This is a genomic window from Novosphingobium sp. FW305-C-111, assembly GCF_058783565.1.
Map to the genome: position 1 here is coordinate 1 of NZ_JBYSYP010000008.1, position 207,842 is coordinate 207,842.

At 64.4% G+C, this 207,842-nt stretch carries 181 protein-coding genes, 1 tRNA gene and 2 pseudogenes; 88 read left to right on the forward strand and 96 right to left on the reverse strand.

Annotated elements, in window-relative coordinates; all coding sequences use genetic code 11:
* The first annotated feature begins 154 nt into the window (after window positions 1–154).
* A complete protein-coding gene (locus AC3WLD_RS10580) occupies window positions 155–862 on the forward strand; it encodes an IS6 family transposase (protein ID WP_492556921.1) in 708 nt (235 codons plus the stop codon).
* A gap of 450 nt (window positions 863–1,312) precedes the next feature.
* Here the strand turns inward: AC3WLD_RS10580 and AC3WLD_RS10585 are convergent, their stop codons facing one another.
* On the reverse strand, window positions 1,313–3,706 hold the full coding sequence (locus tag AC3WLD_RS10585; RefSeq protein ID WP_492556922.1) for a TonB-dependent receptor: 2,394 nt from the start codon (window positions 3,704–3,706) through the stop codon (window positions 1,313–1,315).
* Between the two features lie 97 nt (window positions 3,707–3,803).
* Between AC3WLD_RS10585 and AC3WLD_RS10590 the strand changes: the two genes are divergently transcribed.
* The 5 genes from AC3WLD_RS10590 to AC3WLD_RS10610 all read left to right on the forward strand — a co-directional run bounded on the left by AC3WLD_RS10590 (window position 3,804) and on the right by AC3WLD_RS10610 (window position 9,091).
* Window positions 3,804–4,712, forward strand: a complete 909-nt coding sequence (locus AC3WLD_RS10590; protein WP_492556923.1) for a FadR/GntR family transcriptional regulator — start codon at window positions 3,804–3,806, stop codon at window positions 4,710–4,712.
* 110 nt (window positions 4,713–4,822) lie between these two features.
* Window positions 4,823–5,947 (forward strand): Rv3169 family protein, encoded by a 1,125-nt coding sequence (locus tag AC3WLD_RS10595; RefSeq protein WP_492556924.1) that lies wholly within the window; start codon window positions 4,823–4,825, stop codon window positions 5,945–5,947.
* A gap of 4 nt (window positions 5,948–5,951) precedes the next feature.
* The gene (locus tag AC3WLD_RS10600; RefSeq protein ID WP_492556925.1) at window positions 5,952–6,989 is read left to right on the forward strand and encodes a phosphotransferase family protein; all 1,038 of its coding nucleotides are present in this window, start codon (window positions 5,952–5,954) and stop codon (window positions 6,987–6,989) included.
* On the forward strand, window positions 6,986–7,438 hold the full coding sequence (locus AC3WLD_RS10605) for a hypothetical protein (RefSeq protein ID WP_492556926.1): 453 nt from the start codon (window positions 6,986–6,988) through the stop codon (window positions 7,436–7,438). The genes AC3WLD_RS10600 and AC3WLD_RS10605 overlap by 4 nt, the downstream gene beginning before the upstream one ends.
* Before the next feature lie 270 nt (window positions 7,439–7,708).
* Window positions 7,709–9,091, forward strand: coding sequence for an aromatic ring-hydroxylating oxygenase subunit alpha (locus AC3WLD_RS10610; protein WP_492556927.1), 1,383 nt, complete (start codon window positions 7,709–7,711; stop codon window positions 9,089–9,091).
* 66 nt (window positions 9,092–9,157) lie between these two features.
* Here the strand turns inward: AC3WLD_RS10610 and AC3WLD_RS10615 are convergent, their stop codons facing one another.
* A complete protein-coding gene (locus AC3WLD_RS10615) occupies window positions 9,158–10,255 on the reverse strand; it encodes a helix-turn-helix transcriptional regulator (protein ID WP_492556928.1) in 1,098 nt (365 codons plus the stop codon).
* 115 nt (window positions 10,256–10,370) lie between these two features.
* Between AC3WLD_RS10615 and AC3WLD_RS10620 the strand changes: the two genes are divergently transcribed.
* The 5 genes from AC3WLD_RS10620 (at window position 10,371) to AC3WLD_RS10640 (ending at window position 17,203) form a co-directional block, all read left to right on the forward strand.
* Window positions 10,371–11,381, forward strand: coding sequence for an alcohol dehydrogenase catalytic domain-containing protein (locus tag AC3WLD_RS10620; protein ID WP_492556929.1), 1,011 nt, complete (start codon window positions 10,371–10,373; stop codon window positions 11,379–11,381).
* Entirely contained in the window at window positions 11,378–12,511 is a 1,134-nt protein-coding gene (locus tag AC3WLD_RS10625; protein ID WP_492556930.1) for a sulfotransferase family protein, read from the forward strand. Before AC3WLD_RS10620 ends, AC3WLD_RS10625 begins: the two co-directional genes overlap by 4 nt.
* A 13-nt stretch (window positions 12,512–12,524) precedes the next feature.
* Window positions 12,525–13,004, forward strand: a complete 480-nt coding sequence (locus AC3WLD_RS10630; protein ID WP_492556931.1) for a VOC family protein — start codon at window positions 12,525–12,527, stop codon at window positions 13,002–13,004.
* 109 nt (window positions 13,005–13,113) lie between these two features.
* A complete protein-coding gene (locus tag AC3WLD_RS10635; RefSeq protein WP_492556932.1) occupies window positions 13,114–14,295 on the forward strand; it encodes a hypothetical protein in 1,182 nt (393 codons plus the stop codon).
* Between the two features lie 361 nt (window positions 14,296–14,656).
* A complete protein-coding gene (locus tag AC3WLD_RS10640; protein WP_492556933.1) occupies window positions 14,657–17,203 on the forward strand; it encodes a TonB-dependent receptor in 2,547 nt (848 codons plus the stop codon).
* 99 nt (window positions 17,204–17,302) lie between these two features.
* On the opposite strand, the gene AC3WLD_RS10645 is transcribed toward AC3WLD_RS10640, so the two are convergent.
* From AC3WLD_RS10645 to AC3WLD_RS10655, 3 genes are all read right to left on the reverse strand, one after another.
* Window positions 17,303–18,073 (reverse strand): enoyl-CoA hydratase/isomerase family protein, encoded by a 771-nt coding sequence (locus tag AC3WLD_RS10645; RefSeq protein ID WP_492556934.1) that lies wholly within the window; start codon window positions 18,071–18,073, stop codon window positions 17,303–17,305.
* A gap of 83 nt (window positions 18,074–18,156) precedes the next feature.
* Window positions 18,157–19,398: an FAS1-like dehydratase domain-containing protein gene (locus AC3WLD_RS10650; RefSeq protein ID WP_492556935.1), complete on the reverse strand. Its 1,242-nt coding sequence runs from the start codon at window positions 19,396–19,398 to the stop codon at window positions 18,157–18,159.
* A gap of 91 nt (window positions 19,399–19,489) precedes the next feature.
* The gene (locus AC3WLD_RS10655; protein ID WP_492556936.1) at window positions 19,490–21,148 is read right to left on the reverse strand and encodes a class I adenylate-forming enzyme family protein; all 1,659 of its coding nucleotides are present in this window, start codon (window positions 21,146–21,148) and stop codon (window positions 19,490–19,492) included.
* A gap of 136 nt (window positions 21,149–21,284) precedes the next feature.
* Here AC3WLD_RS10655 and AC3WLD_RS10660 point away from each other — a divergent pair, with 136 nt between their 5' ends.
* A complete protein-coding gene (locus tag AC3WLD_RS10660) occupies window positions 21,285–22,499 on the forward strand; it encodes a cytochrome P450 (protein WP_492556937.1) in 1,215 nt (404 codons plus the stop codon).
* Between the two features lie 16 nt (window positions 22,500–22,515).
* Here AC3WLD_RS10660 and AC3WLD_RS10665 read toward each other — a convergent pair whose 3' ends face one another.
* The 5 genes from AC3WLD_RS10665 to AC3WLD_RS10685 form a co-directional block, all read right to left on the reverse strand.
* Complete coding sequence (locus AC3WLD_RS10665; protein ID WP_492556938.1) at window positions 22,516–24,021, reverse strand: class I adenylate-forming enzyme family protein; 1,506 nt, start codon at window positions 24,019–24,021, stop codon at window positions 22,516–22,518.
* Window positions 24,022–24,106: 85 nt separating this feature from the next.
* Window positions 24,107–24,796, reverse strand: a complete 690-nt coding sequence (locus tag AC3WLD_RS10670; RefSeq protein ID WP_492556939.1) for an SDR family NAD(P)-dependent oxidoreductase — start codon at window positions 24,794–24,796, stop codon at window positions 24,107–24,109.
* Window positions 24,793–26,397, reverse strand: coding sequence for a GMC family oxidoreductase (locus AC3WLD_RS10675; RefSeq protein WP_492556940.1), 1,605 nt, complete (start codon window positions 26,395–26,397; stop codon window positions 24,793–24,795). Before AC3WLD_RS10675 ends, AC3WLD_RS10670 begins: the two co-directional genes overlap by 4 nt.
* 10 nt (window positions 26,398–26,407) lie before the next feature.
* On the reverse strand, window positions 26,408–27,856 hold the full coding sequence (locus AC3WLD_RS10680; protein ID WP_492556941.1) for an aldehyde dehydrogenase family protein: 1,449 nt from the start codon (window positions 27,854–27,856) through the stop codon (window positions 26,408–26,410).
* A 4-nt stretch (window positions 27,857–27,860) separates the two neighbouring features.
* Entirely contained in the window at window positions 27,861–28,661 is an 801-nt protein-coding gene (locus AC3WLD_RS10685; RefSeq protein WP_492556942.1) for an SDR family NAD(P)-dependent oxidoreductase, read from the reverse strand.
* A gap of 97 nt (window positions 28,662–28,758) precedes the next feature.
* Here AC3WLD_RS10685 and AC3WLD_RS10690 point away from each other — a divergent pair, with 97 nt between their 5' ends.
* Window positions 28,759–29,682, forward strand: coding sequence for an SDR family oxidoreductase (locus AC3WLD_RS10690; RefSeq protein ID WP_492556943.1), 924 nt, complete (start codon window positions 28,759–28,761; stop codon window positions 29,680–29,682).
* Between the two features lie 41 nt (window positions 29,683–29,723).
* Here AC3WLD_RS10690 and AC3WLD_RS10695 read toward each other — a convergent pair whose 3' ends face one another.
* From AC3WLD_RS10695 to AC3WLD_RS10705, 3 genes are read right to left on the reverse strand one after another with little or no spacing between them, the layout of a single operon-like run.
* Window positions 29,724–30,299, reverse strand: a complete 576-nt coding sequence (locus tag AC3WLD_RS10695) for a nuclear transport factor 2 family protein (RefSeq protein WP_492556944.1) — start codon at window positions 30,297–30,299, stop codon at window positions 29,724–29,726.
* 14 nt (window positions 30,300–30,313) lie between these two features.
* Window positions 30,314–31,963, reverse strand: a complete 1,650-nt coding sequence (locus tag AC3WLD_RS10700) for an FAD-binding protein (protein ID WP_492556945.1) — start codon at window positions 31,961–31,963, stop codon at window positions 30,314–30,316.
* Window positions 31,960–33,285 (reverse strand): aromatic ring-hydroxylating oxygenase subunit alpha, encoded by a 1,326-nt coding sequence (locus AC3WLD_RS10705; RefSeq protein ID WP_492556946.1) that lies wholly within the window; start codon window positions 33,283–33,285, stop codon window positions 31,960–31,962. Before AC3WLD_RS10705 ends, AC3WLD_RS10700 begins: the two co-directional genes overlap by 4 nt.
* 193 nt (window positions 33,286–33,478) lie before the next feature.
* Here AC3WLD_RS10705 and AC3WLD_RS10710 point away from each other — a divergent pair, with 193 nt between their 5' ends.
* From AC3WLD_RS10710 to AC3WLD_RS10730, 5 genes are all read left to right on the forward strand, one after another.
* Window positions 33,479–34,273, forward strand: a complete 795-nt coding sequence (locus AC3WLD_RS10710; protein ID WP_492556947.1) for a FadR/GntR family transcriptional regulator — start codon at window positions 33,479–33,481, stop codon at window positions 34,271–34,273.
* Between the two features lie 92 nt (window positions 34,274–34,365).
* Window positions 34,366–35,355, forward strand: coding sequence for a thiamine pyrophosphate-dependent dehydrogenase E1 component subunit alpha (locus tag AC3WLD_RS10715; protein ID WP_492556948.1), 990 nt, complete (start codon window positions 34,366–34,368; stop codon window positions 35,353–35,355).
* Complete coding sequence (locus AC3WLD_RS10720) at window positions 35,352–36,365, forward strand: alpha-ketoacid dehydrogenase subunit beta (protein WP_492556949.1); 1,014 nt, start codon at window positions 35,352–35,354, stop codon at window positions 36,363–36,365. Before AC3WLD_RS10715 ends, AC3WLD_RS10720 begins: the two co-directional genes overlap by 4 nt.
* On the forward strand, window positions 36,337–36,606 hold the full coding sequence (locus tag AC3WLD_RS10725; protein WP_492556950.1) for a lipoyl domain-containing protein: 270 nt from the start codon (window positions 36,337–36,339) through the stop codon (window positions 36,604–36,606). Before AC3WLD_RS10720 ends, AC3WLD_RS10725 begins: the two co-directional genes overlap by 29 nt.
* Window positions 36,607–36,610: 4 nt before the next feature.
* Entirely contained in the window at window positions 36,611–37,411 is an 801-nt protein-coding gene (locus AC3WLD_RS10730; protein ID WP_492556951.1) for an SDR family NAD(P)-dependent oxidoreductase, read from the forward strand.
* Here the strand turns inward: AC3WLD_RS10730 and AC3WLD_RS10735 are convergent.
* Genes AC3WLD_RS10735 through AC3WLD_RS10765 form a run of 7 tightly spaced genes read right to left on the reverse strand, consistent with a single transcriptional unit; the run spans window position 37,408 to window position 44,621 of the window.
* Window positions 37,408–38,178, reverse strand: a complete 771-nt coding sequence (locus AC3WLD_RS10735) for an SDR family oxidoreductase (RefSeq protein WP_492556952.1) — start codon at window positions 38,176–38,178, stop codon at window positions 37,408–37,410. The two genes, AC3WLD_RS10730 and AC3WLD_RS10735, sit on opposite strands and share 4 nt — an antisense overlap.
* A gap of 10 nt (window positions 38,179–38,188) precedes the next feature.
* On the reverse strand, window positions 38,189–39,232 hold the full coding sequence (locus AC3WLD_RS10740; protein WP_492556953.1) for a protein kinase family protein: 1,044 nt from the start codon (window positions 39,230–39,232) through the stop codon (window positions 38,189–38,191).
* Between the two features lie 10 nt (window positions 39,233–39,242).
* Window positions 39,243–40,844, reverse strand: coding sequence for a GMC family oxidoreductase (locus AC3WLD_RS10745; RefSeq protein ID WP_492556954.1), 1,602 nt, complete (start codon window positions 40,842–40,844; stop codon window positions 39,243–39,245).
* Window position 40,845: 1 nt separating this feature from the next.
* On the reverse strand, window positions 40,846–41,010 hold the full coding sequence (locus AC3WLD_RS10750) for a rubredoxin (RefSeq protein WP_492556955.1): 165 nt from the start codon (window positions 41,008–41,010) through the stop codon (window positions 40,846–40,848).
* An 11-nt stretch (window positions 41,011–41,021) separates the two neighbouring features.
* On the reverse strand, window positions 41,022–42,275 hold the full coding sequence (locus tag AC3WLD_RS10755) for a cytochrome P450 (protein ID WP_492556956.1): 1,254 nt from the start codon (window positions 42,273–42,275) through the stop codon (window positions 41,022–41,024).
* The gene (locus AC3WLD_RS10760; protein WP_492556957.1) at window positions 42,272–43,408 is read right to left on the reverse strand and encodes a serine hydrolase domain-containing protein; all 1,137 of its coding nucleotides are present in this window, start codon (window positions 43,406–43,408) and stop codon (window positions 42,272–42,274) included. Before AC3WLD_RS10760 ends, AC3WLD_RS10755 begins: the two co-directional genes overlap by 4 nt.
* A gap of 4 nt (window positions 43,409–43,412) precedes the next feature.
* Complete coding sequence (locus AC3WLD_RS10765) at window positions 43,413–44,621, reverse strand: cytochrome P450 (protein WP_492556958.1); 1,209 nt, start codon at window positions 44,619–44,621, stop codon at window positions 43,413–43,415.
* Window positions 44,622–44,821: 200 nt separating this feature from the next.
* Here AC3WLD_RS10765 and AC3WLD_RS10770 point away from each other — a divergent pair, with 200 nt between their 5' ends.
* The 3 genes from AC3WLD_RS10770 to AC3WLD_RS10780 are packed head-to-tail and all read left to right on the forward strand — an operon-like array spanning window position 44,822 to window position 47,897.
* Entirely contained in the window at window positions 44,822–45,997 is a 1,176-nt protein-coding gene (locus tag AC3WLD_RS10770; RefSeq protein WP_492556959.1) for an acyl-CoA dehydrogenase family protein, read from the forward strand.
* Complete coding sequence (locus AC3WLD_RS10775) at window positions 45,994–47,070, forward strand: acyl-CoA dehydrogenase family protein (RefSeq protein ID WP_492556960.1); 1,077 nt, start codon at window positions 45,994–45,996, stop codon at window positions 47,068–47,070. Before AC3WLD_RS10770 ends, AC3WLD_RS10775 begins: the two co-directional genes overlap by 4 nt.
* Complete coding sequence (locus tag AC3WLD_RS10780; protein WP_492556961.1) at window positions 47,070–47,897, forward strand: enoyl-CoA hydratase-related protein; 828 nt, start codon at window positions 47,070–47,072, stop codon at window positions 47,895–47,897. The genes AC3WLD_RS10775 and AC3WLD_RS10780 overlap by 1 nt, the downstream gene beginning before the upstream one ends.
* 7 nt (window positions 47,898–47,904) lie before the next feature.
* On the opposite strand, the gene AC3WLD_RS10785 is transcribed toward AC3WLD_RS10780, so the two are convergent.
* Window positions 47,905–49,110, reverse strand: a complete 1,206-nt coding sequence (locus tag AC3WLD_RS10785) for an oxidoreductase (protein ID WP_492556962.1) — start codon at window positions 49,108–49,110, stop codon at window positions 47,905–47,907.
* Window positions 49,111–49,186: 76 nt separating this feature from the next.
* Between AC3WLD_RS10785 and AC3WLD_RS10790 the strand changes: the two genes are divergently transcribed.
* Window positions 49,187–49,744 carry a nuclear transport factor 2 family protein gene (locus tag AC3WLD_RS10790; protein WP_492556963.1) on the forward strand — a complete coding sequence of 186 codons (558 nt, stop codon included), beginning with the start codon at window positions 49,187–49,189 and terminating at the stop codon, window positions 49,742–49,744.
* Between the two features lie 3 nt (window positions 49,745–49,747).
* Here the strand turns inward: AC3WLD_RS10790 and AC3WLD_RS10795 are convergent, their stop codons facing one another.
* Genes AC3WLD_RS10795 through AC3WLD_RS10815 form a run of 5 tightly spaced genes read right to left on the reverse strand, consistent with a single transcriptional unit; the run spans window position 49,748 to window position 55,509 of the window.
* Window positions 49,748–50,905, reverse strand: a complete 1,158-nt coding sequence (locus tag AC3WLD_RS10795; RefSeq protein ID WP_492556964.1) for an NADH:flavin oxidoreductase — start codon at window positions 50,903–50,905, stop codon at window positions 49,748–49,750.
* 17 nt (window positions 50,906–50,922) lie between these two features.
* Complete coding sequence (locus tag AC3WLD_RS10800) at window positions 50,923–52,353, reverse strand: MFS transporter (protein WP_492556965.1); 1,431 nt, start codon at window positions 52,351–52,353, stop codon at window positions 50,923–50,925.
* A 35-nt stretch (window positions 52,354–52,388) separates the two neighbouring features.
* Window positions 52,389–53,621: an acyl-CoA dehydrogenase family protein gene (locus AC3WLD_RS10805; RefSeq protein WP_492556966.1), complete on the reverse strand. Its 1,233-nt coding sequence runs from the start codon at window positions 53,619–53,621 to the stop codon at window positions 52,389–52,391.
* Entirely contained in the window at window positions 53,621–54,688 is a 1,068-nt protein-coding gene (locus AC3WLD_RS10810; RefSeq protein WP_492556967.1) for an acyl-CoA dehydrogenase family protein, read from the reverse strand. Before AC3WLD_RS10810 ends, AC3WLD_RS10805 begins: the two co-directional genes overlap by 1 nt.
* 20 nt (window positions 54,689–54,708) lie before the next feature.
* The gene (locus tag AC3WLD_RS10815; protein WP_492556968.1) at window positions 54,709–55,509 is read right to left on the reverse strand and encodes an enoyl-CoA hydratase/isomerase family protein; all 801 of its coding nucleotides are present in this window, start codon (window positions 55,507–55,509) and stop codon (window positions 54,709–54,711) included.
* Between the two features lie 95 nt (window positions 55,510–55,604).
* Here AC3WLD_RS10815 and AC3WLD_RS10820 point away from each other — a divergent pair, with 95 nt between their 5' ends.
* Complete coding sequence (locus tag AC3WLD_RS10820; protein WP_492556969.1) at window positions 55,605–56,297, forward strand: hypothetical protein; 693 nt, start codon at window positions 55,605–55,607, stop codon at window positions 56,295–56,297.
* On the opposite strand, the gene AC3WLD_RS10825 is transcribed toward AC3WLD_RS10820, so the two are convergent.
* The gene (locus AC3WLD_RS10825) at window positions 56,294–57,499 is read right to left on the reverse strand and encodes a GntR family transcriptional regulator (protein WP_492556970.1); all 1,206 of its coding nucleotides are present in this window, start codon (window positions 57,497–57,499) and stop codon (window positions 56,294–56,296) included. The two genes, AC3WLD_RS10820 and AC3WLD_RS10825, sit on opposite strands and share 4 nt — an antisense overlap.
* A gap of 56 nt (window positions 57,500–57,555) precedes the next feature.
* Here AC3WLD_RS10825 and AC3WLD_RS10830 point away from each other — a divergent pair, with 56 nt between their 5' ends.
* Genes AC3WLD_RS10830 through AC3WLD_RS10860 form a run of 7 tightly spaced genes read left to right on the forward strand, consistent with a single transcriptional unit; the run spans window position 57,556 to window position 63,333 of the window.
* Window positions 57,556–58,701, forward strand: coding sequence for an acyl-CoA dehydrogenase family protein (locus AC3WLD_RS10830; protein ID WP_492556971.1), 1,146 nt, complete (start codon window positions 57,556–57,558; stop codon window positions 58,699–58,701).
* Window positions 58,702–58,704: 3 nt separating this feature from the next.
* Window positions 58,705–59,658, forward strand: coding sequence for an acyl-CoA dehydrogenase family protein (locus tag AC3WLD_RS10835; RefSeq protein WP_492556972.1), 954 nt, complete (start codon window positions 58,705–58,707; stop codon window positions 59,656–59,658).
* The gene (locus AC3WLD_RS10840) at window positions 59,655–60,431 is read left to right on the forward strand and encodes a thioesterase family protein (protein ID WP_492556973.1); all 777 of its coding nucleotides are present in this window, start codon (window positions 59,655–59,657) and stop codon (window positions 60,429–60,431) included. Before AC3WLD_RS10835 ends, AC3WLD_RS10840 begins: the two co-directional genes overlap by 4 nt.
* Window positions 60,428–61,369, forward strand: coding sequence for an SDR family NAD(P)-dependent oxidoreductase (locus AC3WLD_RS10845; protein WP_492556974.1), 942 nt, complete (start codon window positions 60,428–60,430; stop codon window positions 61,367–61,369). The genes AC3WLD_RS10840 and AC3WLD_RS10845 overlap by 4 nt, the downstream gene beginning before the upstream one ends.
* Before the next feature lie 10 nt (window positions 61,370–61,379).
* On the forward strand, window positions 61,380–62,165 hold the full coding sequence (locus AC3WLD_RS10850; RefSeq protein WP_492556975.1) for an SDR family NAD(P)-dependent oxidoreductase: 786 nt from the start codon (window positions 61,380–61,382) through the stop codon (window positions 62,163–62,165).
* Between the two features lie 11 nt (window positions 62,166–62,176).
* Complete coding sequence (locus AC3WLD_RS10855) at window positions 62,177–62,917, forward strand: SDR family NAD(P)-dependent oxidoreductase (RefSeq protein ID WP_492556976.1); 741 nt, start codon at window positions 62,177–62,179, stop codon at window positions 62,915–62,917.
* Window positions 62,918–62,934: 17 nt separating this feature from the next.
* On the forward strand, window positions 62,935–63,333 hold the full coding sequence (locus AC3WLD_RS10860; protein ID WP_492556977.1) for a nuclear transport factor 2 family protein: 399 nt from the start codon (window positions 62,935–62,937) through the stop codon (window positions 63,331–63,333).
* 12 nt (window positions 63,334–63,345) lie between these two features.
* On the opposite strand, the gene AC3WLD_RS10865 is transcribed toward AC3WLD_RS10860, so the two are convergent.
* Window positions 63,346–65,286 carry an oxidoreductase gene (locus AC3WLD_RS10865; protein ID WP_492556978.1) on the reverse strand — a complete coding sequence of 647 codons (1,941 nt, stop codon included), beginning with the start codon at window positions 65,284–65,286 and terminating at the stop codon, window positions 63,346–63,348.
* 81 nt (window positions 65,287–65,367) lie between these two features.
* Window positions 65,368–66,351: a phytanoyl-CoA dioxygenase family protein gene (locus AC3WLD_RS10870; protein ID WP_492556979.1), complete on the reverse strand. Its 984-nt coding sequence runs from the start codon at window positions 66,349–66,351 to the stop codon at window positions 65,368–65,370.
* Window positions 66,352–66,544: 193 nt separating this feature from the next.
* Here AC3WLD_RS10870 and AC3WLD_RS10875 point away from each other — a divergent pair, with 193 nt between their 5' ends.
* Complete coding sequence (locus AC3WLD_RS10875; protein WP_492556980.1) at window positions 66,545–67,495, forward strand: NAD(P)H-dependent flavin oxidoreductase; 951 nt, start codon at window positions 66,545–66,547, stop codon at window positions 67,493–67,495.
* Here AC3WLD_RS10875 and AC3WLD_RS10880 read toward each other — a convergent pair.
* The 3 genes from AC3WLD_RS10880 to AC3WLD_RS10890 all read right to left on the reverse strand — a co-directional run bounded on the left by AC3WLD_RS10880 (window position 67,492) and on the right by AC3WLD_RS10890 (window position 70,830).
* The gene (locus AC3WLD_RS10880) at window positions 67,492–68,700 is read right to left on the reverse strand and encodes an MFS transporter (RefSeq protein WP_492556981.1); all 1,209 of its coding nucleotides are present in this window, start codon (window positions 68,698–68,700) and stop codon (window positions 67,492–67,494) included. The two genes, AC3WLD_RS10875 and AC3WLD_RS10880, sit on opposite strands and share 4 nt — an antisense overlap.
* A gap of 358 nt (window positions 68,701–69,058) precedes the next feature.
* The gene (locus AC3WLD_RS10885; RefSeq protein ID WP_492556982.1) at window positions 69,059–69,790 is read right to left on the reverse strand and encodes an NUDIX hydrolase; all 732 of its coding nucleotides are present in this window, start codon (window positions 69,788–69,790) and stop codon (window positions 69,059–69,061) included.
* Window positions 69,787–70,830 (reverse strand): phosphotransferase, encoded by a 1,044-nt coding sequence (locus AC3WLD_RS10890; protein WP_492556983.1) that lies wholly within the window; start codon window positions 70,828–70,830, stop codon window positions 69,787–69,789. The genes AC3WLD_RS10885 and AC3WLD_RS10890 overlap by 4 nt, the downstream gene beginning before the upstream one ends.
* A gap of 112 nt (window positions 70,831–70,942) precedes the next feature.
* Here AC3WLD_RS10890 and AC3WLD_RS10895 point away from each other — a divergent pair, with 112 nt between their 5' ends.
* The gene (locus tag AC3WLD_RS10895; protein ID WP_492556984.1) at window positions 70,943–71,524 is read left to right on the forward strand and encodes a carboxymuconolactone decarboxylase family protein; all 582 of its coding nucleotides are present in this window, start codon (window positions 70,943–70,945) and stop codon (window positions 71,522–71,524) included.
* The gene (locus tag AC3WLD_RS10900; protein WP_492556985.1) at window positions 71,521–72,336 is read left to right on the forward strand and encodes an enoyl-CoA hydratase-related protein; all 816 of its coding nucleotides are present in this window, start codon (window positions 71,521–71,523) and stop codon (window positions 72,334–72,336) included. The genes AC3WLD_RS10895 and AC3WLD_RS10900 overlap by 4 nt, the downstream gene beginning before the upstream one ends.
* A gap of 6 nt (window positions 72,337–72,342) precedes the next feature.
* Here AC3WLD_RS10900 and AC3WLD_RS10905 read toward each other — a convergent pair whose 3' ends face one another.
* The 3 genes from AC3WLD_RS10905 to AC3WLD_RS10915 all read right to left on the reverse strand — a co-directional run bounded on the left by AC3WLD_RS10905 (window position 72,343) and on the right by AC3WLD_RS10915 (window position 75,092).
* A complete protein-coding gene (locus tag AC3WLD_RS10905; protein ID WP_492556986.1) occupies window positions 72,343–72,516 on the reverse strand; it encodes a rubredoxin in 174 nt (57 codons plus the stop codon).
* Entirely contained in the window at window positions 72,513–73,658 is a 1,146-nt protein-coding gene (locus AC3WLD_RS10910; protein WP_492556987.1) for a cytochrome P450, read from the reverse strand. The genes AC3WLD_RS10905 and AC3WLD_RS10910 overlap by 4 nt, the downstream gene beginning before the upstream one ends.
* 102 nt (window positions 73,659–73,760) lie before the next feature.
* Window positions 73,761–75,092: an aromatic ring-hydroxylating oxygenase subunit alpha gene (locus tag AC3WLD_RS10915; RefSeq protein ID WP_492556988.1), complete on the reverse strand. Its 1,332-nt coding sequence runs from the start codon at window positions 75,090–75,092 to the stop codon at window positions 73,761–73,763.
* 111 nt (window positions 75,093–75,203) lie between these two features.
* On the opposite strand from AC3WLD_RS10915, the gene AC3WLD_RS10920 reads away from it, so the two are divergent.
* Complete coding sequence (locus tag AC3WLD_RS10920; RefSeq protein ID WP_492556989.1) at window positions 75,204–75,476, forward strand: DUF362 domain-containing protein; 273 nt, start codon at window positions 75,204–75,206, stop codon at window positions 75,474–75,476.
* A gap of 16 nt (window positions 75,477–75,492) precedes the next feature.
* Here the strand turns inward: AC3WLD_RS10920 and AC3WLD_RS10925 are convergent, their stop codons facing one another.
* The gene (locus AC3WLD_RS10925; RefSeq protein ID WP_492556990.1) at window positions 75,493–76,752 is read right to left on the reverse strand and encodes a cytochrome P450; all 1,260 of its coding nucleotides are present in this window, start codon (window positions 76,750–76,752) and stop codon (window positions 75,493–75,495) included.
* 133 nt (window positions 76,753–76,885) lie between these two features.
* Between AC3WLD_RS10925 and AC3WLD_RS10930 the strand changes: the two genes are divergently transcribed.
* Complete coding sequence (locus AC3WLD_RS10930) at window positions 76,886–77,449, forward strand: TetR/AcrR family transcriptional regulator (RefSeq protein ID WP_492556991.1); 564 nt, start codon at window positions 76,886–76,888, stop codon at window positions 77,447–77,449.
* Here the strand turns inward: AC3WLD_RS10930 and AC3WLD_RS10935 are convergent.
* Genes AC3WLD_RS10935 through AC3WLD_RS10970 form a run of 8 tightly spaced genes read right to left on the reverse strand, consistent with a single transcriptional unit; the run spans window position 77,446 to window position 85,787 of the window.
* A complete protein-coding gene (locus AC3WLD_RS10935; protein ID WP_492556992.1) occupies window positions 77,446–78,252 on the reverse strand; it encodes a tyrosine-protein phosphatase in 807 nt (268 codons plus the stop codon). The genes AC3WLD_RS10930 and AC3WLD_RS10935 overlap by 4 nt on opposite strands.
* Window positions 78,249–79,322, reverse strand: coding sequence for a phosphotransferase (locus tag AC3WLD_RS10940; RefSeq protein ID WP_492556993.1), 1,074 nt, complete (start codon window positions 79,320–79,322; stop codon window positions 78,249–78,251). Before AC3WLD_RS10940 ends, AC3WLD_RS10935 begins: the two co-directional genes overlap by 4 nt.
* A gap of 13 nt (window positions 79,323–79,335) precedes the next feature.
* A complete protein-coding gene (locus AC3WLD_RS10945; RefSeq protein WP_492556994.1) occupies window positions 79,336–80,577 on the reverse strand; it encodes a DUF1214 domain-containing protein in 1,242 nt (413 codons plus the stop codon).
* Window positions 80,578–80,592: 15 nt separating this feature from the next.
* Window positions 80,593–81,384: an SDR family NAD(P)-dependent oxidoreductase gene (locus tag AC3WLD_RS10950; protein ID WP_492556995.1), complete on the reverse strand. Its 792-nt coding sequence runs from the start codon at window positions 81,382–81,384 to the stop codon at window positions 80,593–80,595.
* Between the two features lie 14 nt (window positions 81,385–81,398).
* The gene (locus AC3WLD_RS10955) at window positions 81,399–82,145 is read right to left on the reverse strand and encodes an SDR family NAD(P)-dependent oxidoreductase (RefSeq protein WP_492556996.1); all 747 of its coding nucleotides are present in this window, start codon (window positions 82,143–82,145) and stop codon (window positions 81,399–81,401) included.
* Window positions 82,142–83,335, reverse strand: a complete 1,194-nt coding sequence (locus AC3WLD_RS10960) for a sulfotransferase family protein (RefSeq protein ID WP_492556997.1) — start codon at window positions 83,333–83,335, stop codon at window positions 82,142–82,144. The genes AC3WLD_RS10955 and AC3WLD_RS10960 overlap by 4 nt, the downstream gene beginning before the upstream one ends.
* Entirely contained in the window at window positions 83,332–84,153 is an 822-nt protein-coding gene (locus AC3WLD_RS10965) for an SDR family NAD(P)-dependent oxidoreductase (protein WP_492556998.1), read from the reverse strand. Before AC3WLD_RS10965 ends, AC3WLD_RS10960 begins: the two co-directional genes overlap by 4 nt.
* 26 nt (window positions 84,154–84,179) lie before the next feature.
* Window positions 84,180–85,787: a class I adenylate-forming enzyme family protein gene (locus tag AC3WLD_RS10970; RefSeq protein ID WP_492556999.1), complete on the reverse strand. Its 1,608-nt coding sequence runs from the start codon at window positions 85,785–85,787 to the stop codon at window positions 84,180–84,182.
* 91 nt (window positions 85,788–85,878) lie between these two features.
* Here AC3WLD_RS10970 and AC3WLD_RS10975 point away from each other — a divergent pair, with 91 nt between their 5' ends.
* The 4 genes from AC3WLD_RS10975 to AC3WLD_RS10990 all read left to right on the forward strand — a co-directional run bounded on the left by AC3WLD_RS10975 (window position 85,879) and on the right by AC3WLD_RS10990 (window position 91,006).
* Window positions 85,879–86,634, forward strand: coding sequence for an enoyl-CoA hydratase/isomerase family protein (locus AC3WLD_RS10975; protein WP_492557000.1), 756 nt, complete (start codon window positions 85,879–85,881; stop codon window positions 86,632–86,634).
* Window positions 86,635–87,171: 537 nt separating this feature from the next.
* Window positions 87,172–88,146 (forward strand): TonB-dependent receptor plug domain-containing protein, encoded by a 975-nt coding sequence (locus tag AC3WLD_RS10980; RefSeq protein WP_492557001.1) that lies wholly within the window; start codon window positions 87,172–87,174, stop codon window positions 88,144–88,146.
* A 15-nt stretch (window positions 88,147–88,161) separates the two neighbouring features.
* Window positions 88,162–89,577 (forward strand): TonB-dependent receptor, encoded by a 1,416-nt coding sequence (locus AC3WLD_RS10985; RefSeq protein ID WP_492557002.1) that lies wholly within the window; start codon window positions 88,162–88,164, stop codon window positions 89,575–89,577.
* Between the two features lie 4 nt (window positions 89,578–89,581).
* On the forward strand, window positions 89,582–91,006 hold the full coding sequence (locus AC3WLD_RS10990; RefSeq protein WP_492557003.1) for an aldehyde dehydrogenase family protein: 1,425 nt from the start codon (window positions 89,582–89,584) through the stop codon (window positions 91,004–91,006).
* A gap of 3 nt (window positions 91,007–91,009) precedes the next feature.
* Here the strand turns inward: AC3WLD_RS10990 and AC3WLD_RS10995 are convergent, their stop codons facing one another.
* The 5 genes and pseudogenes from AC3WLD_RS10995 to AC3WLD_RS11015 form a co-directional block, all read right to left on the reverse strand.
* A complete protein-coding gene (locus AC3WLD_RS10995; RefSeq protein ID WP_492557100.1) occupies window positions 91,010–91,516 on the reverse strand; it encodes a GMC family oxidoreductase in 507 nt (168 codons plus the stop codon).
* 273 nt (window positions 91,517–91,789) lie between these two features.
* Window positions 91,790–92,335, reverse strand: a pseudogene (locus tag AC3WLD_RS11000) (GMC family oxidoreductase N-terminal domain-containing protein); the annotation flags it as partial.
* 202 nt (window positions 92,336–92,537) lie between these two features.
* Window positions 92,538–92,648: pseudogene (locus tag AC3WLD_RS11005) on the reverse strand (hypothetical protein); the annotation flags it as partial.
* Between the two features lie 562 nt (window positions 92,649–93,210).
* Window positions 93,211–93,792, reverse strand: a complete 582-nt coding sequence (locus AC3WLD_RS11010) for a TetR/AcrR family transcriptional regulator (RefSeq protein WP_492557004.1) — start codon at window positions 93,790–93,792, stop codon at window positions 93,211–93,213.
* A gap of 284 nt (window positions 93,793–94,076) precedes the next feature.
* Window positions 94,077–94,532, reverse strand: a complete 456-nt coding sequence (locus AC3WLD_RS11015; RefSeq protein ID WP_492557005.1) for an Lrp/AsnC family transcriptional regulator — start codon at window positions 94,530–94,532, stop codon at window positions 94,077–94,079.
* A 133-nt stretch (window positions 94,533–94,665) separates the two neighbouring features.
* Here AC3WLD_RS11015 and ald point away from each other — a divergent pair, with 133 nt between their 5' ends.
* The 8 genes from ald to AC3WLD_RS11055 all read left to right on the forward strand — a co-directional run bounded on the left by ald (window position 94,666) and on the right by AC3WLD_RS11055 (window position 103,149).
* Window positions 94,666–95,781: an alanine dehydrogenase gene (gene ald, locus AC3WLD_RS11020; RefSeq protein ID WP_492557006.1), complete on the forward strand. Its 1,116-nt coding sequence runs from the start codon at window positions 94,666–94,668 to the stop codon at window positions 95,779–95,781.
* Between the two features lie 107 nt (window positions 95,782–95,888).
* Window positions 95,889–97,079 carry an acyl-CoA dehydrogenase gene (locus tag AC3WLD_RS11025; protein WP_492557007.1) on the forward strand — a complete coding sequence of 397 codons (1,191 nt, stop codon included), beginning with the start codon at window positions 95,889–95,891 and terminating at the stop codon, window positions 97,077–97,079.
* 103 nt (window positions 97,080–97,182) lie between these two features.
* Window positions 97,183–99,489: a bifunctional salicylyl-CoA 5-hydroxylase/oxidoreductase gene (locus AC3WLD_RS11030; protein WP_492557008.1), complete on the forward strand. Its 2,307-nt coding sequence runs from the start codon at window positions 97,183–97,185 to the stop codon at window positions 99,487–99,489.
* Window positions 99,489–100,250: an SDR family NAD(P)-dependent oxidoreductase gene (locus AC3WLD_RS11035; protein WP_492557009.1), complete on the forward strand. Its 762-nt coding sequence runs from the start codon at window positions 99,489–99,491 to the stop codon at window positions 100,248–100,250. Before AC3WLD_RS11030 ends, AC3WLD_RS11035 begins: the two co-directional genes overlap by 1 nt.
* Entirely contained in the window at window positions 100,250–100,717 is a 468-nt protein-coding gene (locus AC3WLD_RS11040; RefSeq protein ID WP_492557010.1) for a MarR family winged helix-turn-helix transcriptional regulator, read from the forward strand. Before AC3WLD_RS11035 ends, AC3WLD_RS11040 begins: the two co-directional genes overlap by 1 nt.
* Entirely contained in the window at window positions 100,714–101,523 is an 810-nt protein-coding gene (locus tag AC3WLD_RS11045) for an enoyl-CoA hydratase family protein (RefSeq protein WP_492557011.1), read from the forward strand. Before AC3WLD_RS11040 ends, AC3WLD_RS11045 begins: the two co-directional genes overlap by 4 nt.
* A 1-nt stretch (window position 101,524) precedes the next feature.
* Entirely contained in the window at window positions 101,525–102,700 is a 1,176-nt protein-coding gene (locus AC3WLD_RS11050; protein WP_492557012.1) for an acyl-CoA dehydrogenase family protein, read from the forward strand.
* A complete protein-coding gene (locus AC3WLD_RS11055; RefSeq protein WP_492557013.1) occupies window positions 102,700–103,149 on the forward strand; it encodes an acyl-CoA thioesterase in 450 nt (149 codons plus the stop codon). Before AC3WLD_RS11050 ends, AC3WLD_RS11055 begins: the two co-directional genes overlap by 1 nt.
* A 3-nt stretch (window positions 103,150–103,152) precedes the next feature.
* On the opposite strand, the gene AC3WLD_RS11060 is transcribed toward AC3WLD_RS11055, so the two are convergent.
* The 3 genes from AC3WLD_RS11060 to AC3WLD_RS11070 form a co-directional block, all read right to left on the reverse strand.
* Window positions 103,153–103,707: a lipocalin family protein gene (locus AC3WLD_RS11060; protein ID WP_492557014.1), complete on the reverse strand. Its 555-nt coding sequence runs from the start codon at window positions 103,705–103,707 to the stop codon at window positions 103,153–103,155.
* A gap of 113 nt (window positions 103,708–103,820) precedes the next feature.
* Window positions 103,821–104,618 (reverse strand): hypothetical protein, encoded by a 798-nt coding sequence (locus AC3WLD_RS11065; RefSeq protein WP_492557015.1) that lies wholly within the window; start codon window positions 104,616–104,618, stop codon window positions 103,821–103,823.
* A 176-nt stretch (window positions 104,619–104,794) separates the two neighbouring features.
* Complete coding sequence (locus AC3WLD_RS11070) at window positions 104,795–105,901, reverse strand: LLM class flavin-dependent oxidoreductase (protein WP_492557016.1); 1,107 nt, start codon at window positions 105,899–105,901, stop codon at window positions 104,795–104,797.
* Window positions 105,902–106,089: 188 nt separating this feature from the next.
* Here AC3WLD_RS11070 and AC3WLD_RS11075 point away from each other — a divergent pair, with 188 nt between their 5' ends.
* From AC3WLD_RS11075 to AC3WLD_RS11100, 6 genes are read left to right on the forward strand one after another with little or no spacing between them, the layout of a single operon-like run.
* Window positions 106,090–106,977 (forward strand): alpha/beta fold hydrolase, encoded by an 888-nt coding sequence (locus AC3WLD_RS11075; RefSeq protein WP_492557017.1) that lies wholly within the window; start codon window positions 106,090–106,092, stop codon window positions 106,975–106,977.
* 48 nt (window positions 106,978–107,025) lie between these two features.
* Window positions 107,026–108,378: an aromatic ring-hydroxylating dioxygenase subunit alpha gene (locus AC3WLD_RS11080; protein ID WP_492557018.1), complete on the forward strand. Its 1,353-nt coding sequence runs from the start codon at window positions 107,026–107,028 to the stop codon at window positions 108,376–108,378.
* A gap of 11 nt (window positions 108,379–108,389) precedes the next feature.
* On the forward strand, window positions 108,390–109,406 hold the full coding sequence (locus AC3WLD_RS11085) for an FAD-binding oxidoreductase (RefSeq protein WP_492557019.1): 1,017 nt from the start codon (window positions 108,390–108,392) through the stop codon (window positions 109,404–109,406).
* 21 nt (window positions 109,407–109,427) lie between these two features.
* Window positions 109,428–110,294 carry a VOC family protein gene (locus AC3WLD_RS11090; protein ID WP_492557020.1) on the forward strand — a complete coding sequence of 289 codons (867 nt, stop codon included), beginning with the start codon at window positions 109,428–109,430 and terminating at the stop codon, window positions 110,292–110,294.
* A 4-nt stretch (window positions 110,295–110,298) separates the two neighbouring features.
* The gene (locus tag AC3WLD_RS11095; RefSeq protein WP_492557021.1) at window positions 110,299–111,480 is read left to right on the forward strand and encodes an amidase; all 1,182 of its coding nucleotides are present in this window, start codon (window positions 110,299–110,301) and stop codon (window positions 111,478–111,480) included.
* Window positions 111,481–111,482: 2 nt separating this feature from the next.
* Window positions 111,483–112,808: a M20 family metallopeptidase gene (locus AC3WLD_RS11100; RefSeq protein ID WP_492557022.1), complete on the forward strand. Its 1,326-nt coding sequence runs from the start codon at window positions 111,483–111,485 to the stop codon at window positions 112,806–112,808.
* Between the two features lie 22 nt (window positions 112,809–112,830).
* Here AC3WLD_RS11100 and AC3WLD_RS11105 read toward each other — a convergent pair whose 3' ends face one another.
* From AC3WLD_RS11105 to AC3WLD_RS11140, 8 genes are all read right to left on the reverse strand, one after another.
* On the reverse strand, window positions 112,831–113,832 hold the full coding sequence (locus AC3WLD_RS11105; protein WP_492557023.1) for a zinc-dependent alcohol dehydrogenase family protein: 1,002 nt from the start codon (window positions 113,830–113,832) through the stop codon (window positions 112,831–112,833).
* A 16-nt stretch (window positions 113,833–113,848) separates the two neighbouring features.
* On the reverse strand, window positions 113,849–114,409 hold the full coding sequence (locus tag AC3WLD_RS11110) for a winged helix DNA-binding protein (protein ID WP_492557024.1): 561 nt from the start codon (window positions 114,407–114,409) through the stop codon (window positions 113,849–113,851).
* A 26-nt stretch (window positions 114,410–114,435) separates the two neighbouring features.
* Window positions 114,436–115,182, reverse strand: a complete 747-nt coding sequence (locus AC3WLD_RS11115) for a maleate cis-trans isomerase family protein (RefSeq protein ID WP_492557025.1) — start codon at window positions 115,180–115,182, stop codon at window positions 114,436–114,438.
* Window positions 115,179–115,940: an aspartate/glutamate racemase family protein gene (locus AC3WLD_RS11120; RefSeq protein ID WP_492557026.1), complete on the reverse strand. Its 762-nt coding sequence runs from the start codon at window positions 115,938–115,940 to the stop codon at window positions 115,179–115,181. Before AC3WLD_RS11120 ends, AC3WLD_RS11115 begins: the two co-directional genes overlap by 4 nt.
* Window positions 115,941–116,015: 75 nt before the next feature.
* Window positions 116,016–117,878 carry a TonB-dependent receptor gene (locus AC3WLD_RS11125; protein ID WP_492557101.1) on the reverse strand — a complete coding sequence of 621 codons (1,863 nt, stop codon included), beginning with the start codon at window positions 117,876–117,878 and terminating at the stop codon, window positions 116,016–116,018.
* Window positions 117,760–118,437: a TonB-dependent receptor plug domain-containing protein gene (locus tag AC3WLD_RS11130; RefSeq protein WP_492557027.1), complete on the reverse strand. Its 678-nt coding sequence runs from the start codon at window positions 118,435–118,437 to the stop codon at window positions 117,760–117,762. Before AC3WLD_RS11130 ends, AC3WLD_RS11125 begins: the two co-directional genes overlap by 119 nt.
* A 177-nt stretch (window positions 118,438–118,614) precedes the next feature.
* A complete protein-coding gene (locus tag AC3WLD_RS11135) occupies window positions 118,615–120,177 on the reverse strand; it encodes a GMC oxidoreductase (protein WP_492557028.1) in 1,563 nt (520 codons plus the stop codon).
* Between the two features lie 4 nt (window positions 120,178–120,181).
* On the reverse strand, window positions 120,182–120,715 hold the full coding sequence (locus AC3WLD_RS11140; protein ID WP_492557029.1) for a gluconate 2-dehydrogenase subunit 3 family protein: 534 nt from the start codon (window positions 120,713–120,715) through the stop codon (window positions 120,182–120,184).
* 199 nt (window positions 120,716–120,914) lie between these two features.
* On the opposite strand from AC3WLD_RS11140, the gene AC3WLD_RS11145 reads away from it, so the two are divergent.
* On the forward strand, window positions 120,915–121,739 hold the full coding sequence (locus tag AC3WLD_RS11145; protein ID WP_492557030.1) for an alpha/beta fold hydrolase: 825 nt from the start codon (window positions 120,915–120,917) through the stop codon (window positions 121,737–121,739).
* 4 nt (window positions 121,740–121,743) lie between these two features.
* Here AC3WLD_RS11145 and AC3WLD_RS11150 read toward each other — a convergent pair whose 3' ends face one another.
* Window positions 121,744–123,186 (reverse strand): oxidoreductase, encoded by a 1,443-nt coding sequence (locus AC3WLD_RS11150; RefSeq protein ID WP_492557031.1) that lies wholly within the window; start codon window positions 123,184–123,186, stop codon window positions 121,744–121,746.
* 83 nt (window positions 123,187–123,269) lie between these two features.
* Between AC3WLD_RS11150 and AC3WLD_RS11155 the strand changes: the two genes are divergently transcribed.
* On the forward strand, window positions 123,270–123,659 hold the full coding sequence (locus tag AC3WLD_RS11155) for a RidA family protein (RefSeq protein ID WP_492557032.1): 390 nt from the start codon (window positions 123,270–123,272) through the stop codon (window positions 123,657–123,659).
* Between the two features lie 4 nt (window positions 123,660–123,663).
* Here the strand turns inward: AC3WLD_RS11155 and AC3WLD_RS11160 are convergent, their stop codons facing one another.
* The 4 genes from AC3WLD_RS11160 to AC3WLD_RS11175 form a co-directional block, all read right to left on the reverse strand.
* A complete protein-coding gene (locus tag AC3WLD_RS11160) occupies window positions 123,664–125,169 on the reverse strand; it encodes an indolepyruvate oxidoreductase subunit beta family protein (protein WP_492557033.1) in 1,506 nt (501 codons plus the stop codon).
* A 2-nt stretch (window positions 125,170–125,171) separates the two neighbouring features.
* On the reverse strand, window positions 125,172–127,310 hold the full coding sequence (locus tag AC3WLD_RS11165; protein WP_492557034.1) for a thiamine pyrophosphate-dependent enzyme: 2,139 nt from the start codon (window positions 127,308–127,310) through the stop codon (window positions 125,172–125,174).
* 8 nt (window positions 127,311–127,318) lie between these two features.
* Entirely contained in the window at window positions 127,319–128,104 is a 786-nt protein-coding gene (locus AC3WLD_RS11170; RefSeq protein ID WP_492557035.1) for a cyclase family protein, read from the reverse strand.
* Between the two features lie 125 nt (window positions 128,105–128,229).
* Complete coding sequence (locus tag AC3WLD_RS11175) at window positions 128,230–128,718, reverse strand: flavin reductase family protein (RefSeq protein WP_492557036.1); 489 nt, start codon at window positions 128,716–128,718, stop codon at window positions 128,230–128,232.
* A 187-nt stretch (window positions 128,719–128,905) separates the two neighbouring features.
* Here AC3WLD_RS11175 and AC3WLD_RS11180 point away from each other — a divergent pair, with 187 nt between their 5' ends.
* The 21 genes from AC3WLD_RS11180 (at window position 128,906) to AC3WLD_RS11280 (ending at window position 159,556) form a co-directional block, all read left to right on the forward strand.
* A complete protein-coding gene (locus AC3WLD_RS11180; RefSeq protein WP_492557037.1) occupies window positions 128,906–129,934 on the forward strand; it encodes an AraC family transcriptional regulator in 1,029 nt (342 codons plus the stop codon).
* Window positions 129,935–130,041: 107 nt separating this feature from the next.
* Window positions 130,042–131,277, forward strand: coding sequence for a styrene monooxygenase/indole monooxygenase family protein (locus tag AC3WLD_RS11185; protein WP_492557038.1), 1,236 nt, complete (start codon window positions 130,042–130,044; stop codon window positions 131,275–131,277).
* A gap of 45 nt (window positions 131,278–131,322) precedes the next feature.
* Window positions 131,323–133,692, forward strand: a complete 2,370-nt coding sequence (locus AC3WLD_RS11190) for a TonB-dependent receptor (protein WP_492557039.1) — start codon at window positions 131,323–131,325, stop codon at window positions 133,690–133,692.
* Between the two features lie 168 nt (window positions 133,693–133,860).
* Entirely contained in the window at window positions 133,861–135,366 is a 1,506-nt protein-coding gene (locus tag AC3WLD_RS11195; protein ID WP_492557040.1) for an AMP-binding protein, read from the forward strand.
* A 239-nt stretch (window positions 135,367–135,605) separates the two neighbouring features.
* Window positions 135,606–137,297 (forward strand): MFS transporter, encoded by a 1,692-nt coding sequence (locus tag AC3WLD_RS11200; protein WP_492557041.1) that lies wholly within the window; start codon window positions 135,606–135,608, stop codon window positions 137,295–137,297.
* Window positions 137,294–138,427 (forward strand): HlyD family secretion protein, encoded by a 1,134-nt coding sequence (locus tag AC3WLD_RS11205; RefSeq protein ID WP_492557042.1) that lies wholly within the window; start codon window positions 137,294–137,296, stop codon window positions 138,425–138,427. The genes AC3WLD_RS11200 and AC3WLD_RS11205 overlap by 4 nt, the downstream gene beginning before the upstream one ends.
* The gene (locus AC3WLD_RS11210) at window positions 138,424–139,812 is read left to right on the forward strand and encodes an efflux transporter outer membrane subunit (protein WP_492557043.1); all 1,389 of its coding nucleotides are present in this window, start codon (window positions 138,424–138,426) and stop codon (window positions 139,810–139,812) included. The genes AC3WLD_RS11205 and AC3WLD_RS11210 overlap by 4 nt, the downstream gene beginning before the upstream one ends.
* 269 nt (window positions 139,813–140,081) lie before the next feature.
* Complete coding sequence (locus tag AC3WLD_RS11215) at window positions 140,082–143,057, forward strand: TonB-dependent receptor (protein WP_492557044.1); 2,976 nt, start codon at window positions 140,082–140,084, stop codon at window positions 143,055–143,057.
* A 103-nt stretch (window positions 143,058–143,160) separates the two neighbouring features.
* The gene (locus AC3WLD_RS11220; protein WP_492557045.1) at window positions 143,161–144,693 is read left to right on the forward strand and encodes a tryptophan halogenase family protein; all 1,533 of its coding nucleotides are present in this window, start codon (window positions 143,161–143,163) and stop codon (window positions 144,691–144,693) included.
* Window positions 144,690–145,406 (forward strand): SapC family protein, encoded by a 717-nt coding sequence (locus AC3WLD_RS11225; protein ID WP_492557046.1) that lies wholly within the window; start codon window positions 144,690–144,692, stop codon window positions 145,404–145,406. The genes AC3WLD_RS11220 and AC3WLD_RS11225 overlap by 4 nt, the downstream gene beginning before the upstream one ends.
* The gene (locus AC3WLD_RS11230; protein WP_492557047.1) at window positions 145,399–146,421 is read left to right on the forward strand and encodes a cupin-like domain-containing protein; all 1,023 of its coding nucleotides are present in this window, start codon (window positions 145,399–145,401) and stop codon (window positions 146,419–146,421) included. The genes AC3WLD_RS11225 and AC3WLD_RS11230 overlap by 8 nt, the downstream gene beginning before the upstream one ends.
* Complete coding sequence (locus tag AC3WLD_RS11235) at window positions 146,418–147,917, forward strand: tryptophan halogenase family protein (RefSeq protein ID WP_492557048.1); 1,500 nt, start codon at window positions 146,418–146,420, stop codon at window positions 147,915–147,917. Before AC3WLD_RS11230 ends, AC3WLD_RS11235 begins: the two co-directional genes overlap by 4 nt.
* Entirely contained in the window at window positions 147,914–148,840 is a 927-nt protein-coding gene (locus AC3WLD_RS11240; protein ID WP_492557049.1) for a glycoside hydrolase family 16 protein, read from the forward strand. The genes AC3WLD_RS11235 and AC3WLD_RS11240 overlap by 4 nt, the downstream gene beginning before the upstream one ends.
* A 3-nt stretch (window positions 148,841–148,843) precedes the next feature.
* Complete coding sequence (locus tag AC3WLD_RS11245; protein WP_492557050.1) at window positions 148,844–149,905, forward strand: LacI family DNA-binding transcriptional regulator; 1,062 nt, start codon at window positions 148,844–148,846, stop codon at window positions 149,903–149,905.
* Entirely contained in the window at window positions 149,898–151,094 is a 1,197-nt protein-coding gene (locus AC3WLD_RS11250) for an MFS transporter (protein WP_492557051.1), read from the forward strand. The genes AC3WLD_RS11245 and AC3WLD_RS11250 overlap by 8 nt, the downstream gene beginning before the upstream one ends.
* A 155-nt stretch (window positions 151,095–151,249) precedes the next feature.
* A complete protein-coding gene (locus AC3WLD_RS11255) occupies window positions 151,250–153,610 on the forward strand; it encodes a glycoside hydrolase family 3 protein (RefSeq protein ID WP_492557052.1) in 2,361 nt (786 codons plus the stop codon).
* 99 nt (window positions 153,611–153,709) lie between these two features.
* Complete coding sequence (locus AC3WLD_RS11260; RefSeq protein ID WP_492557053.1) at window positions 153,710–154,438, forward strand: AcvB/VirJ family lysyl-phosphatidylglycerol hydrolase; 729 nt, start codon at window positions 153,710–153,712, stop codon at window positions 154,436–154,438.
* Complete coding sequence (locus tag AC3WLD_RS11265) at window positions 154,435–154,842, forward strand: DUF2147 domain-containing protein (RefSeq protein WP_492557054.1); 408 nt, start codon at window positions 154,435–154,437, stop codon at window positions 154,840–154,842. The genes AC3WLD_RS11260 and AC3WLD_RS11265 overlap by 4 nt, the downstream gene beginning before the upstream one ends.
* A 5-nt stretch (window positions 154,843–154,847) precedes the next feature.
* Entirely contained in the window at window positions 154,848–157,385 is a 2,538-nt protein-coding gene (mprF, locus tag AC3WLD_RS11270; protein ID WP_492557055.1) for a bifunctional lysylphosphatidylglycerol flippase/synthetase MprF, read from the forward strand.
* A gap of 130 nt (window positions 157,386–157,515) precedes the next feature.
* The gene (locus AC3WLD_RS11275; RefSeq protein WP_492557056.1) at window positions 157,516–158,202 is read left to right on the forward strand and encodes a winged helix-turn-helix domain-containing protein; all 687 of its coding nucleotides are present in this window, start codon (window positions 157,516–157,518) and stop codon (window positions 158,200–158,202) included.
* 1 nt (window position 158,203) lies between these two features.
* Window positions 158,204–159,556, forward strand: a complete 1,353-nt coding sequence (locus AC3WLD_RS11280; protein WP_492557057.1) for a sensor histidine kinase — start codon at window positions 158,204–158,206, stop codon at window positions 159,554–159,556.
* Here AC3WLD_RS11280 and AC3WLD_RS11285 read toward each other — a convergent pair.
* The 4 genes from AC3WLD_RS11285 to rpsD form a co-directional block, all read right to left on the reverse strand.
* A complete protein-coding gene (locus tag AC3WLD_RS11285; RefSeq protein WP_492557058.1) occupies window positions 159,497–162,889 on the reverse strand; it encodes a trifunctional glycoside hydrolase family 18/polysaccharide deacetylase/glycosyltransferase family 2 protein in 3,393 nt (1,130 codons plus the stop codon). The two genes, AC3WLD_RS11280 and AC3WLD_RS11285, sit on opposite strands and share 60 nt — an antisense overlap.
* Window positions 162,890–163,186: 297 nt before the next feature.
* The gene (locus tag AC3WLD_RS11290; protein ID WP_492557059.1) at window positions 163,187–163,723 is read right to left on the reverse strand and encodes a molybdenum cofactor guanylyltransferase; all 537 of its coding nucleotides are present in this window, start codon (window positions 163,721–163,723) and stop codon (window positions 163,187–163,189) included.
* A 100-nt stretch (window positions 163,724–163,823) separates the two neighbouring features.
* The gene (locus AC3WLD_RS11295) at window positions 163,824–164,033 is read right to left on the reverse strand and encodes a hypothetical protein (RefSeq protein ID WP_492557060.1); all 210 of its coding nucleotides are present in this window, start codon (window positions 164,031–164,033) and stop codon (window positions 163,824–163,826) included.
* 151 nt (window positions 164,034–164,184) lie between these two features.
* A complete protein-coding gene (rpsD, locus tag AC3WLD_RS11300; protein WP_492557061.1) occupies window positions 164,185–164,799 on the reverse strand; it encodes a 30S ribosomal protein S4 in 615 nt (204 codons plus the stop codon).
* 220 nt (window positions 164,800–165,019) lie between these two features.
* Between rpsD and AC3WLD_RS11305 the strand changes: the two genes are divergently transcribed.
* The gene (locus tag AC3WLD_RS11305; RefSeq protein WP_492557062.1) at window positions 165,020–165,334 is read left to right on the forward strand and encodes a chorismate mutase; all 315 of its coding nucleotides are present in this window, start codon (window positions 165,020–165,022) and stop codon (window positions 165,332–165,334) included.
* Here the strand turns inward: AC3WLD_RS11305 and AC3WLD_RS11310 are convergent.
* The 6 genes from AC3WLD_RS11310 to rpiB form a co-directional block, all read right to left on the reverse strand.
* Complete coding sequence (locus AC3WLD_RS11310) at window positions 165,331–165,594, reverse strand: hypothetical protein (protein ID WP_492557063.1); 264 nt, start codon at window positions 165,592–165,594, stop codon at window positions 165,331–165,333. The two genes, AC3WLD_RS11305 and AC3WLD_RS11310, sit on opposite strands and share 4 nt — an antisense overlap.
* 104 nt (window positions 165,595–165,698) lie before the next feature.
* A complete protein-coding gene (locus AC3WLD_RS11315; RefSeq protein WP_492557064.1) occupies window positions 165,699–166,424 on the reverse strand; it encodes an RNA methyltransferase in 726 nt (241 codons plus the stop codon).
* Entirely contained in the window at window positions 166,421–166,912 is a 492-nt protein-coding gene (nrdR, locus tag AC3WLD_RS11320; RefSeq protein ID WP_492557065.1) for a transcriptional regulator NrdR, read from the reverse strand. Before nrdR ends, AC3WLD_RS11315 begins: the two co-directional genes overlap by 4 nt.
* On the reverse strand, window positions 166,913–167,113 hold the full coding sequence (locus tag AC3WLD_RS11325) for a hypothetical protein (protein WP_492557066.1): 201 nt from the start codon (window positions 167,111–167,113) through the stop codon (window positions 166,913–166,915).
* 5 nt (window positions 167,114–167,118) lie between these two features.
* On the reverse strand, window positions 167,119–168,426 hold the full coding sequence (gene glyA / locus AC3WLD_RS11330) for a serine hydroxymethyltransferase (protein ID WP_492557067.1): 1,308 nt from the start codon (window positions 168,424–168,426) through the stop codon (window positions 167,119–167,121).
* A 14-nt stretch (window positions 168,427–168,440) separates the two neighbouring features.
* Window positions 168,441–168,878 carry a ribose 5-phosphate isomerase B gene (rpiB, locus tag AC3WLD_RS11335; RefSeq protein ID WP_492557068.1) on the reverse strand — a complete coding sequence of 146 codons (438 nt, stop codon included), beginning with the start codon at window positions 168,876–168,878 and terminating at the stop codon, window positions 168,441–168,443.
* Between the two features lie 165 nt (window positions 168,879–169,043).
* On the opposite strand from rpiB, the gene AC3WLD_RS11340 reads away from it, so the two are divergent.
* The gene (locus AC3WLD_RS11340) at window positions 169,044–170,627 is read left to right on the forward strand and encodes an MFS transporter (protein ID WP_492557069.1); all 1,584 of its coding nucleotides are present in this window, start codon (window positions 169,044–169,046) and stop codon (window positions 170,625–170,627) included.
* A 20-nt stretch (window positions 170,628–170,647) separates the two neighbouring features.
* Here AC3WLD_RS11340 and rpoD read toward each other — a convergent pair whose 3' ends face one another.
* The 3 genes from rpoD to AC3WLD_RS11355 all read right to left on the reverse strand — a co-directional run bounded on the left by rpoD (window position 170,648) and on the right by AC3WLD_RS11355 (window position 175,107).
* Window positions 170,648–172,645 (reverse strand): RNA polymerase sigma factor RpoD, encoded by a 1,998-nt coding sequence (rpoD, locus tag AC3WLD_RS11345; RefSeq protein ID WP_492557070.1) that lies wholly within the window; start codon window positions 172,643–172,645, stop codon window positions 170,648–170,650.
* A 52-nt stretch (window positions 172,646–172,697) separates the two neighbouring features.
* Entirely contained in the window at window positions 172,698–174,548 is a 1,851-nt protein-coding gene (gene dnaG / locus AC3WLD_RS11350) for a DNA primase (protein ID WP_492557071.1), read from the reverse strand.
* A gap of 106 nt (window positions 174,549–174,654) precedes the next feature.
* Window positions 174,655–175,107 carry a GatB/YqeY domain-containing protein gene (locus AC3WLD_RS11355; RefSeq protein ID WP_492557072.1) on the reverse strand — a complete coding sequence of 151 codons (453 nt, stop codon included), beginning with the start codon at window positions 175,105–175,107 and terminating at the stop codon, window positions 174,655–174,657.
* Between the two features lie 160 nt (window positions 175,108–175,267).
* Here AC3WLD_RS11355 and carA point away from each other — a divergent pair, with 160 nt between their 5' ends.
* The 3 genes from carA to greA all read left to right on the forward strand — a co-directional run bounded on the left by carA (window position 175,268) and on the right by greA (window position 180,428).
* Window positions 175,268–176,449 (forward strand): glutamine-hydrolyzing carbamoyl-phosphate synthase small subunit, encoded by a 1,182-nt coding sequence (gene carA, locus AC3WLD_RS11360; RefSeq protein ID WP_492557073.1) that lies wholly within the window; start codon window positions 175,268–175,270, stop codon window positions 176,447–176,449.
* Between the two features lie 67 nt (window positions 176,450–176,516).
* Window positions 176,517–179,840, forward strand: a complete 3,324-nt coding sequence (gene carB, locus AC3WLD_RS11365; protein ID WP_492557074.1) for a carbamoyl-phosphate synthase large subunit — start codon at window positions 176,517–176,519, stop codon at window positions 179,838–179,840.
* Window positions 179,841–179,951: 111 nt separating this feature from the next.
* On the forward strand, window positions 179,952–180,428 hold the full coding sequence (greA, locus tag AC3WLD_RS11370; protein WP_492557075.1) for a transcription elongation factor GreA: 477 nt from the start codon (window positions 179,952–179,954) through the stop codon (window positions 180,426–180,428).
* A 51-nt stretch (window positions 180,429–180,479) separates the two neighbouring features.
* On the opposite strand, the gene AC3WLD_RS11375 is transcribed toward greA, so the two are convergent.
* The 5 genes from AC3WLD_RS11375 to AC3WLD_RS11395 form a co-directional block, all read right to left on the reverse strand.
* Window positions 180,480–180,701 (reverse strand): DUF4170 domain-containing protein, encoded by a 222-nt coding sequence (locus AC3WLD_RS11375; protein ID WP_492557076.1) that lies wholly within the window; start codon window positions 180,699–180,701, stop codon window positions 180,480–180,482.
* A 94-nt stretch (window positions 180,702–180,795) separates the two neighbouring features.
* On the reverse strand, window positions 180,796–181,254 hold the full coding sequence (locus AC3WLD_RS11380; RefSeq protein WP_492557077.1) for a hypothetical protein: 459 nt from the start codon (window positions 181,252–181,254) through the stop codon (window positions 180,796–180,798).
* The gene (locus AC3WLD_RS11385; protein WP_492557078.1) at window positions 181,251–181,562 is read right to left on the reverse strand and encodes a hypothetical protein; all 312 of its coding nucleotides are present in this window, start codon (window positions 181,560–181,562) and stop codon (window positions 181,251–181,253) included. The genes AC3WLD_RS11380 and AC3WLD_RS11385 overlap by 4 nt, the downstream gene beginning before the upstream one ends.
* A complete protein-coding gene (locus tag AC3WLD_RS11390) occupies window positions 181,559–181,951 on the reverse strand; it encodes a phage holin family protein (protein WP_492557079.1) in 393 nt (130 codons plus the stop codon). The genes AC3WLD_RS11385 and AC3WLD_RS11390 overlap by 4 nt, the downstream gene beginning before the upstream one ends.
* Window positions 181,952–181,994: 43 nt before the next feature.
* Window positions 181,995–182,585 carry a hypothetical protein gene (locus AC3WLD_RS11395; protein ID WP_492557080.1) on the reverse strand — a complete coding sequence of 197 codons (591 nt, stop codon included), beginning with the start codon at window positions 182,583–182,585 and terminating at the stop codon, window positions 181,995–181,997.
* Between the two features lie 239 nt (window positions 182,586–182,824).
* On the opposite strand from AC3WLD_RS11395, the gene eno reads away from it, so the two are divergent.
* Both eno and AC3WLD_RS11405 read left to right on the forward strand, forming a co-directional pair.
* The gene (eno, locus tag AC3WLD_RS11400; RefSeq protein WP_492557081.1) at window positions 182,825–184,111 is read left to right on the forward strand and encodes a phosphopyruvate hydratase; all 1,287 of its coding nucleotides are present in this window, start codon (window positions 182,825–182,827) and stop codon (window positions 184,109–184,111) included.
* Between the two features lie 124 nt (window positions 184,112–184,235).
* Window positions 184,236–186,314: a M13 family metallopeptidase gene (locus AC3WLD_RS11405; RefSeq protein ID WP_492557082.1), complete on the forward strand. Its 2,079-nt coding sequence runs from the start codon at window positions 184,236–184,238 to the stop codon at window positions 186,312–186,314.
* Between the two features lie 89 nt (window positions 186,315–186,403).
* On the opposite strand, the gene AC3WLD_RS11410 is transcribed toward AC3WLD_RS11405, so the two are convergent.
* Window positions 186,404–186,709 (reverse strand): hypothetical protein, encoded by a 306-nt coding sequence (locus AC3WLD_RS11410; RefSeq protein WP_492557083.1) that lies wholly within the window; start codon window positions 186,707–186,709, stop codon window positions 186,404–186,406.
* 92 nt (window positions 186,710–186,801) lie between these two features.
* Here AC3WLD_RS11410 and AC3WLD_RS11415 point away from each other — a divergent pair, with 92 nt between their 5' ends.
* The 4 genes from AC3WLD_RS11415 (at window position 186,802) to AC3WLD_RS11430 (ending at window position 193,104) form a co-directional block, all read left to right on the forward strand.
* Window positions 186,802–187,869, forward strand: a complete 1,068-nt coding sequence (locus tag AC3WLD_RS11415) for a phosphotransferase family protein (RefSeq protein ID WP_492557084.1) — start codon at window positions 186,802–186,804, stop codon at window positions 187,867–187,869.
* An 11-nt stretch (window positions 187,870–187,880) separates the two neighbouring features.
* A complete protein-coding gene (locus tag AC3WLD_RS11420; protein WP_492557085.1) occupies window positions 187,881–188,966 on the forward strand; it encodes an Rv3169 family protein in 1,086 nt (361 codons plus the stop codon).
* Window positions 188,967–189,176: 210 nt separating this feature from the next.
* On the forward strand, window positions 189,177–191,753 hold the full coding sequence (locus AC3WLD_RS11425; protein WP_492557086.1) for a TonB-dependent receptor: 2,577 nt from the start codon (window positions 189,177–189,179) through the stop codon (window positions 191,751–191,753).
* A gap of 148 nt (window positions 191,754–191,901) precedes the next feature.
* The gene (locus AC3WLD_RS11430) at window positions 191,902–193,104 is read left to right on the forward strand and encodes a CaiB/BaiF CoA transferase family protein (RefSeq protein ID WP_492557087.1); all 1,203 of its coding nucleotides are present in this window, start codon (window positions 191,902–191,904) and stop codon (window positions 193,102–193,104) included.
* On the opposite strand, the gene AC3WLD_RS11435 is transcribed toward AC3WLD_RS11430, so the two are convergent.
* From AC3WLD_RS11435 to AC3WLD_RS11490, 12 genes are all read right to left on the reverse strand, one after another.
* Entirely contained in the window at window positions 193,050–194,072 is a 1,023-nt protein-coding gene (locus AC3WLD_RS11435; RefSeq protein ID WP_492557088.1) for an AAA family ATPase, read from the reverse strand. The genes AC3WLD_RS11430 and AC3WLD_RS11435 overlap by 55 nt on opposite strands.
* The gene (pnuC, locus tag AC3WLD_RS11440; RefSeq protein WP_492557089.1) at window positions 194,069–194,653 is read right to left on the reverse strand and encodes a nicotinamide riboside transporter PnuC; all 585 of its coding nucleotides are present in this window, start codon (window positions 194,651–194,653) and stop codon (window positions 194,069–194,071) included. Before pnuC ends, AC3WLD_RS11435 begins: the two co-directional genes overlap by 4 nt.
* Window positions 194,654–194,767: 114 nt before the next feature.
* Window positions 194,768–194,834 (reverse strand) — tRNA-OTHER (locus AC3WLD_RS11445).
* 109 nt (window positions 194,835–194,943) lie between these two features.
* Window positions 194,944–196,632 (reverse strand): acyl-CoA dehydrogenase family protein, encoded by a 1,689-nt coding sequence (locus AC3WLD_RS11450; protein WP_492557090.1) that lies wholly within the window; start codon window positions 196,630–196,632, stop codon window positions 194,944–194,946.
* A 46-nt stretch (window positions 196,633–196,678) separates the two neighbouring features.
* Window positions 196,679–197,446 (reverse strand): SDR family oxidoreductase, encoded by a 768-nt coding sequence (locus AC3WLD_RS11455; RefSeq protein ID WP_492557091.1) that lies wholly within the window; start codon window positions 197,444–197,446, stop codon window positions 196,679–196,681.
* Window positions 197,443–198,441, reverse strand: coding sequence for an acrylyl-CoA reductase (NADPH) (gene acuI / locus AC3WLD_RS11460; RefSeq protein ID WP_492557092.1), 999 nt, complete (start codon window positions 198,439–198,441; stop codon window positions 197,443–197,445). The genes AC3WLD_RS11455 and acuI overlap by 4 nt, the downstream gene beginning before the upstream one ends.
* A complete protein-coding gene (locus tag AC3WLD_RS11465; protein ID WP_492557093.1) occupies window positions 198,438–199,199 on the reverse strand; it encodes a glucose 1-dehydrogenase in 762 nt (253 codons plus the stop codon). The genes acuI and AC3WLD_RS11465 overlap by 4 nt, the downstream gene beginning before the upstream one ends.
* Before the next feature lie 58 nt (window positions 199,200–199,257).
* The gene (locus AC3WLD_RS11470; RefSeq protein WP_492557094.1) at window positions 199,258–201,876 is read right to left on the reverse strand and encodes a TonB-dependent receptor; all 2,619 of its coding nucleotides are present in this window, start codon (window positions 201,874–201,876) and stop codon (window positions 199,258–199,260) included.
* 120 nt (window positions 201,877–201,996) lie between these two features.
* Window positions 201,997–203,106, reverse strand: coding sequence for a saccharopine dehydrogenase family protein (locus AC3WLD_RS11475; RefSeq protein WP_492557095.1), 1,110 nt, complete (start codon window positions 203,104–203,106; stop codon window positions 201,997–201,999).
* Window positions 203,103–204,716, reverse strand: a complete 1,614-nt coding sequence (locus AC3WLD_RS11480; RefSeq protein WP_492557096.1) for a class I adenylate-forming enzyme family protein — start codon at window positions 204,714–204,716, stop codon at window positions 203,103–203,105. The genes AC3WLD_RS11475 and AC3WLD_RS11480 overlap by 4 nt, the downstream gene beginning before the upstream one ends.
* Window positions 204,713–205,936 (reverse strand): thiolase family protein, encoded by a 1,224-nt coding sequence (locus tag AC3WLD_RS11485; RefSeq protein ID WP_492557097.1) that lies wholly within the window; start codon window positions 205,934–205,936, stop codon window positions 204,713–204,715. Before AC3WLD_RS11485 ends, AC3WLD_RS11480 begins: the two co-directional genes overlap by 4 nt.
* 100 nt (window positions 205,937–206,036) lie before the next feature.
* Complete coding sequence (locus tag AC3WLD_RS11490) at window positions 206,037–207,359, reverse strand: acyl-CoA dehydrogenase family protein (RefSeq protein WP_492557098.1); 1,323 nt, start codon at window positions 207,357–207,359, stop codon at window positions 206,037–206,039.
* Between the two features lie 138 nt (window positions 207,360–207,497).
* On the opposite strand from AC3WLD_RS11490, the gene AC3WLD_RS11495 reads away from it, so the two are divergent.
* Window positions 207,498–207,806, forward strand: a complete 309-nt coding sequence (locus AC3WLD_RS11495) for an AraC family transcriptional regulator ligand-binding domain-containing protein (protein ID WP_492557099.1) — start codon at window positions 207,498–207,500, stop codon at window positions 207,804–207,806.
* Window positions 207,807–207,842: the final 36 nt, after the last annotated feature.

Below are 207,842 nucleotides of genomic sequence, written 5' to 3' on the forward strand. Positions count from 1 at the left end.
TGTGCCGGTGCCTCAGCACGAATATCAAACCGGCGGACTCTCGTTATGACCGCGGGACCAGCGGGGGGCAGGTCAGGACCACACGGCTGATCAGCCCGATCGGCACTGTCAAAGGAACATGGTCGACCAGTATGAGGGCTGCTAGCGGCCCGATATGAGCCAAACCGGAAACCCCTTTCGCTACTTCAAGACCTCACCCGAGATCATCCGCTTGGCGGTGCTGATGTACGTCAGGTTCCCGCTGTCGCTGCGCAACGTCGAGGACCTCCTGTTCGAGCGGGGTATCGACGTTTGTCACGAGACCGTGCGGCTGTGGTGGAACCGGTTCGGGCCGCTGTTCGCCGCGGACATCCGCCGCCAGCGAGTGAGCAGGATGCGGGGCTTCCGCCACTGGAAGTGGCACCTCGACGAAGTTTACGTGAAGATCAACGGCGAGACCCACTACCTGTGGCGGGCGGTGGACCAGGAAGGCGAGATCCTGGAATCCTACGTGACCAAGACCCGCGACAAAACCGCGGCCCTGCGGTTCATCAAGAAAGCCTTGAAACGCCACGGTCAGGTCGAAGCCATCGTCACGGACGGGCTGAAATCCTATCCTGCCGCGATGCGCGAACTGGGCAACGCGGAGCGCCAGGAGGTCGGCCGCCACGCCAACAACCGGGTCGAGAATTCACACCTGCCATTCCGGCGAAGAGAGCGGGCGATGCTGCGCTTCCGACAGATGAAGTCGCTGCAGAAGTTCGCCTCGGTTCATGCCAACGTTCACAACCACTTCAACCAGGAACGCCACCTCGTCGACCGCCAAACTTTCAAAGCTCGCCGCTCGGCCGCATTGGCTGAGTGGCAGCTCATTGCAAGCTAAGCTGCCCGCCTCAAAGACCGGGCTCCGCGAAGTGGAGACGAGTTCGCATTAGACTGACAGCTCCTTCTGGCGCGACAAGAACAGGATTAGGATGAGTGCCGAGGCAGGATAATCGCCATCTCGCGGGCTGCGCTGACCAGCCTCGCCGTTCCGCTATTGCCACTCCTTGCCCGAGGTGATCCGGCGTTTCGACTAGGTAGCAAAGCGCGCTGCTCGATTCAGCGATCGACACCGCGCTACGCGGTCGCGGTTGCGAGGCCGACCATGCCAGACCGGACGAGACGCTGGCTATTCGAAGCAATCATTCGGTTCTTCAAGGCGGTGCCGCATCACTCGGTGATCGCTCAAGTAGAGTTTGGCTATAGCGAGTACCACCGGTTGTCAGTCCGGAACGTCAAAAAAATTGGGGCAGCGTACGCTGCCCCGTAGGTGTTCCCGGGAGGGGAATGATCAGAACCTGAAGGTTGCTTCCACGCCGTAAGTGCGGGGTTCACCGTAGATCCGTGAGATGTATCCGAAGGTCTCTCCGCGAGCGATGCCGTTTGTGTAGATCTCGTCGGTGAGGTTCTTGCCGAACACCGCGAGCCCGACGCCGGACCCGGCGATGTTGGTGATTCCGATCCGGGCATTCAAAAGGTCGTACGACGGGATGAAGTTGCCAGGCAGGACATCATAGCTCGCGTAGTACCCTTGGGTGTGCGAGTAGAACACCGAAGCTTCGACATTGCTCTCCTCGCCGACCGGCATCGTGTAGGCCGCCGAAAGGGTGAACTGAGTCTTCGGCTGCGAACGGTACTTCAGGCCAACCAGATTGACCGGCACGCCGCCCGCACCGATGACGATGCCGTTCTGCTTGGTGAACTTGCCATCGAAATAGCTGAACGTACCGCCAAGGGTCAGTCCTTCAACGGGCTCGATCGAGAGATCGATGTCGCCGCCCCACAGCCGGGCCTTGCCGGTGTTCTGCGTAAGCGACTGCGGACCCGATGCATCCGTTATCACCTGAACAAGCTGGAGGTCATCGTACCAGCTGTGAAAGACGGAGGCATTCAACCGGTAGCGCATCCCGCCGAGGTCGCCGGAATGCTTGACCCCGAGCTCGACGTCGTCGACCTTCTCGGGGTTGTAGATGTTGCCCTTGCCATAGAACGCCGAGGTGACGTTGAATCCGCCCGACTTGTAGCCATGACGGTGCGCCAGGTAGACCAGCATGTCCGCGGTGGGCTTCCAGTCAAGGCTGAGGTTGTAGTTACCGGCGGAGAAACTGGCCTTGCCGGTGCGCACGCACGACGTGAGATCGACCGACAGGCGAGGGTCGGGTGTGCCCGGCGCGCCGGGGAATGCGCAGGACTGGAATGGCAGAGGTACTACCGGCGGAAGTAGCACGGTACCGGCGACGAACACCCGCCTTTGCTGGTCCAGGAGGCTCAGGTCGTCCCAGGTGTAACGGTAGCCGCCAGTAAACGAGAGCGCGTCGGTCAGCTTGTAAGTCGCCTGAGCGAACAGCGCCTTGCTTTCGAGATCGGTGTGGGTGAATTGAAGGTTGTAGAAAAACTCCGGCGTCAGGACATAGCCGGCAGAAGTCGCACCGAACCGGGTGCGTCCGGCAAAGGGATCCTGCTTCTCAGAAAGATAGAAGCCGCCGACGATTACACTGAGCCGGTTATCGAGGAACTTGCCCTGCAATTGAAGTTCGTTGGTGAACTGCTTGGTATGGCGAGCATAGCCGACCGACAGAAACTCTGGCGTGACGTTGTCGTAATCGCTGAGTCCTTCGAATTTCAGTTCCTGATACCCGGCAATGTTCTTGAGTAGCAGCGAGTCGCTGAGTTCGACCTTGGTCGTATTGGTCACGCCCAAGGCGCGAGCATACGTGAAGCCCGGCGCCGCATTGGAAACCGTGCGTTCGTCGAGCAGGAGAGCAGCCGCGAGCGCGGCCTGCCGAGAGGCCGAGAAGGGTTGTCCGCCCGTGATCGCCGGATTGGCGATGACCTGGGTGATCTTATAACCTGTACCGCCCTCGTCGATGTTGGTGTAATTGAAGACCGTCAGGTTTTCGAAACTGCTGTCTTGCGGCGCTACGAGGAACGAGGCGCGCAGGTTGCCGTAGTGCAGATCGTCGAGATCCGGACCGGCGAGGTTTTTGGTGAAACCGTCGCGACGCTCGAGATTGCCCGCGACGCGCAGTGCGAACGAAGAACCCAAAGGCACATTGACCGCGCCTTCGACATACTTGTCGTCATAATTGCCATAGCGGGCTGTGACATAACCCTCCACGCCGTCGACCGTGGGACGCTTCGAGTTCACGAGGATGGCGCCACCGTTGGTGTTCTTGCCGAAAAGTGTGCCCTGGGGACCTTTTAGGACCTGGACGGTGTCGATGTCGAAGAATGCGCGCGCGATCCCGGGGCCGTAGATCGGCACGTCGTTGAGGTACGCGACGACGCCCGGAGGCGCGTCGTCCGCCGACTGCTTTTGCCCGCGAATGTTGTAGCCGCCGGCCGCGCGGCCCTGCGATTGCGTGTTGGTGACGACGAGGCCTGGTGTCGCCTGCTGGAGATCGTAGACCGACCTGATGCCCTTCTGCTGGAGGAGGGCAGGATTGTAGGCCGTGATTGCAACCGGGACATCCTGGAGGCGCTCGCTGGTCCGGCGAGCCGTCACGATGATTGCGCCCGCATCTGTCGACTCGGCGTTTTCGGCCTGTCCTTCCTGAGCAAATGCTGCGTTGCTGCTCAGTGCTGCGGCCAATGCTAGGGCGCTGCCCGCGGCCAATTTCAACCTTGCCTTCATCATCTGTCCTTCCCTCGCAGGTGCGATCTCGGTACGCCTGGGGAGCGCCATATCATGACCCCGATTAGATCTGTCAATAATCATCTAACTACTTAACCTCATTGGTTGACTTGCGTTCAGCTCGGATCATTCGCGCGAGGAGGAAGGAATGGACACGAGGGCACCGACCCGCCGGCTGAGCGTGAGCCTTGCCGCCAGGCTGATCGACCTGATCCGCGAATCAGGGCTTAGCGAAGGGGATGAGCTGGGCACCGAGCGCGCACTGCTTGAGCGCTGCGGCGTTGCCCGGGGAACACTGCGTGAGGCCCTGCGTCAGCTCGAGTGGCAGGGCGTCATCGAAATCAGGCGCGGGGTCTCGGGTGGAATTCGAGTCTCCACGCCAGGCCGGTATGTTCCGATGTTCATGTTCAAGGTCTATTTCGAACTCGTTCGAATGGATCCGCTCGAGGTCCGTCGCGCTTTGCGTCTGGTGCAAGGCGCGATCGATATCTCGTCGGACAAAAAGCCGAATCTGGTACTGGAATTCCTACGGCGATCCGCTGACGGACAATTCATTGCCGCACTTACAGTTTCTTCCGAATCAGGCTCGCGCCCGTCCAAGCTCCACGAGCTGGTTGCCTATAGGCTGACCCTGGAGATCGAGGACCGGGCACTTCAGGCTGGGGAGTTCCTTGGCAGCGAGGCGGAGTTGATGGATCGGCTCGGCGCGGGACGTGGTGTCATGCGAGAAGCGCTCAACCTGATGCAGCTCAACGGGGTTGTCGAGGTTCGGCGGGGGCCTTCAGGCGGTGTTTACGTCGGCCATCCCACGGCCGATTTCGCGATCTATGTTGCCTGTGTCCACCTCGCGATGACCAACTCGGAAGAGGCTGCGAGGATGGCGCTTGCGGCTCTTCTTCGCGCATCCGGGCAACCTGTTCCCTGGCGAGACGCTGCACCGGGCGCAGACGAGCTCGCGGATGCCGCGAACCTTCTTTTGGCCGGACAGACAAATCAGGTGATCCGCGTTTTTGCTCGTTTGTTCGAGCGCTTCTGGAGGGAGTTTGCCTACTGTTGACCACTGCGGCAATTTTTTGGACGGAAAAAAGGATAAGGAATTGCGTCGATCTCCGCAATTAGTATACCGTTTCAGGCAAGCCGGCCGGAGCGACGGCCACGGAGGGATGCATGCTGAGCGAGTTTGACGATTATCCGTTCCATCAGGTCGGCGATCACTTCGACGTAGCGGGGTCGAGCGACCATCGCTTTTTTGACCGCTACTGGTGGGTGGCTTATGACCGGGAGAACCGCGCCCAGATCAACTCAGGGCTCGGGGTTTACAAGAACATGAATGTTCTGGACGGCTTTGGCACCATACTGCTTGGCGGATTGCAGCATAATGTCCGGACCTCGCGGCGATGGCGTCCAAATGTCGGACGAATCGGATCCGGTCCGCTTGATTACGTGATCAAGGAGGGCCTCAGGTCGTTCCGGCTGATCCTCGAGCCTAACGAGTTCGGCGTCGCATTCGATCTGAACTGGGAAGCCAGCTTGCCGGCGTTCGACGAACCGCATCACCGCCGCTCCATCAACGGGGTAGTCCATGAAGACTATCGCCGGTTCTACCAGTTTGGCGTGGTCAACGGGTGGGCGGAAGCGGCAGGACAACGCATCGAGGTGGAAAACTGGTTCGGCTTCCGCGATCGCTCGTTCGGCGTCCGACCGGGCGTGGGCGGTCCGCCTCCGCCAGTGCCAACGGCGGCGCAGAGTAGCGGTGGTGAAACCTCTGTCATCTCAGGGATGGCGTTTTCGTGCGCTGACGGCACACACGGCAGTCTGCAAATCCAGGAGGATGCGACCGGTCGGGTGGTCTATTCGGGTGGCAAGCTGGTCCGCCGAGAAGGCGAGGCATGGCGCGAGCTCGTCATCGATTCGGCCACGGTCGACGTCCCCCTTGTCGAAGGGACCCTTCGTCCCTCGGCCTTGAACTTCGACTTCATCGCAGGCGGCGAACGCTTCGAGTTGCGCGGTACGCCGCTTTCGGAAGGGTTTGTCTATCAGGGCTATGGCTATTTCAACGGCTACTGGGACCAGCGAGGGCTTGGCGCGTGGCGCGGCGACGACTTGCTCGAGGGCGAAACCTACGACGTCGCGGACCAGGCGAATGTGCGCGACCTCTCTGGCCACGTGTCCTTCCCTTCGGTCCTGCCTCACGAGTATCCGCTTGCAATCACGCTGAATGGAAACCCGGGCATGGCCGATTCAATGGTTGGGTTCACCGGGCCTCACCCGCGCTACCGCCCCCAAGGATGACCTGATGCCGCTTTATCAGCCTCTGAACGAGCCACAGATGACGGCTTATTTCCAGCAGTTGTTCCCGGATCGTGCCGAACTCAGGCTCGATACCGTAAGGCGCTCCTACCCGGGCATGTCGCGTGAGACCTGGTGGGTTACGCTGGCCTGGGAGAAGGCTGGCCAGACCCTCCGTGAAAAGTTCGTCGTCCGGCTGGATCCGCCGGGCGGGTGCCTTTCCGACAGTCCGCTCGAAGACGAAAGTGAAGTCTATCGCCTGCTTCATGGGACAGCGGTGCCGGTGCCGAGGCTGGTTGTGCACGAAAGCAGGCCGGAATGGCTTCTGGAAGGCCGCGAGTTCACCGTGCGGGAATGGACGGAGGGCGAGGTTGAGCCGGCCTGCCTGTCTGACGATAGCGATGCGGGCAAGGGGGCTCGCATCGGAATCGTGAAGGAACAGATGGACAAGCTCGCCGCGATCCATGCGCTGGACTGGCAGGCCATGGGTTTCGGGCGATTCCTGTCGGTGCCGGCGAGCGCGGCCGATTGTTCTTCCTATGACGTCGTGCGCCATCTCGAGATGCTCGACCGCCATGCGCAGGAGCCATTCCCGGGGCTTCGCGAGATCGGGCAATGGTTGCTCGACAATCCCCCGCCCGCTCCGGACAGGATTGTACTTCGCAAGGAAAACAATGGCATCGGTGAAGAAATCTGGCGAGACGGCAAGATCGTCGGCATGTGCGACTGGGAGGGGGCGAGCCTCGGCGACGCCGCTCTCGACCTTGCTGTCGCCATGGGGACAACCGCCAAATACTGGGGCGAGGCCGAGGCGTTGGACTATTACAATTCGGTCGCACCGTCGCCGGTCTCGATGGAGGCGGTGAACTGGTACCGCCGCTTCTGGGCATTCAAGGGGGCGTGCGCGCTTCATTGCGGGCTGCGCAACTTCAATAATGGGCGAGACCGCCGGGTCCAGTTGCTGACCCTCGGGATGCTTTATCCTGTGATTGTTCAGGCGAACCTCTTTGCGGTCGCCGGTTTCGCGAAGGAGTCCGAACAATGAACCCCTCGGCTCAGGAAGTGCTGCGAAGCTGTGTCCAGAACCTGGAGGAACTAGTCGCTCCCGAATTGCAGAGTCCACACGCCAAAAGCGCGATGATGTGCGTCCGGATGCTGCTCAACCACGTGATCCTCCGGCTGGATCTCGAGGGCCAGGCATTGGCGGTCGACAGCGCGGAAAAGCGCGAACTGCTCTCGGCTCTTGTGGCCGACAGATCAGTCAGCGACTGTCTCGCCGAGGAGATTGCGGCGATGCTCGGCGAGACTGAACCAGGATTTACGCCCATAGGTGAGCTCACCGCACGAAATGAAGCATGGAAGAAGCTGATCGAAAAAGTGCTTCACAATGCAGGCGATGGCGCGCTCCGATTCCGAGTGAGGTCACAGCTGGTTGCACAGGTCGCGAGGGAGAACGCGTTTTGTGCCCCTGCGCTTGACGGGCCGATGTTCTGAAGCTTCAGTCGATGCCCGGCGAAGCGGACATCGGCACTCGTCCCAGTCCGTTTGCGTCAGGATATTTTTTTGCATCAGGCGGCGCAGCCGCTTGATCCCGAAAGGCATCGTCGTGGTCGGGAGCGAGCCGCTCGTTCACCGATGCGCTGGTAGGTCAAGTCCTCGAAGATCGAGCCTTCGCTTGACACCTCGGCAAATGGAAAACAGTATCCTGATTTAGCGGATCGAACGCAGATTGGGATGTATGGGATGAGAGAGGTTCTTCATCCGGTGGCCAGACCGGATCGGATTCCGGCACCGCGGTATTACGACCCGGAATTCTTCGAACTCGAGAAGAAGCATCTGTGGCCGAAGGTGTGGCAGATGGCCTGCCGCCTCGATGAGCTGCCGCGGGTGGGGGACTATGTCCTCTATGAAAACCTCGACCAGTCGATCATCGTGATGCGGGTCGATGCGGATACGATAAAGGCCTACCACAACAGTTGTCGCCACCGCGGGGTTCAACTCGTGACCCGCAGCGGGCACAGCTCCGGCGGGTTCATCTGTCCGTTCCACGGCTGGCGCTGGAATACCCGCGGGGAAAACACCTTCGTCTATTCCCCGCATGCCTATGATGAAGGGAACCTGTGCAAGGCGGACCTCGACCTTGTCGAGGTCCGCTGCGAGGTCTGGGCGCACTGCGCGTTCATCAACCTTGATCCCGATGCCCCACCGCTTCGCGCGTCGCTTGGCCATTTTGCCGAACGGATGGAGCTCTGGCATCCAGAGGAACTGCGCGTCGAGTGGTGGAAGGCGGCGCGCATCCCCTGCAACTGGAAGCTCGCAATGGAGGCGTTCCATGAGGGCTACCATGTCGCCACCACACACCCCCAGCTCCTGCCCTTCGGCGTGACCAGCAAGCCCGGGGATGCGGACTATGTCCGGTTACCCGATGAGCTGGTGACCAAGTTCACCTGGACCACCATGGGTCCGAACAGGGTCGCCGAGGTGGACTCGCGGGTCTTTGCAGAGACCATGGTTCACTTCATGAAGGTGCTGTCCGAGGGCATGGCCGGAATGACGCACCAGAAGGAGATCGAGGTCGCCGAGACGCTCGTCGGGATCGACCTGCCGAAGGAGCCCTCTGCCGCATCGCGCGCCTGGCAGAAGGCGCTCAACAATGCGGTCGGCGATTTCTACCGCAAACAGGGCAACAACCCGCCCGACCTCAATCGGATCGATGATCTCCAAATGTCGAGCGGGGTCAACTTTGCATTCCCGCACTATTTCCTGTTGCCGACTTACGGCAGCGCCTCGTCCTACCGGATCCGTCCGCTGGGGCCTGAGGAGTGCCTGTTCGAGTTGTGGTCGCTGACCCGCTACCCCCCTGATGAAGCGCGCGAACGGCCCAAAGAGCCGGTGCCGATGCCGCATGACGACCCGAGCTGGCCGCCGATCCCGGCGCAGGACTATGCGAACCTCCCGCGCCAGCAGAAGGGGCTGCATTCGGGCTTCGAATACATGCGGCTCGCCAGCGAGGTGGAAGGGCTGATCAGCAACTACCAGCGGCTGATCGATGGCTATCTGGCAGGGGAGCCGGCCGAAAAGCTTCTTGCCGCAGTTCAGCAGGTTTCCGGGCCGATCGACGTGCCGGTGCGGGATCTGGGGTTCTAGGCACAGGCAGCGGAACAGTTGACCCCGCCACACTTGGGGTGAGTTTTTTCCAGGCAGCGCTATGTCTCAGTCGAGGTTGACTACACTTGCCTGGATCTTGCGCACCAGTTCGGTCTGCCGCGTCAGCCCCGTTCGCTCGAAGATGTGCCGAAGATAACTGCGTCCGGTCTGCTCCGATATGCCGAGCTGGCGAGATGCCTCTGTGATGGTGTTGCCTGCGGAGAGAAGGCTCGCGAGCATTGATTCGCGGTGAGACAGACCGAGCAGCGCCCGGATCCGTCGAGGCGAGGGCGCGCACTCCTTCCCGACCTCGCGAACGTAGATGATGGCCTGCGGCGCCTCTGCCCAGGCGGGGGCAAAGGAATCCGAGGTCCTGAACAGGAGCAGTTCGAGATCGGCCGCGCCATTGCCCTCGACAGCGACCAACTCCTCGGAACTGTCACCGTGCAGGACCTTGTCGAGACTCCGCCGAAGCGGCTCACGTTGCCCGTCATCGACGACCTCAAGCGTTCCGCGCGATACTCGGAGGGGGCCGCCTGCGCTGGTAAGGACCCGTGCGCTCGCGTCCATGGTCAAGACCTTGCCATTGCGTCCCAGGCGGATCAGTCCCGTCGCCCGGCCCCGCGCCAAGCGAGCATAGGCGTCGCGCTGGTCGAGAGCATGCCGCAGTTCGCCGAAAACCTGCAGAGAATGGCGGAACAACCGCGCGATGGTTTCGAGCTGTCCGCGCTCGGCCTTTCCAAACGGACGATCGCGATCGCGCGCCACCGATAACCAGGCCTGAAAGCCATTCTCCGATACGATGCGGCAAAGGACCACGCTGCCTATGTGCAAGGGCTCGAGGAAGCGCTTGATGAAGGGATGCCCGGTCCCTTCGCCGCGTTCGATGAAATCATCGAGCGTGTGGGCCTTGAACGGTGCCATTCCGTAATAGTCCATTGGATCCTCGTGAGGGGCATAAGCTTGCACCGGACTTGTGCGGTCCCGGATTTCGAGACTCCAGCTTTCCGTCATGTGGTTGGTGGCAAGCGCCTCGTTGCGGAAGATCACGTTAGCGTGGACCGCGCAAAACTGCCCGCGGAGCAGGTGCACGAATTCCTGCCAGGGAGGAGACGAAGTGACGCCGCTCGTCATCGCGGACAGCAAGGGCTCAGCTAGATCCATCACGAAAATCCATGTTGGGAAACCCGTTGCCCTCAAACGGGGGTAGCAGCAATGCTGCGCACCATATAGACGATTATCAAACGCCAAAACGGCGGAACGAGAGGATGCAGCGAAAATGCGCGCACTGGTGTTCAAGGCAGTCGGCCAGCCGCTGGCCGTGACGGACCTGCCCGATCCCGAACCTGGCGAAGGGGAAGTGATCGTGAGGGTTTCGCGCTGCGGGGTTTGCGGGACCGATCTCCATGCGACGAGCGGTCACGGCATGATGCTGCCCGCCGACAGTCAGCTCGGTCATGAATACGGCGGAGAAGTCGTCGCCTTGGGCAAGGGCGTGGAACGGCTGAAAGTGGGCGATCATGTCGCCGCGCTGCCCGTCGTCGGCTGCGGTGAGTGTGAGGGGTGCCGGACCGGCATCGACGTTCTCTGCACGCGGTGGAAGGGCTTTGGCGCCGGCCTGTCGCAATATGCCCGGGTCAGCGAGCGCGGCGCCACGCTGTTGCCGCGAACCGTGGCCATCGCGGATGCGGCCCTCGTGGAACCTCTCGCGGTCGGAGCTCGCGGGGTGCGGCTGGCCAATCCCGACAAAGATTCGCGGGTGGTGATCATCGGGCCTGGCCCGATCGGTTTGTCGGTGCTGTTCTGGCTGCGCCAGCGCGGTGTCGAGAACGTCGTCATGCTCGCCTCGAGCGGACGCCGCCGCGACCTTTCGGCGCGCATGGGCGGTGACCGGTTCGTAATCGAGGGCGATGGCGTGGCAGAGGAGATCCGTGCGATCCTCGGCGGGCCGGCGGATTTCGTGTTCGAGGCGGCCGGCGTGCCCGGGGTGTTTGCCCGTGCTGTCGATCTGGTGCGGCCGCAGGGCACGATCATCGGCCTCGGCTTTTGCATGCAGCCCGATCCGATCGTACCCGCCATGTCGCTGATGAAGGACCTCACCATCCGCTGGTCGATCATCTACACCCGCGAGGATTTCGAGGCCTGCGCTGACGCGCTCGATCGCGACGGCGATCTTGCGCGGGCCATGGTGACTGAGACCGTCGGGCTCGATGCGGCGCCGGCCGCCTTCGAAGTGCTGCGCGCAGGCAAGGGCGGGGGCGGCAAGTTGCTGATCGATCCGTGGGCATGAGCTGGGCGGAGCGGCGGGCCGAGCTGCACGAGCGCGCTTCGGCGCAATCGGGAGGGCTGACAGACTTCGGCGACGAGGCCTACCACGAAGGATTGGACGTGCTCCTGGCCGCGCTCGACGAGCGGGCACCGCAGGGCAACAAGGCTCTCGCTGCGGAGGGGCTGATCGTCTCTGGTCTCGCCGCGCGCCTCCACACGCAAGCGCAGTGGTGTGTAAACCCGTCCTACCGCGACCGTGAAATCCCCGCGCCGCTGATCGTGATCGGCGTTCCTCGCACCGGCACGACGGCGCTGCACAACCTGCTCAGCTGCGACTCCCAGTTCCAGGGTATCGAGAAGTGGCTCTGCGCGGCGCCACTCGTCCGACCAGGGCGCGACACTTGGGACGCCAACCCGCAGTACCAGGCGAGCGTTGCCGCGACCGAGCAGATGTTTGCGATCGCGCCGGACGTGATGAAGGCGCACGGAATTCGCGCCGACGAGGTCGACGAATGCCTGGTGCCGATGGCGCAGAGCTTCTGCAGCAACTGGTTTCCCTCGCAGCTTGACATACCGGGTTACGACCGCTGGCTGGTCAGCGCCGACGAGACACATTCGTTCTGCCGCTACAAGGATATCCTCCGGCTGGTCGGGCTGAACGACAATCGCACATGGCTACTGAAAAATCCCAGCCATGTCTTCGGGATCGAAGCCATGCTGGCGGTCTTTCCCGATGCGCGCGTGGTGCAGACCCATCGTCATCCGGCAGCTTCGCTGGCCTCGCTGATCAACCTGCTCGACAATGTCATGCGCGCATATACCGGCGAGGGGATCGACCGCCAACAGCGCCTCGCCCGCGAGACCGCATTCTGGGGGGAAGCCGTGCGCCGCTCAATGGCGCTCCAGGACCGCTTCCCGGGGCGGGTGGTGAACGTTCGCCAAAGGGACATCCGACGCGATCCGCTGGGGGTGGTCCGGCGTATCTATGGCGAGACGGGCCTTTCCCTCTCCGCCGACGCGGAAGCGGCAATGACGGCATGGGCCGCTCGCAACGCCGACAGCACCGAAGGCGGCCACAGCTATGCCCGGATCGAGGAGGAAGGACCGATCCTCGACGCGTTCGCCGATTACATCGTCCGATACGAACTCTGATGGAGAGATGAGCATGGCCGTGCTGTTCAAGCGCCACTTCCAGGTCGCCTATGTCGTCGACGACGCCAAAGCCGCCCTCGAGGCTCTTTCGAGCCGCTACGGGGTCCAAAAGTGGGACCTGATAGATATGGTCGCAGTCCACGGCGAAGGTTCGGCCGCGCGTTTCATTGGCAATGCGTGGGTCGGTGACACGATGATCGAGGTCATCGAGCCCGACGAGGCCGTGGAATCGATCTACCAGGGGTGGAGGAAGGACAGCGGCTTGGCCCTTCGTTTTCATCACCTCGGCTTTCTCGTGGATAGCGCGGAGGAGTTCGCTGCCGCCAAGGCGCAGCTGGCTGGGCAGGGATGCCCGATCGTGGTCGACGGCTCGTTCGGCGAGGTGCTTGACTTCGCCTATGCCGACACCACCGCGGAGCTGGGCCACTACTATGAGATTATCCGGCTCAAGGCCGAGGGAGACAGTTTCTTCGGCCGGATCCCGGTGAACTGACGTGACGCCGACCCGCCGCGAGTTTGCTGCGGGCGCGGCTTTCCTCCCGCTTCTTCTCGGCCCGCAGGCGAAATCGCTTGCCGCCAGCATTCCCCGAAAGGAACCGCCCATGACCGGACCTGCCGTACCGATGGAGTGGCCGCGCTTCATCGAGCTCATCCGGGGCATCGACAGCACGCTCGAATACGTGATCGATCCCAAGGACGCCTGGCTCAAGCAGGAGGCGATCCAGCAGATGGCGATGAGCCTCGCGCAGGGCTATACGGCGATCTTCCATTCGGATCCGCAGCATCCGATGTTCTATTCCTTCCTCAATCCGATCCTCAAGTCGGCGGCGCCCAATCCCGACTACATGTACCGCTCGAGCTTCATCGAGGGTCACGGTACCTATCGCATCTCCGGCCGCAGGGGGACGACGCTGTTTGTCCATTTCGGCATCGGTTCAGGATACATCGGGGTAGACGACGTGCCCGGGCCCACGGTCGGCAATATCGATCTGGACGAGGTTTCTCACGGACCCAACGGCGAGTTTTCGTTCATCATCGGCCCTAAGCGACCGGACGGCTACGAGGGCGATTTCTTCGAGCTCGATCCCCGCGCCCGCACCATCGGCGTGCGCGAAGCGAGCTACGACTGGCTGAACGAGGTCGACAGCACCATGGCGATCGAACGGCTCGACGGGCCGGCAACGTACCGCCGCTGGCCAGCCGAGGAGATCGCGTACCGCATGGAGCGCCTGGCCGGCTTCCCCGAACGCTATGCCAAGCTGTTCGTCCACTTCGTCCAGACGCTGAGCCAGCATCCCGTAAACACCGTGGTGATGAACGACTGGTCGGCCATCGGCGGGCTCAAGGACCAAGCCTACTTCGAAGGACTGTTCGAGTTTTCAGATGGCGAATGCCTGCTGGTCGAAACGGATGTGCCGGAGACCGTGCGGTACTGGCAGGTCCTGCTCGCCGACCAGCTGTTCAACACGATCGAGTGGGAGAAGTGCCAGTCGAGCCTCAACGGGCACCAGGCGATAGTGGATGGCGACGGGAAGTTCCGCGCGGTGATCTGCAACGTCGATCCGGGTGTGCCCAACTGGCTCGACACGGCCGGGCGATTCAAGGGGGTAATCCAGGGGCGGTGGTATCAGTCGAGTTCCGCACCGAAGCCCTCGGTCAGCCGGCTGAAGCTGTCGGACCTTCGGGGCCACCTGCCGTCCGACACGCCCGTCATCGACGACGCGACCCGAAAGGAACGGCTGCTCGAACGCTTCCGCGGGGCGCAGTTCCGCCGAAAGTGGTGACCGCCGACGGAATTGTGCCCTGAGAATTGCGGGCGATACCCGACCTTGCCGCCTGAACGCCGACGACGACAACCCAAGCGGCTCCAATGTCCGCCAAGGCATCGAAAATGCGTTATCATACAAATAGTTCGAGGGCCTTCCTGACACAGTTCGACCGTTGGTCATAATCGTATATAGAATATTGACGAGTAGCATCTTTCTGCTAGTTTGCGTCGTGTCGAGGCCGATAAAAAGCGGTCCGATCCGGGAAGGGTGCCTGCTGGATCCCTTGAAGGTGGTCCGTATGGCTGCGCTTCCTGATCGATGTGAATGAAAGCCAAGGGGCGCGTCATGCGTCTCGTGACATCTTTGGGAGGTTGAAATGAGGAACTGGAAGGCTTCGCTGGCTGTGGCGACCGCGATGTGCGGGGCATGGTCCATGCCGGTGCTTGCGCAGGACGCCGCGCAGGACGATCAGGCTAATGCCCCGGCTTCAGCCGACATCATCGTGACCGCGCGGCGTTCCGAAGAGCGGCTTCAGGACGTTCCGGTCGCGGTATCGGTGATCACCCCGGCCAAGATCGAGGCCAAGGGCACCTTCAACCCGGTGGACCTCGTCCAGAGCACGCCGGGGCTCAACGTCACCGCGTCGGTGTCCGACCGCAACAATCTGACCTACACCATCCGCGGTCAGGGTTTCTCCTTCGGCACCGTGTTCCCGGCAGTCATCACGTACTTCAACGAAGTACCGATTGCCCGGCTGACACAAGGCCAGTTCTTCGATGTGCAGAACGTCCAGGTCCTGCGCGGTCCGCAGGGCGTGACCTTCGGTCGCGTGACCGATGGCGGCAACGTCATGGTGACCGCGCAGACCCCGAAGGATGAGTTCGGCGGATACTTCACCGGCAAGCTCGGCGACTATGGCCTGCGCACCTTCAACGGCGCAGTCAACGTGCCATTGATCGAGGACAAGGTCCTGGTCCGCGCCGCGTTCGAAACCTCGCGCCGCGACGGCTTCACCAAGAACCTCGCCAACGGCCAGGATCTCGACGACGTGGCTTACGAGGGCTATCGCTTCGGCCTGACCCTGCGACCGGTGGACGGGCTCGAAAACACGACGATCGTGTCCTACCAGAACACCCACGACAACGGCACCTCGGTGGTCTTTGCGGGCCTGAATAACGCTGCGCTCGGGGCCAACATCGGCGGCGTCGCCGCCCTGTTTCCGGGTTCCTACGGAATCGACGCCAACGGTTCGGTCCGGGCTTTCCAGCCCGGCGATACGCCTTTTACCGCAGCCAACTATCTCGCATCCCAGAACGCGCAGCTTGCCGCCCAGCAGGCTCGCGGTCCGCGGGCAGTTTCGCTGGTCGATCCGCTCTATAGCGAACGCAAAAACCTCTACGTCGTCAACAAGACGACCGCAGACCTCACGGACTCGATCACGCTTACCAACATCTTCGGCTACGTTCGCGAGCGCGAAGATGAATCCTCGAACTTCGGCGCGGCAAACGGCGCGGCAGTCCTTACCTGCCACTCGGCCTGCGGCGGTTTGCTGTTCACCAACCAGGAGCAGCTGAGCGAGGAACTGCGCCTCTCCGGCAAGGCGTTCGACAACCGGCTGACCTGGGCACTCGGCGGCTATATGGACGAACAGCGTCCGGCCGGACCCAGCGAAAACGCGACGATCAACGTCGCCATTCTCCAGCGTGTCGGCGTCAACTACCTCAAGACAAAGTCGCGCGCTGTCTACGGCTCGTTCGAATATGCGGTGACCGACAACTTCAAGATCAACGGCGGGCTGCGCTATACCCACGACACCGTGCTTTCCCGGCAGGCAACCTACTTGAGCCCGATCCCCGGCGGTCAAGCGGGCCTCAAGAACTTCCTCGTTGCTGTCGGAACACCCGCCCCGTTTGCGGATGTGATTGTCGCCAGCACATTTGCGCCGATCCCGCATGGGCAGTGCACGGACTACGGTTACGGCTCGGTGAACCTCGGGCCGCCGGCTGGCGTGATCGCACTTAACAACCTCTTCGGCGCGGTCAGCTGCAAGGTCACACCGGGCTCGTTCAACTCGACTACCTGGCAGGCCGGTGCGTCCTACAAGACGGACGGCGGCCAGCTGTTCTATGCCAAGGTCAGCAAGGGTTATCGTCCGGGCGGCGTGAACGGAACAACCCCTCCGGGGCTTGATCCGGCCTACCAACCTGAAACGGACGTCTCGATCGAGGCAGGTATCAAGGCCGACTTCAACTTCAACGGAGTGTTCCTGCGTACCAACCTCGCCGCCTATACCGACCGTTACAAGGACATCCAGAAGAACGTCGTCCTGCCCGGAGCCGTCCCGGTCTCTCAGGTCCAGAACGTCGACGACGCGCGGATCAAGGGTATCGAGGCGGAAGTTACCTTGATCCCGGTGGAAGGCCTGACGCTGGGTGGCACCTTCGCGTACACCGACGCGAAGTTCGACAAGCTGATCCCGAATCCGGCCAAGAATCCATGCGACCCGGCGGCGACCAACATCGAAGGATTCTGCTCTGACAACCGATTCAACTCGGTGCCCAAGACGCAGTACACGCTTTCGCTGGACTACACCCTGCCGCTATCTGAAGACATTGGGCAGGTCAGCTTCGGCGCGCTGCTCTACCACCAGTCGAGCGTGGCGCTGACCGACACCAGCAAGCTTAATCCGCTGGCTATCGAAAAGCCGTATACGACGCTGGACCTCAACGCCGGGTGGAAGAACGTGATGGGCCAGCCGGTCGATCTCGCGGTGTTCGTCACCAACGTGACCAACAAGCTGTACCGCATAGGCAACAACGACCTGACCCAGCGGTCGTCGCTCGGCACCCGCGGCAACATCTACGCCGCGCCGCGGATGTGGGGCGTCAGCCTCAAGTACCGCTTTGGCTCCGACGCGAACTGAGTGCTCTTGCCCGGCGGCCGAGGTCGCCGGGCGTGACAAAAGAAAAGGGGCCGGGAAGCGCGCTGCTTCCCGGCCCCTTTTTGATAGAAAGGGGCGGGCCTAAGCCTTGGCCGCTGCGTCCTCACGGGCCTTCTTGGCGGCGCGCAGCATCTCGATGAAGGCGTCGGTCTCGTTCTGGAGATAGGCGTTGACGTTGCGCTCGAGTGCGTTCTCGCGGAACAGCTTGCGGGTGAGGCGCATCTGCAGGGCGGGGGCGGCCGCGAGCTTCTCGGCCACGGTGATCGCTTCGTCGAGCACCGTCGCGTCAGGAACGACGCGGGTGATCAGGCCGATGTCCCTGGCCTCCCTAGCCGTGAGCTTCTGCGAAGTCAGCACGAGGTCGAGCGCTCTGCCATATCCGACGAGGCGCGGGAGCAGCGCGGTGCAGCCCAGTTCCGGCATCAGGCCGAGCGAGATGAACGGAAAGCTCCAGATCGAGCTTTCCCCGCCAATGCGGATATCGACCGGCAGGAGCTGCGTGATGCCAAGGCCCATCGCGGTCCCGTGAACCGCGGCCACTACCGGCTTCGAGCGTTCGAGCAGGTGGATCCAGCTCTTGTCCTGCATCATGCAGATCTGCGCGATGTTGAGCTTGCGACCCGTCTCGGGGTCGATTTCGGGCGCGCCCTTGAAGTCGGTGCCGGAGCAAAAAATCGCGCCTTCATGAGTGAGCACGATCGCGCCCACCGCATCGTCGGCATTGGCCCGTTCGATCGCGTGCTCAGCCTCGCGATAAAGTTCCGGGCTCCACGCGTTGCGACGTTCCTGGCGGTCGTAGCTGACGATCGCGACGCGGCCGCGGGTTTCGTAATGGATGTACTGGTATTCCATCGGACAATCCGTTCAAGGCAACGCCGCCGCTCCCCGAAGGGAACGGCGGCGCTGGGTGCTTCAAACTTTCGCGCGAAACGGCGTCAGCGCAGCCGCTCCACTTCGTAGGCATACATCTCGTCGATGTCTTCCTTGGCCGGCTTCGGCAGTTCGACCCCCTTGTCGCGGGTCGGCAGGAGGATCACCGCGCTGCCCGGCGAGACCACCGTGCCGTGCTGGTTCTCGACCCAGATGTCTAGATGGACCTCGTTGCGGCCCTCGACCTGTTCCTTCCGGCGGACCTTGCCTTTGATCCAGTAGGTGTCGCCGGTGTAGACGAACTTGCGGTGCTGGCAGCTCATCTTCCACAGCCAGCCATCGTCGCCCATCCAGTTTGTGCAGATGTTGGTGAGGAAGGTCTCGCGCAGGCCGCCGTAGTCGTAAGGGATGGGGATGCCGAGCTCGTTCGCCCAGGCCTTTTCCCAGTGCAGGCGCTGCACCGTGTCGGGCACGTTGAGCTCGTTGGGCGTGAACAGGCCGGGTACCTTGGCGCGGATCTTGTAGGACTGGCGGAACGCGCCCGGCGGGGTCAGCTGCATGCCCCAGCCGACGTGCCAGACGACGAGATCGCTGGTCCGCAGCGGACCGCGAACGATGGTCTGCAGGTCCTCGCCCTCGATCACGTCCTCGAAGTAGCGGGTCTCGGCGCCGCGGATTTTCTCCGCCGCATAGCAGGCGTCGATTTCGGCGAGCTGTTCCTGCGTGTAGGGCGTGGGAAGGTCGTATTCCTTCTTCTTTTCCTTGGAAGCATGGCGTTCCGCGCGGATCCAGGTGCCACGCTGGATCGCATGCAGTTCGTCGTCCTGGTTGCGGTAGATGTAGCCGTTGACCTCCGACACGGTGCGGCCGGCAAAGCCGCTCTTGTCGTTCACCTGCACGCCGATCAGCGCAAACCGCTGCTTGAGCTGGTCGCCCAGGCGGAGCGGACGCCACCACTCGAACTCCATCTGCGCCTGGTAGGACCCTAGCCCGGCGAGCGGATCGCCCTTCATCATCTTCTTGGTTTCGGCGTCGATCGGCGGAGCGTCGCTCTCGCCCATGGTGTAGAGGAAGTTCGGCGGCGCGATCAGCCCGCCCCAGCGGGTGCTCTCCCCATAGTGCTTGTCGCACCACAGCGGGTTGTCGTCACCATAGCCGTAGGCGAAGTGGCGGGTGCCGTCCCACGTCACCTCGTAGTTATGCGGCGGGGTCGGCTTGTTGACCTGGATCCCGATCTTCTTGCGGAGCTTCTCAATGCCCTCGTCGGTCAGGATGCCGTAGGTCGACTTGGGGTCGGCTTCAGCCATGGTTCTCGTCCTCTCGGATGCGTCTGGATCGTGTTTTGCCCCGTTTCCATGCCGTCGAGTCGGACTCGAATCAAGTTAATTCGTTATATGATTATCCCTCATCGAGCTGGAGCAGCGCGAGCAATTCGCCCTTCTTTATTTTCCCCGATCCGGTCATTGGCAGGGTCGCTTCATCCATGCAGACGATCCGCTTCGGCACTTTGAATGATGACAGCTTCTGCTTCAGCTCGGCAGTCACTGCCGCGGCGTCGAGAGTCCGGCCGGGCGCCATCAGGACCGCGGCGGTTAGCTCGAGTTCGTCCCCCCTCGGCACCCCCACCACTGCCGCCTTCTCAATCCCCAAGAGTCCGGTCATCGCAAGTTCCACTTCGATCGGGGCGACGTTAGCCCCGTGGATCTTGATCATCTCCCCCATGCGGCTCTCGAACTTGAGGTAGCCATCGGCATCTAGTGTACAGAGGTCGCCGGTGGCGTAGTATCCTTCTTCGTCGAACACCTCGTTGCGCTCCTTGCCGGTGAGGCCGAGCATCAGGCAATAGCCCCGAACGAGGAGTTCGCCCGTCTCGCCCGGCGGGAGAATCGCGCGAGTCTCAGGGTCGATGATACGAAGTTCGACGCCGGGCAGGGCGCGACCCTGCCAGCTTGGCCGGTCTTCCGGGAGCAGCTCGTCCCAGCGCGCCGAAGTGTGGCCGCCCAGGGTTTCTGTCATGCCGTAAGTGCGTGCGATACGTCCGGTGGGAATATGGCGCGGCGGACCGTAACGCCGTTCCACCTGGGGACTGAGGTAGCGGCCTTCGCGTGCAAACGCGGCCTTGTCCATGTTGAGCCGGACTACATCATATCCGGCTCCGCTGAGTTCGTCGGACTGGCGCAGCACATCGAACCAGCCGGAATCGCCGGCCAGCCCCATCGCGCGCTCCTCTTCGATCAGGCGCAGCACGTTGGCCGGAGAGCCGTCGCTGGTGGTGATCACGCAGGCGCCGGCCTGCAGCGCGTAGAACAGCGTAGCGACCAATCCGGCCACCCAGAACATCGCCCGCGTCGTCAGCACCCGGTCGCCGGCTCCAAAAGGGTAGAAGTCCATCGACATCTGGTAGCTGTGGCGGACGAACGGGCCATGGCCGTGGATGACCCCTTTCGGATTGGCGGTGCTGCCCGAGGTGTGGATGATGACGAGCGGATCCGCCGGCGACACCTTGTCCTCGATGGCGCGCAGCATGGCGTCGTCGATGACCTCACTGCCAGCCTGGAGTTCGGCCGCCGGACGAGACCATTCGCGCGATTCCTCGCCGGTGACCCAGATCGTTCGCAGTCTTGGCGCGACGTGGAGCCGATAGGGAGGCACGGAGCCGGCAAGGCCGGGGAGAGCCTCTTCAAGACGGACCAGATAGTCGTGGTTGAGAAACCGGTCCGCGACAACGAGATGGTCGACCTCGCCATTGGCGAGGACCCAGGATAGTTCGGGCGCCTGATACAGGGTGCTCAGTGGCACCACGACCGCGCCGATCCGGCCAATAGCCAGCATGAACAGCACGAACTCAGGGGTCGGAGGCATCATGAGGCCGATCCGCGTGCCCTTGCTGACTCCGCGTTCGAGTAGGGCGCGGGCAATGTCAGCCGATCCCTTTTCCAACTCGCGGTAGGTCAGCCGCCGCCCGTCGCGCACAATGGCTTCGCTGTCGCCGAAGCGGGCGGCAATGTGGTGAATGAGTCCATCGATGGTTGGCTTGAACTCGGGATGACGCATCATTGCTTCGCCGGATCCTCTCGGACGAACGGGAGGCCGCCCTCATTAGGTATACTGTTAGCATGCGGATGCTCAAGCATTGACGGCTGGTCAGCTGCATTTTATCGGATAAATAATATATATAACTGAGAGGCTGCCCGTGGCATCGACAATCCCCCTGCTGACGCCCAGGCCCGACCACGTACCCGAGGACCGGGTGGTGGATTTCGATTACGTGCACCCGGCAGGAATGGACGAGGTCGGGGTTTATCGCGCGATGAAGCGACTGCACGACGGTCCGGAAATCATCTGGTCGCCGCGGTACGGCGGGCATTGGCTGGTGACCCGCGCTGAAGATGTCCGGTTCGTCCAGAACAATTATGAAATCTTCAGCCACGAGGAATTCATGATCCCGCGCCAGCTGATGGCCTTCAAGCCGGTCCCGCTGGCGATCGACCCGCCCAACCACGCCCGCTACCGGGCGGTGATCAACCCCGGATTCACGCCCAAGGCGGTCGCGCGGATGCGGGAGGATGCACGCTCGCTCACGATAGAGCTTACGGAAGGGCTTCTTCCGTCAGGCCACTGCGAATTCCTGTCGCAATTTGCGCGGATCATGCCTGTCACCATGTTCCTCAAGATCGTCGACCTGCCGCTCGACCGGCGCGAAGAGTTCGTCGAATGGGGTCTCGCGATCATGTCGAGCTACGACGTCGCCGAACGCACCCAGGCGCAGGTTCGCGTCCGCGAATACCTCAAGTCCGTCCTCGACGAGCGCGAGGGCGGGGAGGGCGAGGATCTGCTCACCCGGGTTGCCAACTGGCGGCGCAGCCCGCGTTTCCAGAACGACGAGGAAACCCTGTCGATGGCGACACTGCTGTTCGTCGGCGGGCTCGACACCGTCGCCTCCGAACTGTCCTACATTGTCCATTACCTTGCCGAACACCCCCAACAGCAACAGCGGCTGCGCGAGGACAAGGCGATCATTCCCGCGGCGAGCGAGGAGTTCATCCGCCGCTTCGGGTTGTCGAACACCGGACGGATCGTCACCCGTGACTTCGAATACAAGGGCGTCCTGTTCAAGAAGGACGAGATGGTCATGGTCCCCAACAACCTGTCCGGGATCGACGAACGGCTATATCCCGACCCGTTCACCGTGGACTTCGACCGGCAGACCGGCCCGTCCGATCACAACACCTTCGGCAATGGCCCGCACAAGTGTGTCGGCGCGCCGCTCGCCCGGGCGGAGGTCCAGGTATTCCTTGAGGAATTCGTAGGACGCATGCCGCAGTTCCGGCTCGATCCGGACCGACGCAATGTCGAGCATTGCGGTTCGGTCCCAGGGTTCAGCGAGCTCTACCTGCGCTGGGACTAGGTCGTGCCGGCCGCCTTCAGGCGGCCGCCTCCGCTTCGAACAGCTTCTTCAGCTCGGGCTGGCTCGGCTTCATCGACGGCGTGCGGGGAAAGTCGTCCAGCTTGAGCAGCTTCACCGGCACCTGGTAAGCGGTCAATCGGCCACGCAGGTAATCCTTCAGTTCCAACTCGGCGACATCGGCACCGCTCTTGGTCCGGTATGCCGCCGCCGGAACCTGGCCCAGCCGGGGGTCGGGCAAGGCGACCACGCAGGCTTCGAGCACTGCGGGATGGCTTTCGATGGCCGAAACGACGTCATCGGGAATGATCTTGAATCCGCCGCGAATGATCGCGTTGTCGGCGCGCCCGAGAATCCACAGGTACTGGTCCTCGTCCATCCTTGCGAGGTCGGTGGTGCGGACCCAGTTCTTGCCGTCGCCGAGGTGCCGGGCGCGCAGTTCGAGGACGCCTTTCTCGCCATGGGGCAGGGGTTCACCGCTCTCCGGATCGACGATCCGCCCGTCGATCCCGGGCAGCATCTTGCCGACGCTGCCGCGGCGCTGCTTCCCGGTCTTGAGGAATTCCGGAAGCGTCCAGCCCGCGACTCCCCCGGCGAATTCAGTGGCGCCATAGTTCTGGAGCACCGGGATGCCGAAGTGCGCTTCGAACTGGTCGGCCAGGTCGGGATCGAGCGGTGCGGTTGACGTCCGGAACGCGACGACGCTGGACAGCGCATCCTTCGGCACGCCCGCGTCGAGAATCATCCGGAGCGCGGAAGGGGGCGCGCCGACCGATTTGGGTCTGTGGCGCTGCACCGCGTCGATGAACTCGTTCACCCGGAAGCGATCCAGCATGCACCCGCGGCGGCCGGCCGAGAACGTGACGAACAGGCTGAAGATACCGCCGATGTGGGAGAACGGAGTGTTGAGGATCGAGACCGCCTTTGACAGGCGCGGGCCATGCGACGGGTCGCGGCTCTCGAAAGCCGCGGCATCAATGATTGCCTGTTCGAAGTTCTTGGCCTTGAGCGGGATGCGCTTGGGCGTGCCGGTGGTACCGCTGGTCAGCATCTCGATCCCGACGCCTTCCGCTTCGCGGCGAAAGTCGGTGCCGGTAAGGGGGGAAGCAACGCGGACGGGCTGCTCGGGATTGCCGGTGAGTTCGATACCCAACGCCCCGACCTCTCGCACCGCGGCGGCGACTGCAGGACGCGCCCAGTCCTGGGTGAGCGCGACCACCACCGGGACTTTCAGCGTCCGGATGTCGTTCACCAGCTTGTCGTCGGGCAACATCGGGTTGAGCGTGACGATGCATCGGTCGCCAAGAATGGTCCCGATGATCAGCGCGGCGATGGCGGGCGTATTGCGGAGGATCCCGCCGATGCGGGTACCGGCGGCGATCCCGTTCTCCGCCAAAATCGCATCAACCGCATCGATGATTGCCGTCAGTTCGCCGTAAGTCGTCCACTGCCGTTCGAATTCGAGCGCGGGCGCCTGCGGGTCGAGCGTCATCACGCCGCCGACCAACTCCTTCAGGCTTGTCATATTCTCACCGCCCCCAGTATCCAACTCGAAGAAACATATAACGGATTTACATTGTTAAGCTGTCTTTTGGCAAGTCCCAACCCGCTCAGGAAATCAAAAATCCGCCGTCCAAGATGAGGGCCTGTCCGGTCATGAAACGCGCGGCAGGAGAGGCGAGGTACAGGATACCGGCTGCGATCTCTGCAGGCTCTGCCATCCCGAGCATCATGCGCCCGCTGCCGGTCGCCGGACCGCCAAGGCGGACCATGTCCGCCGGAGGATCGCCCACTGGCACCGCTCCCGGGAGAACCGCGTTCGCGCGGATGCCGTGTTCCGCTTCGTCGAGCGCGACCGCCCGGACCAGCGCGTTCAGCCCGGCCTTGCTCGCGCCGTAAGCCGCATTTCCCTTGAGCACGGGATGGACCGAGCCCATTGTCGAAACAGCGACAATCGCACCACCGCCACTGCCACGCATGTGGCGCACGGCCTGACGCATGGCGATGAACGCTCCGCGCAGGTTGTCGCCGTGAATGCCGTCCCACTGCTCAAGGCTCAGGTCTGCGAGCGGGTATGTTCCGATCCGGGTCGTGGCATAAACCAGTATGTCGATGCGCCCGCGAGCAGCAACGAAGTCATCGACGGCGGCGCAAAGCGCGGCTTCAGTCGGTGCCGGATCCGCGAGGGCACAATCGGCTCCGGCCTCGCGGAACAGGTCGGCAGTCGCCACCCCGATCGGGGTCGAGCCCACGACGAGCGCGCACTTCCCGGCGAGGCTGAATAGTCGTTCGATGCTCATGCCCGACCCCTGATTATCGCAGCGGCGCGCTCGGCGATCATGATGACCGGCGCGTTGGTGTTGGCGGAAACGGGTTCGGGCATGACCGAAGCGTCGATCACCCGCAGCCCGTCGATCCCCCGGACCCTCAGTTGCGGGTCGAGCACAGCCATGGGATCACCGTCCGGCCCCATCCGGCAGGTTCCGACGGAGTGATAGCCGATGCCGCCCCACTGGCGGACATAGACTTCCCAGTCCGCGTCGGTCTGCGGCAGCGGATCAGGGCGGAGGGTGCCGGTGATGACCTTGGCAAGCGCCGGAGCGGCGCAGGCCTCCTCCACGATCTTGATCGCCTTGACCAGCTTGGCGACATCGGAGGAATCGCCCTGCAAGCGGTGATCGATTACTGGCTTGTCCGACGGATCGGCGCTGCGCAGGCGAATCTCCCCTCGACTCTGCGGTCGGGCGACGTGGAAGCCGAAGCTGAACGAGGGGCGCTTCTCGACCACGGCGTCACCCTTGTCGTTGAAGGCGACGGCAACCGGAAGCATCGAAAGGATGATGTCCGGATCGGGGAGGTCCGGGTCGGTCCGGAACGCCGCCATCACCTGCACCGCCGGTGTCGTCAGCAATCCCTTGCGGCGAAGCAGGTAGTCCAGCAGATGCCCGATCATCCGCACTGCCCCAAGCTTTGCGCTCATCGTCGGGATCGAGACGAGCTTGGCAAGACCGATGGAATTGTGCTCCCGCAGGTTCTGCCCGACGCCGGGAAGATCGGCAGCGACAGCGATGCCGTGTTCGCCGAGGTGTTCCGCCGGCCCGATCCCTGAGCGCATCAGGATCGCCGGCGAGTGGACCGTGCCGGCGGACAGCAGCACTTCGCGCCGCGTCATCGCTTCTTGCCGCCTGCCGTCCTTGCGATAATGCACGCCGACCGCCCGGCCCTCTTCGATCACGATCCTCTCGACCAGCGCGCCGGTCACCACGGTCAGGTTGGGCCGGGCTCGCGCCGGATCGAGGTAGGCGTGTGCCGCGGAACAGCGCCGCCCGTCCTTCTGCGTTGCATAGATGCGATAGACGCCGGCCTGACTGCCGTCGCAGTAGTCCTCGTTGACCGGGATGCCGATCTGGGTGAATGCCTCGATGACGTGCTGGCCGATCGGCTGTGGATCCTTGATCGGCGAAACGCTGAGCGGGCCATGGCTGCCATGGCTTTGCGACGGGCGGTCATGCAGCGTCTCGGCCTTGAGGAAATACGGAAAGACCGTATTCCAGTTCCACCCGGTGCAGCCCAGCTTTTCCCAGTTGTCGTAGTCCGAGCGCTCTCCGCGCATGTAGACCTGGCCGTTGATCGCCGAACTTCCGCCCAGCGCCCTGCCAGCTGCCCATTGCATGGTGCGATCGTCAATGCTGGGGTCGGGCTCGGTAGGCAGGCACCAGTCATAGGTCTTGTGACCCATCAGCTTGGCGGTCCCCGCGGGCATGTTGACAAGGAAGGTGTCGTGCTCCCCGCCAGCCTCGAGCAGGAGCACGCTCACCGCCGGATCTTCGCTCAGGCGAGCGGCGAGCACGCAGCCCGCGCTGCCGCCGCCGATGACGATGTAGTCGGCCGAAACGGCCATGGCGTGCTCCTTAAGGCAGGTGCAGCATGACCTGCTTGATCTGCATGAATTCCTCGAGGCCGGGCCGTCCGCCCTCGCGCCCGAAGCCCGACTGCTTGTAGCCGCCGAATGGCAGGTTGGGCGCCATCGGCAGCATTCCGTTGACCGCGACGCAGCCGGCCTCCAGTTGCGCGGCTACCGTGTGTGCGCGTGCCAGATCGCGGGTGTGGAGGTATGCGCCAAGGCCGAAGCGGGAATCGTTCGCCATCCGCACCGCTTCCGCGTCATCGTTGAAGCGGATGATTGAAAGGACCGGACCGAACACCTCCTCGCGTGCGAGATGACTGTCGTGCGCTACCCCGGCAAAGACCGTCGGCTCGACAAACGCGCCCGCGGCGAGGTCACCCTGGCCGCGCCGCCCGCCAGCGACAAGCATTCCGCCGCTCTCGGCCTTGGCCCGGTCGATCACCCCCATGATCCGCTGCGCCGCGCCTTCGTGGATGACTGGTCCGATTATCGTACCCGGCGAGAGGGGGTCCCCCATCGGGAAGGCTTTGGCCTGCGCGGCGATCCGCTCGACCAATTCGTCGTAGATTGCCGCATGGGCATAGACGCGGGTCGGCAGGACGCAGCCCTGGCCAGACAGCGGCACCAGGCTACAGGTCGCGGCCATGCTCGCCGCCGTCTCGAGGTCGGCGTCGGCGAAGACGATGTTCGCGGACTTGCCGCCGAGTTCCAGGGCTACCGGCTTGAGATGCTCCGCCGCCGTGCGCATGACCGAACGCGCGACCATGTCGCCCCCGGTGAAGCTGATCTTGCCGACCGCGGGGTGCGCGATCAGCGCCTCGCCGGCCTCGGCATCTCCGGGAACGATGTTGAGCGCGCCAGGCGGAATGCCTGCCTCCAGCGCCAATTCACCAAAGCGGATCGGTACGAACGGGGTCTGCGTAGGCGGCTTCAGGATCACCGCGTTTCCGGCGGCGAGCGCCAGCACCGCGGTCATGCAGGTGGCGACCAGCGGCCCGTTCCACGGGATGATCACGCCGATTACCCCGATCGGTTCGTGCTTGGCGTAGGCGAGCCCCTTTGCGCCGATCGGCTCGGTGATCGTGCCTTCGATCTTGTCAGCCCAACCTGCGTAATAGCGGATCCACGATAGGGCGAGTGAGATCGAACTCGTCGCGATCGGGGTTCCGACTTCGAGTGCCGCCATCGTCGCCAGATCGTCGGCATGGGCTTCGACGAGGTCGGCAAGTCGTAGCAGTGCGTCCCGCCGGGCGGCCGCGCCAAGACCTGACCATGCCTTCTGTCCTACTATTCCAGCCCGCGCGGCCGCATCGATCTCTGCGCGTCCGCAGATGGGGACTACAGCTTGGACCTTGCCACTCGTCGGGTTGACGTGCTCGCGTACGCCGAGGCTGGTGCTGGCAGGGCGCTCGCCGCCTATCAGGGGGCGGTTGTTGTTCAGTCTCTCATCCATTGCGTCAGCCTTTGGTGAAGCCGGCATCGACGAGAAGCTCGGCACCCGTGATGTAACTGGCGGCGTCGCTGGCGAGGAAGAGGACTGCGCGCGCCATCTCGATCGGCTGGGCTACTCGGCCGAGGATGCTGCGTCCCGGGATCATGGCCGGACCTTCGATTTTCGGCCCGCCAAGTTCTGCCATCTGGCGCATCTTGTCGGGGCCTGGTGTCGCCATTCCGCCAGGCAGCACCGAGTTCACCCGGATGCCTTCCTTGCCGAACTCCACGGCGGCAAGACGCGTGATCGCATCGACGCCGGACTTGGCCGAGTCGTAGTGCATGTTGGGAAAGATGGTCGGGTGCTGCGCGCTCATCGAGGAGATGTTGACGATCGATCCGCCGCCGCGCCCGCGCATCTGCCTGACCGCCTCGCGCAGGCACAGGAACGTGCCGCGGGTGCAGACTGCATGCATCGTGTCCCATTCCTCCACCGGCATGTCCATGGTGTTGGCCTTGTTGCGATACGCGGCATTGTTCACGAGGACGTCGACACCGCCAAACCGCTCTGCCGCCGCAGCGAAGCCGGCCTTCACGGCAGTTTCGTCGGCGACATCCATCGGCAGGCCCAGCGTGGGTCCTTTTGTCGACAGTTCATTGGCAGTGGCGGCGGCGGCATCCCCATTAAGGTCTGCGATCACGACTGACGCACCCACATCGAGGAACAGCGAGGCGATTTCCTTGCCGAGGCCCTGCGCAGCTCCCGTGACCAGGGCGACCTTGCCTTCGAGGGTGAAGGGCGCAAGCGCACCCGCAATATCCGGCATGGTTTGTCCTTTTCCTCTCCGCCGCCGATTGGGGCTGGCGACAATCGTCTAACCCGTTTAGATCATTTTCGGTGAGAGAAAAGAGGGAGTCTGATTCATGGGCAAATTTGACGGACGGGTCGCGGTCATCACCGGGGCTGGCCGGGGTATCGGACGCGAAGCAGCGCTGTTGTTCGCTCGTGAGGGTGCACGCGTTGTCGTAAACGATCTCGGCGGAGGGCCTCAAGGGGGCGGCGGCGATGCCTCATTTGCACAGCAGGTGGTCGACGAAATCAAGGCGGCCGGCGGAGATGCTGTTGCTGAGACCTCCAGCGTGGCGGACATGGCCGGAGGCAGGGCTGTCGTCGAGTGCGCCATTAACAACTTTGGCCGGCTCGACTTCCTCGTCAACAATGCCGGGATCATCCGTCCCAAGCGCCTGACCGACATGACCGAGGAAGATTTCGACATCGTCCTCGCGGTGAACCTCAAGGGCTACTTCGCGACGATGCGCGCGGCGGCGGAGCATCTGAAGAAGCAGGGCGGTGCGATCGTCAATCTCTCGTCGCCCTCGGGCATCGGCCATTATGGGATGGCCAACTATGCCGCGGCGAAGGAGGGTGTGGTCGGGATGACCCGCACCGTCGCGCGCGAGCTCGCCGAGTTCGGAGTGCGCGCCAACGCTGTCAGGCCGATTTCCGGCCCCTCGAACATGAACATCCCCGAGGTCTACGAGACCCTGATGTATGCGATGAACACGCTAAAGATCCCGCCGCTGACCAACCAGTGGCTGGGCAACAGCGGCCCCGACGGACGGCCCTGGAATGTCGCCGCGGTCATGGCATGGCTGTGCACCGATCAGGCAGCGAACCTCAACGGGCGCGAAGTCTACATCAATGGCGGCCACGTCGCTCTGGTGCAGGAGCCGGAGTTTATCCGCAGCCAGTTCGCCGTCGACGGCTGGACCTTCGATAAGCTGTGCGAGGAAGGGACCAGCCGCGCACTGACATGGGACATCCGCAATCGCTTCACCGGCAACTGAATCTGTAGGAGCCCCTCGTTCCGGCGCGGGGCTCCTGCTGGCTAGTAGCCGTCGGGCAGGATGTCGAGATCGAGGCCGATCCTGTCCTCCGGAACGCGCAGCGGACGCTCGTAGGACGAATCCGTCTGGTCCCGGGCGATGACCCCGCTCTGGTGAAGCATCGCCATGTGTTCGGGGGCAAGCTTGGACGGTGCTGGTACACCGCCCCACTCCGAAACGCATTTGCGCGCCGCGATGCGCCATTCGCCGCCTCGCTTCTCCAGCCGGTCAATGTAGCGCCCGCCGCCCAGCGTCAGGGTCATGTCCTTGGCATCCATTCCGGCGAACAGGTAATAGGTTTCGGCGTGCGCAGTGTCGCCCTCGATCTCGCAGGTATGGTTTGTGATCACGTGCTGGTGGGCGACCTGCGCGTTGCCGTGGTAGTGGCTGACCCAGCGCCAAAAGTCCTCCGGGCCGCCGACGAAAAAGCCGTGATCGTCGATCGCGTCAGGGTGATAGGCCGAGAGGAACAGCTCCCGGTCCATCCGGTCGACTCCTCGGCAGTACCGGGTCAGGGTCTCGCGGATCTTCTGCTTGTCCCACAGTTCGCGGACCATCTGCTCAACGGTCGGTTCCATCGGCGCGCTCCCGGTCAGTTGATCGTCTGGCCGACGGCGTGGCGCGCGGCGACCCAGCCGAAGATGAAGGACGGGGAAATGCTGGCACCGGCACCGGGGTAAGTCCGGCCCATGACCGATGCCGTCGAGTTTCCGGTCGCATAGAGCCCGGGTATGACGCTCCCGTCTTCCTTTAGCGCCCGCCCGTATTCGTCGGTGACGATCCCCCCGAAGGTGCCGACATCGCCGGGATAGATCGCCACGGCATAGAACGGCGCCTTTTCGATCGGGCCGAGGCCGGGGTTGGGGAACTCGTTGGTCGGATCTGAAAAAACAAGGTCGTAGGCCTTGTTCCCACGGCCGAAATCGACGTCCTTGCCTCGGCGCGCCATGTCGTTCCAGCGTTCGACCGTCGCTTTGAGGTTGTCCGCGGGCACGTCGATCTGGCGAGCAAGGTCTTCCAGCGTCTCCGCCTTCTTCATGTATCCGCTCTCGAACCACTCTTTCGGGGTCGGGCCGGCATGGAAGCTCCATGGATAACGGTCGCGGTGGCGACTCTCGATAATCGCCCAGACCGGCACGTTACCGTGGCGGTACACCGCCTGCCCGTTGGCCATGTAGCTCTGCGCTTCGTTAGTGAAACGCTTGCCCTGCTGGTCGACGATGATGACATGTGGCTTGGGCAGGTCGAGCACATGCATGAAACGGTCGCCGGACGGCGGGGTGGAGGTGAGGATCCACACCGCGCCATCGGTGCAGTCGAGCGCCGCACCATGCGCCTTGGCCAGCTCGATCATCTCGCCGGTGTCGCCCGGGTTCGCGTTGGTCCACTCGGTCGATGATGGCTGCGGCCCGTATTTCTTGCGCAGCTCGGCATTGTGGGAGAATCCGCCGGCGTTGATCAGCACGCCCTCGCGCGCCGCGATGCGCCACGGCTTGCCGTTCTTGGTTGAGACGACCCCCACGATCCGGCCGCTTTCCTCGACCAGCTCGGTCACGCCCGCTTCGGTGCGGATATCCACTCCGTGGTCGAGCGCCATCTTGAGCATCCGGCCCTGGATCGCGGTGCCGGCGCCGACGAGGTCCTGGCCGAGCAGCTTGCTCTTCGCCATGCGCAGGCCGACCTTGAGCGCGGCGACCTTGCCGACGAAGGCGCGCTTCATCAGCATGAGCTGTCGACCCTCGATCCCGCGGATGACGACCGAGGAAATCCCCCGGCGCAACTTGCCCTGCCATTCCTTGCCAAGCGTGGCGGCCGGGAAAGGTTCGACGGCGAGGCTGCGGCTTTCCGGGCAACCGCCGGGAAGGTCGTCATGATAGTCGGACCAGCCGTCGCAGCGGACGAAGGGCATGCCTTTCTCCTCGAGATAGTGGACCATCTTGGGTCCGACATCGAGGAACATGTCCTTGCGCGCGCGGCTCGTGCCCGGGCCTACATCGCCGACCGCCGCGTCAAGGTAGGTACGGGCCATCTCGGCGTTGTCGTTGATGCCCTCGCGCGCCTGGAGCGGGTGGTTGGGGATCCAGAACACCCCCCCGGACATCGCGGTAGAACCGCCGACCATGTCGGTCTTTTCAAGGATGAGCGGATCCTTGCCGGCATCCCGTACCGCGATTGCGGCGATCATCGAGCCACCGCCGCTGCCGACGATCACGAAATCACGGGTTTCGTCCCAGCGGCTCATGCGGCGTATCCGTTGTCCATGAATTCGGTGAGGGCGCGGTGGAAGTTGAGCACCGCCACCTCCTGCCGCGGATTCGGCCTCGCGCCCTTGAAGCCCTTTGACTTCATGCCCTTCTGGACCTCGGCCACGTTGGCAAAGTCCTGTGTCAGGATCAGGCCCCAGAAATCCTTGTCGGCATGCTCCTGGCTCCACTCCACCTGGACGTCCTTCGGCTCCTGGCCCTCGGCGTAGCGCTGCATCGAATAGACCTCGAAGATGCACTTGTCGGGATCGTTTCCGAGCGGCCGCGACCGGTAGCCGAGCAGGCCGGTAGGGCCCATTAGCATGATCTGGTTGGGGAACAGGTGCCAGTCGATCCCGGCCTTCTGCATCTGTTCAGCCGAGATGTCGGGCCACTTGCAGCCTAGCGAAATCGCGTGCTCGTAAATGAACTGGCCGAACTTCATCAGCACTTCCATCGCGGGCGTGCCCGGGGGGACTTCCTGTGCGACGCGGCGTGCGGCGTGGACTGTCTGGACCGACGATCCCGCGTTCAGCGTCGCGGCCATGTCCTCCATGTAGTCGCGGATGCCGGGGCGGATGTCCTCGGTAGGCGCGCCGCCGGTGAGTCGCGGCGAACGCGAGCCCATCGGCATCGATTCCCAGTAACCGAAATGCGAATGGCGACCATGGGCATAGCTCTGCGTCCAGTCGTCGAAATAGCGCAGCATCTGGCTGTGCGTCGTCTGGACGTGATAGCCCTCGTCGAATGCCTCAAGCGCGACCTTCCAGTTGCAGTTCAGGATCGTCGCCTTGCGCCAGTGGTAGCGCAGCCCGCCCAGGTCGAAGGGATCGAGGAAGTCCTTGGCGGGCGCGAGGTGATCTTCGAGGCTCGGCGCATCCGGGTCGAGGTTCACGTAGACCCAGCCGCTCCACCGCCCGACCTTTACCGGGACGAGGTTGAGATCCTCTTCCTTGAGATCCTCTTCCGCCCATTCGTGGCGGTCGATGACCTTGGCGATCGTTCCGTCGATCTTCCACGACCAGCCGTGGTACTTGCACAGCAGCCGCGCGGCATGTCCGCATCCCTCGGTCAGGGTCCGGCCCCGGTGCGGGCAGACGTTGTGGTAGGCCTTGATCTCGTCCGCGGCGACCCGGATCACTATGACCGACTGGTCGCAGATGTCGTATGTGTAATAGTCCCCGACCTTGGGGATTTCTTCCTCCCGGCAAGCCATCTGCCAGACCCGCGACCACAGCAGTTCGGCCTCCCGCCGCGCGAACTCGGGAGAAATGTAGTTCGCGGCGGGGACAATGCCTTTGTCGCCGGACCAGCTGCTCATTGCCTGAGGCGCGTGTACGTTCATCTGATCCTCTCCGGGCCGATCTCCGGCCTCTGTGACTCGCAGGCCGCTCCGGCTGCTCATTATCATCTAACTTGGTAACACGACATTTGGCAAGGGCGCGCGGACCGTGATTCCCTTGCGATTTGGCGTGATTTCCGCCATTGGAAGGGCAAACAGCAAGGAATTTAACTTGTCTAATGGATTTGCCGCAATTCCGGTCGGTGGCCGCAGCAATGCCGAGGCCGTCCGCGTTCCCAAGACCGCAGAACTGGTCGCCAAGCAGATCCGCAACGCGATCATCCGCGGCGAACTGGCCGATGGCGATACGCTTCCTGCCGAGGCTCACCTGATTGCCGAATTCGAGGTTTCGCGCCCGACGATACGTGAGGCGGTCCGGATCCTGGAATCGGAAGGGCTGGTTACAGTTGCCCGTGGGGCGCGGGGTGGGGCGAAGATCAGTTCCCCCAACTACGAGATGATCGCCCGCGCGGCCGGGATAACGTTGCAGGCGCGGGGCGTGACCATCGGCGACCTCTACGAGATGCGGGTCATGATGGAGCCGCCTGCGGCGCGGCTGGTCGCGGAACGCAGCAGCGAAAGGGCCGTGCCGATCCTTCGCCATCACATCGAAACCGAAATGAGCCTGGTGAAGGACCTCGCGGCTACCGCAGCGGCCATTGCCGAATTCCACCGGCTGATGCTCGAGCTGGCCGGCAACCAGACGATGATCATGATTTCGCAGGCACTTGCCGGCCTGGTCGAAGAGCATCTCAAGCTGGCCCAGCGCCGCGAGACCGAAACGGATCTCGAACTGCTGGAAAAGCGCACCCGGTTCGGCCTCCGGTCTCACACCAAGTTGGTCGACCTGATCGAGGCCAGAGATGGTCCGGGAGCTGAGGCGCACTGGCGGGAACACATGATAGCGGCCGGCAAACATTGGCTTCAGCAAGTCGGGCCGAACTCCGTGGTGGAGCTGCTAGGCTAATTCAGTAGCCCATTTTGGGCCTCGACACTCCCCGGCTAATCATATAACGGATTGAGCCGATAATTGCCCTGACGGGCAGAAGGGAGTGTCAGGTGCCGACAAACCAGTATGTCCCCGATCCGGCGACGTTGATCGAGATCTACAAGCGCGCCGCGCTGCTCAAGGCGAACGACGAGCGGGCTCGGAAGGTGATCCTCTCCGGGCAGATCGCGATGGTCTATTATTCGTACCGGGGGCAGGAGATCATTCCCTCGGTCATGGGTACGTTGCTGCGCGACGACGATACGATCTGCACGATCTATCGCGGCATTCACGACATGCTCGGCAAAGGCTTCCCGCTCCGCGAGCTGTGGGCCGAGCTGGCGGGACGGACCACCGGGTCGTGCAAGGGGAAGGGCGGGCCGATGCACCTGACCTATCCGCCAAAGGGAATCATGGTCACGACAGGGATCGTCGGCTCCTCCGCGCCCATCGCCAATGGCCTTTCGTGGGCGGCACAGCTCGACAAGTCGGACCGCGTTTCGGTCTGCACTTTCGGGGACGGCGCATCCAACATCGGTGCGATCCACGAGGCGATGAACCTCGCGTCGATCTGGAAGCTGCCGACCATCTTCGTTTGCCAGAACAACCTCTTCGCCGAGCATACCACGTTCGAGAAGATGACGGGCGGCGAGAACATCGCCGCTCGTGCTGCGGGCTATGGCATGACCGGCGTCCGGGTCAACGGCAACGATCCGGAAGGGATGTACACTGCTTTCGCCGAAGCCGTTGCGCGGGCGCGCGCCGGCGAGGGGCCTACCCTGCTCGAATGCATGACCTTCCGGTTCTTCGGGCACAACTTCGGCGACGACGACAGCTACATACCGAAGGATCAGAAAGCTGCGGCCATGGCGGCCGATCCCGTCCCGGCGTTGCGGGCACGGCTGATCGCCGACCGCATTGCCAGCGAGGATGAACTTGCCGCGATCGAAGCGGGGATCGAAGCCGAGATCGACGATGCGATCAAGTTCGCGCTCGAAAGTCCATGGCCGGAACCGGATGCGTTGCGCTCCGACGTGTTCGAGAAGGAGATCGCGGCATGACCACCGCCACCGCAACAGCGACGAAGCCCAAGGTTACGATCATCGCGGCGATTGCCAAAGCCTATCAGGATGCCTTCGCCAAAGATCCCAAGGTCATAACCCTTGGTGAGGATCTTGCCGATCCGGAAGGTGGCGGCATCGCCAAGATCACCAAGGGCCTGTCGACGAAATTCGGCGACGACCGCGTGCGCTCGACCCCGATCAGCGAGCAGGCGATCATGGGGGCAGCGATCGGCGCGAGCTTGGCCGGCTACAAGCCGATTGCCGAGATCATGCTGATGAACTTCACGACCGTGGCGATGGACATGATCGTGAACCATGCGGCCAAGCTTCGCTTCATGTCCGGCGGGCAAACCAGCGTGCCAATCGTGATCCGCACGATGACCGGGCTTGGCTTCGGGTCCGGCGGGCAGCATTGCGATTACCTCGAAGCGTGGTTCGCGCACACCGCAGGGATCAAGGTCTGCGCCGCCTCAACGCCGGAAGACGCGTATGGCCTGCTGCGGTCAGCGATCGACGATCCTGATCCGGTGATCTTCATCGAGAACCTGCCGACCTACCACACTCCCATGAGCTTCGAATTGCCCGACAGCAGCCACAGGGTGCCGCTGGGCAAGGCGGCTGTGCAGCGCGAAGGCAGCGACGTGACTGTGGTCAGTTATGCGAGGATTGCGGTCGAAGCGCGCGCGGCGGCAGAAAAAGCGGCTGCGGACGGCGTCTCTGTCGAGGTGATTGACCTCCGCACGATTGCCCCGTGGGATCGCGAAACCGTGCTCGCTTCAGCCCGCAAGACCGGCCGGGTGCTTATCGCCCACGAGGCTGTCAAGGAGCACGGCGTCGGAGCCGAGATTGCGGCGGTGATCAACGAGGAGCTGTTTGGCCAGTTGAAGAAGCCGGTCAAGCGGCTGGGCGGAGCTTATTCTGCCGTTCCCTATTCCAAACCGCTCGAGAGCGCTTACGCGCCTGACGCTGCACGCATCCATGCAGCGATCTTCGAGCTTGCACGGTAAGGAGCTATCAGTGTCAATTCAGGTCATCCTGCCGAAGATCGGCTTTTCCATGAATGAGGGCGTGCTCGCCGAATGGCTTGTCGAAGACGGCGCGGTCGTCAGCGAAGGTCAGCCAATCTACGCGCTCGAAAGCGACAAGTCGACGAACGAGGTCGAGAGCCCGGCCTCGGGCACGATTCGGCTGCTAGGCCAAGTCGGTGAAACCTACGAAGTCGGTTCCATCCTCGCAGAGATCACCTAGGCAAATGGACCTGCAGATCGCCGGCAAGGCCGCCATCGTCACCGGCGGCAGCCGCGGTATTGGCAGGGCGATCGCCGAGCGGCTTGCAGGTGAGGGTGCACGTGTCCTCATCTCCGCACGAGGTGCAGTTGGCGTCGAGCAGGCTGTCGCGGAGATGCGCTCACAGGGCCTCGAGGTCCATGGGTTCGCCGCCAGCGTCGCCGATCCGGCTGCGATCCAGGCCTTGGCGGACCGCGCGGTGGCCGAATTCGGCACGGTCGACATACTCGTCAACAATGCCGGCGGTCAGCGCAGCAGGGGCAACTTCGAGACGCTGTCCGACCAGGACTATCTCGATGCGTTCGAAGACAATGTTCTGTCTATCGTGCGCCTGTTCCGCGCGGTGCTGCCGCATATGCAGCGGCAGAAATGGGGCCGGGTGGTCAACATCACTTCGGAAGTCGCGACCCAGCCCGACCGCATTTACCAGAACTATGCGGCTGCAAAGGGGGCGGCGCTCAACCTGTCGAAGTCACTGTCCAAGGCGTACGCTCGCGACGGCATCCTGGTGAACGCGGTTTCGCCGGGGCTGATCGAGACGTCTGCCGTCGCGGCAAGCTTTGCCAAGGGGGCGGAGGAGCAGGGCAGGCCGGAGGCGGAAGTGCGTGCCGATTTCTTCCGCAAGTTCAAGCCGGGCCTCGTCCTCGGCCGTGCCGGGACCCCGGAAGAGGTGGCTGCTATTGTCACGCTGCTTTGCTCGCCTTTGGCTTCGTACGTGACCGGCGCAGAGGTGCGAGTGGACGGAGGCTCCGTGGTCGGGCTCTAGCCCGACCAGATATCGTCGCCGCGGCGAATGACGTCCTTGCCGCCGTCGATGAAGACAACCTGTCCGACCATGTAGCGGCAATCTGCGCTTGCCAAGAACGCAAGGAGCGGTGCGATATCGCTCGGCGGCGCGTACTCAGGCACCGCGATCGGCGTCACCTCGGCCAGCATTGCCCGGCCTTCTTCGGTCGCGAGGATCGGTGCGGTCATATCGGTGAGGACCGTACTAGGAGCGATCCCGTTAAGAAGAATCCGCTCGCCGGCCCAGTCGGGTAGGATCGAGGTCCTCCTTAGCCAGCGGCTGAGTGCCAGCTTGGACGAGGCGTACACCAACGACGGTTCAGTACGCCCCAGTTCCTTCGCGCCCGCCTCGTCGCCCGCGAGGCAGGCCGTAACGATGCGGGCGTCGCTCGGCAGGATCGAGGCGGAGGACGATATTACCGCCACGCGCGGGGCGGAGGACCGGGCGAGAGTGCCGCGCAGTCCCTCGACCAGCGCGACCGTTCCGAAGTAGTTGACGCCAAGCATCGCATCGGTGTCGGGACAGGCAAGGCCCGCACACGCAACGATCCCGTCGAGGACCCCGCCGGCCAACGCCGATGCCTGCGCGATGGCGTGGTTGCGTCCTTCGACGGTGCAAAGATCGGCACAAATCTCCGCAGCGGTGAGGTCGAGACCGATTACCCGGTCGCCCTTCCGGGCAATCTCCGCGGCCGTGGCAGCGCCGATGCCTTTCACGGAGCCGGTGACGAGAATTGTGCGAGGCATGTCTTCCCCTTCAGACGCCCAGAGCGCCAAACGTGTCGAGATCGACCATCGCCATCGCGAACCGGGTGGCAGCGGCGGTGTTGTTGGCCTCGCTCTGGAACTGCGAGCCGTTCAGCATCCAGATCAGGTGGCCCCAGATCACATCGCGCCGATATGCCTCGAACGCCTCGTCGAAGCTGGGCGGCGTCACTCCGTGCTGCGCCAGCGCTGCAAGATACTGCTGCAACAGCGCGCCTTGCCAGTGGCGACGATCGAGCAGGTCTAGCCCCGCAGTAATGAAGTAGCTGACGTCAATCGACCACGCGCCGAGCCGTGGCTGGGAATCTAGGAAGCCCGGTGATCCGTCAGCGTTGGTGTAGAGGTTGCCGAGATGCATGTCGCCGTGATTGATGACCTGTGTCATGCCTCCGTGCGCCTTGCGCATCGCCGCGAGTCCGCTTCGCACGCGTGCGGGATCCCGGACCATTCGCGGCATCGCCGCGCCGCGCGGAGCGGTCGCGAAGCTCTGGAACAGTTCGGGCGTTAGGAGCAGCGTGAAATAGTGCTCCATCTCCTGCTCGCTTGTGCCGGGCACCCATGAGAAGCGGGTAAGCAGCTCCGGCGAATTCCACCACCGCGCGTGCATGGCGGCGAGGTCACGAAGAAATGCCGAGGCCAGGTCGAAACCGATCGGCTCCTGGAGCGAGAGAAAGCGGACGCCGCGCAGGCACAGGTCTTCGAGAATGACCAGCGACTTGCCGTCGTCATCCACGATGGCCGCGTGGCATGTCGGCCGGCTGACGTCGACGGTTGGCAGGAAATGCCTGTAAGCGTTGTATTCGTTGAGGTGCATCGCCCGCATCTTGGGACTGTGCTGTTCGAAGCCGATCTTCATGAGCATGCGCGGCGGCACTCGAGGATCGCTTCCTTGGATGCCAAGGCGGATTTTCGTGCAGGCCCCGTGAACGACATCGATCACGTTCACTCGCTCAATCGCGACACCCGAAAAACGCTCCTGGAGCGCCTCACTCATCCACGACGGGGTGATATCCTCGATACGTTCGGGTACCAGCATCCCGGTCTCCTCAGGCAGCGGCATCCTCGCGGATGAGCTCGGCCGCACGCCATGCCATGGCCATCATCGGTGCATTCGTGTTTCCCGAGGGCATGACCGGAGGCACTGACGTATCCATAACCCTCAGGCCCGCCACCCCGCGCACCCGCAAGCGCTCATCGACGACCGAACCCGGGTCCTTGCCCATGCGGCAGGTGCTCACCGCATGAAGGCCGCAGCCGCCCGCCTTGTCGAACCAGTCGAGGATCTGCTCGTCGCTTTGGTTGTCGCCACCAGGCATGATCTCGGACACGACCATGTCGTCGAGTTCCGGTCGCGTCATCAGGCGGCGGATCGATCGGAACAGACCCACCGCCTTGTCCTTGTCCGCCTGTTCTGTGAGGTAGCGCGGCACGATCGACAGAGGCGCCTCCGGGTCGGCCGCGGTGATCGATATCCGTCCGGCGCTTTCCGGCCGCAGGATGAAGCCGATCACGACCATACCCGGCTCCTTTTCAAGGAAGCCCTTGCCCGAAAGGTCATAGCTGTAGGGCCCCATCAGGATCTGGACGTCGGGACGGTCGAGCTCGGGTCGCGATTTCACCCAGGCACCAACGTTGTGCGACGAGCTCGCCATCGGCCCGCCGCCGGTGAGGTAGTAGCGCAGGACATTCCCGAAGAGGCGGGCCCCGGAATACTCCCGGTTGGTGGAGAACGAATTGTCGCTGAGACGGTACTGCATCACCACGATGCGGTGCTCGCGCATGTTCGCCCCGACCTCGGGACTTTCGACCAACACAGGAACGCCGGCCTGGTCAAGAACATCGCGCGGACCGATTCCTGAGCGCATCAGGATCGCGGGCGACTGGATTGCGCCGGCCGAGAGGATGATCTCGCGGTTGGCGCTCCATGTCCTTGCCGCGCCCTGATGTTGGCCCGCGACGGCGACCGCGCGGCCGTTCTCGATCAGCACCCGGTCGACCCGCACCCCTGTCAGCACCGTCAGATTGCGGCGCGACCGCGCCGGCTTCAAGAAGGCGGTCGCGGCGCTCTGGCGCTTGCCTTTCCAGATGTTGGCGGGGACATAACCGATGCCCTCGCCATTGTCGGGCTCGTTGACGTCCTGCTTGTGCGGGATGCCCATGGCTGTACCGGCCGCGATTATCGTATCGCCCCAACGCGATGGCTCGTTTACGGTGATGTGCAGCGGTCCGCTGTCGCCGCGGGTCTCGGCCGGACCGAGTTCGTGGTTCTCGATTGCCTTGTAGGCGCGGCCGATGTGCTTCCAGCCCCACTCATCGCCGGCCAGCTCGGCCATGCCGTCGAAATCGGCCGGCTGCCCGCGGTTCCAGACCATCCCGTTTATGGCGCTCGATCCGCCCAGGGTCCTTCCTCGCGCCCAGCGTTCGGCGGTATTGTTGTTGCCCTTTTCAGGTTCGGTCATGAACCCGTAGGACAGTTGCGGGTGGAACATGACCTTGGGAATACCCTTGGGCATGTGGATGAACGGATTGCTATCAGACGGACCGCTTTCCAAGACGAGCACGTTTACCGCCGGATCCGCAGAGAGGCGCTCTGCCAGGACGCAGCCGGCGGAACCCGCGCCGACGACGATGTAGTCAAAGCCGGCCAAGTCAGAATTCCTCCATCTCGAACTCGGCCTTCAGCGAACCGCAGTCGGGGCACTTCCAGTCGTCTGGAATGTCTTCCCAAGCGGTGCCCGGAGCAATGCCGCCCAAAGGATCGCCAAGCTCCTGCTCGTAGATCCAGCCGCAGTTCATGCACATCCACTTCTTCATGGCGGTGGCTTTCAGCTTGCGTCGAACTTGACCCACAGGTGTTCCGGCACGCGCAGAAGGTGCCCGACGATGTTGGGAGCCGGCTTGTCCGGATCGAGCCGGAGGTTCGGCAAATTGTCGAGAATCGCGTTCAACGCGCGGGTCATCTCGACGCGCGCAAGATGTTGCCCGATGCAGAGATGAGGACCGCTCGCGAAGGCGAGATGGCGAACGGTATTCTTGCGGAAGATGTCGAACCGGTCGGGATCCGGGAACTTCGACGGATCGCGATTAGCCGAGGCGAGGACGGTGTTGACGAACGTGCCGGCCTTGATCGGGTGACCATCGATTTCGGTGTCTTCGGCGCAATAGCGGAAGGTCGAAGTCACCGGACCTTCCCAGCGCAAAGCCTCGTCGATCGCGGCGGGAATAAGGTTCCGGTCCTCGCGAACGGCCTCAAGCTGGTCCGGGTTGGTCAGCAGTCCGGTGAGCAGCACGCTGGTGCCGCGATAGGTGGTGTCTCCGCCCGCGTTCATCAGCTGGCGCAGGAACGAGATCAGGACGTCGTCTGGCAGTTTCTCCCCGTCCACCTCGACATTGGCGAGGTGGCTGATGAGATCGCCGCCGGGTTTGGCCCGCTTCTGGCGCAGCAGCTCGCCAAAGAAATTGCCCAGCTTGCCGCTGGCCTCCGGCCCCTGCGGCGCGCCGATCGAGGAGAGGATCTGCGCAATGGCCAGTTTGTGGAACACGGGTGCCTGGGCCGGGTCCAGCTCGACCTGGGCATAGATCACCTGGAAGGGGTAGTGATGGGTGAATTCCTCGATCAGGTCCGCCTCGCCGCGATGGATGAATTGTTCCATCAGCTTGTTCACCACCGGATCGACTACGCTCTCGCCCCACTTGGCGACGACCTGGGGCAGGAAAGCCTTCTGGAAGATCTTGCGGAACTTGGTGTGTTCAGGTGCGTCCATCACTGTCACGGTGTTCCCGAACGAACGCCCGAGATTGGGGGCGAATGCCTCCTTGTTGCGGAAGATTTCCGGGTGGGTGAGCACGTGGAGAACGGCATCGTAGCCCAGCACCATGACTTGCGGCAGGTGTCCCATCTGCACATCCGGCACGTCGGTGAAGTTCGTCCGGTAGCTCCCATCCACCACCGGCCCCTGCGCCCGCAACTCGTGAATTCGGGGGTAGGGATCGGGACAATCGCCGGTCGACAGCTTCTCGACCATGAACGGATCGAAGCTCTTGTCGACGAGGTCTTCGAGGCGGGGCATCGCAGTCATGACTTCCACTCCAGTCCGAGCGCTTCGACGATCGCCTTGCTGATCGGCAGGATCGGATCGTCTTGCGGGTCGCGTGCGTTGAACATGCGGTTGTGGCAGATCGCGACGGCGAGGTGCTGGTCGGGGTCGGCCCAGCCGAGCGAACCGCCAGCGCCGGGATGCCAGACGGCGCGCGGGCTGCTCACCCGGTGCCCGCCCAGCCAGTAGCCGCCGGTACTGATCGGGATCGGCACGCCGAACATGACCGGGTCGGGCTCGTCGCCGTTGTCCCGGATGTTGGAGAAACTGGCGACACGGTCGGCCGACAGCAGTCGAACCCCGTCAAGCTCGCCGCCCTGAGCCAGCATCGCCCAGAACCGGGCCTCGTCGCGAGCGTTGAAGATTCCGCCGACCCCGGCGATACAGGCCCGCTGGACGTCGGGACGGCCGAACACGCGGGGCACGAGATCGACGTCGTATGGCATCGACCTGGCATAAAGCGTGGCCGCAGGCGGTGGCGGATCGTTCTCGTTCCGGTTGGACATCACCGCGACCCGGCTTGCGACCTCGTCCGGAATGCCGATCCACAGGTCCGCGAGACCGAGCGGCCGGGCGATCTCGTCCTGCACGAACTTGCCCAGGTCGCGCCGTGCCGGGTCGCTGCGGCGAACGATCTCGCCAATGATCCAGCCGAAAGTCATCGACTGGTAAAGCGTCTTCTCGCCCGGAGGCGCGAGCGGCTCCATCGCGGCGATCTGGTCAGTCATCCACGCGCTGTCGCACATCAGTTCGGACGTGACGCCTTCGGGCATCAACGGTACCCCGGCGCGGTGGGTCAGGGCGTGGCGCACTGTCGCCGCAGCCTTGCCGTTCTGCGCGAATTCGGGCCAATAGTCGGCGATCGGCGCGTCATAGTCGACCAGGCCTTTCTCGGCCTGGACATGCAGCGCCGTCGCCGCGACGGCCTTGGTTACCGAATAGACGTTGTAGAGTGTGTCCTCAGTCGCTGGAATGCCCCTGGCTGTATCGGCCATACCGTCCCAGATGTTCAGGACCATCCGCCCGCGGTGGTAAGCGACCACATGGACCGCTTCTTCGTGGCCGGCGTCGATGGCGGCGCGGATTACGGCGCGTACGGCGCTGTCGTCTACCATAGGCTCAAGCCTTCCACTTGAGGTAGAGCTTGTCCACGCCGTTCACGCTGCCCGCGGCGAACACCGGCGGACGGTCCGGATCGATCTCGAAGTCGGGGATTTCCGGCAGCCATTCCTCAAGGAAGATGATCAGCTCGCGGCGGGCAAGGACGTTGCCGGGGCAGACGTGCGGGCCAGCGCCAAAGGCTGCGTGCTTGATCGTCGAGGGCTTGCGGTGGAAGTCGACCTCGAATGGCCGCTCATTTACCCGGTCGTCCAGCCCGTAGAGGCACTTGGGCATCTGGATCATGTCGCCCTTCTTGAACTTCAGGCCCTTGTACTCGAAGTCCATGGTGATCTGACGCGAGGTGTTGGGCAGGCCGAAGCGGCGAAGGAATTCCTCGCAGGCGACCGGGATCAGTTTCGGGTTCTCGACGAGTTCACGGCGATGACCGGGATGGCGCGCCAGATACTGCGCGACGAAGCCGAGCTGCGAGGCGACCGTATCGAGGCCGCCCACCAGGACCAGCAGGCTCATCGCCATGATCTCCGCGGGATCGAGCGGCCGTCCTTCGACTTCGCCGTGGACGATCATGCTGAGCAGGTCCTCGCCCGGCTTCTCGCGCCGCGCGGCGATGTGCTGCATCAGGTAGCCGACGAGTTCGTTCTGGTTCCGGGTCTTGGCTTCCAGATCCGGGCTGCGCACCGCGATTTCGACGCGCGGCAGCAACCAGTCGCGATCCTCGAATGGCAGGTCCATCATCGAGAGGAACACGTTGATCGGGAGGACCTTGGCGAACTCGTCGATGAATTCGCATTCTCCGCGTGGCTTCAAGCGCGCCACCAGCGCCTGCGCGGTATCGCGCGCAATCTGCGAGAACGCGCGTACTTTCTGCGGGGTGAACGCAGACATCAGAAGCCGGCGATACGGCGTGTGCTCGGGCGGATCGAGCGAGAGCGGGATCGACCGCACCTTGTTCGGATTGACCGGCAGGTCGAACTCGTTGTGGCTGAAATGCTCGTGGTCCACCTGCATCACGTCGATGTCCGCCGCGCGAGTCGCGATCCAGTAACCCCCGTAATGGGGCGTCCAGACAATATCGGGGCCCTTGTGCAGCACTGCCCAGGCACTCTGGATGTCCTCCGCCTTGCCGGCGAGGTCGTACATGTCGAAATCGACCACTAGTTCGTGCGGAACGTTGTCGGGAATCGGTGTGATATCTTGCTGCAGCACGGGTCCTCTCCTCGAGCGCTTTCTACCGCTTTCTGACAATCAGACAAAAACTGTCAATACGTTTTTCGCGGCCACGCTATTCGCGGGGAGTATGAACCAGCCATCCAGTCAATCAAGTCACTTAGTTAGCGGTTTCCGGGTTGACATGAGCGGCCAAACCGCATTCAGAGTGGATTGGGAAATCATGTAGAGGATTTAGGATGGAGCTGGGGTTCGGGGCGGAGTATGACTCCTTCCGCACGGAGGTCCGCGAGTTCATCGCAGCGAATTGGCCACCGGCCGACGGCGACGTCAAGTCCGCCGAAAACAAGCGCGCCTTCGTAGTTGCCGCGATCGAACGCGGGTACATGCATCGTTCGATTCCGAAGCGGTATGGCGGGTCCGAGCAGGCTCCCGACATCGCTCGTGCCGAGATCATCCGTGAGGAATTGAGCCGCGCGCGGGCGCCGAGCGATCGAATTCCGGGCAACGGCCTTGTCGTTCCAACCTTGCTTGAGTGGGGTACGGAAGCCCAGAAAGAACAATTCATCGGGCCGACCCTGCGCGGCGAGATCGTGTGGTGCCAGGGATTCTCGGAACCCAATGCCGGTTCGGACCTCGCATCGCTGCGTACCAAGGCCGAGCTTTCGCCCGACGGGTCGCGTTGGATCATCAACGGACAGAAAATCTGGACGACGCATGGCCACGTCGCGACGCACATGTTCATGCTGGTGCGGACCGAGCCCGACGCTCCAAAGCATGCCGGCATCTCCTACCTGCTGCTAGACTTGCGCCAACCCGGCGTTACCGTCCGGCCACTGGTCCAGATGACCCGGCAGAAGGAGTTCAACGAGGTCTTCTTCGACAATGCCGAAACCCCCGCCGACGCGCTCGTGGGCGAGCGTGGGAAGGGCTGGAACGTCACCCGCTCGACCCTCAAGCACGAACGCTCGGGCATCGCCGCCATGACCTGGCCGCTTTCTGTGTTCCGCGACCTCGTGAAGCTGGCGAAGGAAATAGAGCGCAACGGCAAGCCCGCGATCGAAGATCCGCGGATTCGCGAGGAGCTCGCCGCGATCGACGGAGAGCTGATGAGCCTTGTCTATTCGACCTACCGGTCCGTGTCGCTCGACGTCCACGACCAGCCAGGCGATTCCTTCACCACGATGCGCAAGCTGTTCATGACCGACCTGGTCGGGCGGATGTCAAAGCTGGCGCGCGATATCGTCGAGGATGATTTCACCGACATGAGCGGCAAGCAGCTCAAGTGGATCGAGCGGTTCATGATCTCGTTGTCGATGTCGATCGCCGGCGGCAGCTCCAACATCCAGCGAAACATCATTGCGGAGCGGGTGCTCGGCCTGCCGCGTGATCGGGTGCAGGGAGTCGGCGCATGAACTTCCTTCTTTCTGACGAGCAACTGGCCCTGGTCGACAGCGTCACCGCGCTGCTGCGCGACAAATGCGATCCGCAGCGAGTCCACCGCATTTTTGACGTCGAAGGCGACGCGAGGTTCGACGCCGAACTTTGGGCCGCGCTCTGTGAAATGGGCATCCCGGCGATCATCGCACCCGAAGAGCACGGCGGTCTCGGTCTCGAAATGGTCGATCTCGCGATCGTCGCCGAGGCCTTGGGCCGCGCCGCTGCGCCGGTCCCGTTTCTCGGGCATGTGCTGGCGACGATGGCGATTGCATTGGGCGGGTCTGAAGAACAGAAAGCGAAATGGCTTCCCCTGCTGGCTTCCGGCGAGAAGCTTGCGACCGTCGCCTTCGGAGAAGGCAAGGCTGCGTGGCGGCCCGGGGAGTGGCGCCTGTCGGCAAACAGCGCGCTCTCCGGCGAGAAGACGCTTGTGCCCAATGCCGCGGAGGCGGACCTCATCGTGGTCGGCGTCGCCGAGGGGCTGGCGCTGGTCGAGAAGGGCGCTGCCTTTACCGCGGTGCGGATGGACGGGGCCGACCGAACCAGGCCGGCCGATACGGTGACATTTACCGATGCCTCGTGCGAACTCCTGCCGGATGGCGCCAGGGTTGCCGAGCGCGTCGCCGACGCTGCCGCGGTGCTGCTCGCCGCCGATGCGTTTGGCGGCGCAGAGCACTGCGTCGCGATGTCGGTCGAGTATGCCAAAGTCCGCGAGCAGTACGGCCAGCCGATCGCCGGATTTCAAGGTCTCCGCTACCAGCTCGTGGCCATGGCGCTGCGGACCGAACCGTCGCGTGGTCTCTACTGGTTCGCGGCGCACGCATGGGACAAGCTGCCCGAAAAGGCCGCGCACGCCGCAGCGCATGCTAAGGCTCACCTGACCGATACTTATCTTCAGATGACCCGTGACACCGTCGAGGCGCACGGGGGTATCGGCTTTACCTGGGAACATGATACCCACATCTACATGAAGCGGGCGATGTTCGACTGGGCGTGGATGGGCAGTCCTTCGCGGCATCGCCTTCGCGCGGCCGATCTCGCGGGCTGGTGATGCCATTGCCTGGCGACGAGGTGCTCTACTCCACCGAGCATGGCGTTGCGCGGATCACGCTCAATCGCCCGGACCGGCTCAACGCCAGCAACGGTGCTCTGTCGCGCGCGTTGACCGACGCGTTTCGTCAGGCCGGCGCGGATCCCGAGGTCCGCGTTGTCCTGCTGGCCGGTGCGGGTCGTGGCTTCTGCGCGGGGGCTGACATGCAGGTCCTTGGCGAACTCTCCGCGGATCCGAATGCGCCGAACAGCGGCTCGGGCGGGCTGCGCTACGACGGGATCATGCTGTTCGAAAAGCCGGTGATCGCGGCGGTCCACGGCGCCTGCGCGGGCATGGGTCTCGCCATGGCGTGCTGCGCTGATATTCGCATCGCGGCGGAGGATGCTTTCTTTCTCGCGCCGTTCGCCCAGCTGGGACTCTGCGCCGAGGCGGGCCTCGCTTGGCTGTTGACGCGGCTCATGGGGCAGGGGCACGCTGCCGAAATGCTGATGTCGGGCCGCCGGATCGGGGCGGATGAAGCGCTGGCCAAAGGGCTTGTTTCGCTCGTCTTGCCGGTGGATGATTTCCAGGCACAGGCGCTTGCCTATGCCCGCGCCATGGCCGAGTCATGCTCGCCGGCGTCGCTGAGGCTGATCAAGCGCCAACTGCGCGAGGAACCACTGGGGCAGTTCGAGAGCGCGCGCTTCGAATCAGGCGAACTGACCCGGCAGACCCTGACAGGGCCCGACTTCCGCGAAGCGATGGCCGCACGCGGGGAACGCCGGCCAGCCGACTTCGCTGGCTGGTCCGCTCCTTTCGGCCCGCCCATCAGTGGCGGCACGAGCTAGGCAGCGCTCACACCAGCGTCATCAGGTGGTCGGTACGATAGGCCCGCATCGCCTCGACGCCCTCGCCGGTTTCGATACGGCGCACCAGGTCTGGATTGCTGATGAGCATCCTGCCGACGCCCAGCAGGTCACATTCGCCGTGCTCCATCCGGGCGACTGCTTCGTCGAGCATGTAGAGGTCGCTGCCGATAAGAGGATCCTCGCCTTCATCGCTCGCTTGTCCGCCTGCCGCCACCGCGTGCAGCGCTGCCATCGCGTCCTTCTCCAGAACTTCTTTCGCGATCCCCAGCGAACCGACCATCATCGTTGGTTTGCCGGACAACTTGCGCACCCATCCGGCCAGACTCATGGCGGATCCGGGAAAAGCGGGCTCCCAGAAGCGGCGCGTCGAACAGTCGAAGAGGTCTGCACCGGCGTTTGCCAGCGGCTCGACGATCTTCGCCAATTCGTCGGGGGATTCGGCTATCTGCGCGCGATAGTCCTGCTGCTTCCACTGCGAAATTCGCAGAAAGATCGGGAAGTCGGGCGCCGTGGCAGCGCGGCATGCCTCGACGACCTCTACAGCGAACCGGACACGATTTGCGATACTTCCGCCATAGCTGTCAGCGCGCTGATTCAGCGTGGACCAAAGGAATTCGTCGATCAGGTAACCATGAGCGCCGTGGATATCGATCCCGTCGCAGCCGAGTTCCATCGCGGTCGCGGCGGCCCGGGCGAACGCACCGATGCAGTCGTCGATTTCGCTGAGCGTCATCGGCTCCTCGACCTTGACGGGGGCAGGCGGCATTACCGCTGGGTCGAGCAGTCCTGGCATATAGAGTCCCGAGGGACCCATCGACTTCCGGTCGCGGTTGGCCATTTCCAATTTCGGATCGTCGGCCGGATAGGGCGAGCGCATCATCGCTGCATGCCAAAGTTGGGGCATGAATGCGCCGCCTGCCGCGTGCACCTCCGCCACGACATTCGCCCAGGCTTTTGCACCGTCGCCATGAATCGTGGACGACGTGGTCATATGCTGTGCCGTCGGATGGTCTATGGCAGTTGCCTCGCCGATGACGAGGGCTGTGCCCCCTTCGGCCCGCTTTCGGTAATACGGCGCGTAAGCAGGACCCAGCACCCCACCGGGCGCGGAACTGCGGCCCATCGGCGCCATCACGAAACGGTTCTTCAGCGTCATGCTGCCGATTTTAAGGGGCTCGAACAGGATCGACATCACTTCGCTCCGCGTTTGCCTTTCCTACGATTTAGTGCACTGTTAAGCTCGACAGTCAATCGCGGAGTGCTATCAAATGACCGATCTGTTGGAACTGCGTGTGGGCAGGATCGAGGCGCAGCTCGCCGTCCAGCAACTGGCGGTGCGATATGCGCGCGCCGTCGACAGCCGCAACCTCGCGGACCTCGGCGAACTGTTCTCGCCCATGACCCGCTTCGGTGAGCACGGGGTTGGCGCAGAAGGGGCGCGGCGGTTCTACGACGGCGTTCTGTCGCGGTTCTACCGCAGCTTTCACCAGGTCGTCGGGCATGTGATTACCGACATCGAGGCCGATAGCGCGCGCGGCACCGTTTATTGTCGTGCCGAGCACGAAGACGGCGACAGCTGGGTTGTCAACCTGATGGTGTATTTCGACCGCTATGTAAGGGTCGACGAGAGTTGGTACTTTCTCGGCCGGCGGCCGCGATTCCTGTTCGTCGGCGATCACCGCGCTGCGCCCCGATCGCTCGACTTCAACAGGTGGCCCGGGCGCGAAGCCGACTTCGCCTGCGAGCTTCCGCAGAGCGACGCGAGCTGGGGCGATTACTGGGCGCTGCACGAGGCCGCACGGCGCGAGGTCACGACGCTCCCGTAGCGATCAGGTCAGGACAAGACGCGAGCTTTCGTCGAACGGCAGGAGGTCGTCGCCTTCGCGAATGCGGCGGGTCCATGCCGGGTCGTGCATGATGGCCCGTCCGACTCCGACGAGGTCGAACTCTCCGCGTTCGAGGCGCTCTGCGACCTTGTAGACATTGCTGAGCGCCGCCGCCGAGCCGCCGTCCTTGCGCGAGTCGTAAACGCCGGACGAAAGCCCGACCCCACCGACCGTCTGCGAAGCCTTGCCAGTCAGCTTCTTCGCCCAGCCGGCCAGATTGAGCGGCGAGCCTTCGAATTCGGCCTTGTCGAAATAGCGCTGGCTCCCGTCGAAGATGTCCACCCCCGCGTCCGCGATCGGGCCGAGGATTTCGCCGAGTTGCTCCGGGGTTTCGGCGAGGCGGGCGCGAACGTCCTGCTGTTTCCACTGCGAGAACCGGAAGTTGATGATCGGCTCCGGACCAATCTCGCGGCGGATCGCCCTGACCAGCTCGACTGCGAATGTCGCGCGGCCGACATGGTCGCCGCCCCAGCGGTCGGAGCGCTGGTTGGTGCCCTCCCACAGGAAGTCGTCGACCATGTAACCATGCGCGCCGTGGATCGCGATGCCGTCGAAGCCCACGGACATCGCGGCGCGCGCGCTGCGGGCAAAGGCTTCGATCACGTCGACGACCTCTTCGTCGGTCATTGCCCGGCCGGGCCGGGCTGCGACCTTTTCGATGTATTCGGTCGAAACCATTGCGGTGCGGTCCAGTGGCCCCCAGGTCCCTGAAGGACGGACAGTCTCCGCTGCCGGGTTGGGACCGGTTCCCATCTCGCGCATGACGCCCTGGTGCCACAGCTGCGGCATCACCTTGCCGCCGGCGTCATGGATCGCGTCCACCACCTTGCGCCAGCCTTCGAGGGCGTCGGCGCCATACATGTGCGGGGCGTTGTCACCGTCCACCCCGCTTCCGCCGAGCGCGGCGGGGTGGTCGACCCCGACCCCCTCGGTGATGATCAGTCCCGTGTCCGCACGGCGGCGGTAATAGGCGGCGACATCGTCGCCGGGCACGCCGTGCGGAGAAAATCCCCGGGTCATCGGGGCCATGACGATGCGGTTGGACAGCGACAGGCCGCGCAGGGAGAAGGCTTCGAACAGGGGGGCTACGAGAGAATCCATTGCAAGCTCCGGTTGAATTAGTGCGTGTCGGCCTTGAGGCTGCGCGGCAGGAGACCCGACAACACGATGCCGATGGCAGCCGTCACGCACACAAACGTGAATACGACGAGGTAATCTCGCTCCGCGGGAAAGCTCGTCGCGGTGATTCCGTGACCGCCCTTCGCCGAGAGCAGGGTGGCGACGGTCTGCGCGCCGACGGCCATTGCGGTCGCCCGGATCACGGTCATGACCCCGGTCGTCTCGCTCACCCGGTCGGGCGGCGCGGCGGTAACGATGACGAGCTGCGCGGTCACATAGACGGTGCCGAGCCCGACCGACTGGATGACCAGCAGGCTCATCACGATAGCCACATCGTCGTGAGACAGGATGAGGCCGCCAAAGCCCGCGATCACCATGGCAAACCCGGCGATCGCGACGATGCGCGGTCCGAAGTTCTGGTTCAGGCGCGCTACCAGCGGATATCCGGCGGCCATGATCAGGTTGGCCGGCAGCAACAGCAGGCCCGCGGCCGTCGCGGAGAGGCCAAGGCCCGCGCCGGTCGCCGGGTCCTGTTGTCCGAACAGGGCCATGATCTGTCCGCCCTGAAAAGCCCCGAGCGCCAGCGCAACGTAAACCGCATTGGCCGTGCCGATTGCGCGCTTCGCGAGCAGTCGGACCTGGATCAGCGGGTTGGGCACGGAGAGCTCCCGCCATAGCCACGCGCCGAGTGACAGGGCGGCAATCGCGGCATAGGCGTAGGTCATCCGGTCCTGAAGACCGACGTGTCCGATGTTGTCGATGGCCAGGAGCAGCCCAACGGCGGCGGGTATGAAAAGCAGCCCGCCGACAAGGTCCTCGCGAACCGCGCCCGGGTTCCACTGGCGATCCCGGGGTATGAACGTGGCTATGCAGACGAGCGCGATCGCGCCCATCGCCGCCGTCAGTTTGAAGATCATGGTCCAGTCGAAGTGGTCGATGACAAGGCCGCCGAGCACCAGTCCGGTGGCCGAGGCGATGCTCGCCGCGGCGGACAACAGGCTCACGCCGAAGGGGATCCGGCCCGGGTCGGCGCGTTCCCGTATCAGCCCGAAGCACAGCGGAACGATCGACCCGGCCGCCCCCTGCATGGCACGCCCGGCTATCAGCCAGCCCAGGTCGCGGGTGACGCTGCTGATCAGCGAACCCGCCGTTGCGATCGCAAGCACGGCGATGAGCACCCGCCGTCGTCCGAGAAGGTCGCCGACGCGGCCGAACAATGCAGCACCTGCGGCAGACGACAGCATGAACGAGGTCACCAGCCAGCCTGCCGCGGAGGCGCTGCCGAAGTCGGCAATGAGGCTGCGCATTGCCGCGTAGATCATGGTCAGCTCGAGCGAGGCGACCACCTCGGCGACCATCAGCGGCAGGGTGAGGCGCCAGATCGAAGGGTAGGCAGCGGCCGGGGCAGCGAGAATGGCGGCATTGGTCATGAAAGTTGTCGTTCCTCTCCGCCCCCCGGGAAGAATTATCCCCGCGGCAATCCCAGGATGCGTTCGGCGACGATGTTGCGCATGATTTCGTTGGATCCTCCGGCGATGGTCCAGCCATAGCTCTTGAGGAAGTCATTGAAGCGCAATCGGCTCGAATGGCCGGTCCCCGGGATGGCCGGCTGCCACTTCATCGTCTCCATTCCTTCGGCGCGGATCAGGAACTCGGTATAGCGCTGCAGAAACGGACCAAAGGTGAGCTTGATGTACGTGGGCAGGGTCGGCGAAGCCTTGTCCGGGTTGGCCTCCAGCTCCATCAGAAGTTTGCGGATCATCAGCCGGATGGTCTGCAATTCCGCCCAGTATTGCGCATATTCGCGGCGAAACTGGGAATCGCGCATCCAGGTGTCGCGCGCATCCTTCCCATCGAGTTCGAAAGAGCGGGCAAGGCGTTCGACCGCCCCGAAAATGAGCAGGCCGCGTTCGGTCGAGAGGGTCGACTGGGCGATCATCCAGCCGTTTCCTTCGGCGCCGATCAGGTTTTCGACCGGGATCTTCACGTCGTCCATGAAGATTTCGCAGAATTCGGCCTCGCCGGTGATCTGGCGGATGGGGCGTACTTCGACGCCCGGGGACTGCATGTCCATGATGAAGTAGGAGATACCGTCGTGCTTGCGCTTGCCGTTCGGGTCGGTGCGCGCCAGCAGCAGGCAGTAGCGGGCGTTCATTCCTCCCGATGACCAGATCTTCTGGCCGTTGACGACGTAGTGATCTCCATTCCGCACGGCCGAGGTCCGGAGCGAGGCGAGGTCGGAGCCCGATCCCGGCTCGGAAAAGCCCTGGACCCAGATGTCGGTGCCGTTGACGATCCCGTCGAGGTACTTGTCCTTCTGCGCCTGGGTCCCGTGCTCGAACAGCGTCGCGGGGGTGTGGAACAGCGAGATCGTGAACATGTCGAGTTCCGGCGCGTCGGCGCGGCAAAACTCTTCGTACACCATGATCTGGTAGGAGAACGGCAGGCCCGGCCCGCCCCATTCACGCGGCCAGTGCGGTGCGGCAAGGCCAACCTTCCGGCGTTCCTCGAGCCACTCGATGATCAGCGCGCGAAGCTCGTGTTCGCGGACCGACTGCCATTTGCCGCGCCAGTCCGGATCGACCGTAACCGCTAACCAGTCGCGCATTTCCTGGCGGAAGGCCTGCTCGTCTCCGACCTTGCCGAGAATGTCGAAGCGGCGGGGGGTGGCAGGGGCGGAAAGAGGAGCGGCGGTCATCACGCGGCCTCCAGCATGTCGGCAATCCGGTCGAGCGTTGCGGCGCGGATGCCCCACAGCGCCTCGTTGACCTTGGCTCGCTTCAGATAGAGGTGGGGCACGAATTCCGCGGTGAATCCGACCCCGCCGTGGAGCTGGATGCAGTCCCGCGCGATTTCCGCCGCGGTGCGGGTTGCGTGTTGTTTCGCAGAAGCAGCATAAAGCAACGCCAGAGGGTCACTGGCGCCAAGGCCCGCCGCAAACTCGAGCAGGTGCCGCGAGGCGACGAGCGCGGTCTGGTGATCGGCCACGCGGTGCTTGAGGGCCTGGAACGAGCCGATCAGCACGCCGAACTGCTCCCGCACCTTCATGTAGTCGACGGTCGCGGCAAGGACCGCCTCGGCACCGCCCTGCGAGTCTGCCGCGATCGCCAGCATCGCCGCGCGCCGCACCGCGTCTTCGGCGGCCTGCGATGTCGCGATGAAGTCGTCCGGCCCGATTGCTAAGTCCAAGAGGCGGACGTTCGCCAGCGTCCGGCTGGTGTCGACGAGCGGACTGGTGTCGATGCTGACGCCATCCTTGGCCGTGTCGATCACCAGCCATCCTTGCGAGCCGCCGGACACCGCGGGAATAAACAGGTGGGTTGCGCCGTCTGCATCGAGAAGGTCCCGCACTTCGCCTGACGCGGCAGTGTCGTTCGCCGCAACGGGCGGGGTGCCTGCGGCCGCGACCGCAGGCTTGATCCGGCCTTCGGCCAGAGCCGGCAGCAGGTCCGATTTCTGGTTTTCGCTGCCACCTGCCTGGACAAGGGCGGACGCGATGGTGGTCCCCAGCATTGGCACGGGTGCCACTGCGGCACCCAGGGCGAGGTGCAGGCAGACGACCGCATCCATGCCCAGGCCGAGGCCGCCGTGTGCCTCCTCGACTGTGAGGGCCTGCCATCCGAGCGCGGCCATGCCTTCCCACAGCGCGGCATCGTGCCCACCGCCAACCTTCGCATGGGCCAGTGCCTTCTCGCGCGGCCATTCGGCGCTGAGCATTTCCGCAAAGCTCTCGGCCAATACGCCGAGATCCATTTCGTCAGACATCGTAGCTGTCTTTCTCTGGCTTATTCGTCGATGAAGTCCGGCGCGCGCCTCTCGAGCATCGCGCGGACCGCTTCGGGATGGTTGGGCGACTCCCACGACTTCGTCTCGAGCCGCAGCATTTCGCCCATGTAGCGCTTCGCCTTCTCGACGATTTCGAGGTTGAGCGTCTGCTTCGTGGTCTGAAGTGCGCTGGGCGACTTCGAAAGGAAAATCTCGACCCAGCGCTGGACTGCTGCGTCGAGATCCTCACGCGTGGTGGCTTCGGTCACCAGGCCCTTTGCCGCTGCCTCGCTGCCCGTCAGCGGTATTCCCGAGAGCAGATGGCGGCGCGCCTCGACGAGGCCGAACAGGTTCGGCCACAGCAGTGCGCCCCCGTCTCCAGTCGCCAATCCGACGCTGACATGTGAGTCGCCGATCTTTGCGTCGTTGACCGCAATCGTGATGTCGCCAGCCAAGGCAAGGCTGGCGCCAAGTCCCATGGCGTGCCCGTTGATGCGTGAGATGACGGGCTTGGGACATTCGAGGATCCCCACGATGATGGCCCGCGCCTCGGCCATGCCGACCTGCCACTTACCCCGATCACCCCAGCTTTCGAGCATCTTCTTCGGGTCCCCACCCGCAGAAAACGCCCTGTCGCCGCCGCCGGTAAAGACGATTACGCGGACCTCGGGATCGCTACCGGCGTCCGCCCAGATCCGTGTCAGATCATGGTGCGCTTCGGGAGTCATCGAATTGAGCGGGGGATTGTCGAGCATGACGGTGAGGACCTTGTCGTCCAACGTCACGTTCAGGCCGACATAGCTTTGATAGCGCCCTGACACCGTTATCTCCCTAAATTGGTATACCATTAATGTTGCATCCTGCGCATCATGCTGCAAGACAAGATTCAACAACTGCGGAAAAATGGAGGGTTCGGATGACGGAGGCGCAGGGACTTCTGCTTGTCATGCAGACGCCGGTGGCGGGTCGCGAGCAGGAGCATCAGGATTGGTACGTGACCACGCACCTGCCAGACGTTTGCGAGGTGCCCGGCGCAATCCGGGGGGAATTCACAGCGGCCCTGCCGGCCGAGAGCGCACCGCGCTGGAGCCATGCCGCCGCTTATTGGACCGACGGTGACCCGGCGGCGTTCGTGGGTGAAGTGTTCCGGAGGGCTGGAAGCGGTGCCTGGAAACTCAGCGACACGATCGATCCCGCCGCGACGCTGATGACCATCGCGGCCGCGATCGGTCCGCGAGCCCTGTCTCCGGTGACGGCCGACGTCGCGCCAGCCGACAGGGTCCTCTTTATCGTCCTTACCAACGCTACGCCCGGCGAGGACGAGGAATTCAACCGTTGGTATTCCGATACTCACATTCCCGATGTGCTGGATGTGCCCGGCTTCGTCGCGGCGCAGCGTTTTCGGTTCGTCGATCATCCCGCGCTGCAGGGCAACCCGTTCGGCTACGCCGCGCTCTATGAAATTCGCGCCGACGTCGTTGGGGAAGCGCTGGCCGAGCTGGCGGCCCGGGCAGGGACGGAACGTATGGTCCTCTCGCCGACCTTGGCGACGGACGAGCTTCACGCGGTCGTTTTCGCCCCGCTGGGGATCGTCGCAGGGGGGGCCTAGCCGGTTTTGCTGTGCCGGCGCGGTTCGTTGCGAACCAGCCAGCGGCGTGAATGTTCGAACATGCTACGCATCAATTCGACGCCGCGTGCGGCGTCGCGGTTGCGCATGGCTCCGATGAGGTCCCGGTGTCCCTGTTTGAGCATGGGCAGGAACCGTTCGTCCGGCACCGGCAGGATCTTCGGAGTGTGGATCAGGAACAGACGTACGATGAGGGCAAGCGCACGGTTGCCGCAGCCGTCTGCAATCGCCTGGTGAAAGTCCGCCGCGGCTACCAGGTAATGAGGCGCTGAAGCTGCGTTAAGCCGGATGAAGGACTTCTCGAGCCTGACGAGGTCCGCTTCGTTCGCCCGCACCGCGAAACCTTTTACTGCCGCCAGTTCCAGCGGGGTATGGGCCTGCCAGTTGTGGACGAAAGGAATGCGGGCATAGGCGAGGAAGGTCGAGGCCAATTCGATGGTATAAGCGGGATCGACCTGGTGGACGATGATCCCGCCCTGGACCCCCGTCTTTACACGGACGATCTCATGCAGCTCGAGGTGCCGCAGGGCTTCCCTCAGGACGGCCCGGCTTACCCCGTAGCGTTGCTGCAGTTCGTTTTCACTCCCGAGGCTCGTGCCCTTACCCGCGCCGGTTGTGTCAATCTCGCGCACGATTCGGAATGCCGTGCTCTCGCTCAGCTTTGCGCTCGCGCCGCTGGCCCGGCGCTGTTCGGCCAGATCTTCGAGGGTGCGTTCGTCAAGCGCCTCCAGAAAGAGCGAGATCGCCAAGTTCTCGCTGCCACCCTCGCGCTCGGCAGCGGCGCGCAACAGGGCCGCAACATCGTCGCAATCGCTGCGCGGAACCTTTGCCAGTTCCAGATACGTCTTGAAGGCAAAGACAATTGCGTCGCGGGGAGGGGCCTTGACTACCAGCCCGCCGTTTGCGCCGCGGCGCATCCCGGCGATCCCGTGCCATTCGACTTGGCGCATGGCCTCTCGGAAGGTCGCGCGGGAAACGCGGTAGCGGTCCATGAAGTCCCGCTCTGTACCGAGCACTTCGCCTTCGCTCCAGCCGTTGTCGATGATTTCGGCGACGATCCGTTCAGCCACGATCTCGCCCAGCTTGCGCCGCCGACGGGATCGCCCCTCTGTCCTGACCGCCTCCAGCGTCATTGCCCGTGTTTCTCGTCCCCGATCGTCGAACTGTCTTTCGGGCAGCGTCAATCATTTGACAAGTCCGCTCCATCCGCTGAATAAGTATACCAAATTGGGAGAGAGAAATGGATTTCGCCTGGGACGAATCCGATGACGCCTACCGCGCCGAACTGCGCGAGGTGATTGCGACCCTGCCGGACGACTGGTGGGACAATTACGCGCCGCAGGGTCCGTCCAGCCCGAAGGTCATGGATCACGCCAGGCAGTTCAATGCCCGGCTCGCCGAACGCGACCTGATCGTCCGTCACTGGCCCGAGGCCTATGGCGGACAGGACGCCGGTGCGTGGAAGCAGATTGTCATCAGCGAGGAGATGTGGAGCCTCGGCGAACCGCGCTCCTCGCTCTACCTCGGCTCGAACTGGGCAGGTCCTGCGATCATGAAATTCGGGACGGAAGCCCAGAAGCAGAGATACCTGCGCGGCATCGCAGAGGCGCGGTACTTGTGGTGCCAGGGGTTTTCGGAACCCGAGGCCGGCACCGACCTCACCAACATGAAAACCCGGGCCGAGCCCGTCGAGGGTGGGTATGTGATCAACGGCTCCAAGATCTGGACGTCGTATGCGGCACGGGCAGACCTGATGTTCCTGCTGGCCCGTGTCGGCGGGAAGGGGAAGGGCGGGGTCAGCTGCTTCCTGGTCCCGACCGACACTCCCGGCCTTGAAATCCGCCCCATTGCCGGCGTGCATTCGAGGTACGACTTTCATGAGTGCTTCTTCAGCGACGTCTTCGTCCCCGCCGATGCGCTGCTAGGCGAGGAGGGCAACGGCTGGGCGATCGTCCAGACCATCATCCATTACGAGCGGATCGGTGCCGCCCGATATGAAAAGTCCGCACGGACGCTAGATCACGCCGTAGAGGTTCTGAAGGAGCGCGGATTGTTCGACGATCCGGTGGTTCGGACCGATTGTGCCGCCGCACTTGCCCAGGTCGAGGCTGCGCGGTTGCTGACCTACCTGGTCATCGACGGGCGCGCCAAGGACCAGGACCCGGGTGCGGACACCTACGTCGCGCGCTACGCGATGATCCAGGCCGACCATGCCGTGGCTAACCTCTCCACCACGTACTTGCCAGACCTGCTGCGCGAAGGGGGGGACGGTCATCTGCGTTCGCAGTTCAACTCGGCGATCACCTCGGGGATCGCCGCGGGTGCTGCCGAGGTCCAGCTCAACATGATATCGGGCCGCTTCCTCGGCCTGCCGCGAGGAGCGTGAACCATGGACCTGTCATTCAATGACGACCAGCGCGCACTGCGGGAAGCAATCGTGCAGATCGTGGCCGACAACCTTGCGTTGCCGCGGGTGGACGGGGTGGTTCCGCCCGCCGCGTGGCACCACGCCGGCCGGCTCGAGCGTGACCTTCAGCTAGGCGGGTTCTTCGACATCGCCCGCGCTGAGGGCTGCGGAGCCCTCGAAGCTGCAATCCTCGTCTACGAAGCCGGGTTTTCGCCTCAGGTCTTCGAGTGCGCCGGCAGCGCCCTTGTCGCGCCGCTGCTGCTTCCGGACCATGCCTTGCCGCGTCCCGTGGCGCTCGCCCGGCGTGAGGACCTGACCCGGTCGGTCCGGTTCCTTCCTTCCGCCCGCACCGTGATCGTCGATCTTGGCGATGATGTCGCGGTGCTTGCCGCTGATGAGCTGTTCGTGATCCCCGTCGAAAGCCAGTACGCCTATCCGCTGGGCCGGCTCGAAGCGGAGCCCGACTGGAGCCGGGTGCGCAAGCTGGGGCGCGACAAAGTCGGGGAATTGCGCCGCCTGTGGCGTCTCGCTATCGCCCTTGAAATAGGCGCGGCGATGCAAGCTGGCATCGACTTCACGAATGCCTACGTCAAGCAGAGGCAGGTATTCGGCAGGCCTGTCGGCTCGTTCCAGGCGGTGCAGCACCGGCTCTCGGCGGACGTCGAGAAATCTCGCGGCGTCTATTGGCTGGCCATGAAGGCGGCCTGGAGCGGAAGAGATTGCGACTCGGCTCTCGCCGCGCTCCATGCGCAGCGTGCTTGCCAGCAGGTCACCTACGACCTCCACCAGTTCAACGGCGCGCTCGGCATGACGCTCGAACACGCACTCCATTGCTGGACCTTTCGCCTGCGCTGGCTTGCGGGCGAGATGGGCGGGGTGCGGTCGCAGGGAGCGGCGGCGGCCGAGCTGGCCTGGGGCGGATCGGTTGCGGCATGAACGAGCCGCAACCGCGCCATTTCTATGAACGGCTGGAGGAGGGGCGGTATGCACCCTCGGTCCTTGTGACCGGGCCGTGGGACAAGCGCTTCCAGAACGGGGTAGCCCTCATCGGGCTGGCCGCGCACCTGGCGGAGCAGTCCTGTGCGGCGGGGATGACCGTGGCTCGGCTGGTAGTCGACATTCTCAGTCCACTTGCGATGGCGCCGCTCACGGCCACAGTAACGAAAGTCCGCGATGGCCGCCGGCTGCAACTGATGCAGATTGATTTCGAGCAGGACAAGAAGGTGATGCTTCGGGCGACCGCGCTGCACTTGCGCGACGGGCAATCTCCCGTGACGCCAGTGCAGGTCCACGACCTCGCGCCGGAGGACCTGCCCACCTTCAACGGCAAGCGCTCCCCGTTCCGTCATGTCTGCGAGACGCGCCTCGAGTCCGGTGGGCTCGAACGCGCCGGACCGGGTGTCGCCTGGGCGAGTTTTACGGGTGAGATTGTTGAGGGCACATCGATCTCCCCGTTCGTCCAAACCGCCATGGCGAGCGATTTCGGAAGCGGGCTTTCGACTTTGGTCGACTGGCGCGAGTGGTCGTTCGCCAACGTCGATCTCAGCCTCCACCTCACGCGCATGCCCACGGGCCCTTGGGTCCGCATTGCCGCCGAGACGCGGAGCGCCGGCAACGGCATGGCCATCGTCGATACGCACCTCGCCGACCTCGGCGGCGCGCTGGGCCATGCTCACCAGACCTTGTTCCTCGACAGGAGACCCAAATGACCCGGGTCACATCACCATTCGGATGGAGTTCCACTGCCGAGGAGGTCTCGGAAGGCCACGATCTCGCCGGCAAGCGCGCCATCGTTACCGGGGCTACGGCGGGCCTGGGCGTTGAAACCGCTCGCGTGCTGGCGTTGCGCGGCGCAGAAGTCGTACTGGCGGTTCGGGATATTGGCGCCGCAGAGCCGGTGAGGACGATGATAGAGGAGGCGGGCGGGAAGGCTTCGATTTCCGCTCTCGACCTGTCCGACTTGCGTTCGGTCGAAGCATTTGCCGCACGCGAAAGCGATGCTCCTCTGCACCTTCTCATCAACAACGCGGGGATCATGGCCTGCCCGCTCGCATATACAGCGCAAGGGTTCGAGAGCCAGGTCGGGGTCAATCACCTCGGTCACTTCCATCTTGCCGTCCTGTTGCTCCCAGCGCTGCGGGCAGCGGGCGCTGCGCGCGTGGTTTCGGTTTCGTCGACCGGGCATCACTGGAGTGCTTTCGATTTCGATGACCCAAACTTCGAACGCGGCGACTACGATCCGCTCCGCGCCTATGGCCGGGCCAAGACCGCCAATGCGCTGTTCGCCGTGGAATTCGACCGCCGCTTCCGGGACGAGGGAATTCGCTGCTTTTCGCTGATGCCCGGAGGCATCCAGACCTCGCTCGGCCGGCACATGACCGACGATATCCGCAAGCGGATCGGCGTCGATCCCGAAGCGGCAAAAAAGGTCCGCTGGAAGACCGTCGAGCAGGGCAGCGCCACAACCATCTGGGCAGCCCTGGGGGCCGAGCTGGATGGCGCCGGCGGGCTTTACCTCGAAGATTGCAACGAGGCGGTTCCGTGGGAGGAAGGGATGATCCGCGGGGTCAAGCCGTGGGCGGTCGATCCGGTCGCGGCGGCCCGGCTGTGGAATTGGAGCGAGGCGGCGATTGCCGCGGCATCTTGAGGATTTGCACATGAAGGTCGATCTCGAAGGCAAAGTCGCGCTGGTCACCGGCGGAGGGCGCGGTATCGGTCGGGTGATCGCCACCCAGCTTGCGCAGAACGGAGCCAAGGTGCTCATCGCCACCCGCACCGAGGCGAGCGGGCGCGAGGTGACCGACGAGCTCAAGGCTGCCGGCCATGCGGTCGAGCTGCTGGCGGCGGACCTGTCCACCAGCGAGGCCTGCCATGCCGCGGTCGACATGGCCGTCGCCACTTTCGGCGGACTCGACATCGTCGTCCACAACAGCGGAATCTTCCCGTTCACGCCTTTCGAAGCCCTCTCGGACGAGGAGTTCGACCGGGTGCTGCGAACCAACCTCTACACCGTGAAATGGCTGGCGAGCGCCGTCCTGCCGCAGTTCAAGGCTCGCCCCGGTGGGCGCTTCGTCGGCATTGCCTCGCTGATCGGCAGCCGCGCCTGGCTTGCCGGCCTTGATGCCTATGCCGCGTCGAAGGCGGGAATGACCGGCCTGTGCAAGAGCCTTGCGCTTGAATTTGCCAAGCACAAGGCCACGGTAAACGTGATCGAGCCGGGGCTGGTGATCGACGACCGCGATCCCAGGATGGATGACGATACCGCCCGGCTGATCGTCCCCAATATCCCGGTCCAGCGCGCCGGCTTGCCCAGCGACATCGCCAACGCGGTTCTGTTCTTTTGTTCGCCAACCAGCGAATTCGTCACCGGCCAGAACCTCGCCGTCGATGGCGGGCACCACCTTCCTGACATGTCGAGCTATGCAATGGCCGGTCGCCTCTGAGGGAACGACCGATGCACGCACGTTTTTCCGGTAAGGTGGTTCTGGTCACCGGTGCCGGTTCAGGCATCGGGCGAGCGACCGCGCAGCGCTTTGCCGAGGAGGGCGCGCGGGTGATCGCCGTTGACCTCGATGCGGCCTCGTTGGACCGGCTTCGCCCGGAAATTCCGGTAGCTCGGACGATTTCAGCCGACGTTAGCTCCGAGGCCGATGTGGCGCGGATTTTCACGGTGGTTCGCGACGAGTTCGAACGGATCGACGTGCTGGTCAACAACGCCGGCATCGGCGGCCCGCATACGCTGCGCGTCCACGAAGTCCCACTCGACGTGTTTGACGCGGTCCATGCCGTGAACGTGCGTGCGCCGCTGATGCTGGCGAAGGAAGCGATCGTGATGATGCTGGCGCAGGGCGGCGGAGCGATCGTCAATACGGCCTCGCTGGCCTCGTTCCGCGCATCGCACAACCATTCGTCCTACAGCATTACCAAGGCCGGCATCGCCATGCTGACCCTGTGCATCGCCCGTGAATATGGCGGCGACGGCATCCGCTGCAATGGCGTCGCCCCCGGAGTGACGGCGACATCACTGCTCGCCGGCCTGCCGCAGGATCAGCTCGACGCGATCAGCGCGACCAATCCGCAGAACCGCATCGCCGATCCGTCGGAAATCGCGGCGGTCATCGCCTTCCTCGCCTCGGACGACGCCAGCTATGTCAATGGCGCGATCCAGATCGTCGATGGCGGAGCCACCACCTGATGCGCAATGGAGCATTCATGAACGGAATGGACGTTACGGAAGTCTTGGCGATCCACCAGCTGATCGCGCTTTACGGCCACATCATCGACGAGTGCGAATGGGACCGGCTGAGCGAGCTGTTCACCGACGACCTCGTGTTCGACACGACGTCGTTCGAAGGCGGCGGGGTGACCGAGGGTCTCGCCGCGCTGAGCGCGCAGTGGGTCCACCCCGACACCCGACATCCGCTGGCCCACCATGCCACCAACATCGTCGTGACGGCGCTGGACGGTGACACCGCCCATGTCATCTCCAAGGGCATCGGCGTGGGCCGCAACGGGCGTGTCGGCAGCGTCACCTACCGTGATATCATGCGCAAGGGACCGGGCGGCTGGCGCATCGCCCGGCGAGTTGCCCGGCTGCGCAGCGCCGGCTGACAGGGGCTTCCTTCACGCGATGGCCCGGGCCACGGCGTGGCCTTCCCAGATTGACACCAAAAGGTTGCGCGGCGCGCGGGCATCGCCGATCAGCGAGACGTTGGCCTTGCCCTCCAGCGCATCAGCAAGCTCGCGCAAGGGCTGGTTCGGAGTGATCAGCACGACCGTATCGGCGGGAATGGTGCGAACCTGCTGCATCGCGCCGAGATAGGGGCGAACGGTCGCCTCGCCCTGGCCAATTTCGGTCAGGTGATGGTACGTCAGCACCTCGAATTCCCCGAGCTGGAGGAAGCGCTCCCACGCTGGCAGGGTCCGCTCGCTCTTGGGGGCGAGGGCGCCATTGGCAGTGACGTAGGTGACCTTGAGCCCGCGCGACAGAAGGTGCTCGACCGCAGCCAGTCCTTCGTAGTCGCCTACTGTATCGAGCACCAGCGCGGTCTTGCCCCAGTCGCGGTTCTCGCGGAGCAGTTCGGTGGTCGAGACGACATGACCCTGCGCCACCCCCGGCACCGCCTGGGTCGGGAAAGTGTGCTGCTGCCCGTCCATCCGCGGGACCGAACCAGTGGCGATGATCACGTGATCGGCGTTCTCGGCCTCGATATCGGACGCTTCGACATAGGTGTTGAGGCGCACATCGACGCCGAGACGATAAATCTCCTGCTCAAGCCAGATGGCGATGTCGCCATAGCCGCTGGCCTGCGGGGCACGGCGGGCGACGTTGAGCATCCCACCAAGCTCCGGACTGGCCTCGCACAGGACAACGTTGTGCCCCTTCAGCGCGGCAACCCGCGCCGCTTCCATCCCGCCCGCACCGCCGCCGACGACCAGCACCTTCTTCGGCGCGTCGGTCTTGTCGATGAAGTCCTCGTCATAGGTGGATTCAATGCCGGCGGCGGCATTGACCGCACAGCCCCAGCGGCCTCCCCGGAAGTGCTGGTTGCAGCCGATGCAGGGACGCACTTCGAGAGCCCGGCCTGCCTTGGTCTTCGCGACGAGATCGGGGTCGGCAATCTGCGCGCGAACCATCGAGACGAGATCGGCGGTACCGTCGCGCAGCAGCTGTTCGGCGTCGTCCAGCGTGCGATAGCGGCCGGCTAGAAGGCGTGGCACCGTTGCGACCGCGGCGATGGAGCCCGACGAGGCAACCTCGTACCCCGTGGGGTTCTGCATGGCGCCGACCATAGTATCCATCCGGTAGTAATCGCCGCGCGACACGTTCACGAGATCGATCAGGTCCTCTGCCTGAAGGGCAAGTAGAACCTGCCGGTTGATATCCTCATCAACGCCACCGGGCATGTCGCTCGCGGCGAGCCGGACACTGATCGCCATTTCGTCGCCCACCGCCGCGCGAATGCCGCGCAGGCATTCGAGGACAAAGCGGGCGCGGTTCTCGAACGAGCCGCCCCAGCGATCGGTGCGGTCGTTCCAGGCGGTCGAGAGGAACTGCTGGGGGAGATATCCGTGAGCGGCATGGAACTCGATCCCGTGCAGCCCGCCATCGCGCGCATCGATCGCGCGCTGCACGTAGGCGGCAATGACCTCCTCGATCATCGCCTCGGTCATGCGCAGGCCGGTAAGGCCGGTCATCCCGGGAATGTCGGAGACCGCCCAGGGCGGTCCACCGTCCAGTGCCGGATAGAGGTTGCCGCCGTGCCAGAGCTGCTGGAAAACCTTCATGCCGGTCGGTTCGCAGGCCGCCATAAGCCGGCGGTAGTCATTCACGATCCCGTCGTAGAACAGGCCGTAGGGGTAGAGCATGCTGGAGGGATGGACGCTCGCGGCGCCGAGAATGGTCAGCCCGCAGCCGCCTTTCCCGCGCCGGGCGTGGTACGCTATGTAGTCGTCAGTCATCCGCGGGCTCATCTCTAGCCCGCCATGCGCGGTGCGGACAACGCGGTTGGGCAACGTCACCGGACCAACCTGCAGCGGCTCGAACACCTTTGTCAGCGCCAACGCTTCTCTCCCTCAGTATTGTAATTGGTATACTGTTATGCGGGAGACGGCGCGGAAGGCAAGCGGCAAATCCTCGCCCTTTTACCCCTCCGATGCGCGGCGCAAGGTCTCGGCGTGGTCACCGTCGAAAATGACGACGATCCGCCGTCCGACTTCAGTCCGCGCGACATAATCTTCGACCGACTGGCGGATACCAGGGTGCTCGATCCGGATAAACGTGTCGCCATCCACCCGGAACCGGCGCTCCTCGCCGTCCAGCGATCGCACGAGGATCGAAGCGGGCGTCACTTCCAGCACTTCCGACAGGAGGACTCGCGGGTTCGCGGCCGACTGGACACGGGTGTCGATGGTCACCCGGCAGCGATCTGAGGTGTTGGGCATCGAGGCGTGGGGCGAGAAAGGGTTGAGCACCAGCACGTCTCCGGGGAAATAATCGGTGGTTGCCCAGCAGTCGTCCGGAATCACGCCTTCGGGGATCGCGCTTGGTGTTTGCGCGAGATTGTGGAGGAAGCCGCGGTTGCATTGGCCGACCGCAACGGCGAGCCCGCCGACCTCACGCTGGCAGGCCGTGATCGGCATCCACACAGGTTTGTAGTTCTTGATCCCTGGGCTGTAAAAACCGTCCTGATGCGGTCCGGTGATCGAGCCGCCAGGCGGATAGGTGCGGTACTGGACAATCGGAATCATCGACGCCGGCTCGCCGAGGATTTGCTCCATCACCGCCAAGTTGTCAGGGTGCTCGATCAGTCGGCGGGAGATGCCGGAAAACTCCGGACTCTCCTCCATCCCGCCGGGGAAGGGCATGCCGGTCCAGACCGGCTCCACTGAGTCCGGCTCGATGAGGCCGTGGCGGACCATGACGGCGAACATCTCCTCACGGCAGCGGTCCAGTGCCTCGTGACTGAGCACATCGCGTAGGAAGATGTAGCCCTTCTCATCATGGAATCGCATCAGCGCATCGTGGTCGCCGAGCAGGTGATTGCAGGGTTCGAGTTCGCGGGCCGGCTTGATGTCGAGAACGTCGAGTGGCTTGGCCCCGGGGATCGAGATCGATTCGACAACCATGTCATGCATCCTTCCACGTGCGTCCGCCCCAGGCCTGTTTCGGCCCCGGTCAGGTGGCGGTTGAGGGCAAGCTTATTGACAGCACAGCGGCGTTGCCACAAGAAAATCCTTTATATCATTAAGAGGGGAATTCGCATTGGCGATCGATCCGTCTATTCGTGACCGCCTTGTGCTTCCAGCGGTTTGCGCGCCGATGTTTCTGGTCAGCAACCCTGCGATGGTGATCGAATCGTGCAAGGCCGGGATCATCGGAGCGCTCCCGCGGCAAAACGCGCGGACGTTCGAGCAGTTCGAGGCGTGGCTCGTGGAAATCCGCGATGCGCTTGACCGCCATGCCGATGCCCATCCCGACGCGCGTATCGGACCCTTTGCAGTCAACCTCGCGACCAAGCTGTCGGCGGAGGATGCGCGCCTGCACCTTGACGCGTGCAAGCGGCACGGGGTGGAGATCATCATCAGCGCCACCGGCAACCCGGCCGAGCTGGCTGCGCGCGTCCACGATCATGGCCTGAAAATCTGGCACGATGTCGTGTCGTTCCGCTTTGCCGAGAAGGCCATGGAAGCCGGCGTCGACGGGATGACGTGCGTAGGCTCAGGGGGGGGCGGTCATTCCGGCAACATCGGCCACCTCGTGCTGGTGCCGCGCATTCGCAAGGTATTCGATGGAACACTGCTGATGGCCGGCTCCATCTCCACCGGGGCGGCGATCCGTGCGGCCGAAATCCTCGGGGCGGACCTCGCCTACATGGGCACCCGGTTCATCGCAACGCAGGAAGCCGCGACCGATCCGGTCTATCGCCGGATGCTCGAGGAGAGCCACTCCGAGGATCTCATTTTCACGCCAAAGATCGCCGGTGTCGCCGCCAACTGGCTCAAGCCGGCGATGGAGCGGCTCGGTCTTGACCCCAAGAACCTGCCGGCGCCTGCGGGTTACGGCATGGGTTACGGCCACTTGCCGGAAGGCGTTAAGCCGTGGAAAAACCTGTGGTCGGCGGGGCAGGGGATCGACCTGATCGACGATACTCCAACCATTGCCGAACTCGTGCGCCGCCTGCGACAGGAATACGTTGCCGCTTGCGAATTGCCGAGCTTCGCCGAGGTTGCACGCATCGTCGACCAAGCGACCGACGCCTCCGCAGTCTAGTCTCTGGCTGCCGCGACAGGTGGTCGTCCGAGGGACAGGATCAGCATGATCGCAATACCAACCCCGGCAACAAGCGTGATGAGCGCCGCGTCATAGTTTCCGGTCGCCTCTTGGGCCTTGCCGACCAGCCATGGGGCGACCCCAACGGCCATGCCGTAGACACTGAGCAGGATCGCGAAGACGGTCCCGTATTGGCGAAGCGGAAAGTACCGGCTCGTCAGGTAGGCGACGACGTCAACCTCGCTGCCCATGCCGATTCCGATCAGAATGGCGAGGACAACGCCCGATTGCGGATCTAGCGGGACTGCCCAGAGCCACAGACAGGCCAAGGCGGGAAGCGCGAACGCGCATTCCGCGACGACCCGGGTAGGCAAGACGTCGAAGAGCAGGCCAGTGCCGAGCCTTCCGACCACCATGGCGGGGCCGATCCACAAAGCGATTCTGGCCGCATCGACGCGCGATACGCCATCGTCCGCCAGCATGGCCTGAAAGTGGATGATGAAGGTGCCGACGCAGGAAGCGACAAACAAGAATGCAACAATCATCCGCCACAGGGCACTCGACCCGAGCATCTCTCTCCAGGCCGTGTAATCCCCGCCAGAGCGAGCCACTCTCGCGGAAACGCCCTTGGGCAAAAACAGGAATGCCGGCCCTATCATGATGATAAATGCCGAGAGCCCGAGTAGCGGGTAGACCGCATTCAGCCCTGCGACCTGCTCCAAAGCAAGGACAACAGATGGGGCGATACTCGTGACGATGCCCGAACCGGCCAGCGCCGTGGCAAGGGCTATCCCTCGACGGCGACTGAAATGCTCAACGATCAGCTTGGTGAAGACGACCGAGCTCACGCCCATGCTCAGGATTGCGAGGGCTGTGTATCCAGCGTACCAAGTCCGCAGTTCTGGCCCGGTCAGGCCGAGCAGAGCCGTGCCCGCCGAGAACGCGAAAATGCCTGGCAGCGCCACCATCCGTGCGCCTACCCGGTCAACCAGCGCGCCGACGGCGATATTCGTGAACGGGAGAATGACCGACGTGATGGTGAGCGCGAACGCGATATCCCCGCGGCTCCAGCCGTAAGCGTCGCCAAGTGGTTTTACCATGGCTCCGATCACTGCGTAATGCATGCCGGCCAGCGCAATCGCCAGCGATGCTGCGAGGAGGATGCCAAGAGGGCGCGGCGCCACGGCGGGGGAGGTCGTGGTCAAAGGTCCTATTCTTTTTCTTTGTGCCCCGTCGGACGTGCATGGCATGCGAAAGTGAAAAGGGGGCAACGTCGCCGCTGCGCCCTCCTTGATCAAATCGTGAGTGCGATCAGAACTCGAAGGTCGCGCTCGCGCCATTGGTCTGCGGGTCGCCCGGCCCATAGGAGGTAAGGTCCAGGTCGGGATTGACGAGTTCGAACGCGATCCGGCCGTTGAGAATGCCGTAGCCGTCGATCTTTGCGGTAACCTGGATGGCCTTGTGTGGGCCGCCGCGAACCAGCTTGCCGCTGCGATTCGAGTCAGCCTGAAGCGACCTCGCCGCCTCTGAGCGGCAGTCTGATGACCCCGCGGTCCGCTTTGACTAAGTCCCGCCACTGCCAAATCGCACCGCAGTCAGTGGGTAGCCGCTGTCGTGCGGAATCTCGATCCACGTGCCATCGTTGCGCTCGACGCGCCGCGGCATGACGGATCGCACTTCCCTATTGTGCGCAGCCGTGAGCGCTTCATCCACTGTCGTGCTTTCTTGCAGACGATGCAGGTTCATGAGTGTGGAAAACATGATCGACCGGTCACCCGCCGCCGCGCGGGCGATCAGGGCCGACGGCTCGGCCCATTCGGTGGCGACGATCTCCCCTCCGTCGCACAGGCCCTCGCCATCGAGCGGAGCGCGGGCGAGGTAGAAGTGGGTGTCGAACCGCTTTGGTACTTGCGGAGGGGTTATCCAGTGGCCGAAATGAACAAGGGCGGAAAGATCGAGCCGCACTCCACCTTCTGAAATCACGCGGCGCAAATCGTCGATCCCGTGGACAGGCGTGCAACTTTCGGTGGCACAGGGTAGCAGCCGTGCCTCCTCCCAGGTTTCTCGAATTCCCGCGATCCGCAGCGCACGCTCTGAGATCGTCATATCTTCGTGACCCGCAAGGTGTGCGAGCCAATCGTCCGACGAATCGGCCTCGTCCACTGTCCCGCCCGGGAACACGAGCGCGGATGGGAAGAACGCCTTCGCATGGCGCTTGACCATCAGCACTCGCAGCGGTTCGTCCCGCAGCAGAAGGACTGTTGCGGCCGGGCGCGGTGTGACGGGTTCGTTCAATGCAGCACCTCATGGTCGATCAGGGCCTGAGCAAAGCGCGATGCGACCAAGGCGTTAAACTCTTCAGGTTGGAACGTCGTCGAATTGGTCAACCACACGGTAAGACCATAAGCGAGGTAACCGCAATAACTCGCGAAGGCCTGGTCGAGGCCCACTTGCGGACCGCCCGAGGCCTCGACGGCGTCGCAGTAATCATGAAGAATGTCCCGCTCCGCCCTGCGGCGTGTGTCCACGTCCAGTGCGGAGACAAGGTAGTACGCCGTGTCGAACATGCTCCCGCCCCACCACACACACTGCCAGTCGAGCAAGCCTGGCTCGCCGGCCGCGGTGCGATAACTGTTGCCGACATGCGCGTCGCCGTGGATCACCGAACGCATCGGATCATTGCGACCCCATTCCTTGGTCCGCTCGAATGCTGCGGCTATCGCCGACGGATCCCGCGCCTTGACCGGAAGGGCGTCGCCGCGCGGCATTGCGAGATACTGCGCCAGCGTATCCGGCATGGAAACGTAGCTGAGGTAACTGCCCGGATCTGCGCTGTCGTGAAAGAGCGGACGTAGCCATGGCCGCCTTTCACCGTACGCCGGGTTTGAGGTCCGGCCGTGCATTTGCCCGAGCATGACCGCCATCGCTGCCGCCTCGTCGATCTCGATGCGGCTGAGCGGCGAGTGGATCGCGGCGCCGCTTTCGGTCAGGTCTTCGAGCAGGACTATGCCTTCGAGCGCATCTTCGTCCCACTGGGCGCCGAAGCACTGCGGTGCGGTCATTCCAAGATCGGGCAGCAGCTCGGCGTAGACTCGTGGCTCGCGCGCATAGATCCCGACCTTGGCCATGACACTGCTGTGAGGCTCCCACCCCGATTTCAGCCACATGCGCCGCGGAAATTCGCCGGTCCCTTCCAATTCAAGGAGAGCCTTGGTCGCGGTACCGTGGATCTCGCCGCTGACCGAAATGCTGGAGACCTCCGCGCCGGGAAAGCGTGCGGCTAGAAGGTGCGTGAGGTAAGCCGGGCCGATCGCGTCAAGGCTGCGTGGAATCATCCGTTCTCTCCCGGCAGTGACGTGAGCATTCTGCGAACTAAATGTCTATCTAAGTTATTCGATATTGCGTTTCCAGAACTGAACCGGCAGTCACGACGCAGAGGAGAGGCCAATGACCCGCATTCCGCTCTTGCCCGTGGACGAACTTACGCCCGAGCAGCGAGACCGATACGACAACGCTCCGGGCGGCAAGACGAACCTGAGCCTGTTGCTGGCCCGCGCCAAGGGGATCCAGCCCGGGATCAACCTTGCGGTCCGCGGAATGATGACAGACATCGAGATCCCGCCACTTGAACGGCAGATCTGCGTCCTTGCCGTGCTGCACCTCGACCGCGGCGCGTACGAATGGGCGCAGCACATGGAAGTTTCGAAGGCGATGGGAATTGCCCCGGAAAAGGTCGCGGCGATCGCCGACGACCGGTTCGGCGATGCGGTTTTCAATGACCGCGAAAAGGCTCTTCTCGCCTTCACGCGTCAGGTCGTGAAGACCGTGCGGGTCGATGACTTCGTCTTCAACGCCGTCGCCGCATTCTACTCGCCACGCCAGATCGTCGAACTGATCCACGTGATCGGGTTGTACATGCTGTTCGTGCGGGTCTCGGAAGTTGCGGAGCTAGAGATCGACGTCATCGTCGGCGGCGATTTCTGGAAGAGGGCAAACCAGGAGGCCGGCCTGGTCGGAGATGCCTCGTGAGCGGCGAGATCTTGACGTATGAAACCGTCCGCATCGAATTCGACGGGCCGCTTGCCGTCCTGACACTGGCGTCGCCAAAGACGCTCAATGCCATCGGTGAGCGGATGGCGCTCGACATCGCGGAGGCGGTGCAGGAAACGACCAAGCCCAGGCGGAAATGCCGCGCGCTGCTGATCACCGGCGAAGGGCGTGCGTTCTCGTCCGGCGTCAACTTGATGGACAAGCGCCAGGCGGTTCTTGACGGGACCCGCAAGATGGAAGCGATTGGCGGTGCGGAGTCCACGTTCCACCCGATGCTGCGCCGCATACACCGATTGCCCATCCCCGTGATTGCCGGGGTCAACGGCCTCGCCGTGGGTATCGGGTTGGGGCTTGCGCTGACCGCCGACTATGTCGTGGCGGCGGAAAGCGCATGGTTCCAGACCCCGTTCCGCAATCTCGCTTCCGCTCCGGATTCCGGTCTCAGCTGGCTGCTTCCCCGCGCTGTCGGTACGCTCCGCGCCAAACGCATGCTGATGCGGGCGGAAAAGGTCGATGCGGCGACGGCACTCGACTGGGGCCTCGTTTCGGAAGTGCTGCCCGACGAGGGGTACGTCGACGCCGCCCGGGCGATTGCGATGGAGTTTGCCAATGGCGCAACCGTCGCATTGGGCGAAATCAAGAACCTTATCGCGGCAGGTCTGCGCAGCGACCTTCACTCCGCTTTCGAGGCCGAAGCCGCCGCCGTTGAGCGGACCGCTAGAACCAAGGACAACGTGGCGGCGGTAAAGGTCTTTGCCCAGAAGACCGTGCCGGCCTTCACCGGGGAGTAGACTTGCTCACGCGTCTAGCAGCTTGAAGTCGAACTTGAAGGCACCGCATTCCGGACAAATCCAGTCATCCGGCAGGTCCTCGAACCGGGTGCCCGGCGGAATTTCTTCCGTCGGATCACCCAGAGCCTCGTCGTAGACATGGCCGCAGTAAGCGCATTTCCATTTGCGCAACCCGCTCACCTCTTCGGCTCCCACACGAGATGCATCTCCTGGACCGCGTTGACCATGCCGGTCACGATCCGCGGCCGGGTGCCAGCCTTGATCGCGAAATCTGGAATTTGAGCGAGCCATTCCTCCAGGAAAACCTTGATCTCGCGGCGGGCCAGGATGCCACCCGGGCAGATGTGTGGCCCATTGCCGAACGCGGCGTGGCGGATCGGCGTGGGCCGGTCGAAGTCAACTTTCAGCGGGTCCGCATGTCGCTGATCATCCATTCCGAAGAGAAGGTTCGGGATCTGGATCATGTCGCCGGCCTTGAGGAAGACGCCGTGGAAGATCGTGTCATGCGTCACTTCACGTGCAGTGTTCGACAGGCCATGGCGGCGGATCAGCTCCTCGATCGCGGTCGGCATGATCGCCGGCTCGTCTACCAAACGCCGCCGGTTCTCGGGATGGAGCGCAAGGTGGCGGGCGATGAAGCCGATCATCGATGCAACGGTATCGAGCCCGCCAAAGAGCAGCAGCAGGCAATAGCCGAGGATTTCGGAATCGTTGATCTTGCGGTCGCCGACGTTCGCCGTGACGATATGCGTGATCAAGTCCGGCATCGGATTCTGCTTGCGGTCCTCGATGTGCTTCATGATGTACTGGGCCATGAAGGCCTGGGCTGCGGCGCGTTCCTCGTTGCTGGGGCTCCGGGTTTCCTTTTCGACCCACGGCAGCAGCATATCACGGTCTTCCTGTGGCAACCCCATCATGTCGAGGAACACCACGATCGGTAGAACCGTGGCGAGCTCGGAGATGAACTCGCACTCACCATTCGCGTAAATCCGGTCGAGCGCCTTGCGCGCGGCGACGCGCGCATGTTCTTCCAGCAGCGCGAGCGCTGTCTTGTTGAGCGCCGGCATGATGACCTTGCGTAGGGGGGTATGCTCGGGCGGATCCATCCCAAGCATCGACGTGAGGTGCAGATCCTGCTTCGGGATAATGAAGTTGCGGTGCGAGAAACGCTCCCAGTCCTCCTGGATTTCCTCGATCATTGCCCCGCGCACGGCGATCCAGTAACCACCGTGGCGCGGCGTCCAGAACACATCGGGTGCGCCGTGAACAGCGCGGTACCACGCCTCCTGCGCATCTTCCTCGCCGCGGATCAGGTTGTACATATCGACGTCCCGAACGAGGTCCGCGGGGACATGCGCCGGGCGCTCGGTTAGCTCCGGCGGATTCAACGTGGCAGCAGTGGCCATCAGTTTGGCTCCCTTCGATTAGGCTGCGATGTATTCGTGCAGCACGCGGTGCATGTTGGAGATCGCGACCTCCTGGACCGGGCTGGTGCGGTTCCCGGGGAAGCCGCGCTGCTTCATTCCGCGCTGGACCTGCTCCATGTTGAGAAAGTCCTGCTCCAGGATTTCCGACACCCCGCCGATCGCGCGCCATCCATCCTCGGAGTGGATCACGTTGTGGCACACCGGAGGTTCGGCACCGGGGGCATACTGTTCGAGCGACCACACATCGTAGATGCACCAGTCAGGATCGGTGCCATCCCCCCAGGGCCGCGAACGGTAAGCGAGCGTCCCGGTCCCGCTCGGCAGGAAGATCAGGTTGGGAAAGACGTGCCAGTCGGTCCCGGCCGCAGCGCGCTGCTCCAGCGTCAGCGCGGGCCAGTGAGCGCCGGCCGCCCTTGCCGCCTCCTCCTGGAACCTGAGGAGCTTGACGGCGAGTTCGAGCGGGCTGTCGTCCGCGCTCGCCTCGTTCATCAGCCGCGTTGCTGCGGCCGCATCCTTCTCGGTCGTAATGGCATGCAGGGTATCGTTGATGTTCTGGATGTAGTGGATCATGCCCGGACGAAGATCGTCGGGCACCGGCTTGTTCTGGCGCGGCGAAGGCGCGCCGAACGGACGGGCCGACTTGTCGTAGCCGAAGTTGCCATGCTTTCCGCAGGCGCGCGACCAAGTGTAATCCTCGCCGAAGCCGTCAAGCAGTTGCGGGTGAGTCGCCGCGACATGATAGCCCTCGTCGAACGCCTCAAGCGCCACCTTCCAATTGCATGGCACACGGACAGAATAGGACCACCGGAATTTGGCTCTCTCGAGTTCGAACGGATCGATGTAGGTCGGCATCGGGTCGAGGAAATCGGCAAGTGGCTCGCATGACGGGTCCAGGTTGACGAACACGAAGCCGCCCCAGCGATCGCACCGGATCTCGGGCAACCGCAGGTCATCGTGGCTCGCGCCTTTGCAGCCCGTCCAGTCCTTCTCGTCGAGGATGCGGTTGACCGATCCGTCGAGGTTCCATCGCCAACCATGATAGTTGCAATGGAATCGTGCGGCATGGCCGGACCCTTCGGTCAGGCGCCGGCCGCGATGCATGCAGACGTTGTAGAAAGCCCGGATGATATCCGGCTCGGATCGTACGACGATGATCGACTGGTCACAAATGTCGTACGTGACGAAGTCGCCGACGTTCAAGACCTCCTGTTCGCGGCAGGCGACCTGCCATACACGGGACCAGAGCTTGTCCTTTTCCGCCCGCGCAAAGTCGGTGGAGATGTAATCTTCCTTGGGCACGAAGTCGGCGCGGACAGGTGAGATCGCCATCGGAATGTCCCTCTCTCTGAACTATTATCGTGTATATGAATGAACGGATTGGCCGGACTGTCCTTGACCGAAGTCAATGTTTTGCAGAGCGGGCCGGGGTGGAGAAATGCGATGTCCGAAACGAGGCTTCAGCGACTGGTCGATCCCGAGCTCTGCTCCGCTTGCTACAGTTGTTACGAGGCCTGTCCCAAGGGCGCGGTGATGATTGAGCGGCGCCGGGTGGCGATCGATCCTGACCTGTGCGCGATGTGCGGGGATTGCGTGCCGGACTGTGCCACCGGCGCGATCGAGGTGCTGAGGATCGTGCCACTCGCCGCGCCCTTCGTGGTTTCCGAGCAGCTGGCCTGGGACAGCCTTCCGCCGGACGATCTCCTCGCGAACTAGCGTCCCGCCATAGCGCTCAGGTCGGGTCGAACATCACGAAGATGTGATCGGGCACCCTCAGCAGGTGACCGACGATGTTGGGCGCGGGCTTGTCGGGATCGAGCCTCAGGTTGGGCAGCCTGTCGAACACTGCCTCCATCGCGCGGTGCATCTCGACCCGTGCGAGATGCTGGCCGACACAGATGTGAGGGCCGCCAGCGAACGCGAGATGCCGCACCGTACGCTTGCGAAAGATGTCGAATTTTTCGGGGTTCTCGTACTTTGTCGGATCGCGGTTGGCGGAGCCGAGGCAGACATTGATTTCGGTGCCAGCGGGGATCAGGTGGCCCTGGACCTCGGTATCCTTCACGCAATAGCGGAACGTAGAGGTCACAGGGCCGTCCCAGCGCAGCGCCTCCTCGATGGCGGGTCCAAGCAGGCTGCGATCTTCCTGGACCTGGCGATAGAGGTCGGGTTGGCGCAGCAGGCAGGTCAGCAACACGCTGGTTGCCCGGTAGGTGGTGTCGCCGCCGGCGTTGAGAAGCTGCCGCATGAACGCGATCAGGACTTCGTCGTCGAGCCTCTCGCCATCGACTTCCACCGTCGACAGGTAGCTCATCAGGTCGTCTCCGGGAGCGGCTCGGACATTTTCGAGATAGACCTTGAAGAACTCGCCAAGCTTGGCAGTCGCCTCCTCGCCCTGCGGCAAGCCGGCGGCCGACAGAAGCTGTGCCACCGCGAGCTTGTGAAACACCACGGCCTGGTCCTCCCCGATGTGAAGCATCGAATAGACGATCTGGAACGGGAAATGATGGGTGTATTCCTCAACGAGGTCGGCATGGCCGCGCGCGGCGAAAGCACCCATCAGCCGCGCCATAACCGGTGCGACAAGCGATTCACCCCACTTCGATACGACGTTGGGCAGCAATGCCTTTTGAAGTATCTTGCGGAAGCGCGCATGCTCCGCCCCGTCCATGCAGGTGATCGTCCTGCCGAACGAAACGCCCAGGCTGTGCCGGAATGCTTCCCAGTTGGTGAAGTTTTCAGGGTCCATCAGGACCTGGTTGCAGGCATCGTATCCGAACACCGTCCAGTGATCCATGTGGCCGACCTGGGCGTCCGGGACATCGGTAAAGAGCTCGCGGTAGCCGACGTGGTGGACCGGTCCTTCGGCTCGCAACTTTTCGATCAGCGGGTAGGGGTCGGGATAGCTGCCTCGCGCGGCGCGTTCGGACGCGAACGCGTCGAATGTCGGGTCGCTGAAATCTTTCAGCCGAGGCAGGGTCAGGGCATCCATGTCGGTCTCTCCTCTCAGGCGGCGTTTCTCCGCCCGCTCGTCGAGGTCTGACATTCTGACACATTACGTCATTGCGTTAGATCAAAGTATTTCGATAGACTACGTCTACCGCATCGTCGAAAGCAGGGGCGTGATGAGCAACGACACCAAGCGCGACCGCGCAGTCAAAGTCGCCGCAGACCTCTTCATGCGGTACGGGTTCGCGCGAACTACGATGGGCGACATCGCCAGCGCAGCTGAAATGTCGCGCCCTGCGCTCTACCTCTTGTTTCCCGGCAAGGAGGAAGTTTTCGAAGCAGCAGTCTTGCATCTCAACCAGCTCCGCCTGGAGGAGATCCGCGGCAGCCTTGCCCGGTCTACCGGGCTCGTCGATCAGCTCAGCACCGCGCTCGATCTGTGGCTTGTGCGGGTTTACGAACTGAAGCTCACCGTCCCTGACGCGCGTGACATGGATGACCTTTCGTTCCCGGTCGTGCGCAAGGTGTACGACGACTTGCAGGCAATGGTGGCTGAACTCATCGCGGAGGCCGCCCCTGACAACGCATTGGCGTCCCCGAAGGAGCTGGCCCGCAACCTTGTGTTTGCGACACGAGGTCTTGGCGCAACCGCAACCGGCGTGGATGACATGGCAGCGATGACCCGGCTTCAGGTGGATCTGCTCTGCAGCGCCCTGAAGCCCGCGCGTGCCATCGCCTAGCTGGCCTCAAGCACCACGTTTCGCATCGCCTGAAGGTCATTCGGGGCGATGCCGTGCACTTCCGAAAGGTATTGTTCGACCCCGCCATGGTCCGCGTCGATGGCGTCCAGCGCCGCGTCGATATATGCCGGATCAGAGCGCATCATAGTGCGCCAGACGTCGCGGTCGACTTCCGCGATCCACGCGAACGGACCGTCCGGATCGATGTCGAACAGCTGCCCCGCCGGATCATGCAGGCGCTCGGTCAGTGCATAGTCCTGGCGCACGATTTTCCGGGGGACACCCAGCGCGGACAAAACGACGGCGCAGGTAACGCCGGTCCGATCCTTGCCTGCCGTGCAGTTGACCAGCAGTGGTACGCGTCCGCTGCTCATGAACCGCAGGGCCGCGGCAATTCCTTCCTTTTGCTCCTCGGGAAACCGGCGGTAGTTGGCGACCATCCGCTCGCGCATTTCCTGCGCTGTCGTTGCGGGATCGCGCAACAGGCTCACCACCTCGCCGCGGCTGAGGTCGTAGTCTCGGGTCCAGTATTCGAGGGGCGCGGTAAACGATGTCGGGAAGGGAAGGTCGTTCCGTTCCTCGGTCGTGCGCAAGTCCACGATCGCCGCGAGCCCCAGTCCGGCGAGCAGGCCATGATCAGTTTCCGAAACACCGCCAAGGTGGCCCCCGCGGTAAAGCATGCCGCGGCGCAGGCGGCGGCCATCCACAGTCGGGTATCCACCCATGTCGCGCAGGTTACGTGCGCCCGGAACCTGCACCACCCGCGCGCGCACGGCTTCATCCGCAAACAGCGCGTCGATCATACCCCGAGCGCGCCAAAGGTATCGAGGTCCATCACTGCCGCCCCGAAGCAGTCGCCCTCGGCGGTCACGATGTCGAGCGGCTGCATTTCCTCAGGGGTGAAGGGCCACATGAAGCCGTGCATCGCGTGACGGCGATAGGCGGCCCAGGCGTCGTCGAACGACGGCGGGTTGCTGACACCGTTTGCGGTGAGTGCAGCAAGGTAACCGGCGATCAGGTCCTTTTCGGCATGGCGCCGGTCTTCGACTTTCAGGTTGCCAATGGTCGAATAGGCGACGTCGTGCATGTACGGGCCTTCCTGCCAGGACTGCCAGTCGAGGTAGCCGGGAGTGCCGTCGGGCTCGAAGAACATGTTGCCAAGATGTGCGTCGCCGTGGCTGAAGACCTGCGGCACTTCGCTCCCTCTGGCCCACTGTGTGCGCAGGCCCCGCATGATACGTTCGCGGTCGCGGTACGGCCCGACGTAGGCGGCGCAGCGGCGGGCATTGATGCAGGCCTCGAAGTAATCCGGCCGCAGCATCTGCATGACGATGTCACCGGCGGCTTCCCACGCCGTTGAAAAGTTCTTGAGTACTTTCAGGTTGGGCGATTCCCACCACCGTGCGTGCATCTTGGCGAGCAGTTCAAGAGCCTGCGCCTGCTGGTCGATCGAGATGAGACTGGTGGCACGGCCGAAGGTCACGTTGCGGGCCGCGAGGTCCTCCATCAGGACCAGCCCCTGCTCACCCTCTTGCCAACCAGACCAGAAGGCGCGCGGGATATTGATTTCCTTTTGAAGTTCGCGGCCCCACGAACCGTAAAACTTCGCCTCGTTCACGAACGAGTTGTCGTAAGTGTAGTCGTGGCGGATGAAGCCGCCCTTGATCCACATCGTCGGGGGCAGGAGGTTGGTGTGCCCGGCATCGTTGTAGGAAAGCAGCAGGCGCACCTTGGTGGCTGTCCCGGCGATCACGGTGCCGATGTGGGCCTCGGTCACCACCGTGCCGGGATAGTTGGCGGACAAGGCTTCGGTCAGCCATGCGGCCGTCAGGTCCTCGATCCGGCGAGGAAGGCTGGTTGTCTGTGCGGTCACGCTGGTCTCCTGGTCAGAAAGTAATGCGGCGTTGATAGGCTGCGGTCCGGGCGGCCAGCTGCGCGGCGCGCTCCGTGGACGACAGCCAGGCGGTTTCTTCGGGCATCTCGCCCTTCAGTTTTTCGATGGAAGTCAGTTTTGCTGACGAGGTGATTGGGCGACCACCCTCGCGCATCTTCTGCCAGCGCAGGATGGTGAAAACATTGGCCTGCCCCCCTGTATCGAGCCAGTTGGCGACGCCAGGATCACGGCGTGCGATAACCACGCGCACTCGCCCGTCGCGGTCTACGGTGCTTTGCGCGGTGGTCAGGCTCGACTGGATCCGCTGGTAGTCGCGTGAGCGATAGAGCCACTCGGTCAATTGCACTGACGAATAGCCCGCGTCCGCCGGGTCGTACTCGAGAATTACGGCATCGTCGGGCCCCAGCACGAAATGACCATTGCTGATGCCTTGCGTGACGAGGCCACCACCCGATCCGGCAAATGCCTGGGCCTTTGTAATGGTGTTGGGGGTTAGGCCGCTCCAGACATTCTGGAACCAAAAATAAAGGTAAAGGTCGCCAAGCGCGTGCTCTACCGCCCGCGCCGCCATGACTTCGCGGTCGATCGGCGGCGACTTGGCCTCGCCCAGCCGCTCGATGGCAAGTGCCAGCGGCGTCTCGTGCGTCCAGACCATCATCGAATCTCTTACGAACAGGAACTTCGTGCCCGGCCGCGTCGTCAGATGATTGGGGCGGCCATTCGCAGGCTCTCCGTCGATGGTCAGCTCGAAGCTGCCATCGGAAGCGACCTCCATCTCGTGCAACTCGATGGTCTGGACGGTTTGCGAAGTTCCATAATTCGCAGTGAGCGTGAAGGACACGTTGGCCGGCTCGCTATCGAGCACTCGACCTGTGACCCGGTATGCCGAGCCATGTTCTATCCCCGCGAGGCGGTAGGTGTTGTCGGGATTGTCACCGCCCGTCCTTGCGCCGGGCACGTCGTGCCCGGCCCAGCTGTAGGCAGGCATGAAGTTGCGGACGAAGCGAGGATACTGGCTGTCGGATGCGGCGGCCTTGAACAACCAGTTCGTCAGGTACTCCTCGCAAAATTCGCCGAGCAGCGAGCGGGACTCGAGCGGAATACGGTCGGCATAGCCGCGGGCGAACAAAGCTTCGATCTGCGCACGAGCGCCCACAACCATTGGGTCGCGGCGGATTGCGATCACATCCTGCTCGGCCGCGAACTGCCCGGGATTTGCGATCGGGTTGGTCATTCCGCAAATCCTCAGTCAAGGATACATGAACAGGCCGCCATCGACCTGGAAAGTCATGCCGGTCAGAAACGCGGAATCAGGTCCTGCCAGAAACACCGCAATCCGCCCGCCGTCGGAAAATATGTTCCCGAACCGGCGCATCGGAACCATCAGTTCGCCGGCAGCGATGGCTTCGGGATTCTTCTCGCGATGGTTGGTCATCGCGTCGGTTTCGATAGCGGGATTGATCACGTTGCAGGTGATCCCATACTGGCCCCACTCGCGCGCCGCCGTCCGGGTAAGTCCCCGAATGGCTTCCTTCGCCGCATTGTAGGCGACCGACCCCTCGTTTCCGATCTGGCCCCAGTACGAACCGAAATTGATGATCCTCCCCGCGCCAGACGATTTGAGGTGCGGGAAGGCTTCCTTCATGAAGCGGTAGCTGGCCGTTGGACCGGTGAGGAACGTGCGGTCCCATTCGGCGTCTCGGAAGTCCTCGATGCCGGTCAGCACCGGGGAGGGGTCCGGGGCCTGTTCGGTGCCGAAAGCCTGGGCATTGTTGACGAGAATGTCGATGCGGCCGCACCGCTCTATCGCGGTTGCTACCGTGTTCCGGATGTGATCGTGATTTCCTACGTCGCAGACCTGTCCGATTGCCGTGCCACCAGCTCCTTTGATCAGGGCGAGCGTCTCGTCGATAGATCCCGGGCTGCGTGACGCGACAACGACGCTGGCGCCCTCCTTTGCAAGTTCGACCGCGATTCCGCGACCGATCCCGCGCCCCGCGCCGGTCACGATGGCGACTTTACCCTCAAGCGATCGACTCATCGGCTGTTCCCTTTTCATTTTGCGGCCCAGCCCCCGTCGACCGGGATCACGAGCCCGGTCACACCGGATGCCCGCGGAGAGGCTGCCCAGATGACCGCGTCGGCGACTTCTGCAGGCGTGACCAGGCGGCCCATCGGCTGGAACTCCGAAGCGATGGCCTGCTGACTCTCGGGCGACAAGGTTTCGGCAATGTTGGGGGTCAGCGTCAGCCCAGGAGCAACGACGTTGATCCGGATGTTTTCAGGGGCGTGGAGCACCGCGAGTTGTTCGCTCAAGTGGACTACCGCCGCCTTTGCGGCGGTGTAGGCGGGTGTGGCGAAGCGGGTCACGCGAATTCCCGCGAGAGACGCTATGTTGACGATGGCCCCGCCACCGGCCCGCCGAAGCGCGGGAATGGCGTATTTCATGCCGAGCATGCACGAGGTGAGGCATTGCTTCATCGTCGCATCCCACGCATCCAGCGGCGTCGATTCAAGCGGTACGTCCAAGCGATCACCCGCTCCGAAGTTGCCGACGTTGTTCACGAGGATGTCGAGCCGTCCGAACCGCATTTCCACGTCGGCCAACGCGGCAGCAGCGTCGCTTTCCACAGTCGCGTCGGCGCGGATGAAGAAGCTGCCGTTCGGCTCGCTGTCGCTTTGTGCGAGATCCGTGAACGCGACATGGACGCCTTGATCACAGAGCCGCTGCACGATGGCCGCGCCAATTCCTCGGCCGCCGCCGGTCACCAGGGCGACCTTGCCTTGGAGGTCCGAGCTCATGTCCGGTTCTCGCGGCGAACGCCGAACTTGTCGATATAGGCGCCGAAAGCCTGCTCGACCGCTTCCTCCGTCAGACCGTAATCGGCGAGGGCATAGCGGCGCTTGGGCGCGCTGGCGTGGTGATCGCTCTCAAGGTGATGCTCCATCGCCGCGCGGGTGTCACGGGAGAAAGGCAGTTCAAAGCGGTCGTAAAGGGCTTCGGCCGTTGCGATGGGCGTGGCAATCAGCTCGTCGAAGCGGATATCGGCGACATTGGCAGCGGCCCCATCTGCTGCGCGCCATTCCGCATATGCGTTCATCGCGTGGCTCCACGAAGTCAGCTGCCCGTGTCCCACAGCGACCGGGTCGATTGCGGTGTCGGAGAACAGCGAACGCAGCTTGCAGAACAGGCTCGATATCGAGGGAACGACTTTCCCCGGATCCCTGTGGTTCACGTAGATGCGCGCGTCCGGGAACGCCATCAACAGCTCGTCCCAGACGTATAGGTGGCCCGGCCCCTTGAGCAGCCATCGCTTCCCGCCAGAACCGGATTGCAGATACTGCATGATGCCCTGCTGCCAGGCAAAGGCGCTCGCGGTCTTGTCGGCGACCGCAGCAGCATAGTGAGGCACTGTCCAGTACACCGAATAGAGCGCGCCAATATCTCCTTCCTGCAGGAAGATGCATTCTTCGGGCAGGGTTGCTCCGAAAGGGTGAATCTCGGTCACATCGGACGCCGTGAAACCCTGGAAATCGAGCAACGCGGCGTAGAGTTGAGCGCGGTCAGCGGCTTCGGCCAGCGGTGCGGGGATCGCCGCCTCCCATGCCGGGACCGGACGATTGGCCTTATCGGCGGCGAGCAGGCCGTGGAAAAATGTCGTGCCGGCGCGCGGCATCCCGGTGCCGATGATCGGCGCCACGATCCTCTGGTCGTCTGCTGCGGACGAGTTGCGAGCATCGAGATAGCGCAGACGCGACAAGAGCGTGGTCAACAGGCGCGAGCGCGTCCTGCCTCGGCCCACTGGGGAAAGCTGCCCGGACTCCTCGATCTCGTCGCACAGCAGGGCAAGGTCGTGGCGGAAGCGGTCCTCGTTCCATCGCCGACCGCCCCAGTCGGAAAGGCCAGTTGCTCGTTCGGCCTCGGCCAGCAGAGATTCTGCCCGGATGGGTCCAGTCCATGGTTGCAGCGCGGCGGCGTAGGGATTGCTCATCCGCGCTTCGCCAGATCATACGCGGTGAGCGGGAGAGTAACCGCTGCCCCGCCATCGACCGCGATTGTCTGACCGGTGATGAAGCGGCTTTCCGGCCCGGCGAGAAATAGCGCAGCTTGGGCAACGTCCCAAGCGTCGCCCTCCACGCCTAGCGGTGCGATGGCACTACGGACCCGGCGCTGCTCGCCTTGGACGTGCTCCTCGACCATCGGTGTGACGATATGGCCCGGAGCGATGCAATTCGCTCGTACGCCGTCCCTGCCGTACATGACGGCCAGCTCGCGGGTCAGCTGGATCATTGCCGCCTTGCTTGGGCCATAAGCCGCACTGCCAGAAGCCAGCTGTCCCGCAATCGACGCGACGTTGACGATGGCCTTGCCATTCCCCGCAATCAGCGTGGGAACCGTGTGCCGGACCATGTTCAGGACCGTGGCGAGATTGACGCTGTAGACCCGGTCCAGCTCTGCCTGCGCCACCTCGTGCAGGCGGCCTGCACCGCCTGCAATGCCGATGTTGTTCACCAGCACGTCCAGCCCGCCGAGCCACGCGATGGCATCACGGGCCATGCCTGCGGCTGCCGACGTGTCGGAAACATCGCCCGCAAAGATTGCTGCTTCGCCGCCTAAATCGCGGATCAGGGAAAGCGTCGAGGTCGCGCGTGCTTCGTCGAGGTCGAGCAGCGCTACACGCGCACCCTCAGCGGCAAGGACAGTGGCGATGGCCTTGCCCGTTCCCACCCCGTCACCAACGGTTCCGGCACCGGTGACGATGGCGCGCCACCCGGCGAGACGGTTGTGGAACCGGGTCGGCCTCGGCATTTGCTATCTCCTCTGCCCCGGCGTTGTCATGCGCCGCTCACCAGTTCTCTCAGCTTGGGCTTGACGACTTTTCCCATCGCATTGCGCGGGAAAGCGTCGAGGAATCTCCACGCGTCGGGGACTTTGTATCTTGTCAGGTTTTCGAGGCAGAGTGCCCGCAATTCTTCCTGCAGCACTTCGATGTCGACGCCGGCTGCGGCGGGCTGGATGCACGCGACGGTGAGCATTCCCATCCGCAGGTCCGGTTTTCCGACGACCGCGCAGTCGGCCACATCCGGGTGGGTGTGCAGGACCCTTTCTATTTCCGCGGGATAGACGTTCGAGCCGCCGCGGAGAATGAGTTCGGAACTGCGATCGGCGATTGTCAGCCAGCCGTCGTCTTCCAGCTTCCCGTGATCGCCGGAATGGACAACCCCGCCCTTCAGGAGGGCCGCCGTCTTTTCGGGCTCGCGCCAATAACCTAGAGGAGGGGTGTAGACGCCGGCCCAGGCACCGTTCCGGGCCGGCCCAAAGCAGACTTCGCCGACTTCGCCGTTCGGGAGGACCTCGCCATCCACATCGCGAATGGTCAGCTCGAAGTGGGGCAGGGCAATTCCGCTTGCGCCCTCGGGCCGGACGCTGTCATTCGACAGCGCCACCACAGTGGGTGCCTCGGTCAGCCCATAACTGGTCTGGATCTCATATCCGTAACGCTGCCGGAACCGCTCGCGGATGACGTGGGGAAGGGGTGCGCCGCCGCTGCCAAGCCGGATCTCAGCAGGGAGCTCCAGGTCTGCTTCGAGAAGGTCGTAGACCATGGTCGGAACGAAGGCGATCTGGCCGATGCGCTCCTCGTGCATCCAATCAACGAGCGGGCCGATCTTGGTGGTTGGCCCGAACAGGAACGGCTTGAAGTTCCAGAACGCCGAGACTGGCCCCAGGATCATGACATTGGTAATGGTCAGCGGGAGCGCCGAACCACGCCTGGCATCGGGGGCCTGCAGCCCTATTCCGGTCGTTGCCGCGGGGACGACCACCATGTTGTGCTGGCTGTGCACAACGCCCTTGGGAACGCCGGTGGTGCCGCTCGTGTACATGATCGAAGCGGGTGCAAACGGATCGATTTCCGGGCGCGGTGCGGGCGTGCCGTCGCCACCGTCGAGCACTTCGGCCCAGCCGTGGCCCTCTTGGGGGTGGTCGAGCACCCACACCATCTCGAGGGCGGGCAACGCGGAGCGCAATTGCCCGACCTGGTCGGAGAGGGAGCTGTCGGTTAGAAGCAGGCGAGCGCCGCTGTGTTCGAGGATGAAACGCTTTTCCCCGACCGGAAGAATCTTGTTGATCCCGACCCACACCGCGCCAAGCCGCATCGCGGCGAAGAATGCGATGACAAGGCTGTTCTCGTTACCAAGCGACGCGGCAATACGGTCACCGCTGCGAATGCCGGCCCGATCGAAGAGGACCGCTGCGGCCTCGACCGATCGCGCGACTTCAGCGAAAGACATGCGCCGGCTTGCATCGACTAGCGCCTCGTCGTCCGGGCACTTCGCCGCAGCCCGATCCACCAGCGATGCAACGTCGCGCGGTCCAAGTGGCGGGTCGATCCGCGCAGGCGGAGGCTGTAAGCCTAGCCCGATAATTTCCTCGTCCCTCATCACCCTCTCGGTGCGAACTGTTTTGACGGGTTAAGCTGTAGATGATTATGACGTTACCGCGCAAGTGCCATTGCGCAGGGAGAGAACGACCATGAGCGAAACCGTATTGCGCAGCGACGCCGGCGGAGTTGCTACGCTGACGCTCAACCGTCCTGAAAAGCGCAACGCGATCAATCGTGAAATGTTTAGGGCGCTTCGCGGGCATATCCGCGACCTCGCCGAAGATTCGAGCATCGGGCTCGTCGTGCTGAGCGGGTCCGGAGGGCATTTCTGCGCCGGGCACGACCTCTCGGAAAAGCCGCACGCGGACGCTTTGGGCTGGCTCCGTCAGGAACTGCACAGTCTCGAAATGCTCACCCGTTTGCGCCAGCCGGTGATCGCGGCGGTTTCCGGCACCTGTTATACCGGAGGGCTCGAGCTCGCGTTGTCGGCGGACTTCATCATCTGCGACGAAACCGCACGGTTCGCCGACACCCATGGCAAGTGGGGCCTCGTTCCCGGCTGGGGCATGTCCCAGCGACTTCCTCGCCGCGTCGGACAGGCCAAGGCGATCGAGATGATGCTTACCTGCCAGCCTTACAGTGCGGCCGAAGCAGTGGCGATGGGCCTGGTGAATTGTTGTGCGCCAGAAGGCAAATTGGAGGAAACTGTGGCGAAGATGGCGGCCACCATCCTGGGCAATTCATGGCACTCCAACGCTGAAAACAAGCGGTTGATCTACAGCACGGACGGCATGCGGCTGTCAGAGGGGCTGGATCACGAAGTCATGCGCAATGCTGGCTTTGATCGGAGCAGGGTGAGGACTCCGGGAATCGTCAAACAAGATGCCCAGACCCGAAAGGAGTAGAAGACAGAGCGTTCAGATGTCACGTCCTTGCGAAACTGCGTGGCCGGTCCGTTACCTCATTCCTTGCCGAAGGTGATTCGGCTGGTGGGCATGATGTTCGTGCGCTTCCCACTATCATTGCGCGACGTCGAGGACCGCTGTTCGAGCTAGGAATCGACGCGTTAAACTGACAGCCCCATTGGTGGCGCGCGTGCCGTGAAGGCCGCTGGATTGGCTGGTGCGCGGCCAGGGCCGATGCGCCGGGTGTAGAGTCATCTCGTCGATCGATAAGCGTTCTTAAAACCGTGCGCGACAGCCAGTTCCGGGTCGGGCGACGCCAGGAGCTGGGGTTGTCCTGACCGCGCATCCGCCAGACAAATTGCGGAGAATGCTCCGCCATTGCGCGCGGTTGTCCTGCAAACTCGTGTATCCCCAGGTCTTCGGGACGAAAGATTGTGTCTAAATCTATTGGCATTAGGCAAACCTTACGAGATTAGATTTCCCGTCGCGCCATGGAGCGCGTGTCGCCTGAATGAGCGGCAAATGGGAGGATACTTAATGTCTCTGAGAACGTCTCTGGTTTCCCTGGCGCTGACGACTGCGCTTACTATTCCCGCTGCCGCGTTTGCACAGGACAGCTCCGGATCAGAGGAGGCTGCGTCTTCTGCCGATGAGATTATCGTCACCGCGCGTCGCCGCGACGAACGGCTCGTTGATGCGCCCGTCGCGATCACTGCGGTGACCGGCGAAACACTCAACAAGTACGCCGCGACCAAGCTGGGTGACATTTCGACGCTGGTGCCGAGCCTGATCGCGGGTCGGGCCGCGTCCGGTTCTTCGGCGAGCATTTTCCTTCGCGGTGTTGGCTCCACCGCGCTCAGCGCCGGGTTCGATCAGTCGGTATCGTTCGTGGTCGACGGGATGGCGATGAGCCGCGGGCGCGAGATCAGTCTCAGCCAGTACGATGTGAAGAGCATCGAAGTGCTCAAGGGCCCGCAGGCGTTGTTCTTTGGCAAGAACACCACCGGCGGCCTGATCAACATCACGACCAACAACCCGACGGATACTTTCGCCTCCGGGCTGAAGGCCGGATACGGCTTCGAAGCGCGCGAGAAGTACGGCGAGGGCTACATTTCCGGTCCGCTCAGCGACACGGTTCGCGCACGTCTGGCCTTCCGCGCCTCCGATAGCGAGGGCGCTTATACGAACACCGCAGCGGCGACATATCTCGATCCGCTTGGCATGCCGCGGCTGCGCAACAGTGATCGCCGTGGCGGGGGGCGCACCCTCAGTGGCCGCCTGACGCTCGAATGGGACGCGACCGACAACCTGAGCTTCAACCTGAAGACGGGCTATACCGACCAGAAGGACGGCGGCCCGACCGATGTTGTCGAGCGCATCTGCGGCGGCGGTCGGACAGTCCCGGCGAGTGCAAATGGCGTGCCGCCCAGCCCCAACGCCGACTGCAGGATCAACGGCCGCTCTGACAGTTCCTCGATCCCCGCTGCCGTGGCGGCCGCGAACTATCGCTAGGCCGGCGACGGGCACATGTATGCTCACCTCCGCTCGGGCTTTGGCATCCTGACCGCGAATCTGGAATCCGACGTGTTCGACGTCACCTCGATCACCGCGTTCTACCGGTTCAAGCAAACGGACAACAACAACGTTTCGGGTGAAGCATACCCGGCAAACTTTACCCAGCTTGCCGACTTCCGGCAGTTCTCCGAAGAACTGCGTTTCCTGTCGAAGTGGGACGGGCCGGTCAAGGTGCTGGCGGGCATGTTCTATTCCCACAGCAAGTTCATCTTCAACACCGACGCCTACATCTTCCCGGTGCCGATAAGCCCGGTGACCAACACCTATGTCACGTTCAAGCGCGACAACGGTTTCTCGGGCGACACGATGTCTGCCTTTGCGGAGTTGACCTGGAACCTGACCGAACAGCTCGAGCTGTCGGGCGGCGCGCGCTACAGCCACGAGGCGCGAAATTCCTACCAGCAGTCGCTGCCTGCGCACCTCGGCTTTGCGGCATTCTTCCCGGCCAACATCCGCATTGACGACCGCTTCCGCGACGGCAACCTCTCGCCTCAGGCGACCATACGGTTCAAGCCCTCGCGCGACCTGACGTTCTATGCGAGCTACAAGGAAGGCTTCAAGGCTGGCGGATTCAACATCTCGCAGTCGTTGACCCCGGCGGCCTCGCGCGCGGCCGGCAGCTATGGCAGCGAGACCGCCAAGGGCGCTGAGATCGGCATGCGCTCGATCCTGCTCGACGGCGCACTGAGCTTCAACGCGACCGCCTATTACTATGACTACAACGACTTGCAGGTGCAGAACTTCGACCCCATCATGATCGGGCAGGTTGTCGCCAACGCCGGCACGCTGACCACCAAGGGCATCGAGGCCGACTTCGGGTGGAACATCAGCAGCGGTTTCTCGCTTCGCGGTTCGGCGGCCTACAACCATGCCGAATACAAGGACTACATCGGGCAGTGCTATGGTGGCCAGACGATCGCCAACGGCTGCAACAAGCTGGCTGCGCCGAACGGTGCCTTCACCAGCCAGGACTACAGCGGTCGCACCCCGCCCAAAGCGCCGCGCTTCTCCGGACGGCTCGGTGCGTCATACGAGACTCCGGTGGGCGGCGACATGACTCTCGAGCTGTCGAGCGACGTCTCGTACACCTCGAAGTACAACTTCACCGACACGCTGCGCCCCGATGGGGTCCAGAACGAGTTCGCGAAGGTTGACGCTGCGATCCGACTCAACGGGGCGGATGACCGTTGGTCGGTGGGCGTCATCGGGCGCAACCTGACCAATCGCAAAGTCGTGACCAGCGCGAACGACATTCCCTTCACGGGCGGTACGGGCACCGGTACGACCGGTCCTGGCGTCCTCGCGGACTTGTCGGCTTTCGTCGAGAATCCTCGCGAGATCTATGTCGAAGTCGGCTTCAAGTTCTAAGGCGATGGACTTCGCCGGAAAGTTCACGCTGACTATCGACGGCTCGGGGGTGGTAACCCCCGAAGCTGTCGATGTGAACAACCCCGCAACCGGGCAAGTCTTTGCGCAAGCGCCGCGCGCCGGGCAAGCGGAACTAGACCGCGCCGTCGCGGCGGCGCAGGCGGCATTACCCGCCTGGCGCCAACGCGCGTGGGCCGAGCGGGCGGGGCTGCTCGTTGCCATGGCCGAGCGGGTCGAAGCCAATGCAACGGCGCTCGCCGCCCTGTTCGTACGCGAGCAGGGCCGCCCGCTCGAGGCTGCGCACGGCGAAGTGCTGGGCGCGGCGTTCTGGCTGCGCGCGGTCGCGCAGCAGGAACTCGCTCCGGAAGTGGTCGAGGAAGACGACGTCCGCCAGGTCATCGTCAGCCATGAACCGCTGGGGGTCGTGGCGGGAATCGTTCCTTGGAACTTCCCGCTGCTGCTGGCGGCATGGAAGATCGCGCCAGCACTGCTCACCGGCAACACCATCGTCCTCAAGCCGTCGCCGTTTACGCCGCTGTGCACCTTGAAGCTGGGTGAGATGTGGCGCGACGTTCTGCCGCCGGGCGTGCTCAACGCGCTGTCGGGTGACAACGGCCTTAATCCGTTGATGACGGCGCATCCGGGTTTCGCAAAGATCAGCTTCACCGGCTCCACGGCCACCGGCAAGCGTGTCATGGAAACCGCCTCACGCGATCTCAAGCGGATCACGCTGGAACTGGGCGGCAATGATGCGTGCATCGTCGTGCCCGATGTCGATGTCGCCGAAGTGGCGCCCCGGCTGTTCCACGGCGCCTTCTTCAACTCCGCGCAGATTTGCGTCGCGACAAAGCGCCTGTACATCCACGATGCCATCTATGAGCGGATGCGGGATGCGCTCCACAAGCTCGCGCAGGACGCGGTCGTCGGCGACGGCGCGGAGCAGGGCGTCCAGTTCGGGCCGATCCAGAACCGTCCGCAATTCGACCGGGTGCGCAAGCTGATCGATGAGGCGCGAATTTCGGGGCTCACGTTGCTCGAGGGCGCGTCTGTTCCGGACAATGGCGGCTACTACGTGCCGATCACGCTGGTCGACAATCCTCCGGACGATGCGCCGGTGGTCACCGAGGAAGCGTTCGGACCGGTCCTGCCGCTAATGCGCTTCTCCGACGTCGACGAGGTCATCGGCCGTGCCAACGACACCATCTATGGTTTGGCAGGGGCGGTCTGGTCCGGCGACATCGAGCAAGCGGTGGAGATCGCCGAGCGCATGGATACCAGCACCGTGTGGATCAACGACAACCTGAACAGCAGCCCGGTGACGCCGTTAGCCGGCGCGAAGCAGTCGGGATTCGGGGTCGAAAACGGGCTCGATGGGCTCAAGGAATTCACCCGCCCGAAGGTGATCCACGTACCGAAGCGCCAAGCTTAGGCCTCACTCCGGCGCGTCGCGGAGGATGATGTCGGCGGCGCGCCAGGCCATTACCATCGTGGGGCCGTTGGTGTTGCCCGAAGGGATTACCGGCATGATCGAGGTGTCCATCACCCGCAGCCCTTGAACCCCGCGAACCCGGAGTTCAGGATCGACCACGGAATCCGCGTCCGCACCCATCCGGCAGCTTCCCACGGCGTGGTATCCGCACGTTCCGAACTGGTCATAGGCCGCCAGGATGTCTTCATCGGTCTGATACTGAGGGCCGGGCGAGGTTTCCTCGGCGATCAGGCCGGCGAGCGGCTCCTGGGCCATGTATTCGCGCACGGTTCGAACCAGCGCGACGAGTTCCTTTCGGTCACCTTCGGTTTCGTGGTGGTGCGCATCGAGGTTGGCGGGTCCTTCCGGATCGGTGGTGGCAATATGGATGCACCCCCGCGAGGTCGGCCGCAGGTCGTAGGCCGTCACGTGCATGCCCGGGGTCGTCTCAACCTTGGTGCGGTCACTCATGTCGAAGCTGAACGGCGCAACAAGGATCTGGCCGTTGGGGCGGTTCTGGCCCGGATCTGTCTTCAGCCAGCCGACGATCTCGTAAGCTGCGGCCGAAAGCAAGCCGTCCAGGCCGAATGCGTAGCGCAGCGCGTTCTTCAGCAATCGCCACCCACCATATTGCCGGTTGTGCGAGATGTTCCGCTTGAGCCTGGCCTGAATGATGATCGCCCGGTGCTCGATCAGGTTTTCCCCGACCTGCGGGTTGGCCTGGACGATCGGAATGTCGAGCGCTTTGAGCAACGCCGGATCGCCGATCCCGGAGCGTTCGAGGATGGCGGGGCTCGAGAGGGTCCCGCCGGCGACGATGACTTCGCGGACGGCCAGATGCTCGTGCGGTACGCCTTTCACGATCACCCGTACACCGATCGCCCGCTTGTCCTCGAACAGGACCCGGTCGACGGTCGCCTCTGTCACGACGGTCAAATTAGGGCGGCGCAGTGCCGGGCGCAGGAAGGCGACGGCTGCGCTCTGCCGTTTGCGTCGCCAGACGGTGCGCGGCGCGTAGCCGATGGCGACCGCATCGTCCGGCTCGTTCATGTCCTCCTTCGCACCCCAGCCCATGGCTCGCCCCGCAGCGATCTGTGCATCGGACAGTTCGTCCCGTTGAGTCGGAAGGCTTACTTTGAGCGGGCCGTTCCCGCCACGCGTGGGCGCAGGGCCGAGTTCATGCGATTCCATCGCAGCATAGGCAGCTCCGATGTGCTCTCAGTTCCAGTCGTCGCTCGACAGTTCCGCGATGCCGTCGAAATCTGCTGGCATGCCGCGGACGTACATCATCCCGTTGATCGATGTGGAACCGCCAAGGACCTTTCCTCGCACCCACCACTCGGATTTGCCGGCAGTCCATGGGGCAGGCGTGCTCTCGTGCGCCCAAAGTTAGCGCGGGTCGGCCATGATCTTGGCGCTGCCCTTCGGCATGTGGATCAGAATGACGGTCCGACGGACCCGCCTCGAGAAGGAGGACACGATTTTTCGGATCCTCGGACAATCTGTAGGCCAGGACGCAACCGGCTGCGCCGGCTCCCGCGATAATGTAGTCGAATTGTTTCGCCACGTTTCTCTCCCGGGCTTGTACAAATCTAATTGTCATAGATAATGAGGCGCTGCAAGGCCGGGCGTGCGCCACGGGTTCCGGATTGGCACGGTCATCGCGATCGAGTCGCTTCCACTCGAATGGGACCCCGCACGAGCTACGTGACCGCGACGGGGCCGGGAACTGGTCCGCGCGTCGTATCCACACGGCAGTCGCAACCCCGAAGCGACGGCGTTCGGGGCAGAGCTGGACCTCGACAAGTACCGCAAAAGTCGCTGGATCACCGAGCCGTTCCGGCTTTTCGACTGCAGACGGGAAAACGACGGCGCCGGCGTGCTAGTGCTGGTGTCCGCTGAACGTACGCGGGACATGCGCAAGGTTCCGGTCCATCTCCTGTCGGTGGCCCAACGGACTCAGAAAGGCTGGGGAGACCTGCTTCGAGAACACATCGGGTGGCAACCTTGCGCCTGGATTTGTCCACGGCATCGGGATCGCGGTCGAAGCCGTGCGGGTGCTGCGCGGGGGATCGTGCAACCCGGTTCCGGATGCGTGGACCTGTCTGATCGCAGGCGGGCCTGGTGCGCCGACGGTGAGTTCGGCGATCTTCGCGACGGAATGATCAGCCTGCGGGCGTCCCGCTGGCGAACGAACGGATCCCGGCAAGCAACATCCGCATGGCGCCAATGAAGACCTGCTCATCGTCACCACCCTCGGCAGCGGCTGCGGCTAGCAGCGGAAATCGCGTCGCATCGACCGGGGGGAGCGACGGTACTCCGCGCACCTGCGCCGCCGCCGCGAAGAGGGCAGACCCGTAGGTCAGCTTTTCTGTCGCCTCGAGCATCGCCAGCGTCATGCCGGGGACGTTCGGGTAATCCCCCGCAGCGTCCTCATAGGCCTTCAGCAGCATGTGCCGTGGGAAAAATTGCAGGATCAGCGGCGCCGCGTTCGGATGCTTGAGCAGTCCGCGTCGCGTCTCGATGCAAAGGAACAGTGCGCGCTCTTCCCAGGTTTCGGCCATCTCGGGCCGAAATTTCGTGTCCAGCAGGATATGTCGCGCGACCTCGGCGAGCAATTCGGCCTTGTCCTTGAAGTGATGGTACAGCGACGGCGCCTTCACGCCCATCGCCTTGGCGACGAGATTGAGGCTGAAGCCCTCGAGACCCTCGGCGTCGATGACCCCCAGGGCAGCTCGGGTCGCCATTTCGCGAGTAATAAGTGGCTTTGTCGGTCTGGCCAAAAATCGATCTCTCGTAGGTAAGGGTGTTCCAATTGCGCGGGCTGTGCCCGTTAGCAAGTCCTAACCAGCCCAAAGGCCCAACCATTCACACTTGCGAGTAGCGACAATCTTCCGTCCAAGGATTTCGGAGGTCAACCGAGTCTTGGCGGCAGCGTTCGTCCGGACTGAAGGCTCCTGGCGACCAGAGGTTCGCGATGGCGACGAGTGGACCAGGACTGCTTCCATGGCTTCGCTGCAGGGTCGACCCTCTATTTGGCCGGATAGCCGCGCCATGGCTTGATCGTGCGGATGGCGAAGCTCGATCGCATGACGCTCACTCCCGGCAAACGGGCCAGGCATTCGCGGTGAATGCGGTCGAACTGTTCGACGTCGCGCGCGGCGATCCGTAGGATGTAGTCTGCGCTGCCCGACATCAGGTGGCATTCAAGAATGTCGTCGAAGTCCCCGACTGCCTGCTCGAAGCTGTCCATTGCCTCACGACTCTGACTGGTGAGGGTGATCTCGACGAAGGCCTGGAGGGTCAGACCAAGCCGATGCGGATCGAGCACCGCAGAATAGCCGCAAATCAGGCCCGCGGCTTCGAGCGATTTGATCCGCCGATGGCAGGCAGAGGTGGACGTGCCGACCAGTTGGGCCAATTCGGCAATCGAGCGCGAGGAGTCGGCTTGGAGCGCCGTGGCGATCTGCCTGTCGATCGAATCCACAAAAATATCCCGATAGAACACGTATAGTCGGGATATTATGCCACTTCTCGCGAAAGAATGCAAAAGTCTGGCAAGAAACCCCCGTTGTGATCGTGCATTATACCCGCGTAGCGAGGCCACTTGGAGAGCAGCCATGCGTGTCGGCACTGTCAAGGAAATCAAGAACCACGAATACCGCGTCGGCCTGACCCCCGAAAGCGCCCGCGAACTCGTGGCGCACGGTCACGAGGTGTGGGTCGAGATGGGGGCGGGCAGCGGCATCGGCGCGTCGGACGCGGACTACGAAGCGGCAGGCGCATCGATCCGCCGGTCTGCAGCGGAAATCTTCGCCGAATGCGAGATGGTGGTGAAAGTCAAGGAGCCGCAGGCGGCCGAGCGAGCACAGCTCCGCAAAGGGCAGATCCTTTATACCTACCTGCATCTCGCACCCGATCCCGCGCAGACCGCCGACCTGGTCAGCTCCGGGGTGACCGCGATCGCTTATGAGACGGTGACCGGGGCAGACAATTCGCTGCCTCTCCTCAAGCCGATGAGCCAGGTCGCGGGCCGCATGAGCATCCAGGCCGGCGCGACCGCGCTCGAAAAGGCGCACGGCGGACGCGGTGTGCTGCTGGGCGGGGTTCCCGGCGTCCTGCCGGCCAAGGTCGTGGTGATCGGCGGCGGCGTCGTGGGTTTCAACGCCGCGCAGATGGCAGTGGGCCTCGGTGCCGACGTGACCATCCTCGACCGCGATCCGGCGGTGCTCGAGCGGCTCGACAGCCACTTCGAGGGCCGCGCGCGGACACTCTATTCAGGGCGGGCCGCCTTGGCTGCGGAAGTCGCCGAGGCCGATCTCGTCATCGGCGCAGTGCTGGTTCCCGGCGCGGCAGCGCCCAAGCTCGTCACCCGCGAAATGCTCGCGACAATGAAGCTCGGTGCGGTGCTGGTGGATGTCGCCATCGACCAGGGCGGCTGCTTCGAGACCTCGCGCGCTACGACCCATGCCGAGCCGACCTATGTGATCGACGGCATCGTCCACTATTGCGTGGCCAACATGCCTGGCGCGGTGGCGCGGACGAGTACGTATGCCCTCAACAATGTGACCCTGCCGCACGCCTTGCGCATCGCCGATCTAGGCTGGAAGGCCGCGCTGAAGGCGAACCCGCATCTGGCTGCCGGGCTGAACGTCCACGAGGGCCAGGTGACGTACGAGGCCGTGGCGCGTGATCTCGGCTATGATTACGTGCCGACGGCCGCTTTGCTCGCCTGACAGGGTTTAACCCTGATCCACGCGCGCATGCAAAGCGTCAGGATATGCCTCTTGCCTGGGTGAGGATTTTATTTTAAGCTTAAAATAAATCGACAGGAGCGCGTGCGATGTCCGAGAAGAAAGTGAGCTGGCCCTCGTTCGCGTGGGAGGATCCGCTGCTCCTCGAAAGCCAGCTGACCGAAGAGGAACGGATGGTCCGCGACACCGCCCGCGCCTTTGCCGACGAGCATCTCGCACCGATCGTCAAGAACGACAACCGGCTGGAGCAGTGCGACCGCGCGCTGATGGAGAAGTTCGGGGCGCAGGGGCTGCTCGGGGTGACGCTGCACGGCTACGATTGCCCGGGCGTGTCCTACGTCGCCTACGGCCTCGTCGCGCGCGAGGTCGAGCGGGTCGATTCGGCATACCGGTCGGCGATGTCGGTGCAGTCGAGCCTGGTGATGTGGCCGATCTATGCCTACGGCACCGAGGAGCAGAAGCAGCGCTACCTGCCAAGGCTGGCCAGCGGCGAATGGATCGGCTCGTTCGGGCTGACCGAGCCCGATGCCGGCTCCGATCCCGGCTCGATGCGCACCACCGCGAAGAAGACCGCTAACGGTTACGTGCTGAACGGCGCGAAGATGTGGATCACCTCCTCGCCGTTTGCCGACGTGATGGTGGTCTGGGCCAAGACCGAGGACGGCAGGATTCGCGGCTTCGTGGTCGAGCGCGGCGACAAGGGGCTCTCCACCCCGAAGATCGAGGGCAAGTTCTCGCTGCGCGCCTGGGTTACCGGCGAGATCGTGCTCGACAATGTCGAAATCCCCGAAGACCGCCTGCTGCCCAATGTTTCCGGCCTCGGCGGGCCGTTCGGGTGCCTCAACAACGCGCGCTACGGAATTGCCTGGGGGGCGATGGGCGCGGCCGAGTTCTGCTGGCACGCCGCGCGCCAGTATGGCCTCGATCGCAAGCAGTTCGGTCGGCCGCTCGCGGCGACGCAGCTGTTCCAGAAGAAGCTGGCCGACATGCAGACCGAGATCACCCTCGGCCTTTCCGCCGCGCTCCATGCAGGGCGGCTGATGGACGCCAGGCAGCTCGCACCCGAGGCGATCAGCCTGATCAAGCGCAACAACTGCGGCAAGGCGCTCGATATCGCCCGGGTGGCGCGCGACATGCACGGCGGCAACGGCATTTCCGACGAATACGGGGTGATCCGCCACGTCATGAACCTCGAAGCGGTCAACACCTATGAGGGCACGCACGATGTCCATGCCCTGATCCTCGGGCGGGCGCAGACCGGCATCCAGGCCTTTTCCTGAGCCAATTTGCGCTCGCGCAAGGTGCGGGCCTTGACAGAAACTTATTTTAAGCTTGAAACTTCGCGCGGTACGTCCGCCGGGCTCAATGAAGGGTAATGGTGCGATGAGGATTGCCTGTGTCGGCGGTGGTCCCGCGGGACTCTATTTCGCGATCTCGATGAAGCTGCGCGTTCCCGACGTGCAGGTCGAGGTGTTCGAGCGCAACAAGCCGGGCGACACGTTCGGCTGGGGCGTGGTCTTTTCCGACCAGACCATGGCCAATCTGCGCGCCAACGATCCGCTCAGCGCCGCGACAATGGAGGCCGAGCTTGCCCACTGGGACGATATCGACGTCCACGTGAACGGCGAGATGGTCAGCTCCACCGGCCACGGCTTCATCGGCATCGGCCGCAAGCGCCTGCTCAACATCCTCCAGGACCGCGCCCGCGAGCTGGGCGTGATCCAGCACTTCGAGGTCGAGGTCGATCCGACGCTGGAGGCCTACAAGGACTTCGACCTCGTCATCGCCAGCGACGGGCTCAACAGCCGCATCCGCGCCGCGCGGGAAGAGACCTTCAAGGTCGATATCGACGTGCGCCCCAACAAGTTCGTGTGGCTGGGCACGCACCAGCTGTTCGACGCGTTCAAGTTCATCTTCGTAGAGACCGAGCACGGCTGGGTCTGGGCCCATGCCTATCGCTTCGACAAGGATACCTCGACCTTCATCGTCGAATGCCAGCCCGATACCTACGACAAGTGGGGCTTCGGCGAGATGAGCCAGGAGGAGAACTGCCGGACTTGCGAGACAATCTTCGCGGATTACCTTGGCGGCCATCCGCTGATGACCAATGCCGGCCACATCCGCGGCTCGGCCTGGATCAACTTCCCCCGCGTGCTGTGCCACCAGTGGTACGACGGCAACCTGATCCTGCTCGGCGATGCAGCGCACACCGCGCACTTCTCGATCGGCTCGGGCACCAAGCTCGCCTTCGAGGATGCGATCAAGCTGGCCGACGTCCTTGCCGACAGCGAGTTGCCGCTCAAGGAAGGGCTCGCCCAGTACCAGGAAGAGCGCCACGTCGAAGTGCTCAAGCTGCAATCGGCGGCGAAGAATTCGATGGGCTGGTTCGAGGAAGTCGACCGCTATCTCGACGCGCTCGAGCCGTGGCAGTTCACCTATTCGCTGCTCACCCGCAGCCAGCGCGTCAGCCACGAGAACTTGCGCCTGCGCGATCCGGCATGGCTCGCCCGGCTGGAAAGCCAGTTCGCCAGCCGTGCTTTCGGAGAGCAGGGCCATGCCCCGGTCCCGCCGATGTTCACGCCGCTGTCGCTGCGCGGCATGAAGGTGGAGAACCGCGTGGTGATGAGCCCGATGGCGACCTACAGCGCGGTCGACGGGGTGCCGAACGATTTCCACCTCGTCCACTACGGCGCCCGCGCGATGGGCGGGGCAGGGCTGGTCTATACCGAGATGACCTGCGTCTCGCCGACCGGGCGGATCACGCCCGGCTGCACCGGCATCTGGAACGACGAGCAGGCCGCGGCGTGGAAGCGGATCGTCGATTACGTCCACGGCCAGAGCGGGGCCCGGTTCTGCCTGCAGATCGGCCACTCCGGCTCGAAGGGGTCGACCCGCCTCGCCTGGGACGGGATCGACGAGCCGCTGCCCGAGGGCAACTGGCCGCTGATCGCCGCAAGCGACGTGCCTTACGGGCCGCGCAACCAGAAACCGCGGGCAATGACCCGCGCCGACATGGACGAAGTGCGCGATCAGTTCGTCGCTGCCACCCGCCGCGCCGACCGGGCCGGGTTCGACATGATCGAGCTTCACGCCGCGCATGGCTACCTGATCGCCAGCTTCATCACGCCAACCCAGAACACCCGCACCGACGAATACGGCGGCTCCCTCGAAAACCGGCTGCGCTATCCGCTCGAGGTCTTCGCGGCGATGCGCGAGGCCTGGCCGGCGGACAAGCCGATGTCGGTGCGCATTTCCGCGCATGACTGGGTCGGCGAGGCGGGGGTCACCCCCGACGAAGCGGTCGAGATCGCGCGCGCCTTCCGCGATGCCGGGGCCGACCTGATCGACGTCTCCTCGGGCCAGTCAACCAAGGCGGAAAAGCCGGTCTATGGCCGGATGTTCCAGACCCCGTTTGCCGACGAGATCCGCAACGAGCTGGGGGTCAAGACTATGACCGTGGGCAACATCTACGAAGTCGACCACGTCAACTCGATCCTCGCCTCGGGCCGCGCAGACCTTTGCGCGCTGGCCCGGCCGCACCTGATCGACCCGCACTGGACCCTGCGCGCCGCCGCCGAACTCGGCTTCGAAGGGGCAGGGGCCGAGCCGCCGAAGCAATACCGCGGCGGGTTCGTCCAGCTGTCGCGCAACATGGCCCGCGCGGCGCAGATGTTCACGATGGCGGTGTGATGCCGGACCTTTCCGCCCATCACGCGGTCATCACCGGCGGCGGTACCGGGATCGGCGCGGCGATTGCCCGCGCGCTCCACGGGGCCGGCGCGCGCGTCACCCTGATGGGCCGCCGCAAGGAACCGCTGGAAGAAATCGTGGCAACGCTGCCGGGCTCGGCGGCGATCGCGATGGACGTCACCGATGAAGCCTCGGTCGAGGCGGCGATGGCGGAGGCCCGGGCGCTCGCCCCGGTCTCGATCCTCGTCAACAACGCCGGCGGGGCCGAGACCGCGCCGTTGGCCAGGACCTCGACCGCGCTGTGGCAGCAGATGATCGCGGTGAACCTGACCGGCGCGTTCTTCTGCACCCGGGCCGTGCTGGGGGAGGTCGCCAAGGCGCAGAACGGGCGGATCGTCACCGTCGCCAGCACATCGGGCCTCAGGGGCTATGCCTATACCGGCGCCTATGCCGCGGCGAAGCACGGGGTCATCGGCCTGACCCGCACCCTCGCGCTCGAACTCGCCCGCACCTCGGCGACGGCGAATGCGGTGTGCCCCGGCTTTGCCGATACCGAACTGGTCCAGCGCAGCCTCGACAACGTGATCGAGAAGACCGGCATGACCCGCGAAGCCGCGCTCGCCGAATTTGTCCGCGACAATCCGCAGAAGCGCTTGATCAAGCCGGAGGAAGTTGCTGCGGCAGTGCTGTGGCTGTGCGACCCGCTGTCCGGGTCGGTCAACGGCCAGTCGATTGCCATCGCCGGTGGAGAAGTGATGTAATGGCCGAACCCCACGCCAAGCAGTCCTTGCGCGTCTGGCTGCGGATGCTGCGTGCGACCACGATTATCGAGAAGCGCATCCGCGCCTATCTCAAGACCGAGTTCGACAGCACCCTGCCGCGCTTCGACGTGCTCTCCGCGCTCTACCGCGAGACTGCGCCGATCACGATGTCGCAGCTGACCGACCATCTGCTCGTCTCGAACGGCAACCTCACCGGCCTCGTCGGCCGGCTGGTCGAGGACGGGTTGATCCTGCGCGAAGCCGATCCCGAAGACCGCCGCGCCCAGCGGGTCATCCTCAGCGAAGAGGGCCGCGCCGCCTTCCGCGAGATGGCCGAGCGGCACGAGGCGCTGGTCGATTCGCTGTTCGCCGAAATGTCCGACGCCGACATGGACGCCATGCTCGGCCTCACCACCAAATTGAACGCCGCGCTGCGCGGCGCCCCGCAATCCCCGGAGGACGAATGAACCCCGCCACTTACCAGCCGGCTCATTTTCTGTGGTCGTTCGCCGAAGGCATCGGCACCGTCACGCTCAACCGGCCCGAGCGCAAGAACCCGCTGACCTTCGAATCCTATGCCGAGCTGCGCGACCTGTTCCGCGCGCTGGTCTATGCTCGCGAGGTCAAGGCGGTAGTGATTACCGGGGCCGGCGGCAACTTCTGCTCGGGCGGCGACGTGCACGAGATCATCGGCCCGCTGGTCCGCATGGACATGCCCGAACTGCTCGATTTCACCCGGATGACCGGTGACCTCGTCAAGGCGATCCGCCATTGCCCGCAGCCGGTGATTGCAGCGGTCGACGGGATTTGCGCCGGGGCGGGGGCGATCATCTCGATGGCCTCCGACCTGCGCATCGCCACGCCCGAGGCCAAGGTCGCGTTCCTGTTCAACCGCGTCGGCCTGGCCGGCTGCGACATGGGCGCCTGCGCGATCCTGCCGCGGATCATCGGGCAGGGCCGGGCGAGCGAACTGCTGTTCTTCGGCCGCAACATGACTGCCGCCGAGGGCGAGCACTGGGGCTATTTCAACCGCATCGTCGATGCCAGCGCGCTGATGGACGAGGCGATGACGATGGCCGGGCAGATCGCCGCCGGGCCGAACTTCGCCAACGCCATGACCAAGAACCAGCTCAACGTGGAATGGGACATGGGGTTGGACGCGGCGATCGAGGCCGAGGCGCAGGCCCAGGCAATCTGCATGCAGACGAAGGACTTCGAGCGCGCCTACAACGCCTTCGTCGCCAAGCAGGAACCGGTGTTCGAGGGCAACTGAGGTGGCCGACACGAGCTTTCTCGACTGGCCGTTCCTCGAGGACCACCACCGCGCGCTGGCCCGCGCGCTGGACGCATGGGCGGGTGAGCACATCGCCCCGCTGGCGCAGCACCACGGCGACGTCGACGCGGCGTGCAAGGTCATCGTGCGGCTGCTGGGCGAGGGCGGGTGGCTGCGTTACTGCGTGCCGGCCAGCCACGGCGGCTTGTTCGAAAACCTCGACGTCCGCTCGCTCTGCCTGATCCGCGAGACGCTGGCCCGCCACTATGGCCTCGCCGACTTCGTCTTCGCGATGCAGGGTTTGGGCAGCGGGGTGATCTCGCAGTTCGGCAGCGATGCGCAGAAAGCGAAGTACCTGCCCGGCGTGGCCAGCGGCGAGCTTGTCGCCGCCTTCGCCCTGACCGAGCTCGACAGCGGCTCCGACGTCGCCGCCACCGCCTCGACCGCCGAGGACCGAGGCGATCACTACGTCGTGAACGGGGCGAAGACCTATATCTCCAACGGCGGCATCGCGGATTTCTACGTCACGTTCCTGCGCACCGGCGAGGCGCCCGGTGCGCGCGGCCTTTCGGCGCTGGTGATCGATGCGGATACGCCGGGGTTGGAAATCGCCGAGCGCATCCAGGTTTCCGCGCCGCATCCGCTGGCAACGCTGCGTTTCAACGACATGAAGCTGGCGAAGGGCACGCTGATCGGCAGCGCCGGGGCGGGTTTCGCCCAGGCCATGGCCAACCTCGACGTGTTCCGCTCGACCGTGGGTGCCGCCGCGCTCGGCATGGCCCGGCGCGCGCTCGATGAAGCGCTCGCGCGGGTCAAGGGCCGTCACCTGTTCGGCGCGACGCTGGCCGACCAGCCAATCGCGCAGGCCCAGCTTGCCGAAATGGCGCTCGACGTCGATGCCGCCGCGCTGCTCGTCTACCGCGCGGCCTGGACCAAGGACGTGCGCCAGGGCCGCGTCACCCGCGAGGCGGCGATGGCCAAGCTTTTCGCCACCGACCAGGCACAAGTTGTGATCGACAAGGCGGTCCAGCTCCACGGCGGGCTCGGGGTGGTCTCGGGGCAGGTGGTGGAAGAACTGCTGCGCGAGATCCGGCCCTTGCGGATTTACGAAGGGGCCTCGGAAGTGCAGAAGCTCGTCATTGCCCGGCAAGTCCTGGCGGGAGGGGGAGTGACCTGATGCCGGCCTACCAACGCGAGGTGCTCGTGCGGTTCGCGCACTGCGACCCGGCAGGGATCGTGTTCTACGCGCGCTATTTCGAGATGATCAACGGCGTGGTCGAAGACTGGTTCGAGGACGCGCTGGAGGCGAGCTTTTCCGGCCTGCTGTTCCATCGCAACCTCGCCACGCCGACCGTCCACTTCAACGTCGACTTCACCGGCCGCTCGATGATGGGCGACCGCCTGACCTTCGAAACCTCGGTCACCCGCTTCGGCACCAGCTCGTTCGACCTGTGCCACGACGTCTCTTGCCGCGGCGAACATCGCATGCGCGTCCACCAGACGCTGCTGTTTACCGACGCCAACGCGAAGGGTTCTCAGCCGATACCCGAAGACCTCAGGCGCCGGATGGAGCGGTATTATATGCCGGAGAAGGCCGTGGTGAAGTTCGGCGCGGGCGGCGAGTAGCGCTTACGGCTGCCGCGTGATCCGCAGCATCGAGGTATCGTAGCCCAGCGCCGCCGCCCGGGCGATAAGGGCCTGCTTCTCGCTTTCGGACGGGTTGGCGGACCGCGAAAGCAGCCAGAGGTAGCGTCCACTCTGCTCGCCGACGATCGACCAGCTGTAGTCGTCGGCGTGATCGAGAACCCAGTAGTCGCCATAGAACGGTCCGAAGAAACTGACCTTGAGCTTGGCGTTGGTCAACGGGTCGACGATCTTTGCGACGCCCTTGGCGTCCTTCATCTTCCCGTCCGGCTTGCGGCAGCGGTTGAGCACGTCGATCTTGCCGTCCGCGCGTTTGGTGTAATCGGCGGTGACGCCGTCGCAATCCTTCTGGAAACCCTGCTCGTAACGAGCGATCTCGAACCAGTGACCGAGGTAGCGATCGAGTTCGACAGGCTTGGCCGGCTCTGGCACGTTCGAATTGCCAACCGGGTGCCGCCCGGCGAGCACCCCGGCGCAGCCGGAGAGAAGGACGGCCGCGGTCACGGCGGCGGCGAGGGCGAGCTGGCGGTTGCGTTTCATCGGGACCATTACCCGGCAAGACCCGCTTGGTTCCGCTTGTTCACCAAGGCGGGTTCTTCGGGAAGACTGGGCCTTCAGTCCGTCCCGTGAGAAAGCGGTTTCCGTTGAAGCAGTTAAGTTTCTTCTTGGGTCGTGACTGTTCCATCCACTTCGCGCACGGTCAGAGCAGTGGTGGTCTTGATCTCGCGCACTCTGCTGGCTTCATCTGTTCCAATCGCCACATCGATCGTTCCGGAGATCTGCTCCTGCGCGCGAGTTGCAAGCGCCGCTTCCAGCGTCACCGCCTTGCCTGTCACCTCTCCGGCCACGACGTCGCCTTCTGCCCTGGACCGGGCCACCGCTTTTTCGTCGATGTCCATGTGTGCGGAGAACGGGCTCCCGCCGCCTGGGCCGGTTCGGCTGGCAAGCCGTGACGGCGCCGCCGCGCTGGGGTCGTGGTACACAGCCCCGTCCTGCAAGGTCGGCAGCTGCGGATCGAAAGTCCGGACAATCTCGAGGACAGACAGGGGGTCGCACTCGATCTTGAAGGCATTCCAGGTGAAGATCCACTTGCCGCAGGCGGCCCGTGGCAGCTGGGCCCGGCCAAGCCATTGATCGAGGCGGGACTCGAGATCGTTCTGGTTGAGCAGATTGAGGCTGCCATCGGGCCGCTTCAGTACCCGGGCGGGCCACTGCCACGCGCCCTGCCGTTCCTCGGGCTTCATCGTCCCGGGGAGGTCGAAGCGCATCACCGCTCCCTCCTGGTCAGTGCTCTCGATGGTCTGGATCAGCACATCCCGATCGTGAGAAGAGCCTGATGAGCCGTCGCTTCCCGTCCTGGTGGAATCGCGGGTTACAGTGATCTCCCAGATGTCTCCGGCGTGGTAACGTGGCGCTGTTGCTTCCGCACGCACCGTGATCGGCGACAGCATCAGAGTGGTGACTGCAGCAGCAGCGAGCAGATGGCATCTCATCCCGACAGGTTGGTTCAATCATATATGCAGCGCAATGGGGCCACTGCAGCAGCCGGGCGTAGCAGTTCAAAAAAAAAGGCCGGGACGCCAGCCTGCGCCAGCGTCCCGGCAGGGGTGGAAACTCAGAGGTCCGATCAGTCTGGCCGGCGGATTCCGCGGGCCTCGAGGATCGGAAGGACATTGTCGCGGAAGTACGGGAATTCCTTGCCGTAATCGACGAATGAAAGGGTCGTCCCGCCGAGGCCGAGTTCGTGGAGCTGGCAAATCCCGTCGGCGACCTGTTCGGGCGTGCCGATCAGCGGAATGCCGCCGTGGCCCATGGCGAAACGGTCTCGAATCAAGGCGAGGAGGTCGTGAGGGAAGCTCTGGGCGTGGGCGAACTGCAGGCGGACGAGGTTGTCGACCGCTTCCCAGTCAGCATTGTCCTTGGCGAAGTACTGCAGGTAGTCCTGCGCCTCCTTCTCGGTCGGGCGGCAGACCACGTGGCTGAAGGTCAGCACGTCGACGTAGCGGCCCTGGTCGGCGGCCTGCTGCTTGAGTTCGGCGATTTCCTCGCGGCTGCGGTCGAAGTCGATGACCGAGGTGAACAGGAAGTCGGCGTTGCGGGTGGCGAATTCGCGGCCGAGGCCCGATCCGGCGGCGTTGAGGATCGGCGGGCGGCCGTTGACCGGCTTGGGCTCGGCCTCGACCCCCTTGAGGTCGAAGTGGGCGGTCTTCATGTCGAAGCTGCCGGTCTTTTCCCACAGCGCCTGGATGATGTCGAACCACTCCTGCGCATAGGCATAGCGGGTCTCGTGATCGTCAGCCAGGGTCAGGCCCAGCGCTTCGTATTCGGGCTTGTTCCAGCCGGCGACGATGTTGAGCCCGGCCCGGCCGCGGCCGATGGCGTCGATCGTGGCAATCTGCTTGGCGATCACGACCGGGTGGTTGCAGGCGGTGTGGATCGTGGCGATCGCGGAAATCCGGCTGGTCGAGGCGAGCACGCCCGCCGCCCAGGTCATCGTTTCCAGCACATGGCCATGGAAGTTGGTTTCGCCGCCGTAACCGATCCACCGCGCGATCGGGAGCATGAAGTCGATACCGGCATCGTCGAGCAGGCGGGCGAGGGCGAGGTTGCTTTCCCAGCTTGCGTCCCAGCGCTCGGGGATCTTCGTCACCGACATGCCGCTGGAGCAGTTGGTGGAGAACGTGCCGAGCTTGAAATGATTGGTCCGGCGCATCCGGTTTTCAACGTGAGTCATCAAGCGCTCCCTTCGCGTTAGCTCCCCGGCGGTTCATTTATTTTAGGCTTAAACTATATCTGCCGTGGTCCCGCGACCGAGTCAAGCTCATCGTTCACTGTAGATCGAATTTCAATTGATTTTCGATCTAAGGTCTGTCACCTCTGCGTTGTCGGACACGGGGGATGGCCCCGGCCGGGGGAGAAAACATGACCATTCACGTGGACCTGCTCGGGACCGAGACCCGATTCGTCGAAACCGGCAAGTACGTCACCCGCATGATCTCCGCGCCGGGCGAGGGCGAGCACGTGTTCCTGCTTCACGGCGGCGGCGGCCATGCCGAAACCTATTCGCGCAACATGACCCGGCTGGCCAAGGTCTGCCAGCCGCATGCCATCGACTTCATCTGGCACGGCATGTCGTCGCGGCCGGTGTTCTCGAACGGGGCGCCGCGGGCAAAGGAGAACTGGCTGACCCAGTTCACCGACCAGCTGCTCAACCTGATGGACCACCTCGGCATCGAAAAGGCCGTGGTGGAGGGCGAGTCGCTCGGCGGGTGGATTGCCTATGACATGGCGATCAATCATCCCGACCGGACCTCCAAGGTCATCCTCAACACCACCTGGGGGATGCACCTCGATCCGGCGCATGTCTACGAAGGCGATTCCGACCTCGATGCCCTGCGCGAAACCTCGGTCAACGCGCTGATGAACCCCACGCCCGAGCTGCTGCGCAAGCGGCTCGAATGGCTGATGCCGCTGGGCGGGGTGACTGACGAACTCGTCGATCTGCGCCGCGCGCTGTGGTCGATTCCCGAAACCCGCACTGCGCTGATCGAATACTACGAGCGCCTGTTCGCGCCGAACATTGCCGAGTTCTACTGGCAGGAAGCGGACATCGTGAAGATCGCCTGCCCGGCGCTGGTGTTGTGGACCGACAAGAACCCGATCCACGGCGAAGATGCCGCCGACCGGCTGGAGGCGATCATTCCCGGCGCGAAGAAGTACATCATGCGCGGCTGCGCGCACTGGCCGCAGTGGGAGCGTCCCGAAGAGCACGACGATGTCGTCGCCCGCTTCCTCACCGGCCAGCTCTAACCAATTGAAACCTATGACTTAAGAAAATGCCCTGAAAGGAAGTGCGAGATGAATGACGCAACGCCCGTCCGCCGCCGCTCCACGGTGCGCCTCAACACCACCAGCGACAAGCGCCTGAACGACAGCAAGACCCAGAGCCAGTACCAGCCCTACAAGGATGCCGCCTGGGGCTTCATCAACCACTGGTATCCGGCGCTGTTCACCGAGGAACTGCCCGAGGACGAAGTCCAGGGCATCCAGATCTGCGGCGTGCCGATCGTGCTGCGCCGGGTCGACGGCAAGGTTTTCGCGCTGAAGGACCAGTGCCTTCACCGCGGGGTGCGGCTCAGCCAGAAGCCGATGTGCTTCAACAAGAGCACGATCACCTGCTGGTATCACGGCTTCACCTTCGATCTCGACGACGGCAAGCTCTCGACCATCGTTGCCAACCCGAACGATCCGCTGGTCGGGACGACCGGGATCACCTCATATCCGGTCGAGGAAGTGGCCGGCATGATCTTCGTGTTCGTGCGCGAGGACGATTTCCCGCTGGAAGACGTGCCGCCGCTGTCGAGCGACCTGCCGATCCGCTTTCCCGAGAACTCCGAACGCTTCCCGCACCCGCTGTGGCCCGATGCGCCGAGCCTCCTCGACGAGGGCGCCGTGGCGATGGGGATGCACCGCACCGGCCAGAGCAACTGGCGCATCGCCTGCGAGAACGGGTTCGATAATGCCCACATCCTCGTCCACATGGACAACACTATCGTCCACGCCCTGAACTGGGTCCTGCCGCTGGGCATCCTCCCCGATCACGAGGAACCGATCACCTTGATCGAGGACGAGAACGGGCCCAAGGGCCTGATGCAGTGGCTGTTCACCGACCGCTGGAAGCCGGTGCTGGAGAACGAACAGCTCGGGCTCAAGATCGAGAACCTCAATGGCCGCTTCTACCGCACCTCGGTGGTGCTGCCGGGTTGCCTGATGGTCGAGAACTGGCCGGAAGAACACGTCGTCCAGTACGAATGGTACGTGCCGATTACCGACGACATGTACGAGTACTGGGAAGTCATGGTCCGCGTCTGCCCGACCGAGAAGGACCAGAAGGCGTTCAAGCACCGCTTCGACCGGGTCTACATGCCGCTGTGCCTGCGCGGCTTCAACGACTGTGACCTCTATGCACGCGAGGCGATGGAGGAATTCTACGCCGACGGCACCGGCTGGGACGAAGAACAGCTCGTTGCCACCGACGTCTCGCCGATCACCTGGCGCAAGGTCGCCTCGCGCTGGAACCGCGGGATCGCCAAGCCGGGCAGGGGCGTGCCCAATGCGACCAAGACGTCATCGATCCGCATGCGCCGGCTCGCGGAGGGCAAGGCGCCCGGCTACTTCGTCGAGAAGATCGACGACGTGAACAACTACTGAGGCGGTCGCAGGTGGGCGGTAAGGTCACATTGGCGTTCACGGACGGGGTCGAGCATGAGCTGGCGGTCGAACCCGGCCGGAGCGTGCTCGAAACCGGGCTCGCGGCGGGCCTGCCGCTGCTTTACCAGTGCCGTTCGGGGAGCTGTTCGAGCTGTCTGGCGACACTGGTAGAGGGCGAGGCGGAAACGCTGCCGGGGGCGGCCTCGTCGCTGCTCGCCTCGGAACGCGCGGCGGGCCATCGCCTGCTCTGCGTGACCGGAGCCAAGGGGAGCTGCCGCTTCACCCTGCCATACGACAGCACGGTCGGCGAAAACCGCCCGGTCGAGGCCCAGGCCTTCGTCAACGCGGTCGAGAAGGTTGCGTCCGATGTCGTCCGGCTTGAGCTGGAACTGGCCGAGGGGCACTGGCTCGATTTCCGCCCGGGCCAGTTCATCCAGGTCAAGGTGCCCGGCACCGACCAGGCCCGCAGCTACTCGATCTCGTCGATCCCGGCGGAGCTGCCGAAGATCGAGCTGCTGATCCGCCTGCTGCCCGGAGGGGTCATGTCGCAGTGGCTCCAAAGCAAGGCTGCAGTCGACGATGTTGTCGAAATTTCAGGTCCTTACGGTGCGTTCTTCCTGAAGGAGGGCAGCAAGGCGCCGCACGTGATGATCGCCGGCGGCACCGGGCTCGCCCCGATGATGAGCATGATCGACACGATCCGCAGCCGACCCGGCCGCAAGCCGCCGATCCACCTCAGCTTTGGCTGCCAGACCCCGGAAGGGCTGTTCCACCGCGAGCCGCTTGAACTGCGCGCGCACTGGCTGCCGAACCTCGCGGTCACCCTTTCGGTCGATCGCGGGCCCGCTCCGGAAGGGGCGCGGGTCGGCAATCCGGTCGAGGCGGTGGGCGCCGATGGACCGCTCGATCCCGCGACGGTAGCCTACCTGTGCGGCCCGCCGGGAATGATCGAGGCGGCCCGGGTGCATCTCGTCCGGCTCGGCTTGTCGCCAGACAATATTCATGCAGAACAATTTGTTGCTAGCTGAAGTTAAGAAGGAGTGGGGGAAATGGGCGTTGACAGCCTGGGCTATGTCGCCCTCAACGTGAGCAAGCTGGACGAGTGGCGGGCGCTGTTCGAAAAGGTCTTCGGGATGGAGCCGCGCGAACGCGACGGGGCCATCGACTACCGTATCGACGAGTATCACCACCGCTTCACGCTTTACCCGAACGCCAGCGACAGCGTCGAGACGATCGGCTGGGAAGTGGGCACCGAGGCGAAGCTCGAGGCCACTGTTGCCGCGCTGCGCGACCGCGGTGTCCACGTTGCCGAGGATGACGCCTCGATGCGCGAGCAGCGCAAGGTCAAGAAGCTCTACAGCTTCACTTGCCCGATGATCGGCAACCGCCAGGAACTCTATTACGGGCCGCTTGCCTCCAACACCGCGTTCTCCCCCAGCCGCGGCATCGCCGGTTACAAGACCGGCACACTCGGCCTCGGCCACGTGGTCTACTGGGTCAAGGACCTGCCGGCGGCGACCAAATTCTACGAGGAAGTGATGGGCTTCCGCATATCCGACTACATCGCCTGGGACGATAACGATGCGGTGTTCATGCACTGCAACGCGCGCCACCACACCCTCGCGCTGATGAAGGACGGGCCGATGGGGCCGGCGGGCGAGCTGATGCACATCATGATCGAGGCCAAGTCCTACGATGATGTCGGCTATGGCTACGACCTGGTCCGCGACATGGGGATCCCGGTGATGATCGAGCCGGGCAAGCACTCCAACGACCATATGCAGAGCTTCTACCTGCAGACGCCCTCGGGCTTCTGGATGGAATACGGCTACGGCGGGCGCGAGATCGGGCCGGACTGGGAAATCAGGAACTACGACGCGCCCATGCTCTGGGGCCACCGGTTCGTGGGAGCCTGAGCGGGTGGCACTTGGCGATTGCCTCGCCCGGATCGACGCCCGCGACGGCGAGGTCCGGGGCTGGACCCATCTCGACCGTACCGCGAATGGCGGGGCAGGGCCGCTCTCCGGCCTTGTCCTGGGCGTAAAGGACGTGATCGACGTCGCCGGGATGCCGACCACCCACGGGTCACCGATCTTCGCCAGCAACGTCGCCCCCGCCGATGCCGAAGCGGTGGCCCGGCTGCGCGCGGCGGGGGCGGTCGTGCTCGGCAAGACCGTGACCGCCGAGTTCGCGACGTATCACCCTGGACCGACCCGCAACCCGCGCAACCTTGCCCATACCCCCGGCGGTTCGTCGAGCGGCTCGGCGGCGGTGGTGGCCGACGGGCAGGCCGACTTCGCGCTCGGCACCCAGACCGCCGGCTCGATGATCCGTCCGGCGAGCTTTTGCGGAACCCTCGGGTGGAAGCCGAGCTTTGGGCGCTATCCCCTTGAAGGGGTTTTGGAAACTGCGCCAAGTCTCGACACCCTCGGGGTCTTTGCGCGCAATCTCGATATCCTCGTTGCCGCCGATGCCGTGCTTTCGGGCGAGACGGACATGCCCGATCCGGTCGGGCCGCTGACCGTGGGCCTGTGCCGCAGCCCGGCATGGGACGAGGCCAGCACCGAAATGCAGGCGGCGTTCCTCGCCTTTGCCGAAACACTGCGCGGGGCAGGGCACGCGGTGGTCGTGCGCGACCTGCCCGAACCATTCCACCGTCTCGGCCCGGCGCAGGCGCTGTTGCACCGCTGCGAGGCGGCGATGGTCATGGGCCACATCCGCCGCACCTGGCCCGACAGGGTCAGTGCCGAATTCGCCGCAATGATCGACGAGGGCGCGGCCGAGAGCGAGGATGCCTACCGGGCCGCGCGCACCCTCCAGCTCGAATGCAAGGAGCTGCTGGGCGAGATATTTGCAGGCGTCGACCTGCTGCTCGTGCCCGGCGCCCCCGGCGCCGCGCCCGAGGGCCTTTCGGCTACCGGAAACCCCGCGTTCCAGCGCATCTGGACCGCCGTCGGCGTGCCCTGCCTTGGCTTCCCGGCGGCCTGGCGCGAGGATGGGCTGCCGCTCGGCCTCCAGCTTGTCGCCGCCCCCGGCACCGACCGACAACTGCTTGCCAATGCACGACAAATCGTGGCGCTCGCCGCCTTGAGGGAGACTTGACCATGGAACCGACCGCACCGGCCCCGTTCACGCCTGAAATGGAAGCCGCCTATGCCCGCGCCAGGGCCAAGCTCGATCCGGCGCGGCTCAAGCAGTTCCTGTTCGACCTCACCGACATCCACTCGCCGACGGGCGCGACCCGCAAGGCCGCCGAATTCGTCGCCGAGCGGATGAAGGGCATGGGCCTCCACGCCGCGCTCGATCCGATGACGCCGATCTCGGCGAACGTGCTCGGCGAAAAGCGCGGCTCGGGCGATGGCGCGACCCTGCTGCTCTACGCTCCGATCGACACCCATCTCGAAGGCGATGAGAGCGACTTTCCCTGGGCTGGGCCGGAGCAGTTCGCCGATCTCAGGCCCTCGGCGCAGATGGTCGACGATTGGGTCTACGGGCTCGGCTCGTCAAACCCGAAGGCGATGGTTTCGGGGCTGATGGAAGTGGCCAATGCCTTGCTCGAGGCCGATATTCCGATGCTCGGCAACCTCCAGGTCGGGTTCGCGGACGGGGGGATGCCGGTGACGATTCCGGCCCGCGACAACGCCGGGATGAGCCACGGCGTCCACCACCTGCTCAGCCGGGGCATGGCCCCCGATTTCGCGATCATCATGAAGCCGTGGAACTGGGTCTATCACGAGGAACCGGGGATGGGCTGGTTCAAGATCCAGGTGAAGGGCACGCTCGGCTATGCCGGGGTCCCGCGCGGCACGCCCGGCTTCCGCAGCTCGGTAGTCCCCGCCGCGACGGTGATCCTTGAACTGGAACAGTGGCTTATCGAGTATGCCGAGAAGAACCGCTCGGGCGATGTCTATCCGCACGGGTGGATCGCCGGGGTCCGCGGCGGCTGGCCGGAGCGGCCGGCGTTCCCGAGCGCGGTGACCGAGATCTTCTTCGACGTCCGCATCAGCCCGCGAACAACCCCGGGCGACGTCCGCGCCCAGTTCGAAGACTTCATGCACGACCTCGCCGCGCGCTTCCCGGAGATCGACTGCGACTGGGAGATGTACGGCTCGACCCCCGGCGGCACCACCGATCCCGCCAACTGGATCATCCAGTCGTGCCGGCGCGGGTGGGAGACGATCGAAGGCAAGTCCTACATCACGCCCGATCCGCTCGGCGGCCAGACCGACGGCGCCGCCCTGCGCCGGCTCGGCGTGCCGACGGCGCGGATCGGCTGGCCCTGGCCGGCGGAAGGCTCGCCGCTGGAGATCGCCGAGGGGCTGGGCGGAATGGGCGCGACATACGTGCCGGATCTGATGCCGTGCCTGGAGAAGATCCTCTACGCCTGCATCGACACCCTGATGCGGCCGCGTGGCGAGATGGGGCTCTAGCCGCCGGCTAGCGGCGAAGGCCTCAGGCCTCCACCACCAGCTTGCCGAAGTGTGCACCCGTCGGGAGGTCTTCGTAGGCTCGGCGGACATCGGCGAAGGCATAGCGGCCGTCGATCACCGGCTTCAGGCCCCCAGTCTCGACCGCCCGGACCATCGCTAGCATGTCCTCGCGGTGGCCGACGGTGATGCCGTGGATCCGTTGGCGCCCGCCAAGCATCGCGCCCAGCGACAAGCTGGCATCAATCCCCGAAAGCACCCCGATCACGGCGATCGTGCCCTCCATCGCCAGAGCCGCCTGTGAGCGTGGGAAGGTTTCCGGCCCGCCGAGTTCAACCACGACTTCAGCCCCGCGGCCACCTGTGAAAGCACGGACCGGCTCCTGCCACTCTGGCGTCTTGCGGTAATTGACGAGGTGATCCGCACCCAGCGCGGCCGCGCGGTCGAGCTTGGCGTCGCTGCTGGAAAGGACTGTGACCGTCGCACCGGCCATCTTGGCAAACTGCAGCGCGAAGATGGCCACTCCTCCGGTGCCCTGGACCACGACATGCTGCCCGGCAAGCAGCCCGCCCTCGCGGAAAAGCGCGCTCCAGGCAGTCAGGCCCGCGCATGGTAGCGTCGCGGCCTCGGCGTGGAGAAGGTGGGCGGGAGAACGCACGAAAGCGCTCGACGGCAGGTTCACGGCCTCGGCCAGCACGCCGTCGCGCTCGCAGCCAAGCGAAAAGGCGCGATTAGAGGTCGTGCCTCGTCCGCCGTGCCAATCGGGATAAAAGCAACTCGTGACGGCATCGCCGGGCGCGAAGCCGGTGACACCCGTGCCGACCGCCATGATCGTTCCGGCACCGTCTGAGAATGGCACAACGTCGTTCTTGCCGGGATAGAAACCGGCGACGATGCCGAGGTCACGGTAATTGATCGCGGCGGCCCTGACCGCCACCTGGATCTCGCCAGGGCCGGGCGGGGGCAGATCCTCGTCGCGAAGGAGCAGGGCGTCCAGGCTTCGTCCAGTGAGCCGCCAGGTCTTCATCGCCCCTCCTTCGAGTTCAGGTCTCCGCGCGGTTCAGGGTGACCGAGGTCCGCGCGGATTCCTCGTAGATGCCGGTGATGATCGAGAGCAGCTCAGTGGCATCCTCGACCCGCTCGTCGAAGTCGGACAGGCTGCGCAGCTTGCGGATCAGGATCTCGCTGCGGAGCTTGGAATACTCGTTGGTCAGTTTCTCGCCGAGCTTGGTGATCGAATAGGTGTGGTTCTTGGTCCCGGCCTCCTTGTTCTTGTGGATCAGGCCGGAGCTTTCGAGCTTGCGCAGGGAGTACTGGATATTGGGGAGGTCGTCGCGGTTGAGCAGGCGGGCGATGGTCGCACCGCTCTTCGGGCGGTTCTGCATGCGGATGACGTGGAGAATGACGTGCTCGGCATGTTTGAGCTCGGACAGGCCGACCATTTCGTCGGCCGCGGCGACCCAGCGGCCGAATGCCTCGATCACCCGCATCAGGGCGAATTCGAGCTCGGTCACCTTGAACTCGGTCTCGTCGTTGGCGAGATGCCAGTTGCGGTAATACTTCGATTTCATGGAGGGCGGCCTCGTCCCGTTCGGTACGTTCATGGCCTCCTTATCGAGCAAGGCGCTGCTCACGACAAGGCGGCCCCGTACCCGGGCACTACAGGTTTGAGCCCCAGCGCCAGCAGCATCTGCCGGACGGTGCACGCCGAAGTCGTCACCACCGGTAGGCCGAAGCGGTCCTCGGCCGCGGCGATCGCGGCGGCGGCCGGCATCTGCACGCACGCGGAAAGGACCAGCGCATCGGCTCCGGTGAGGTCGAGTTCGCCCGCCGCTTCCAGCGCGGCGAAGGGATCGCGGCGGCCCACCGCGAGGTTGTCCGATATTTCCAGTGCACGCACCGCGCTCACCTCGAAACCTTCGTGGGCGATATAGTCGACCACGGTCTGGGTCAGCGGCTTCATATAGGGGGCGAGCACGGCGATCCTCGAAAAACCAAGTTCCCCCAGCGTCTTGACCAGCGCGCCGGCGCTCGTTACGACCGGGGCAGGGCCGCCTTCCGCCGCGGCGACGGCAGCGAGCTTCGCCTCGCTCATCCGGTGGTAGCCAAGCCCCATCGCCATGATCGCGACGAGGCAGGCATAGCCCATCACGTCGACCCGGGCGTCGGCCAGTTCGGCGGCGCAGCGCAGCGACTGCGCGTCCATTGCCTCGAGCTCCTCCTTGACCACGTGCATCATCCGCATGCGGCTGGAGTGGAACGTGAAGCGGGCATCCGGAAAGGCGGCCTCGCGGGCGCGCAGCATTGCCGGGATTTCGGTTTCCATCGTGGTGTTGGAACTCGGGACAATCTGCCCGATGCGGTATGTCCTGGTCACGGGAACAGCGCGGGCACCGGATCGAGCAGCGAATCCTGCGCGGACTCCGGCGCGAAATAGGTCTTCTTCGACTGCGCAATCCCGAGGTCGATCAGCGTCTCGCACTGCTTGAACGCGACGAGGCCGGGATTCAGCACCGGAACCTCGATCCGCGAAGCGAGCCAGGTGGCCGAGGCATGCATGGTGGTCGAGCCAAGGATGATCACGTCCGCACCGTCCTCGTCGATGGCCTTGCGCGCCTGTTCTTCGAGCCGGGCGAAGACGATATCCTCCTTGCCCGCCAGCAGTTCGGCGGTATCGGGCCGGGTATCGACATCGCGGATCGAGGCGAGGCGGGGGCCGAGGCCGGTTTCCAGCGCCAGTTTTTCGTAGAGCGGGTACCAGCGCTTCCACATCGTCAGCACGGAGAACTTTTTGCCAAGGTCGGCGGCGAGGAAGAACGACGCGCGGCCTGGGCCGACTACCGGGATCGACAGGCGCGAACGCAGCGCGGCGAGGCCGCTGTCGCTCATCGAATTGACGCAGACCGCGGCGTAGCCTTGCTCTTCAGCGCGCGAACCGGCTTCGAGCACCCAGGCGTCGGCGAGGGTCTGCTCATAGGGGGAATCGATGAGGTTCGCGCCATTGCGGCAGCCGACGAAGTCGATGGCGATGTCGGGCCGGATCAGCTCCGCCGGGATCTGCGCCGCGAAGCCCGGCAGGGCGATGGCAGGGACCGGCACCGGGACGATCATCAGGATGCGTTTCACGGCGGTCACTTTCCGGGCTTCCTCTCGAAAAAGAAGGGAGCTGCCCCCGCCCCGGTGTGGGGACGGGGGCGCTCCCTCATTGCTTCAGAAGCTGACGCGGGTGTGGACCGAGTAGGTCCGCGGCAGCTTGTAGGACACTTCGTTGCAGCCGCAGAGCGTCGCCAAGTCATAGCCCTGGAGGCCGATGCGGTGGTTGGTGACGTTGTCGACCGACACGCCCAGCTCGAACATCTTGCTGGGCGAGGTCCAGTTCAGCCCGAGGTCGAGGTTGGCGTACTGGCCGAACTTGTCGGCGTCGAAGTTGCGCAGGTTGTAGTAGTAGGACGACGAGTAGGTGAGGTTGGCGTTGGCCGCCATCTCGCCGCCGAACAGGTCCCAGCCATAGCGGATGATCGCCGAGGCCTGCGTTTCCGGTGCGTAGGTCGGCTTCAGGTCCTTGCGGATGGGCCCGCCGACCCGCAACGGCACGTCCTTCACCTTGGCGTCGAACTGCGAGAAGGTCAGCGCCATGTCGAGGCCCGGCATCGGGTTCGCCTGGAGCGAGATCTCGCCGCCGATCGTCCGCGCATCGGCGTTGATGACGAGACCCGCCACGCCGGTGAACAGGAACGACTGGTAGTTCTTGTAGTCGTAGTAATAGACCGCGCCGTTCAGCCGGACCTTGTTGTCGAGCATCGACAGCTTGAAGCCGCCCTCGTACGACCACAGCGTCTCGTCGCCATAGCGGATCGCCGAGGCCGGGGTCGGCAGGCCGCCGTTGAGCTGGGCGTTGTAGCTGCCCGCCTTCACGCCGCGATTGACGCCGAAATAGAGCAGTGTGTCGCTGTTCGGGCGGTACTCGAACTGGACCTTACCGGCCCACAGTGTCTTGCTGTACTTGTCGAGATAGGCCGAGGGGACGCCGCCCGGATAGACCGGCCCGATCGTCAGCGGGAAGCCGGGCACGGTCTGGGCCGGCTGGATCGCGCGGGAATCGGGCGAGATGAAGAGTTGCTGGATGAAGTCGTAGTTCTTCTTCTCGCGGATCACGCGGGCGCCGGCGACGACCCGGAACTTGTCGGTCACGTCGTAGTCGACCTGCCCGAAGACCGAGAAGCTGTCGGTCTTGAGCCGCGCTGTCGAGGCGATGTCGATCGGGTTGCCCGGCACGAGGCCGTTGATCGGCGCCTTCAGGCCATTCTTCGACAGGTTGTTGATGTGGAGGTAATAGACGCCCGCCGCCCAGGTGAAGCTGTCCGCTTTGCCGTTGAGCCGAAGCTCCTGAGTAAAGCTGTTCGCATCGACGTTGCCGTAGTTGGCGAGCTGGTTGGCCGGTCCGGCGTCGACGTCGATGAACAGCAGCTTCTTGAAGTTCTTGTAATCGGTGACGGAAGACAGGGTCACGCTGTCGTTCAGGTCGATCTTGGCCCTCATGTTGAGCCCCCACGTATCGACATGCCCATGGTCCTCGAAGGCGAAGTCGCTCGAGAACAGGTTGCCCGCGCCGTCGGGATCGATCCAGCCGAAGAAGTCGGCACCGGCAGGTCGGCCATAAAGTTCGCCCGCGCCGCCGTTGATGCCGTCGTTGTTTAGGTCGGACCCGGCATCGCCGTTGACGACGCCCGGAGCGCCGTTGACGCCGATCGAGGCGCGGGTTTCGTTCGGCCCGACGTCGAGCACGTTGATGAGCTCGCCGTTGGCATCGTACTGCGCGATCGTCGGCTTGTTCTGATAGGGGCCGGTGTTGACACGCGCGCGTGAGCCGTTGGCCGAGAAGATGAACTGGCTGGTGTCGGTCGGCTCGGCGAGAATCGTGAAACGGCCCGACAGGGTGTCGTCGTTGCCGAGGTCAGCACCGGCGCCGGGGCCAGGCGAGCCGCCGACAGCGCCGAGCGGGTAGAGGTTCTTGAGGTAGGGTTCCTGCTTGTTCCAGCGGCCGGCGACGCGAACGCCGATCTTCTCGCTCACCGGGCCGCCGACGGCGGCTTCGGCGGTGAAGATTCCCGGGTTCGACGGGCTGTCCATGATCCCGTACTTGAGGTCGGCATAGCCGCTCCATTCGGTCAGCGAGGGGAGGCGGGCTGAGGTAATGGACGAGACCGCCGGTGGCGTTGCGGCCGAAGAGTGTGCCTTGCGGACCTTTCAGAACTTCCACGCGATCGATGTCGAATACGGCAAACGACTGGCCCTGCGCGATCGCGATGTAGCCTTCGTCGAGATAGACCGCGTTCGGCGCCTCGACGACGTCGTTGAAGTCGTTCTGGGTGACGCCGCGGATGGTGAACTGGGTGTTCTGCCCGGCAAGGCTGCCCGAGATATGCACACCCGGCGAATAGCTGGCGATATCGGCGCTCTTCTGGATGCCCAGCGCGCGCAGCTGCTCACCCGAATAGGCGCTGATCGCGATGCCGACATCCTGGACGTTTTCCTGGCGTTTCTGCGCGGTAACGACGATCTCGGTTCCGAGGATCGAGTTGTCGTCGCTTTGCGCGGCGTCCTGCGCAGCGGCGGGCAGCGCCCAGGCCATCGCGAACGATGCGGCGCAGGCGGCAAGCATTGTCTTGGTTCTCATGTGACTCCCCTTCGATCCCTGTGGGTTGTGTCCCGGTGTTCCCCCCGCGCGGTATTCCGCTCTCGGTTCTTCGTGCGAAGCTATTTTAAAATTCAATAAAAAGTCAATCGATGTTGCGATTAATCTCTCACTCTATGGGATTCCTCCAGAAAGAAGGTGCTCAGCGCTCCGCAGCGCGAGGGCGTGGTTGGTGAAATTGGGGTTCATCGCGCCTGCGGTCGGATAAAGACCAGGGCCGGCGATGAAGAGGTTGTCGATGTCGTGGCTGCGACCGTAGCCGTCGGTGACCGAGGTCTTCGGATCGTTGCCCATGATCGTGCCGCCCATCATGTGGGCGGTCGCCATCGGACCGGCCCACGGTTCCTGCGCGCCGCCGGCCTTGATCACCTTGAGCCCAAGCGCGCTCGCCTGCTCCCACAGCTTCAGCGATTCCTGCGGGAACGCGTGGACAACGCGCGGCAGGCGGGTGCCGCCGGGGCCCTTGCGGTCCGTAAGTTCGATGCGGTTCTCGGCAACCGGCAGACCCTCGCCGAACCCGAACATGACTGCGAGATGATGGACCGCGCGGTCCATGAACCGGGTCAGCTCGTCGCCGAACAGGTCGGCTCGAGCCATGGCGACGCCAAGCAGGTCGTTCGGCTTCATCGTCGGGGCGAGCTGCCACTGCAGGCTGCCGAACGCCCCGCCGCCGAGGCTCTGCTTGCCGTAATGATCCATGTTGGTGGCCTGCGCGCCCGTGACTCCCATGTAATTCTCGGTCTCCTCCTCGAAGAAGCCATAGGCCGAGGCGATCGAGTGGGTCATGAAGTACCGGCCGACGAGGCCCGAGGAATTGCCTGCTCCGTTTTCCCAGCCATCTGCGGTGCTGTTGAGCAGGATCGCCGGGTTGGAGATGGTGGAGGCGGCGAGGATCGTTGTTCTCGCCGGCTGGACCTGCGTCTCGCCCTTGGCGTCGACGTATTCGACACCGGCAGCCTGGCGAGACGTCTTGCCGGGCAGGACGCGGGTGACGTGCGCGCTGGTGGCGAACTTCGCCCCGGCCTTCACCGCACGCGGATGATAGGTCACCAGCGGGTTGGCGAGTGCGCCGATCGGACAGCCGGCATCGCACCAGCCGTCGTAAACGCAGGCCGGGCGTCCTTTGTACTCCTGGCTGAGAATCGCCATCGGGCTTGGCGCGGTCTTCATGCCAAGGGCGTGGAAGCCTTTCTGCAGCAGCCTGGCCTGGGCGAACTGCTGGAGCGGGGGAAGCGGATAGGGCGCGCCCTCGGGCCGCCAGATCTCCGCGGTTGCATCGCCCGAAACGCCTACTTCTTCCTGGATGCGGTCATAGAAGGGGCGCAGCTCGTCATAGCCGAACGGCCAGTCCAGCCCCTTGCCGTGACCGGACTTCATCGCGAAGTCCGCAGGCATCAGCCGTGGCCAGGTGCCGTAATGATGAAGTGCCGCGCCGCCGATTCCCCAGCCGGTGTTGAAGCCCGCGCCAAACGCATTGGCACCGGTGGATTCGACCGCAGGTCCGCCCCACCGCAGTCGCCGAGCCCAGATCAGTGAAGACACGAGATCGTCGGTCTTCCATGCCGGACCGGGATCGAGGACGGAAACCGTCTTGCCGGCTTCGGCGAGGAGCGCGGCGAACAGATTGCCGGCGGCGCCCGCGCCCACGATTACAACATCGACGGGTGGGTTCGCCACGGCCTTACCAGTCCTGCGCCGGGTCTATGTGCGGCATGTAAGGCACGTTCATCCGCTCGAACGCCGCCTTTGTGCCATAGACGAGGTCGGCCGCATCGGAGCGCACCGCAAGGTAGAACAACGGCGGCGGCGGGCCGTCCCAGCCGGCGACCTTGCCGGGCAGCAACCCGGCAATCAGGGGTTTCGCTTCTGTTGCGCCTGCCTTGGCGAACGGTTTGCCGAGCAGATTCCGTGCGGCGATATCCAGCGCCTTGAGCCCGGCCTTGTAGAACGCATCGTGCGGCGGCAGCACATCCAGATAGCGGACCGTCAGCAGCGATTGTTCGACCGGACGGGCGAGGTTGGCATCGACATAGTGCGCGATCCCCGCCTTGCGTGCGCCGGGGATTAGCGCCTCGCCGAAGGCCTCCAGCAGGGTGGCTTCCGCGGTGGTGAAGGTGACGAGATCGGCACCCTGCTCGCGCGCGTCCTGCGGGCTCAGCAGCTTCTGGCAACCACCCACCTCGAACGCAAAAAGGCCGAGCGCCGCAGACTTCAACAGCGTCCGCCGGGTTGTGGCTGTTCTCTCACTGGCCTTGCTTACCGGCATGCTCACACCCCGTTCAAAGGCGATATTTGAAGCTTAAACTAAATTGCGCCCATGTCCAGAAACATTTTGTGCCAACTGGCTTTGCGCGCTATCCAGACTCGAACATCGATTGATCATCAATATAAAACCTCCGGCGGAGAAAATCTGGATGAGCGAGAACCCCGAAATCGGCCAGTTTGCCGAGACCTGTGGCTACCGGACGAATTTCCATGACCATGGAGACGGACCGGCGATGCTGGTGCTGCACGGTTCGGGCGCAGGGGTCTGCGCGTGGGCCAACTGGCGCACCTTCATCCCGGCGATGCAGGACCGCTTCCGGGTGATCGCGCCCGATCTTGTCGGGTTCGGCTATACGGAAACGCCCGTCGACTTCGAGTTTCGCTTCATGGATTCGTGGGTCGAACAGATTGTCGCGCTGCTTGATTCGCTCGGGATCGAGAAAGCGCACGTCGTCGGCAACTCGTTCGGCGGAAGTCTCGCGCTGTGGCTGGCGTGGAAGCACCCCGACCGCTTCGACCGGCTGGTCCTGATGGGGCCGGGCGGCTGGCCAGCCAAGGTTAACGCCAACCTCGAGCTGCTGTGGGACTTCAAACCGACTGCCGAGCACATGAAGGCGGCGATGCACGTGATGGCCTGGGACAAGTCGCTGGTCACTGACGAGCTGATCGCGATGCGCCTGAAGGCCTGCTCGCGGCCCGGCGCGCTTGACCATTTCCACAAGCTGTTCCCCGCACCGCGCCAGCGCTGGCTCGACGCCCAGACCCTCCCGATCCATGCCCTCCAGGCCATCACGCACGAAACCTTGCTCGTGCACGGCCGCGACGACGTGGTGGTCGATCCGCAGGTTTCGTGGAACCTCCACCAGCACCTGCCGAACTCGCAGCTCCACACCATCGCCAAGTGCGGGCACTGGACGATGATCGAACATGCTGCGCTGTTCCGTCGCCTGGTAGCGGATCACTGCGCGGGGTGAGGGCTCACTTCCAGGCCGGTGCGGTGAGCCGGCGCTTGCCATCGAGCGACGTGCCGGCCGCGCCGCGGACCACGCCTTCGCGGTCCCACAACTTGCAGGTGACCTGCTTGTGCTTCTGGTCGAGGCCTTCGCAGTAATTGGTGAAACCGCAGATGCGTACCTCGCTGCCACGGCCCTTGCGCACTTTCAGAAACCAGTCGGGATCGGCCAAGGACTGTCGAGCCGAGGCGACGATGTCGGCGTCGCCGCTCGCCAACATGTCCTCGGCAAAGGCAAAATCGTGGACCCCGCCGGCGGTGACGACGGGTGTGTCGAAACCGGCCGCCCGGACAGCGGTGCGGATCGCGTGGGCAGCAGCGCGATTGCGGCCGAACGGCCCTTTGGCGTCGGAGATCGCGGCGGGCATGCACTCATAGCCGCTCGGCCCCGTATAAGGATAGGCCGCCTCGCCGACGCGCGGCTGGAGCGCGTCCTCGAACTTGCCCCCGCGCGACAGCGACAGGAAGTCCATGCCGGCGCGGGCAAACTCCGTGCCGAAATAAGCGGCGTCTTCCATGGTGTTGCCGCCTTCGATGCAATCTTCGGCAAGGAACCGGCAGCCGACCGCCATTTGCGGCGAGACCGCCTCGCGCACCGCGCGGTAAACTTCCAGCGGTAGCTGCACCCGGTTCTCGCGCGGCCCACCGTATCCATCGGCCCGGTCGTTCCGCGCAGAGAGGAACGATGCCATTGTATAAGCGTGGGCGTAGTGCAGCTCGATACCGTCGAAGCCTGCTGCCTCGGCGCGGCGGGCGGCCTTGGCGAACAGGGCCGGCAGGACCTGCGGCAGCGCGGCGATGTGCGGATGGTCGGTGTCTGTCACCCGCTCGCGGAAACCTTGCGAGAGCGATTCCCAGTCGCGCGGTGACAGCACTTGCCGCAACTGCTCATCCGGCATGGCGACAAGCGCGGCGCGCACCGCGCCATCGTCAGTCTCGCCGGTCGCGGCGCGGTGCGCGTCAGTCAGCGCGAGGAAGCGGGTGAGGAAAGCTGCGCGGTCGGGCCGGCGCTTGATCGCGAGGAAATCGATCAGCTGGATCAGCAGCTTGGTCTCACCGTCGCTGGCTTCGCGGACTGCCTCGACCAGCCTGGCAAGGCCCGGCACGAAGCGGTCATGGCCGATCCGCAGCAGGGGGCCTGAAGGGACGTCGCGAATTCCCGTCGCCTCGACCACGATCGCACCGGGTCGGCCTTGGGCAAAGCGCGCATACCAGTCGATCACATCCTGGGTGACCTCGCCGTCCGGGCTCGCCCGCCAAGGGACCATTGCCGGGATCCAGGTGCGAGTGGCGAGAGTAACCGGGCCGATGCTCACCGGCGCGAACAGGCGCGACACGGCGGCTTCCCCGGCGGTGGGCCAAGGGCCGACAACAGGCTCATGGGCTATGCGTTCCGCCGGTTTGTACATCGGGCAATCCTCGGGCTGGACAATATTTCAAGTTTAAAATATCTAAGGTGCGAGAGACGCTGTCAAGCCGCGAGAGGTATCGGATGAGGGTTCTGCAACCGGAAGGCTGGCCACGCCCCAAGGGTTACGCCAACGGCATCGCGGCGCGCGGCGAGATGGTGTTCCTGGCCGGGATCGTCGGCTGGGATGCGCAGGAACGGTTCCCCAGGGGCCTTGTCGCCCAGTTCCGCCAGGCGCTGACCAATATCGTGACGTTACTGGCAGAGGCTGGGGCCGGGCCCGAGCACGTGGTGCGGATGACCTGGTACATCACCAGCCGCGAGGATTACCTCGCCAATGCGCGCGAGATCGGCGCGGTGTGGCGCGAGCTCATGGGCAAGAACTTCCCGGTCATGGCGGTGGTTCAGGTGGTCGCGCTGGTCGAGGCCGAGGCGTTACTCGAGATCGAGGTGACGGCGGTTATCCCGGACTGAGGCTTCAGGCCGCTTCGGTCAGAACTTCCGCCAGTTTCTCGCCCTTTTCGTCCTGCAAGGCCGCGTCGCGCAGCCGGCGCAGCAGCGGGGCGAGGCCGGACTGGCCCTTGCGTTGTTCGTAGACCGACATGATCCGGGCGAAGTTGCCGCTGCCCCGCTCGTGCGTGTCGCCATAGCCGCGCACCAGCTTCTGGCAGCGAACCAGTTCGACCGCCGCAGCGTAATCGCTGGCAGCACAGGCGCGGATCCGCTCCAGCCAATCATCGATCGCGGCGTTCTCGCGCTGGAAACGCATAGTCGAGCGCCGCCAGCGCCGCCCCTGCGCCACCGCGCTGAGCATCAGGAACCCGCGCAGGCTGCTGGTGCGGACCTTGCGGCCCTTGGCGAAGAAGCGCTCCAGCCAGTGTTGCCGCGCTGCCCAGTGGCCGAGCCCCGCGGGGAGCGAATCGGCGACTTCCTCCAGCCGGGGGTGCATGAATTCGGTCAACGCCACGATCTGGTCGGGCGCCGCGTTCACTTCGCTGCGGAACCTCTCGAAGCGGTTGCCGCGGGTCTTGAGGTCGGCGACGCGGAAGGTGTCCTCGAAGGACATCCACAAGGCGAGATGGCGCGCGGCCTCGCGCACCAGTTCATGGCGTTTCGCACTGCCTCCGGCCTCTGCGTCCCACGCGGCGAGGCGGTGCAGCCGGTCGAGGTACAGCGCGCCATAGGCGAGGTCCTGATAGTCGAGCGTGCGGCGCAGGCCTTCGACGGCGAATTCGCGGGCGATGAACGGCAGCTCGGCCTCGATCCGGTCGAGCAAGGGCTGGACGGCAGCGGGCACCGGCGAGGCAGAGGGCGCATCCGGTTCGGCAGCGGCTTCGGGCAGGCGTTCGCCGCGAGCCCGGTCATAGCCGAGCGCGAAAGTGCGCAGGTTGGCCGGAACCGCCTTGCCGCTTTCGCGGATGACTTCCTCGAACACCTCGCGCGGGATGGGCAGGGCACCCGACCCGGCAAGCGCGCCAAACATTACTGCGCTGATCACACTGCCGCCTTCGCGGGCGGTCCGCTCCATGTCGAAGCCGATCCAATGCTTCGCCCGGGCCTGCGCCGCCTCGTGGACTGCGCCGCCATCGGCCCGGCCATCGCCCATCACGATCTTTTCCGAGATCGCGAAGACGCGGTGAGTCGAGCCGATCAGGGTGGTCCGGTCAGGCGTAACGAAGCCGCGCATCACGGCCCGGCCGGCTTCCATCAGTTCGGAGGCGACGACGACGTCGACGTCGCCCGGGACCGGCATCAGCGCCAGCACCGGCTCCTTGCCCTTTGCTGCGATCTCGGCCTCGGGGAAAAGCTCGATATAGTAGATCGTCGCCCCGGTGCGCTGGGCGACGCCCTGGACCGAGGTGTACTGGGCGCGGAAGCCGGCCAGCTCACCGGCCCGCACGGTCCAGTCGGCCATGACCCCGCCGCCCTGGCCGCCGAGCGCCATGATCGCGATATTGATCGGCCGGGTCCTGGTCTTGCTCATGGTCAGAATGCCGTCAGCGCACGACGCCTGGCGGCGCGGTTCTGGAAAAAGCCGATGACTGCATCGCGCACCCGTTGGCGCAGGCGATCCCACCGCGTCGGGTTGAACACCATGTCGGCACGGTAGAAGCTGGGGCAGAGCACTGCGGCGTGCGCGGTCTCGCCGCAGTGGCCGCAGCCGACGCAATCGTCGAGCACCTGGACGATAGGGTCCTCGCGCAAAGGGTCGGGGTTTTCGCGCAGGGTGAGGGTAGGGCAGCCCGACAGGCGGATGCACGAATGGTCGCCGGTGCAGGTGTCACTATCGACTCCGAAGCGTTCCTTGACCACGCGCTTGCCGCCTTTGACCGCAGCGTTGAACAGCGGCTTCACCCGCCGCTGCTTGTTGAGCATGCACTCCGATTCCGCGATGATGATCTTGGGCCCCTTGAAGTCCGTGGTCATCGCCTCGGTCAGGGTGCGGGTCATCGCGTCGAGATCGTAGCTGCGCACGGTGCGGACCCACTCGCCGCCGACCCCGCGAATGGCCTTTTCCATCGGGTGCTTGGTGGTGCGGGTGCGATTTTCGGCGCGGCTGGAGAGGATGTCCTGCCCGCCGGTCGCGGCCGAGTAGCCGTTGTCTACCAGCACGGTGACTCCGTCGTCCTTGTTGAACACCGCATGGCCGACGCCCGAGGTGAGGCCGTTGTGCCAGAATCCGCCGTCACCCATGACCGAGACGGTGCGCTGCGCGGAATCCGCCTGGAACGCCGCTGCCCCGGCCATGCCGAGGCCGTAGCCCATCGTCGTGTTGCCGAGGTTGAAGGGCGGCAGGATCGAGAAGATGTGGCAGCCGATGTCGCCGGAGACGTGGAACTCGCCGATCTCTTTCTCGACGAGCTTCATCGCGGTGAAGATCGGCCGCTCGGGGCAGCCGGTGCAGAATCCCGAAGGCCGCTGCGGGACGACATCGGCCAGCGGGATGTGGTTCGAGCCTTCCACCGCCGGCGGCAACGCAGCCTTCGCGGCGAGGGCGGGGGCATGTTCGCGCAGAAAGCGGACCAGCCCGTCCTTAACCACCTGCCCGGTGTACTCGCCCGCCAGCGGCATCGATTCCTTGCCGACCAGCACGGTTTGCAGGCCGGCGCGGCGCAGGATGGTGTTGACGTTGTGCTCGATGAATTCGGGCTGGCCTTCCTCAATCAGGAACACCGCCTTCTTGTCGGCGCAGAAGCCGGCGACCTCGCTGTCGATCAGCGGGTAGGCGACGTTGAGGCAGTAGATCGGAATCTCGGTGTCGCCGAAGCTGTCGGCGAGGCCAACCAGCTCCAGCGCCCGGATCAGATTGTTGTACATGCCGCCCTGGACGATGATCCCGACGTCGCCGAGGTGCCCGCCGAGGAACTCGTTGAGCTTGTGCTCCTTGATGAATGCTTGCGCGGCGGGCCAGCGCTGGGCGATCTTCTCGCGCTCGTGGAGGAAGTTCGCCGGGGGCAGCACGATCCGGTCGGTATCGCGGCGCGGGTTTTCCATCGCGTCCTTCAGGCCGAAGGCGGGGCGTACGTTGTCCTTCGCCTCGAACCGGCCGTAAAGGTGGCACGAGCGCACGCGCAGTTCGAGCATGACCGGGGTGTTCGAGGCTTCCGAAAGCTCGAAGCCCTTTTCGACCATCCGCACGATCGAGGGCAGGTTGGGGCGCGGGTCGAGCAGCCACATCTGCGACTTCATCGCAAAGGCGTGGGTGCGCTCCTGCATGATCGAGGAGCCCTCGCCGTAGTCCTCGCCGACGATGATCAGCGCGCCGCCGGTGACCCCGCCCGAGGCGACGTTGGACAGCGCGTCGGACGCGACATTGGTGCCGACCACCGATTTCCACGCCACCGCACCGCGCAAGGGGTAGTTGACGCTCGCCGCCAGCATCGCCGCCGCCGATGCTTCGTTGGCCGAAGCCTCGAAGCGCACGCCAAGCTCGCCCATGATCTCCTGCGCGTCGGACAGGACATCGAGGAGCTGCGAGATCGGGGAGCCCTGATATCCGCCGACATAGGAAATGCCCGATTGCAGCAGCGCCTTGGTGACCGCGAGAATCCCTTCGCCGGCGAATTCCTCGCCCGCGCCGATCCGCAGCTTCTCGACCTCTTTTGCAAACGAGCGTTCGGCCACTGGCTATCTCAGGCAGGAACGAGGGCGAGGACGCGCAAGGGACTGCCGGAACCGTTGTCGATCTTGAGCGGCGCCGCGACGATCACCGCGCCGGTCGGCGGCAGCAGGTCGAGGTTGGTCATGCACTGGAGGCCATACTTCCCGGCGCCGTGCATGTAGTGGTGGCAGGGATACTGCGGCTCGAACAGGAAAGCCTGGCCGGCATCGGTGCCGACGCATTCGGTGCCGAAGCCGAGCACGTCGCGCTGCTCGATCATCCACAAGGTGGAAGCGGCATCGGGGCCGGGGGAGTGGGCGCCGTTTTCGTCGAGGTTGGTGTAGTTGGCCGGGTCGGCGATCTTGCGCCAGTCGCTGCGCAGGAACACCCAGCTTCCCGCCGGGATGCGGCCGTGCTTCGCTTCCCAGGCCTCCAGCACTTCGACCGAAAGGATGAAGTCGGGGTTGGCGGCCACTTCCTTGGTGCAGTCGATCACGCAGACCGGTGCGAGGAACCGCGCCGGGTCAATTGTGTCGACCGACCCGTTTTCCACGTCCTTGCCGGTGACCCAGTGGATAGGCGCGTCGAAATGGGTCCCGGTGTGTTCGCTGATCGTGAAGTTGTTCCAGTACCAGCCAGGCCCGTTATCATCGTAGCGCGAAATCTCATTCTTCACGAACGGCGAGGCCTGGCCGAATTCCGGCGGCAGCGTGATAGTCGGGTACTCGGGGGTGAGCGTTTCGGTTAGGTCGACGACTTTGATCCCGCCCGCGGCAATGCTGCCCAGCAGTCCCGACAGCACTTCGTTTGCAGCCATGATACCGACGCCTCCTGTCCTGTCCGGCGGCCATCGGACCCGATTTGCCGCCGCCGTGCAATGGCGGGCTGATAGTGGCAGCGTGAAAATTTATTTCAAGCTTAAAATGAATCGAGATGACGGCGTCAGCTGATCGGGCGGAGGGTGCTGAACTGCTGGCAGTGATAGACCAGCGGTGCAGACAGGTCGGCACGGTTCCACACGTGCTCCACCGCACCGATGACGATCGCGTGTGTCTCGACCAGCGTCATCGAATGAACCCGGCAACCGATCGTCGAAATCGCGTCTGATAGCCGCGGGGGGAAGCCGTCTTCGCTGGTCCAGTTTCCGCCGCCGAAGCGGTCCGCGCCAGTCAGGCCGGTCCGGCCCGCAAAGCGTTCAGCCATCGTCTGCTCATTCGCGCCAAGGAGATTGACGCAGAACCGCGCCCCCGGTGCAAGCGCCCGGAAAGTGGCTCCGAACCGGTTGACGCAGGTGAGCAGCCTCGGTGGCTCCATGCTCAGCGAGCAGACCGCGGTGGCCGTGAGACCCACCGCCGTGTCGCCTTCTCCCGTCGTGACGATGGTGACCGCACCGGCAAGGCGGCGCATACCTTCCTTGAAGGCGTCAATCATGGCGATGTCTCCCCGTTTCCGCTTATCCGGATCGTGCACATCTCTTGTCATGTGAGATTTGAGCTCGGAATCCGCTCGGGGCAGTGGACTATCCCATTTGCGCAACCGGCCTGGCCGATTGACATCGTGCCCCAATAGAGGAAAACCAATTGACTTTCGATCGACGTTTTCTGGTGGAGGCGCGCCGATGTTCCGTTCCCAGTCCATGCAGGAGATCGACGGCCTGTTCCCGGCGGCGCTCACCGCGAGCGCGGGGCGGATTTTCCGCTCTGAGGACCGCGACGAGGTGCGCGGCCATGTCGGCCAGATGTTCTGCGATCACACGCTGTTGCTGGTCAACGCCCGCGCTGACCTCGATACCCGGATCGCCAGCATGCGCTGCGGCAAGGCCGTTTCGATCACCGAGATGCAGTACGGAGCCGACGTGCTGATCGATGCGGGGCGACTGGAGAATTTCTACCTGGTCCAGATCCCGGTCGCTGGGCGGGCCCGGGTCACACTAGGCGGAATCGACACTGCCTATGCCCCGGGTACCGCCTCGGTCGAAAACCCGGTCGAACCGCTGGAGATGTTCTGGAGCCGTGACTGCCGCAAGGTCGTGCTCCGTTATGAGCGTGCTTTGTTCGAGCGGTTCGTCGAGATCTATCTTGGCAAGCCGATCCGCGATGCGGTGCGCTTCAGCCCGCGATTGGAGCTGTCGAGTCCCGCTGGCCAACTGCTGGTTGACCACTTGTGCGCTGCGCTTGCCGCGCTGCGGCGGGGCGAAACGTCCGCTTCGCCGCTGCTCGAGACGCATCTCGAAACGACGCTGATGGGCGCACTGTTGTTCCTCCAGCCGAGCGATCACAGTCTGGCGGTTGGAGCGGCGGCCAGTGCAGGCTGCGAGAGCGAGGCGGTGCGGCGCGTGCGCGAATACCTCGAGGCGCACGCTGCCGAGCCGGTCGATACGGCAAGTCTGGGCGAAGTCGCCGGCATTCCCCTGCGCACGCTCCACCACCAGTTCCAGCGTGCCCACGGGATGTCGCCGCTCCAGCTGCTCCGCGAAATCCGGCTCGACCGGGTGCGCCGCGAGCTGCTGTCCGGCGGTGAAGAGGTCAACGTGACCGGCGTGGCGCTCGCCTGGGGCTTCGAACACCTGGGCCGGTTCGCGGCGAGCTATCGCCAGCGCTTCGGCGAGACACCGCGCGAGACGCTCCAGCGCCGCCGCCGCGGCTGACGCGCGACTTGCCGCCAGCGGATAATGCTTGCCCCCAGCGGATTGTGACGAAAGCCTGACCGCATAGCCTGTCCCCAATCGCAGCACAGCGTGAATGGGGATAGAACATGGCGAAGATCGCAATCGTCGGTGCCGGCCAGTCCGGCCTGCATCTTGGCATCGGCCTGCTCATGGCCGGCCATCAGGTCACGATGGTTTCCAATCGAACCGGCGCTCAGATCGCTGCGGGTACCGTGCTGTCCAGCCAGTCCATGTACGGCATGGCGCTAGGGCTCGAGCGTGAACTCGGGATCGATTACTGGCAGGACGAGGCACCGCAATATGCCGGCGCGCAAATGCGGATCGCGGACAGCGACGGAAATGTCATGCTGTTTTGGCAGGGCGCGATGGACGAGCCCGGCCAGTCGATCGACCAGCGCGTGAAAATGCCGCGCTGGATCGACCGCTTCGTCGAACTCGGCGGCGACTTCGTGATCGAGGATGCCGGGGTCGAGGCGCTCGAACGCCTCGCTGCGTCCCATGACCTGACCGTCATTGCCGCGGGCAAGGGCGAGATCGGAGCGCTGTTCGAACGCGATGCCGCCCGGTCACCGTACACCGCACCGCAGCGGGTTCTGGCGCTGACCTACGTCAACCGGTTTCGTCCGCGCCCTGGCGTCCCGGCAATCTGCATCAATATCAATCCCGGCATCGGCGAGTTCGTCTCGTTCCCCGGGCTGACCCTGTCGGGCGGCTGCGAAATCTTCACCATCGAGGCTATTCCCGGCGGACCGATGGACCTGTGGGGCGAGGTCAAGACCCCGGCAGATCACCTCGCAGTCAGCGAGCACCTGCTGCGGACTTACTTTCCGATCGAGGCGGAGCGGATCGACGGACATCTCGAACTGACCGATCCCGGCGCGGTGTTGCGCGGGCGGGTGACGCCGACCGTCAAGCACCCTGTCGCCACTCTGCCGAGCGGGGCGATTGTCATGGGCATCGGCGATGTCATCTGCCTCAACGATCCGCTCACCGGGCAGGGCTCGAACAACGCTGCCAAGTCGGCCAAGATCTATCTCGATGCCATCGCGGCGCGCGGCGACGCGCCGTTCGATCGGGCGTGGATGGAAGCGGTGTTCGAGACCTACTGGGATTACGCTCGCTATCCGGTTGCCTACACCAACCAGACCCTTGGCCAGCCGCCCGAGCACATGCTCCAGATCCTCAAGACTGCGGAGAGCGACGCGGGGCTCGCGCACATCATGGCCAACAGCTTCAACGATCCGAAGTCGATCGCGCCCTGGTATTACGACGCGGCCGCGGCTCAGGACTTCCTTTCCGGCCGCGCGGCGCTCGCTGCCTGAGCGGCCAACTTCACGACATAACAATGACCTAAGGGGGGTTATCCAATGACTGCATCCATCCGCCGCCTTCGCGGGCCATTCCTGATGACGGCCTCATTGCTGGCCTTTGCGCCGCTTGCGGCGCACGCGCAGGACGGCGCTGCGCAGGCCGAAGAGGACCAGGCGTCCGCGCTAGACCAGCCAATCACCGTGACGGCGCGCAAGCGCGAGGAATCGCTGCAGGAAACGCCGATTTCGATCACCGCCTTCTCAGGTGCTGGCCTCGAGGCGCGCGGCATCCAGTCGACCGATCGCCTCGCCGAGGTGACACCCAACCTGACCCTGCAGAACAACCCGTCGTTTTCCGGCGCGAGCAACAGCGCTTCGATCTACATCCGCGGCGTCGGGCAGCAGGACTTCGTGCCGACCGTGGAGCCCGGTGTCGGGGTCTATGTCGATGGTGTCTATGTCGCGCGTTCGGTCGGTGCGATCCTCGACCTCGTCGATTTCGAGCGCATCGAAGTGCTGCGCGGGCCGCAGGGCACGCTGTTCGGCCGCAACACCATCGGCGGCGCAATCTCCGTTACGACCCGCGTGCCCGAAGACACCTTCTCCTTCGACGGCTCTGTCACTTACGGCACCGACAACCTGCTGGTCGGCAAGGCGACCGTGAACCTGCCGCTCGGCGAGAAGGCGGCTCTGCGGGTCTCGGGCGGGTACTTCGGCCAGGACGGTTATGTAACCCGCACCTTCGACGGCAAGAAGCTCGGCGACAGCGACCGTTTCGCCGGACGCCTCGCTCTGCGCCTCGAGCCCACCGAAACCTGGCGTGTCGATCTCGGCTTCGACGGTACCACCGCGCGCGAGAATGGCCCGGCGATGAGCCTGATCGGGATCAACTTCGGCAAGACCACCGATCCCAACACGCCGCCCTTCGCGGACATCAATAACATCATCGCCAACGTCGTCGCGGGCAACGGGTTCTTTCCCTGCGCCATCCCGGCTGCGCCGCTGAACCTCTCCGTGGCCGGGTGCTACGACAACCGCTACGTGCTCGGGGCAGATCGCAACGCCGGGACCGCGCCGAGCTATTCCAACTCGGACATCTGGGGCGTCAGCCTGACGAACACCTTCGAGCTGGGGCCGGACATCGACCTCAAGTCGATCACCGCCTACCGCAAGCTCGACGGCGACTTCGCCCGCGACGGCGACGGCTCGCCGGTCACGATCGCGCAGTTCACCGACAAGATCGACCAGAAGCAGTTCAGCCAGGAGTTCCAACTCCTTGGCAAGAGCTTTGGCGGCAATCTCGAGTGGATCCTCGGCGCCTACTATTTCCGCGAGAGCGGAGTGAACACGAACGGCTTGACGTTCGTGATCAGCCAGTTCCGGTCGGGTGGATCGTTCCGCAACGAAAGCCTCGCCGCATTCGGCCAGGGTACGCTGAAGATCGGGGACAAGGTCAAACTGACGGCCGGCATGCGCTACACCCGCGACAACAAGGCCTTCCACCCCGACCAGGTGATCATCGCCAACCGCGCCGCTTTTCTGGGGGTGCCATTCAACTCGCCAATCTTCGATGCGGGCACGCGGGTGCTGCCGGATGTCGAGGCGAAGGTTCACTTCGGCGAGTTCACGCCGATGGTAAACCTCGCGTTTCAGGCGAGCGACAGCCTGATGACCTATGCAACATGGTCGCGCGGGTTCAAGTCCGGCGGGTTCAGCCAGCGCGTGTTCCCGCCGATCATTCCCGGAGTGACCACCCCGATCACCGATCCGGTCAAGGCAATCCCCTCGTTCGCCCCGGAGAAGGTCGATGCCTATGAGGCCGGCATCAAGTATCAGTCGCCGGACCGGCTACTCACGCTCAACGCTTCGGCCTATTATACTGACTACAAGGACCTCCAGGTCCAGGTCTTCACCAGCGTCGCGCCGGTGTTCCGCAATGCGGGCAGCGCGACGATCAAGGGGTTCGAGGCCGAGGCGCAGCTGCGCCCGGTGCGCGGCCTGCTGGTCGAGGGCGCATTGGGCCTGACCGACGCGAGCTATGACAAGATCGACTTCGCGACGACCTTCATCGCCAAGAACAACATGTTCGAGCGTGTCTCGAAGTGGACCGCGTCCGCCGCGATGACTTACGAGTGGGAGCTGCCCGGAGGGTCGACTCTGCGCCCCCACGTGGACTGGGCCTATCGCAGCAGGTTCTTCAACAACACCTTCAATACGCCACAGATCGCGCAGAAGGGCTATAGCCTGTTCAACGCGAGCCTTGGGTGGACCAGCGCAGACGGGAAGTACGGGTTCACCGGGACGGTGAAGAATATCGGCGACAAGCGGTTCCTGATGTCGGGCATCCTGGTCGATGCGATCCAGGCATTCGAAGGGGTCTACAACCGAGGCCGGGAATTTTCAGTGACGGCATCCGTCCACTTCTGATCGGGGCTCCCTCCGCCCCGGGGAGGCCGGCGTTGACGCGCGCCGGCCTCTCGCCCTTGTTTCACATTGTGAGAGGCAGGCCTTTGCGGGATTGCCTGTCGCGGCCTATGCGGCGAGCGCGGGGCGCGTTTGCAGCAGCCCTCCATTTTCCATCAGGGTGCGGTCAACATGTCCGAAAATCTCGTTTCGATCTTCTACGCCCGCCAGACCGGTCGCGAGCACAAGGTCGCGCTGGAATGGAACGGCGCGCCCGTGTGTACCTTCGGCGAGCTTCCCGCCAGGGTCGGGCAGTACAAGGCGGCGCTCGCGCAGCTCGGCGTGACGCGCGGCGACAGGGTGATGGTGAAGACCGAGAACTCTCCCGCGTTCGTGTTTACCTATCTCGCCGTCCTCGCGTCAGGCGCGATCTTCGTGCCGATGAATGCCGCCTACACCGCAGCCGAAGTCGCACTGCTACTTGAGGATGCGGAGCCGGTGCTGCTGGTCCACGCCGCCGCGACTGCCGTGCCGCCGGCTGGCGAGGGACCGGCGCGGGCCACCTTGGAGCCGGACGGTTCAGGCTCTTTGACCGATCTTGCGCTGTCGCTGGAGCCGGACCTGGCCGTCGAAGACATGGCGGCAAGCGACCTCGCCGCGATCCTGTTCACTTCGGGAACGACCGGCCGGCCCAAGGGTGCGATGCTGACGCATGGCAACCTTTCCTCCAATGTCGCCGCCTTGTTCGAGACCTGGCGGTTCAGCGATGCGGACACCATTCTCCACAGCTTGCCGCTGTTCCATGCCCATGGCCTGTTCGTGGCGCTGCACCTCGGCCTCTACAGCGCCGCGACGGTGAAGATGCTCGGCAAGTTCGACGCGGCGAAGGTGGTGTCGCTGCTGCCCGGCGTCACGGTCTTCATGGGCGTACCGACGTTCTACACGCGCCTGCTTGACCGGGCCGACTTCACCCGGGACGCGGTCAGGAACATTCGCCTGTTCGTCTCCGGGTCGGCGCCGCTGCTGCCGTCGGTGTTCACCGCCTTCGAGGATCGCACCGGCCATAGGATCCTCGAGCGCTACGGCATGACCGAGACGGTCATGATCACCTCCAATCCCTATGAACCCGCCGGCCGCGTCCCCGGCACGGTCGGGTATCCGCTGCCCGGCGTATCGCTTCGCATCGTCGGTGGGGAAGGGCGCGGCGAATTGCCATCCGGCGAGGTCGGTGAAATCGAGATGAAAGGCCCGAACCTGTGCGCCGGTTACTGGCGCCGCCCCGAAGCGACCGCAGAGGCTTTCGGCGCCGACGGCTTCTTCCTGACCGGCGACACGGGCTTCAAGGACCCCGATGGTCGGGTGACCATAGCCGGCCGATCCAAAGACCTGATCATTTCGGGCGGGTTCAACGTATATCCGGCGGAACTCGAGATTCTCTTCGCCGACTTGCCCGGCGTGTCCGACGTCGCGGTGATCGGCGTGCCCCATCCGGATTTCGGCGAGGCGGTCGTCGCGTTGGTGACGGCCGATGATCCGGCGTTCGATCCTGCGGCTATCGACGCGTTGGCGAAGGAGCGACTGGCCAAGTTCAAGCAGCCGAAGGCGGTCCACGTCCTTGCCGAATTTCCCCGCAACGCGATGGGAAAGGTGCTCAAGGCGGAATTGCGCAAGGAGTTTGCCGGGGCGTTCGCCCGCTAGTTTTTGGGCGGCGCCCAAGCGGGAGGGACGGCGAAAAAGGCCCCCGACCGCTCACGTTATTGGGATCGCTGAATATTTTTGGTCACGGCAGGAACATGTCTCTGCGGGACTGACAGCTTGCACGTTTTGAATGGTGCTTGCCCCGGGAACCTCGCTGTTTCCGGACGATTGTGGACCCCGAACACCCCTCTTCAGGAGCCGGTCGGAAGGCTGGCGGGGGGCCATATTCGGGGAACAGCATGGCGGAGGCTGCGGCCTACGAGTTCAAGCCGCATGAGCGGCCGACACTTCCGGGTTCGCCGGCCAACCCCGATCATCCCGCTCGCCGCAGGTCCGCGTATTTCGCCATTGGCATCCTGATCGGGCTGGCCGGAGGGCTTGGCAACGCCCTTGTCGCGGTGAACCTGCCGTTCGCGCAAGGCACCCTCGGGCTTGGCCCCGACGAGGCGAGCTGGCTGACCGCCGCCTACCTGATGACGAATACCATGGCCAATCTGGTGCTGGTCAAATATCGCCAGCAGTTCGGACTCCAGCCGTTCATTCGCTGGATGCTGGCGATCTATGTCGTCGCGACCGTCTTTCACCTGTTCGTCCACGGGTTCTGGTCGGCGATTGCAGTGCGGGCGGCGGGGGGCCTCGCCGGGAGCGGCCTGTCCTCGCTTACCGTGCTTTACCTGATGCAGGCGATGCCGCCGGCCAAGCGGCTTGCCGGCCTGATGATCGGCATCTCCGTCCCGCAGATTGCGACGCCGCTCGCTCGGGTCATTTCGCCGAGCCTGCTCGTGTCGGGCGACTGGCACATGCTCTACTGGTTCGAGCTGGGGCTGGGCCTGTCCTGCCTCGCCGGGATCCTCGCACTGCCGCTGCCGCCGAGCGAGCGGATGAAGGTGTTCGAGAAAGGCGACGCGGTCAGCATTGCGCTGCTCGTTCCCGGCATGTCGCTGCTCATCGCGGTGTTGAGCCTAGGCCGGATCGAGTGGTGGACGTCGCGGCCGTGGATGGGATACGCGCTCGCCGGCGGGGTGGCGATGGTGGCTGCCGCATTCATCTTCGAGCATTTCCGCCGCAACCCCCTGATCAACACGCGATGGCTGGGCACGCGCGAGATGGTGCGGCTGATCTCCATAGCCGCGGCGGTGCGCGTGCTGCTGTCGGAGCAGGCGTTCGGCTCGGTGGGCCTGCTGACGGTGGTCGGCATGACGAACGAGCAGATGGTCGGCCTCAACCTCGTCGTGATCGCAGCATCGATTGCGGGGCTGCTCACCGCGCTGCTGACGCTGAACCCGGCCAACGTCGCGCGGCCGATTACTGTCGCGCTGATCCTGATCGCGATCGGCGCGTTCCTCGATTCCAGCGCGACCAACCTGACGCGGCCCGCAAACATGTACCTGAGCCAGGCGCTCATCGGCTTTGCCAGCATCCTGTTCCTCAGCCAAGCGATGATCATCGGCCTCGCGCGGACGCTGCTGGCTGGTCCGCGCAATTTCGTGAGCTTCATCGTCCTGTTCAGCATGAGCCAGGCGCTTGGCGGACTGGCAGGCGGCGCACTGCTCGGCACGTTCCAGGTCGTGCGCGAGAAGATGCACTCGGCTGAGCTCGTCCAGTCGATCGTGATGACCGATCCGCAGGTCGCGGCGCGCATTGCCGCCGGCGGCCGGCTGGTTGCGCGGACGGTGGGCGACCCGGTGCTGCGGGGTGCCGAAGGCGCAGCGATCCTGTCGCAGCAGGTGACCCGCGAGGCCAATATCCTCGCTTTCAACGACGTGTTCCTGCTGATCGGTGTGCTCGCGATGATCGCGGTGCTCTGGTCCATCCTGATCCGCTGGCGGATCCGTCGCAGCGGCGAGGAATCGCCGCTCCTCCAACTCCAGCGCCTGCAACAGGGCGCTGCGGCTGCGGCCGCCAATCCATCCCAAAGGACATCCGAATGAACGATACGGCTACCGTCCCGCCACCCGCGGCAATTCCCGAGGAAATCGAGGAAGAGAGCGCGCAGCCGGCGACTTCGAGCGACGACGGTTGGAAGCCGCCGCGCCCGAACAAGGCACGGCTGGCCGTCATCATCCTCGCCGTGATCGGGGCCATCGTCGCGATCCTCTACGCCTGGCACCTGCCACCGTTCAGGGGGCTCTCGCAATCGACGGACAACGCCTATGTCCGCGGAAAGGTGACGGTGATCAGCCCGCAGGTCAGTGGCTATGTCACGCAGGTGCTGGTCAAGGATTTTGCCCGGGTCAAGAAGGGCCAGCCCATCGCGGTGATCGACCAGCGCCAGTACCGCGCCAGGGTCGAGCAGGCCCGCGCCAACCTCGCCGCGCAAGAGGCGGCGCTGGCCAACTCACAGCAGAGCGAGCGCCGCGGCAAGGCCGCGCTGGGCGGGCAGGACGCGGCCATCGCCAACGCGCGGGCGCAGCTTGCCAAGGCCCGTGCCGATATGGCCCGGGCCAGCGCTTTGGTCGGCGATGGCTCGATCTCGGAACGCGAGCGGGATCAGACCCGCGCGGCGCTCCAGGCGGCGGAAGCCGGCTTGGCGCAAGCAGAAGCAGCGCGCGGCGTAGGCGAGCAGGATGTGCGGAGCGTGCTCGTCGGTCGGGGCGGATTGCAGGCAGCCGTAGAGGCCGCCAGGGCGCAGTTGCAGGCGGCCCAGGTCGACCTCGACAACACCGTCATTCGCGCGCCTGAAGATGGTCAGCTCTCCGAGGTCGGGGTGCGGCTGGGTGCCTTCGTCACGGCCGGCACTCAGCTCCTGTTCCTCGTGCCCGACGAGATCTGGGTGATCGCCAACTTCAAGGAAGCGCAGACCGCCCGCATGGCTGAGGGTCAGCCCGCAAGGTTCACGGTCGATGCGCTGGGCGACGAGGAACTGACCGGCCATGTCGAGAATATCGCGCCGGCTGCAGGCTCGGAGTTCGCGGTGCTCAAGGCTGACAACGCGACCGGCAACTTCGTCAAGGTGGCGCAGCGCATCGCGGTGCGCATCAAGGTCGACCCTGGCCAGCCTGCTGCGAGAAGGCTGCGACCCGGCATGTCGGTCGAGGCGCGCGTGGACACCGGCTCATGAGGCGGCTCCTCCTCCTCACAGGCGCCTTTGCGCTGCTCGCGGGCTGCGCCGGTCCGGCGATTGAGACCGCGCAGGTTCCCGCAGTCGTGCCTCCGCCGGATTGGCGGGTCGACCTTGGCCCCGGAGTACCAATCGACGCCGAATGGTGGCGCGGTTTCGGCGATCCGCAGATGTCGGCGCTTATCGACGAAGCCCTCGCGCGCAATCTCGATATCGGCATCGCTGGAGCCCGGGTCCGTGAGGCGCAGGCCCAGCAGGGCCTCGCCCGGTCGGCGCTCCTGCCCACGCTGGATGCTGCCGTCGGCGCGACGGAGTCGCGCACGATCAATGCGTTCGGCAAGCCCGTCGAGCAGTTGGCGGCGCAGCCGCAGTTGCAGGCGGCGTGGGAGATCGACCTGTTCGGCCGGCTTTCCGACCAGGAAAGCGCGGCGCGGTCCAGCTGGCTGGCGAGCCAGGCGGCGCGGGACTCGGCGCGGCTGTCCGTGGCATCGGCGACGGCGAACGCCTATGTCACGCTGCTTGCGCTCGACGACCGGCTCGCACTGGCCAAGCGCACTGCCGAGGTCCGCAAGGGTTCGCGCGACCTGATCGCGCGGCGTGTCCGCATCGGCTACTCGCCCAAGCTCGAGCTGCAGCAGGCCGAAGTCGACTACCAGGCGGCGCTGCTTCTGGTGCCTGCGATCGAGCAGGCGCGTGCCCGGCAGGAAAACGCCCTGAGCGTACTGGCAGGGCGCGTGCCCGGTCCCGTCGAGCGGGCAGAAGGCCTCGCTGCGCTGACCAAGCCACCGCTTCCCGAGGCTCTGCCGTCCGAGTTGCTGCGCCGGCGGCCCGACCTGGCGCAGGCGGAGTTCCAGCTCGCCGCGACCGACAGCAACCTCGCGGCGGCGCGCAAGCGGTTCCTGCCCTCGCTGCGCCTCTCTGCGTCGGCCGGCGCGGCGTTTTCCACCCTGCTCGGCGATCCGGTCGCACTTTTTTCTGTGGGCGGCAGCATTCTTGCTCCGCTGTTCGAGGGCGGGCGCCTGAGGGCGGGGGCGGAGGCCGCCGCGGCCCAGCGCGATGCCGCCGCCTTCAACTATCGCAAGGTTGCGCTGACGGCCTTCCGTGAGGTCAACGACGCGCTCGCGGCGGTGGACGGTCTCGACCGGCAGGTGCAGGTCCAGACCGCCCAGCGGGACGCACTGGCCGAGGCGTACCGGCTGGCCAACAACCGCTACCGCGAGGGTTACTCACCATTGCTGGAGCAGCTCGATACGCAGCGAGGACTGCTCGCGGCGGAACTGGCGCTGATCCAGGCTCGCTCTGACGCCCTGAACGCGCGGATCAGCTTGTACCAGGCGCTTGGCGGCGGATGGTCGCTGGACGCGATTGGCGTCGAGGCGCGGTGACGAGCGGAGCTTGATACCCGGAGGATCCCGCGCTCCTCGCCATTTCCCGTCTGCGACGAGGTGGGGCAGCGCAATCGCGTCTCCGCGAGCGAAAGCGTTTGTTTGCGGGGAGTTTCTAGCCGAATGGTCGAGGAAACAAGCGGTGCGGGGGCATTTCCAAAGCGCCGGGTTAAGGAGCAAGACTTGACCAAGTGAACGTTATCATTTAGTGAACGTTCACACAGGCCCGGAACCGCGGGCCGACTCGTGTGGTCAAGGGGAGGATACTGATGAGCTCAATGCGCAAGACGGCTGCCGGACGCTTTCTGATGGGAGCGTCCGTGGTCGCGATGGGACTCTGCGCACAGCCCGTGTTCGCGCAGGATGCCGCAGCCGATGCGGAAGCGTCCGCCGATGAGGGCCAGGCCATCGTCGTCACCGGCATCCGTGCCAGCCTTGCCGCCTCGATGAACGTCAAGCGCAGTGCACAGGGCGTCGTCGATGCGATCTCCGCCGAGGATATCGGCAAGTTCCCGGACACCAACCTCGCGGAGTCGCTCCAGCGCATTACCGGCGTGTCGATCGACCGCAACAGCGGTGAAGGGTCCAAGGTCACCGTTCGCGGTTTCGGCCCCGATTTCAACCTCGTTCTGCTCAACGGCCGCCAGATGCCGGCATCGGGCCTTGGCAGCTGCTGTGAAGCGCCGGCCTCGCGCAGCTTCGACTTCGCAAACCTCGCGGCCGAAGGCGTCGCCGGCGTCGAAGTCTACAAGTCGGGTCGTGCCTCGCTGCCGACCGGCGGGATCGGCTCGGTCATCAACATCAAGACCCCGCGCCCGCTCGACCGTCCGGGGTTCCAGGGCAGCATCGCCGTTAAGGGCGTGCTCGACCACACCTTCGAAGACACCAAGATCACCCCGGAAGTGTCGGGCATCGTCAGCCAGACCTTTGCCGACGATACCATCGGCATCCTGCTTGCCGGGTCCTACCAGCGCCGCAAGGCTAGCCTGGCCCAGTTCAACGCGGGCTGGCGCGAAGGTTATCTCGGCAACGAGAACAACTGGGGCTCGCTCGCTTTCCCGGGCGACCCGCGCTTTGCCCAGATCACCAACCGTCCCGACGCGACCGACACCTATCAGGTGACGCAAAACGCCGGGTACGACTTCACCGACATCGACCGCGAGCGGATCAACGGCCAGCTCGTGCTCCAGTTCAAGCCGAGCGACAGCCTTTCGGCGGTGTTCGATTACACCTTCTCGCAGAACACCATCGACGCCCGCACCAACAGCATCGGCGTGTGGTTCAACCACAACAATACCTCGAGCAGCTGGACCGACGGCCCGGCTGCCGGCCCGAACTTCTATGCCGAAACGTTTGGTGCGAATGAAGGCAAGGACCTCGCCATCACCGGCGCCGTCGCGGCCAACCGCTCGATCAACCACTCGCTCGGCGGTAACCTCAAGTGGGACGGCCCCGGCGGACTGCACCTCGAGCTCGACGGCCACCACTCGACCGCCGAGAGCAAGCCAACCTCGCCCTATGGCAGCAACATCGCGGTCGGCAGCGCAATCTATGGCGTGAAGAGCCAGCGGGTCGATTACACCCACGACATGCCGGTGATCTCGGTCGAGATGTATCCGGGCGCGTCGATCGCCGCGGGCAACATCCGCCCGGCCGGCAACGCCTTCCGCAACGCCTACATGAAGGACGAGATCAACGAGATCGCGCTGCGCGGCGGCTATGATTTCGACGCCTCGTTCATCGACAGCCTCGACTTCGGAGTCAGCTATACCGAGAACAAGGTCCGCTCGGCGTTCGGCGTGATCCAGAACGACACCTGGGGCGGTACGCTTTCTGCCGCCGATACGCCGGACAGCCTTTACAACATCGTCCCGCTGTCGACCGACCTTGCCGGCATGGAAGGGGCCAATGATCCTTCGATCATCCCGAACTATTTCCAGGTCAACACGCCCGAGCTGATCAACCTGCTGCAGTCGCGGCTGGGGATCTGCAACAGCGCCGCGGTGCAGGGCACCTGCCTTGCCAATTTCGGCACCGACCGCCGCATCCGCGAGCGCACGATCTCGCCGTACATCCAGTCGGCGCATTCGTTCGACCTGGGTGAGACGACGGCCAACCTGCGTCTCGGCCTTCGCTACGAGAAGACCAAGATCACCTCGTCGGCGCTGGTTCCGGTGCCCACCGGAACGGTCTGGGTGTCGGACAACGAGATCAGCCTGCGCTTTGCCGGCGGCTCTGACTTCACGACGCTGAAGGGCGAGTACGACAACTGGCTTCCGGCGATCGACTTCGACATTTCGCCGATGCAGGACGTCAAGCTGCGCGCTTCGTACAGCCACACGATCACCCGTCCGGACTACACCAGCATGCAGGGCGGCATCACCGTCAACCAGCCGCTGCGGCCGAACGGTGGCAGCACCGCGAGCAGCGGAAACCCGGGCCTGATCCCCTACAAGTCGAAGAACATCGACCTGTCGGCGGAGTGGTACTACGGCAAGGACAGCTACATTTCGGTGGGCTTCTTCCACAAGAGTGTCAGCAACTTCATCGCCAACGTCACGACGCAGGGACCGCTGTTCGACCTGCCCAACCCGGCGCAGGGCAGCGCGGTCGCCGCAGCGCGCGCCGCGGGCAACAACAGCTTCCGCGACATCCTCGCTTACCTTGCGGTCAACAACCCGAACGTCGTCCGCTTCGAGACGGTGAACGGGGTGCGCACGCCGACCGGAATCATCGGCCAGGCCGCCGATCCGGATGTGGTGTTCACGATCACCCAGCCGGGCAACAGCGACCAGGTCGCCAAGCTCCACGGGTTCGAGTTCGCGATCCAGCACAGCTTCTGGGACAGCGGCTTCGGGGCGATCCTGAACTACACGATCGTCCGCAGCGACACCGAGTTCGACAACACCCTGCGCTACACCGCCACCCAGTTCGCGGTCACCGGCGTCAGCGACAGCGCGAACGCGGTGCTGTTCTACGACAAGAACGGGATCCAGGCGCGCGTGGCCTACAACTGGCGCGACGGGTTCCTCGCCGGGTACGGGTTCGATCCGTACTACGTGAATCCCTATGGCCAGTTTGACGTCAGCGCGAGCTGGGAGTTCCGCAAGGGCTTCACCGCCTTCGTCGAAGGGATCAACGTGACCAAGGCCGACCGCAAGGGCCACCAGCGCAACGACCAGACGGTGTTCTTCGCCGCTCCCGGTTATGCGCGCTACGCAGCGGGCCTGCGCTACTCGTTCTGATCAAGGGAAGGCCCAGCCTTTCGGGTAAGCAAAAAGGAAGGGCCATGCCGCTTGCCGGTGTGGCCCTTCTTCCCCATCGTGGGGGCGGGAGAAGGCAAGAAGAATGACCGGTTCGATCGACAGCGTCGTCATCGTCGGCGGGGGGACTGCGGGATGGCTTTCGGCCGCCTATCTGGCAGCCCGCCACCCGCGGCTGTCGATCACGCCCGTCGAATCCCCCGACGTTCCGACCATCGGCGTGGGCGAGGGGACCTGGCCGACCATGCGGGCCACGCTGGAGGTAATCGGGATTTCCGAATCCGAGTTCCTTCGCGAGTGCGATGCGTCGTTCAAGCAGGGCTCACGCTTCGATGGCTGGCAGGCGGCGACCGGTTCGAGCTACCTGCACCCGTTCACCCCGCCGCCGCCGGGGGACATGGCGGAACTGCTGGTAGGGTGGCGCGGAACATCGGGCGGTGCTTCATTCGCTGATGCGATGACGCCGCAGGCGGCGGCGTGCAGAGAGAACCTGGCCCCGCGCCAGCGGGCCATGCCGGATTATGCCGCAGCCCTGAACTATGGCTACCATCTCGACGCCAGCAAATTCGCGGCGCTGCTTACCCGCCATGCAACCGCACGGCTTGGCGTGCGCCACGTGCGCGGGCACGTGACCGAGGTTCGCGGCGACGGCGGTGACGAAATCGCCTCCATCGTTCTGCGCGACGGAACCGAGATGCCCGGCGACCTGTTCCTGGACTGCAGCGGCTCCGCCGGCCTGCTGATAGACAAGCATCTCGCCACCGGCTGGATCGACCGTTCGGATGTTTCTTTCAACGACCGCGCGCTGGCGGTGCAGGTGCCGGTTAAGCCCGACAGCGCGATAGCTTCGCAGACCGTCGGCACGGCACATGGCGCAGGGTGGCTGTGGGATATTGCCCTGCCGACCCGGCGCGGGATCGGCTGCGTCTACAGCTCGCGCTTCCTTGGTGACGACGAGGCTGAGGAGACCTTGCGCACCTATGTCGCGGCTCGGGGGCTCGATACCGCGTCGCTCCAGCCCCGACGTCTGACTTTTCGCACAGGATACCGCGAGCGCTTCTGGCGGGGGAACTGCCTCGCGATCGGCCAGTCGGCCGGGTTCATCGAACCGCTCGAGGCGTCGGCCATCGTCATGGTCGAGTTGTCGCTTCGTGCGCTGGCAGACCAGTTCCCCGCCGACCGCGAAGTCATGTCGATCCTCGCGCGCCGCTTCGATGCGCTGTTCCGCTACCGCTGGGAGCGGATCGTCGAGTTCCTCAAGCTGCACTACGTGTTGAGCGACCGGCAGGAGCCCTATTGGGAAGCCCACCGAGATCCGGCGACGATCCCGCCGCGGCTGGCCGAGAACCTGGCACTGTGGCGCCACCAGCCGCCGTCGCAGGCAGACTTTCCCCAGATCGATGAGGTGTTCTCCGCAGCGAGCCAGCAGTATGTGCTCTATGGCATGGGGTTCGCCGCGCCGTCGCGCCTTCCGGAGCCGGGGCCGACGGCGCTGGCGCGTCTGGCCGAAGTCCGTGAGCGCACCCGTACCGTTCTCGCGGCGCTCCCTTCCAATCGCTCCTACCTGTCCGCTGCTGCGACGGCGGCGCAACCTTCGAGGCAACCGGCCCGCGCATGACAAGGCATCAGATCCTCAATCCTGCTGACCACGGCCAGCTGCGTGTCCTCACCGAAGCCGGTGCGCCGCTGGGCGATGCGGTGATGGCAAGCATGGTCGTCCCTGCCGAGTTCCGCCGTCTTGCCTCGGAATACCCGATCCTGTTCCGGTTCGATCCGGCGTCGCGCAGCTTCAGCGCCTTGGCGCTCTTCGGGTTCGAGAAAGGCGAGAACCTCTTTCTCGAGGGCAACCAGTGGGACGCCCTGGCAAAGCCGCTGGCGATGTCGGTCCAGCCGTTCCTCGTCGGCCGCCCGGGGAGCGGCGCCGGTGCCTCGCAGGTCCATGTCGACATGGAAAGTCCGCGCATTTCGGCAACGGGAGAGGGCGTCCGCGTGTTCGACGATGCAGGCCAGCCCACGCCGCTGACCGAGCAGGTCGCTGCAATGCTGGGCGCGCTCGACGAAGGTCACCGGGCCAGCGCCGGCTTTTTCGCGGCGCTCGACCGTTACGAGCTGCTCGAGCCGTTCTCGATGGACGTGACGCTCGACAACGGCACGACCCAGCGTCTCGTCGGTTATCACCTCGTCTCCGAAGAGAAGCTGCGCGGGCTGGAGCCGGGCGCGGTGGCGGAGCTCCATGTGGCTGGGCACCTCGAGCCACTGTACATGGCGGTGGCCTCGCTCGGCAATCTTGCCAAGCTGGTCCGGCGCAAGAATTTGCGCAACCGTGGTTGAGCCGACTGTCCTCGAACGCCTCCCGCGCGTGGCGGAAGAGCACATTTCCGCGGCAGAGCTGGATGCGCGACTGGCCGGGGCGCGTGAGCCCTTCGTGGCGCGAGGGCTGGCGGGGGACTGGCCGCTGGTCCGCGCCGGCCTGGAAAGCCCGGGAAGCGCGCGCGAGTACCTCGTCCGCCATGCCCGCAACCGCAGCTTCCCGGCGAACATAGGCCGACCGGGCGGCGGCGACCGGCTGTTCTACGACGAGGCCATGGCGATGAACTTCACCATGGCGCAGGGTCCCTTGCCGGCACTCCTCGACGGAATGGCGGCCAATGGCGACAATCTCGCTGCACCCGCCATCTATCTCTCATCGATCGACATTGCAGACTATTTCGACGGACTGGGCGATGCCAATTTCCTGCCGCTGGGGGAGCGCCAGCCGCTCGCCAGCATCTGGATAGGTACCCGCACCCGCATCGCCGCGCATAACGACGTTCCCGACAATCTTGCAGTCTGCGCAGTGGGGCGGCGGCGGTTCACCCTGTTTCCGCCCGAGCAGTTCGCCAATCTCTACCCCGGGCCACTCGATAACACACCCGCGGGCCGCCCCGTCTCGATGGTCGACTTCCGCGCGCCGGATTACGACAAGCACCCTCGCTTCCGCGAGGCGCTCGACCATGCGCTGGTTGCGGAGCTCGAACCTGGTGACGCGCTCTTCGTGCCGTCGCTGTGGTGGCATCACGTCGAGGGGCTGGAGCCGTTCAACGTGCTCGTCAATTATTGGTGGCGCGATGCCCCGGCTCACCTCGGCAAGCCCGAGGAAGCCCTTTTTCACGCGATCCTCGCCCTGCGCGACCTGCCAGATGCCGACAAGGCGCAGTGGCGGGCGCTGTTCGACCATTACGTCTTCACGAATGGAGCCGACGTGACCGACCATCTTCCCCCCGAGGGCCGCGGCATTCTTGCGCCCCTGACCGCCGAAACCGCCGGGCAACTCCGCGCCCGCCTGCTGAGGGGCCTGTCGCGATGAGCGCGCCCGGCAAGCTCCGCGTCGTGGTCGCCGGTGGCGGCACCGCCGGTTGGATGACCGCCGCGGCCATGGCGATCACGCTCGGCGACGTCATCGACCTGACGCTGGTCGAAAGCGACGCCATCGGGACCATCGGAGTCGGTGAAAGCACGATCCCGCCGATCGTCCTGTTCAATCGTCTGCTCGGCATCGACGAGGCCGAGTTCATGCGGGCGACCCAGGCGACCTTCAAGCTGGGCATCCTGTTCGACAACTGGAAGGACCAAGGCGAGCAGTATTTCCATTCGTTCGGCACGACCGGCAAGGATCACTGGACCGCCGGTTTCCAGCACTTCTGGATGCGCGCCCGCGAGATGGGGCTTGCCGACGACTACGACGCGTACTGCCTCGAATTGAAGGCCGCGCTCGACGGCAAGTTCGCGCACCTTCCCGACAATCGGATGAACTATGCCTACCAGCTCGATTCCTCGCTCTACGCCGCGTTCCTGCGCAAGCGGGCCGAGGCGGAAGGTACGCAGCGGATCGAGGGGAAGATCGTCGAGGTCGAACTGGATGGCCAGAGCGGCGATATCGCCGCGCTGCGGCTTGATGGCGATCGTCGGATCGAAGGCGACCTGTTCATCGACTGCACGGGTTTTCGCGCCCTGCTGATCGAGGGCGCGCTTCACGCCGGGTTCGACGACTGGACGCATTGGCTCCCCTGCGATTCCGCCATCGCCGTGCAGACCGCCAGCGTCCGAGCGCCGGTGCCCTATACCCGCGCCATCGCTCATGACGCGGGCTGGCAGTGGCGCATCCCGCTCCAGCACCGGCAGGGCAACGGCATCGTCTATTGCAGCCGCTATCTCGACCGCGACGCTGCGCTCGACCGGCTGTTCACGACGATCGAGGGCGACCGCCTCGTCGAGCCGAACTTCATCCGATATGTCACCGGTGTCCGCCGCAAGCAGTGGCATCGCAACTGCGTAGCCGTGGGCCTTTCGGGCGGGTTCATGGAGCCGCTGGAATCGACCAGCATCCACCTCATCCAGCGCGCCGTGCTTCGGATCGTTCGCATGCTTCCGGCTGACCAGGTCAGCGAGCGCGACGTCGCCGAGTTCAACGACCAGCAGTTCACCGACATGGAGCAGATCCGCGACTTCCTGATCCTCCACTACAAGGTCACCCAGCGCCGCGATTCCCCATTCTGGCGGCACTGCGCCGCGCTCCCGCTGCCCGAAAGCCTGGCCCAGAAGATCGAACTGTTCCGCGAAACCGGCCGGGTGTTCCGCAAGAACGAGGAATTGTTTGTCGAGAACAGCTGGGTCCAGGTGATGATGGGGCAGGGGATCATGCCGCAAAGCTGGCACCCCGTCGCCGGGCGGCTGCGCGCCGACGAACTTGAGCGGCTGATGAGCGGCATCGCCGAGTCCGTGTCCAAGACCGTTGCCGGCTTGCCCGCTCACGGCGAGTACGTCACCCGCTACTGCGGAACCGCGGAGGAGCAAGCGGCGTGAGCCACGCCCTGATCGCGTTCCTAGCCGCGGCGACCCCGGTAAGCGATGCGCCCGCCGATGCGGGCTGGTCGCTTGTCTGGGCCGACGAGTTCGAGGGCGACAAGCTCGACCGCTCACGCTGGGGCTTCGACGTCGATTGCTGGGGTGGCGGCAACGACGAGCGCCAGTGCTACACAAAAAGCGCCCGCAACGCTTCGGTCGAGAGTGGCCTGCTGGTCATCACGGCCCGGCACGAGCGGACCGAGGGCTACGCTTTGCCGCAGCACTTGAGGCGAGGTTCCGCAACGCCCGAGGCAAAGGTCACCCGGGACTTTTCATCGGCCCGGTTGACCACGAAGGGCAAGGCATCGTGGCGCTATGGCAAGGTCGAGGTCCGCGCGCGGCTGCCGCAGGGGCAGGGGACCTGGCCCGCGATCTGGATGCTCCCGGAAGACGAGGACTATGGCGCCTGGGCGGCATCGGGGGAGATCGACATCCTCGAGGTAACGAACCTTGGCGTACCGTGCGCCACCTGTCCGACGGGACGGGAGGACACCGTCCTGGGCACGGTTCACTTCGGCGACAGGTGGCCCAAAAACGCTCACAAGGGCGAGGAGATTCACGCACCTGATGTGCTCGACGGGTTCCACACCTTCGGCATCGAATGGGAGCCGGGGAAGATCACCTGGCAGCTCGACGGGCGGACCTATGCCACGCGCACCGCGGACGAGTGGTGGACATCTGGCTCGAAAGCTCCCGGTGCCCCGTTCGACAAGGAGTTCCACCTGATCCTCAACCTCGCCATCGGCGGACGGCTCGCCGAAGGGCGCGGGATCGGCGGGGTGCGCGACGACGGATACCCCAAACGTTTCGAGATCGACTGGGTTCGCATCTGGCAAAAGCCCGCCGCGACCGCTACCCCGCTCGCCGAGGGGGGCGAGTGATTCATGGCGAGACGGCGGCAGGCAGTCACCATCAAGCACGTTGCGGCGGACGCGGGCGTCTCGCTGCAGACGGTCAGCCGCGTCATCAACAACGAGTCCAGCGTCAGCCCCGAAATGAAGAAGCGGGTGCAGGCGTCGATCGACAAGCTCGGCTACGTTCCGTCAATCGCGGCCCAGCGGATGAGCGGCTCGCGCTCGTACCTGATCCTTGCGGTCAACGACCGTGACCGCACCATTGCCGACTGGCGCGCGCGGCAGGGGACCGACTGGGTCGACCAGATGCTGCTCGGCGGCATGCTCAAGTGTGCCGAACATGGCTACCGGATGATCGTCGAACTGGTCGACACCCACAGCGACCATGTGGAGCGCGAACTGTCGGCGGCGATCGCCGCGTTGCAGCCGGACGGCATCATCCTGACCCCGCCGCATTCCGACAACCCGCAAATCGTCGCGTTTCTCGCCGGGCAGAATATTCCGTTCGTGCGGATCGGATCGCAGCAGAACGGCTCGGGCATCCCCATTTCGATGGACGACAAGGGCTCGGCGATAACCGCAACGCGCCACCTGCTCGACCATGGGCATGTCCGCATCGGTTTCATCGCCGGCTCGCCGGACTACGAGCTCAGCGGCTGGCGCATCGATGGCTGGCGCGAGGCGATGGCAGCGGCGGGCCAGAGCTGCGATGGTCTGCTCGAACATGGCGATTTCAGCTATGCGTCGGGCGAAGCCGCGGCGCGGCGACTACTTTCCGCAACGCCCCGGCCGACGGCGATCATCGCCAGCAACGACCAGATGGCGTTGGCGACGCTCGAGGTCGCACGGTCCGAAGGGCTTGGAGTGCCCGACGATATTTCGATCGTCAGCTTCGACAACACCCCGATCGTGCGCTTCACCCAGCCGCCGCTGACTGCGATCGACCAGCCGATCGCGGCCACCGCGTCGGCGGCGGTCGAACTGATCATCGCAGCGCAGAAGGGCGAACCAGCTCCTGCAACTCTTACTGTCATCGCAGCACCTCTGGTCGAGAGAGCGTCGGTGGCTCCTGTCCCATCCCGCAATGACTGACGCGGAGGGGCGTCGCGAACGCCTCTCGCCGGCTCTTCTGTTGCTCTATGCGCTGGCGTGGAGCGGCGGATCGATCGCCTATGTTCCGTTTCTTTCGATCCTGCTGCCGGTCAAGGTCGAGGCCCTGGCCGGACCGGATGCATCCGTCTCATGGCTCGCCTACATCGCGTTCTTCGGAGCGATCGCCTCGAGCTTCGGGAATATTGCCGCAGGCTACCTGAGCGACATCACGCGGCGGCGACGAATGTGGACCGCGCTGGGCCTTGGCCTGTCGTCGGTCCTGCTGGTCCTGACAGGGCAAGCGCGCAGCCTGCCTGCCCTGATCGCGGTCATCGGCCTGTGGCAACTCGCGCTGAACCTCATGCTCGCGCCGCTCGCGGCCCGCGCCGGCGATATCGTCCCGGACAGCCAGAAGGGCTTGCTAGGCGGGCTTCTGGCGTTTGCACCGGCACTGGGAGCGGTGTCGACGACGCTCGTGACCTGGCCGGGCCTGTCGGGACAAGACTTCCGCCTGATTCTCGTCGCGCTGCTCGTGAGCCTCTGCGTCGTGCCTTTTCTCCTTTTCGACCGGCTTCCGGAAGGGGTGGCTGATCCAGCGGCGGACGGCCGCGCCCGACCGACCTCGGCGGCAAGAGTGCTTCTGGCCCGGAGAATGTGGTTCGCGCGGCTCGCGGTGCAGGTCGCCGAGGCGGCGCTGTTTTCGTATCTCTACCTGTGGTTCCGGTCGGTCGATCCGGCCATGAGCGACAGCCGGGTCGCCCGCGTGTTTACGGCGGTCCTTGTAGCGTCCGTGCCGCTTGCGCTGATCGTCGGACAATGGGCCGACCGGCGCGACCGTCCGCTGGCGCCGCTCATCGGTTCTGCTTTGGCCTCGTCGGTCGGACTGGCCGGGATGGCGGTGGCCAGGACGCTGGCCGAGGCCATTGCTGCTTATGCCTTGTTCGGGCTTGCGAGTGCCGTGTTCCTGGCGCTGCATTCGGCGCAGACGCTGCGGGTCCTGCCGCGTTCGGATCGGCGAGGACGAGATCTTGGGCTGTTTAACCTCACCAACACCGTGCCGTCGCTCGTGATGCCATGGTTTGCGGTGACCCTTGTTCCGCGCTTTGGATTTTCCGCGATGTTCATAGCCATGGCATTGCTGGCGATCGTCGCGGCCTTGTCCCTGATAAGACTGCCGAACCGTCCCTAAGAGCACGCTTGATCTTCGCGCCCCAGTGGTGCAAACATCTCGTGAGAACGTTCACAACGAGCGTGAGAGAGGGTTTGAGAGTGGGTTCGATTACTGTTCGGCAGCGCCTTGCCGTCGTGGGTTTGCTTCTGGCCGCCGGGTGCCCTGCGGCTGTTTTGGCACAGTCCGTTACCTCCGCTGAAACGCCGGTTCACGTCACGCTTTGGCCGGCGGCAAAGAGCCCGCCCACGATCAGCAGCAAGGCGGCCGAGGCGCAGATCGACGCGATCATGTCGCGCATGACCCTGGAGCAGAAAGTCGGCCAGATGATCCAGGCCGATATCAGCTCGATCACCCCTGCTGATCTGGAACGATATCCTCTTGGCTCAATCCTCGCTGGCGGCAATTCGGGTCCTTATGGGAACGAGCGCGCAGACGCGGCGACCTGGGCGAAACTGGTTGGCGAATTCCGCGAGGCGTCACGCAAGAGCGGTGCGGGCGTCCCTATCCTGTTCGGCGTCGATGCGGTCCATGGCCATTCCAACCTGCCGGGCGCTACCATTTTCCCCCACAATATCGGCCTCGGCGCGGCGCACGACCCGGCGCTGATCCAGCGCATCGGCGCAGCGACAGCGAGCGAAGTGGCGGGCAGCGGGATCGAGTGGACTTTCGCGCCGACGCTCGCCGTCCCGCAGGACCTGCGTTGGGGCCGCAGCTATGAAGGCTACTCCGCCGATCCGGCGCTGGTCGCCCGCTATGCCAGGGCGATGACCGAAGGACTGCAGGGCAAAATGCGCAGCGGGCGTCCACTCGGCAAGGACCGGGTCGCTGCCACGGCAAAGCATTTCGTGGCGGACGGCGGTACCGCGGGCGGCAAGGACCAGGGCGATGCCCGCATTCCCGAAGGCGAACTTGCTGCGGTGCACGCCCACGGCTATCCGGCGGCGATCAACGCCGGTGCCCTGACGGTGATGGCCAGCTTTTCGAGCTGGAACGGCGTCAAGAACCACGGCAACAAGGCCCTGCTGACCGACGTGCTCAAGGGCCGGATGGGTTTCCGCGGGCTGGTCGTCGGCGACTGGAACGGGCATGGCCAGGTTCCGGGGTGCACATCCACCGACTGTGCCGCTGCGTTCAACGCGGGGCTCGACCTGGCGATGGCTCCTGACAGCTGGAGGGGCCTTTACGAATCCACCCTGCGCGAAGCCCGCGACGGGACGATCCCGATGAGCCGTATCGACGATGCCGTGCGGCGGATCCTTCGGGTCAAGATCAAGCTCGGGCTGATGGATACGGTACCTACCGAGCGTGCCAATCCCCCTGCGGTGGGTTCCGACATGCATCTCGCGCTGGCGCGGGAAGCGGCAGCAAAGTCGCTAGTCCTGCTCAAGAACAACGGCTCGGTCCTGCCAATCCGCCCCGGCGCCAATGTGCTCGTCGCCGGGCCCGGCGCGGACAATATGGCGATGCAGGCCGGCGGGTGGACGATCACCTGGCAGGGCACCGACACGACCACGGCCGATTTTCCCAAAGGCCGGACGATCGGCCGGGCAATCTCCGACGCGGTATCGGCCGGAGGCGGCAGGGCTACCATTGCCGCCGACGGTACTTTCGCCGCGAAGCCGGACGTTGCGATCGTTGTCTTCGGCGAACGCCCCTATGCCGAATTCCAGGGTGATGCGCCCGATCTCGCTTTCCGGGCGCAGTCGGGTGAGGAGCAGCTGATCGAGCGGCTGAAGGCGCAGGGCATCCCGGTCGTCTCGGTTTTCCTCTCCGGCCGCCCGATGTTCGTGGGCAAGGCCATGAACCTGTCCGATGCATTCGTCGCAGCGTGGCTGCCGGGTAGCCAGGGACAGGGCGTCGCGGACGTACTCGTTGCGCGCCGCAGCGGAAAGCCTGCACGAGACTTCACCGGCAGGCTTCCCTTTGCCTGGCCGGAAGATGCCCGTTCGCCAATCCAGGCTCCGTTATTCCCGATGGGCTACGGCCTGACCTATCGCAGCAAGAAATCCGTGGGTCCGGTGAACGAGGATCCGCGGGTCGACCTGGCGGCATCGGCCAGCGAGAGTCTGTATTTCCTTCACGGACAAGCCCATTCGCCATGGCGCCTTGGGACCGACAGTGGCGTGACGGCCCGTTCCGTTGACCTCGCCGCACAGGAAGACGCACGGCAATTCCTCTGGAATGAGGCAGGGGCCATCGCCATCGACGGCCCGCCGATCGACCTCTCCCGTCAGGCAGTCGAAGGGTTCGCGCTGCAGTTCGACTGGAGAATCGACAGCGTCACAAATGCGCCCGTCCAGCTAGCTCTGGCGGGCACGGAGCTTGACCTGACGCCGCTGCTCGCCAGTGCGCCCAAGGGAACGCGGGTCACATCGCTTGTGCCGCTGCGCTGCTTCAGCGCCAATGCCGGGGCGTTCGCCGCTGTCGGCACGCCCGTGCGGCTGAGCGCGGGCAAAGGCACGTCGTTGACCCTGCGCGACGTCAGGCTGGAGCAGCCGACTACGGCGATCGCATGCCCGGGCCAGAACAAGTAGGACTGGCCGGGATTCCGGCGCAGCCGTTCGGCGCGCATGACAGGGAATTAACCTGACACCCACAGCGCGGATATCCGTTGCGAGGCATCTTGTCCCGCGATGGCCGCGAAGCACTTCAGGTCCCTTCTTGCCTTTGCGGCCATCATCGTCCTCGCGCTGGCGGCGGTGCTGGCCGTCGGTGGCTATTTCGAGACTGCGGCAACCCGCTTCGACGAGAAACCATCGAACGGCCGGCCTCCACCGCTCGGCGCGGTGTACTGGTCGGGAGACATGGGTATGCGCGTGGGCGTCGGCAACGGCGTAGTGGGTGCGCTGGTCCGGGCCGGGATACCGGTCGTGTCCGTCAGTTCGCCGGCCCTCTTCGGCTCGGCGCGAGATCAGGCGTTCGCCGACCGGGCGGTCGCGAATGCCCTCCGTCAGGCCCTTGTCCAGACCGGCGCGGCGAAGATCGTCCTGGTCGGCAATTCATTCGGTGCGGACATCCTCGGGGTCACCGTCGGACACCTCCCACAGGCGCTGCGCGGCCACGTGGCTTCAGTCATCCTGATTGCGCCAGGCCAGGAGGTGTATTTCCACGCCAACCCCACCGGGATTTTCTACCGGGGCCCGGGCGACGCGGATCCCGCGCACACGATCCCGCTGCTGCGGGGCTTGCCGGTGACCTGCATCAGCGGTTCGGCAGAGAGCGACAGCCTCTGTCGTTCTCCGGTCATGGCGAGGGCCTCACGGGTCGCGATCCCGGGCGGTCATCTGATGCTCGGCCACCATGACGAACTGGACCGGGCCGTGGTCCATAGCGCGCTTCATCCACCGGGAGACATGCCATGAGGCTTCGCCTTGCTCTCGCCGTAGCCGCGCTGCTGGCTGCAACGACCCCGCCGGTTTCGGCGCAGGCAGGCCCGAACCTGACCGGGAACTGGGTCAACCCGCATCACTCGGTTGTCGTTCGCATCGCCCAGTGTGGCGACAGGCTGTGCGGCACCGTGGTTCGGGCCACGCCTGAAGCGGCAGCCGACGCGCGCGATGGCGGATATCCGAGCCTCGTCGGCCTGCAACTGCTTTCCGGCTATCGCGCGGTGGGGCAGGGGCGCTGGCAAGGCCGCGTGCTCGTCCCCGACCTTGGCCGCACGTTCGCATCGCACATTGACATGACCGACGCGAACCACGTCAAGGTGGCGGGCTGTCTGGTCGGCCAGTACCTCTGCAAGTCGCAGATCTGGCAGAGGGACTAGCGCAAGTGGCGACCCTCAGTCGTCCGGCGCCCTCGCTGCGCGGTGTCGCGACCGTTGCCGCCGCGCTTGCGGTCGTGGGTGTCATCGGATTTGCACTCAGACACTTGGCCGGTCACATCAATCCTGCGGCGATCGGGGCGGCGATCGGCCTGATCTCGCCATGGCGGATCGCCGCGGCAATCGGACTGACAGCGGCGAGCCACCTGCTTCTGACATTATACGACAGCCTTGCCTTGCGCAGCCTTGGCGAGAAGGTCGGTTGGCGCACGGCGGCGCGGGCCGCGTTCACCAGCTACACCCTGTCGCACAACCTGGGGTTCGCGCCGATCACCGGCGGCTCCGCGCGGCTGCGGATATATGGTGCAGCAGGACTGAACCCCGCCACGGTGGCGCGAATCGTCGTGATTGCGGGATGCGCCTTCTGGGGCGGGATTGTCGCGGTGACGGGCGTCTCGCTCGTCGCAGAGCCGGGCGAGATCGCGGCGATGGCGCCGCTTTTCTCCCCGCTGGCGATCCGGCTGGCGGGGCTCATCCTGCTGGCCGGGATCGCCGCCCTGCTGCTCGCGCCCGGGCTGGATTTCGGTCTGGGGCGGCGGATGGAGCGGTTCATCCCGCGACCCGGCGCTGAGCTCGTGGCCGGACTGCTGAGCGTTGCCGCCCTCGACCTGCTGCTGGCCGCTGCCGCGCTGCTGGTGCTGCTTCCGGCCGTGCCCTTGCACGAATTTCCCCAGCTGTTCGTGGCTTATGCCGTCGCGGTCGTGCTCGGTCTGGTGACGCACGTTCCCGGCGGCATCGGCGTTTTCGAGGGTACCGTCCTGGTCGCCCTCGGCACACACGATCCGCACGTCGCCGCGGGCCTGGTTGCATACCGCGCAATCTACTACCTGCTGCCGCTGGCAGCCTCGCTGGTCCTCAATGCGGCGATCGAAGCGGCCCCGCTGGGACGGCCGCTGCGCCGGCTGGGGCAGGGCGCGGCGATGGAGCTGGGTCCGCTTGGCATGGCAGGTGTATCGTTCGCCTGCGGCCTGCTGCTGCTGGCTTCCGGAACGCTGCCTGGCGAGCATTACCGGCTGGCGGCCTTGTCCGGGGTGCTTCCGCTCGCCCTGATCGAGGCGAGCCATCTGGCCGCCAGCCTCTGCGGCACGGCCTTGCTTCTGGTCGCACCGGCGCTGCTCAAGCGCAGCCGGGCGGGGTTCGTCGCGGCGCAGGCGCTGCTTCTGCTTGGAGCGACCTGCTCGCTGGGCAAGGGCCTCGATTTTGAGGAAGCTGCCTTGCTTCTGGGCGCTTCGGCCCTGCTGCGGACGTGCCGCGTTGCCTTCTACCGCCGGACGACTGCTGCTTTTTCCGCGCATAATCGGGCGTGGCTCGTCGCGGCGGCGGTATCGGTGGCGGGTTCGATCATCGCGGGGCTATTTGTCTATCGCCACGCGGCGATCGATGGCGACGCCTGGTGGCGCTTCGCGCTGCGATCCGATGTGTCCCGCTTCCTCAGGGCCAGCTTGGCGACGGGCTTGCTGATGACCGGTTTCGCGGTTCGGGAGCTGCTGTCGCGGCCACCGGTGGACGCCGGACTGCCGGTCCTGCCCGGCGATGTGTTCGCGCATGCGACGCAGCAGTGTGGCCGCAGCGACGCGATGCTGGCGCTCACCGGCGACAAGCGCTTCCTGGTCTCTGCGGAAGGAGACGCGTTCGTGATGTTCCGCCCGGTCGGCCGGACCTGGTTCGTCATGGGCGATCCGGTCGGGACGCACGAGCGATGGCCGCAATTGCTGTGGGAGCAGCGACGGCAATGCGACCTGGCAGGCGCAAGTCTGTGCATCTACCAAGCCAGTGATGCTTTCCTTCCGCTCGCGGTCGAACTGGGACTGAACCCGGTCAAGTACGGCGAGGAGGCCATTGTCGATCCGCGTGGCTTCACGTTGGAGGGCGCGCGGATGAAGTCGCTGCGGAACGGCGTCTCGCGCGCCCGGCGGGAAGGGCTTCGGGTCGTTGATATATCCCGCGACGAGGTGCCCGGCTGGCTCGAGCGCCTGCGCGCCGTGTCGGACGCCTGGCTTGCACGCCACGGCAGGCGCGAAAAGCGCTTCAGTCTCGGCTGGTTCAGCGAGAGCTATTTGCGCACCTGCGACATCGTCGTGATTCTCGACGCCGCAGACCGCGTGGTCGCCTTCGCGAACCTGTGGCGATCGGGCGATGGCGAGGAGCTTTCGGTGGACCTGATGCGTCAGCTACCCGATGCCCCGCCCGGAACCATGGACTTGCTGCTCTGCGAACTGATCGCGAGTGCAGGGCGCGCTGGCGGTTTGCGCTTCAATCTTGGTCTCGCGCCCCTTTCTGGAATGCGCGGCGGGCGGCTGGCGCCGTGGTGGGCGCGCGGCGCGAGCCTGCTGTTCGGCCTCGGCGCCCGCGACTACGACTTCCAGGGGCTGCGCCGGTACAAGGAGAAGTTCGCGCCGCGCTGGGAGAACCGTTACATCGCCCTCCCGCCGGGTCTCGCTGGCGGCACCGCGCTTCTCCGCCTGCTCCGGCTCGTCGGCGGGTAACCCTGGGTCGGGTGCCCGCCGTGCGAGATTGAGCCCTCCTACCTGACATCGATCACCGCCGATCACGACTGTTCGTCGGACCACCACCGGGCTAGGCTTTCGCCATCGTCCGACTGCAAGGAAGTTTGAAATGGCGGGAAGAGTCCTGGTCGTGGAAGACGACACGCGGTTGGCCGACTACATCGCCAACGGCCTGGTCGAGCAAGGCTTCGTCGCCGATCGCGCGGCTGACGGGCGGGACGGCCTGTTCCATGCGACCGGGGCGGAATACGACGCCATCGTGCTCGACCGGATGCTGCCGGGGATGGACGGACTCGCGGTGCTGCGGGCGCTGCGGGCAGCGCAGATCACCACCCCGGTCATCGTCCTGTCCGCGCTCGGTGATACCGACGCACGCGTTGACGGCCTCAACGCCGGGGCGGACGATTACCTCGCCAAGCCGTTCGCTTTTTCGGAACTCCTGGCCCGGATCCATGCGTTGCAGCGCCGTGGCCGCAACAACGCCGCGCCCCAGCAGACGACGCTGCGCTGCGGGGATCTCGAGATCGACCGCCTGTCGCGCCAAGTCCGTCGGGGCCCGCGCAAGATTGCCTTGCAGCCGCGCGAATTCCGCCTTCTGGAGTTCCTGATGCTCCATGCCGGAGAGGTGGTGACGCGTACAATGCTGCTCGAAGCGGTCTGGGACTATCACTTCGACCCCGGAACCAACGTGATCGACGTCCATGTCAGCCGCCTTCGGCGCAAGATAGACGACGGCGAGGAGCAACCGCTGCTCCACACGGTTCGCGGTGCCGGCTATCGGCTTTCGGCGGACTGAGTTGCGCCGGCTGCTCACTTCGACCGTTGCGCGGCTGGTCGCCGCGATCTTCCTTGTCCAGGTCCTGTCTGGAACGGCCGCGATCTACCTGCTGCGCACGCAGATGCTGCAGGTGGTGCAGTCCGACCGGGCGCGGCAGGTGCTTGACCTCCGCGACGATCTGCTCGCCGCTTACTATGAAGGCGGGCGGGAGCGGCTGGCGGAGACGATTAACGAAAGCCGAGGCGGCGTGTCCGACCCGCTGGTCTTCGTCAGCGTGACGGGTAGCGGGCCTGCGGTATCCAGCAATCTTGCCGCCCCGCTGGACGTCCCGGCGGACGGCGTCCTCCACGCGGTTCGTGTCCGCGAGAGCGGCGGGCAGGCCGACACCGAGGGCGTCGCCACCGGGACGCTGCTCTCGGACGGCTCGCGCCTGATCGTCGGGGCCTCGGCCGCGCCGGATCGCGGCTTTGACATTGCCTTTGCCGAGGCCTTGGGGCTGACCGTGCTGTTGACCGGCCTGCTCGCGCTCATTGCATCGCTGCTGGTCGGCTATGCGATCAGCCGTCGGACCCACGCGCTGGCGGAGACGGCCGAGGCGCTGGCGGCAGGGAATTTCGCTGTCCGTCTTCCCCACGAGCAGCGCGGCGACGGGTTCGATCACTTGCGCCAGCAGATGAACCTGATGGCCGAGCGCATCGGCTCGTTGCTCGACGAATTGCACTCGGTGTCGAGCGCGCTCGCACATGATCTCAAGTCGCCGGTTGCCCGGCTGCGGGCGTCGATCGACACGGCGATGGCCACGGTCGAGCCGGGGGCTGGGCTCGATGCGCTGCAACTGGCCCGCTCCGACGCGGAGGCGCTCGAGGCGATGCTTTCGACCGCGCTCGAACTCAGCCGGCTGGAAAGCGGGACCACGCCCGACCGCCGCACGGCGATCGACCTGGGCGAGGTCGCCGAAGACCTTGTGGAGCTCTACGAGCCGCTGGCGGAGCAATCGGGGATCAGCCTGTCTGCCGAAACCGCACCGGTGCGGGTCATGGCGGACCGCGAACTCCTCTCGAGAGCCTTGGCCAACCTGATCGACAACGCGCTGAAGTACGGCGGGGACCGGGTGACCGTGTCCGTCCGGCGGGACCCAGGCTTTGCAGTCCTTGCAGTATTGGACAACGGACCGGGAATCGAGGATCACGATCTTCACCGCGCGACCGAACGCTTCGTCAGGCTTGACAATGCGCGGACCCGTCCGGGTGCAGGACTGGGCCTCGCCATGGTCGCCGCGGTGGCGCGGCTTCACGGCGGCGCCATCGCGCTGTCAGGCCGGGACGACGGGGCGAGCGGGCTCGTCGTGGCCGTTCGGTTGCCGCTGGGGTAGCATGGCTGCAGCGGGCGCGGGCGTCGTGACGCTGCCGGTGCGCTCGAGCTTGCCCCATCCGATGCCGAGCCCCGCGATCGCCGCCCAGCAGGCCCTGATCACAACGCTGTACATCAGCTGCCGGTAGATGATGCGCTGGGCGATCAGCAGGATGGCCGGAACCCGCCGCTCGCGCACGTCGAGCCGGTACGCCACCCAGGCGCAGGCGAGGTCGATCGCGGTGAAGCAGGTCCAGTAAAGCGCCATCCGGAGTACGTCGGTCTGGGTCTGCGCCCAGCCGTGCTGGAGGATGCGAACCACCGTTCCGATGATCGAAACGAGCAGCGCGAGGTCGATCAGGGGGGAGACCACGGCGAACACGATCTGGAACAGCCAGGCTTGCGGGAAGCCGACGAAGGCGAGGCCGCCGGGACGTCCTTCGCGCAGGATCGAGCAGTGCTTCCACAAGCATTGCAGCGTCCCGAACGACCAGCGGAAGCGCTGCTTGGCAAGGGCGGCGAAGGTTTCGGGCGCCTCGGTCCACGCCACGGCGTCCTCGTCATACGCGACCTTCCAGCCCTTGCGCTGCACCGCAATGGTGAGGTCCTGGTCTTCGGCCAGCGTGTCTTCCGGATATCCTCCGACCGCTTCGAGCGCGCTGCGCCGCCACGCGCCGACTGCTCCGGGGACGACCATGATCGCATCGAACCGGGTGAGGGCGCGGCGTTCGAGGTTTTGCGCCGTCACGTACTCGATCGCCTGCCAGCGGGTCACGAGGTTGACGCGGTTGCCGACCTTGGCGTTGCCCGCGACGGCGCCGATCCTCGGGTCTGCGAACCAGCGGACAAGCCGTGCAATGCAGTCCGGTTCGAATTGGGTATCGGCGTCGAGCGCGACGACGATCTCGCCTCCCGCCAGTGCCATCGCCCGGTTCAGCGCCGAGGCCTTGCCGCCGTTGGTCAGCGTCAGCAGGCGGACGCGCGGGTCCGTCCCGAACGCTTCTGAAACGATCGCGCTGGTGCGGTCCTTCGAGCCGTCATCGGCGACGATGATCTCGAGATCCGGCCAGGTGCTCGCAAGGATCCGGCGAACGGAGGCCTCGATCACCTTTTCCTCGTTGTAGGCGGGGATGATGACGGTGACACTCGGCGTTTCGCCAGTGCCCGGCTTCGGCAGGGGAGGCTTGGCGGTTCGAGCGAGGATCGCCAGTCCCACCGCGCGGACGATGCCGAGCGCGATGGCAAAAAAGAATATCCAGTTGAGCGCGCCGATCGCCCCGCCGATCGCGAGGAAGGCGAACACGTCGGCGCGCACCATCGCCAGATCCACGCCTTCGACGCGCGGCATCACCGCATCGCGGTCCAGCCCGGCGAGAGTCGACGCTGGGACGAGCCGGTATCCGTCCGCCTTGAGCCTTTGGATGATCGCGGGCAGGGCGGCGACGGTCTGGGAACGGTCCCCACCGCCGTCATGGAGCAGGACCACGTTCGCGGAACGGTCGGGATCTGGGTGCTCGATCTCGGCGATGGTTTGCTGGACGATGGCATCGGTTCCGGGGCGTTTCCAGTCGCCCGGGTCGACGTGCAGGCCGACGACCGTGTAGCCGTGCTGCTGTGCGATCAGCGCGGGTCCCAATTCGTCCGCGGTCGTGGGTTCGGCGTCACCGAAGTAGGGCGCACGGAACAGGCGGGTGGAGCGGCCGGTGAACGCCTCGATCAGGCGTTGGGTCGCATTGAGCTCGAGGTTGATGCCGCCGTCGGCTTCTTCCGCCATGTTGGGGTGGGTGTAGCTGTGGTTGCCGATCTCGTCTCCGTCGGCCGCCATCCGCTTCAGCAGGCCGCGGTTTTCGACGCCGTTCTCGCCGATGATGAAGAAGCTCGCGGGGACGTGTTCGGACTCGAGGATCGACAGGATCTTCGGGGTCCAGACGGGATCCGGGCCATCATCGAATGTCAGCGCCACCAGCTTGTCGCGGGCACCGGTCCGCTGGACGACATAGGGCGTCGGCATGGCGCGATAGGTCTCGTCCCGAACCATGCGGCTCGCCGGATCGAGCGCAAGGCTGCGGCTGCCCGCGGATGGCGTTGCGGCAATGCGCAGGATCTCGCCTTGTCCTTCGACGTCGACATTGGTCTGCTGATTGATGCGCGTCAGATCGGGCAGGTCGCGGTGATTGCGCCACGCGCCGAGCACGGGCCAGAAGCCGGGGTCTTCGCTGCCCAGTCGCCACAGAGCGACGTTGCCGAGACCCAGCCGGCTCAGTTCATGCATCTGGTTCCAGCTCGATGCGGCGTCCAGCATCCAGACATCGTGACGGTGACTGTCGTCGAGGAACGAGAAGCCGACGTTGCTGCTGGCCTTGTCAAACCTGGGCAGTGCGCCGCTGTCGTGCGCGGCGAGCCACGCTTCCTCGGTGGTCAGCGCATCGGCCTTCCCGTCGTGCCAGTCGTATCCATAATTGCCGAGCGCGACGACCAGCTTGTCGTGCGGGATGCCGGCCATGACCCGGACCAGATTGTCGGCGAACCAGCCATCCGACGCGATCGGGCCGGGCGTGCCGCCTTGCCAGTGCTCGTCATAGGCCATCAGCACGACCTTGTCGGCGGCACCGGCGAGGGCAGCGGCCGGCCAGTCCGGGCTGTCGATCGGCATGGTGACGGCGACAACCCGCTGGCGCGGTGCGAGGGCGGCACGGGTCTCGCGGACGAGAGTAACGAGGTCTTTCTGGCTGCCTGCCGGAAGGTTCTCGAAATCGAACATGATCCCGGCGGAGCCGCTGCGCTCCACATAATCGGCGATCGACCGGACCAGCGCCGCGCGGCGGGCCGGGTCACGCATTACGGCTGCGGCGGTTCCGCCGGACCATACGCCATTGCTGGCGTTCTGCAGGACCGGAACCACCAGCGGATGATGCAGCGAAGCGGTCAGGATGCGGCGCATCTCGAGACTGTCGCTCGCCGCGAGGTGGCCCGCCGGGTCCAGCGACAGCAAGGTTGGCGCGATCCAGTCGAGCTGGTCGACATGCCGCTGCAGCGAGGGGACGCTCTCGTCGCTCCAGGTCGTGAAGAAGCCGATCGTCAATGGCTTGGCTGAGCTGTCCGCCAGCGGAGTTGCCGGCTTGCGCCCGTGGAGGATCTGGCTCGCGCGGTGGCGCAGGCGGCTGACCTGGGCCTTGAAAGGCAGGGGCGACAGCCGCTCGTACCCGATGGGCAGCGGGGCGGGATCGGGAACGTCCACCACCGTCGTTGCAAAGGCGATGCTCGCCAGGACCAGGAGAACGAGCGCAGTCAGCACTGTGAGCCGCGCCCTGCGGCGCCGCTGGCCGGTGGGATCGAGAAAGACTGGTCGGGCCAAACGCCGCATCCCGCTGTAGTGGGGTTGACGGTTCGGCCAAGGGGGCTTGGGACCTGGTTCGACATGGCCGAACCGTCGCAGCCCTTATCGGCGCTCCGGCCTGTCGGCAGGCTGGGCGCAATGTTACTGTTTGGTTAGGTCGATTTCAGGATCGGCGGGGCCAAGCCGTGGCCGTCAGCGGCTTGCGAAAAGGACTATTCCGGCGCTGTACAGTCGAGTTGCAGTATTGTCTGACGGGACGGGCAAGGTGGGAATGGCAGCACGAAATCCAGCCGGTGCGCAATACACGCTGGTCGGTCAGTTTCCGGTCCTTGCGGCCGCGCGTAGCGCCGCGAGGTCACTCGGCGTGTTGACGTTGGCCAGGCCTTCGGGAAGCGCAATGCCGGTCGCGCCGACCAGTTCTGCCAGCGCTTTCATCGAGTGTTTCCGATCGCTGATCAGCAGATCGGCGATCGCGGTCGACGCACTTGCAAGCCATAGCCCGACCACCGGCTGCGCCGCGACGAAGCGGGGCGGGGGAGACAGTCGTTCGAGCAGATCGTCGGGCAGGCCGATGCTGTCGACCCCGCAACTCAGAACAGACGCGTAGCCGCGCGCCTCGGCATGGCGGAGCGCGGCGGCGAGACCTGTCAGCGGACCTCCGCCGGGAGCCGGCCAGTCCGGTAACGTTTCGGCCGGCGCTTCCGTCCGGCCGACCACGACGACCACATCGCAAAGCGAGCGCAGGCGTTCCACCGCACGTTCGAGCAAGGTGCGATCGTCCAACATCGCCAGGGCCTTGTCGCTGCCAAAACGGGACGAGCGCCCTCCGGCGAGGACTGCGCCAAGGATCACGCCGGTGTCTCGAGCGAATGAACGAAGGGAGGAGCTTGTTGCACGCCCGGCAGCTAAGCGAACCCTTCGCTGTCCCGTCAAGGGCGCAGCTTGGCGACGCTCAGGCTGCCATGTCCTGCATGGGCTGCGCCGGGCTGGCCAGAACATCGTCGCCCAGCACTTCGAGACGTGTCCCGGCATACTGGTAGAACATGCCGGATCGGCTCTCGAGAAATCCGGCGCCGATGGCGCAGGCCTGCTGCTGGGCGGTGCGGAGATCGGCATACCACTTGCCGGCACGGTTGTCGGTGACGAAGCGATACATGGTCATGGCGTTTCAAATGCCACGACGGGGGTGAGGTTCCCGTGCGCACGGTCACTTCATGGTAAATATTTTTGTTTCCGAGTTTTCGGCTAACATACGAAAAAGGCGGGACTTTCGTCCCGCCTTCTGCGTCTGGCAATGATGCCGGAATGCCGGATCAGCGCGAGTAGAACTCGACGACCAGGTTCGGCTCCATCTTGACCGGATAGGGCACTTCGTCGAGCGTCGGGACGCGGACGAAAGTGATCTTGTCGGTGCCGTCGGGCGCGACATAGTCGGGCACTTCACGCTCGGGCAGGCTCTGCGCTTCGGCGATCAGGGCCATTTCCTTGGCCTTCTTGCCGAGGCTGACGACGTCGCCCGGACGCACGCGGCGGCTGGCGATGTTGCACTTCACGCCGTTCACGTAGATGTGGCCGTGCGACACGATCTGGCGGGCCGAGAAGATGGTCGGCGCGAACTTGGCGCGGTACACCACCATGTCGAGGCGCTGCTCGAGCAGGCCGATCAGGTTCTGGCCGGTGTCGCCCTTCATCTGGGCGGCTTCCTGGTAGGTGCGCTTGAACTGCTTTTCGGTCACTTCGCCGTAGTAGCCCTTGAGCTTCTGCTTGGCGCGGAGCTGGATGCCGTAGTCCGAAACCTTGCTCTTGCGGCGCTGGCCGTGCTGGCCGGGGCCGTAGCTGCGGCGGTTGACCGAGCTCTTCGGACGGCCCCAGATGTTTTCGCCCATGCGGCGATCGATCTTGTACTTCGACGAATTGCGCTTCGACATGGCGCTACCGTTCCTTCAATTTGCTGCGGCCGGCCGGTATGGCCAGCTTTCAACCCGGAACCGCACCATTCCGCCGTTCACGGAATGCGGCCACCGCTTCACCGGGGTGCGAGGCCAATTGCGAAGGCGCGCCCTAAGCAGAGGAAAGCGCCAAGGTCAAGCAAAACCAGGCATTCCCAGATGCTCGACAGGCGCGGCGCAAACCGCCATATCGCGAGCCATGTCACAGACGCTCGATCCGGACGATTGCCGGACCATGATCGATGTCCGCGCCGGCGTGGACCAGCTCGACCGCCAGCTTGTCGAACTCCTGGCCCGCCGCTTCGGCTACATGCGTGCTGCTGCCCGGATCAAGTCCGAGCGATCGCAGGTCCGCGACGAAGAACGCAAGGCCCAGGTCATCGCTGCCGCTCGCGCAGCAGCGTTCGAACTGGGCGTGCCCGTGGGCCTGGTCGGCGACTTCTGGGAGCGGCTGGTCGAAGCGTCCATCGCCTATGAAATGCAGGCGTGGGAGCGGAACAACGCGGGCGATTAGAGCCCGTTGTTCATCCCGCCGGCGCGCTTCGAATCCATCGCACGCTCGGCATTCTCGCCATTGGTGCCATCGATCTGTGCCCATTCCGCGCGGGTCATACACATGCGCTTGCGCATGTTCGAGCCGGTGGTGGCGACCGAGCGGCAGACCTTCTTGTCGGCCGCAGCCACTTCGCTCTTGGCAGCGGGCTGGGTTGTTTCGGCGAGAACCGGAGTGGCGGCGAAGGCAAGGGGAAGAAGCGCGAGGCGGAAAGAAATCACGATTTGTCCTGACTTTACTGCAATGCAGCGTGCATTATCGCGTTATTGCCGGGATTGTCGATACGGTTTCGAACGCAACGAATCACGGTTTTCGACGAACGACTTTACGCCTCGCCGTCATCCGGACGCCGCCTCATGGCGCTGAGCACGCCGCGCATGGTCCGCACCTCGAGGTGGTTCCAGCCCGGCTTGGTCAGCATGTTGCGCAGGGTGCGCCGGGTCGCCGCGGCGCGACTGGGCGGGCGGAAATACCCGCGCGGGGCGAGCAGCTCCTCGAACTGCGCAATCATGCCGTCGAGCTCCTCCTGCGGGGCAGGGGGGAGCAGGTACTCGATCGTAGGCTGTGCCAGCGCCTGTGTCTTGGACCATTCATAGGCGCAGAGGATGACCGCCTGGGCAAGGTTCAGCGAGCCGAACTCCGGGTTGATCGGGACCGTGAGGATCGCCCGCGCCACGGCGACGTCGTCGGTTTCCAGGCCTGACCGCTCCGGCCCGAACAGCAGCGCGCTCCGGCCAGGATGGCGGACAATCTCTCCAGCCGCCTGCTCCGGCGTCACGACCGGCTTGGTGACGCCGCGCTTGCGCACGGTGGTAGCGTAGACATTCGTGCAGTCGGCAATCGCCTCGCCGAGCGTCTCGAAGACCTGCGCCCGCTCGAGCACGATGTCCGCGCCCGAGGCGGCCGGACCGGCGCTGGGATTGGGCCAGCCATCGCGCGGTGAGACCATGCGCAGCTCGGTCAGCCCGAAATTGAGCATCGCGCGCGCGGCCTTGCCGATGTTTTCCCCAAGCTGAGGGCGAACGAGGACAATTACGGGTGGCAGGCTCATTCGCCTCCGACCTCGCGCCCGCTCATTTCCTGGACACTGCTGGCGAATTCCTCGAAGTCGCGGGCCTCGGTGAAGTCGCGATACACGCTGGCGAAGCGGATGTAGGAAACGCTGTCGAGCTGGCGCAGGCCATCCATCACCATCTCGCCGATGGTCTGGCTGGCGATCTCGCTTTCGCCCATCGTCTCGACCTGGCGCTGGATGCCGGAAACGAGCTGGTCGATCCGCTCCTGCGAGATTCCGCGCTTGCGGACGGCAAGCGCGACGCTGGTTTCGATCTTGGTGCGGTCGAACGGCTCTCGCCGCCCGTCTTCTCCCTTGACGCCGCTTTTGACCACGGTGATCTCGCGCAGCTGAACCCGTTCGAAGGTCGTGAACCGCGCCCCGCAAGCCTCGCACTGGCGGCGCCGGCGGATCGAGGTGTTGTCCTCGCTCGGCCGGCTGTCCTTTACCTGGCTGCTGTCATGGGCGCAGAACGGGCAGCGCATTCAGCGCTTGATCCGCTGCCAGAACGCAAATCCGCCGCCGACCACCATGCCGAGCGGGATCGTCACCACCGGCAGCAGCAGACCAGCCACCGCGCCGATGGCAACACCGGCGAGCACCGGCTTGGTCGAGGGATGGGCCATGCCCTGCTTCGCCATGCCGGCGGCTTCTTCCTTCGCGCGCTGGGGCAGATCGTTGCTCATGTGCTTTATACCTCGGAATAGATGGGGAAACGGGCGCAGAGTTCTTCGACCCGGGCGCGGACCCGGGCTTCGACCTGGCCGTCGCCATCATCGCCGTTGCGGCTCATTCCGTCGACAACTTCCGCGATCAGTTCGCCGATCTGGTTGAACTCCTCGACGCCGAAACCGCGGGTCGTGCCCGCCGGGGTGCCGAGCCGCACGCCGGACGTGACGAACGGCGAGCGGGTGTCGAACGGGATCCCGTTCTTGTTGCAGGTGAGGTAGGCGCGGTCGAGGCCCTTCTCGGCCGCCTTGCCGGTGACGTTCTTGGGCGTGAGATCCACCAGCATCAGGTGGTTGTCGGTGCCGCCAGAGACGATATTCAGGCCCTGCCGCTTGAGGCTTTCCGCCAGCGCGCGAGCGTTGTCGACGATCTGATGAGCGTAAGCCTTGAATTCAGGCCGCAAGGCCTCGGCGAAGGCGACAGCCTTGGCCGCGATCACATGGACCAGCGGGCCACCCTGCAGGCCTGGGAACACCGCCGAGTTGAACTTCTTGGCGAGGTCCTCGTCGTTGGTGAGGATGATGCCGGAGCGGGGGCCGCGCAGCGACTTGTGAGTCGTGCTGGTGACCACGTGGGCATGGGGGAAGGGCGAGGGGTGCGCGCCGCCGGCAACGAGGCCGGAGAAGTGGCTCATGTCGACCAGCAGCCACGCGCCCACCTCATCGGCGATCTCGCGGAAGCGCTGGAAATCCCAAACGCGCGAATAGGCGGTGCCGCCGGCGATGATCAGCTTGGGCTTGTGCTCGCGGGCGATGCGAGCAACCTCGTCCATGTCGATCAGGTGATCGTCGGCGCGCACGCCGTAGGACACCGGCTTGAACCACTTGCCGCTCATGTTGACCGGCGAGCCATGGGTGAGGTGCCCGCCCGAATTGAGGTCGAGCCCCATGAACACGTCACCCGGCTGAAGCAGGGCAAGGAACACCGCCTGGTTCATCTGGCTGCCCGAATTGGGCTGGACGTTGGCGAACTGGCATCCGAACAGCGCCTTGGCCCGCTCGATCGCCAGCGTTTCCACAACGTCGGCGTATTCGCAGCCGCCGTAATAGCGCTTGCCCGGATAACCCTCGGCATACTTGTTGGTGAAGATCGAGCCGGTGGCCTGGAGCACTGCACGGCTGGTGATGTTCTCGCTCGCGATCAGCTCGATCTTGGTCTGCTGGCGCTTGAGCTCGTTCTCGATTGCGGCGAAGACTTCGGGGTCCGCGCTGGCGAGCCCTTCTGTGAAGAACCCGGGCTTGCGGATGGCGGGAGCGGCGAGGGTGCTCATCGGTCTGGGATCCTTCAGAAGCTGGGGCTGGAGAGCTTGGCGACGCGGCCCGTGTGGCGGCCGCCGCCGAATTCGGTGGACAGGAACGCGTCGAGGCAGGCCTTGGCCATGTCCTCGCCGGTCAGGCGCGCGCCCATGGCGATCACGTTGGCGTCGTTGTGTTCGCGGGCGAGGGCGGCGGACAGCGGTTCGGAGACAAGTGCGCAGCGGCAGGCCGGCTCGCGGTTGACGGCGATCGAGATGCCGATGCCGGACCCGCACAGCGCGACCCCGCGCTCGGCCAGGCCCTCGGCAACGACCGAGGCGAGCTTGTATCCATAGTCCGGATAATCGACACGGTCGGCCGTCTCGGGGCCGAGATCGGCAACCTCGTGGCCGAGGCCGATCAGGTACTCGCGAAGGACCGCCTTGAGGTCCACGGCGGCATGGTCGGAAGCAATGGCGATACGCATGGCGCGCCCATACTGGCAGGCGCGGTGAGATGCGAGTCCTTAGACTCGCCCGCGCATACGACTGCGGATCGGGCGGGCAGCTTGTCGCGGAGGCGGCCTCGTGCAAAACATTCACGGCGGCGGTCGAGGAAAACAAGCGAGGCGCCGCGAAGGGGAGGTCGCATCATGGTTCTGCGGGACCGGTCCAGCATGCTGTTGTTCTGGCTGGGGACGGCCGCAGTGGTCGTCGGCGTGGTGCTCCACCTGCCGATGTACTGGATGGGCCGGATGGACGGCTTTCGCCTGTCGGGCATGATGATGGACGCGGAAATGATCATCGGCATGGGCCTGATCGTCGCCGGCATCGTCATGTCGATCGTTGGCATGCTTCCCCGGAACATTGCCGCGCAGGTCGAGGCGTCGCGCCACATCAGCGTGGCCGCGCCCGAGGATGCGCCGCTCTCGTCCGCGCACTGGGGCTTGATGGCCGCGCTGGTCATCGCGCTGGTGATCGACGTCATGAAGCCCGCCTCGCTCGGCTTCATCATGCCGGGGATGACCGCGGAATACGGAGTGCCGAAGTCCACCGCCGCGCTGGTGCCGTTCGCGGCGCTGACTGGCACCGTCACCGGCTCGATCCTGTGGGGCATCGCCGCCGACATCTATGGCCGCAAGGCGACGATCATGCTTTCGGCGATCATGTTCGTCGGCACCTCGATCTGCGGGGCGATGCCATCGCTGTGGTGGAACATCGTCATGTGCTTCCTGATGGGTGCGGCCGCCGGCGGAATGCTGCCGGTAACCTACGCCCTGCTCGCCGAGATCATGCCGAGCCGCCACCGCGGCTGGGCGCTGGTGCTGGTGGGCGGGCTGGGCGCGGCGGGGGGCTATTTCGCGGCGAGCGGGTTCTCGGCGTGGCTCGTGCCCGAATGGAGCTGGCGGATCCTCTGGCTGATCAACCTGCCAACCGGGCTGATGCTGCTGGCACTCGGCCGGTTCATTCCGGAATCGGCCAAGTACCTGTTGGCCCGCGGTCGCCGGGCAGAGGCGCGCGCGGTGATGGACCGCTTCGGGACGCAGAGCCACACCCACGGAGACGAGGAAGAGGACGTCGACTTCGCGCCGGTGCATATCGAGCACGGCCAGCATCAGGGCGGCATCTGGTCGCCGGGCGTTGCGGGGGTTACCGCAGCGCTGAGCACGATGGCGCTCAGTTGGGGGCTGATCAATTTCGGCCTGCTGCTTTGGCTGCCGGCGGATCTCGTCGCGCGCGGGGTGCCGATGGCGGCGGCATCGAGGCTGATTGCCGAATCGGCGCTGATCGCCTTCCCCTTGGCCTTCGCCGTGTCGCTCACCTACAGCCGGTGGAGCACCAAATGGTCGCTGGCGGCAACCGGCGCGCTGACGATGGTCGGGCTTGCGGGCGTTCTCGCGCTCGACATGGGACTCGGAATTTCGCCGATCCCGGTGCTTGCGCTACTGATCGTGGGCACGAACGGGATGCTGGCGATCCTGCTGCCCTATGCAGCGGAAAGCTATCCGCTGCGCATCCGCGGCAGGGCGACCGGCTGGGTTGCCGCGCTGAGCAAGGCCGGCGGCCTGATGGCACAGGGACTGAGCATCACAGCGCTGGTCCCGCCGCTCGGCGTCGCAGCGGCCATCGTAGCGGCACCGCTGCTGCTGTCACTCGGGTTGGTGGCGGTGTTCTGCCGTGAAACGCGAGGGATCGATCTCAGGACGGTGGATCGGCAAGTGCCCGGCTCCGCCTGACACGCGAAGCCCAAGGCCGCTCACTGATCGAGGAACGAGCGCATCTTGCGCGACCGGCTCGGGTGCTTGAGCTTGCGCAGCGCCTTCGCCTCGATCTGCCGGATACGTTCGCGGGTGACCGAGAACTGCTGGCCGACTTCCTCGAGCGTATGGTCGGTGTTCATGCCAATGCCGAAGCGCATGCGCAGCACGCGTTCCTCGCGCGGGGTGAGGCTGGCAAGGACGCGGGTGACCGTTTCCTTGAGGTTCGCCTGGATCGCCGCATCGACCGGGATGATCGCGTTCTTGTCCTCGATGAAATCGCCGAGGTGGCTGTCTTCCTCGTCGCCGATCGGCGTTTCGAGGCTGATCGGCTCCTTGGCGATCTTCATCACCTTGCGGACCTTTTCGAGCGGCATGGAAAGCCGCTCGGCCATTTCCTCCGGCGTAGGCTCGCGGCCCTGCTCGTGGAGGAACTGGCGGCTGGTGCGGACCAGTTTGTTGATCGTCTCGATCATGTGGACCGGGATGCGGATGGTCCGCGCCTGGTCGGCAATCGAGCGGGTGATCGCCTGCCGGATCCACCACGTTGCATAGGTCGAGAACTTGTAGCCGCGGCGATACTCGAACTTGTCGACCGCCTTCATCAGGCCGATGTTGCCTTCCTGGATCAGGTCGAGGAACTGCAGGCCGCGGTTGGTGTATTTCTTGGCGATCGAGATCACGAGACGCAGGTTCGCCTCGACCATTTCCTTCTTGGCGATGCGCGCCTCGCGCTCGCCCTTCTGGACCATGTTGACGATGCGGCGGAACTCGCCGAGCGACATGCCTGTGGCGCTGGCGATGTCGGAGATTTCGGCACGAATACGCTCGACCCCGCCGGCCTCGTTGGCGGCGAACGCGGCCCACTTCTTGTCCTTGCCGGCCATCGATTCGAGCCATGCGTCATCGAGCTCGCGCCCGACGTAGCTGTCGAGGAAGTCCTTGCGGTTGACCTTGTGGCGTTCGGCCAGACGCAGCATCTGCCCGCCCAGCGCGGTCAGCCGGCGGTTGAAGGCATAGAGGTTGTCGACCAGGTATTCGATCTTGGTCGCGTGGAACTGCACGCTTTCGACCTGCGCGGTGAGGTCTTCGCGCAGCTGCTGGTAGGTCTTTTCCTTGGTCGCCGGAAAATCGATGCCAAGCCCGAGCGAATCGAGGCGTTCGGCCTGGATCTTCTCGAACCGGCGGAACAGCGAGGTGATGGCGGCGAACTTCTCGAGCGCCTCGGGCTTCAGCTGCGCTTCCATCTGTGCGAGGGAGAGGGTGTTGTCCTCTTCCTCTTCCTCGACCGGGCGGCGGGCACGGCGTTCGATGCCGTCCTCGTCCTCTTCGTCGGCGTCGACCGATTCTTCCTCGGGCTCTTCCTCTTCCTTGAAGGTCGGGCCGGCGGTGGCCGCGCTGATCTCCGGTTCCTCGTCCGAATCTTCGTCGGGCAGGTTCTCGGGCGCCTTCGACAGCATCGCGTCGAGATCGAGGATCTCGCGCAGCTGCATCTCGCCGGCGTTAAGCGCTTCGGACCACTGGATGATCGCGTGGAAGGTGATCGGGCTTTCGCACAGGCCCAAAATCATCGTGTCGCGGCCGGCCTCGATGCGCTTGGCGATGGCGATTTCGCCCTCGCGGCTGAGCAACTCGACCGCGCCCATCTCGCGCAGGTACATGCGCACGGGATCGTCCGTGCGCTCGATCGTTTCCTTCTTCTTTTCGACCGTGGGACGATCGGTGCCGATGGGATCCGGCTCGTCGATATCGTCGTTCGCCTGCTCTTCAGGATCCTGCGCGTCTTCGTCGCTTTCGACGATGTTGACGCCCATCTCCGAGATCGCGGCCATGATGTCCTCGATCTGCTCGGACGACATCTGGTCCTGGGGCAGGGCCTCGTTCAGTTCGTCATAGGTGATGATCCCGCGGCGCTTGGCGCGCGCGATCAGCTTCTTGATCGAAGCGTCGTTGAGGTCGATCAGCGGTGCGTCACCACCGTCCTGCTTGTCGGTCATCTAGTTCCGGTACCACCAGTTCGCGCCCGCCACCCGGCCGGCTTTGCTATAATTATAATCCAGCACGAGTGCGGGCCATTTGCCCCAAACGCGCGACCAAGGCCAGCCTTCGTTCGCGCAATCGTTGCTGTTCGGCGAAAGTTTCCTCCGAAAAGTCCGCTTCGTGCCGCCGCGTTGCTGCATCCAGCGCCTGTTCGACCGCCGGAAGCTCGACCAGCAGGGACAACGCCTCGGCGAGCTCGGCCGGGGCATCGTCGCCGGGGCCGAGGAAACCGAATCGCATTCCCGAATAGTCTGCCGCTGCCGGAGGCCGCAGCCGCCGCTGTTCCAATATGGTCAGGACCTGCGGGGTTTCAAGGCGACCGGGCGAGTCGGCGAGCTCCACCAGCTGGTCGAGCAGCGCGGTGAGCCAGGCATCGGCGGTGGCAAGCCGGGCGAGGGCCTCGGCGTGCCGGGGAAGCTCGCCGGGGTGCGCGATAAAGCCCGCGATCACGGCAGCGAGCAGGCTGTCGCCCTCGCCGTAGCGCTTGAGCCTGGCGGCCGCTTCCGGGGCGAGCGGCGCAGGCGCCGGCTTCCACGGTCCGCGCTGTCCGGGCTTGCCGCGCTGGCCCGGCTGGAACGGCGGCCGTTCGCGCCGCGCAAAGGCCAGAGCGTCGAACCGCTCGAGCAGGTCGCGGCGGTACAGCGCCTTGATATCCGGGTGCTGGATCGTCTCGCAATGCGCGAGCAGCCGCGCCTTGAGCCCGGCCTTGTCCTCGGGCGTGGCGAGCGGCTGGGCATCGCGCTCGGCCTCCCAGAGCACCTCGACCAGCGGGCGGGCGCTGCCGAGCAGGTCCTCCATCGCCTGCGGGCCCTGCTTCTTGACCACGTCGTCGGGATCCATGCCCTGAGGCAGGGTGACGATCCGCAAGCTGTGGCCCGGGCGGAGCAGGGGAAGGGCGCGAGTCGCGGCGCGCATGGCGGCGCGCTGCCCGGCGGCATCGCCATCGAAACACAGCGTCGGCGTTTCGACGAGCCGCCACAGCCGCTCGATCTGGTGCTCGGTCAGCGCGGTGCCCATCGGCGCGACGGCCTCGCCGATCCCGGCGGCGGCGAGCGCGACGACGTCCATGTAGCCTTCGACCACCACCACCCGGCCCGTCTGGCGCGAGGCGGGAGAGGCGCGGTGGATGTTGTAGACCGTCCGGCCCTTGTCGAACAACGGCGTGTCGGGCGAATTCAGGTACTTGGGGGCATCTGTTTTCTGCGCGTCGAGGATGCGGCCGCCGAACGCGATGGGCCGCCCGCGGGCGTCCTGGATCGGCAGCATCAGGCGGCCGCGGAACCGGTCGTACGGTTCCTTGCCCTCGACCACGATCCTGAGGCCCGCCTCGATCAGCATTTCGTCGGGGAACTGGGCGAGCGCCTCCTTCAGCGCGGTGCGGCTGTCCGGCGCGAAGCCGAAGCCGAACTCGCGCACCACCTTGTCCGGAAAGCCGCGCGAGGCGAGGTAGCGCCGCGCCGCGCCGCCTTGTTCGCCGGCCAGCGAGTGGACGAAGAACGCCTGCGCGGCGGCCATCACGTCGTGCAGGGTCTTGGCCTGTTCGGCCTTCTTCGCCGCGCGGGGATCGAGCGCGGGCATCTCCATCCCCGCTTCCGCCGCAAGCTCCTTCACCGCGTCCATGAACGCGAGGCCCCGCTGGTCGGTCATCCAGCGGATGACGTCGCCGTGAACCCCGCAGCCGAAGCAGTGGTAGAAACCCTTCTCGTCGTTGACGTAGAAGCTCGGCGACTTCTCGTTATGGAACGGGCAGCACGCCTTGAACTCGCGCCCCGCCTTGGTCAGCCGCGTGGTGCGCTGGATGACGCCGGACAACGTGACCCGGACGCGCAGTTCGTCGAGCCATTGGGGTGTCAGGCTCACCTGTTCCCCTCCCGCAGGCGGGAGGAGTTAGGGGTGGGCAGGCCAAAAGCGCAGCGAGCACCTTCAGGCCAGACCCCGACCACTCCCGCATGCGGGAGGGGAGGGCTCACGCCAGCGCTGCCTTTACCAGTCCGCTCGCCTTGCCCATGTCGAGCTGCGTGCCGTGCTTCGCCTTGAGCGCGGCGACGACCTTGCCCATGTCCTTCATGCCGGCCGCGCCGGTTTCGGCGATGATCCCGGCGATCGCGGCCTTCACTTCGTCCTCGCCCATCTGCTGGGGCAGGAATTCCTCGATCACCGCCAGCTCCGCCTTCTCGACGTCGGCGAGTTCCTGGCGGCCGCCCTGTTCGTAGAGCGTGATCGATTCGCGGCGCTGCTTGGCCATCTTCTGGAGTACGTCGGTGACGATCGTGTCATCCTCAGGGACGTTCGCGGCGGTGCGCAGTTCGATGTCCTTGTCCTTGAGCTTGGCAAGGATCAGGCGGACGGCGGCGAGGCGGGGCTTGTCGCCGGCCTTCATGGAGGCCACCTGCGCGGCCTTGATGGTATCGCGGATCATGATTTCGCATTTCCTGTGGAACACCGCCCTCTCGGCGCGGAAACGGCACCTGTAGGGCAAACTTTTCCTGTTCGCTAGGTTGACGCTGCGATGCAGCAGGTCTAGCGGCCAAGCCTTAGCGACATCGCCAGAAACCCCTGCCAACGGAGCGCCCCAAGTCATGGCCGACCCCGCCCACACCCGTGCGCCTCAACCCAAGGGCGCGACGGGAGTCCTCGTGCTGGCGGACGGATCGGTGGCGTGGGGCAAGGGCTTCGGCGCGAGCGGCTCGGCGGTGGGCGAGGTGTGCTTCAACACCGCGATTACCGGTTATCAGGAGGTGATGACCGATCCCTCCTATGCCGCACAGATCGTGACCTTCACTTTTCCGCACATCGGCAACGTCGGCACCAACGCCGAGGACGTCGAAAGCCACGACACGCGCGGGTCGGTTTTGGGCGCGGTCGGCTGCGTGGTGCGCGAGGACGTCACCGCGCCGTCGAACTTCCGCGCCCAGGGCACCTTCCAGGCGTGGATGGAAAAGCTCGGCAAGATCGGCATCGCCGGGATCGACACCCGCGCTCTGACCCGCCGCATCCGCCTCTCCGGCGCGCCGAACGCGGTGATCGCGCATGATCCCGCCGGCAAGTTCGACATCGACGCGCTGGTCGAGCGGGCAAAGCTGTGGCCCGGCCTTGAAGGCATGGACCTCGCCCGCGTCGTGACCCGTGATGGTCAGGAAGAGTGGGAAGGCTCGGTCTGGCACCTAGGCAAGGGGTACGGCCGTAGCCCGCATGATACGCGCCCGCACGTCGTCGCCATCGACTACGGCGCCAAGGACAACATCTTCCGCAACCTGGTGAAGGCCGGGGCGGGGGTGACGGTTGTGCCGGCGGAGACTCCGCTGGAAACGATCCTCGCGCTGGAGCCCGCCGGCGTGTTCCTCTCCAACGGCCCGGGCGACCCGGCGGCGACCGGGGCGTACTCGGTGCCGGTGATCCAGGGGCTGCTCGAACGCGACATTCCGCTGTTCGGGATCTGCCTCGGCCACCAGATGCTGGCGCTCGCCGCGGGGGCGAAGACCACCAAGATGCACCAGGGCCACCGCGGCGCGAACCACCCGGTGCTGCGCAAGGGCGACGGGGTGGTCGAGATCACCTCGATGAACCACGGCTTCGCGGTCGACAACACCGCGCTGCCGGAGAACGTCGAGGAAACCCACGTCTCGCTGTTCGACGGCTCCAACTGCGGCATCGCGATCCGCGGCAAGCGCGCCTACGGCGTCCAGTACCACCCCGAGGCAAGCCCCGGGCCGCAGGACAGCTTCTACCTTTTCGAGAAGTTCGTAGCTTCGCTCGGTTGAGCGGCAGACATTGAATTCCTTCCCCGACCTCTTGGAGTGCTTCGGGGTCTGAAAAACGAGAGCAACAATGCCCAAACGCACTGACATCTCCTCGATCCTGATCATCGGCGCCGGGCCGATCGTCATCGGCCAGGCTTGCGAGTTCGACTATTCGGGCACGCAGGCGGTCAAGGCGCTCAAGGAAGAGGGCTATCGCATCGTCCTGGTCAATTCGAACCCGGCGACGATCATGACCGACCCGGAAATGGCCGACGCGACCTATGTCGAGCCGATCACGCCCGAAATCGTCGCGAAGATCATCGAGAAGGAGCGTCCCGACGCGCTGCTGCCGACGATGGGCGGGCAGACCGCGCTCAACACCGCGCTGGCGCTGTTCAATGACGGCACGCTCGACAAGTTTGGCGTCACCATGATCGGTGCCAACGCCGACGCCATCGACAAGGCCGAGGACCGCCAGCGCTTCCGCGAGGCGATGGACAAGATCGGGCTGGAATCCGCCCGCTCTGGCGTCGCCCACACGGTAGACGAGGCGCTCGCCGTGCTGGAAATGACCGGCCTACCTTCGATCATCCGCCCCAGCTTCACCCTTGGCGGTACCGGCGGCGGGATCGCCTACAACCGCGAGGAATTCGTCAAGATCGTCAAAGGCGGGCTCGAAGCCTCGCCGACCACCGAAGTCCTGATCGAGGAATCGCTCCTCGGCTGGAAGGAATACGAGATGGAAGTCGTCCGCGACCGGAACGACAATGCCATCATCATCTGCTCGATCGAGAACGTCGATCCGATGGGCGTCCACACCGGCGATTCCATCACCGTCGCCCCGGCGCTGACGCTGACCGACAAGGAATACCAGATCATGCGCAATGCATCGATCGCGGTCCTCCGGGAAATCGGCGTCGAAACAGGCGGTTCGAATGTACAGTTCGCAGTCAACCCGAAGGACGGGCGGCTGATCGTCATCGAGATGAACCCGCGGGTCTCGCGCTCCTCGGCGCTGGCGTCGAAGGCTACCGGCTTCCCGATCGCCAAGGTCGCGGCCAAGCTCGCGGTCGGCTACACCCTCGACGAGATCACCAACGACATCACCGGGGCGACCCCGGCAGCGTTCGAGCCGACCATCGACTATGTCGTGACCAAGATCCCGCGCTTCGCGTTCGAGAAGTTCAAGGGCAGCGAGCCGCTGCTAGGCACTGCGATGAAGTCGGTCGGCGAGGTCATGGCGATCGGCCGGAACATCAAGGAATCGATGCAGAAGGCCCTGCGCGGCCTCGAAACCGGGCTCGACGGATTCAACCGCGTGGTCGAGCTCGAAGGCGCCGGCCGCGACGAGATCAACGCCGCGCTCAGCCGCGCCACGCCGGAGCGGCTGCTGGTCGTCGCGCAGGCTTTCCGCGAAGGCTTCTCGGTCGAGGACGTCCACGCCGTCACCAAGTACGATCCCTGGTTCCTCCGCCACATCCTCGAGATCATCGACGAGGAAAAGCGGATCATGGCCGACGGCCTGCCCAACGACGCGGCGGGCCTGCGGCGGCTGAAGTCCATGGGCTTCTCCGACAAGCGCCTGGCGACGCTCGCGGTGCGTTCGGTCGGCGTGGCCGGCGGGCTGGGGGAAACCTCGGCCAAGCGCTCCGGCCTGCTCCACGATGCGCTGAAAGCAATGGCCGGCGCGACCAGCGAGGCGGAGGTCTGTCAGCTGCGCCACAAGCTGGGTGTGCGGCCGGTGTTCAAGCGGATCGACTCCTGCGCGGCCGAGTTCGAGGCGGTCACGCCCTATATGTACTCGACCTATGAAGGTGGCCTGTTCGGCGAGCCGGAGTGCGAGAGCGCTCCGACCGGTGCAAGGAAGATCGTCATCCTCGGCGGCGGGCCGAACCGGATCGGGCAGGGGATCGAATTCGATTACTGCTGCTGCCACGCGTGCTTCGCGCTGGAAGAGGCCGGGTTCGAGACCATCATGGTCAACTGCAACCCGGAGACGGTCTCGACCGACTACGACACCTCGGACCGGCTCTATTTCGAGCCGCTGACGGCCGAGGACGTGCTGGAGATCCTCCACGCCGAACAGCAGAACGGCGAGCTGGTCGGCGTGATCGTCCAGTTCGGCGGACAGACTCCGCTCAAGCTCGCGCAGGCGCTGCAGGACGCCGGCATCCCGATCCTCGGCACCTCGCCGGACTCGATCGACCTGGCCGAAGACCGCGAGCGGTTTGCCGCGCTGGTCGAGAAGCTCAAGCTCAAGCAGCCGCTCAACGGCCTGGCCCGCAGCCGCGACGAGGCGGTCGCGGTGGCCGAGCGCATCGGCTACCCGGTGCTGATCCGCCCGAGTTACGTGCTCGGCGGGCGGGCGATGGAGATCGTCGACAGCCGCGCCCAGCTCGATGAATATATCGCCACCGCAGTGCAGGTCTCGGGCGATAGTCCGGTGCTGATCGACCAGTACCTGCGCGACGCCGTGGAATGCGACGTCGACGCGCTTTGCGACGGCGACGAGGTCGTGGTCGCGGGCGTGCTCCAGCATATCGAGGAAGCCGGCATCCACTCCGGCGACAGCGCCTGCACCCTTCCGCCCTACAGCCTGTCGGACGACATCGTGCAGGAGATGGAGCGCCAGGCGGTGCTGCTCGCCAAGGGCCTCAACGTCCGGGGCCTGATGAACATCCAGTTCGCAGTCAAGAACGGCGAGGTGTACCTGATCGAGGTCAACCCGCGCGCCAGCCGCACGGTGCCGTTCGTCGCCAAGGCCATCGGCCAGCCGATCGCCAAATATGCGGCACGGATCATGGCCGGGGAGAAGCTGGCCGACCTGCCGGTGATCGATCGCAACATCGACTATATGGCGGTCAAGGAAGCGGTGTTCCCGTTCGCGCGGTTCCCGGGTGTCGATCCGGTGCTGAGCCCCGAGATGAAGTCAACCGGCGAAGTCATGGGGATCGACAGCAATTTCGCGATCGCCTTTGCCAAGTCGCAACTCGGTGCAGGCACGCGGCTGCCGTCGCAGGGCACGCTGTTCGTCTCGGTCAAGGACAGCGACAAGACCGTGGTCCTGCCCGGCGTGCAGCGGCTGGCGAAGCTCGGCTTCAAGATTGTCGCGACTGGCGGGACAGCGCGGTTCCTGGCCGATGCGGGCGTGGTGGTCGAGCGGGTCAACAAGGTGGCGGAAGGCCGGCCGCACATCGTCGACCGGATCATCGACGGCGAGATCGCGCTGATCTTCAACACCACCGAGGGCTGGCAGAGCCACAAGGACTCGGCCTCGATCCGGGCGAGCGCGCTGGGGGCCAAGGTGCCGTACTTCACCACCGCTGCGGCGAGCGTCGCCACGGCCGAGGCGATCGAAGCTCTGCAGACCACCGACCTTGCGGTGCGGTCGCTGCAAGACTATTATGGATAAGTCCTGAATAACCCCCAAAATCGCAGCAGATACGCCGAGACACCATAACGTCTTGGCAGGGAACGGTTTTCCCTGTTGCGGGTTGGGGGACGACTTGTTGAAAGGCGAATGATGGCGAGTACCGAAAAGCTGCCGATGCTCCAGGAAGGCTACGAAAAGCTGACTGCGGAGCTGAAAGCGCTGCGCGAGGAACGCCCGCAGATCGTCGATGCGATCGAGGAAGCGCGCGCCCACGGCGATCTGTCGGAAAACGCCGAATATCATGCCGCCAAGGAGCGTCAGGGGCAGGTCGAGGCCACGATCGCCGACCTCGAGGACAAGATCAGCCGCGCGCAGATCATCGACCCCACGACGCTTTCGGGTGACCGCATCGTGTTTGGCGCGACCGTCACGCTGCTCGACGACGATGAGAAGCCGGTACGCTACCAAATTGTCGGGCAGGCCGAGGCTGACGCCAAGAAGGGCATGATCAGCTACAACTCGCCGCTCGGCCGGGCGCTGATCGGCCGCAAGGTAGACGACGAAATCGAGGTTTCGGTGCCCGCTGGCGACCGGTTCTACCTGGTGCAGAAGATCGAATTCATCTGAACCGGCGCAGCTTCAAGCAAAAAGCCCCCGCGACGCGGGGGCTTTTTCGTTTCAGGCCTTCGGCAGTTCCGGCTCGAGCAGCCGGTGAAGGTGGACGATCACGTACTTCATTTCGGCATCGTCGACCGTACGCTGGGCGTTGCTGCGCCAGGCATCTTCAGCGGACGCGTAGTCGGGAAAAACGCCGACGAAATGAACCTTGGAGAGGTCCGCGAATTCGAGGCCCTGCGGGTCTTTTACGCGGCCGCCCATGACGAGGTGAAGCTTTTGCATTTGGTGGCATTCCTTGGGGAGAGGATTGCCGGCCGCCTTACAAAAAACGTGATGCGCCGCAAGAACCACCCACGGCGCATACGTTTGCGTGCGACTAATGTCGGACTTTTGAAGCGAGGTCGGACACGCGGCGGGCAGTCGACCCACCGAAGGCCTTGACGCCGGCCAGCGCAACGTCGGCCAGGTCAAGACCCTTGCGCTTGGCTTCGGCGGCGGTGTCGCTCACCGTGTCGCCCAGTTCGCCGAGCTTTTCGCGCCCTTCGCGAGCAACGTCTCCGGCGCTGTCGGCCGCTTTCGAGCCATAGAGCATGGCCAGCTCACCGCCTGCGGCGGCCAGCGCGGCGGCGCGGCGGCTATACCGGGCGAGGCCGGTCTTGGGGAGAAACTGCGCGAGTACCGCGCCGAGCAAGATGCCCCCGGCGATTACGGCGATCGGATGCTCTTCGATCACCTCGCGGACCGTGCCGCGCGCCCTGTTGCGCTCCTGTCCTGCCGATATCCGATCGGCGATCTTCTGCTTGGGGCTGTCGGCCACTGCATTCTCCTTGGTCATTTCGGCCCCCATTCCATCAACTTTTCAATCCCGGACTCGATCCCGTCGATGATCGGACCGCGCAGCATCCACGCGAGGATCGCAAGCGCCGTCCCGGCAATGATGCCCTTGTTCTCGGCGGCGATGTCGCCCGCCACTTCGGCCGTGTCGACGAGCTTTTCGACCGCGCTGTCCTTCACCCGCTGCGGAATCGGACGCGCGGCAAGTCCGTCGCGGATGAAATCGATGTCCTGCCGGACCAGCGCATGGGCCGCGTTGCGCAATTTCTGCGCTTCGATCAGGGGTGCGGCATCGGTCGCTTCGCTCACGAACCCATCTCCTTGCCCGTGAGCCGCGACTGGGCCGCACGAAACCGCGAAACGGCCTTGACGAAGCAGGTTGCCGCAAGCGCCGCGAGGACCAGAGTGACGGCCGCCATGGCTCCCCACGGTGTCAGCAGCGGCGCCAGCGACATCAGCAGGCCCACGACCAGGGCCATCAACGCGAAAAAGGCGAAGAACACCGCTCCGATCAGCAGCACCAATACGCCTTTTCCGCGCTTCCAGGCATAAGCCGCGCGGGCAGACTGGAGTGCCCACTCAGCCTCGGCAAGTGTCCGGCCGTCTTCGACCAGCGCCTTCAGGTCAGCGACCAGTGAAACGTCGGCCTCGCGGTCGATTTCCGCCTCGGCGGCTGGGTGAGGTTGGCGTTCGCTCATCGCGGCGCAGCAGACCGTTCGGCGGCCGGACTGTCAATTGCGCTCAGTCTTCCGAGTTCCCGCCACCGAGCATCCGCGCGACCACGAAACCGGCCACGGCGGCAATGCCGATCGCGGCTCCGGGGCTGTTGCGGACGAAGGTTTTGATGTCTTCGCCGATCTCGCCCAGTTCCTTGGCTTCGAGCTTCGCCGCAGTTTCCTGGGTCCAGCGGGCGGCGCTGCGAGCGTAGTCGCCGTACTGGGGGCCAAGCTTTTCATCCACGGTCGGGGCGGTATCGGCAATCGTCTTGCCCACGGCGGCGAGCGCGTCGCTGGCCTTGGTCTTGCCTTCCTTGGCAAAGGTGGTGGCCTTTTCCTTGGCCTGGCCGGCATAGGCTTTCGCCTCGCCCTGCCAGTCCGCCGTGGAACCGGCGATCTTCTCGCGGGCGGCGCCGGTGTAGGCGGCGCTGCGGTCCATCGCTTCCTGCTTCAGCGCCTCGGCCCCGGCCTTCGCCTCTTCGATCGCCTTGCCGAAACGCGACTTGGCGTTGGAGACGTTGTCCGACGCCGTGCCGACCACGGGATCGACCGATGGGGCGACCGCAGTCACCTTCTTCCTGGCAGGCTTGGGCGTGCTTGCAGTGGTATCAGCCATGGTCGTTTCCTTCGTGTCCCTGGTTGGATGTCGGCGGGCCCGAAAGCCCTTTCACCCACACTTGGTGAGCTTAACGTAAATCAGCAAGAATGGCGCGAGTGTTTTTGCGCCTTTCGAGTGGTCCGGACCGGGTTAACGCGGGTTGCCTGCCATGGTTCCAGCCGATAGGAGCCGCGCGAAACCGGCAGGGGCTCGCGCCCGTGCGCACAGGGATTCGGCCTTTTTCAAGGAGCATTTCCATGACCGCGATCATTGACATCCACGCCCGCGAGATCCTCGACAGCCGCGGCAATCCCACCGTGGAGGTCGACGTTCTGCTGGAAGACGGCTCGTTTGGCCGCGCTGCGGTGCCATCGGGCGCATCCACCGGTGCCCACGAAGCGGTGGAACTGCGCGACGGCGACAAGGCCCGCTACCTCGGCAAGGGCGTGCAGAAGGCCGTCGCGGCCGTGAACGGCGAGATCGCCGAGGAACTGGTCGGCCTCGATGCCGAGGACCAGCGCGACATCGACATGGCGATGATCGCGCTCGACGGGACCGAGAACAAGGGGCGCATCGGCGCGAACGCGATCCTCGGCACCAGCCTCGCGGTCGCGAAGGCCGCGGCCGACGCGCGCGGGCTGCCGCTCTACAGCTATGTCGGCGGGGTTTCGGCGCATGTCCTGCCGGTGCCGATGATGAATATCATCAATGGCGGCGAGCATGCCGACAACCCGATCGACTTCCAGGAATTCATGATCATGCCGGTCGGCGCGTCGACGCTGGCCGAGGCGGTGCGCTGGGGCGCGGAAGTGTTCCACACCCTCAAGAAGGGCCTCCACGACAAGGGTCTCGCGACGGCGGTGGGTGACGAGGGCGGGTTCGCGCCGAACCTCGCCAGCACCCGCGATGCGCTCGACTTCGTGATGGCCTCGATCGAGAAGGCCGGGTTCAAGCCGGGCACCGACATCAAGCTCGCGCTCGACTGCGCGGCGACCGAGTTCTTCAAGAACGGCAAGTACGAAATCAGCGGGGAAGGGCTGTCGCTCTCGCCGGTCGAGATGGCCGACTACCTCGCCAAGCTGGTGGCCGATTACCCAATCATCTCGATCGAGGACGGGATGAGCGAGGACGACTTCGAGGGCTGGAAGGCGCTGACCGACATGGTCGGCGGGACCTGCCAGCTGGTTGGCGACGACCTGTTCGTGACCAACCCGAAGCGCCTGACCATGGGCATCGGCAAGGGCCTCGCCAATTCGCTGCTGGTCAAGGTCAACCAGATCGGCACGCTGACCGAGACGCTGGAGGCCGTGTCGATCGCCCAGCGCAACGGCTACACTGCGGTCATGTCGCACCGTTCGGGCGAGACCGAGGACGCGACGATCGCTGACCTCGCAGTCGCCACCAACTGCGGCCAGATCAAGACCGGCTCGCTCGCCCGCTCGGACCGGCTGGCCAAGTACAACCAGCTGATCCGCATCGAGGAAGAACTGGGCAATTCGGCGAAGTATGCCGGCGCGGCGGCGTTCGGGCGTCTCGCGGGCTGACGAACCGCAAACCCCGCCCGACAAACGACATTGCCGGGCGGGCGGGTGCGTCCTATGAGGTTTCCGATGTAACCAGCGGGCGCGCCCTCGCGCGAACCTGCTCGTCCGGAGGATACCTGCCTTGATGCGCACCAAGCTTCTCGCCGCCGCCCTGCTCGGCGCTTCGGTCCTCGCCGGCCCCGTGGCCTGCAACATGGCCGGCAACCAGACCGCGGTCGCCACGCCGGGTACCGCTGTCGGCGTCGATCTCGCGGCGATGGACAAGACGGTCAAGCCGGGCGACGACTTCTACAACTACGCCAACGGCACGTGGATGAAGAACACCGAGATCCCGGCCGACCGGTCGAGCATCGGCGGGTTCCTCATCGCCGACCAGCAGACCGAGAAGCAGCTCGCCGAGCTGATGGACGGCATCCTCAAGTCCGACGCCGCGCCCGATACCGACGCCGGACGGATCAAGGCGTTCTACAACGCCTTCATGGACACCAAGGCGATCGACGCCGCCGGGATGGCCCCGGTCAAGGCCGACCTCGACCGCTTTGCAGCGATCAGCGACACCAAGAGCCTGTCGAAGGTGCTGGGCGAGGAAATCCGCGCCGACGTCGACCCGCTCAACGCCACCAACTTCTCGACCGAGAACCTGTTCGGCGTGTTCGTGACCCAGGCGCTCGCCGGGGGCGAGGTCATGCCCTACATTCTCCAGGGCGGCCTCGGCATGCCGGAGCGTGAGTACTATCTCTCGGCCGATCCCAAGAAGGCCGAGCTGCGGACCAAGTACAAGGCCTATATCGCCCAGCTCCTGACCGACGCCGGCATCCCCGACGCGCAGGCCAAGGCGCAGCGGATCTACGATCTCGAAATGAAGATCGCCGAGGCCCACGCCAGCCGCGAACAGTCGGAGGACTTCAAGTCCTCGGCCGCCGAATGGAGCCGTGCCGACTTCGACGGAAAGGCCCCGGGCATCGACTGGGCGGAATTCTTCAGCGGCGCGCAGCTGGGCAACCAGCAGAAGTTCGCGGCCTACCACTCGACCGCGATCCCCAAACTGTCGGCGCTGGTGGCTTCGCAGCCCCTCGACGCATGGAAGGACTGGCTGGTCTTCCACAAGATCAACTCCAACGCCGCGTTCCTGCCTAGCAAGCTCGATGCCGACCGCTTTGCGTTCTATGGCACCGCGCTTCAGGGCACGACCGAGCAGCGGCCTCGCGACAAGCGTGCGCTGGCGGCGGTGAACAATGCGCTGGGCGACGCGCTGGGCAAGCTCTACGTCGACAAGTACTTCCCCGCCTCGGCCAAGACCGAAGTGCAGGGCATGGTCGGCCAGATCAAGGATGCCTTCGGACGCCGCGTCGAAGCGATCGACTGGATGGCGCCCGAGACGAAGAAGGAAGCACTCGCCAAGGTCAAGTCGATCGAGGTGGGCGTCGGCTATCCCGACACGTGGCGGGATTACTCGACATTCGGCGTGGTTGCGGACAATGCCTATGCCAACGCAATCAACGCCGACAAGGTCAACTACACCCAGCAGCTCGCCAAGATCGGCAAGCCTCTCGACCGCCGCGAATGGTGGATGAATGCGCAGCTCGTCAATGCGGTCAACCTGCCGGTCCAGAACGCGCTGAACTTCCCGGCCGCGATCCTCCAGCGGCCGTTCTTCGATCCCAAGGCGGACCCGGCCTATAACTACGGCGCGATCGGCGCGGTGATCGGCCACGAAATCAGCCACAGCTTCGACAACAACGGGGCGGCGTTCGATTCCACCGGCAAGATGCGCAACTGGTGGACCGCGCAGGACCTTGCGAAGTTCGATCAGGCCGGCAAGGCTCTGGCGGACCAGTACGACACGTACGAGCCGTTCCCGGGTCTCAAGGTCAACGGCAAGCTGACGCTCGGCGAGAACATCGCCGACGTCGCCGGTCTGGCGGCAGCCTATGACGCGTACCACGCCTCACTGGGAGGCAAGGAAGCCCCGGTGATCGACGGGCTGACCGGGGATCAGCGGTTCTTCATCGCCTATGCCCAGACCTGGGCGACGAAGATGCGCGAGGAGACCCTGCGTGGGCGCATCGCCACCGACGGGCACGCGCCGGGCCAGTACCGCGCGCTGACCGTCCGCAACCTCGATGCCTGGTACAAGGCGTTCGACGTGAAGGAAGGCGACAAGCTGTACCTGCCGCCCGAAAAGCGCGTGAAGATCTGGTAGTCAGCTGGAAGAGCGCCCCCGCGCAGGCGGGGGCCCTTTCTTCGTAAAACGATCCGAATGCTTCATGAGGTCCCCGCATTCGCGGGGACTCAACCCTCCTGCGCAACCTCTTCCTTTGCCTGCTCGGCAATCTCTTCCTGCTTTTCGATCTCGCGCTTCTTCTTGGGGCTGAGCAGGTATTGCCACACCCCAAAGGCATTGACCGCCAGCAATAGCCCGTTCTGTACCACCAGCGGCGTCGTTCCGTTGGCGACGCCGCTCGCAATCCAGGCCACAGACACGACCGAGAACAGCACGAACGCCCACCCCGTGAGACGCCGTCCAAGGTCGGCGGCGATCATTGCGGCGGCAACAATGGCGCCAATCGCGCCGAACCATTCGAGTGGGCCGTTCATCCGATAATTCTCTCTTCAGGAGGGCGTGACAGGCCATACCCATCGGTATAAGCTCGCCGCAAAACAGGATAGAACGAGAGGAACGCTCGAACATGGCGGCATTTCCCGCGCACCCGAATTCCGTGACCGCGGAATGGCTGACCGAGCGATTGCGCGCCTCGGGCAAGCTGCAGGAAGGGCGGGTGACCGGCGTGTCCTGGCAACCCATCGGCACCGGCCAGGTCGGGGACAGCGCGCGCTTTACCCTGGAGTACGACATTCCCGGTGCCGGGCCGGCAACGGTTGCGGGCAAGTTTCCCGCGGAAGACCCGACAAGCCGCCACACCGCGACCAGCCTGCTGCTCTACGTCCACGAAGTCGGCTTTTACCGCGAGCTGCGCAATCGGCTGGAAATCCGCACGGCTGAGCCTCTGGCGGCGGAAATCGCCGACGATGGCGGCGACTTCGTCCTGATCTTCGAAGACCTGGCGCCGGCGCGAGGCGGCAACCAGCTTGCCGGCTGCGGCAACGACGACGCGCGCGAAGGCATTCGGCAGATCGCCGCGCTCCATGCGCCCAGCTGGAACGATCCCGAACTGACCAGCCTGCCGTGGTTGCTCCCCCGCGCCGAAATCACCGCCCACATCCGCCAGCTCTATCCGCAGGCGCAGGCGTTGTTCCGCGAACGCTATGAGGGCACGCTCGAACCCGAATACATGGCGATCTGCGAAGGCCTTGCGGCGCGCGCCGACGACTGGCACGGTCGGGAGAGCCCGATCCGGTCGCTGGTCCACGGGGACTACCGGCTCGACAACATGCTGTTCGACATCCACGGCGGCGCGGAGCCGCTCGCGGTTCTCGACTGGCAGACGCTGGCGATCGGCAATCCGCTGACCGACATCGGCTATTTCCTCGGCGCCGGGATCGGTGCCGAACTTCGCCGTGCCCATGAGGACGAACTGCTCGACCTTTACTGCGCGGAGATGACCCGGCGGGGCATTCGCCTGACCCGCGCCGACATCTGGGACGACTACCGCCGCGGCGCGCTGCACGGCGTTTCCACTGCGGTCTTCAGCGCCGCCTTTGTCGAGCGCACCCCGCGCGGCGACGAAAACTTCCTGTCGATGGCTCGCGGCGCGTGTTCGCTTGCGCTCGATCACGACAGTCTTGCCGCTCTCTGAAAGGACCGATCATGCTCACGAAGGGCGACGACTATCCGCTGCACCAGACTCCCGAGCCGATTGCCTATTCGGGGACCGACCGCAACTTCTACGACCGCTATTTCTTCAACGGCTACACGCCGGACGGATCGGGCTTCTTCGCGGTGGCGCTTGGCGTGTATCCGCACCTCAACGTCATGGACGCGCATTTCACCTACGTCCGCGACGGGGTCGAGCACTGCCTCCATGCCTCGCGAGAGTTGGGGATGGAACGCATGGACCTGACGGTCGGACCGATAACCGTTGAAGTCGTCGAACCTCTGCAGAAGCTGAGGGTCATCGTCGCGCCGCATGACGGCATCGCCGCGGACATCGTCTTCACCGGCCGCTCGTTCCCGATCGAAGAGCCACGCTTTGTCCACCGGATCGGTCCGCGCACGTTCATGGACTACACCCGGCTGACCCAGAACGGTCACTATGAGGGCTGGATAGAGGTCGATGGACGGCGCGACGTGGTTGCGCCCGGCACAGCCGGCACGCGCGACCGTTCCTGGGGCGTTCGCCCGGTCGGCACGTCGGACCAGCAGCCGCATGGGGCAGGGGTTGTGCCCGGCTTCTTCTGGCAGTGGACGCCGATGAATTTCGGGGATCGCAGCGTGTTTTTCCACGTCAACGCCGACGCCCGCGGCAACAAATGGAACACGCGCGCCGTGATCGCTCCGGACGGGGCGGGGCCGGAGGACTTGTTCGAGACACATGGCGAGATGGTATCGGCGCTCCAGCCGGGCACGCGCTGGCCGAAGGGTGGAGTGCTTACGATCGAAGGTCCCGACGGACCCGAAACGTTGCGGTTCGAACCGCTCGGCCGGTTCCAGATGCGCGGGCTCGGCTACACGTCCCCGAAATGGGGTCACGGGCTTTACCATGGTCCTTTGGCCGTCGAACGTGAGGACATCGGGCTGTCACAGTGCGATCCGAAGGCGCTCGACAACTTCCATGTCCAGTTTCCTTGCCGGATCTACAGCGACCTTCACGGCGAAGGTTTCGGGGTTTTCGAACAGCTGGTCCTGGGCCCCTATATGCCTCTCGGACTGATAGAATTCCTCGACGTTGCATGAGGACCGGGGTTGCGATTGGCGTGATTTGCAAAGACCGGAAGATTGCCCCCTGTACCGCGGAACTGCGGCATTCGCGCAACGCGAAAAGGCAATTCACAGCGCGGATAGTTTGACCCGCAACAACCCGGTTGACATTGCTTACCGTTCGGTATGTTCTCCCTCTCAGGCAGTCCACCCGACGATGGACGCCGCTGGAGAGAGAGGTCTGATATGAGGGGCAAGCTGTTCCTGTTGGCCGGCGTGTGCATGGCCGCCGTTACCCAACCTGTTTTCGCTCAGGATGCGACCGACGACGGCGACAAGCCGATCATCGTGACCGCCACGTTGCGCGAAGCCAACGTCCAGGACATCCCGATCGCGGTGACCGCGGTCCAGCCAGAGGCGCTCGAGCGCCAAGGCGTCCGCGATATCAAGAACATCGCGTCGATCTCGCCTTCCATCAACATCCAGTCCTCGCAGACCGAAAGTCAGGGCACCACGATCCGCATCCGCGGCGTCGGCACGACCGGCAACAACATCGGTCTCGAAAGCTCGGTCGGTGTGTTCATCGACGGTGTGTACCAGTCGCGCCCGGGCGTTGCGCTGGGCGACCTCGTCGATCTGGAGCGACTCGAAATCCTTCGCGGACCGCAGGGCACCCTGTTCGGCCGCAACACCTCTGCCGGTGCGCTCAACATCACCACGAAGCGGCCCGACCTCGATAACTTCGAGGGCTTCATGAACATGAGCTACGGCAACTACAACTTCTTCAACGTCCAGGGCGGCATCAGCGCACCGGTGTCCGAAGGGAAGGCGGCGGTTCGCATCTCGACCGCGTATCGGACCCGTGACGGCTTCATCAAGAGCCTGGGCGGACCGGAAAGCAACGACCGCAACCGTTTCCTGCTGCGCGGCCAGTTCTATGCCGAGCCCAGCACCGACCTTTCGGTCCGCATCATCGCCGACTACACCAAGACCGACGAACACTGCTGCGAAGGCCTGAGTGTCTACGAAGCGCCGCTTTCGGCCGCCTATGCCGCATATGGCCTGCCCAACGACGGCGTGCTGGTTTCCGGCAAGACGGCGATCGACAAGCTTCAGGGCTCGGTCGACGATGAATACGCCAATAGCCAGAAGCAGTGGGGCGTCTCCGGCGAGATCGTGTGGAACCCGGGCGCGGTGAAGGTTACCTCGATCACCGCTTACCGCGATTATCGCGCGCGTTCGACCCAGGACGACTTCAGCAACTTGCAGGTCTATCGCGTCGGCCCGGGCGTCAAGTTCGCGCAGAATGCACCGAAAAATGGCGACGACATCAAGACATTCACCCAGGAACTGCGCGTCCAGGGCAGCGCTTTCGAAGACAAGCTCGACTGGCTCATTGGCGGGTTCTATTCGAATGAGAAGATCACCGAGCATCAGTATCTGACCCTTGGGCCGGACTATCAGGCGAACGCATCGGTCTACCTGTTCTCGGCGCTGCCGGGCGGCAAGCTGCCGATCCCGGGACTGAACACGCTGAACCCGTTGCTCGCGCTGACCGCGATCGGCAACGGTACATTCGGTACGCCTGGCAACCTCGCAACCTTCACTCCCGGCGCGCTTGCCAGTGCCAACGGCAACTTTGCCGACAGCTTGTACAAGCAGGACTCGGAAAGCTGGTCGATCTTCACGCACAACGTGTTCAGCGTGACCGACCGGCTCAGCGTGACGCTCGGTGCTCGCTATGTGAAGGAAACCAAGGACGGTTCGTTCGACCAGCTCGCCGCTAACTCTCCGGCGTGCCAGGCGATCGCCAATGGCCTGCTCAACGGCAACTTCGCGGCATTCGGCCTTGGCGGGCTGGGCGGCCCGGCCCTGGCGCTGACCTGCTTCCCGTTTACCACCAGCGTCAACCTGACCGTCCCGGGCACGGGCGGCACTGTGCTGGCCAGCAACTTCCTGCCGCTGCCGCGCGAATTCTCGCTGACGTTCAAGGATGACGAGCTGACCTACACGGCGCAGCTCGGTTACAAGCCCACCGAGAACTCGCTGGTCTATGCGAGCTTCAGCCACGGCTTCAAGTCGGGCGGCTTCAACCTCGATTCGACCGCGGCCGCCGGCGGCGCCGATCCGCGGTTCAGGTCCGAAAAGGTGGACGCGTACGAACTCGGCGCGAAGATGACCTTCGGTCGCGTCAACGTGAACCTGGCGGCGTTCCACATGAACCTGAAGGACTTCCAGGTCCTCGAGTTCACCGGCGTGCAGTTCGTCACGTTCAACGTGGACAAGGCCAAGTCGACCGGTGCGGAGCTCGAAATCTTCGGGCGCATCGTGCCGCACCTGACCGGCAACTTCGCGGTGACGTATGCCGACTCGCGTTACCCCGACGACTGCGTCTCGGCGGCGTTCAAGGCGGCCAACCCGACCCTTACTCCGACGCTGCTCTGCGGTGCGCCGCTGACCAACGCGCCGAAGTGGAGCGGGGTTGCCGGGCTGACCTATGACGGTCCGCTCAGCGATGGCGGGCCCAACCTGCTGGTCAACGTCAACGCGCAGTATTCGGACAAGCGGCGCACCAGCACCGCTCCCAAGAATGCCGCCGGCGTGCCGCTGATCCTCGACTATCAGCCGTCCTACGTGAAGCTGAACGCGCGCATCGGCCTGTCGACCGCAAATAACCAAATCGGTGTGGAATTCTGGGCGACCAACCTGACCAACGAGCACACCCGGTCGATCACCTACAACACCCCGCTGCGCCCGGCAGACCGCGGTTCGTTCTTCGACGAGCCCCGGATGTACGGCGTGACCGTCCGCGCCTCTTTCTAAGAGAAAAGCTTAGCGGACATGAATTGCGCCGGGGCCTCATGGCTCCGGCGTTTTTCTTTGGGTTGAAAGAGTAATTGACGACTCGACAGTTATAGTTCGCTGCTGCAAGGTTGGGCCAAGCGTCATCAAGGCGCAGGGGAGAGACGGCATGTACGACGTGATGGAAGGTGTCAGGGTCGTCGAGGTCGCCGAGCATACCTTCGTCCCCGCCGCTGCGATGATCCTCGCCGACTGGGGCGCCGAGGTCATCAAGGTAGAGCGTGCGCAAGGCGGCGACGCCTCGCGCAGCCTCAAGCTTCCGGGGACGGGTGGACGGATCAACCCCTTCTTCGAAACCGGCAATCGCGGCAAACGGTCGATCGGGCTCGACCTGACCCAGGCCGCCGGGCGCGCGGTCCTGTACCGCCTGATCCAGGACGCCGACGTCTTCGTCACCAGCATGCGGGCCAGCGCGCGCAAGGCCATGGGGATCGAGCCAGAGACGATGATGGCGATCAACCCCCGGCTGATCTACGCGCGGGGAACCGGTTATGGCCTCAAGGGCGCGATGGCCAATGACGGAGGGTTCGACTTTCCCTCGTCATGGTGCCGCTCCGGCTCGGGCTTTGCCCAGACGTTTCCCGGCGGCGAGCCGGTCATGCAACCGGGGTCGGTGGGAGACCTGACCGGCGGGGCGACGCTGTGCGGCGCGATCTGCGCGGCCCTGTTCCGCCGCGAGCGGACGGGCAAGGGCGGCATCGTCGATAACGCACTGTACCAGATGGGTATTTACATCATGAGCCAGTCGATCGTCGCGGCCAGCATCGGCTCGCCGCGGGGCCCGGCGACGCGGCAGGCGGAGGCCCACAATGCGCTCATCAACCTCTACCGGACCAAGGACGAACGCTGGCTCAACATCTGCCTCCTCATGGACAAGTGGTGGCCGGATTTTCTCGCGCACATCGAACGGCCCGACCTTGGCGAGGACCCGCGCTTCGCCACCGGCACCGCGCGCTTGGAGAACGCACGCGCGCTGACGCACGAGCTGAACGCCGTTTTCGCCCAGCGCACCTACGCGGAATGGTGTGAACGGCTGAAGACGATGGAGGGCGTGTGGGCGCCGCTCCAGAACGCCGGCGAGGTGATCGCCGACCCGCAGGCAACGGTCAACGGCTTCATCGCCGAGATCGAGGTGGAACCGGGGCAGTCCTACAAGGTCGGTGTCGCACCCGGCCAGTTCGACGAGCGTCCGGTCGGCCCGCTGCGAGGAGCGCCGTTGTTCAATGCCGATGGTCCGGCAATCCTCGCAGAAGCAGGCTACTCGGCCGCCGAGGTTTCCGCCCTGATGTCGGCGGGCGCAGTCCCGGCCTGAAGGCCCGCGATGGCCGCCAGCGCCTGCTTGCGCCGCTCCTCCCAGCTGCCGCCTATGGTGACGTAGTTGGCCCCGGCGCGGTCCAGTTCGGCAACGCAGAGCCGGTGGAAGCGCACGCGGTCCTCATCCGCACCATAGAGGCGCAGGCCGTCGTCGATCCAGGGCTGGTCGGGCTCGAGGAGCAGGTACAGGTCCGCCAGCGCATAGCTCGGCCCGGCCATCGGCTTGCCCAGCATCATTTCGTGCCACGCCCGCGTCATCAGCCAGTCGGTGTCCGTGAGCAGCACCGGTCCGGACCACGGCCGCGCCGCCGCGATCATCGCGTCCTGCGCCGCCGCGATCGTTTCGAGGCCGCGTTCGTCGAGATCGGTGCCGTGAACCTGGCAGTGCGAGCGCCCGTACTCCGGCACCCAGATCGTTCCGAGTTGCTGCCCCAGGGCGGCAGCCAGCGTCGATTTGCCGGTGCTCTCGATCCCGTGGAGCGACACGACCTTGACCAGATCGCGGCGGACGGGTGCAGGGAGCCAGCGCCAGTTCGCGGTGGGGTCAGCGCGGACCGCGCTGCCCGAGACGCCGCCCGGTCCGGACTGGTCCGCCGCGATGATCCGTCCGCCCAGCGGCACGAACTGTCCGCCTACCTGCGCCGCAAGCTCCGAGCCATAGTCTTCACCCGCGAACAGGCGATCGATGGGTTCGGGATGCGCTTCCCGGACGATCCGCCGCCAGATCGGCCAGAACTCCGGACTGTCTTCGGGCAGCTGAGGAACGACCTCGCCATGTCCGAGCACACGGGCGGCCGGGAACAGCTCGCGCATCCATGCCAGGCGTTGCTCGCCCGGGATCGGATCGTCGGGCAACCAGCAGACGAGGATCGTCAGGGTATCGACCATCCGCGTCGCTGCCTCGCACAAGGCGACGTGTCCGGCGTGCGGCGGCATGAACTTGCCGAGGACAAAGCCGCGAGTCACGCGAATGCCGAGGACGCCGATTGCGACTGACGGGAGCTGCGCAACCAGCTGAGCAGTCCGGCGACCGCCAGGACCAGAAGCAGTGCGTAAAGCCCTGCGGACACGTTGAGCCCGCGCGACAGGTAAAGCCCGATCGACAGCACGTTGACGGCGATCCAGTAGATCCAGTTCTCGATCCGGCGAAACGAGAGGAGAAACTGGGCAACCACGCTGCCTGCCGCGACCGTGGCGTCGAGATAGGGCGAAGCGGCATCGGTCCAGCGGTGCATCGCGGTGCCGAGTGACGCCATCAGGACGATCGCCACCACCAGCGAAAGGGCCATGGTCCGCGGCGGCGACCAGCTGACGACGAGCTCCCCTTCGTCGGCGATGGCGCTGCGCCACTTCCACCAGCCATAAAGCTGGACAACGACGAAGAACACCTGGAGCAGCGCGTCGCTGTAAAGCCGCGCTTCGAAGAACACGGTGCCATAGATCGCGACCGCGAGGATTCCGACGGGGAAGTTCCAGACCGAGCGGCGAACAACCAGGCCAATATTGGCCAAGGTCAGCACGGCAGCGGCAATTTCCGTCCAGCTCACGCAGGTTCCTCCCTACCAGACGGTCTTACGGAGCGGACCGGGATTGTCGAGGGGGCAAGAAACGGCCGCGCCCGCGCACCGCTGCCAGTGCTCCAGTAACCAAGCTTGGAAGGATGGTGGACGCACTAGGGCTCGAACCTAGGACCCGCTGATTAAGAGGGGTTTGAGTCCGCATACGTCCAAATTGGTCCGCATGTTTCCGATATCGGACATAGCGCGAAGTGGGCCGCCGGTTTGTAAGGCCCTTTGTCGCAAGAATGCTCGAGCGTGATAAAGTGACCGCGTAAATCTCAAAAGTTCAGATATTTTGCTCCGTTAAGGACAGCCGCACGCAAACCGGCCGCTTCGGGTACGATATGGGCGAGGTAATAACCACCCGCAGAAAGCTTGAATGACCGGAAGCGGCCTTCGGATCGACGGTCCTGATTCACTGCACGAATCTGTCGCTCGATAAGCCAAGCGCATGTCATGACCGAGACCATCGTGAGGTACGGGGCGCTTGCCGCAAGCCGGTCCTTGATAGATGCCGCCATCACATGATGGGTCATTTTCTCGACAATGTTCACTAGGTCGAGCAGTTCCGGGCGTTGGCTGTCAGCCCTCACATCGGTGATAAGGCTGAACATACCCGCTCCACCGTCGTTCAGGAGCTTTCGTCCGACAAGGTCGGCCGCCTGAATGCCGTTGGTCCCCTCGTAGATCGGTGCGATGCGGGCGTCGCGGTAGTGCTGGGCGGCACCGGTTTCCTCAATGTAGCCCATCCCGCCATGCACCTGGATGCCAAGACTGGCGACCTCGCAGCCAACATCGGAAGCATGGGATTTTGCAAGCGGAGTCAGCAGGTCAAGCCGTTGTTGCGCTCCCTCGATGCCAAGATGAGCCCGGTCGATTTCAGCTGCTGCGGCATAAACGAGGGCGCGAATAGCTTGGGTTTGCGCGGCCATGCGCATCAGCATACGTTGCACATCCGGGTGCTCAATAATGGCGACCGGACCGCGGGCGGGATTGGTTGCGGGGGCCGACTGGATGCGCTCCCTCGCAAATGCCAGCGCTTGCTGCGTCGCGCGTTCGGCAATCTCGACGCCCTGGAGGCCGACGTTCAACCGCGCATTGTTCATCATCGTAAACATCGCACGCATACCTGCGCCTTCGGCACCGATAAGCCATCCGTCGCACTGGTCGTTGTCGCCGAAAGTCATGACGCATGTGGGCGAGCTATGGATGCCCAGCTTGTGTTCTACGGAAGCGCAGCGCAGGTCGTTGCGCGTTCCGTCCGGCTTGATTTTCGGCACGAGGAACAGCGAGATGCCCTTGGTTCCCGCCGGTGCGTTCGGCGTGCGCGCGAGCACAAGGTGGATGATGTTGTCGGCCAGATCGTGTTCGCCGAACGTAATGAAAATCTTCGTTCCCTTGACCCGCCAGGTTCCATTTTCGGCGGGCGTGGCCATCGATCGAACAGCGCCGACGTCCGAACCGGCCTGCGGTTCGGTGAGGTTCATGGTGCCCGTCCACTCGCCGGAAACCAGCTTGGGCAGGTAAAGTCGTTTGAGCTCCGACGAACCATGGGCAGCAATTGCCTCGACCGCGCCGCCGGTCAGCATGGGACAGAGGTTGAAGCCCATGTTGGCGGTGCCGAGATTTTCAGCCACGGAAAGGCCAAGTACCACGGGCAGTCCCTGTCCTCCGAATTCCACAGGTGCCGACAGGCTTCCCCAACCGCCCTCGACAAAGGCGCGATAAGCTTCCCCGAAACCCGGTGGCATCCTGACCTCGCCCGCCTTCCATTCGGGCGGCGCCGTATCGCCAATGCGGTTGGTCGGCGCCCATACGTCAGCGGCAAGCGCACCTGCGCCTTCAAGAATTGCGTCGATCAGATCGCTATCGAGTTCCGGAAAGTGGTTGCTGGCGATGAGGTCGCCGATGCGCGCGACATGGTCGAGAACAAAGCGCTGCTCCTCGAGCGGTGGGGTATAGGTCATGTTCTGTGTCCAGAAGGATGGGATGCCTGGCTTGCGAGTTTGCCGGTCAGAAGCCGGTTATGCCCTTCACGAAGTCGCGGCGATCTTCCCATGGCGTCTGGTCGATGTGCTGGGCGACCCCGCTGTCAGCTTCGGTCACGAACCAGTGAACCTTTCGCCCGTGCACTGCCGCGTGAACGGTGTCGGCAACTTGGCCGGGCGTGACGTTCACGCCGAGAATGTCCACCGACTTGGCCTTTGACACGGGATCGAGCACCATTGGCGTTGCCACATACGCCACCATGACGTCACAGACCCAGATGCCGTCCGCTTCCAGTTCGATGTTCAGCGCCTCGGTCAGTCCACGCACGGCAAACTTGCTTGCAGAATAGACCGCCTCTTCAGGAATTCCATAGATCGCGGAAACCGAGGACATATTTATGATGTGGGGATCGTCGCCCATTCTGAGCCATGGAATGGCTGCGTGGATCCCGTTGATGACGCCCATCACGTTGACATCGACGATGTCTTTTAACCGGTCCGGACTTGTTGCAGTAAAGGCTCGCATTTCAAGGATGCCGGCACAATTGAAGATGGCATCGAGACCGCCGTGATCCCCGCAAAAGTCAGCAATCGCGCCAGCAAGAGAGGCCAGATCACGCACATCTACGAGGTGAATTGAGGCGCTCTTCCCCAAATCGCGCGTCAGATCGTCCAGTCCTTTTGCATTGCAGTCGGACAGTCCGACACGCCAGCCGTCCGCTGCAAAGCGCCGCGCGCATTCGCGTCCGATGCCCGACGCCGCTCCGGTGATGAATATAGAACGCTGTTTCATTTGAGAATATCCACAACAAGACGCCCCCGGATTTTGCCCGCCAGGATTTCGGGTGCCCTTTCGATCACGTCCGACAAGGCTACCGTGCTCGTCATTGCCGCAAGGAGATCGAGGTCCAGCTCGGCGGCGAGTGCATCCCAGGCTGATTTCCGTCGGGCAAGCGGTGCATGAACGCTGTCGATGCCACAAATCGTGATCCCGCGGAGCGCAAGCGGATACATCGTTGCGGGAAGGTCCGTTCCCTGCGCAATACCGGTTGCTGCGACAGTGCCTCCATAGCGCAATGTGGCGCAAATGTTGGCGAGCGTGTGGCTTCCCGCCGTATCAATCGCCCCGGCCCAGCGCTCGGCCTGTAACGGTGCGCCGCTTTCGGAAAACTGTGCCCGGTCGATGATCGCGGATGCACCAAGCTTCTTGAGGTACGCTTCCTCTGACAATCGACCGGTGGCGGCGACGACGGTGAATCCACGGCGGGCGAGCAACGATATGGCAATACTGCCCACCCCGCCGCTGGCACCAGTGACAAGAACTTCGCCATCTGCCGGCTGCAGGCCCTGCTGCGTCAGCGCGATCACGCACAACATGGCTGTATAGCCTGCGGTACCGATCGCCATGGCTTGCGCTGAAGTAAAGCGATCGGGGCAGGCGACGAGCCAATCCCCGTCGAGTCTGCTCTTGCCAGCATAGCCGCCCCAGTGCCGCTCACCAAGGCCCCAGCCGTTTGCGATTACGCGATCACCTGGTCGCCAGTCGGGATGATCGCTCGATTCCACAATTCCTGCCAGGTCGATGCCGGGCACCATGGGGAAGGACTGGATCAGCGGGATCGCGCCTGACAGCACCAAGCCATCCTTGTAATTGACCGTCGAGGCCTCGACCCGAACGAGCACGTTTCCCCTTGGCAGCATGTTTTCATTGATGTGCCGGAGCGAGGCGATCTGGGCTCCATTTTCGGTGCGATCGACAACTACGGCGGGGAAATCGACCCTACTCATGCGGTGTAGCCCCCGTCGATCACGAGTTCGGCACCTGTCATGTAACTCGATTGATCCGATGCCAGGAAAACGGCTGCGCGTGCAATTTCTGCAGCATCTCCAAAGCGCCCGAGCGGAATACGTTGGAGCGTCCTATCGGCAAAATCGCCCGGCAAGTTGGTCAACGCATCCTGTACCATGGCCGTGTCGACATAACCTGGGTGCAGGCTGTTGATACGGACAGCGTAGCCGGCGCGCGCGCAATGCAAGGCCGCCGACTTTGTCAGCAGCCGCACCCCGCCTTTCGAGGCGTTATACGCCGGGACATGGGGGTTACCGACAATCCCTTCGATCGAGGAGACATTGATGATCGAGCCGCCGCGATGCTTCATCGCCCGTACCCCCGCACGGGTCCCCAGGAACACCGCATCGAGATTGACCGCCATTGCTTTGCGCCAGTCCGCGAAAGTTTGATCCTCGATACTGCCGGGGATCGCGATACCCGCATTGTTCACTAGGATGTCGATCGGCCCGAATTTCGTCATGACAGCGGCACAGATTTCGTCCCAGCCGGCTTCCTGCGTCACATCCTGCACGGCGAATGCCCCACGCAGACCCTGGCCGCGTAACTCGGCGACAAGGTTTTCTCCCTCATCATCGCGCAGATCTGTCGCAAACACGGCGGCGCCTTCGCGCGCCATTTCCACGACCGTGGCAGCGCCTATTCCGCGTGCGCCACCTGTGATCAGAGCAACTTTCCCGGCCAGTCTCTTAGACATCACGACCTTCCCCAGCAAAAAAGTGGGGGTGACCACGCGGCCACCCCCATAGGGTGGATCAGAACCGGGCTGTCGCTTCGATTCCATAGGTGCGAGGCATGCCGCGGTTAAGGTAATCAAGGCCGAAGATGTTGATATTTAATCCATAATTATAATAATACTTGTTCGTCAGGTTCTTTCCCCAGACCGCCACCGACCAGTTGGGAGTTTCATAGGAAAGTCGTCCGTTGAAGAGCCAGTATCCGGGATTGCCGCAGGCGATGGCCGGCCCGGCCTGGAGGACATTGAAGCCTGCCGCCGGCTTGTCACAAGGGGATTGGCCATAATTCTTGAAGGGATCGAAGTAGTATTTGCCGACGTAAGTCGCGTCCCCGTGCAGGCGAAGCTTGGCATCGCCGCGTTCCAAGGCGATCCAGTCGACCGACGACGAGAAGGTGATCTTCGACGCATTCGGGAACGGATTGCCGTTGATCGGCAGGGTGGCGCTGCTTGGATTGCTCGGGTCGATCACGTTGCCTGTATACTTGGTATCAAGCAGGCCCAGCGAGGTATCAAGCCGCAAGCGCGAAGTGGGCTGTATTGTCAGCTCCGCCTCCCCGCCAAAAAGCCGACCGTTACCGCTGCGGGTAAAGGTTGTTGCGCCGATGACCTGGGTAAACTGCTGATTTTTGTAGTCGTAGTAGAAGCCGGCAAGGTTAAGCTGCACGTGCCGGTCGAAAAACCGGGTCTTCAGGCCCCCTTCGTAGGCATTTACCGTCTCAGGCTGGATGTAGTAGACTTGGTTCAGTCCCTGATAGGCTAGACCGTTGTAGCTGCCGGCGCGGTAGCCGCGGCTATATTGCACGTAGCCCATGATTTGATCAGTGAAGTCATAGCTCAGGTTGAACCGTCCGGTCAGCCGGTTGGCTTTTTCAGAGAGATTCACCGCAGGAAGATTTGGGTTGTACGGGAAGCTGTACGGGATCGTGCTTGCCACGATATTCTGGCCCGAAAGGTCGTAGAGGATCGTGCGGCCATCCTGATATTTGACCTTGTCCCAAGTGTAGCGCAGACCAGCGGTAACAGTGAGCTTGTCGGTGACTTCGTAGCTTGCATCGGCGTAGATCGCTTTCGACGGCCGATTGATCGTGTAGTACTGCTCGCCCAGGATGGGACTGAACGGCGGTGCCCCTGCCGCACGGCATGCCGCCGAATAGGCACCGCCAAAGCCGCCACCGCCGCTGTTGTTGATCGCTATGTCGGTAAGCAGGGCGATAAGTGAGCGGGCATCGAGGAAACCGTCTGGCTTTACCGTGACTGGATCGCAAAAGCCCGGTGACCCAGGAGTCAGCGCCGGATTGACCGCGAATGCGGGAACAATGCCGACGGAATCCGGAGTGGCGATCGCAGGATTGCTATATGTACCAGGCAGACCGGCACCAAGCAGGAGGGGGCGCAGTACACCGAAGAAGTCAGGCTGGTTGTGCGTGTAGACCTTGTCCCTGCCGTAATAAAGTCCGGCAGTCAGATTGAGCGGGCCGTCCTTGTAGTTGAAGCGCAGATCCTGGTTGAAGTTGGTGCTGCTGGAGAAATAGCGCAGTGAGCAGACGTCGTTCGGTGATCCGTCGCAATCGAACGGCGAATTGCGGTACCGACCATGGTCATAGCCGGTGATCGAAGTCACCGTGAGATTGTCGGTCAGGTCGTATTTGATGGTCAGCGAACCGCCGTAGGAATCGGTGAAATAATGTCCCGATGTATCCGAATTGATCTCGTTGTCGCCAAGCGGGGTGCCACCGTTCTGTGACGGATCGAAGCGCGAATAACCCAGGTCATCGCGTCCGCCGGCCAGTTGGCCGAGAGCAAATGGAGCGGCGGCAAGGGGGTTGTCCCTGGCACCGTAAATCTTAAGCCGGATATCGAGCCGATCCGAGGGTTTCCAGCGGATTGTTGCCCTTCCTGCAAGACTGTCGGTTGTGCCGATGTGTCGGCTTTGCGCCCGGTTGTAGAGCCAGCCATCGCCCTTGGAATAGGTTCCGGCAATGCGGATGCCGAGTTGATCGGGAACGAGGGTCAGTTCTGCCGCGCCTTCGGCGGTTTTCGTGTCGTAATTTCCGTAACCAAGGGTGAGATAGCCGTTGGCGCTCCCAAGGTCGGGAGCCTTGGTGAAAAAGCTGATGGCCCCGCCGGTCGTGTTCCGCCCGTAAAGAGTGCCTTGGGGACCACGCAGTACTTCGACCCGATCCAGATCATAGAGCTGCTGTCCATGGCTGGCGCGGAAGCTCTGGTAGACTTCGTCCACATAGACTCCGACGGGCGAGGCAGTCGATGCGGCAAACTCGTTCGCCACCGAAACACCCCGCAACGAAAAGTTGGGCTGGGTTTTGCCATAGGGGGTGGTGATCTGGAGGCTGGGCAGGGCACCCATCAAATCGGTCGTGTCGGTGATGCCCTTTGCCTTGAGTGCATTGCTATCGATGGCTGACACGGCAACGGGCACGTTTTGCAGATTCTGTGAACGTTTCTGTGCGGTGACGACGATATCGGCAATTCCGCCGACCTGTGTTTCCGCGCTGTCCTGGGCTTCGTCGCCCGGCACCGCCGCCGACGCCTCTTGCGCTAGCGCGGCGTTGGCCAATCCAAGGCAAGCGACTCCCGTCAGGAGTGCCGCCGCGGTCTTTTGCTTGATGAGCCTCATAGTCCCTCTCCTTTCAAATGGACGCAAGTTCCCGACCGCCGGATCCCGCTCCGACGCCCCCGAATGTGCGCTCACGTCTGTTCTTTCGGTGCTTCGCCGCCGATAGCGTCTAGATGCCGGTCAGGTCGCGCTGGCCGACCAAGCGTGGTAACCTTTTTCCGCCCAGGCATTGAGGATGTGGCGCGCGCCAATCGCCTTTGCAGGTGACTGGAAGCCGGTAGCGAGCAGCTTGCCGGCGAGGATGCGGCGGCACGCTTCCGCAGCCATTTCTCCGGTCTGAAGATATGGCGAGTTCCCGCGCATGACCACGCTCACACCTGCCATGTTGCCCCGACCTATGCACGAGATCACGGAGCGGTTGCGGTCCGGATTCTCGCGCTCGGGCTCGGTTTCGGTAATCTGCCCGCCAAGCTCGTTCGTGACACTTTCCTGTGCTGCGGCGTCCAGGTTGCGGTACTTCTGCTCGAACTCGGTCAGCACCTGCAGGACAGCACCGAACATGATCTGGTTCTTGAAGCCGACAAGTGTCGCGCAGTTGCTGACCCGCGGGTCGTCCCTGTACCAGATCGGTTCGCCACCGCCGCCCCACGGAAGCGCCTTGAAAAGGCGATTCTGGTCGGGCGAGCGGACGTCATAGGCAGTGGCATAAGGCCACATGACCATTTCGTTGTGTTCCAGGAAATACTGCGGCTTGGTGCACATGCGCAGGAACGATTTGGTCGATGCGACGCTTGTGCTCGAATCCGCGAGGTAAAGGATATCGAGTGAATCCACGCCCGGCGTTTCCAGAGCGATTTCGGCCGCTATGTTTCCGGCGGCCCACATGTAGGAAGCTGCTGGAGCCAGCAGCAGTCCCTCGGACTCGAATTGCGCCCCGTATTGATCGCGGCAGAACGCCATCCAGTCGGTCTCGCCTGTCGTGTCGAGATAGTGGCATCCGGCATCGAGCGCGGCCTGGACGACCGGTTCGCCGAGCTGCATGAAAGGACCGGTCACGTTGTAGACGATCTTCGCGCCCTGAAAGAGCGCCGCAAGCGAGGCGCGATCATGCGCGATTTCCGCAACGGAATAGTCTGCGCCGGCCAGTTCCGGCACCTTGGCCATCTGTTCTTCGAGCCGTGCCTTGCTGCGGCCCGCGGCGATAAACGGGATGCCCGCTTCCGCCAGATGCCAGACGATCAGTTTGCCAGTGTAGCCGCTGGCTCCGTAAACAACGACAGGCGCCGTCATGATGCAGTCCTTTCCTCGGTAATCCATTGTGTTTTTCCGTTGCGATCAAACAACTCGCAATCGTTTGCTTCCAACATAGCCACGAGATGCCGGTCCTGCGGCTTCTCCGAAGCGGTTTTGGGGATCGCCTTCACCACCTGAAGGAAAGTCGGGACATTGGCTGATCCCAGAGCGCTGGCACAGGCGGGAATGATCGATGCCGGATCGAAGCCCTTGTCCGGTACGATCGCTGCGATCACCTCTTTCTCGCCAGGTGTGTTGTGCGCGGTGGACACGCCATAGACATATGCGTCGGCCACTCCCGGCATGGCGGCAATCGCGGTTTCGATCGCTCGAGCGTCGATGAAATCGCCGTTGCGCCTGATCGAGTTTCCATCGCGGTGCGAGAAGAACAGCCAGCCTTCGGCATCCTTCCATCCGATATCCCCGGTCCGGAACCACCCGTCCTTCGTCTTTGCGGCCGATGCCTCGGGATTGCCGAAATAGGTAACCGGCGCAACCGATCCATCGGCATTGCGAAAACAGATCTCACCATGCTCACCCGGTCCAAGGATTGTTCCGTCGCTGCTCAGGATCTCGCAGATGCCACCCATGGGCGGCTTCCCAATCGAACCGATTGGTCCTGTTCCTGGCGGATTGAGTGAAAGGCCGCCTTCCGCCGCACCAAAGAATTCGAAGATTTCGAGTCCGAAACGGTCCTCGAATGCCCTCCACATCGAAGCCGGCATACCCGCGCTTAGGACGAAGCGTACTTTGTGCCGACGATCATACGGGCCGTCGGGTTCGGCAAAGATCGCCGTCGCCATGCCACCAAGCAGGTTGAACGTGGTGCAATCATATTTCGCCAGAATCTCCCACAGCCGCGACTTGGTGAACTGGCGGCTGATTATCAGCGGGAAAGGTCCTGCAAGAGCATTGCCAAGGGTGATGAGCTGGGCATTGGCATGGGTGAGGGACAGCCCGGTATAGAGCCGGTCGCCCGGGCGTAATCCGATGAGAGGGCCAAGTGACGCAACTGACGCAAAGCGGGCGTGCGGTGCCAGTATCGCCTTGGGGTCGCCCGTCGTCCCTGAGGTGAACAGCATCTGCATCGGAGCATCAATCGGGCGTGGTGCCACTTCACTGACGGGGATGGATGCCTGGCAAACAGAGGCCAGCAACGGTTGCCCGTCGGTCGCAGAGCCGATGACCCAGATCCACTGCAGGTCCGGCAGGTTGCCGCGCTCCGCGTCGAGATGCGGCAACACGTCGGCCGAAACGATCGCCCCCCGACAGCGTGAGAAGCGCAGCATGTAGGCCAGCTTTTCGCCACGGGTGCGCGGGTCGATCGGCACGAACACCGTCCCGGCGATTTCGGAGGCAACCATCGCTTCGACGAATTCCGGGTGGTTACGCATGATGATGGCAAAGGCATCGCCAGCTTTCATTCCGGCACCGCGTAGCGCGCCTGCAACGCTTTTTCCCGCTTCGAGCAGTGCGGCGAAGGTTCTGGTTTCCTCGCGGAGTCCGCCGTCGGCACCGATGTCAACGAACGTGACGATCGGGGCGGAATAGCCCGACACGATGCCGTCCAGCACCATCTGCAGCAATGTCCGGGCCGTCGCAGTCATCGCGACAAAACCGTCATTGCGATTGCTGCGGCATCGTTACCGATGAATCCGCCACCGTTTTCGGCAAGGGCCAGTTTCGCGCCTTCCACCTGTCGCGGGCCGCATCGGCCGCGCAATTGCTGAACCAACTCGTGGATCTGGCCGAGCCCGGTTGCGCCGATAGGATGTCCTTTGCGGACCAACCCGCCTGACGGATTAACGGGCACTCGCCCGCCGATTGTGGTCGCCCCGCTGGCTAGAAAAGCGGGCCCGCCACCAATATCGCACAGGCCCAATGCCTCGTAGTAAATCAATTCGGCGGGCGAGGTCGCATCATGAAGTTCGACACAGTCGATGTCGCGCGGGTCGATGCCTGCTTCCTCGTAAACCTGTCGGGAAACCGTCTCGGTCAGGCCAGGCCTGCCAGGCAGAGCGTCAAAACCGCTTGAAACGATCGAGGAAAGGACATGCACCGGAGCCTCGACACCCAACCGGGCTGCCATGCGCTCCGAGACGATCACCGCCGCTGCCGCTCCGTCACCGATGGGAGAGCACATCGGCAAGGTTAACGGTGGGGAGATCGGCTTGGCTTGAAGCACATCCTCCACGCTCAGCACCTCGTGGTACTGGGCGTTGGGATTGAGGCTGCCGTGGCGTGAATTCTTCGCGGAAACGAGCGCGAAGTCGCGCTGGGTCGCGCCGCTCGCAGCTATGTAGTCGCGCGCCATTCGGGCGTAAATGTCCATGAACAGCGAACGCCGGTCGCGCGGGGCTGCGTCCAGTTCCGCGGTGGTCAGATCGCCCGTCAGATATCTGTCGAGCTGTTCAGGCTGTTCGGTATCTACGCAGCCTGCATAGACCGCCATCGGGCGCTCCTTGTCCGGGTGGTGGAGTTTCTCCATTCCGAAGGCGAGGACCACGTCGTAGACCCCGAGCGAAACCATCGTGCAGGCCTGCTGGAAGGCGGTCGACGCGGTGGCGCAGGCGTTCTCGATGTTGATCACCGGGATCCCGCCCAGGCCCATCTGGCGCAGCACAACCTGCCCGGCGACGCAAACCTGCCCAGTGACGACCGGAGCGCCGGCCGTGCCCGCCCAGGCGGCCTCGATCTGTTCGAGCCCGATCCCTGCATCGGCCAGCGCCTGCCCGATCGCTTCGCGGGCGAGCGCCGCAAGCGATCGATCGAGATGCTTCCCGAACGGAGTGATCCCCACTCCCGCAATGATCGCCTTCTGGCGCAAGGCAATTCTCCTCCGCTCCGTGCCCCGAAAGCCGAGGCACGGCGATCTCATTCGCAATTGAGTGAGCCGCGTGACCAACCGATCGCGCGGCAGAGTGACGTCAGACCGTCGGCGTCAGCAGATCAGGATCGATCATCAGGGTTCCTCCCTTGATAGCCAGGATTTCGTTGCAGCCATCCTCGATCAACGAAGAGCGGGCATCGCGGAATATCTTCTCTACCGGGTATTCGCGCGTCACCCCGTTGCCGCCGAACATCTGCACGGCATCGCTGGCCACTTCGAGGGCATGTTGCGTGGCGGTCACTTTCGAGAACATCGCTGCCTGCAGTGCGGGCATGTCGTTCATCATATTGAAGGCAGTCACACGGCGAGTAATGGCCCGGGACAGTTCAACCTTGCGGGCCATATGAAAAAGTCGCTTGGCGACGTCCTGGTGGCGGATGATCGGAACGCCCCCCTGCTTGCGCTCGTGTGCATAGGCGTATGCGTGCTCGTAAGCTGCGCGAGCGCAACCAGTGAACACGCCGCCCATCAGTGCGTTGGCTTCACTGTGAATGGCATATACGCCCTTCTTGTAGTCCTCGGGCGCGACCAGGAGGTGATCGATATCGAGCTCGATGTTGTCGAAGAAGATTTCACCCTGCGGCAGAGCGCGCTGACCCATCTTCTCGAGCGGCTTTCCCTTGGACACTCCAAGAGCCTGCAACGGAACGATGACCACTGCCCCACGGCGCGGATCGACGCCGTCTCTGGTTTCCGCCGCGCAGTAGAGAATTGCCAGTTCGGCGATCGGCCCGTTGGATACCCAGGCGGATTTCTGGCCAGAAATGATGACCTTGCCGTCGGTGATCTTCGCAACGCAATTGGGGCGGCCGTATCTGCCTTGGGGGTGGAAGATCGCCCCGTTTGCATCCAGCGAGTCGCTGCCGTGGTCGGGTTCGGTTATGCCCCAGCAACCGATCAGTTCTTCAGGATAGGTCTTGAACACAAAATCGTTGCCGAACTTGGCGGCCATGTAGTGCGGCAGCAGATCGACGCCTGCCGAGATCGCGAGGCCGGCGTCACCCCACCCAAGCTCCTCGAACAGGATGGCAAAGATATCGGGCATCAGTGCCGGCGGAAACGTCGCCAGAGCTTCCATATTGATGCCGAGCGATGCGTAAGCATCGCGGAAGGACCAGAGTTGGGATCCCGGAGCGATGACCTGCTCTGCGGTCAACCGGTCAAGTTCGCGCCCAATGGGGCGCATGACCTTGTCTGCAAATCCGTGCACGGTCTGATGCAATTGATCGACAAGGTCGTCCAGCGGAGGCTCAGCGCCCAACTGACCAAGCTTGACGCGGGGATTGCTGTCCCAGTGGGCAAACGGCCGAGGACCGGATGCATCCAGGGGAGGGGCCTGCAGGAAGGCTGCTTGACTCATGGGATCCTCTCAAATGTTCCCGGTTGAATTTCCGAGTTGAGAACTGTTTGCCACAGCTTTCGACCCGCCAGAATGGCCGTAACCGCCAATAATTGACTTAAACTGACACGGGCGATAGGGATGTGGCAGAGACAAACAATGCAACTCCACCTGCTTGAAACTCTCAAACTGTCGAACCAGAGCCTGCGGATCATGGCCGCGGCGATGCGTGAGAATGCCATCGACCCCGAACGTGTACTCTCCGAAGCCGGTATAGATCAGGAAGTTCTGGCCGACCCGGAGGGCGAGGTGTCATGTTCGCAGGAACTGCGCTTCCAGCAGTTTTTTGCTGACCATACGCGCCATATCCCCGGCCTGTGGATGCGCACCGGCCTTCGCTATCGGGTCATGTCATACGGTCCGCTTGGTGTGGATCGGCGTGCAAAAAGGACCCCGTTAGCGGGGTGATCGGCGTCTAAAAGGGACCCCTCATTTCGATGGTTT

Bases quoted from the DNA above. Each gene is read 5' to 3' on its own strand.
- AC3WLD_RS10580 (WP_492556921.1), top strand. From the start codon at position 155: ATGAGCCAAACCGGAAACCCCTTTCGCTACTTCAAGACCTCACCCGAG.
- AC3WLD_RS10585 (WP_492556922.1), bottom strand. From the start codon at position 3,706: ATGGCGCTCCCCAGGCGTACCGAGATCGCACCTGCGAGGGAAGGACAG.
- AC3WLD_RS10590 (WP_492556923.1), top strand. From the start codon at position 3,804: ATGGACACGAGGGCACCGACCCGCCGGCTGAGCGTGAGCCTTGCCGCC.
- AC3WLD_RS10595 (WP_492556924.1), top strand. From the start codon at position 4,823: ATGCTGAGCGAGTTTGACGATTATCCGTTCCATCAGGTCGGCGATCAC.
- AC3WLD_RS10600 (WP_492556925.1), top strand. From the start codon at position 5,952: ATGCCGCTTTATCAGCCTCTGAACGAGCCACAGATGACGGCTTATTTC.
- AC3WLD_RS10605 (WP_492556926.1), top strand. From the start codon at position 6,986: ATGAACCCCTCGGCTCAGGAAGTGCTGCGAAGCTGTGTCCAGAACCTG.
- AC3WLD_RS10615 (WP_492556928.1), bottom strand. From the start codon at position 10,255: ATGGATCTAGCTGAGCCCTTGCTGTCCGCGATGACGAGCGGCGTCACT.
- AC3WLD_RS10620 (WP_492556929.1), top strand. From the start codon at position 10,371: ATGCGCGCACTGGTGTTCAAGGCAGTCGGCCAGCCGCTGGCCGTGACG.
- AC3WLD_RS10625 (WP_492556930.1), top strand. From the start codon at position 11,378: ATGAGCTGGGCGGAGCGGCGGGCCGAGCTGCACGAGCGCGCTTCGGCG.
- AC3WLD_RS10630 (WP_492556931.1), top strand. From the start codon at position 12,525: ATGGCCGTGCTGTTCAAGCGCCACTTCCAGGTCGCCTATGTCGTCGAC.
- AC3WLD_RS10635 (WP_492556932.1), top strand. From the start codon at position 13,114: ATGACCGGACCTGCCGTACCGATGGAGTGGCCGCGCTTCATCGAGCTC.
- AC3WLD_RS10640 (WP_492556933.1), top strand. From the start codon at position 14,657: ATGAGGAACTGGAAGGCTTCGCTGGCTGTGGCGACCGCGATGTGCGGG.
- AC3WLD_RS10645 (WP_492556934.1), bottom strand. From the start codon at position 18,073: ATGGAATACCAGTACATCCATTACGAAACCCGCGGCCGCGTCGCGATC.
- AC3WLD_RS10650 (WP_492556935.1), bottom strand. From the start codon at position 19,398: ATGGCTGAAGCCGACCCCAAGTCGACCTACGGCATCCTGACCGACGAG.
- AC3WLD_RS10655 (WP_492556936.1), bottom strand. From the start codon at position 21,148: ATGATGCGTCATCCCGAGTTCAAGCCAACCATCGATGGACTCATTCAC.
- AC3WLD_RS10665 (WP_492556938.1), bottom strand. From the start codon at position 24,021: ATGACAAGCCTGAAGGAGTTGGTCGGCGGCGTGATGACGCTCGACCCG.
- AC3WLD_RS10670 (WP_492556939.1), bottom strand. From the start codon at position 24,796: ATGAGCATCGAACGACTATTCAGCCTCGCCGGGAAGTGCGCGCTCGTC.
- AC3WLD_RS10675 (WP_492556940.1), bottom strand. From the start codon at position 26,397: ATGGCCGTTTCGGCCGACTACATCGTCATCGGCGGCGGCAGCGCGGGC.
- AC3WLD_RS10680 (WP_492556941.1), bottom strand. From the start codon at position 27,856: ATGGATGAGAGACTGAACAACAACCGCCCCCTGATAGGCGGCGAGCGC.
- AC3WLD_RS10685 (WP_492556942.1), bottom strand. From the start codon at position 28,661: ATGCCGGATATTGCGGGTGCGCTTGCGCCCTTCACCCTCGAAGGCAAG.
- AC3WLD_RS10690 (WP_492556943.1), top strand. From the start codon at position 28,759: ATGGGCAAATTTGACGGACGGGTCGCGGTCATCACCGGGGCTGGCCGG.
- AC3WLD_RS10695 (WP_492556944.1), bottom strand. From the start codon at position 30,299: ATGGAACCGACCGTTGAGCAGATGGTCCGCGAACTGTGGGACAAGCAG.
- AC3WLD_RS10700 (WP_492556945.1), bottom strand. From the start codon at position 31,963: ATGAGCCGCTGGGACGAAACCCGTGATTTCGTGATCGTCGGCAGCGGC.
- AC3WLD_RS10705 (WP_492556946.1), bottom strand. From the start codon at position 33,285: ATGAGCAGCTGGTCCGGCGACAAAGGCATTGTCCCCGCCGCGAACTAC.
- AC3WLD_RS10720 (WP_492556949.1), top strand. From the start codon at position 35,352: ATGACCACCGCCACCGCAACAGCGACGAAGCCCAAGGTTACGATCATC.
- AC3WLD_RS10725 (WP_492556950.1), top strand. From the start codon at position 36,337: ATGCAGCGATCTTCGAGCTTGCACGGTAAGGAGCTATCAGTGTCAATT.
- AC3WLD_RS10730 (WP_492556951.1), top strand. From the start codon at position 36,611: ATGGACCTGCAGATCGCCGGCAAGGCCGCCATCGTCACCGGCGGCAGC.
- AC3WLD_RS10735 (WP_492556952.1), bottom strand. From the start codon at position 38,178: ATGCCTCGCACAATTCTCGTCACCGGCTCCGTGAAAGGCATCGGCGCT.
- AC3WLD_RS10740 (WP_492556953.1), bottom strand. From the start codon at position 39,232: ATGCTGGTACCCGAACGTATCGAGGATATCACCCCGTCGTGGATGAGT.
- AC3WLD_RS10750 (WP_492556955.1), bottom strand. From the start codon at position 41,010: ATGAAGAAGTGGATGTGCATGAACTGCGGCTGGATCTACGAGCAGGAG.
- AC3WLD_RS10755 (WP_492556956.1), bottom strand. From the start codon at position 42,275: ATGACTGCGATGCCCCGCCTCGAAGACCTCGTCGACAAGAGCTTCGAT.
- AC3WLD_RS10760 (WP_492556957.1), bottom strand. From the start codon at position 43,408: ATGGTAGACGACAGCGCCGTACGCGCCGTAATCCGCGCCGCCATCGAC.
- AC3WLD_RS10770 (WP_492556959.1), top strand. From the start codon at position 44,822: ATGGAGCTGGGGTTCGGGGCGGAGTATGACTCCTTCCGCACGGAGGTC.
- AC3WLD_RS10775 (WP_492556960.1), top strand. From the start codon at position 45,994: ATGAACTTCCTTCTTTCTGACGAGCAACTGGCCCTGGTCGACAGCGTC.
- AC3WLD_RS10780 (WP_492556961.1), top strand. From the start codon at position 47,070: ATGCCATTGCCTGGCGACGAGGTGCTCTACTCCACCGAGCATGGCGTT.
- AC3WLD_RS10785 (WP_492556962.1), bottom strand. From the start codon at position 49,110: ATGTCGATCCTGTTCGAGCCCCTTAAAATCGGCAGCATGACGCTGAAG.
- AC3WLD_RS10790 (WP_492556963.1), top strand. From the start codon at position 49,187: ATGACCGATCTGTTGGAACTGCGTGTGGGCAGGATCGAGGCGCAGCTC.
- AC3WLD_RS10795 (WP_492556964.1), bottom strand. From the start codon at position 50,905: ATGGATTCTCTCGTAGCCCCCCTGTTCGAAGCCTTCTCCCTGCGCGGC.
- AC3WLD_RS10800 (WP_492556965.1), bottom strand. From the start codon at position 52,353: ATGACCAATGCCGCCATTCTCGCTGCCCCGGCCGCTGCCTACCCTTCG.
- AC3WLD_RS10805 (WP_492556966.1), bottom strand. From the start codon at position 53,621: ATGACCGCCGCTCCTCTTTCCGCCCCTGCCACCCCCCGCCGCTTCGAC.
- AC3WLD_RS10810 (WP_492556967.1), bottom strand. From the start codon at position 54,688: ATGTCTGACGAAATGGATCTCGGCGTATTGGCCGAGAGCTTTGCGGAA.
- AC3WLD_RS10820 (WP_492556969.1), top strand. From the start codon at position 55,605: ATGACGGAGGCGCAGGGACTTCTGCTTGTCATGCAGACGCCGGTGGCG.
- AC3WLD_RS10830 (WP_492556971.1), top strand. From the start codon at position 57,556: ATGGATTTCGCCTGGGACGAATCCGATGACGCCTACCGCGCCGAACTG.
- AC3WLD_RS10835 (WP_492556972.1), top strand. From the start codon at position 58,705: ATGGACCTGTCATTCAATGACGACCAGCGCGCACTGCGGGAAGCAATC.
- AC3WLD_RS10840 (WP_492556973.1), top strand. From the start codon at position 59,655: ATGAACGAGCCGCAACCGCGCCATTTCTATGAACGGCTGGAGGAGGGG.
- AC3WLD_RS10845 (WP_492556974.1), top strand. From the start codon at position 60,428: ATGACCCGGGTCACATCACCATTCGGATGGAGTTCCACTGCCGAGGAG.
- AC3WLD_RS10850 (WP_492556975.1), top strand. From the start codon at position 61,380: ATGAAGGTCGATCTCGAAGGCAAAGTCGCGCTGGTCACCGGCGGAGGG.
- AC3WLD_RS10855 (WP_492556976.1), top strand. From the start codon at position 62,177: ATGCACGCACGTTTTTCCGGTAAGGTGGTTCTGGTCACCGGTGCCGGT.
- AC3WLD_RS10860 (WP_492556977.1), top strand. From the start codon at position 62,935: ATGAACGGAATGGACGTTACGGAAGTCTTGGCGATCCACCAGCTGATC.
- AC3WLD_RS10870 (WP_492556979.1), bottom strand. From the start codon at position 66,351: ATGGTTGTCGAATCGATCTCGATCCCCGGGGCCAAGCCACTCGACGTT.
- AC3WLD_RS10875 (WP_492556980.1), top strand. From the start codon at position 66,545: ATGTTTCTGGTCAGCAACCCTGCGATGGTGATCGAATCGTGCAAGGCC.
- AC3WLD_RS10890 (WP_492556983.1), bottom strand. From the start codon at position 70,830: ATGATTCCACGCAGCCTTGACGCGATCGGCCCGGCTTACCTCACGCAC.
- AC3WLD_RS10895 (WP_492556984.1), top strand. From the start codon at position 70,943: ATGACCCGCATTCCGCTCTTGCCCGTGGACGAACTTACGCCCGAGCAG.
- AC3WLD_RS10910 (WP_492556987.1), bottom strand. From the start codon at position 73,658: ATGTACAACCTGATCCGCGGCGAGGAAGATGCGCAGGAGGCGTGGTAC.
- AC3WLD_RS10915 (WP_492556988.1), bottom strand. From the start codon at position 75,092: ATGGCGATCTCACCTGTCCGCGCCGACTTCGTGCCCAAGGAAGATTAC.
- AC3WLD_RS10920 (WP_492556989.1), top strand. From the start codon at position 75,204: ATGTCCGAAACGAGGCTTCAGCGACTGGTCGATCCCGAGCTCTGCTCC.
- AC3WLD_RS10925 (WP_492556990.1), bottom strand. From the start codon at position 76,752: ATGGATGCCCTGACCCTGCCTCGGCTGAAAGATTTCAGCGACCCGACA.
- AC3WLD_RS10930 (WP_492556991.1), top strand. From the start codon at position 76,886: ATGAGCAACGACACCAAGCGCGACCGCGCAGTCAAAGTCGCCGCAGAC.
- AC3WLD_RS10935 (WP_492556992.1), bottom strand. From the start codon at position 78,252: ATGATCGACGCGCTGTTTGCGGATGAAGCCGTGCGCGCGCGGGTGGTG.
- AC3WLD_RS10945 (WP_492556994.1), bottom strand. From the start codon at position 80,577: ATGACCAACCCGATCGCAAATCCCGGGCAGTTCGCGGCCGAGCAGGAT.
- AC3WLD_RS10950 (WP_492556995.1), bottom strand. From the start codon at position 81,384: ATGAGTCGATCGCTTGAGGGTAAAGTCGCCATCGTGACCGGCGCGGGG.
- AC3WLD_RS10955 (WP_492556996.1), bottom strand. From the start codon at position 82,145: ATGAGCTCGGACCTCCAAGGCAAGGTCGCCCTGGTGACCGGCGGCGGC.
- AC3WLD_RS10960 (WP_492556997.1), bottom strand. From the start codon at position 83,335: ATGAGCAATCCCTACGCCGCCGCGCTGCAACCATGGACTGGACCCATC.
- AC3WLD_RS10965 (WP_492556998.1), bottom strand. From the start codon at position 84,153: ATGCCGAGGCCGACCCGGTTCCACAACCGTCTCGCCGGGTGGCGCGCC.
- AC3WLD_RS10970 (WP_492556999.1), bottom strand. From the start codon at position 85,787: ATGAGGGACGAGGAAATTATCGGGCTAGGCTTACAGCCTCCGCCTGCG.
- AC3WLD_RS10975 (WP_492557000.1), top strand. From the start codon at position 85,879: ATGAGCGAAACCGTATTGCGCAGCGACGCCGGCGGAGTTGCTACGCTG.
- AC3WLD_RS10980 (WP_492557001.1), top strand. From the start codon at position 87,172: ATGTCTCTGAGAACGTCTCTGGTTTCCCTGGCGCTGACGACTGCGCTT.
- AC3WLD_RS10985 (WP_492557002.1), top strand. From the start codon at position 88,162: ATGTATGCTCACCTCCGCTCGGGCTTTGGCATCCTGACCGCGAATCTG.
- AC3WLD_RS10990 (WP_492557003.1), top strand. From the start codon at position 89,582: ATGGACTTCGCCGGAAAGTTCACGCTGACTATCGACGGCTCGGGGGTG.
- AC3WLD_RS10995 (WP_492557100.1), bottom strand. From the start codon at position 91,516: ATGAGTGACCGCACCAAGGTTGAGACGACCCCGGGCATGCACGTGACG.
- AC3WLD_RS11010 (WP_492557004.1), bottom strand. From the start codon at position 93,792: ATGGCGACCCGAGCTGCCCTGGGGGTCATCGACGCCGAGGGTCTCGAG.
- ald (WP_492557006.1), top strand. From the start codon at position 94,666: ATGCGTGTCGGCACTGTCAAGGAAATCAAGAACCACGAATACCGCGTC.
- AC3WLD_RS11025 (WP_492557007.1), top strand. From the start codon at position 95,889: ATGTCCGAGAAGAAAGTGAGCTGGCCCTCGTTCGCGTGGGAGGATCCG.
- AC3WLD_RS11030 (WP_492557008.1), top strand. From the start codon at position 97,183: ATGAGGATTGCCTGTGTCGGCGGTGGTCCCGCGGGACTCTATTTCGCG.
- AC3WLD_RS11035 (WP_492557009.1), top strand. From the start codon at position 99,489: ATGCCGGACCTTTCCGCCCATCACGCGGTCATCACCGGCGGCGGTACC.
- AC3WLD_RS11040 (WP_492557010.1), top strand. From the start codon at position 100,250: ATGGCCGAACCCCACGCCAAGCAGTCCTTGCGCGTCTGGCTGCGGATG.
- AC3WLD_RS11045 (WP_492557011.1), top strand. From the start codon at position 100,714: ATGAACCCCGCCACTTACCAGCCGGCTCATTTTCTGTGGTCGTTCGCC.
- AC3WLD_RS11055 (WP_492557013.1), top strand. From the start codon at position 102,700: ATGCCGGCCTACCAACGCGAGGTGCTCGTGCGGTTCGCGCACTGCGAC.
- AC3WLD_RS11060 (WP_492557014.1), bottom strand. From the start codon at position 103,707: ATGAAACGCAACCGCCAGCTCGCCCTCGCCGCCGCCGTGACCGCGGCC.
- AC3WLD_RS11065 (WP_492557015.1), bottom strand. From the start codon at position 104,618: ATGCTGTCGCCGATCACGGTGCGTGCGGAAGCAACAGCGCCACGTTAC.
- AC3WLD_RS11070 (WP_492557016.1), bottom strand. From the start codon at position 105,901: ATGACTCACGTTGAAAACCGGATGCGCCGGACCAATCATTTCAAGCTC.
- AC3WLD_RS11075 (WP_492557017.1), top strand. From the start codon at position 106,090: ATGACCATTCACGTGGACCTGCTCGGGACCGAGACCCGATTCGTCGAA.
- AC3WLD_RS11080 (WP_492557018.1), top strand. From the start codon at position 107,026: ATGAATGACGCAACGCCCGTCCGCCGCCGCTCCACGGTGCGCCTCAAC.
- AC3WLD_RS11090 (WP_492557020.1), top strand. From the start codon at position 109,428: ATGGGCGTTGACAGCCTGGGCTATGTCGCCCTCAACGTGAGCAAGCTG.
- AC3WLD_RS11100 (WP_492557022.1), top strand. From the start codon at position 111,483: ATGGAACCGACCGCACCGGCCCCGTTCACGCCTGAAATGGAAGCCGCC.
- AC3WLD_RS11105 (WP_492557023.1), bottom strand. From the start codon at position 113,832: ATGAAGACCTGGCGGCTCACTGGACGAAGCCTGGACGCCCTGCTCCTT.
- AC3WLD_RS11110 (WP_492557024.1), bottom strand. From the start codon at position 114,409: ATGAACGTACCGAACGGGACGAGGCCGCCCTCCATGAAATCGAAGTAT.
- AC3WLD_RS11130 (WP_492557027.1), bottom strand. From the start codon at position 118,437: ATGGCCTGGGCGCTGCCCGCCGCTGCGCAGGACGCCGCGCAAAGCGAC.
- AC3WLD_RS11145 (WP_492557030.1), top strand. From the start codon at position 120,915: ATGAGCGAGAACCCCGAAATCGGCCAGTTTGCCGAGACCTGTGGCTAC.
- AC3WLD_RS11150 (WP_492557031.1), bottom strand. From the start codon at position 123,186: ATGTACAAACCGGCGGAACGCATAGCCCATGAGCCTGTTGTCGGCCCT.
- AC3WLD_RS11155 (WP_492557032.1), top strand. From the start codon at position 123,270: ATGAGGGTTCTGCAACCGGAAGGCTGGCCACGCCCCAAGGGTTACGCC.
- AC3WLD_RS11160 (WP_492557033.1), bottom strand. From the start codon at position 125,169: ATGAGCAAGACCAGGACCCGGCCGATCAATATCGCGATCATGGCGCTC.
- AC3WLD_RS11170 (WP_492557035.1), bottom strand. From the start codon at position 128,104: ATGGCTGCAAACGAAGTGCTGTCGGGACTGCTGGGCAGCATTGCCGCG.
- AC3WLD_RS11175 (WP_492557036.1), bottom strand. From the start codon at position 128,718: ATGATTGACGCCTTCAAGGAAGGTATGCGCCGCCTTGCCGGTGCGGTC.
- AC3WLD_RS11180 (WP_492557037.1), top strand. From the start codon at position 128,906: ATGTTCCGTTCCCAGTCCATGCAGGAGATCGACGGCCTGTTCCCGGCG.
- AC3WLD_RS11185 (WP_492557038.1), top strand. From the start codon at position 130,042: ATGGCGAAGATCGCAATCGTCGGTGCCGGCCAGTCCGGCCTGCATCTT.
- AC3WLD_RS11190 (WP_492557039.1), top strand. From the start codon at position 131,323: ATGACTGCATCCATCCGCCGCCTTCGCGGGCCATTCCTGATGACGGCC.
- AC3WLD_RS11195 (WP_492557040.1), top strand. From the start codon at position 133,861: ATGTCCGAAAATCTCGTTTCGATCTTCTACGCCCGCCAGACCGGTCGC.
- AC3WLD_RS11200 (WP_492557041.1), top strand. From the start codon at position 135,606: ATGGCGGAGGCTGCGGCCTACGAGTTCAAGCCGCATGAGCGGCCGACA.
- AC3WLD_RS11205 (WP_492557042.1), top strand. From the start codon at position 137,294: ATGAACGATACGGCTACCGTCCCGCCACCCGCGGCAATTCCCGAGGAA.
- AC3WLD_RS11210 (WP_492557043.1), top strand. From the start codon at position 138,424: ATGAGGCGGCTCCTCCTCCTCACAGGCGCCTTTGCGCTGCTCGCGGGC.
- AC3WLD_RS11215 (WP_492557044.1), top strand. From the start codon at position 140,082: ATGAGCTCAATGCGCAAGACGGCTGCCGGACGCTTTCTGATGGGAGCG.
- AC3WLD_RS11220 (WP_492557045.1), top strand. From the start codon at position 143,161: ATGACCGGTTCGATCGACAGCGTCGTCATCGTCGGCGGGGGGACTGCG.
- AC3WLD_RS11225 (WP_492557046.1), top strand. From the start codon at position 144,690: ATGACAAGGCATCAGATCCTCAATCCTGCTGACCACGGCCAGCTGCGT.
- AC3WLD_RS11235 (WP_492557048.1), top strand. From the start codon at position 146,418: ATGAGCGCGCCCGGCAAGCTCCGCGTCGTGGTCGCCGGTGGCGGCACC.
- AC3WLD_RS11245 (WP_492557050.1), top strand. From the start codon at position 148,844: ATGGCGAGACGGCGGCAGGCAGTCACCATCAAGCACGTTGCGGCGGAC.
- AC3WLD_RS11250 (WP_492557051.1), top strand. From the start codon at position 149,898: ATGACTGACGCGGAGGGGCGTCGCGAACGCCTCTCGCCGGCTCTTCTG.
- AC3WLD_RS11260 (WP_492557053.1), top strand. From the start codon at position 153,710: ATGGCCGCGAAGCACTTCAGGTCCCTTCTTGCCTTTGCGGCCATCATC.
- AC3WLD_RS11265 (WP_492557054.1), top strand. From the start codon at position 154,435: ATGAGGCTTCGCCTTGCTCTCGCCGTAGCCGCGCTGCTGGCTGCAACG.
- AC3WLD_RS11275 (WP_492557056.1), top strand. From the start codon at position 157,516: ATGGCGGGAAGAGTCCTGGTCGTGGAAGACGACACGCGGTTGGCCGAC.
- AC3WLD_RS11295 (WP_492557060.1), bottom strand. From the start codon at position 164,033: ATGACCATGTATCGCTTCGTCACCGACAACCGTGCCGGCAAGTGGTAT.
- rpsD (WP_492557061.1), bottom strand. From the start codon at position 164,799: ATGTCGAAGCGCAATTCGTCGAAGTACAAGATCGATCGCCGCATGGGC.
- AC3WLD_RS11305 (WP_492557062.1), top strand. From the start codon at position 165,020: ATGTCACAGACGCTCGATCCGGACGATTGCCGGACCATGATCGATGTC.
- AC3WLD_RS11315 (WP_492557064.1), bottom strand. From the start codon at position 166,424: ATGAGCCTGCCACCCGTAATTGTCCTCGTTCGCCCTCAGCTTGGGGAA.
- nrdR (WP_492557065.1), bottom strand. From the start codon at position 166,912: ATGCGCTGCCCGTTCTGCGCCCATGACAGCAGCCAGGTAAAGGACAGC.
- AC3WLD_RS11325 (WP_492557066.1), bottom strand. From the start codon at position 167,113: ATGAGCAACGATCTGCCCCAGCGCGCGAAGGAAGAAGCCGCCGGCATG.
- glyA (WP_492557067.1), bottom strand. From the start codon at position 168,426: ATGAGCACCCTCGCCGCTCCCGCCATCCGCAAGCCCGGGTTCTTCACA.
- rpiB (WP_492557068.1), bottom strand. From the start codon at position 168,878: ATGCGTATCGCCATTGCTTCCGACCATGCCGCCGTGGACCTCAAGGCG.
- AC3WLD_RS11340 (WP_492557069.1), top strand. From the start codon at position 169,044: ATGGTTCTGCGGGACCGGTCCAGCATGCTGTTGTTCTGGCTGGGGACG.
- rpoD (WP_492557070.1), bottom strand. From the start codon at position 172,645: ATGACCGACAAGCAGGACGGTGGTGACGCACCGCTGATCGACCTCAAC.
- AC3WLD_RS11355 (WP_492557072.1), bottom strand. From the start codon at position 175,107: ATGATCCGCGATACCATCAAGGCCGCGCAGGTGGCCTCCATGAAGGCC.
- carA (WP_492557073.1), top strand. From the start codon at position 175,268: ATGGCCGACCCCGCCCACACCCGTGCGCCTCAACCCAAGGGCGCGACG.
- carB (WP_492557074.1), top strand. From the start codon at position 176,517: ATGCCCAAACGCACTGACATCTCCTCGATCCTGATCATCGGCGCCGGG.
- greA (WP_492557075.1), top strand. From the start codon at position 179,952: ATGGCGAGTACCGAAAAGCTGCCGATGCTCCAGGAAGGCTACGAAAAG.
- AC3WLD_RS11375 (WP_492557076.1), bottom strand. From the start codon at position 180,701: ATGCAAAAGCTTCACCTCGTCATGGGCGGCCGCGTAAAAGACCCGCAG.
- AC3WLD_RS11380 (WP_492557077.1), bottom strand. From the start codon at position 181,254: ATGACCAAGGAGAATGCAGTGGCCGACAGCCCCAAGCAGAAGATCGCC.
- AC3WLD_RS11390 (WP_492557079.1), bottom strand. From the start codon at position 181,951: ATGAGCGAACGCCAACCTCACCCAGCCGCCGAGGCGGAAATCGACCGC.
- AC3WLD_RS11395 (WP_492557080.1), bottom strand. From the start codon at position 182,585: ATGGCTGATACCACTGCAAGCACGCCCAAGCCTGCCAGGAAGAAGGTG.
- eno (WP_492557081.1), top strand. From the start codon at position 182,825: ATGACCGCGATCATTGACATCCACGCCCGCGAGATCCTCGACAGCCGC.
- AC3WLD_RS11405 (WP_492557082.1), top strand. From the start codon at position 184,236: ATGCGCACCAAGCTTCTCGCCGCCGCCCTGCTCGGCGCTTCGGTCCTC.
- AC3WLD_RS11410 (WP_492557083.1), bottom strand. From the start codon at position 186,709: ATGAACGGCCCACTCGAATGGTTCGGCGCGATTGGCGCCATTGTTGCC.
- AC3WLD_RS11415 (WP_492557084.1), top strand. From the start codon at position 186,802: ATGGCGGCATTTCCCGCGCACCCGAATTCCGTGACCGCGGAATGGCTG.
- AC3WLD_RS11420 (WP_492557085.1), top strand. From the start codon at position 187,881: ATGCTCACGAAGGGCGACGACTATCCGCTGCACCAGACTCCCGAGCCG.
- AC3WLD_RS11425 (WP_492557086.1), top strand. From the start codon at position 189,177: ATGAGGGGCAAGCTGTTCCTGTTGGCCGGCGTGTGCATGGCCGCCGTT.
- AC3WLD_RS11430 (WP_492557087.1), top strand. From the start codon at position 191,902: ATGTACGACGTGATGGAAGGTGTCAGGGTCGTCGAGGTCGCCGAGCAT.
- AC3WLD_RS11450 (WP_492557090.1), bottom strand. From the start codon at position 196,632: ATGACCTATACCCCACCGCTCGAGGAGCAGCGCTTTGTTCTCGACCAT.
- AC3WLD_RS11455 (WP_492557091.1), bottom strand. From the start codon at position 197,446: ATGAAACAGCGTTCTATATTCATCACCGGAGCGGCGTCGGGCATCGGA.
- acuI (WP_492557092.1), bottom strand. From the start codon at position 198,441: ATGAGTAGGGTCGATTTCCCCGCCGTAGTTGTCGATCGCACCGAAAAT.
- AC3WLD_RS11465 (WP_492557093.1), bottom strand. From the start codon at position 199,199: ATGTCTAAGAGACTGGCCGGGAAAGTTGCTCTGATCACAGGTGGCGCA.
- AC3WLD_RS11470 (WP_492557094.1), bottom strand. From the start codon at position 201,876: ATGAGGCTCATCAAGCAAAAGACCGCGGCGGCACTCCTGACGGGAGTC.
- AC3WLD_RS11475 (WP_492557095.1), bottom strand. From the start codon at position 203,106: ATGACGGCGCCTGTCGTTGTTTACGGAGCCAGCGGCTACACTGGCAAA.
- AC3WLD_RS11480 (WP_492557096.1), bottom strand. From the start codon at position 204,716: ATGACTGCGACGGCCCGGACATTGCTGCAGATGGTGCTGGACGGCATC.
- AC3WLD_RS11490 (WP_492557098.1), bottom strand. From the start codon at position 207,359: ATGAGTCAAGCAGCCTTCCTGCAGGCCCCTCCCCTGGATGCATCCGGT.
- AC3WLD_RS11495 (WP_492557099.1), top strand. From the start codon at position 207,498: ATGCAACTCCACCTGCTTGAAACTCTCAAACTGTCGAACCAGAGCCTG.